At 41.4% G+C, this 211312-nt stretch carries 142 protein-coding genes, 3 tRNA genes and 3 pseudogenes; 86 read left to right on the top strand and 62 right to left on the bottom strand.

The features are described from left to right. Positions 1–143: 143 nt before the first annotated feature. Entirely contained in the window at positions 144–2159 is a 2016-nt protein-coding gene (locus tag DXB58_RS06015) for a family 20 glycosylhydrolase (protein ID WP_122136210.1), read from the bottom strand. A gap of 144 nt (positions 2160–2303) precedes the next feature. On the opposite strand from DXB58_RS06015, the gene radC reads away from it, so the two are divergent. Then, on the top strand, positions 2304–2999 hold the full coding sequence (gene radC / locus DXB58_RS06010) for a DNA repair protein RadC (RefSeq protein WP_004299741.1): 696 nt from the start codon (positions 2304–2306) through the stop codon (positions 2997–2999). Between the two features lie 33 nt (positions 3000–3032). On the opposite strand, the gene DXB58_RS06005 is transcribed toward radC, so the two are convergent. Then, the gene (locus DXB58_RS06005; protein ID WP_122136209.1) at positions 3033–6968 is read right to left on the bottom strand and encodes a response regulator; all 3936 of its coding nucleotides are present in this window, start codon (positions 6966–6968) and stop codon (positions 3033–3035) included. A gap of 260 nt (positions 6969–7228) precedes the next feature. Between DXB58_RS06005 and DXB58_RS05995 the strand changes: the two genes are divergently transcribed. The 8 genes from DXB58_RS05995 (at position 7229) to DXB58_RS05960 (ending at position 22760) form a co-directional block, all read left to right on the top strand. Beyond that, positions 7229–10555: a TonB-dependent receptor gene (locus tag DXB58_RS05995; protein WP_117935500.1), complete on the top strand. Its 3327-nt coding sequence runs from the start codon at positions 7229–7231 to the stop codon at positions 10553–10555. A gap of 10 nt (positions 10556–10565) precedes the next feature. Next, positions 10566–12353 (top strand): RagB/SusD family nutrient uptake outer membrane protein, encoded by a 1788-nt coding sequence (locus DXB58_RS05990; RefSeq protein ID WP_122136208.1) that lies wholly within the window; start codon positions 10566–10568, stop codon positions 12351–12353. A 29-nt stretch (positions 12354–12382) separates the two neighbouring features. Then, positions 12383–14335: a DUF5006 domain-containing protein gene (locus tag DXB58_RS05985; protein ID WP_122136207.1), complete on the top strand. Its 1953-nt coding sequence runs from the start codon at positions 12383–12385 to the stop codon at positions 14333–14335. A gap of 47 nt (positions 14336–14382) precedes the next feature. After that, a complete protein-coding gene (locus DXB58_RS05980) occupies positions 14383–16578 on the top strand; it encodes a peptidase M26 (RefSeq protein WP_233527246.1) in 2196 nt (731 codons plus the stop codon). 27 nt (positions 16579–16605) lie between these two features. Continuing rightward, positions 16606–18645, top strand: a complete 2040-nt coding sequence (locus DXB58_RS05975) for a GLUG motif-containing protein (RefSeq protein WP_122136205.1) — start codon at positions 16606–16608, stop codon at positions 18643–18645. Positions 18646–18810: 165 nt separating this feature from the next. Further along, positions 18811–21450, top strand: coding sequence for a glycoside hydrolase family 2 protein (locus tag DXB58_RS05970; protein WP_122136204.1), 2640 nt, complete (start codon positions 18811–18813; stop codon positions 21448–21450). A gap of 161 nt (positions 21451–21611) precedes the next feature. Next, positions 21612–21923, top strand: a complete 312-nt coding sequence (locus DXB58_RS05965; RefSeq protein ID WP_004299750.1) for an iron-sulfur cluster assembly protein — start codon at positions 21612–21614, stop codon at positions 21921–21923. 72 nt (positions 21924–21995) lie between these two features. After that, positions 21996–22760: a UDP-2,3-diacylglucosamine diphosphatase gene (locus DXB58_RS05960; protein ID WP_004299751.1), complete on the top strand. Its 765-nt coding sequence runs from the start codon at positions 21996–21998 to the stop codon at positions 22758–22760. 165 nt (positions 22761–22925) lie between these two features. On the opposite strand, the gene DXB58_RS05955 is transcribed toward DXB58_RS05960, so the two are convergent. From DXB58_RS05955 to DXB58_RS05925, 7 genes are all read right to left on the bottom strand, one after another. Beyond that, entirely contained in the window at positions 22926–25202 is a 2277-nt protein-coding gene (locus DXB58_RS05955; protein WP_004305044.1) for an alpha-amylase family glycosyl hydrolase, read from the bottom strand. 163 nt (positions 25203–25365) lie between these two features. Then, positions 25366–26847 (bottom strand): DUF5115 domain-containing protein, encoded by a 1482-nt coding sequence (locus DXB58_RS05950; protein ID WP_004305043.1) that lies wholly within the window; start codon positions 26845–26847, stop codon positions 25366–25368. 25 nt (positions 26848–26872) lie between these two features. Continuing rightward, positions 26873–28045, bottom strand: coding sequence for a SusF/SusE family outer membrane protein (locus DXB58_RS05945; protein ID WP_008997936.1), 1173 nt, complete (start codon positions 28043–28045; stop codon positions 26873–26875). A gap of 35 nt (positions 28046–28080) precedes the next feature. Continuing rightward, complete coding sequence (susD, locus tag DXB58_RS05940) at positions 28081–29691, bottom strand: starch-binding outer membrane lipoprotein SusD (RefSeq protein WP_008024454.1); 1611 nt, start codon at positions 29689–29691, stop codon at positions 28081–28083. Between the two features lie 29 nt (positions 29692–29720). Beyond that, the gene (locus DXB58_RS05935; protein ID WP_004299756.1) at positions 29721–32768 is read right to left on the bottom strand and encodes a TonB-dependent receptor; all 3048 of its coding nucleotides are present in this window, start codon (positions 32766–32768) and stop codon (positions 29721–29723) included. 104 nt (positions 32769–32872) lie between these two features. After that, positions 32873–35089 carry a glycoside hydrolase family 97 protein gene (locus tag DXB58_RS05930; RefSeq protein ID WP_004299757.1) on the bottom strand — a complete coding sequence of 739 codons (2217 nt, stop codon included), beginning with the start codon at positions 35087–35089 and terminating at the stop codon, positions 32873–32875. Between the two features lie 197 nt (positions 35090–35286). Continuing rightward, positions 35287–37140 carry a glycoside hydrolase family 13 protein gene (locus tag DXB58_RS05925; RefSeq protein WP_122136203.1) on the bottom strand — a complete coding sequence of 618 codons (1854 nt, stop codon included), beginning with the start codon at positions 37138–37140 and terminating at the stop codon, positions 35287–35289. A 244-nt stretch (positions 37141–37384) separates the two neighbouring features. On the opposite strand from DXB58_RS05925, the gene DXB58_RS05920 reads away from it, so the two are divergent. After that, positions 37385–38980 (top strand): DUF6377 domain-containing protein, encoded by a 1596-nt coding sequence (locus tag DXB58_RS05920; protein WP_004305037.1) that lies wholly within the window; start codon positions 37385–37387, stop codon positions 38978–38980. 161 nt (positions 38981–39141) lie between these two features. Beyond that, positions 39142–40542, top strand: coding sequence for an alkaline phosphatase (locus DXB58_RS05915; protein ID WP_004299760.1), 1401 nt, complete (start codon positions 39142–39144; stop codon positions 40540–40542). A gap of 70 nt (positions 40543–40612) precedes the next feature. Here the strand turns inward: DXB58_RS05915 and efp are convergent, their stop codons facing one another. Then, the gene (gene efp / locus DXB58_RS05910) at positions 40613–41179 is read right to left on the bottom strand and encodes an elongation factor P (RefSeq protein WP_004299761.1); all 567 of its coding nucleotides are present in this window, start codon (positions 41177–41179) and stop codon (positions 40613–40615) included. Positions 41180–41371: 192 nt separating this feature from the next. Between efp and rpmH the strand changes: the two genes are divergently transcribed. The 7 genes from rpmH to DXB58_RS05870 all read left to right on the top strand — a co-directional run bounded on the left by rpmH (position 41372) and on the right by DXB58_RS05870 (position 46979). Further along, positions 41372–41530 (top strand): 50S ribosomal protein L34, encoded by a 159-nt coding sequence (rpmH, locus tag DXB58_RS05905; RefSeq protein ID WP_004299762.1) that lies wholly within the window; start codon positions 41372–41374, stop codon positions 41528–41530. 370 nt (positions 41531–41900) lie between these two features. Beyond that, entirely contained in the window at positions 41901–42554 is a 654-nt protein-coding gene (locus DXB58_RS05895; protein WP_008776429.1) for a PASTA domain-containing protein, read from the top strand. A gap of 26 nt (positions 42555–42580) precedes the next feature. After that, positions 42581–43654 (top strand): RluA family pseudouridine synthase, encoded by a 1074-nt coding sequence (locus DXB58_RS05890; protein WP_122136202.1) that lies wholly within the window; start codon positions 42581–42583, stop codon positions 43652–43654. Continuing rightward, on the top strand, positions 43651–44625 hold the full coding sequence (locus DXB58_RS05885) for a D-alanine--D-alanine ligase (RefSeq protein ID WP_115483784.1): 975 nt from the start codon (positions 43651–43653) through the stop codon (positions 44623–44625). The genes DXB58_RS05890 and DXB58_RS05885 overlap by 4 nt, the downstream gene beginning before the upstream one ends. Before the next feature lie 100 nt (positions 44626–44725). Next, a complete protein-coding gene (locus DXB58_RS05880; RefSeq protein WP_004324584.1) occupies positions 44726–45874 on the top strand; it encodes a 1-acyl-sn-glycerol-3-phosphate acyltransferase in 1149 nt (382 codons plus the stop codon). After that, positions 45871–46572, top strand: a complete 702-nt coding sequence (locus DXB58_RS05875) for a NigD-like C-terminal domain-containing protein (RefSeq protein WP_122136201.1) — start codon at positions 45871–45873, stop codon at positions 46570–46572. Before DXB58_RS05880 ends, DXB58_RS05875 begins: the two co-directional genes overlap by 4 nt. A gap of 14 nt (positions 46573–46586) precedes the next feature. Further along, positions 46587–46979, top strand: coding sequence for a rhodanese-like domain-containing protein (locus tag DXB58_RS05870; protein ID WP_122136200.1), 393 nt, complete (start codon positions 46587–46589; stop codon positions 46977–46979). A gap of 32 nt (positions 46980–47011) precedes the next feature. On the opposite strand, the gene DXB58_RS05865 is transcribed toward DXB58_RS05870, so the two are convergent. The 5 genes from DXB58_RS05865 to proB all read right to left on the bottom strand — a co-directional run bounded on the left by DXB58_RS05865 (position 47012) and on the right by proB (position 53145). Further along, a complete protein-coding gene (locus tag DXB58_RS05865; RefSeq protein ID WP_004324587.1) occupies positions 47012–47968 on the bottom strand; it encodes an acetylornithine carbamoyltransferase in 957 nt (318 codons plus the stop codon). Positions 47969–48001: 33 nt separating this feature from the next. Beyond that, positions 48002–49258 carry a glutamate-5-semialdehyde dehydrogenase gene (locus DXB58_RS05860; protein WP_004324588.1) on the bottom strand — a complete coding sequence of 419 codons (1257 nt, stop codon included), beginning with the start codon at positions 49256–49258 and terminating at the stop codon, positions 48002–48004. A 226-nt stretch (positions 49259–49484) separates the two neighbouring features. Continuing rightward, positions 49485–50531 (bottom strand): hypothetical protein, encoded by a 1047-nt coding sequence (locus DXB58_RS05855; RefSeq protein ID WP_004299773.1) that lies wholly within the window; start codon positions 50529–50531, stop codon positions 49485–49487. A gap of 34 nt (positions 50532–50565) precedes the next feature. After that, complete coding sequence (locus DXB58_RS05850; protein ID WP_074637329.1) at positions 50566–51591, bottom strand: hypothetical protein; 1026 nt, start codon at positions 51589–51591, stop codon at positions 50566–50568. Positions 51592–52062: 471 nt separating this feature from the next. Next, positions 52063–53145 carry a glutamate 5-kinase gene (gene proB / locus DXB58_RS05845; protein WP_004310504.1) on the bottom strand — a complete coding sequence of 361 codons (1083 nt, stop codon included), beginning with the start codon at positions 53143–53145 and terminating at the stop codon, positions 52063–52065. 105 nt (positions 53146–53250) lie between these two features. Here proB and DXB58_RS05840 point away from each other — a divergent pair, with 105 nt between their 5' ends. Further along, positions 53251–54399: a pyridoxal phosphate-dependent aminotransferase gene (locus tag DXB58_RS05840; RefSeq protein WP_122136199.1), complete on the top strand. Its 1149-nt coding sequence runs from the start codon at positions 53251–53253 to the stop codon at positions 54397–54399. Here DXB58_RS05840 and DXB58_RS05835 read toward each other — a convergent pair. The 8 genes from DXB58_RS05835 to ribD all read right to left on the bottom strand — a co-directional run bounded on the left by DXB58_RS05835 (position 54368) and on the right by ribD (position 62885). Beyond that, the gene (locus tag DXB58_RS05835; RefSeq protein ID WP_004299777.1) at positions 54368–54601 is read right to left on the bottom strand and encodes a DUF2007-related protein; all 234 of its coding nucleotides are present in this window, start codon (positions 54599–54601) and stop codon (positions 54368–54370) included. The genes DXB58_RS05840 and DXB58_RS05835 overlap by 32 nt on opposite strands. Positions 54602–54677: 76 nt before the next feature. Beyond that, the gene (murI, locus tag DXB58_RS05830; RefSeq protein ID WP_122136198.1) at positions 54678–55520 is read right to left on the bottom strand and encodes a glutamate racemase; all 843 of its coding nucleotides are present in this window, start codon (positions 55518–55520) and stop codon (positions 54678–54680) included. Positions 55521–55628: 108 nt separating this feature from the next. Continuing rightward, positions 55629–56144 (bottom strand): OmpH family outer membrane protein, encoded by a 516-nt coding sequence (locus DXB58_RS05825; RefSeq protein WP_008997929.1) that lies wholly within the window; start codon positions 56142–56144, stop codon positions 55629–55631. 56 nt (positions 56145–56200) lie between these two features. After that, complete coding sequence (locus DXB58_RS05820; RefSeq protein ID WP_004310500.1) at positions 56201–56716, bottom strand: OmpH family outer membrane protein; 516 nt, start codon at positions 56714–56716, stop codon at positions 56201–56203. A 23-nt stretch (positions 56717–56739) separates the two neighbouring features. After that, positions 56740–59394 (bottom strand): outer membrane protein assembly factor BamA, encoded by a 2655-nt coding sequence (bamA, locus tag DXB58_RS05815; protein WP_008997928.1) that lies wholly within the window; start codon positions 59392–59394, stop codon positions 56740–56742. A gap of 30 nt (positions 59395–59424) precedes the next feature. Further along, positions 59425–60159, bottom strand: a complete 735-nt coding sequence (locus DXB58_RS05810; RefSeq protein ID WP_004299782.1) for an isoprenyl transferase — start codon at positions 60157–60159, stop codon at positions 59425–59427. A gap of 25 nt (positions 60160–60184) precedes the next feature. Then, positions 60185–61687 (bottom strand): DUF6242 domain-containing protein, encoded by a 1503-nt coding sequence (locus DXB58_RS05805; RefSeq protein ID WP_122136197.1) that lies wholly within the window; start codon positions 61685–61687, stop codon positions 60185–60187. Between the two features lie 142 nt (positions 61688–61829). Beyond that, complete coding sequence (gene ribD, locus DXB58_RS05800; RefSeq protein ID WP_122136196.1) at positions 61830–62885, bottom strand: bifunctional diaminohydroxyphosphoribosylaminopyrimidine deaminase/5-amino-6-(5-phosphoribosylamino)uracil reductase RibD; 1056 nt, start codon at positions 62883–62885, stop codon at positions 61830–61832. 36 nt (positions 62886–62921) lie between these two features. Here ribD and prmC point away from each other — a divergent pair, with 36 nt between their 5' ends. From prmC to DXB58_RS28110, 24 genes are all read left to right on the top strand, one after another. Next, on the top strand, positions 62922–63758 hold the full coding sequence (prmC, locus tag DXB58_RS05795; RefSeq protein WP_122136195.1) for a peptide chain release factor N(5)-glutamine methyltransferase: 837 nt from the start codon (positions 62922–62924) through the stop codon (positions 63756–63758). Then, positions 63755–64237, top strand: coding sequence for a regulatory protein RecX (locus DXB58_RS05790; protein WP_004299786.1), 483 nt, complete (start codon positions 63755–63757; stop codon positions 64235–64237). Before prmC ends, DXB58_RS05790 begins: the two co-directional genes overlap by 4 nt. A gap of 78 nt (positions 64238–64315) precedes the next feature. After that, the gene (gene pyrE, locus DXB58_RS05785; RefSeq protein WP_004299787.1) at positions 64316–64954 is read left to right on the top strand and encodes an orotate phosphoribosyltransferase; all 639 of its coding nucleotides are present in this window, start codon (positions 64316–64318) and stop codon (positions 64952–64954) included. A gap of 95 nt (positions 64955–65049) precedes the next feature. After that, positions 65050–65460 carry an SRPBCC family protein gene (locus DXB58_RS05780; RefSeq protein ID WP_008997923.1) on the top strand — a complete coding sequence of 137 codons (411 nt, stop codon included), beginning with the start codon at positions 65050–65052 and terminating at the stop codon, positions 65458–65460. Between the two features lie 88 nt (positions 65461–65548). After that, complete coding sequence (argH, locus tag DXB58_RS05775) at positions 65549–66889, top strand: argininosuccinate lyase (protein ID WP_122136194.1); 1341 nt, start codon at positions 65549–65551, stop codon at positions 66887–66889. A 93-nt stretch (positions 66890–66982) separates the two neighbouring features. Next, positions 66983–67055: transfer RNA gene (locus DXB58_RS05770), tRNA-Gly, on the top strand. A 16-nt stretch (positions 67056–67071) separates the two neighbouring features. Next, positions 67072–67155, top strand: a tRNA-Leu gene (locus DXB58_RS05765). Positions 67156–67436: 281 nt separating this feature from the next. After that, positions 67437–67988 (top strand): RNA polymerase sigma-70 factor, encoded by a 552-nt coding sequence (locus tag DXB58_RS05760; RefSeq protein ID WP_122136193.1) that lies wholly within the window; start codon positions 67437–67439, stop codon positions 67986–67988. A gap of 61 nt (positions 67989–68049) precedes the next feature. After that, the gene (locus DXB58_RS05755; RefSeq protein WP_008997920.1) at positions 68050–69036 is read left to right on the top strand and encodes a FecR family protein; all 987 of its coding nucleotides are present in this window, start codon (positions 68050–68052) and stop codon (positions 69034–69036) included. Between the two features lie 163 nt (positions 69037–69199). Then, positions 69200–72535 carry a TonB-dependent receptor gene (locus DXB58_RS05750; RefSeq protein ID WP_122136192.1) on the top strand — a complete coding sequence of 1112 codons (3336 nt, stop codon included), beginning with the start codon at positions 69200–69202 and terminating at the stop codon, positions 72533–72535. 15 nt (positions 72536–72550) lie between these two features. Continuing rightward, positions 72551–74203 (top strand): SusD/RagB family nutrient-binding outer membrane lipoprotein, encoded by a 1653-nt coding sequence (locus tag DXB58_RS05745; protein ID WP_008997918.1) that lies wholly within the window; start codon positions 72551–72553, stop codon positions 74201–74203. Between the two features lie 67 nt (positions 74204–74270). Then, positions 74271–75386 carry a glycoside hydrolase family 18 gene (locus DXB58_RS05740; RefSeq protein ID WP_008997917.1) on the top strand — a complete coding sequence of 372 codons (1116 nt, stop codon included), beginning with the start codon at positions 74271–74273 and terminating at the stop codon, positions 75384–75386. A 29-nt stretch (positions 75387–75415) separates the two neighbouring features. Then, the gene (locus DXB58_RS05735; RefSeq protein WP_083852298.1) at positions 75416–76549 is read left to right on the top strand and encodes a DUF1735 and LamG domain-containing protein; all 1134 of its coding nucleotides are present in this window, start codon (positions 75416–75418) and stop codon (positions 76547–76549) included. A gap of 287 nt (positions 76550–76836) precedes the next feature. Then, positions 76837–78318 (top strand): DUF3943 domain-containing protein, encoded by a 1482-nt coding sequence (locus DXB58_RS05730; RefSeq protein WP_122136219.1) that lies wholly within the window; start codon positions 76837–76839, stop codon positions 78316–78318. A 131-nt stretch (positions 78319–78449) separates the two neighbouring features. Further along, positions 78450–78992, top strand: coding sequence for an RNA polymerase sigma-70 factor (locus DXB58_RS05725; RefSeq protein ID WP_008997914.1), 543 nt, complete (start codon positions 78450–78452; stop codon positions 78990–78992). A gap of 149 nt (positions 78993–79141) precedes the next feature. Then, the gene (locus DXB58_RS05720; RefSeq protein WP_122136191.1) at positions 79142–80113 is read left to right on the top strand and encodes a FecR family protein; all 972 of its coding nucleotides are present in this window, start codon (positions 79142–79144) and stop codon (positions 80111–80113) included. Between the two features lie 185 nt (positions 80114–80298). Beyond that, on the top strand, positions 80299–83661 hold the full coding sequence (locus tag DXB58_RS05710; RefSeq protein ID WP_122136189.1) for a SusC/RagA family TonB-linked outer membrane protein: 3363 nt from the start codon (positions 80299–80301) through the stop codon (positions 83659–83661). A gap of 12 nt (positions 83662–83673) precedes the next feature. After that, positions 83674–85275 (top strand): SusD/RagB family nutrient-binding outer membrane lipoprotein, encoded by a 1602-nt coding sequence (locus DXB58_RS05705; protein WP_117935565.1) that lies wholly within the window; start codon positions 83674–83676, stop codon positions 85273–85275. Between the two features lie 42 nt (positions 85276–85317). Further along, positions 85318–86331: a glycoside hydrolase family 18 gene (locus DXB58_RS05700; RefSeq protein WP_122136188.1), complete on the top strand. Its 1014-nt coding sequence runs from the start codon at positions 85318–85320 to the stop codon at positions 86329–86331. Between the two features lie 24 nt (positions 86332–86355). Beyond that, a complete protein-coding gene (locus DXB58_RS05695; RefSeq protein WP_117935569.1) occupies positions 86356–87369 on the top strand; it encodes a BT_3987 domain-containing protein in 1014 nt (337 codons plus the stop codon). 11 nt (positions 87370–87380) lie between these two features. After that, positions 87381–88595, top strand: a complete 1215-nt coding sequence (locus DXB58_RS05690; protein ID WP_117935573.1) for a DUF1735 and LamG domain-containing protein — start codon at positions 87381–87383, stop codon at positions 88593–88595. Between the two features lie 166 nt (positions 88596–88761). Further along, on the top strand, positions 88762–91071 hold the full coding sequence (locus tag DXB58_RS05685; RefSeq protein WP_122136218.1) for a glycoside hydrolase family 3 N-terminal domain-containing protein: 2310 nt from the start codon (positions 88762–88764) through the stop codon (positions 91069–91071). A 97-nt stretch (positions 91072–91168) separates the two neighbouring features. Continuing rightward, positions 91169–91690 (top strand): ORF6N domain-containing protein, encoded by a 522-nt coding sequence (locus tag DXB58_RS05680; protein WP_233527245.1) that lies wholly within the window; start codon positions 91169–91171, stop codon positions 91688–91690. A 109-nt stretch (positions 91691–91799) separates the two neighbouring features. After that, a complete protein-coding gene (locus DXB58_RS28110) occupies positions 91800–91985 on the top strand; it encodes a hypothetical protein (RefSeq protein WP_233527244.1) in 186 nt (61 codons plus the stop codon). A gap of 219 nt (positions 91986–92204) precedes the next feature. Here DXB58_RS28110 and DXB58_RS05670 read toward each other — a convergent pair whose 3' ends face one another. From DXB58_RS05670 to DXB58_RS05645, 6 genes are read right to left on the bottom strand one after another with little or no spacing between them, the layout of a single operon-like run. After that, the gene (locus DXB58_RS05670; RefSeq protein ID WP_122136186.1) at positions 92205–93872 is read right to left on the bottom strand and encodes an SUMF1/EgtB/PvdO family nonheme iron enzyme; all 1668 of its coding nucleotides are present in this window, start codon (positions 93870–93872) and stop codon (positions 92205–92207) included. 13 nt (positions 93873–93885) lie between these two features. After that, complete coding sequence (locus DXB58_RS05665; protein WP_122136185.1) at positions 93886–94326, bottom strand: hypothetical protein; 441 nt, start codon at positions 94324–94326, stop codon at positions 93886–93888. A gap of 12 nt (positions 94327–94338) precedes the next feature. Further along, the gene (locus tag DXB58_RS05660) at positions 94339–94632 is read right to left on the bottom strand and encodes a hypothetical protein (RefSeq protein ID WP_233527243.1); all 294 of its coding nucleotides are present in this window, start codon (positions 94630–94632) and stop codon (positions 94339–94341) included. A 43-nt stretch (positions 94633–94675) separates the two neighbouring features. Next, a complete protein-coding gene (locus DXB58_RS05655; RefSeq protein ID WP_122136184.1) occupies positions 94676–95218 on the bottom strand; it encodes an RNA polymerase sigma factor in 543 nt (180 codons plus the stop codon). Continuing rightward, positions 95202–95411, bottom strand: a complete 210-nt coding sequence (locus DXB58_RS05650; RefSeq protein WP_117935583.1) for a hypothetical protein — start codon at positions 95409–95411, stop codon at positions 95202–95204. The genes DXB58_RS05655 and DXB58_RS05650 overlap by 17 nt, the downstream gene beginning before the upstream one ends. Further along, positions 95408–95773, bottom strand: coding sequence for a hypothetical protein (locus DXB58_RS05645; protein ID WP_122136183.1), 366 nt, complete (start codon positions 95771–95773; stop codon positions 95408–95410). Before DXB58_RS05645 ends, DXB58_RS05650 begins: the two co-directional genes overlap by 4 nt. A 144-nt stretch (positions 95774–95917) precedes the next feature. Between DXB58_RS05645 and DXB58_RS05640 the strand changes: the two are divergent. Continuing rightward, positions 95918–96013, top strand: a pseudogene (locus DXB58_RS05640) (hypothetical protein); the annotation flags it as partial. A gap of 190 nt (positions 96014–96203) precedes the next feature. On the opposite strand, the pseudogene DXB58_RS05635 reads toward DXB58_RS05640, so the two are convergent. The 15 genes and pseudogenes from DXB58_RS05635 to DXB58_RS05575 form a co-directional block, all read right to left on the bottom strand. Then, positions 96204–96953 (bottom strand): annotated as a pseudogene (locus DXB58_RS05635) (VapE domain-containing protein); the annotation flags it as partial. A gap of 121 nt (positions 96954–97074) precedes the next feature. Continuing rightward, on the bottom strand, positions 97075–98085 hold the full coding sequence (locus DXB58_RS05630; protein ID WP_122136182.1) for a hypothetical protein: 1011 nt from the start codon (positions 98083–98085) through the stop codon (positions 97075–97077). A gap of 184 nt (positions 98086–98269) precedes the next feature. Next, positions 98270–99097 carry a hypothetical protein gene (locus DXB58_RS05625; RefSeq protein ID WP_122136217.1) on the bottom strand — a complete coding sequence of 276 codons (828 nt, stop codon included), beginning with the start codon at positions 99095–99097 and terminating at the stop codon, positions 98270–98272. Between the two features lie 141 nt (positions 99098–99238). Beyond that, complete coding sequence (locus tag DXB58_RS05620; RefSeq protein ID WP_233527242.1) at positions 99239–100324, bottom strand: hypothetical protein; 1086 nt, start codon at positions 100322–100324, stop codon at positions 99239–99241. A gap of 114 nt (positions 100325–100438) precedes the next feature. Beyond that, positions 100439–100591, bottom strand: coding sequence for a hypothetical protein (locus tag DXB58_RS27890; RefSeq protein ID WP_199487923.1), 153 nt, complete (start codon positions 100589–100591; stop codon positions 100439–100441). Between the two features lie 121 nt (positions 100592–100712). Continuing rightward, the gene (locus DXB58_RS05615) at positions 100713–101063 is read right to left on the bottom strand and encodes a hypothetical protein (RefSeq protein ID WP_233527241.1); all 351 of its coding nucleotides are present in this window, start codon (positions 101061–101063) and stop codon (positions 100713–100715) included. Position 101064: 1 nt separating this feature from the next. Then, complete coding sequence (locus DXB58_RS27885) at positions 101065–101508, bottom strand: hypothetical protein (RefSeq protein ID WP_199487927.1); 444 nt, start codon at positions 101506–101508, stop codon at positions 101065–101067. Between the two features lie 68 nt (positions 101509–101576). Next, entirely contained in the window at positions 101577–101990 is a 414-nt protein-coding gene (locus tag DXB58_RS05610) for a lipocalin family protein (protein ID WP_122136180.1), read from the bottom strand. Positions 101991–102453: 463 nt separating this feature from the next. After that, the gene (locus tag DXB58_RS05605; protein WP_122136179.1) at positions 102454–103041 is read right to left on the bottom strand and encodes a tyrosine-type recombinase/integrase; all 588 of its coding nucleotides are present in this window, start codon (positions 103039–103041) and stop codon (positions 102454–102456) included. Positions 103042–103348: 307 nt separating this feature from the next. Continuing rightward, positions 103349–104374 carry a DUF3871 family protein gene (locus DXB58_RS05600; RefSeq protein ID WP_122136178.1) on the bottom strand — a complete coding sequence of 342 codons (1026 nt, stop codon included), beginning with the start codon at positions 104372–104374 and terminating at the stop codon, positions 103349–103351. A 671-nt stretch (positions 104375–105045) separates the two neighbouring features. Continuing rightward, entirely contained in the window at positions 105046–105951 is a 906-nt protein-coding gene (locus DXB58_RS05595; protein WP_233527240.1) for a hypothetical protein, read from the bottom strand. A 10-nt stretch (positions 105952–105961) separates the two neighbouring features. Further along, complete coding sequence (locus DXB58_RS05590) at positions 105962–106153, bottom strand: hypothetical protein (protein WP_117932451.1); 192 nt, start codon at positions 106151–106153, stop codon at positions 105962–105964. A 507-nt stretch (positions 106154–106660) separates the two neighbouring features. Next, positions 106661–108424 carry a recombinase family protein gene (locus DXB58_RS05585; RefSeq protein WP_122136176.1) on the bottom strand — a complete coding sequence of 588 codons (1764 nt, stop codon included), beginning with the start codon at positions 108422–108424 and terminating at the stop codon, positions 106661–106663. A gap of 29 nt (positions 108425–108453) precedes the next feature. Then, a pseudogene (locus tag DXB58_RS05580) lies at positions 108454–109827 on the bottom strand (BT4734/BF3469 family protein); the annotation flags it as partial. A gap of 139 nt (positions 109828–109966) precedes the next feature. Then, positions 109967–111559 carry a M64 family metallopeptidase gene (locus DXB58_RS05575; RefSeq protein WP_122136174.1) on the bottom strand — a complete coding sequence of 531 codons (1593 nt, stop codon included), beginning with the start codon at positions 111557–111559 and terminating at the stop codon, positions 109967–109969. Positions 111560–112629: 1070 nt separating this feature from the next. Here DXB58_RS05575 and DXB58_RS05565 point away from each other — a divergent pair. Then, a complete protein-coding gene (locus tag DXB58_RS05565; protein WP_122136173.1) occupies positions 112630–113064 on the top strand; it encodes a hypothetical protein in 435 nt (144 codons plus the stop codon). A gap of 179 nt (positions 113065–113243) precedes the next feature. Here DXB58_RS05565 and DXB58_RS05560 read toward each other — a convergent pair whose 3' ends face one another. Both DXB58_RS05560 and DXB58_RS05555 read right to left on the bottom strand, forming a co-directional pair. Further along, a complete protein-coding gene (locus tag DXB58_RS05560; protein ID WP_122136172.1) occupies positions 113244–113444 on the bottom strand; it encodes a DUF2007-related protein in 201 nt (66 codons plus the stop codon). 167 nt (positions 113445–113611) lie between these two features. Next, positions 113612–115252: a polysaccharide lyase family 1 protein gene (locus DXB58_RS05555; protein ID WP_122136171.1), complete on the bottom strand. Its 1641-nt coding sequence runs from the start codon at positions 115250–115252 to the stop codon at positions 113612–113614. A gap of 282 nt (positions 115253–115534) precedes the next feature. Between DXB58_RS05555 and DXB58_RS05550 the strand changes: the two genes are divergently transcribed. The 6 genes from DXB58_RS05550 (at position 115535) to DXB58_RS05525 (ending at position 128146) form a co-directional block, all read left to right on the top strand. Continuing rightward, entirely contained in the window at positions 115535–117154 is a 1620-nt protein-coding gene (locus DXB58_RS05550) for a pectinesterase family protein (RefSeq protein ID WP_122136170.1), read from the top strand. A gap of 21 nt (positions 117155–117175) precedes the next feature. Continuing rightward, the gene (locus tag DXB58_RS05545) at positions 117176–119656 is read left to right on the top strand and encodes a glycoside hydrolase N-terminal domain-containing protein (RefSeq protein ID WP_122136169.1); all 2481 of its coding nucleotides are present in this window, start codon (positions 117176–117178) and stop codon (positions 119654–119656) included. Positions 119657–119767: 111 nt separating this feature from the next. Continuing rightward, positions 119768–123019: a TonB-dependent receptor gene (locus DXB58_RS05540; RefSeq protein ID WP_122136216.1), complete on the top strand. Its 3252-nt coding sequence runs from the start codon at positions 119768–119770 to the stop codon at positions 123017–123019. 10 nt (positions 123020–123029) lie between these two features. Further along, complete coding sequence (locus tag DXB58_RS05535; RefSeq protein WP_122136168.1) at positions 123030–125105, top strand: RagB/SusD family nutrient uptake outer membrane protein; 2076 nt, start codon at positions 123030–123032, stop codon at positions 125103–125105. Positions 125106–125121: 16 nt separating this feature from the next. Further along, entirely contained in the window at positions 125122–126795 is a 1674-nt protein-coding gene (locus DXB58_RS05530) for a DUF5123 domain-containing protein (RefSeq protein WP_122136167.1), read from the top strand. A 46-nt stretch (positions 126796–126841) separates the two neighbouring features. Further along, positions 126842–128146 (top strand): pectinesterase family protein, encoded by a 1305-nt coding sequence (locus DXB58_RS05525; protein WP_122136166.1) that lies wholly within the window; start codon positions 126842–126844, stop codon positions 128144–128146. A gap of 105 nt (positions 128147–128251) precedes the next feature. Here the strand turns inward: DXB58_RS05525 and DXB58_RS05520 are convergent, their stop codons facing one another. After that, positions 128252–132673: a two-component regulator propeller domain-containing protein gene (locus DXB58_RS05520; RefSeq protein WP_122136165.1), complete on the bottom strand. Its 4422-nt coding sequence runs from the start codon at positions 132671–132673 to the stop codon at positions 128252–128254. Between the two features lie 211 nt (positions 132674–132884). On the opposite strand from DXB58_RS05520, the gene DXB58_RS05515 reads away from it, so the two are divergent. Beyond that, positions 132885–134438 (top strand): glycoside hydrolase family 28 protein, encoded by a 1554-nt coding sequence (locus DXB58_RS05515; protein ID WP_122136164.1) that lies wholly within the window; start codon positions 132885–132887, stop codon positions 134436–134438. A 98-nt stretch (positions 134439–134536) separates the two neighbouring features. On the opposite strand, the gene DXB58_RS05510 is transcribed toward DXB58_RS05515, so the two are convergent. The 8 genes from DXB58_RS05510 to DXB58_RS05475 form a co-directional block, all read right to left on the bottom strand. Continuing rightward, positions 134537–136192, bottom strand: coding sequence for an AMP-binding protein (locus DXB58_RS05510; protein ID WP_122136163.1), 1656 nt, complete (start codon positions 136190–136192; stop codon positions 134537–134539). 7 nt (positions 136193–136199) lie between these two features. Then, positions 136200–136754: a helix-turn-helix domain-containing protein gene (locus DXB58_RS05505; RefSeq protein ID WP_074556740.1), complete on the bottom strand. Its 555-nt coding sequence runs from the start codon at positions 136752–136754 to the stop codon at positions 136200–136202. A 39-nt stretch (positions 136755–136793) separates the two neighbouring features. Further along, entirely contained in the window at positions 136794–137567 is a 774-nt protein-coding gene (gene proC / locus DXB58_RS05500) for a pyrroline-5-carboxylate reductase (RefSeq protein WP_122136162.1), read from the bottom strand. Between the two features lie 137 nt (positions 137568–137704). Continuing rightward, the gene (locus tag DXB58_RS05495; protein ID WP_122136161.1) at positions 137705–138826 is read right to left on the bottom strand and encodes an aspartate aminotransferase family protein; all 1122 of its coding nucleotides are present in this window, start codon (positions 138824–138826) and stop codon (positions 137705–137707) included. A gap of 13 nt (positions 138827–138839) precedes the next feature. Beyond that, complete coding sequence (gene argC / locus DXB58_RS05490; RefSeq protein ID WP_122136160.1) at positions 138840–139808, bottom strand: N-acetyl-gamma-glutamyl-phosphate reductase; 969 nt, start codon at positions 139806–139808, stop codon at positions 138840–138842. Next, positions 139805–141013: an argininosuccinate synthase gene (locus DXB58_RS05485; protein WP_074638841.1), complete on the bottom strand. Its 1209-nt coding sequence runs from the start codon at positions 141011–141013 to the stop codon at positions 139805–139807. Before DXB58_RS05485 ends, argC begins: the two co-directional genes overlap by 4 nt. Positions 141014–141026: 13 nt before the next feature. Next, entirely contained in the window at positions 141027–141605 is a 579-nt protein-coding gene (locus DXB58_RS05480) for a GNAT family N-acetyltransferase (RefSeq protein ID WP_004299851.1), read from the bottom strand. A gap of 27 nt (positions 141606–141632) precedes the next feature. Next, a complete protein-coding gene (locus DXB58_RS05475; protein WP_122136159.1) occupies positions 141633–142106 on the bottom strand; it encodes an arginine repressor in 474 nt (157 codons plus the stop codon). 293 nt (positions 142107–142399) lie between these two features. On the opposite strand from DXB58_RS05475, the gene DXB58_RS05470 reads away from it, so the two are divergent. The 23 genes from DXB58_RS05470 (at position 142400) to DXB58_RS05360 (ending at position 181734) form a co-directional block, all read left to right on the top strand. Next, positions 142400–142972 (top strand): RNA polymerase sigma-70 factor, encoded by a 573-nt coding sequence (locus tag DXB58_RS05470; protein WP_122136215.1) that lies wholly within the window; start codon positions 142400–142402, stop codon positions 142970–142972. 119 nt (positions 142973–143091) lie between these two features. Continuing rightward, entirely contained in the window at positions 143092–144114 is a 1023-nt protein-coding gene (locus DXB58_RS05465) for a FecR family protein (RefSeq protein WP_122136158.1), read from the top strand. A 150-nt stretch (positions 144115–144264) separates the two neighbouring features. Then, a complete protein-coding gene (locus DXB58_RS05460; RefSeq protein ID WP_122136157.1) occupies positions 144265–147840 on the top strand; it encodes a TonB-dependent receptor in 3576 nt (1191 codons plus the stop codon). A 23-nt stretch (positions 147841–147863) separates the two neighbouring features. Continuing rightward, entirely contained in the window at positions 147864–149615 is a 1752-nt protein-coding gene (locus tag DXB58_RS05455; RefSeq protein ID WP_122136156.1) for a RagB/SusD family nutrient uptake outer membrane protein, read from the top strand. An 18-nt stretch (positions 149616–149633) separates the two neighbouring features. Then, positions 149634–151487, top strand: coding sequence for a phosphodiester glycosidase family protein (locus tag DXB58_RS05450; RefSeq protein ID WP_233527238.1), 1854 nt, complete (start codon positions 149634–149636; stop codon positions 151485–151487). Positions 151488–151531: 44 nt separating this feature from the next. Further along, the gene (locus DXB58_RS05445; RefSeq protein ID WP_122136154.1) at positions 151532–152551 is read left to right on the top strand and encodes a phosphodiester glycosidase family protein; all 1020 of its coding nucleotides are present in this window, start codon (positions 151532–151534) and stop codon (positions 152549–152551) included. 264 nt (positions 152552–152815) lie between these two features. Next, on the top strand, positions 152816–154276 hold the full coding sequence (gene rhaB, locus DXB58_RS05440) for a rhamnulokinase (RefSeq protein WP_122136153.1): 1461 nt from the start codon (positions 152816–152818) through the stop codon (positions 154274–154276). A 46-nt stretch (positions 154277–154322) separates the two neighbouring features. Then, positions 154323–155579, top strand: a complete 1257-nt coding sequence (locus DXB58_RS05435; protein ID WP_004299875.1) for an L-rhamnose isomerase — start codon at positions 154323–154325, stop codon at positions 155577–155579. Positions 155580–155582: 3 nt separating this feature from the next. After that, entirely contained in the window at positions 155583–156602 is a 1020-nt protein-coding gene (gene rhaT, locus DXB58_RS05430; protein ID WP_008997895.1) for an L-rhamnose/proton symporter RhaT, read from the top strand. A 93-nt stretch (positions 156603–156695) separates the two neighbouring features. After that, entirely contained in the window at positions 156696–157505 is an 810-nt protein-coding gene (gene rhaD / locus DXB58_RS05425) for a rhamnulose-1-phosphate aldolase (RefSeq protein ID WP_008997894.1), read from the top strand. 18 nt (positions 157506–157523) lie between these two features. Beyond that, positions 157524–158678 carry a lactaldehyde reductase gene (fucO, locus tag DXB58_RS05420; protein ID WP_122136152.1) on the top strand — a complete coding sequence of 385 codons (1155 nt, stop codon included), beginning with the start codon at positions 157524–157526 and terminating at the stop codon, positions 158676–158678. Positions 158679–158822: 144 nt separating this feature from the next. Continuing rightward, positions 158823–159722, top strand: coding sequence for an AraC family transcriptional regulator (locus DXB58_RS05415; RefSeq protein ID WP_004304986.1), 900 nt, complete (start codon positions 158823–158825; stop codon positions 159720–159722). Positions 159723–159832: 110 nt separating this feature from the next. Next, on the top strand, positions 159833–163858 hold the full coding sequence (locus DXB58_RS05410) for a hybrid sensor histidine kinase/response regulator transcription factor (RefSeq protein ID WP_122136151.1): 4026 nt from the start codon (positions 159833–159835) through the stop codon (positions 163856–163858). Between the two features lie 335 nt (positions 163859–164193). Next, positions 164194–167331: a TonB-dependent receptor gene (locus DXB58_RS05405; RefSeq protein WP_122136150.1), complete on the top strand. Its 3138-nt coding sequence runs from the start codon at positions 164194–164196 to the stop codon at positions 167329–167331. A gap of 13 nt (positions 167332–167344) precedes the next feature. Further along, the gene (locus DXB58_RS05400; protein ID WP_122136149.1) at positions 167345–168814 is read left to right on the top strand and encodes a RagB/SusD family nutrient uptake outer membrane protein; all 1470 of its coding nucleotides are present in this window, start codon (positions 167345–167347) and stop codon (positions 168812–168814) included. 13 nt (positions 168815–168827) lie between these two features. After that, on the top strand, positions 168828–169439 hold the full coding sequence (locus DXB58_RS05395; protein WP_117936109.1) for a fasciclin domain-containing protein: 612 nt from the start codon (positions 168828–168830) through the stop codon (positions 169437–169439). 28 nt (positions 169440–169467) lie between these two features. Then, on the top strand, positions 169468–171030 hold the full coding sequence (locus tag DXB58_RS05390; protein ID WP_122136148.1) for a hypothetical protein: 1563 nt from the start codon (positions 169468–169470) through the stop codon (positions 171028–171030). A 386-nt stretch (positions 171031–171416) separates the two neighbouring features. Then, positions 171417–172967, top strand: a complete 1551-nt coding sequence (locus DXB58_RS05385; protein WP_122136147.1) for a hypothetical protein — start codon at positions 171417–171419, stop codon at positions 172965–172967. 57 nt (positions 172968–173024) lie between these two features. Next, a complete protein-coding gene (locus tag DXB58_RS05380) occupies positions 173025–174008 on the top strand; it encodes a DUF6528 family protein (RefSeq protein ID WP_122136214.1) in 984 nt (327 codons plus the stop codon). 56 nt (positions 174009–174064) lie between these two features. After that, positions 174065–175858, top strand: coding sequence for a glycoside hydrolase family 71/99-like protein (locus tag DXB58_RS05375; protein ID WP_122136146.1), 1794 nt, complete (start codon positions 174065–174067; stop codon positions 175856–175858). Positions 175859–175866: 8 nt separating this feature from the next. Then, complete coding sequence (locus DXB58_RS05370) at positions 175867–178224, top strand: TIM-barrel domain-containing protein (RefSeq protein ID WP_122136145.1); 2358 nt, start codon at positions 175867–175869, stop codon at positions 178222–178224. Positions 178225–178243: 19 nt separating this feature from the next. After that, entirely contained in the window at positions 178244–180919 is a 2676-nt protein-coding gene (locus DXB58_RS05365; protein ID WP_122136144.1) for a glycoside hydrolase family 2 TIM barrel-domain containing protein, read from the top strand. A 17-nt stretch (positions 180920–180936) separates the two neighbouring features. After that, positions 180937–181734 carry a sialate O-acetylesterase gene (locus tag DXB58_RS05360; protein WP_008645237.1) on the top strand — a complete coding sequence of 266 codons (798 nt, stop codon included), beginning with the start codon at positions 180937–180939 and terminating at the stop codon, positions 181732–181734. A 260-nt stretch (positions 181735–181994) separates the two neighbouring features. On the opposite strand, the gene DXB58_RS05355 is transcribed toward DXB58_RS05360, so the two are convergent. Beyond that, positions 181995–182067: transfer RNA gene (locus tag DXB58_RS05355), tRNA-Met, on the bottom strand. A gap of 237 nt (positions 182068–182304) precedes the next feature. On the opposite strand from DXB58_RS05355, the gene DXB58_RS05350 reads away from it, so the two are divergent. From DXB58_RS05350 to DXB58_RS05335, 4 genes are all read left to right on the top strand, one after another. Continuing rightward, entirely contained in the window at positions 182305–182895 is a 591-nt protein-coding gene (locus tag DXB58_RS05350) for a TetR/AcrR family transcriptional regulator (protein WP_004299903.1), read from the top strand. Positions 182896–182911: 16 nt separating this feature from the next. Then, positions 182912–183658 (top strand): 3-oxoacyl-[acyl-carrier-protein] reductase, encoded by a 747-nt coding sequence (gene fabG / locus DXB58_RS05345; protein WP_004299904.1) that lies wholly within the window; start codon positions 182912–182914, stop codon positions 183656–183658. A gap of 9 nt (positions 183659–183667) precedes the next feature. Then, positions 183668–184339, top strand: a complete 672-nt coding sequence (locus tag DXB58_RS05340) for an RluA family pseudouridine synthase (RefSeq protein WP_122136143.1) — start codon at positions 183668–183670, stop codon at positions 184337–184339. Positions 184340–184558: 219 nt separating this feature from the next. Continuing rightward, on the top strand, positions 184559–186829 hold the full coding sequence (locus tag DXB58_RS05335; RefSeq protein ID WP_122136142.1) for a GH92 family glycosyl hydrolase: 2271 nt from the start codon (positions 184559–184561) through the stop codon (positions 186827–186829). Between the two features lie 301 nt (positions 186830–187130). Here DXB58_RS05335 and DXB58_RS05330 read toward each other — a convergent pair whose 3' ends face one another. The 5 genes from DXB58_RS05330 to DXB58_RS05310 all read right to left on the bottom strand — a co-directional run bounded on the left by DXB58_RS05330 (position 187131) and on the right by DXB58_RS05310 (position 194789). Continuing rightward, positions 187131–188291 carry a glycoside hydrolase family 130 protein gene (locus DXB58_RS05330; RefSeq protein ID WP_199487921.1) on the bottom strand — a complete coding sequence of 387 codons (1161 nt, stop codon included), beginning with the start codon at positions 188289–188291 and terminating at the stop codon, positions 187131–187133. A gap of 496 nt (positions 188292–188787) precedes the next feature. Then, a complete protein-coding gene (locus DXB58_RS05325; protein WP_122136141.1) occupies positions 188788–190233 on the bottom strand; it encodes a glycoside hydrolase family 125 protein in 1446 nt (481 codons plus the stop codon). A 59-nt stretch (positions 190234–190292) separates the two neighbouring features. Continuing rightward, positions 190293–191450 carry a glycoside hydrolase family 76 protein gene (locus DXB58_RS05320; protein WP_122136140.1) on the bottom strand — a complete coding sequence of 386 codons (1158 nt, stop codon included), beginning with the start codon at positions 191448–191450 and terminating at the stop codon, positions 190293–190295. A gap of 52 nt (positions 191451–191502) precedes the next feature. Beyond that, positions 191503–192453: an endonuclease/exonuclease/phosphatase family protein gene (locus DXB58_RS05315; RefSeq protein WP_122136139.1), complete on the bottom strand. Its 951-nt coding sequence runs from the start codon at positions 192451–192453 to the stop codon at positions 191503–191505. A gap of 53 nt (positions 192454–192506) precedes the next feature. Further along, complete coding sequence (locus DXB58_RS05310) at positions 192507–194789, bottom strand: GH92 family glycosyl hydrolase (RefSeq protein ID WP_004299912.1); 2283 nt, start codon at positions 194787–194789, stop codon at positions 192507–192509. Between the two features lie 210 nt (positions 194790–194999). Here DXB58_RS05310 and DXB58_RS05300 point away from each other — a divergent pair, with 210 nt between their 5' ends. The 7 genes from DXB58_RS05300 to DXB58_RS05270 all read left to right on the top strand — a co-directional run bounded on the left by DXB58_RS05300 (position 195000) and on the right by DXB58_RS05270 (position 210706). After that, on the top strand, positions 195000–199040 hold the full coding sequence (locus DXB58_RS05300; RefSeq protein WP_122136138.1) for a response regulator: 4041 nt from the start codon (positions 195000–195002) through the stop codon (positions 199038–199040). Positions 199041–199228: 188 nt separating this feature from the next. Next, on the top strand, positions 199229–201202 hold the full coding sequence (locus tag DXB58_RS05295; RefSeq protein WP_122136137.1) for a LamG-like jellyroll fold domain-containing protein: 1974 nt from the start codon (positions 199229–199231) through the stop codon (positions 201200–201202). A gap of 18 nt (positions 201203–201220) precedes the next feature. Next, entirely contained in the window at positions 201221–202468 is a 1248-nt protein-coding gene (locus DXB58_RS05290; RefSeq protein WP_004299915.1) for a SusE domain-containing protein, read from the top strand. A gap of 14 nt (positions 202469–202482) precedes the next feature. Beyond that, the gene (locus tag DXB58_RS05285) at positions 202483–203874 is read left to right on the top strand and encodes a glycoside hydrolase family 76 protein (protein WP_004299916.1); all 1392 of its coding nucleotides are present in this window, start codon (positions 202483–202485) and stop codon (positions 203872–203874) included. A 36-nt stretch (positions 203875–203910) separates the two neighbouring features. Beyond that, a complete protein-coding gene (locus DXB58_RS05280; RefSeq protein WP_117936079.1) occupies positions 203911–207156 on the top strand; it encodes a TonB-dependent receptor in 3246 nt (1081 codons plus the stop codon). Positions 207157–207169: 13 nt separating this feature from the next. Further along, a complete protein-coding gene (locus DXB58_RS05275; protein ID WP_117936077.1) occupies positions 207170–209098 on the top strand; it encodes a RagB/SusD family nutrient uptake outer membrane protein in 1929 nt (642 codons plus the stop codon). Between the two features lie 36 nt (positions 209099–209134). Then, positions 209135–210706 carry a LamG domain-containing protein gene (locus DXB58_RS05270; RefSeq protein WP_122136136.1) on the top strand — a complete coding sequence of 524 codons (1572 nt, stop codon included), beginning with the start codon at positions 209135–209137 and terminating at the stop codon, positions 210704–210706. A 119-nt stretch (positions 210707–210825) separates the two neighbouring features. Here the strand turns inward: DXB58_RS05270 and DXB58_RS27880 are convergent, their stop codons facing one another. Then, entirely contained in the window at positions 210826–211092 is a 267-nt protein-coding gene (locus DXB58_RS27880; protein ID WP_117936073.1) for a hypothetical protein, read from the bottom strand. Positions 211093–211312 lie beyond the last annotated feature (220 nt).

Here is a 211312-nt window from a genome sequence, read left to right as displayed (position 1 = left end):
ACACCCATTAGAGTATAACTAAAAAATAAAGTTGTGCAACAGGCACGCTACCCAACACCCGGGTGTCAGGTATGCTGAGACCCGGGTGTCAGACAAGTTATACTTTCATGGAAAAAAAGTAATGGATGCAATCGAAGAAATTTTTATAGGCTATATCTTTTTTCAGTTAGTGGAGTGCAAATCACATTTCTTATTCTTCCCTTAAACCCCAGCAATTTGTCGCCTATCTGTTTCAATGGGAAGATAAGTGTTTCCTGATACCAAATGCTGTCTTTTCGCAGGCTTTTCTGATTGTAAACTACACCGATTCGTCCTTCCAAACGTTCTTGTAGCTCTCCGTTTATGTAAAGTGAGGTCCCTTTGGCATCTCCCTCTACACGAACCTTTGTCCATTTTTCCACAGGCAAACGATAGGAATGGAAGATGAATTCATAGCCGTCGCGCGAGAATGCGAATTTACCCGTATTTTGCCAGTTCGCGGTGAAAACAGAATGGGGACCTTTGAATAAGACCGCATCGATATTGGGCTTTGGATCTGCGTAGATTTCAAATTCCACACTATATGGATAACCGATTTCGGGTATAGAGGTAAGAACCGAGTCGTTACCTTGCAGAATAATTTCCTGGCCGGAAAGCGTTAGGTCTTTTCTGCCATCTATGCTGGCCTGTAGATTTACGCCCGGTGCTTCCGGTGTTGTTCTGCACCACGTTTCGAAGGTTTCAAACGGTATGTTTCTTGTGTTTTCTCCTTTCCAAAGTTTCTCGCTCATAACCTGCATGGCAGGAAAGGTGCGTATATGTACATCCTGTTGGCTGATTCCATTTCCGACACGGTCGTTCCATACAGCAAACATGGCTCCTAATAAATTAGTAGACTGCTCTATCATTTCTCCCTCTTGCATCATTCGTGGTGACCAACTCTCATATATCCATTGATGATCCAGAAAGTTATGGTAGTAATTCACGGCTGGTACGATATATAGAAATGCATCGCATGTATTAATCGCTTTGGCTCCTTCCTGCAGTGCGGTTTCTAAGTCTAGCCAGCTATAATTCCATGCATTGACCGTTTTTCCTTTCAGATTTACAGGGGTATTTCCTTTCATGTGTTTCAGGCTTCCCCATAATCGCGGATTTTTTCCATATTTGGTGATATACTTCAGATAGTATTCAGTGAAATAGCGGAATTGTTCCGCTTCTTTGAGGTTGTACTCATCAGTGCCGATATGTACGTCCGGTCCGACAAATACCGGGTGATCTCCCGAGAGATATTCGTCAAACAAAGCATCAAGGAAATCATATACCTCTTTTTTATAGAGGTCGAGATGATCCATACCATATTCTTTTTTGTCGGCTGCCAGTATCGGATTGTAATGAGTGAAAGCGAGTGAGTGTGCCGGAACATCAATTTCTGGGATGATATTGATTCCATATCGTGCGGCCATTTGCTGGAAGTTGCGGAATTCTTCTTTGGTGTAGGAACCATCTTTGGATGTGAGTCCCGGAAAACGCTCGCTTTCCAATCTGAAGGCGGCGTATGTTTTGTTCCAGTCATTATCGAAAAACTCAACGAAACCATTATCATTCAGATGTATTTGCAGTTCATTCATTTTATAGAACGAGAGAATTTTTACGTAATCCTGCAAATAGTCCATTGTGAAAAATTTCCTGGCTACGTCAATCATCAGTCCGCGGTGAGCATACTGCGGATAATCCAATGCTTTTCCTTTCATGAGTCCGAGAGGCTGGTTATGGATCATTTGCAACAGCGTGCGAGTTCCCCAGAATACTCCTTTTACGGTGGAGGCTTCGATGGTTACATGGTTGCGTATATCCAGTTCATAGCTTTCTTCTCCCAATGATGAAGGGGATTTTTTCACTGACAGATAGATAGAATGATTTTTCGGTTTTCCGGAGGTTACCTGATAATTCCAGCCGAACATATCTTTTAAGTCTTTTGCCATTATTTCCGCAGTTTCTTTCAACAGGCTTTCTGCTTCCGGAGCGATTATAATCTTTCCTGTTTCCGGTAGTGTCAGTTTGCCTTTTGCCCCATTCCAATGTTGTAAGGAGGGAATCACCTGCGGGATATCCGCTTGCGCGTATACTGTCATTCCTAATAGTAGTAAGATGGATAAGATGCTTATTCTCTTTTTCATATTTATTAGATGTTTATATATTAATCTTGATAGCGCAAAACTACGATATTTGGAAGTAAGGGGATTCTAAAAATAGACTTATAGCTTCCAAAATTCATTTTTTCAGTTATATAGGAGTATCTTTGTGACTTAATTTGATTAATAATGGAAAGTAAACACAAACTATCCATCAACCAGTGGGCACTGGAAGACCGCCCACGGGAAAAAATGATGGAGAAGGGAGCAGCCGCATTGAGTGATGCCGAACTACTCGCTATATTGATCGGCTCCGGAAATACGGAAGAAAGTGCTGTCGAATTGATGAGACGCCTGCTCCTGTCTTGTGATAACAATCTGAATTCATTGGCAAAATGGGAAGTGTGTGACTATTCCTCTTTCAAAGGTATGGGACCCGCAAAGAGCATTACAGTGATGGCAGCCTTGGAATTAGGCAAACGAAGAAAGCTGCAAGAAACCAAAGAGAGACTTCGAATCACTTGCTCAAAAGATATCTATGATATTTTCCAACCGATCATGTGTGACTTGGAACAGGAAGAATTCTGGGTGCTCCTATTGAACCAGGCAACCAAACTAATTGATAAGGTACGTATAAGTACTGGTGGCATAGATGGAACTTATACCGATGTGCGCACCATTCTCCGGGAAGCATTGCTGCAAAGAGCTACACAAATCGCGGTGGTGCATAACCATCCTTCGGGAAATATTCATCCCAGCCAACCGGACAGGAGCTTGACAGAGCATATCCATAAAGCGGCGGAAACGATGAATATCCGTCTGATAGATCACGTCATCGTTTGTGAAGACGGATTTTTCAGCTTTGCAGATGAGGGCCTACTCTAATTAGTAATACTACCTTATTTAAGTGAGAATATCTTATTTATTCTCACTCCTGCATTCATTTTTATACTGCGTGGGCGTCAAGCCTGTGTACTGTTTGAATGCAGTACTGAAATAACGTAAAGTAGTGAAACCTATCTGATCTGATATTTCAGTAAATGTCAGATCGGTGGTTTTTATCAGAGTAATGGCTTGCTCCAACCTGAATTTGTTGATATAGTCATTTGCCCCCATATCGGTGATAGCCTTCAACTTGTTGTAAAGAGATGTTTTACTCATTCCGATCTCTCTGCAGATAAAAGGAATATCTAAAGACGGATTGCTGATATTCTCGGAAATGAGCTTGTTAAACTTTAACAAGAACGTTTCATCCGCCTGGCTGAAAGTACTCTCCAGCGGTTGAGGGAAGTTGCCTATATGTTGATAGTGCTCTTTCGTTTGCTCCCGGTTGTATAGCCGGTTCTGTATAATCTTAACAAGAGTGTCTATCTCAAAAGGTTTTCCCAGATAAGCGTCCGCCCCGATTTTATACCCATACAGTCGGCTCTGTTCATCATTACGTGCTGTGAGCAGAATCACAGGAATATGACTGATGCCGATATTCTCTTTTACCGCTTTACACAGTTCGTATCCATTCATAACCGGCATCATCACATCGCTCACAATAATATCCGGAACTTGCTTTTGCGCTATTTCGAAAGCTTCCCGGCCATCATGTGCTATATAAATTGCTTTGAATAAGGATTTCAATTCTTTGGAGAGGAAATCTGTCAGGTTATGATTGTCGTCTACCAATAGCACTGTGTAATTCTGCGTAGAGAAGTCGAGTGTCTCGGGAGCGTTGATCTCATGATCTACGTCCGGTGTAATCAATTCATTGATGTAAGGTTTCGGCTGGCAGATGACTTCGCCCGACTCCAATCCCAAAGGCAAGTCGAAGAAGAAAGTGGCTCCTCCCGCTTCGTTGTTCATGGCTCCGATTTTACCTTTATGCAATTCTACCAGCATCTTGGCGTATGAAAGTCCGACTCCGCTACCGCCAATTTCCTGCTTGCCTTGATAGAAACGGATGAATACTTTCTCCATGTCTTCCTCTTGCATGCCTTCTCCCTGATCCAAAACGGAAACACGGACGTATGAGTCATTTTTGCTGGTACGGATAGTGACGGTTGTGTTTTTAGGACTGTGTTTCAGTGCGTTCGTCAATAAGTTTGTGACTACGATTGTACACATCCCCTTGTCAAATACCACCTCTTTTATGCTGTCGTCGAGCTGATAATCTATTTGCACTTCCTGGGCAGCTCCCTCGTCCGTAAAATCGGCACCAATCTCCTTTATCCATGAGTTGAATGGATAGGCTTGGAGTTTCAACTTGGTTTCTCCTACTTCCATCTTACGTACATCCAGCACCATGTTGATAAGATCTTTCATCCGTTGAGCCTGTTTATGTATATTCTTCAACGGTGGATAAATGGCATCTGTAGAAGGAAGTGTCTTTAATATGCGGCTTAGCGGGGCATATATGAGTGTGAGCGGAGTTCGCAGTTCATGGCTGATATTAATCAGAAAACGAACTTTTTCTTCATACACATTCTGCTCGTGTTCTTTCATCATCCATTTCATCTTGTTTTCTTTGCGTCGAAGCAGAACGAAAACAATTTGTACCACAATGCCTATGCAAGCAATGATGCAGAGAGAAACGAACCACCAGCTTCTGTACCAGGGTGGCAGTACGTTTAATGTGAAAAGAAACTGGGGAGTTGTTTCATTTCCTTCCTGTGTGTTACAACTTACCATGATGGGATAACTTCCCGGAGCAAGAGATGGGATCATCAATTCAGGGTTGTAGCCTTCGGTTTTAAGGTCTCCCATTTGGAAATGATAGACTTTGAGCCGGAGAATGTCCGCTCCATAAGTCATGACACGGATCTTGATGTTTTTACTGTTCCAGGGGATGGATATCTTATCTTGATTGAGCTGATACATCCTGTTTTCTCCGTTTATAGTCAGTTCGGCAAGGCGTATTTCCGGAGAGTCACTACTCTTTTCTATTTGAGTGTCCGCATTGATACATAGTAAGCCTTTTGCACCTCCCATATAGATGTTGCCTTTGGGAGAAATGAGACGGGGCTCGGCCAGATATTCGTTGGGTGAAATTCCATCCGCTTCTCCGAACCATACAAAACGTTTGGCATCGGTGAGCCATATAAAAAGTTTCTGTTCAGCTCCTATCCACACTTTTCCTTTATTGTCGCATAACACGGTATTTACTTCATTAAATAAGGTGGTAGGAATTCTTTCGAATTTGCGGGTATCAGGGTGATAGGTATACAGGCCACGGGTACTCGCAATCCAGAACACGCCCTGGTTATCCCTGGATACAGCATTGAAAAATCCCTGTGGAGCACTTGCAAATATCTCCACTGTGTCTTTTTTACGATCCAGTCTATATATATTATAAGGATCGTTCAGGTAAATGGCAGTGGAATCATATCCAATGGAACTCAACAAGCCTTTTATTTTCACTTCTTTGGCACAAGGGACAGGAGTGAGTTGCCGGGTGGAAGTATGGTAGCGGTAAGGAGGCGAACTTAATATTAAGATCGAATTGGGAGTATCCCGGTATAAGTTGATTGGCTGTCCGCTATAGCGGATGTGATGCTCTAATGAAGGGCTCATAATAGCGAAAGGACGCTTCTTTCCTGTCTTTTTATCGAATATGAAGATACCTTTGGAAAAGGCAGATACTAACAATTCGTTGGGTGTGAAGCCGGTGATGGAGACCATCTTGTCTCCCCAAGTGTCGGGATAGTGCACAAATGTTTCTGTAGAAGGAATGAATTTATTGATACCTCCTCCGTCCGTAGCGATCCAAAGTTCTTCGGAAGCCGGTTCCTGATATAGTTGTAATACCGTACTTTGACTTAATCCTTTGTTGTGCCCTAACACAACATTAGTGTAAGTTCTCATGGATACTTCACGAATGTTGATAACCCCTTCACGTTTACTTCCCGCCCATATATTTCCGGCAGAGTCGCTATGCAGGCAGAGTATTGTATTTGTAGGAAGGGAATGATTATCTCCGGAGATATGTTCGAGTACGGTAATATTGCCGGTTGTGGGATCGAGGATATTGATGCCTCCCCCGTCTGTTCCCATCCATATTTTTTGTTTGAATTCGGTCATGCACAATATGATGTCGCTGCTCAAACGGGAGTTTTGAGTGGTATAGCTGGCTATCAATTTTCCCTGGGCGGAGAAACACTTGACGCCATTGTTGTAGGTTGACAGCCATATTCTTTGTTGGGAGTCTATGATGATTCCTACGTTGTCGTTCCCGTATTGGAAAGGAAATGGGGTTATCTCAAAACTTTTGAGGTTCATTTGCAGTATTCCCTGTTGCCAGCTTAGACACAATATGGTATCGGGTTTCCACATTTGTATGGATCGTATAATGAACGGCTCGTCGGTCTTGAATTCCCGTATGAGAGAAATAGTGTTGGTGGTATAAGAATATTTATATATCTTGTTGATCCCTCCGAACAGAAGCCCGTCTGCTATTTTGCAGATCGATTTGGCAATGATGGGCTGATTATTTAGTTTGGGGATAAAGAAGTTGTCGTGAATAAGAGAATAACGGGCGATTCCTGTGGTGGTCAGTATCCAGGTTGTCTGCTGATTGTCTTCAATAATTTGCAGGATGCTGTCGTTAGGCAGGGAGTTTTCATTATCGGGTTGTGCGGTGTACTTTTTGAGTTCCGTTCCATCAAATCTGATTAGTCCTGTCGGAGTACCGATCCAGATGAATCCCTTTTGTTCGGTATAGATACAGCTGATGATAGACGGCATTCCGTTTTGGGAACCAATCAGTTTAAAGTCGTAATGGTTACCTATACTTATTGCTGGAAATGTGCCTACGATAAGAAAAGCCAGTAAGCAGAAAAAGTGTTTTATCCAAATACTTTTTTTCATCAGTTAAGATTATTAAGGGGAGATTAGCGAAGCAAAAGTATGATTAATTCTGCTATAAAACAAAAGAAATATTTCCAAAAACCGCCATAAACACGTTTAAAAACGGAATATGGATGTTTTTGGAAACATTTTGGCGATTTTATGAACTCGCCATTCTGCCAATCAATCTATTTTTGTGGTGTATTTCAATGCCGGATAGTGTGAGCTATTGGCAAATGGAACTCAAAAAAAACTTTTAGTATTAACTTTAATATAATGTTATGAAGAAAATGCAGATTAGGATGCAACTGGTGTGTCTCTTTTCAATGCTTTTACTGTTCTTCCCTGTGGAGCTCTTTGCCCAACAGGGCACTATCACTGGTAAGGTGGTAGACGAACGTGGCGAGTCCGTAATCGGAGCAACCGTTATGGTGAAAGGTTCTACTGATGGTACCATTACCGATTTGGATGGAAACTTTAAAATTAACGGTAAAGTAGGTACAACGATAACTGTCAGCTATGTGGGCTATGCTCCTTTGGAAGTGAAAATCACTAAGCTAACAGGAAATCGGTTCGTGATGAAGGAAGACTCCAAAACTTTGGATGAAGTGGTGGTAGTCGGTATGGGAACACAGAAACGTAATACTATTACAGCGGCTGTAGCTACAGTTAATGCGGATGCAATCGCTACCCGTCCTGTGACGGATGTAACTAGCGCCTTACAAGGTAATGTGGCTGGTTTGAACTTTGCCTCGGATGCTTCAGAAAGTGGTACCGGTGGTGAAGTTGGCGGAGAAATCAAATTTAATATTCGCGGTATCGGTTCTATTAATGGTGGAGAGCCTTATGTATTGGTGGATGGTGTGGAACAGAGCTTGCAGAATGTAAATCCTGCCGATATAGAAAGTATCAGTGTATTGAAAGATGCTTCTGCAGCAGCCGTGTATGGTGCTCGTGCTGCGTATGGCGTGGTGTTAGTAACGACCAAGAGCGGTAAACAGGATAAAGCCCGGGTGACTTATCGCGGTTCTGTGGGTATGAGTGCACCTATCAACATGCCCGAGATGATGAACTCTGTAGAGTTTGCCAATTATAAAAATGCGTACCGTTCGGCAATTGGTGAGTCTCCATACTTCTCACAGGAGACTATTGACCTGATGAATCAGTTTTTGCAGAACCCCTATGGTGAAGGTCTGCCCGGTATTACCGCCAATCAGGAGAATACCGGTTGGCGTGGCGGTGAATCGCAGTATGCCAATACCGACTGGTTTGATTATTTCTATAAAAACAAATCTTTGCGTCATTCACACAATCTAAGTATCTCCGGTGGATCGGACAAAGTGACTTATTATGTCGGTCTGGGTTATACTTACCAGGGTGGTTTGCTGGATCGTGTAGAAGACTCTCTGGATAAATACAACGTGAATACCAAATTTCAGATCAAGCCAAATGACTGGTTGAAGTTTAACTTCAATAACAATATCACGCTGAATCTGATTTCCCGTCCGCTCCCCGATATGTCTATTCTTTATCATCAGATAGCTCGTTCGCAGCCTAATATGGTGACTGAAGTTCCTATTTCCGGGCTTTATAATCTTCCTTCATGGAATGAAGCTTTGTATCTGGACAATGTGGGCTATTCGCAGAACCGCATTTCTGATGCCATGACTTTTGCGGCTACTGTTACGCCTCTGAAAGGCTGGGACATTATCGGAGAGATGAAAGTTCGTTTTGATGTGCAGAATGATGAATTCTTGCAGAAGCAGCCCCGTACCACACGGCCCGACGGAACCATAGAGAATGTAACTGCTCCCCGGCAGGGATATTCTTATCCCGGTATCGAATATTCGAATTCTTTGTGGGGATCAATGACTCGTGGAAATCAATTCAACTATTATTTGTCTCCCAGTGTGTCGTCTTCATATACGAATCAATGGGGTGACCATTTCTTTAAGGCAATGGCCGGTTTCCAGATGGAAGTGCAGCAAAACTCAAGCATGTATGCGTATAAAGACGGAGTGATGAGCGATGATACATTCTCTTTTGACAATGCAAACGGAAAAGCCTATAATAGTGAAGCGCGTGACCATTGGGCAACCATGGGATTCTATACCCGTTTGAATTGGAACTACCAGAATGTCTATTTTCTGGAATTTAGCGGACGTTATGATGGTTCGTCACGTTTCGCTTCCGGCAATCGTTGGGGATTTTTCCCTTCTTTCTCTGCCGGTTATGACATTGCCCGTACCGACTACTTCAAGCAATGGAGCTTGCCTGTTTCACAGTTGAAAGTGCGTTTGTCTTACGGACGTTTAGGCAATCAGAATGGAGCCGGACTATATGATTATCTGAACTTCATGACATTGAGACCGGACTATTCAAATGCATGGTTGCTTTCCGGTGTCACTTCGGCTACTCCGGTACGTGGTACAGTCGCTTTAACGCCTTCTATGGTAAGCCCGTACATTACATGGGAAAAAGTGGATAATGCCAACTTAGGTTTCGACCTGACTCTACTTAACAATCGTTTGACGATTACAGCGGATATTTACCAACGTACAACCAAAGACATGATTGGCCCGGCTGAAGCAATTCCTGATATTGGCGGTATTGCTGTTGACCAACGTGCTAAAGTAAATAATGCAACGTTACGTAACCGTGGATGGGAATTGTCGGTTAACTGGTCTGACCAGCTGAAGAATGGTTTCAGTTATGGAATCGGTTTCAATATCTTCGATTACAAAGCAGTGGTAACCAAATACAATAATCCCGAAGGATTGATTTATAACAACCACACCGGTCTGGTTCGTAACAAAGGTTATTACCAGGGAATGGATTTAGGTGAAATCTGGGGATATGAAGCAAATGATCTGTTTCTCACCAACCAGGAAGTGGATGAATATCTGAAAGGAGTAGACATGTCCTTCTTCAAACCGAATAAGGATTGGCAGCGTGGTGATTTGAAATATATCGATTCGAACGGTGATGGTAAAATTGATCCGGGTTCGGGTACATTGAAAGATCACGGTGATTTGAAAATTATCGGTAATACGACTCCTCGTTACTCCTTCGGTCTGAACTTACATGCCGGTTATAAAGGTTTTGAAGTTTCCGCATTGTTCCAGGGAGTCATGAAACGTGATTTCCCGATGGCTGCAAGTACTTATCTGTTTAGCGGTGATTCCAACTTCTTCAAAGAACATTTGGATTATTATAATGTGTACAACCCGGGAGCTTACCTGCCGCGTCTGACAAAACCCGACAGTCCTGAATATAATGCGAACGTAGGTTACAACACTTCACGTTATTTATTGAACGCAGCTTATATGCGACTCAAAAACTTGATGGTTTCTTATAACTTCCAGCCTAAACTGGTTAAGAAGATGGGATTGGAGAACTTGAAAGTGTATTTCACTTGTGATAATCTCTTCACGATTGACAATTTGCCGGACGTATTCGACCCTGAAACCTTGAATCAGGTAAATACATGGGCTGGGGGTAGTAACGAAACTGCTCCGGGATTGACTTCCCCAATGAAACAAAATGGTAACGGAAAGGTATATCCGTTGAATAAAAACTACGTATTTGGTATTGAATTTACCTTTTAAACCATAAGATATGAAAAGAATATATATAATGGCTTTTGTAGCCGCTTCAATATTACCATTTTCATCCTGTTCAGATTTTCTGGATAGAGAACCGATAACCAAGCCGGAAGCCGGTAATTTTCTGACAGGTGCCATACAGGTTGAGAACTATATTAACGGACTATATATGACGTTGCCGTCTTTTAGTAAGTTCGGTTTGGGAGTTCGCAGTGAAGAAAAGAATAGTGACAATATTATTGCAGAAAAGTATGATGCCCGTTTGCATGGACAGAATAACCAGTTTAGCGGAGCTTCCGATTGGCAGACAGGTTATCAGAACCTGCGTAAAGTGAACTATTTTTTCCATAATTATAAAGTACCCGAAGCACAGGAAAACGAAGATGTACTGTCGTTGAAAGGGGAGGCTTACTTTTTACGTGCCTATTGGCATTTCGATTTATTGAAGAAATTCGGTTCTATTCCGGTAATGGATGCTTTTTGGGATGAGAATGCAACAATCGCAGGATTACAGATTCCCGCAAAGGCACGTAATGAGGTAGCCCGATTTATTTTGAGTGATTTGGTTGAGGCGAAGAATCTGTTGCATTCGCGCGGTAAATATTCCGGAATTCGTATCAATAAAGAAGCTGCCATGGTTTTGGCAATGAATGTGGCGTTGTATGAAGGAACCTGGGAAAAGTATCACAGCAGCGATGATTTTGCATCTTCCACTAACGAATCAAATTATTTCTTGGGTGAAGTTATTAACTGGGGAAATGAACTGTTCGGTTGTGGCATTGATCTGTATAAAACCGGGCAAAATCCGGGAGATGCTTTTGCGGCATTGTTCAATAGCAAAGATTTGTCAGGAATGGGCGAAGTGCTATTGTGGAGGAAATATTCGAGTGATGAAGGCGTCTTTCATGATGTCAACGGTAATCTGAAGGCAGGTGTTGTCGACTCGGAAGGAGCTGCCGGAATTACTCAAAGCCTGGTGGATAATTATCTGAATGCCGATGGAACATTTATTGATCCGACAAATGAGAAATTTAAGGATTTCAAGGAAACATTTGAAGGCCGTGACCCTAGATTGATTCAAACGGTGATGAATGAAGGTGCTAAATTTGCTTCTGCCACTACTGCCACCCCAATGCATCTAGAAGAATATACGGATGAAAAGAAGAATACTATTAGTCCTCCTAAATTGGCGGGAGATGGAAACACACGTTCTTTGACGGGTTATCATATCCGTTTGGGAATAGATACCACCTTTGTAAGTGGCAATGGTGAGACTGCTTTACCTATTATTCGTTATGCTGAAGGTCTTTTGGCTTATGCAGAAGCTGCCGCTGAACTGGATATGTGGAGCGATGATATAGCAAATAAGACTTTAAAAGCGCTTCGTGAACGTGCAGGAGTGAAATATCTGGCACCGGCAAAGGATGCTAATTTCACCGATTTCGGTTATGCATTGACTCCTGTTTTACAGGAAATCCGTCGTGAACGCCGTTCTGAACTTGCTTTGCAAGGTTTCCGGCTGGATGATCTCATGCGTTGGAAAGCTGATAAACTGATTGTTGGAAAGCGTGGTAAAGGTGCTTATGTAGGTGATGAATCAATTTTATTCAAATCTTACAGTCCGGATAATCAGAAAAGAATCAGAGAGCGTCTGACGCTTGATGATAACAAGTGGGCGGACCCGATGGCCGGAACACTGCCAAGCGGATATCAATTCCATGCAGATAGGGATTATCTGTTACCGATCCCTCCTTCAGAATTGGAATTGAACAAAAAGTTGAAACAAAACCCGAAATGGTAATCATTAATAATGATATAATAGGATAGATTATGAAGAAATATTTCTATAGATTATTACCAATTTGCCTGTTTATCCTTGCAATGACAGGCTGTAATGACACCGAGACGGTTATCTCTATCGGAGAAGCCCGGAATCTGGTGGCCGAAATCAGTACTCAGAGTGCTGCTATCGGAGATAATGTGACCTTTACAGTGAAGGTAGATCAGCAAGACAATCAGTTGGCACTCGAAGAAGATATAGACGTTGTTCTGACTTTTGCAGGTAAGAATGTAGAAGGAAGGGATGTCCCTGCATCTGATGTCTTTGAAGGCTTTGCCGGTCATCTTTTTATGAAGAAAGGTGAGAAACAGGGATTTACCGAATTTAAGGTAAAGAACGATCTGGCTAAATATCCTATATCAGGCACTATCACCGCTTATGTCAGAGGATATAAGATCAATGCGGCTGAACGTCCGATTGTGGTATCTGATAAGCACTACACCATCTTGTCATTGAAGAACAATTCGGACAATACGGTGAAAGAGTATGGCTCATTTATTCTGGTTGCTACGGTAGGAGCGTCGGCTAAGGAAGATGTAGTCGTTCATATTGATGCGGGTGAAGATGCGGATAAATATGAGAATCTGCCGAGCGAATTGGTGGTGAAAGCCGGGTATAAAACAGCTGAATCTGAACTTATATGGGTGAAAGGAGAGAAAGGACCGAATACTTTCACTTCTGTGTCTATGTCTTTTGCTACCGATTCTGAAATTCATCCGGTATATGGAGATAAGTTGGAAATTAAGGTTACTGATACGGATGCAGGTTTGACTCCGGGCACCGAGTTAACCAATGAGCAATGGGTGTATACAGATCCGGATCAGATATTTGTATCAGCCAACAATAAAAAGGCGGTAGAAAAATGGGATGAGGTAAGAGCTGCGTCAGCACTATTGATAAAGGAAGGCGATCCGCATCCGAATGAAGCGTTGGCTGCCGAAGGATGGACATTCCTGAATTCTTATGAGTTCCACCCGATTGATGCTTTAACAGAAGGTACCGGACTCCCCAATCAATACGGTAATCGTCCTCCACGTTTTATGGCGGCACAGAATGTGGCTAACACACAGAAAGTACAAGCTGTTGTAAATGAAAAATATGCAACGATGACTCAGGATGGATATTTGAAAATGTGGTGTGCGTATGATCCGGGAATCAGCGTGACGGGAGAAATCACAGGAACAAGAGATTTCGGAGTTTCCTCTCTCTATGCAAGTAAGTTTGATGGTGTGCCTACGGGTGCCGATTCCTGGGAATCCAGTAATGTACGTATTTTGCCGGGCACTCGTGTGGAAGTTAGAATCCGTGTACGTGGAAAGAAACACTCTTTCAACTCGGCAGTCTGGTTCCAGGGAAATATCAGAGGTGTGCAATGGTCTACCTATGGTGAGGTTGACTTGCTGGAAAATCCGGCTACCAATGCGAATCCGAATGGTGCTTGGCAGACTTTCCACTGGAATGATATATCTACTTCACCCGGTGATAAGTATAAACCGTCTTCAGGACAGATGATAATATCGGATATGGATGAATTTGATATTTATTGGATGGAATGGAGAGATAATAACGAAATTGCTTTAGGTATTAATGGTAAGGAGAATGTACGCATGAGGACTGATGGCAGCTATACCGGAGTTGCTAATGGAACGGCTTCATGGAACTCGTCTACGCATTGGCCGTTTACGGACAAGTATAATACGGAAGGTTTACACTTACTGTTGACGTTTGCCGGATGTAATGAATGGTCACTTGGTGAGGCTGCGGCAGAGCAGGCTGGTAAAGATGGCAGTTGGGCAAACGACTTTAAGCATATTTCTTATCAGGAAAGTAAGTCTAGCAATGATACGCCACGTATGGAAATCGACTGGATACGTTTCTATAAGAAGCCAACCTACGACTATTTTGGAAGTGGTACTCCAACGCGTAACAAACCAATGTATTAATGGTTGTTGAAATAAAGATATTTAATCGAACAAACTTTTATATAGTTATGAAAAAGGTTTATCACTTATTGAGCGTTGCGCTGCTGGGCGCAATGGCACTAACCTCTTGCGAAGAGGACAAGATAGTGAATGAGAATAGCGGTGGAGGGAACGAAACCGACAAGAATCTGACTGATTATTCATTTATAGCTTCTATTAAACAGTCCGCCCCTTTGGGTCGCAGCAATTTGCAGAATGGAGTGTATACATGGAATAAAGGAGATGCTGTTACATTATGGAATCGCAACTTCGGAGCCGGCTATGATTTCTCTATCACCCCGGGGTATAATGACAACCAGCCTGACAAATCTGCTGAATTCACAGGAAAAGCTGCTGTAGAAAACGGTCATAAGCTGATTGCGGTATTTCCACGGAAAGAAGCAAAAACATTTAATGACCTGGCTACCTTTTCTATGCCGGAGACATCTACCCAGACGGGAAATGCAGCGGAACTGGCAGCCACTACCTATATGGTTGCCATCGGGGATGTGACTGATAATAAGATTCCTGCATTAACGTTTTCACCATTGACTGCATTGATACAGTTTGGTTTGAAAAATACGTCGGACCGGGAACTGAAGATACGCTATATTACGCTGGAGAGTGATGATGATGTATTTCCCGCAGAGTTGAAGATTGATGAAAACGGAGTAGTACAGAGTCTTTCAGGTATGCGTAACAAACTGACACTTGACATGAGTGGACAAGCATTGGCGCAGAATGAAACATTAAACGGGTATTTGAACATATTACCTACAACCTATGGTGATAACCGGTTGATGAAAAGTACGACCGAACTGAACATTACAGTAAGCGTCTTGAATAATGAAGTGGAACAGGATATTATCCTGCTGAAAAAAGTAAAAGTCAAAGATTTGGAGGATAACATCGGACTTGATATGGATGCTACTGCCAATCAGTTTGCAGCCGGCAAGTATTATAAAATGGATTTTGAGGTAGATTATCGTTTCAGAATTCCTGATGAGGGGTATATGATCGATGATGATGGAAATATTCATATCTATAATAAGACCGGATTATTCGGATGGAATAAAATTGCGGATGAATACCGTAAGGCAACCGTTATTTTAGAAAAAGAATATATCGATGAACCGGCCGGAGATGGAATAAAAGTGATCGATATGGGTAATGAACTTTGGGAACCTGTTGGCGCATTTGGAGGTGTATTTGAAGGTAATGGTGTTACCATCCGCAATTTGCAGATAGCTAATAAAGGGTTTATAGCTACCAATACGGGAACTATCCGGGATTTGACACTGGAAAATGTAAGTTTCTCTGGTAATATCACAGAGGGAGCAGGAGCATTGGCTGCCGAAAGTTCAACGAGTGTTATTCAGAATTGTACTGTCAAGGGAGTGACTGCAACCGTTACAAAACCGGTAGTTTTTGGTGGTTTGATCGGTCGAAACTCCGAAGGAAGAATAGAAGATTGTCAAGTTATCAGTGGAACTATTAACCTTAATTTGGGTGGTGCTGGTAATTCCAATTATGGTGGCTTGGTTGGTGAGCATTTTAATGGAACGGCTCTTATTATAAATTCGTATGTCGGTGCGGATGTAACAATCAAGCATCCTAGTAACTCTAGTGGCGCATCCTGTGTCGGAGGACTTGTCGGCTGGAACAACTCCGGTAAAGTCAAAGGTTGTTACTCATTAGCCAAACTTGAGGTTTCTTGTTCCGGACAAGTAGGAGGACTTATAGGAGCTAATAGTAACGGTACGGTTCTGGCCTGTTATGTAGCGGGTTCAATTAGTGGAACTATCCATAATAATACTGGCGGTTTCATTGCACAGAATACCATTAATAATGCTGATGCTACTGTGACGGCTTGCTACTCGACCACGCAGATAAATGTGACTAATAATGCCGGAAGTAATAAATTGGGAGCTTTCGTCGCTTCGAATTCAACAGGAATCAACCAGTGTTATTTCGTAGGCGAGACGGTGACTAATCCTGTAGGAAGCGGATCTGCAAATGGAATTAGTAAGGTAACAGCCACTCAGCTTAAGGATAAGAAGCGTCAGATGAATCTGGCAATAGAAGCCAAGGATCCAGAATTTGGCTTTAGCTTTAAAGTGAATGAGGATGCAGGAACCAATTTATACTGTCCGTTGATTCTACAGGGGGCTGTGAAAGAACCTGGCTTTGGTGGATCAGATTTTGGAGATGGTGGTGATATTTAAATAACTGATAACGGAAAAAAATAAATCATGAATAAAATCTATTCTTTATTAGGGATCGGGCTGCTAAGTGCAGCCACCCTAAGCTCTTGTAAAGAAGATGTTTTCATTGAAGGTGGGGATGAATTGCAACGGGGTGAATCACAGACTTATGTGGCTGTTGCTTCTATCCGGGGGTATGAAAATACGGACAAAGAATCATCTACACGCGCCAACGTACAAGATGACGGTAGTTCCTTTATGTGGAATGCCGATGATAAGGTTACACTTTGGAATGGAACAAATGGCTATGATTTCACAACCATAAATTATGATGAGAGTGAACCGTCGGGAAATGTGGAATTCACAGGGAATGGTAACTTTGAAGAGGGAGCTACTGTTTGGGGAATCTATCCGAAAAAAGATGCTCCGACTTCAGGGAATGTTTTCACTTTTACGTTGGGAGATGCTACGCAAAGTGCCCAAAAAGCTGAGTTGCAGAATACGATGCACATGCTTGCTAAAGGCACGGTGAATGGGACTACCGTCACCAATCTTAAGTTTGAACATTTGACAGCTCTTTATCAGTTTAAATTCACCAATCGAAGACCGGATGCCTATAAAGTGACAAAGGTGGTTGTTTCGGCTGATGCTGCTATTTTCCCAAAAACGTTGACAGTTTCGGGAGAAGAGAAAACGTATGGTGATAAAAGTAATAGTCTGACTTTGTCTATGACAAGTTTGGAAATGGCAAAGAATGAAGTTGCATACGGTTATTTGAGTTTCTTCCCGATGGCAGACATGACAAAGGATACAGAATTAACCTTTACTGCTACGATAGAAAAAGTGGGAGATTCTTCCTCTACGGAAACAATAGAGAAAAAAGGAAAGATCAGTGAACTTTATAATGCCGAATCGGTGGTAGCAGGAGATGAATATAAATATGTGGCTGGAAAGCGATATGGTATATCATTTATGCTGGTGGCAGACTTGGGATATGAGGAGACTGAAGCGGGTAAGTATTTAGTCAAGAAAGAAGACGGGTTGATAAATTTGGCAAGTGAACCGACTGTTATGACGAATGCTGCTACGGTAATTACATTAGATACTGATCTTGATATGTCGGCTAAAGAGGCATGGGTACCGGTTACGGAGTTTAAAGGTACATTGGACGGCAATGGCAAGACTATCTCCGGTCTTACAATTGAAGCAACAGGAAACGATGCCGGTTTGTTTATAACTAATAATGGTATCATTAAAAAATTAACCCTTAAAGATGTAACGGTGAAACAAGTGCCAGGCGCAGCTGGAGCATTTGCAGCAATAAATACCGGAACGATTCAGAATTGCGTCATTGATGGAGGAGCGTTGACTGTCAATGGAGCAGATGCTAAGTTAGGGGCTATTACCGGACATAATCAGACTGGTGCGTCAATGATAAAGGATTGTAAGGTAAAAGGTAATGTGGTACTGACTGTTGCCGGTGGTAAAGTAAATGCCGGTGGATTGGCAGGTGTGAACGGATGGTGGTCTAAGGCACAAATACAAGGTTCTTCGATTGACAAGGAGGTATCCTTTGTATATAGAGGTAATGGTGAAGGTGCCATCGGAGGACTTGTGGGTTGGAATGTTCAGGGAACCATAACTGGCTGTTATTCTTTGATGACTATCACTGCATTTACAGCTGTGAATGCCGGTGGTCTGGTGGGAGGAAACGAAGGACCTGTAACCGCTTCGTTTGCTGCTGGTGAAATAGTGGCCAAAGCGTCCGGAAACATTGGTGGTTTGGTGAAAAATGGTGGAACTTTGACAGGATGTTATTCAACTTCTGTGCTTTCTGGCACTGCTTCTGTTACCATTTGTGGAATATCAACGGGATCAGTGACAGCAAACGAATGTTATTTTATGTCCGACGGAGTTTCGAATCCGGGTGGAAACTTACCAGCTTCAACTAAGGTAAGCGATGCTGCTGCCCTTATTGATAAAATAGCATCCATGAATCAAGCGGTAGCTGGCTCTGGTTACAAGTATGTTGAAAATACAGGAACCGATAGTGCCAGAGTACCTTTACTCATTCAACCGGATGAATAATAACTGACAGGTATTAGTTTGAATCCCCTTATTTATCCTTGTTTTGTATATGAAGAGGACAAATAGGGGGATTCGTATCTGGAATATACTATCTTTGTATGTCGAAGACATCTTTGGGTTGATTGCGACAGACAACATGACATTCATTATAAAATAAAACTTTATATGAGACGAATCTTTGTTAGCTTACTGCTTTTATCTCTGTTTTTTATGGGCTATGCCCATGAGCCGGAATTTTCAACAGCCGGTTTCTTCCGGTTACCGGATACCGGGCGTGATGTGTACTCGATGAATCCTGCCTGGCGCTTTTATAAAGGAAGTGCGGTGGGTGCCGAAGCAAAAGAATTTAACGACAAAGCCTGGCAGGTGGTGTCTTTACCTAATGGTATCGAGTATCTTCCTACTGAGGCTAGTGGTTGCATCAATTATCAGGGGGAAGTATGGTATCGTAAACACTTTACTCCATCCGAAGCATTGAAAGGAAAGAAACTGTTTCTGCACTTTGAAGCTATTATGGGTAAAAGTAAGATTTATGTAAACGGTAAATTATTGGCAGAGCACTTTGGAGGCTATCTTCCCGTATCGGTAGATATGACTGAAGCATTAAAGTGGGGAGAGGACAATGTGATTGCGGTGTGGGCTGATAATAGCGACGATCCGACCTATGCGCCTGGAAAACCACAAGATGTGTTAGATTATGCCTACTTGGGAGGCATTTATCGGGATTGCTGGCTGATTGCACATAATTATGTGTTTATCACGGATCCGAATTACGAGAACGAAATAGCAGGAGGCGGACTGTTTATTGCCACAGATCGTGTATCGGAGCAATCGGCAGATATTCTCTTGAAAGCGCATATACGTAATGAAGACAAACAGGGCTTTGCAGGAAAAATTTCCTATTCTTTAGTAGACCGTGAAGGAAAAGAAGTGGCATCATCAGATGTGAAACTGAATATCCGTAAAGGGACTGCGACAAGTCATAATGGAAAGATGAAAGTGGAGCAGCCGCATTTATGGACTCCTGAATCACCTTATCTATATAATCTGTGTGTGCGTATTTATGATAAGAATGGAAATGTAGTAGACGGTTATCGTCGTCGCGTCGGTATCCGTAGTATCGAATTTAAGGGAAAAGATGGCTTCTGGCTGAATGGAAAACCTTATGGTAAACCTTTGATGGGAGCTAATCGGCATCAGGATTTTGCAGTTGTAGGAAATGCGGTTGCCAATAGTATTCACTGGCGTGATGCCAAGAAACTGAAAGATTTGGGGCTGGAAGTAATCCGTAATGCACATTGTCCGCAAGATCCGGCTTTTATGGATGCCTGTGATGAACTTGGCCTGTTTGTTATCGTGAATACTCCGGGATGGCAATTCTGGAATGACGAACCCATTTTTGCCAAACGGGTTTATAATGATATACGTAATATGGTTCGCCGTGACCGTAACCATCCTTGTGTATGGCTGTGGGAACCGATCTTGAATGAGACATGGTATCCGGAAGATTTTGCCGGGCGTGTGAAAGGGATTGTTGATGAGGAATATCCTTATCCATCCTGCTATTCCGGTTGTGATGTGCAAGCCAAAGGCTCGCAATATTTTCCGGTGCAGTTTGCCCATCCGATGGATCTTTCAAAACGTGATCCTAAAATAACTTACTTTACACGCGAGTGGGGAGATAATGTCGATGATTGGAGTTCGCACAATTCTCCAAGTCGCACAGCCCGTAACTGGGGAGAACAGCCCATGCTTATACAGGCTGCTCATTACGCTTCTCCTTATTATAGTTACATTTGCTATGATGGTTTGTATAAAGAGTCTCCCTGGCATGTGGGCGGATGCTTGTGGCATTCGTTCGATCATCAGCGGGGATACCACCCGGACCCGTTCTATGGTGGACTGATGGATGTATTCCGTCAGCCTAAGTATTCCTATTATATGTTTAAGGCGCAACGTCCGGCTGTCGTTTCCGAGAGTTTGGCAGAAAGCGGACCGATGGTTTATATTGCTCACGAGATGACACCGTTCTCAAGCAGAGATGTAACGGTGTATTCCAACTGCGATGAAGTTCGTTTGACTGTGAATAAAGATGGGCAAACTTATACCTATAAAAAAGACAAGACACGAAAAGGAATGCCTTCTCCGGTAATAACTTTCCCCGGGATATTTGACTTTATGGTTGATAAGAAGATGACTCGTGAAAAGCATGATGCGGACGTCTATTTCCTGGCAGAGGGACTGATGGATGGCAAGGTGGTGGCTACACATAAAGTAATGCCCGCCCGCCGTGCAGAACAGATTCGTTTGAGAGTAGACAACGAAGGAATCGGACTGCGTGCTGATGGATCTGATTTTGTTACTGTTGTGGCAGAAATCACAGATAAGAATGGAAATGTAAAGCGTTTGAATAATTATTATATCAAGTTCTTTGTAGAAGGAGAGGGACGTATTTTGGGCGGAGCTAATGTATTGGCAAATCCTGCTCCGGTGAAATGGGGCAGTGCTCCCGTATTGATCCAGTCGACCACGACTCCCGGAAAGATTAAGGTAAGAGCCAGTGTTTTGTTTGAGGGATCACAGATGCCCGTAAGCGGTGAACTGGAACTAACATCTTCCGCTCCAATGTATCCATTGATATTTGATAAGAAAGAAGAAGCGTTGCCTAAGCCATCCGAATCGTTCTCCATGGACAAGAAGAGTGATGCTGAACTGGAGTTGGAACGCCGCCGTCGTGAACTGAATGAATTAAAACTGAAAGAAGTGGAGCAACAACAGACAGATTTCGGTGAGAAAGTAGATTAAGACTACTCATTACAACAATTTACCGTTCCGGTGTGTTTTTTAGTAACCGGAGATAGAGAGTAAATGATATATTCTTTAGGCACGGGATACGCATTCCGTGCCTAATTTTTTATGTTTCATTTTTTATCTCTATCTTTGCGATACATAATAAATAAGGACGTATGGAAAAAATTGAAATAGAAGAGAAGATTGTAGCTATGCTAAAGACAGTGTACGATCCGGAGATTCCGGTCAATGTATACGATCTTGGACTGATTTATAAGATTGACGTCTCCGATAGTGGAGAAGCGGCACTCGATATGACGCTGACAGCTCCCAATTGTCCGGCTGCTGATTTTATTATGGAGGATATTCGCCAAAAAGTGGAGTCAGTAGAAGGAGTGAATTCCGCCACCATCAATCTGGTCTTCGAACCTGAATGGGATAAAGACATGATGAGTGAAGAAGCCAAATTGGAATTAGGTTTTCTTTAATCGTTCTATGTCAGGCAGTGCTCTGATTTTATAAGTTGTAATTCGTTATTAGATCTCGTAACTGGTAATTAAATGAAGAACATTTATTTTCTTTCCGATGCACATCTTGGTTCTCGTGCTATTGAGCACGGGCGTACTCAAGAACGGCGTTTGGTGAACTTCCTCGATAGTATAAAGCATAAGGCTTCCGCCATTTATCTACTGGGAGATATGTTCGACTTCTGGTATGAATTCCGGCTGGTAGTTCCTAAGGGGTACACCCGTTTCTTGGGGAAGCTCTCCGAACTAACAGATATGGGTGTAGAGGTGCATTTTTTTATAGGTAATCATGACATCTGGTGTGGAGACTATCTCACCAAAGAGTGTGGTGTCATCATGCATCGCGAACCATTGACTACTGAAATCTACGGAAAGGAGTTTTATCTTGCTCATGGTGACGGCTTGGGTGATCCGGATAAGAAGTTCAAGCTACTTCGTTCGATGTTCCACAGCAAAACTTTGCAAACGATGTTTTCTGCTATTCATCCCCGCTGGAGTGTTGAATTGGGTTTAACATGGGCTAAGCACAGCCGACAAAAACGGGCGGACGGAAAGGAACCGGATTATATGGGAGAAAACAAGGAACACTTGGTACTATATACCAAAGACTACTTGAAAAGCCATCCCAATATCAACTTCTTTATTTACGGACATCGTCACATTGAACTGGATTTGATGTTGAGCGCCACCTCCCGTGTGTTGATTTTGGGAGACTGGATTAACTTCTTCTCTTATGCCGTGTTTGACGGAGAGAATCTCTTTTTGGAAGAGTATATCGAGGGAGAGACACAGGTCTAATTATGTTTCAACAAAATAAAAGGTCAGGCATAATACGGAACAAAATATAAAACAAGGGCACAAAGAAGTAGCAGAAAAATAACCTGCCATCTTTGTGCCTTTGTCGTTAGAGAATCTTCAATGCTTATTAGTTAAATCTTCCTTTCTGCTCAAAACACCCGCTCGTTATTCGGCAAAGTTGGTGTATAAGCGGAACTCGTGTGCAGGAACACTGATCTTTTTTTCTCCCTCCACGGGATTCCCATTTTCCAGATATAGATACCATGTACCTTCAGGAATAGTATAATCGATAGATGCATTGGTGAAATTCGCATACACATGAAGTTGTTTCCCATTCACAGCTTTCAATGTCAGTGTACGTCCATTATCCCAATCATTATAACTGACTTTCCAGGTAAATTGAGAAGAAGCGTTGAATAAATCGGAGTGTGTTGTCCGTAGAGTGATTAGTTTTGTATAAATATCTACCAAGCTTTTACGCTCTGTCTGATATTCCCAAAGGACTGGTTTCTTTCCGGTACGTCCATTTTCGTCTATTGAAATATCATACCCCATTTCGCCGAATTGCCAAAGCATTTTCGGACCTGGAACCGTAAAGAAGAATGCGGCGTTGGATGATAACTGTTTGAGCCGTTCGGACAGGTTGGTTTTTAAGGCTCCATTTCCGTATTCAATCTGTTTATAGGCACACCGCTCTTCGTCATGACTTTCCATATAGCCCACAAATTGATTCGGACGGGTGGTGTCATATAATCCGGAGAAATCACTATTATCTTTCCAGCCCATAGCCGACTGACAATAAGAATGGTTCATATTCCTCCAAAAATGAATTCCTTCTGTGGCTAAAGTTGTTTCTTCATTTGCACAGAAATGTTCCATGGTAACCATTGCATCTTCTTTGACAGCTTTTACGGCTTCGTAGTATTCTTTCAGTACTGATACACGAGCAGGGTCGGTTGCCGCCAAATCATCATCACCTGTTGTCTGTTTCTGTGTGAAACCTTTGGTGAAATCGAAACGGAAACCGTCGATGTGGTAAGTATCTAACAGATATTTCAGGTTGCGTTTGACAAAAGCTTTTGTTTGTTCTGAAGTGTGATTGAAATCATCCGGTGAAAAAACATACTTCTGATGCGGTGTTACAGCGTTCAGCCATGGATTCTTAGTGGAAGGGCGGTTATTAAACGTATCCCAGTACATACGGGCAAACGGATTATCATTGTTCGTATGGTTGTAGACTACATCGAAAATAACGGCGATTCCATTCTGATGGCAGGCGTCAATAAAAGCTTTATATTCATTTTGAGTTCCATACGAGGCATCCAGTGCAAAGTATAGTCCGGTGTTGTATCCCCAACTGTCATTACCTGCAAATTCTTGTACAGGCATCAGTTCGATAGCATCTATTCCCAGTTCTTTTAAGTAAGGCAGCTTTTCCATTGCTCCTGCCAGATTTCCACTGGAAGTAAAATCCCGCAACAAGAGCTCATAGATAACCGGATTTTCTTTATTCTTCATCTCAAATTCTCCGGCACTCCATTGATAGGGTTGTGGGTTTGTGCTTACGACTGATACGTAAGGTGCTTGTGCGCCAGTGGGAAAGTTGGTATCCACTCCCTTTTCCAATGCTTGCTCACAATAAGGATCGCACAAGTAAGTACCGCCATCCGAAGCACTGTACACAAAGTACTGGAACTGTGTTTCACCGGCAGTCAATTCCTCCAGAGTGATCCACCAGCAATGGTTTGTTTCGTCATATTTCATCATGTAGCGACTATCCAGTTTCCAGTTGTTGAAATTACCTGTTACAAATACACAATCTTTATGACCGCCCTGACTGTCCTTATCATATAATACAAGCGTTATCGAAGTGGCCGAATGGATATGAATACCCTCTTTTTCTTCTCCGGATATGGGGAGAGGGGCTTTTTGCGGTTCTTCCCAGATAAATCCGTTTTGACTATCTTCTACTAAAGTTGCGTAATCGTAGGTTTGTTGGCTACCTTCCGCATCACGTACAATCAGGTTAATGGTCTGTAAGGGAGTAGATGGAGCAACAGAATAGAAATGGCGGATAGATGAGGAAAGGGTGATACTCCACACATTGTCCTTTGTCTTTTTCAGTCTGTATTTATTCTGATTATCTCCCCATGTAGGTGCACCTGTCCAGTTTGCTCCTGTTCCGGAGTGTAAGTACAAGTCGTCAGCGTAACCATAGAAGTTACTTCCTTCGGGTGCTTTGAAGGTGATAGTCAGTGGTTCATCCGCTTTAGGAATAGCCGGATCAAAATTAAATCCGTCGTGGAGAACTTGTTCTTCCGGGGCAGGATCAGTTCCGGACGAAGGACGCTCGCCCGGCATCAACGGATCATCATCTGAACAAGCTCCAAAGCTGTTGAGTATCAGCAATAAAAGGAGCCAAATATATTTAAAGTCTTTCATAAGCCTTATTTTAGAATTCTTCTTCCAATGTAGTGGTACTATATTTAGCTTTGAGTGTGTCAGATTTCGATCATATCTCAAATCTCCTCTTTCCCGAAGAGGGAGACTTGAGATATGATCGTAATTGATTCTACTCGTTGTGCTGTTTAAGAGTGTCTGATAGTTATTCGACTTTACCTTTGCCTGTCGTAAAGTTAATATGGACTTTCTGACCGGCTTTTACATTACATTCGTAGCCAAGTTCGCTTAGATTATCCGATACGTTCTTATTCTCACGGTAAACGATAGTACCATCGCCTTCATTAGCCAGATCAAGTGTAAATTCGCTCTTCCACCAGCCTCCGGCATCTACAGCCGTAGTAGAAATACGTGCCATGCCTGTAACGGTTGCTGCCGGTGATATGAAGTCGCTTGTTTTATCGGTCGGAATCCTGAACAAGGTCGTTTCATCGCAATTCCACGAATTGTTAATCACACCTCCCAACAGGTAAACTTCCGGCAAACGGAATGAAATTGTTTTTCCTTCTGTAGTCACTGCGACAATTACCAGATACCATCCGGATTTACCAATGCCAATATTGCCTCCTGAGGATGTTAATTCGGCGAAATCAATTGCTTCCGGAGATAAGATTTCTTCGTCATAACCAAAGTCTCCTTCCCATTTTCTAACCGGAGCAAACTTGATTTGGTCTCCCGCCGTATAATATTGTATACTCCAGAACATTCCGGGAGTCTGTGTGACAGGAACCATTTCAGGAGCTACTGCCCAATCCCACCCAAGACTGTACGGAGATCCATTGATGTACATGTGCTCGGGTAGATCCTCCTTGATTGTGTATGTATAATCTTCTACATTAATCGTAATTTTCATTTTCTTTCCGCCGGCGCAGGTGAGATTATCCGGGTCGGCTCCTTCTTTATCCCTGAAAGCCAATAATCCCGGATCCGGATCTTCTATTACTTTGGAAGCACCCAAGGCTCTTTGCCAGGCATCCGGAGCTTCTATCGCACTTCCCGGGACAATCTTGAAATCAAACTTCTCTTCCGACTCGACGACTACTGAAAAGAGATACTGATTGTCTTTGTCTACTTCGAGCTTTGTGGCTGTCGATTTGTCCATCTGCCAGCTGTTTAGATCACCTACTATATAGTATTCCGTATCCACAGCCGGAGTTGCGACCGGAGTGATGGCAGATTGCATTTCCGGGTATTCAGTCAGTGAAGTTGCTTCACCGTTGGTTGTCATGACTACCGGTGTCAGCTTTAAAGTGACTTCGCGCTCTAAAGATTTTTGTGACTTATACAAACTTGCCACTTTTTGGTCAAGTTCTGTCAACCTGACTTTTATATTCCCATCTTTTACTTTTGACGGTAGATTTAATATCTGCCCTTCGGCAACTAATTCTATATTACAAGCTGTGAGTGAGAAGTTTTCTGCAATCGAAGAAACAGAGGCGATTACCACAGAATCGCCCGGCTGTTCTTCAAGTTTCATACTGGCAACCGGAGTTATATCTACCATTGCAGTTATAGCTTCTTCCTGGGGATTGGACTGGGGATCAGCCCAGTCCTTAAAATCTTCATCGCAAGCGGTGAAAGCTGCCGAAGCAAGCAACAGACACGCCATATATGATAATCTTTTCATGATATTCAGTTATTAAAGTTAACGATTATTGAGTAACGGAACCTGTTTTCTGAACAAAGTTCAGATTTATTTTCTGCCCTGCCTTAACGTTTATCGCATATTCAGGACCTATTTCCGACCAACTGTCAATCACACTTTTGTTTTCACGGAACACGATTTTTCCATTAGGTATAGCGAACTCCGTACGCCACCAGTCTTCTCCCGGAACTTTGACGGACATACGCAATTCTCCGCCTCCGGTGCATACCGGTGAAACAAAGTCTGCATCTGCCGTTGTTGGTGCTTGGAATTTGCCTTTATCGCCGAATGTCCAATCTCCTATAGCATTGCCTATCAGACAAACTTCGCCCGGAGCAATATCCAGCGTAAAGGCATAATCAGTCCCTTTGATGCTTACAGACATGATCACTGTATACCAGCCTGTGACATTAACGCTGATATTTTGTCCGCCAAATCCATCATCCGATCCGGTGAATGCATCCGAGGCTATTGTCAGACGTGGATCGTTGAATCCGATGTATTCTCCTTCTTTAGTACCGAACTTGAACATATCAGTGCCTCCGAAATAGAATAAACCGAAGAACTTGGACATTCCGTTTACTGCTGCCAAAGGCACCCAGTTGCTCCAATTACTACCTGCCATCGAGCCATTGATAAATATACTGGAAGGTAATTCGAGAGGCGGTACAGCTTTATATCCCAATACTTTGGGAAGTTCAATTACATTCGAAAAAGCGATGCCACGACCACTATCGGTCAGTTCCGCTTTCAGGCGTACATAAACGGGTATGGGAGTGGTCGGAAATTCTTCATCGGAGGATGCACTCCACAAGTCTCCCAGTGCCAATGCAAATTCTAAAGCTTTCACTTCCATTTTGGCAGAAGAATGGGTAGTACCCAAAGTTGTATAATTAGCTTCCGTATTTGTCTCTGCATGAGCGTCAACGAAATTTTCTTCCAGTGAAATTTGTACTGAATAAGTGGTTGCCATCGGAATCCCGTAATCCGGTTGTGTACAGGTTAATTCCAATGATTCGGAGTTTTTAAGGTCGTACACGTTGTTGGAAGCAAAAGCTGGCACATTCAGTACGAACGTATCCGGTTCGTTCAACACAGGGTTGCTGTCACGGTCTGCTTCACAGGCGGACAGAGCTAGTAGCCCCATTGTCAATGTAAATAGTTTATATAGGTTTTTCATTGTTTTCAGTCTTTAAAACGTGAATAAAGGTTCTATCAATATCCCGGATTCTGAGTCATATTTGTATTCGTCAGCGTTTCTGTTTTCGGTATCGGATAGAGATTATAGATCGAACTCACACCGTTTCCTTCAAAGGAACCGCCTTTCCAATCCCAGAGGTAGGTGCTTGAGGTGAAATAGCCATAACGGATCAAATCTGTGCGTCTGAATCCTTCCAGATACAATTCGCGGGCACGTTCATCCAGAATATAATCTAATGTCAGGTTATTGGCAGAGGGTATTTCTGTTGCTTTGGCACGGTCTCTGAGGGCTTTGATATCCAACCAAGCATTTTGTTGTGCATTTGCGCCGCCTGCTCTCAAATAGGCTTCCGCGCGAATCAGATAAGCTTCCGCCAAACGGAAGAACGGAATGTCCGTATCAGGAATTTTAGCATCGTGAGCGGGTTGTCCGTCCGAGCGCAGATTACTCCATTTCATAAATGAAAGTCCGTCGGTGAATTTACCTACACTTTCCAGTTCGGCTTTGCGACCGGTTGTATAGAACAAGGCGCGTTCATCTTTTGCAGCAGCCTGCACATCTCTCACATTCTGCCATTTATTATCGGTATATTCGGTGAAAGGAATATCCTCACTGTTTGCGAAGAACTTGTCAACCAGTGCTTTGCGTGTACGGATACATTCCCAAGGGTCATTTGTTCCGCGATTCGGCATGTCGCTCTTTTGCGTTGCAGCAATCAGGAAGTAACTTCCTCCGTAACTCTTTGCTTGTACACCATCCTGACGGATAGAAAGGATGATTTCTTTTTTAGCATCGGGATTTTCATCATTGTCTGCCATAAAAAGTTGTTCGTAATTTCCACACAATCCGTATCCATTGGAGGGATCGAGCACTTTGCCGGCATAGGTGATAGCATCATTCCAACGCGGTTGTCCGGTGTATACTTCGGCATTGAGATACAAACGGGCACGCAGCAACCAGCAAGCAGCTTTGTCGGCACGTCCGAAAGGAGCTTGACGCGGTTCGCTCATATCATTTTCGATGCTTTCCAGTTCGCTTTCAATATAAGCGAACAGTTCGGAGGCCGTCTTTTGAGGAGGATTCTCTTTGGAGAAGTGTTCGGTGAAAGGAGCTTTTCCGAAGGTGTCCATCAGATAATAGTAAAATAAGGAACGGAGAAAACGGGCTTCGGCACGTTGCTGAACGGAGGTAGCATCCTCTTTTCCGGCGATCTGATCCAGGAAGAAATTGCAGAGTGTGATATTATATGCTAAACGATTATATAATATTTCTGTCTGCTGATGAGAGGAGTTCCAACGCATATAAGTTAGTTCGGGGATACCGGCATTTTCTTGCCAGGTCCATATCATCTCATCAGTGCCATATTCATTGTTAGTGAAAAGAGCGCGATAGAAACAGGATTGACCTTCGTCCTTTACTGCGATATCCGGATCTTCGCTCAATTTTTGTCCGGTAAGTCCCAGTGAAGCGTATAGTTTGGTAAAGTACATATCTTGGTCGAAGGTGGCAGTCATCTGAGGATCGATTGGAGATATATCCAGGTCATTGATACAGGAGGTCATTCCGGTGGTCAGGCTAAGGAACAACGCTGCTGAAACTATTGATTTTATATATTTGAACTTCATAATAGTCTACTTTTTAATAAATTACAATCTTAGAACTGAAGACTTAGCCCGAACAGGATAGTGATCGGATGAGGATAAATGTTCCTGTCAATACCTGCTACTCCGGCATCATTTCCTGAACTGATAACCGATTCAGGATCGAGTCCTGTATACTTGGTGATAACGAAGGGATTCTGTACAGTACCGTAAATACGGCCGTTGATACCTTTATAAGCCTGGGACTTCAGTAAATTTTTGAAGCTATAACCTACTGTTATGTTATCACAACGCAAGAATGAAGCATTCTCAACGAAACGATCGGACAGATAATAGTCTCCCTTTCCTTCAAATCCCAGATTCACGGCAGCTGTCGGGCGGTTGGAATAGTATCCATGATTAAAGATTCCTCCCTTGCCGACACTGGATTTACTGGCCAGTACGTCATTGTACACATAGTTATTCAGGCTGGCACGGAGGGCAAAGCTTAAATCCCAATTTTTATAAGTGAATTTGGAAGTCAGTCCCATCAATACGTCAGCGGCAGGTTTTTTATAGATATATTTGTCCGAAGCGTTGATGACACCATCTCCGTTACGGTCTACGAACATGTTTTCAATCGGTTTTCCATCCTTATCATACACTTGTTGGTAAACGAAGAATGAGTTCATCGGATAACCTACTTTCTGTACCTGGCAGGTTGCACCGCTAATACCAGTAGATACACCTCCGGTTTCTACATAGTAATTAGAATCATCTCCTCCGGTCAGTTTAGTGATTTCATTTTTGTTCCAAGTGATGTTATATCCCAAGTCCCAGACAAAATCTTTGGTTACAATAGGTTTGGCATTGATGGTGAATTCAAGCCCCGTATTTTTTAATGAACCGATGTTGCTGATCAGTTGGGTATTAAAGTTAGTCCCCGCCGCAATCTTTACGGTATTGATTAAATCGTCGGTTTTCCGGTAATAGTAATCCATCGAGCCGGAGATACGTCCGTTCAGGAAAGCAAAGTCGAAACCTGCGTTATAAGTCGTTGTCTCTTCCCATTTCAGGTCTTCGTTATAAGCTTTAGGACGCATAGTGCCATAATAGGTATCCCCGAAAGGATAATAACCTCCGGCTGCGTTGACGCGGTACAGTGCCATATAAGGGAAATCATAATCGTCGCCTAAGTTCTGCTGACCCGTGATACCCCATCCGAGGCGGAGTTTCAGATCTGACAATACTTCTACGTTTTTCAGGAAATTTTCTTCTTTCAGTTTCCATCCCAAAGCAACAGAAGGGAAGCTACTCCAACGGTTGTCTTTAGAGAAACGGGAAGAACCGTCCTGGCGGAAAGTGGCTGTCAGCAAATAACGGCTAAGTAATGTATAATTTACGCGGGCAAAATAAGAAACTAATGTACTGTGATGTCCCCAGGCTGTTTGTGAGCGCAGATTCGGATTGTAGGCTTCGCCTGTTAACGGATTTGTTCCTTGTCCGACTTTATATCCGGTATAGTGGAAATGTTGCTCTTCACCACCCAGTATTACGTCGACATAATGATCCCCGATTTCTTTGGAATATTGTGCATAGGCATTCACCGACAGGTTATATTTGTAGCCGTAGTCAGTCCCGTTCCAACCATAGTAATAAGAGCCCGGGGCATAAGGTGAATTTACATTCTTTTCCTTACCTTCCGAGTAGTCACCGCCTACGTTAGCATGGATATGCAGGTCAGGGAGGAAGTGGAATTTATAGTCTACTTCTACATTGCTGATAAAACTGGTGTTTCTGGAAGTATGTTTCTTTAGTTTCAGTAGGGAAACAGGGTTGGCGGTTGAATTACTTTCCAGTGTAAGCGGCCATTCCGGATCGTTATATGAACTACCGTCACTGGTCGGTTGGTAGAATCCACCGAAGTTTTTGTACATGTCCGAAGAGTCATATACAGGTTGGGTCGGGTCCATGGTCAAAGCTGCGCCGATAGCCCCGTCGTCAGCATAACGTTGGTTGGCCCACATCATTTTAGCATTGATATTGAACTTCAGGTGATCTTTAAAGAAAGAGGGTGTCAGATTGACGGAGGCGGTATAACGCTCGAAATTAGATGTCATCAGGATCCCATTCTGATTGGTGTAACCGAAAGAAACACGATAAGGCATATTTTTCAAACCACCGCTTACAGTCACGTTATGGTCTGTACTAACGGCTGTCTGGAAAATTTCTTTCTGCCAGTCAGTGTTTGCTTCACCGAAGGGGCTTGGAGCATTTCCTTCACCATAAAGTTTGGATACGTATCCTTTGAATTCATTGGCATCCATTACGTCTATTGTCTTTTGCAGTATACCGGCGGAAACGTTACCTTCATAGTTCACCTGTGGTTTGCTGCCTGCTTTCCCTTTCTTTGTAGTGATGATAATCACACCATTAGAAGCACGTGAACCATAGATGGCGGTGGCCGAAGCATCTTTCAAAACAGTGAAAGTTTCGATGTCATTCGGGTTTACCATTGCCAAAGGATTAGTCAAACCTTGCACACCGCTATTATCCATTGCCAGTCCGTCGATAACGATCAACGGATCGTTTTTGGCGTTCAATGATGAACCACCGCGAATACGAATCGTAGCTCCTCCACCCGGAGTACCGCTGGAAATTACATTCACACCGGCTATTTTACCTGTTATCATATCCTGTGCGCTGGTGGTTACTCCTTTGCTGATTTTATCCGGCTTGATGGCAGTAACTGATCCCGTCAAGTCGTTTTTCTTTACTGTTCCGTAACCTACAACGACTACGGCGTCCAATACTTGAGAGTCATCTTCCAGTGTGACCATTACCGAAGGAGCTGCTTTAATTTCTGCTGCTTTGTAACCGACGAATGTAATGGACAGAATAGAATTTTGAGGAACATTCAATGTGAAGTTACCGTCAAAGTCAGTGATGGTACCCGTTGTGGTACCCTTGGCAATGACATTGGCGCCAATCACGGGTTCGCCCATAGCATCTTTCACATGTCCTTTGACTGTGATTTGCTGTGCATAAGCGCCCAATGATAAAAACATCCCTATTAACAAGGGGAGAATCGTTTGAACGATTCTAAATTTAACTTGCTTCATGCATTTAAAAAATTAAAGTTAACAATATAGTAATATTATTTCTCTCTCTTAAAAGTTTCTTTAAAAATACCATTGAAAACACTTTTTTTAAGACTATCCTTTATTTATAGTCTTTTCAATCCCTTAACCTCTGATTTGTTTTTCACCTCTTTGATACTGATTGCGTATCCACCGCCATTGGCAGCGTGCAGATTCAGTTTGCTTTTATTATTCAAGATACCTTTTTTGATGGTGTATGCCTGCGGGTTATCTTTCCAGTCGGCATCTTTGGCATCTGCGTATACGGTAGCGACGTATTGTTTTCCCGGTTCCAGGAAATCGAACGTTAATTGGGAGTCGTGGCCGTTTTCACCGGCTGTGCAGCCTATGTACCAGTCGTCCGTTCCTTTTGCTTTGCGGGCAATTGTGATGTATTCTCCCGGTTCTGCTTCCAGATAGATTGTTTTGTCCCAGTCGAGAGCGACGTCTTTGATAAACTGGAAAGCATCCATAAAGCGTTCGTAGTTTTCCGGAATATCGGCAGCCATCTGCAAAGGGCTATACATGGTGACATACAATGCCAGTTGGCGTGCAATGGTTGAACGTACCTGGGAGTTGTTTGCCGGATTCATCTGGTTACAGTGAGTCTCGAAGATGCCGGGAGTGTAATCCATCGGACCACCGACCAGGCGTGTGAAAGGCAGAATCGTCGTGTGGTATACTTTATTTCCTCCAAATGATTCATATTCTGTTCCACGTGCGGATTCATTACCGATCAGATTGGGATATGTACGGCAGATACCGGTTGGACGGGTTGCTTCGTGTGCATTGACCATGATTTTATAATCGGCGGCTTTTTTCACGGCATACAAGTAATGATTATTCATCCATTGACCGTAATGATGTTCTCCGCGTGGAATGATATTACCCACATAACCGCTTTTAACCGAGTTATATCCATTGTCTACCATGAATTGGTAAGCTTTATCCAGGTGACGTTCGTAGTTGCGAACAGATGCAGAAGTCTCATGGTGCATCATCATTTTAATTCCTTTGCTTGCAGCATAACGATGGATTTCCTGTACGTCGAAATCAGGATATGCAGTCAGGAAGTCAAATACATAGTCTTTGCTGTTGCCGAACCAGTCTTCCCATCCTTCATTCCAACCTTCTACCAGCACTGCATCAAATCCGTTGGCTGCGGCAAAGTCGATGTAACGTTTCACGTTAGCTGTATTGGCAGAATGTTTGCCGTTCGGTTTGGTTTTGGAGTAGTCTGTAACGCCAAGTTTCACGCTGGTCAGTTCATCTGTATAAGCCCAGGAACCTTTTCCGGTAATCATGTCCCACCATACGCCTATATATTTCACCGGTTTAATCCAGGAGGCGGCGTCTGCAATCTTACAAGGTTCGTTCAGGTTGAGGGTGATGCGGGAGGCGAGAATGTTACGTGCATCATCACTGACGATGATCGTACGCCACGGAGAGTTGCACGGAGTCTGCATGTAACCTTTATCCCCTTTTGCATCCGGTGTCAGCCAGGATTCGAATATCATGTTTTTGTCGTCCAGATTGAGGTGCATACAAGAATAATCAATCAAAGCGGCTTCGTGCAGATTGATGTATAAACCATCATCTGTTTTCATCATCAGTGCCGTCTGTACACCTGTCGGTGAAAATGGGGTTTGAGAAGAATTTGGAGTGATCGCCTGTTGCATCAAACCTCTGATTTCCGATAGACGGGAGATGGTGTAGTCGTACTCTTGAGTGTCGTAATCGCCCGGTATCCAGTATGCGATATGGTTGCCTGCCATGGCAAATTGGGAATGTTCTTCCTTGATAACGAAGTAGTTCAGTGATTTCTGTTGCGGAAATTCATAACGGAATCCCAAACCATCATTGAACAGGCGGAAGCGAACAACGATGGAACGGTCGTTCATTGGCTGAAACAGAATGACTGCCAGTTCGTTATACTGATTGCGGATTTCCTTTTCTTCTCCCCAGACTGGTTGCCAGGTTTCGTCAAAGGTAGTCGTTTGCGCATCTTTCAGCTTGAAGCCATTATAAAGATTGGATTTAGAATCGAGCTTGGTGAGGTCTCTGCGGTCTACCCAGTCAAAGTCGGTTCTGGTATTATCTTCTTTTTTCAATTCCAGTCCGAGAGTGCTCGGCTTAATTACCACCTTGCCTTTGTAAGTCAAGTCGTAGGTTGGTGCGCCTTCTTTGTTAACCTGAAAGGTCAGAACCAGATTGCCATCCGGTGAGGTCAGTTTCTGTTGTGCATTCGCAATGAATGAGATGCAAAGGAATGCGATGATCGAAAAAAACTTTTTCTTTTTCATTCTATTTATGGTATTAAATTGTAAGCTAACCGATATTTCTATTCCTGTTTGTTTCGGATATTGCAAATGTAGCAACCACCTTCACTTTTTTGCTTGATTAGAATAAAAATACAAGTTTGTATAAATGCTAGTATCTTGTTTTATAATTGTTTATCTATCTGATTTCATTGGATAAATATAAGTCGTAGTGAACTTGCTTAGAAGGCTAAAAGGTATATCCCACGGCTTGGAAGTGTTAATTCATTTCTTAATTCAATCTTTTTGTCTGTGAGCAAATCATGAGCAGACGAGGTGGAGAGTATTTCCTGATAAGGATGTAAGTCAATAGTCTGTTCCCGGTCGTTTCCATTCAGAAAGACAACGACTGATTGGTTACCGTATTTGCGTTCATAAACATAAATGCCTTTATTGGGTGCGAAATGTTTTAGTTTGCCTTTGGCGATGACTTCATTTCCTTTTCTCCATTGGAGCAGTTTTTGCATAAAAGAGAAGGCTTCATTTTGTTGCGGAGTACGGTTGGTTGCTTCAAAACAGTTTTTGGCGTCATTCTGCCAACCTCCCGGAAAGTCACATCGGAGTAATCCGTCTCCATTTGCTTTGTCGGCTGCCATCAGGATTTCAGTTCCATAATATATTTGTGGAATTCCACGGGTAGTCAGTAAGAATGTCAAGGCTTGTTTATATCGGTTCAGGTTCTTGGTATCTTCCTCCGAACGGTAGAAACGGGAAGTATCGTGATTATCGAGGAAGGTCAGCAGACTCATTGGATCGGCGTAGACAATATCCTGTGAGAGGTATTCGTAGAGTCTGAAAAGTCCTCCGTTCCATTCGGTGGTTTCTTCGTCGAAAGCTTTATTTATTTCTTCCATCAGTGGGAAATCCATGACAGTAGGAAGATAACTGTTTTTCGGATAAGCAAGTTTACTGTCTTTCTGCCAGTAGGAGATCAGTACATTGCTGCCCAGCCATGTCTCACCGACAATGTTGAATGAAGGATATTCATCATTGACCGCTTTGCACCAATGCGCCATCATTTCAAAGTCGGCGTAAGGATGTGTATCCTGGCGGATTCCGTTGATACCCGCATATTCTATCCACCAGATACTACTCTGTATCAGGTAAGTGGCTACGTGACGGTTTCGTTGGTTGAAGTCCGGCATAGTCAGTGTGAACCAACCGTCAATGGCCAGCTTTTTATCATAATCGGAAGTATAAGGGTCCATTTGGGTGGCAGTTTTGAAACTGGTCTGCATGTAGTTTCCCTCAAAGTTGAACCAATCTTTGGCAGGCATGTCTTTGAATAGATAATTGTTCGAACCGCAATGGTTGAAGATCATGTCCATGACTACCTTTAGCCCTTTAGCATTGGCTTCTTTTACGAGATTGCGAAACTCTTCATTGCTTCCGAGGCGACGGTCTACTTGATAGTAATCGGTGATGGCATATCCATGATAAGAGCCTTCCTTCATGTCATTTTCCTGAATCGGGTTAAGCCATATACTCGTAACTCCGAGGTCTGCAATATAATCCAAATGTTTCTCTATTCCTTTTAAATCACCGCCATGACGGGCGAAAGGTTCGTTGCGGTCTATGTTTGCTTCCAACATTCCGGGAATTATATCATTGGAGGGGTTGCCGTTGGCAAAGCGGTCCGGCATAATGAGATAAAGTACATCACTGGAGTTGAAGCCTTCTACTGCTGAAGTATTCTCTTTGCGCTGTTTAAGTTCGTATGGTATTTTAGTCTGTTTTTTACCTTGTTTCAGGAGAATGTCGAAGTGCTGAGGGATAGCTTTTGAAAGATCTAAATATAAGATCAGATAATTAGGATTTTCCTGTTTCACCACGTCCTGCAGGGTGATGTCATTAGAAGAAATACTTACCTCTGCGGATGATATGCCATCGCCGTATAGAAGTATTTGTAGTTCGGGATTCTTCATTCCTGCCCACCAAAAGGTAGGAGCCACTTTCTTTATATTGGTTGCGGCGAATGCTTGATGATAACCCGATAGAAGTAATAGTAAAATAGCAAATAACAAATTTCGTTTCATGGTAGCTAGATTTTTAACTGTTTGCTCGGAGAACCGATGATGCAAATGTAGGGGGATGCTGTGCACCTTTGTGAGATTAGAATGGAAATATAAACCTGTTATCTGACTATGTTGCTGATAATTAGTTGGATATTCTAATACCTTATGCCGAAAAATACAAGTGAAAATGAAAATAGTTATACCCATATTTTTCGTTTTCATTACTATATTTCTTATATTTGTAACATCTTTAAAAAGGAACCTTATGAAAAATCTAACCCTTTATATGCTATTTCTTCTTTTGCTCTTTCCTTTTTCGTTGTGTGCAATGCATACGGATAATGCGGCTGCTCTTAAAAAGCTGGATGAAGTTATAAGCAAGAAAGAGACTTTCCAGATTCGGAAAGAGAAAGAGATTAATAACTTGAAATTAGAACTTGCCCATTCTACTGATCCTGTTCGAAAATATGAATTATATGCCTCTCTTTTTGGTGCTTATTTGCATTATCAGGCAGACTCGTCCTTATATTATATTAACCGTGAGATGGAAATCCTTCCATTGTTGAACCGCCCGGAATTGGAGTATGAGATCATCATTAATCGTGCTACGGTAATGGGAGTAATGGGAATGTATATAGAAGCCATTGAACAGTTGGAGAGGATTGATCCTAAAAAATTGAATGAGTGGACTCGGTTATCTTATTATCAGACGTATCGTGCCTGCTACGGGTGGTTAGCAGATTATACGACCAATAAGAATGAAAAAGAAAAGTATTTGAAGAAAACCGATTTATATAGAGATTCCATTATTGCTGCGATGCCTCCAGAGGCAAACAAAACGATTGTTTTAGCCGAAAAATGCATAATGAACGGGAAAGCCGATGTCGCTGTGGATATGCTGAACAATGCTTTGAAAGAAATTCAGGATGAACGTCAGAAAGTATATATTTATTATACTCTTTCCGAAGCTTATAGTATGAAGAAAGATATCGAAAAAGAAGTTTACTATCTGATTCTGACTGCCATTGCGGATCTGGAAACTCCGGTGAGGGAGTATGCTTCATTGCAGAAACTCGCGCATCTGATGTATGAATCAGGAGATATTGACCGTGCCTACAAATACTTGAGTTGCTCGATGGAAGATGCTGTGGCGTGTAATGCCCGTTTGCGGTTTATTGAGGTGACGGAGTTTTTTCCGATTATCGACAAGGCGTATAAATTAAAAGAAGAAAAAGAACGTGCCGTTTCCCGCGCTATGTTGATTAGTGTCAGTTTGTTGTCTTTGTTTCTTCTGATTGCTATTTTCTATCTATATCGTTGGATGAAGAAGTTGTCTGTTATGCGGCGGAATCTTAGTCTGGCTAACAAACAAATGTCTGCGGTCAACGCGGAACTGGAGCAAACCGGAAAAATAAAAGAAGTCTATATCGCCCGCTATCTGGACAGATGTGTCAACTATCTCGACAAACTGGAAACTTATCGTCGTTCATTGGCAAAATTGGCAATGGCATCGCGTATCGAAGATTTGTTTAAAGCTATCAAGTCCGAACAGTTTATCCGGGATGAGCGGGATGAATTCTATAATGAGTTCGACAGGTCTTTTCTGAAACTTTTCCCGAACTTTATTTCAGCTTTCAATAATTTGCTGGTAGAAGAAGGAAGAGTGTATCCTAAATCCGATGAACTTCTGACAACAGAACTTCGTATCTTTGCCCTTATCCGTCTGGGAGTAGTAGACAGTAACAAGATTGCTCATTTTCTCGGTTATTCTTTGGCAACTATCTATAATTATCGTAGCCGGATGCGTAATAAAGCTGCCGGAGATAAAGATATGTTCGAGCAGAATGTAATGAACCTATAATGTTATTCACAGATAGCAATATGTTATTACTTCGTAATATACGAGCCAATAATGCTTGTGTATAAAGCAAATATCTACTTTTAGTGTTCAATAATCCACTGTGCATCTCTCTTTTTTTTCTACCTTTGTAGACAACTAATCTAAAATAAATATACTAGAAAATGAAAAAGTTAGTCTACACACTGTTCTTTGTCCTTATCTCCGTTGTAGCCAACGGGCAGGCAAAGTACGTATTCTATTTCATCGGAGATGGAATGGGAGTCAATCAAGTAAATGGTACGGAGATGTATCAGGCGGAAATTCAAAATGGTCGTATTGGAGTCGAGCCTTTGTTATTTACTCAATTTCCGGTTGCTACCGTAGCAACCACTTTCTCTGCTAAAAATTCAGTAACAGACTCTGCAGCTGCAGGTACTGCATTGGCAACAGGAAAGAAAACTTATAATGGCGCTATTTCTGTAGGAGAAGATAAAAATGCTATTCAGACTGTCGCAGAAAAAGCAAAGAAAGCAGGAAAAAAGGTGGGCGTAACGACTTCTGTCAGTGTGGATCATGCTACTCCTGCCGCATTTTATGCACATCAACCCGATCGTAATATGAATTATGAAATTGCTCTTGATTTGCCGAAAGCCAATTTCGATTTTTATGCAGGCGGTGGTTTCTTGAAACCTACCACCACTTATGACAAGAAAGAAGCTCCGAGCATTTTCCCTATTTTTGAAGAGGCAGGATATACAGTAGCACGTGGTTACAATGACTATAAGGCAAAAGCTGCAAAAGCAGAAAAGATGATCTTGATTCAGGAAGAGGGAGCCAATCCTTCTTGTCTGCCTTATGCTATTGACCGCAAAGAGAATGATTTGACATTAGCACAAATTACGGAAAGTGCTATTGACTTTCTTACTAAAGGCAATAATAAAGGCTTTTTCCTGATGGTAGAAGGAGGTAAAATAGACTGGGCATGCCACGCTAATGACGCCGCTACTGTGTTCAACGAAGTGAAAGACATGGATAATGCCATCAAAGTAGCTTATGAATTCTATAAGAAACATCCGAAAGAAACGCTGATTGTGATTACCGCAGACCATGAAACAGGTGGTATCGTGCTCGGTACGGGAAAATATGCGTTGAACCTGAAAGCATTGCAATATCAGAAACATTCTGCTGACGGACTTTCACAACGTATCAGTGAATTGAGAAAATCAAAAGGCAATAAAGTCACTTGGGAGGACATGAAAACATTCCTCGGCGAAGAAATGGGCTTCTGGAAACAATTCCCTCTTTCTTGGGAACAGGAAAAGACGTTGCGTGATGAATTTGAGAAATCATTCGTGAAGAATAAAGTCGTATTTGCTGAAAGTATGTACTCTAAGAGCGAACCGATGGCTGCACGTGCAAAGGAAGTGATGGATGAAATCGCTATGATAGGTTGGGTAAGTGGCGGGCACTCTGCCGGTTATGTTCCTGTATTTGCTATTGGTGCAGGTTCTCAACTGTTTGGTGAGAAGATTGACAATACAGAAATTCCTAAAAGAATTGCGAAAGCTGCAGGATATAAATAATAGAACTGTATGAATATAAAAATAGCCGGAAGTCCTTGGACTCCCGGCTATTTTTATATGTTTTTGCAAATTATGCTTTCACACGTCCTACGTAAGAACCGTCACGAGTATCGATTTCGATTGTTTCACCCTCGCTGATGAACAAAGGAACACGTACTGTTGCACCTGATTCCACAGTTGCAGGTTTCAGTGTGTTAGTAGCTGTATCACCTTTCATGCCCGGTTCTGTATAAGTCACCTTCATCTGAACCTTGATCGGCATGTCTGCATAAAGTACAGTTTCAGTAGAAGCATCAGAAACAACTTCCAATACTGAACCTTCGAGCAGGAAGTCAACACCATTAATCAGATCGTGAGCGATAGGATGTTGGTCGAATGTTTCCTGGTTCATAAAGATATAATCTTCTCCTTCTTTATATAAAAATTGGTATGGACGACGTTCTACACGTACATCTTCCAACTTTTCACCGATGTTGAAACGGCGTTCGAGAACGTATCCGCTAACTACATCTTTCAGTTTAGTACGCATAAAAGTGTTACCTTTACCTGGTTTTACATGCAGGAATTCTACACAGAAATAGAGCTTTCCGTCCATACGGATACAAGTTCCGTTTTTGATGTCTTGAGCATTAATCATACTGCTATTTTTCTTATTATATTATTGTTATTTAATTGTTTTCGCAGGAATTCGACTGCAAAAGTAATCTAAATCGGTAAAAAACACAAAAACTTTTGAGCAAAAATGAGTTATCTCTTGGTTAATTTAAAAAAAGTGCCTATTTTTGCAGCCCGATTACGTAGAATAATAACATAAAAACAAGATACAGTAATGAAAAGAACATTTCAACCCTCTAACAGAAAGAGAAAGAACAAACACGGTTTCCGTGAGAGAATGGCATCGGCTAATGGTCGTAGAGTATTAGCTGCTCGTCGTGCGAAAGGCAGAAAGAAACTGACTGTTTCTGATGAGTACAACGGACAAAAGTGATAATCACTTGTCATCAGGAAACAAAAAAGGCGGAGAATTTAATCTTCGCCTTTTTTGTTTCTCTGTTTTTCAAGGGGATAGTATGTTAAAAAGCGGTATTGTTTGCTCTTATTTATGACTTTTTGCTTTTCTTTGTGAGATTAAATAAAACTCATAAACGAACATACGCGATGGTAGAGTATATCCGGGACATGAAACCCCGTATCATTATAATAAGGTTGTTGAAATCTATAGGAGTGGGGATTATAGTTGCAGCAATTCTGGCGATGATAAGCGTCTTTGCATAATAGGTAGGGACATTTTTCATCGCCTACTTTTTAAAAGTTCAACTATTTTGTCGTATCTTTGGCGCATATTAACAGCAATGCGTATGACTATTAAAGAATTCTTTTCTTTTAAAACCAATAAATATTTCTGGGTGAATATTATCGCCATGATTGTGGTGATGGTAGTGATGATATTTGGTGTGTTGAAATGGCTTGATATACATACACATCATGGTGAAAGCGTGGTAGTTCCCGATGTGAAGGGAATGACAGTGGAAGAAGCTACGAAGATGTTCCGGAATCACGGTTTGGTATATGTGATTTCTGATACCAAATATGTCAAAGATAAAGCAGCGGGTATCATTCTTGAACTGAAACCGGGAGCCGGTGAAAAAGTGAAGGAAGGACGTACAGTATACCTGACAGTCAATACCCTGGATGTCCCTTTACGTGCCATTCCCGATGTGGCGGACAACAGCTCGCTCCGCCAGGCACAGGCCAAGTTACTGAATGCCGGTTTTAAACTGAATCAGATTCAATTGGTAAATGGTGAGAAAGACTGGGTGTACGGCGTGAAGTATCAGGGACGTCAGTTGGCTGCCGGAGAAAAGATTCCTTTGGGAGCTTCTTTGACATTGATGGTGGGAGACGGCTCCGGTGATATGTCGGAAGAAGAGGACTCGGTCGATGTTTCCGTGGATACGGAGAAACCGGTTACGTCGGAATCATCACCTGCTCAAGATGATAGTTGGTTTTAATAGATAAATAACAGAAACGGACTCGCATGATAGAGGAAGAACTTCCGGATGAACTGGAGAATGATTTGGATGATATAGAACCTGTCGGTGACGAATCCCAGCTTTACGAACACTTCCGCGTGGTTGTAGACAAGGGACAGGCGATGGTCAGAGTCGACAAATATCTGTTCGAACGTATTGTCAATGCTTCGCGCAACCGTATTCAGAAGGCTGCCGAAGACGGATTCGTTATGGCCAATGGCAAACCGGTGAAGAGTAGCTACAAAGTGAAACCGCTGGATGTCATTACGGTGATGATGGACCGTCCCCGTTATGAAAATGAAATTATTCCTGAAAATATTCCCCTTACTATCGTTTATGAAGACCCTTATCTGATGGTTGTGAATAAACCGGCGGGATTGGTCGTGCATCCGGGACACGGAAACTATCACGGCACGCTGGTCAATGCGCTGGCCTGGCACATGAAGGATATACCGGATTATGATGCCAATGACCCGCACGTGGGACTTGTTCATCGCATCGATAAAGATACTTCAGGCTTACTGGTGATTGCCAAGACACCGGATGCCAAAACAAATCTGGGAATTCAATTTTTTAATAAGACTACCAAACGCAAATATCGTGCTTTGGTGTGGGGTGTTGTGGAACAGGATGAAGGAACGATTGTCGGTAATATTGCCCGTAATCCGAGAGACCGGATGCAAATGGCGGTGATGTCCGATCCGACAGTGGGCAAACATGCCGTGACACACTACCGCGTACTGGAAAGACTGGGATACGTAACCCTTGTGGAATGTATACTTGAGACAGGACGTACTCATCAGATTCGTGTCCACATGAAACATATCGGTCATGTGTTGTTCAATGACGAACGCTATGGCGGTCATGAGATACTGAAAGGAACCCATTTTAGTAAATACAAACAGTTTGTAAATAATTGCTTTGACACTTGTCCCCGACAGGCTTTGCATGCTATGACGTTGGGGTTTGTGCATCCCGTCACAGGTGAAGAGATGTATTTTACTTCCGAACTTCCGGATGACATGAGCCGGCTTATCGAGAAGTGGAGAGGCTATATAAGTAATAGAGAATTAGAATGAAACGCAACATCGCTATCGTAGCAGGAGGAGATACCTCTGAAATCGTAGTTTCCCTGCGTAGCGCACAGGGTATTTATTCCTTTATTGATAAGGAAAAGTATAATTTGTATATCGTGGAGATGGAAGGCCGTCGCTGGGAAGTACAATTACCGGACGGAAACAAAGTGCCGGTGGATAGAAACGACTTTAGTTTTACGAACGGAACGGAAAAGGTTGTGTTCGACTTTGCTTATATCACCATCCACGGTACGCCGGGTGAGGATGGCAGGCTGCAAGGCTATTTTGATATGATGCGTATTCCGTATTCCTGTTGTGGAGTGTTGGCGGCTGCCATTACTTATGACAAGTTTACCTGCAATCAATATCTGAAGGCTTTTGGAGTGCGCATTGCCGAATCATTGTTGTTGCGCCGGGGACAATCGGTTTCTGACGAGGAAGTAGTGGAAAAGATTGGCCTGCCTTGTTTTATCAAGCCTAGTCTGGGAGGTTCGAGTTTCGGAGTTACGAAAGTGAAGACAAAAGAACAAATACAACCGGCCATTGTTAAAGCTTTCGGAGAAGCGGAAGAGGTGATTGTTGAAGCGTTTATGGACGGAACGGAACTGACTTGCGGCTGTTATAAGACAAAAGAGAAGTCGGTCATCTTTCCACCTACGGAAGTAGTGACGCACAATGAGTTCTTTGATTATGATGCTAAATATAATGGACAGGTAGATGAAATCACTCCTGCGCGTATCTCGGATGAATTGACCAAACGCGTACAGATGCTGACTTCAGCTATCTATGATATATTAGGTTGTTCCGGCATTATCCGTGTAGATTACATTATAACTGCCGGTGAAAAACTGAATCTTCTCGAAGTAAATACTACTCCGGGAATGACTACTACCAGTTTTATTCCCCAGCAAGTGCGTGCAGCCGGACTGGATATAAAGGATGTGATGACTGATATTATTGAAAACAAGTTTTAGGTATTAAGTATCAAGTATAAAGTATTAACCATGCGGTTTGTACGCAGTCTAATACTTTATACTTATTACTTAATACTTGAGCACATAATACTTGAGACTTATGGATCTGACAGAGTTTAATGAAATTCGTCCTTACAATGATGAGGAACTTCCTCAAATCTTTGAGGAACTGATTGCCGATCCGGCTTTTCAGAAAGCTGCTACCGGTGCTATACCGAACGTTCCATTTGAACTTCTGGCGCAAAAAATGCGTGCCTGTAAGACTAAGCTTGATTTTCAGGAGGCATTTTGCTATGGCATTTTGTGGAAGATAGCGGCAGATCATACTGCCGGACTGACACTGGATCATACCGCCATACCGGATAAAAGCAAAGCTTATACGTATATATCGAATCATAGAGACATTATTCTTGATTCGGGCTTTCTCTCTATTTTGTTGATTGACCAGGGAATGGATACGGTAGAAATTGCGATTGGCGACAATTTGCTTATTTATCCCTGGATTAAGAAACTGGTGCGTGTCAATAAATCATTTATTGTGCAGCGGGCGTTGACCATGCGGCAAATGTTGGAATCTTCAGCGCGTATGTCCCGTTATATGCATTACACCATTTCAGAGAAGAATCAGTCTATTTGGATTGCGCAGCGTGAAGGACGTGCAAAAGATTCGAATGACCGTACACAAGACAGTGTATTGAAAATGTTGGCAATGGGAGGTGAAGGCGATTTGATAGACCGCCTGATGGAAATGAATATTGCTCCGCTTGCTATTTCATACGAATATGATCCGTGTGATTTTCTGAAAGCGCAAGAGTTTCAGCTGAAGAGAGACATCGAAGGATATAAAAAGACGACACAGGACGATTTGATTAATATGCAGACAGGTCTTTTCGGATATAAAGGCAGGGTACATTTTCAGGTTGCTCCTTGTTTGAATGATGACTTGCAAGGCTTGGACCGTTCGTTGCCGAAACCGGATTTGTTTGCCCGTATTTCTGCCTGTCTTGATCGCCGCATCCATCGTAATTACCGGATATATCCGGGAAATTATGTGGCGTATGATTGGCTGAATGGCACAACGGAATTCGCGTCCAATTACACGGAAGAAGAGAAACTGCAGTTTATGAACTATATTGAACAACAATTAGCAAAGATCAAGATTCCGAATAAGGATGAAGACTTTTTGCGTGAGAAGTTGTTATTAATGTATTCCAATCCGTTAGTTAATTATTTAGCAGCTTGCCGATGAAAAGAAGAAAATTACATGTTGTTTGGTTGTGGGGATTGCTTTTCCTGATGACTGCCTGTGGAGATGATGACTATTATTATCCTTCGGTGAAACTGGAATTTGTGACTGTAGAGGCCGGAGAAGACGGTCGCATACAAACGCTTATTCCTGATAAGGGAGAAGTCTTGACTGTTTCGGAAGACCGTACGGGTTCTACTATCTCTCCAAACACTTCCCGACGTGTAATGAGTAACTATGAGGTGCTTTCCGGTGAGAACACCGCTACTATATATTCTTTGCAATCGCTCATAACGCCGGTACCTAAACCGGAAGATGATCCGGTTTACAAGGACGGTATAAAGCTGGATCCGGTAGAGATGGTCAGTATCTGGCTTGGAAGGGATTATCTGAATATGATTTTGAATCTCAAGGTCAGTACGGGCAAGGGACATGTTTTCGGTATAGTGGAAGATGTGTCCGAACTTAAAACAAATGGCATTGTGAATATGTTGTTATACCATGATGCGAACAGTGATGGAGAATACTATAATCGGCGTGCTTACATTTCTGTTCCTTTGGCGCAATATATAGATGAAGAGAATCCGGGTCGGACGATAAAGATTAAATTTAAATATTATACGTACGATAAGGATGGCTCTCCGATAGAATCTGATAAGTATTGTGATCCCGGGTTTGACTATACTCCGGGACAGAATTGAATAATGGAGTGTATATGTTTAAATTGAATCAATTAATCGTGGGAATATTTTTATTTCTCTCTTCCCTTTTCTCTTGTCAGCAGAAAGGGGATTTTCAATCAATGAATGTAGAGGAGTTTGATTCTCTTATTCAGAATGAGGATATACAACGTCTGGATGTTCGTACACTTGCGGAATATTCGGAGGGGCATATCACGAAGACGATCAACATCAATGTGATGGATGACTCTTTTGCTTCAATGGCTGATTCTTTGTTGCAAAAAGACAAACCGGTGGCTGTATATTGTCGCAGTGGAAAACGAAGCAAGAAGGCTGCGGCAATTTTGAGCGAGAGGGGATATAAAGTCTTTGAGCTTGATAAGGGATTTAATTCCTGGGAGGAAGCAGGTAAAGAAATAGAGAAATAAAGTGCTGATTTATCAGCACTTTATTTTTGGGGTTATTTCAGTCCTTCCAATAATCTTTTCAGAACGACAGTTGCCGAGATTTCACGGTTGGCAGCTTCCGGAATCACAATAGATTGCGGACTTTCAATGACATCGTCTGTCACAATCATATTTCTACGAACCGGAAGACAATGCATGAAATAAGCATTGTTGGTAACTGCCATTTGGCGGTCGCTGACAGTCCAATCACGATCTTTGCTTAATATCTGTCCATAGTTGTCGCCAGAATAAGCAGCCCAGTTCTTGGCATATATGAAGTCGGCTCCTTCGAAAGCCTTCATCTGGTCATATTCTACTTTTGCATTACCTACAAATTGCGGATCAAGCTCATAACCTTCGGGATGAGTGATGACAAATTCGTAATCCGTTGCATTCATCCATTCAGCAAAGGAATTAGGAACAGCCTGTGGCAATGGACGTGGATGAGGAGCCCAGGTCATAACTACTTTGGGACGTGCTGTTTTCTTGTATTCCTCGATGGTAATCAGGTCGGCAAAGCTCTGCAATGGGTGGCGTGTTGCCGCTTCCATCGAAAAGACAGGACGTCCGGAGTATTGGATGAATTGATTGATAATAGTTTCCTGATAGTCAAAGTCACGGTCTTCAAAACGGGCAAAAGAGCGTACTCCAATGATATCACAATAGCATCCCATAACCGGAATGGCTTCTAATATATGTTCCGGTTTATCACCATCCATAATTACGCCACGTTCAGTTTCCAATTTCCATGCACCTTGATTGATATCCAGTACCATTACATTCATTCCCAAATTGATGGCAGCTTTCTGTGTGCTGAGGCGGGTACGTAAACTAGAGTTGAAGAAGATCATCATTAAAGTCTTGTTTCGTCCCAGTTCTACATATTTGAAGCGCTCTTTTTTGATTTCGAATGCTTCTGCAAGGGCTGATTTTAAATCGCCAATGTCCTGTACACAAGTAAATTTCTTCATATCATTTATTTTTTAATTCTTAATTCTCAATTTTCAATTTCTTCTCGTTTGTCCATCTCCTTCAATGACCCATTTGTAAGAAGTGATTTCCTCCAGTCCCATCGGACCGCGTGCGTGTAGCTTTTGCGTGCTGATTCCGATTTCGGCTCCTAATCCGAATTGTGCCCCGTCAGTGAAAGCGGTAGACACATTGGTGTATACGCAAGCTGCGTCCACGATTCTGGTGAATAAAGCTGCACGTTCCCCGTTCTCGGTAACAATACACTCGCTATGTTTAGAACTGTTTTCCTGAATATGTCCTAAGGCATCTTCGAAGCTCTTTACAGTCTTGACAGCCATTTTATAATCCAGAAACTCCGTGCCGAAGCTTTCTGCTTTTGCATGTTCCAAGAGCTCGGCAGGATAGTGGCCTTCCAATGCCTGGTAAGCTTGCGGATCAGCATAAATAATGACACGGCTGTCTTTTAGTTTCTCGCAAATCAGAGAGAGGTCGGCCAGTCTCTTCTCATGTATAATGGTGCAATCCAATGCATTGCATACGCTAACTCTACGTGTCTTAGCATTATGAATAATGTCTGCTCCCTTGTTTGTATCCCCAAATTCATCGAAGTAAGTGTGACAGATACCTGCCCCTGTTTCAATGACAGGAATCCTTGCATTCTCGCGTACGAAATGAATAAGACTGCTGCTGCCTCTGGGGATAATCAAGTCTACGTAGCCCACAGCATTCAATAATGCTGCCGTAGCCTCTCTATCAGCCGGAAGTAATTCTACAATGTGCGGATTGATTTTGAACTTTTTCAATACTTTGTGAATCACACTGATGATGGCCCGGTTGGAACAATCGGCGTCACTTCCTCCTTTCAATATGCAGGCATTTCCGCTCTTCAGACAAAGGGAGAAAACATCAAAGCTAACATTAGGGCGCGCTTCATAAATGATTCCTATGACTCCGAAAGGAACGCTGACTTTCGTCAGCTTCATTCCATTGGGACGAACACTCTCTTTCAACACTTTACCCAAAGGAGAGGGGAGTGTTGCTACATTGCGTGTATCTGCGGCAATACCTTTCAAACGTTCTTCCGTCAGTTTCAACCGATCGTACTTCGGATCATTTTTGTCCATCCGTGCGAGGTCTTTTTCGTTCTCTGAAAGAATGAAAGGTGTTTCTGCAATTGCTGCGTCAGCTACTGCATTTAAAATCTGATTGATGACATCATCATTCAGCAGGGCTAATTCCCGACTTGCTACTTGTACAGCGGCAAAGGTCTCGTTTAAATTTGTAGTCATTTGCTCCTTTTTTGCATTAAATGGAAAGATAAACTATGCAAATATAGTGAATGATGTGAATAAAACTTGTTGAAAATAGAAATAAATGTTGCTCTTTACTTATTCACTGGGGTTTTTACAAGATTAATACTAAAAAAATACGAGACTCAATTCTGAATCTCGTATTTTTCATTTATGCACTATATTTATATAGTGCTTGTTATTCGAACTCCTATTTGGCATTATCTCATTGCCATGGAATGTCTTGTTCAATATCTTCTCCCATTTCTCCTGATTCGACTTCAATTCCTATGTCACTAGGTGTTCCTATATGTTCGATATTGGTTAGTGCGATAGAATGGGTATAGTTTCTCTTGAATGTGATACTGCTACTGATGATTGTCTTTTCTTCTGCTCCTGGAGTCTCTTCCCAAAATACTTCCACTTTTACATTCTCTGTTAAATGTTGATTATCACCAGTAGGTATATTGGCAGTGAGATTTCTCATGCTGACCATTTTTAATTCAGATTCAACAGTCTTATGAATATCTGCATTAGCATTCAAATAGATGCTTGGTGCGTCTTCAAGTTTTATTCTAAGACGTCCTTTCTCTAAACCTGTTTGTTTGAATTTTACTCCGAAAAAACGGCGATAGAGCATGATGTGATTTTGCATACCATCTGTTACTTCCACTTTATCGTTTAATCCATGATAACGTTCGATGAACGGACGGTTGCAGGCGTCTTGTGATCCGTTTCTCGTTTGTATTCTCGGGTTTTCAATATTGTATAAGAATTTGATTCCATCTGCTTGTTCGGCAGTCAGGAATTTGTTCAGGCATTCCCCTTTGATCTTTCCGCTACGTTCCAAATCGAAAGGGGCTCCGAAGAAGCCTTTTTCGTCTTTTATGATTGAGTCCTTTGCATTTGCAATCATAGAGCAAGAGATGCGATAAGTGTATCCATCAATAACTTTTATTTTTAGGTTATTGGGATCTTTCGCCTTGTCTAACTGGAAAATACCATAAGCGTATGGTTTTGAAGATGGATTCTGTCCCTCTTTGGGTGTCATGGTAATGGCGATTCCCACTAATGTTTCACTTTCATTAATTTTGGTTGGAGTTGTAGCGCGTGCCATGGGCAGTTCGGTTGAGAGGTAGTCTCCGTCCAGTTGTAAGTTAAGTTCGGAATACGTAGTAGGAGGTGCCTGATACAGATCTTTCTCCTTAATACATGATTGTAGAGTAAAAGCTGTGAATAGACAGCCTGCGATCATAAGATGTTTGATTTTCATATGAATCTTTTTTAGTAGTTGTTGAGTATGATAATTATTTCCCTATTTCTTGTTCTGATTCTTCCATTTCTGCTTCTTCACCAAAAGAGATAGTAGCATCCCCTATATGCTCATCTATCTTAACTATTTTGACTATGTTCTTTTTGTTTCTTTTCATTTTAATACTCTGATTGGTATATAGAGAATACCATTTCTCTTCATTGGCGGGGCGGTAGGAAATAGTGAAAGCGATTGTTTCTTCTTCCTTAAGTTTGGCCGTATAATAGTCGGATATATCGTACATAGAGATAATTCGTTCCTCCGTCCGGGATGTTCCATCTTTGGAATATAGTAGATAAAATGGAGCAACGTCCGCTGCTTTAATTTTGATGGAGTCACCCGGTGCAAGTTCGTCTGTAACGAATTGTATAGAATAATAAGCACGTTTCAATGTCATTGAAACGGAGGTATTCATATTGGGATTTGAAAAGTCCAATTGCTCACTGCCGAAAAAGCGTTTGACGGTAGGGTGAGTACTAATACTATCGCATTTTATATGCATTTCTCCTTTGTAAATATGTTGGTGAAATGCCCCATTGATATTCAGGGGATTGATTGAAATCTTTAGATCGTTGTTGACTAACCCGTTCACCTCTTTCTGCAGAGTAGATGAAAAAGGAAGTCCATAAAGTATGCTGTCACTTTGTATTGTATAATATGGGCGGTCTTTATATCCCAGGAAGCTGCAGTCAAAGCGATACACATATCCTTCGATTAACCCGATTTCTACTCGATATGGATTATCGAAAAGGCCTGAAGCATAGGGCTGAAAAGAAGTCAGTCCTTTTCCTTTCCAAAAAACATTAACTGCATATATTCCGTCAGCCACCGTGGAGGTGGAACGGCTTAAAGGTTGTTCGGCTACTTCAAGAAAAGGAGCTATGTTTAAACTGACATTAAACTCTCTGCCGACAGGAAATGACGGTGTACTGTTTACTTCAGGTTCATTCTTACTGCTCTCACAAGATATAATTGAGAATGTTAAAAATATGAGTATAAGGTTCCAATGTTTTAGTAGCATGGGGATTATATTGTTTGTTTAGAGGGCAAATATACTGCTATTAATAGTTTTTTGCAAATAAAGTCCCTGTATTTATGTTGCAGATGTCTATCTATAATACATTATGTAACTGAAAATAAAAAAGCTTGTCTTCAATAAAGAAGCTAATATTCTACCTGAATAAGAGCTTCATTTGGGTGCAGAAATGAGGTAAACTCATACAATTATAATTCAAACAAACTTCCGTAAACATTTCTCAACTATACTTATCCCTATGAGAAAAAATACTCATAGGGATGAGAAGAAATACTCATTACAATGAGAACTTTTTCTCATTGCTGTGAGAATATCCCCTTGCTAGAATAGGCTGAAACAGTTTATTACTGTGCAGTCATGAACAAGATTCACCTCTGTGTACTCTGTGGTGAAAACCGTACAGAAACAAGCTAATTTTAGTCTAAAATCGGATAAAACAGAAATTCTTATTATTAATTATTCAATGTATAGATAGTCATAATGTACTACTGGTTTCTTTCCATGCTTGCCAATCGCTTCTTGTGCCTGTTTGGAGTCACAGTTCACTTTTCCAACGCCAACCTGGTTTCCTTGAAAGTCCATGATACGTACAATGTCATCTTTCTCAAATTCACCTTCAATATGAGTGATTCCAATCGGGAGGATGCTGACAGCTTTTTCAGAGTTTAGAACTTCTGTAGCGCATTCATTTATGTGAATTTCCCCTTTGGCAAAACCTTCGCTATGGGCAATCCATTTTTTGACGCTGGATACCGGTTCGTCTGATGGTATAAAACGTGTACAAAGAGTTTCTTCAGGATGCTGTAATAAATCTACCAGAATATTATCCCGCTTCCCGTTGGCAATAATCACTGTAATTCCTTCATCAGCAACTTTGCGGGCAATATTGGTTTTCGTCAACATCCCCCCCCGTCCGAAACTGGACTTAGTTGTCTGAATATAGTTGGATAAGTCTTTGCCGTGACCGATCTCCCGGATAACAGAAGAGTTTGGATCGGAAGGAGAACCATTGTAAATCCCATCAATATTACTTAGGATAATGAGTGCCTGCGTATCCATCATCGAAGCGATGAGTCCGGACAATTCATCATTATCGGTGAACATCAGCTCGCTGACGGAAATTGTATCGTTTTCGTTGACAATAGGAATGACATTATTTTCAAGCATTACCGTCATGCAATTTTTCTGATTCAGATAATGGCGGCGAGTACCAAAACTTTCCTTCGTTGTCAGTACCTGGCCGACAGGGATATTGTGCTCACGGAAAAGTTCGTAGTAACGGTTGATTAGTTTGGCCTGACCCACAGCAGAAAATAATTGGCGCTGATCTACACTATCGAGTTTTTTCTGCGGATGCACTTCACTGCGTCCGGAAGCAACAGCTCCCGAAGAAATCAAAATGATTTCTACCCCGGACTTGTGTAATTCCGCTATCTGGTCAACAAGTGCCGACATACGGGTAACGTCCAGCGTTCCGTCGCGGCGTGTTAATACATTGCTTCCTACTTTTACTGCGATTCGTGTAAATTCCTGTTTCATCCTTACTAACGATTTGAAAGCACAAATATAGAGCTTTTTGCCGATATGCTACCAAAACAGGCTAAAAAGAATTATCTTTGCAGCTAGATAGAGAAAAGATAAACAATGAAACATACAAATCCACAAGTAGAACAGATGACCTCCTTCATCGTAATGGATGTGTTGGAGAGGGCAAACGAATTACAGAAACAAGGTGTTGATATTATTCATTTGGAAGTTGGTGAACCCGATTTTGATGTACCGTCTTGTGTGTCGGAAGCAGCAAAAGCGGCTTATGATCGTCATCTTACTCACTATACACATTCTTTGGGAGACCCGGAACTCCGGCGGGAAATTGCTGCTTTTTATCTACGGGAATATGGAGTGACGGTAGATCCGGATTGCATTGTGGTGACTTCCGGCTCTTCTCCATCCATTCTTCTTGCGTTGATGTTGCTCTGTAATACGGATAGTGAAGTGATTCTTTCCAATCCGGGATACGCTTGTTACCGTAATTTTGTGTTGGCTACCCAGGCTAAACCCGTTTTGGTTCCTTTGTCTAAAGAATATCTGCAATACGACATAGAAGCTATTCGTAAATGTGTGAATCCACATACAGCGGCTATCTTTATCAATTCTCCGATGAATCCGACCGGAATGTTGCTGGATGAAAAATTCTTAAGAGAAGTGGCAGCATTGGGAGTTCCTGTTATTTCGGATGAGATTTATCATGGACTTGTCTATGAAGGACGTGCGCACAGCATTCTTGAATATACCGATCAGGCTTTTGTCTTGAACGGATTTTCTAAACGTTTTGCGATGACAGGTCTTCGACTGGGCTATTTGATAGCTCCTAAATCTTGTATGCGTTCTTTGCAGAAGTTGCAGCAAAATCTATTTATTTGTGCGTCCAGCGTTGCCCAACAGGCTGGGATTGCAGCATTGCGGCAGGCTGATTCGGATGTGGAACGGATGAAGCAGATTTATGATGAGCGTCGCCGGTACATGATTACTCGTCTTCGGGAAATGGGGTTTGAGATTAAAGTAGAACCTCAAGGAGCATTTTACATTTTTGCCAACGCACGTAAATTCACAACCGACTCTTATCGCTTTGCATTCGATGTACTCGAACATGCGAATGTCGGCATTACTCCCGGGGTGGACTTTGGTACGGGAGGTGAAGGATATGTACGCTTCTCCTATGCAAACTCATTGGAGAATATCAAAGAAGGACTGGACCGTATCAATCGCTACCTTTCTCGTCCCGACTTCTGATTAGCTCGGTGGCTGCTTCGTATTCTTCCTCTGTCACGAGGACGGATACGGAAGGAGCGATATAGGGTGCTAATGTCCCCATAATTCCATCTTTGATTACACAACGGATATTGTTGCTTTCTAATAACCCTTTAATGATCTCGGCTTCCCAGGGGGATCCGGAGAATACTTCTATTGCCTTGCTATAATCTTCTTCTTTCATGATCTTACTTATTAGGGGTTGTTATCTACAAATATAACAAAAAAGAGAGAGAAATGGTTATTTATTTTCTTAAAAATTATTCGAGTGTGATATGTTTTACGCTAATCTGCTGTTTAAGGAAAGTAGAGGCCGATTCTGAAAACTTTTCCTCCGCTTCGGTCGTGTAAAACTGGCAGTTGCCATTCTTGGTACATTTGGCATCCATTTCGGGATGTCTTTTCAGATAGTCTTTCAGGCTTTCTGCAACATACTCTCCTTGTGCAATTATACTGATATGATCCGGAATGTATTGCCGGATTTTAGGTAGGAGTATGGGGAAGTGGGTACATCCGAGGATGACAGTATCTATTTGAGGATCCTTTGACAGTAATTGGTCGATGTACTTCCGGATAAAATAGTCTGCTCCTTCGTCTTGTGATTCGTTATTCTCAACTAAGGATACCCACATCGGACATGCTGTCCCGCTGACTTGAATTTCAGGAAACAGTTTATGTATTTCTAATGGATACGATTCGGATTTGATGGTGCCTGCTGTTGCCAGTACGCCGATATGCTGATTCTTGCTAATCTCTCCAACACATTCTACAGTGGGGCGGATGACTCCGAGCACACGGCGGGCAGGATCGATTTGGGGTAAATCATTCATCTGAATGCTGCGCAAGGCTTTGGCGGAAGCAGTATTGCAAGCTAATATAACCAGATGGCATCCCATATCAAACAGTTTGTTGACGGCTTGCCGGGTAAATTCGTATACGACTTCGAAAGAACGTGTCCCATAGGGGGCACGTGCATTATCTCCCAAATAGATATAATCATATTCCGGTAATACTTCTCTAATCTTGTCTAAGATGGTCAGACCTCCGTAGCCGGAGTCGAATACTCCGATTGGGCCGGGCGTATGGGATAGATGTTGCTTCATGACAAACTTGATTTATATACGCAAATGTACACCAAAAAAAGGGAAAGAGAAAGAAGATGATCCTTCTTTCTCTTTCCCTTTTGGTATTTCTTTATTCTTGGTCAGATCTTATTTGATACCAAGATTTGCTTTTACCTTGTTAGTCAAGTTGATGCTCTGTGATTCGTTCACGTAAGGAATCGAAGTTCTTGCCAGGTCGAAGATATAGACCACGCCTTCAGCAGCACCTACTGCTTTGATAGCATTGTCCAACTTCTGGTAGATAGGAGCCATTGCATCATTTTGAGCTTTCTGCATTTGTTGTTGAGCATCCTGTTGGAATTGCTCTTGTCTCTGCATCATATCCTGCAACTCTTTCTGTCTTCTTTCAGCGATGTTAGGAGGAAGAGAATCCTTAGCGATAGCTTGTTGGAATTCCTGATATTTCTTGTTGAATTCTTCCTGCGTTCTCTGTAGTTCGGCAGTAAGTTGTTTTTCTAAAGTCTGAATATCATTTTGAGCTTTGGTGAATTCCGGCATCACAGTGATGATTTCCTGTGCATTAATGTGGCCGAATTTCAGGTTCTGTGCAAATACACCCATTGGGAGTGCAAGCAACATTACAAGTGCAATTTTTTTTAGCATAGTTCTATAATTTATTTGAATGATTTTTAGTTATTTCCAGCTGCAAATGTATGAAATTAATTTGAATATCCTAATTTTCTTAGGATTTCATCACTAATATCTATGCGTGGATTTGCAAATATTATACCTGTAGCAGAGGCTCTGTCAATTACCATATCATATCCATGTTGCTGTGATATAGCTTTCACTGCTTCATAAATATCATCCTGAATCGGAGTAATCAACTTGTCTCTCATCTTGGCTAATTCGCCTTCCGGACCGAAGTAGTTGCGCTTCAGCTCGGCTGCTTCTTTTTCCTTCGCTACGATTGCATCTTCTGTCTTTGTTTTTTGTGCGGCAGAAAGAGTGGAAGATTTTGCCTGGTAATCCTGGAACATCTTCTGTGCTTCTTTAGCCAGAGCTTCTACTTCACTCTGGTATTTTTTCGTAGCTTCTTGCATTTGCTCATTAGCGCTTTGAGCTGCCGGAATATTCTTCATAATATATTCCGTATCGATCAGTGCAAATTTCTGTGCATTTGCTGCCATGCTGACAGCAAATAGCATCATGATTAATAGAACAGACTTTCTCATAACGTTTAGTTTTTGATGATACATTAGAATTCTTGTCCTAAGATAAAGTGGAACTGGCTTCCTCCATATTGTTTAGAACCAAATACTTTGTCGAAACCGTAACCCCAGTCAATACCCATCATACCAATCATCGGAAGGAAGATACGAACACCGACACCGGCAGAACGTTTCAACTCGAATGGATTGAATTTCTTGATATCATGCCATGCGTTACCTGCTTCAAGGAAACCTAACACATAAATGTTGGTACTTGTTTCCAGCATCAACGGATATCTCAATTCGATACCGAGACGTGCATAGGCATAACCTTCAGAACCGTATGGTGTTAATGAGCTGTTTTCGTAACCACGCAAAGCGATACTTTCAGTTGCATAAGTTGAATAACCGGTCATACCGTCACCACCTACATCGAATGTGCCGAACGGAGATTTCTTGTATTGGTTATAGTGGCCCAACAGACCGAATTCCGTACGTGTCATTAATACCAGACATTTAGGATGAGCAACCGGATCCATCAGCGGAGTATATGTTTTGCCTTTGAATTTCCATTTGTGGTATTCTATCCATTTATGAAGCTTATTCATGTTGTCCTGGGTAATGCTACCTGTTTCAGGGTTGCTGTAATATCCCTTATAGTCTTTACCGTCCATCAACGAGTAAGGCGGTGTGAACTGAACTGACAGTGAGAAATCTGAACCCGAACGAGGGAAGATTGGGTTGTCAATAGAGTTACGAGCCAAAGTCAATGAAATGCTAAGGTCATTACATTTACCGTTGGTGACCGGGAAGTATTGCCAGTCGCTCAAGTTATAACGTTGGTAAGCTAATTCTGCGGAAAGAGTGAAATAGTCATCCGGCCATTTCAGACGTTTACCCCAACCTACGGAAAGTCCCCACATCTTGATAGATTTATCAGGGTCATAATAGTTTTCGTAGTTGTTATAGTTACCATAGTTGTACATACCATAACCACCGTAGCCACTATACATACTGTTGTAGTAGTTGTTGAAGTAGCTGGAGTTGTAGTAACGGCTACTGATATCTGTCTGTACAGAGAAGAATGCCGATACAGAGAATGAATTCGGACGTTTACCGCCAAACCATGGATCGAAGAAGGAAATACTGTATGATTGGTAGTATTTAGCGTTCGTCTGTCCGCTGATAGTCAATGTCTGACCATCACCTTGCGGAAGGATACCACGGTAGTTTTCACCCGGGTGCAACAAGTTGGCTACAGAGAAGTTGGTAAACTTCAAGCTCAACTTACCGATAATACCCGTCTGTCCCCAACCTGCAGAGAATTCCACCTGGTCGTTAGCTTTGGAAGTCAAAGGCAAACCTATGTCAACAGTTCCGTTCATCGGATCCGGTTGAATATCTGGTTGCAGCTTTTCCGGGTCAAAGTGTCCCATCTGCTGAATTTCACGCAAAGAACGCATCAAGTCTTCTTTGCTGAACAATTGTCCCGGACGAATACGAAGTTCACGGCGAACAACGTTTTCATACAAACGGTCATTACCACTGATCTTGATCTTATTGATAGTAGCCTGACGGCCTTCATAGATTCTCATTTCGAGGTCGATAGAGTCGCCAACGATATTTACTTCTACCGGGTCGAGGTTATAGAACAGGTAACCGTTGTTGTAATATAAGTTACCGATAGCGTCATCATCTGTAGAAACACGCTCGTTCAATAACTTCTGGTTGTATACGTCACCTTTCTTCATGCGGAGCAGGAAGTTCAACTGTTCTGACGGATAGAGAGTGTTACCTACCCATGTAACGTTACGCAGATAATATTTTTGTCCTTCGTCTATATTTAAATAAACGTTTACAGTCTTTTCGTCATACTGTGAAACGCTGTCTTTTACAATCATTGCATCACGGTATCCCAACTCATTATATTTGTCGATAATCAGTTGCTTATCTGCCTCGAAGTTCTCCGGCACGAATTTCTTGGTGCGGAACAAGTTACGAAGTTTACCTTTCTCATTGGTTTTCTTCATTACTTTCTTCAGCTTAGAAGCCTTGATTGCATGATTACCAACGATTTGTATTTCGTGTACTTTGATTTTTTCTTTTTTGTCGATATCAATGTCGACGATCACCTGATTTTCGCTGGATGGATCGTCTTTCTGCGAGATGATTACTTCTGCATTTTTGAATCCCTTATCGTCGAAATAACGTTTGATTAATGTCTTGGCACGGTCTACGGTATTCGGAGTAATCTGCATACCTTTTACCATTCCCAGCTTGCTTTCAAGATCGGTACGTTCCGACTTCTTCACACCATGATAGCGCACATCTGCGATACGCGGGCGTTGTGTCAGACTGATTTTTAACCAGATTTTGTCGCCTTCAATTTTCTCGGCTGTGATTTGTACGTTTGAGAACAAACCATGACGCCAATAACGTTTGATTGCTCCAGTAATTTCGTCACCCGGCACAGTAATTGTTTGTCCTACCGATAGTCCGGATAGTCCAATCAATACATAGTCTTCATAATTCTTTACGCCTTCGACTTTAATATCTGCTATCTCATACTTTTTGGGTGTTCCGGAGTATAAGATGACAGGTTTCGAGTCTTCATCAGTGTTAGCATTTTGCGCAATGCCTGTTGTCGCAAAGCAGCACAGGCAGACAAACGTTATGAATATAAAGGAAATACGATAATGCATTTATGTTATAATTTGATGTTTCGAGTTATATTAGCTGATCTGTTCACTGGTTTTGCCGAATCGGCGTTCCCTTTGTTGATATTCCCAAATGGCCTTGTAGAGTTCTTCTTTATCGAAGTCGGGCCAAAAGGTGTCACAAAAATAAAGTTCCGAATAAGCGCATTGCCATAGGAGGTAATTGCTTAGCCGGATTTCTCCTCCCGTGCGGATCAGTAGATCTGGATCGGGCATAAATTTAGTATCCAGATGAGATGAAATACATTCATCCGTTATCTGTTCGGGAGACATTTCTCCTGCTTTTATCAGTGTTGCTATTTGCCGTACAGCTTCGGTTATCTCCCAACGGGATGAGTAACTAAGAGCTAATACCATATACATACCACTATTCTTGGATGTACGTTCTATACATGATGCCAAACTTTTCTGGACTTCAACAGGCAACTTTTTGAAATCACCGATTACATTGAAGCGAATATTGTTTTTCATCAATGTCTCTTCTTCAATAGATTCTAGCAATAGATTCATCAGAGCCGCAATCTCGTCTTGCGGCCGATTCCAGTTCTCGGTTGAGAAGGTGTACAGTGTCAGGTACTTGATTCCCAAACGGGCGGCATCTTCGGTAATATTCTGTACCGTTTCTGCGCCAGCACGGTGACCGTAAGTACGTTCTTCTCCTCGTTGTTTTGCCCATCGTCCGTTCCCATCCATAATGATGGCCACGTGTTGTGGTATCCGAGTTTTGTCTATTTGTTCTATATAGGACATCTTTTTATTTTAAACGTATACGTTTTTATTTGCCAGCATTTGCCAAATCAAACCATAGCTGATTAAGACGGCCACGCCAGATTTCTGAATCATGGCTATATGGACCTCTATCTTTAATCTCAGTTGCTCGAGTTTCTTCTTTCTTTTTTACCTCTTCTTTAAAGGTTACATTTGTTTCTTTTCCAAACAGAAAATATATGTATTCATTCTTTGTGTCTTGTATCACTGAATACTTTGTTCTTCCCCTGAATTCAGGTTTCTCTTTAGTCGAAACGGTAAGCACTGACTCACTCCAGTCATGCTTAGGGAATGAGAACTTTTTATTAGCTTTATTCCATGCAAATCCCTCGCTGCCAGAAACATAAATTGATTCAAATTCGTCTCCCCAAATATATAACAGCTCGTTATAATAGATGATGGTTGGATTCTTAAATTCAGGACAATATCCCACGGTGGAAGTTGTACCCACTTCTGCCCATGTTGTTCCATCATATCCCCATGCAACTGTTACCGGAATTTCTTTGTTATTAACTGTAATATTGATGGCAGGATCGTGTTTTCCAACAACAATATTTTGATATTGCTTTCCCTTCTTGAATGTGGTATAAGAGATGTTGTTAACAGGGAAATTGCTCTCTGCTTCTCCTAACTTTTCTTCTATTGAACCTGCTGATCCTGCTAATCTCGATTCTAAGATTGAATACAAATATCTTTGCTGATTCTCTTCTTTTATATAGGTTATTTTAGAATCAGTTTCGGCATCGTTCATTGGTAACCTTGAAACGAGAGTTGTTACATTGCCTGAAAACTTATCCGAAATCGCCCAGGTCTTCCCGTCAGTAGAACTATATACCTTATTATCAACTGTTGCCAATATGGTATTTGTTAAAGGAATGATTGAATTAGGAAGTTTACTCAAACCTGTAACGGTGCCTCCAGACGACCAATTCGACAAATTATTGCTAGTATAGACTTTTAATTCAGAACCTTGTACTGAATAGGTAAGATATTCATTAGCGAATTTAATCGTTTTCTGTGCCTCTGTAATAGTGTTTAGGTATTCTCCTACGTAATTCCATTTCAACGAATCCGGATCATAGTCATGCACATTTACCTTAATAGTATATTCCTTAGTTTGATTAGGAGATATTCCCGCTAATGCTTCTGTTGACCATACCTTTATAGTAAGTGGCTTCCGGAGATCGATAGAATCATTGATGTTTATGACAGAATCGTTACCGTTTTTGTCTTTCATTGTTACGACGCCTGATGCCGTAGTTAATGTTTTGATTAAAATCTTGTCAATGATGGTATCGGCATGAACAGGAAGAGAGTCCTCGTTATAAATTTCACGTGATAATTGATCAATAGTGAATTTATAACTCCCAAGGCCTGCTGTGTCAAGTGCAAACGCATGGATAGTTGCATCCGGGCTATATTCGATGTTATTATCGTCATCAAGACATGACGTTATAACAAATGACACCATGAAAAAACTCGCAATGAATGATAAAAACTTTATTCTCATTTGAAAGATTGTGTTTATTTACAAGTTGCAAAAATAGAAACATTTTTTCCGATAATGAACATTACAGGTAAGTTTTATATAAAATTATAGATAATAACACTGTTTTTATCGACGTAAAACCCCCTGAATAGAACTATCTTAGCTATATCCGATGAACATAATGCCAAAATTGTCTTTCGAAGTGTTCTTCTATCGAATAACTAAAATTATTGTTCATTTGGGGTGCTTTAACACCGGAATGTAGCCTGCTGGGGCACTTTTCGATATACGCCTCGTCCCATAGCTCATCATTAATGAATGATTGCAGCAATTGGCTGCCTCCTTCTACCAGTAAGGATTGTATTTTCTGTTGATACAGTACTTCCATAATCTGCTCCAGTGGGTTATGATTGAAGTCGATGGAGATATATGTGATGTTGGTTCTTGCCGGCTGTTTCTTTTCAGTAAAGACTAATGTTGGCACATTTCCATCGAATATTTGTAAATCATTCGGAAGAGATAATGTGCGGTCTAATACGACACGTGTTGGATTATGCCCATACCAGTTGCGTACCGTTAGCGACGGATTATCCAATAAAGCTGTTCTCCTGCCTACCATAATAGCATCGGCCTCCGCCCTTTTTTTATGTACTAGCATTGAAGTGAGAGGAGAGGAGAGTATCACAGGCATTCCACTTGTACGTTCTATATCAATAAAACGATCGGCTGACTCAGCCCATTTTAACGTGATAAAAGGCCGATGAAGTGTGTTGAAAGTAATAAAACGACGAATCAGTGATTGGCATTCTTTCTCTAATATGCCGACTGTAACTTCTCGTCCGGCATCCCGTAGCTTTTGAATCCCCCGTCCGGCTACTTCAGAAAAGGGATCCTGGCATCCGATAACAATGCGCGGAATCTGTTTCTCTATAATCAGATCCGCACAAGGAGGTGTTTTCCCGTAGTGGGAGCAAGGCTCCAAACTGACATAAATCGTAGAATGTTTCAATAAAGACTCAGCTTTGACAGAACGGATTGCATTGACTTCCGCATGTGCCTCTCCGCAACGAATGTGATAACCTTCGCCGATAATACGTCCGTTACATACGATAACAGCTCCTACCATCGGGTTTGGAGGCACATTGCATAACCCGTTCTTTGCAAGCTCAATGCAACGCCTCATGTATTTTTCTTCTTCCATTTTGGTGCTCTTCGCCATATTATTCTTACTTTTGCACTCCGAAATTGTGAAAATATGAATCGTATCACCGCTTACATTCGCCAGTCTTTGCAGGAAAGCTATCCGCAGGAAGAGATAAAAGCTCTTTCAATGCTGATTTGTTGCGACATGTTAGGCTTAGATGCGCTCGATATTTACATGGGCAAAGATATAATTTTATCCGAATGCAAACAGCGTGAATTAGAAAACATTATATTCCGTTTACAGAAAAATGAACCGATACAGTACATTCGCGGTTTTGCAGAGTTTTGTGGAAGGAATTTTAAGGTTGCTTCCGGCGTGTTAATCCCTCGACCGGAGACTGCAGAACTCGTAGAGCTAATAGTAAAGGAGAACCCGAATGCCCGTCATCTGTTAGATATAGGTACGGGAAGTGGATGCATTGCGATCTCTCTGGATAAAAAACTTCCGGATATAGACGTAGAAGCTTGGGATATTTCGGAAGAAGCGTTGGCTATTGCCCGTAAAAACAATGAAGATTTGGAAGCCGGGGTGAGATTTCTGCAAAGAGATGTATTGTCCGATGACTGGGAAAAGGTGCCGTCTTTTGATGTGATCGTCAGTAATCCGCCTTATGTGACTGAAACGGAAAAGAACGAAATGGACGCTAATGTCCTTGATTGGGAACCGGGGTTGGCCTTGTTCGTTCCTGACGAGGATCCTCTACGGTTTTATAATCGTATAGCCTGTCTGGGAAGTGATTTGCTATTGCCGGGCGGAAAACTTTATTTTGAAATCAACCAGGCTTATGGCCGGGAAACAGCACACATACTTGAAATGAACCAATATCGTGATGTTCGTGTTATAAAAGACATATTTGGAAAAGATAGAATAGTTACAGCTAACCGATGAGTGCACAATTAACTGATGAAGAGGCTTTAAATCGCGTAGCCTCTTACTGCTCCACTGCCGAGCATTGCCGGGCAGAAATAAATGAGAAGTTACAACGTTGGGGGATTGCCTATGATACCATTGCGCGTATTCTTGACCGACTGGAATCAGAGAAGTTCATTGATGATGAACGTTTCTGCAGGGCTTTTGTGAATGACAAGTTCCGCTTTGCCAAGTGGGGGAAAATGAAAATAGCCCAGGGGCTTTACATGAAGAAGATCCCTTCTGATGTGGCATGGCGTTATCTGAATGAAATTGATGAAGAAGAATACCTTTCTATTCTGCGTGACCTGCTGGCTTCCAAGCGGAAAAGTATCCATGCGGCAGACGATTATGAATTGAATGGAAAGCTGATGCGATTTGCCATGAGTCGTGGATTTGAACTGAAAGATATTAAGCGTTGTATCGACATTCCCGATGAAGAGGAACAAATTGACTGAAAAAATAAACGGATTCTTCTTTTTATTCTCGTTCAATTTCTGTACTTTTGCGGCAAATAATTAATAGTTAGTTTAGTTATGAAAAACTTAGAGAGACTATTTGCGGAGAAACTGTTGAAGATTAAAGCTATTAAACTTCAACCCGCTAACCCTTTTACATGGGCTTCTGGATGGAAATCCCCCTTTTACTGTGACAACCGTAAAACTCTGTCCTATCCTTCTCTTCGTAATTTTGTGAAGATTGAAATTACACGTCTGATATTAGAACGATTCGGACAGGTGGATGCGATTGCTGGTGTGGCTACAGGCGCTATTCCGCAGGGAGCTTTGGTGGCTGATGCATTGAATTTGCCGTTCGTGTATGTTCGTTCTACCCCAAAAGATCATGGATTAGAAAACCTGATTGAAGGTGAACTTCGTCCGGGTATGAAAGTCGTAGTCGTAGAGGACTTGATTTCTACTGGTGGTAGTAGTTTGAAGGCTGTTGAAGCAATTCGTCGCGATGGTTGCGAAGTGATCGGCATGGTTGCAGCGTATACATACGGATTCCCGGTAGCTGAAGAGGCGTTCAAAAATGCGAAGGTGACTTTGGTAACGTTGACCAATTATGAAGCAGTACTTGATGTTGCTCTTCGTACAGGTTATATTGAAGAAGAAGACATACAGACATTGAACGAATGGCGTAAAGACCCTGCTCATTGGGATGCTGGAAAATAAGATTCATTTTTTGATCAAACATATTTGGTAAAAAGAACTGTTCGGACAATATTTGGCCGGATTGTTCTTTTTTTGTTTTATACTAATAGAAATTTATGAGTAATTTTGAGAGTAGTGTCAAGGTAATACCTTACAGTCAGGAACGCGTATATAATAAACTTTCAGATTTGAGTAATCTGGAAGCTGTCAAAGATCGTTTACCGAAAGATAAGGTACAGGATTTGAGTTTTGATTCGGACACGTTAAGTTTTAGTGTCCCTCCTGTTGGGCAACTAACTTTGCAAATTGTAGAGCGTGATCCATGTAAATGTATAAAGTTGGCAACAACTAACTCTCCACTTCCCTTTAATATGTGGATTCAACTGGTTGAAACTGCAGAAGAAGAGTGCAAGGTGAAGGTGACTATCGGAATGGAGCTTAATCCGTTTATGAAAGCAATGGTACAGAAACCTCTTCAGGAAGGCTTGGAGAAGATGGTTGATATGCTGGCAGTTATTGAATATTAAAAAAACAAGTATTAAGTATTAACCGTAGTCACTTTGGCTCATGCTGTTGTGCTTAATACTTAACACTTAATACTTAAACTTATTTTTTATGGCACAGAAACTTTGGGAGAAGTCCGTACAGGTGAATAAGGATATCGAACGTTTCACGGTAGGTCGTGATCGTGAGATGGATCTTTATTTAGCCAAGCATGATGTGCTCGGCTCTATGGCTCACATTACGATGCTGGAAAGTATCGGTTTGTTGACGAAAGAAGAACTGGAACAGTTGCTGGCAGAGTTGAAGAGTATTTATGCCTCGGCTGAAAGAGGTGAATTTATCATAGAAGACGGGGTAGAAGATGTACATTCACAGGTGGAACTGATGTTGACCCGTCGTTTGGGTGATATCGGAAAGAAAATACATAGTGGTCGTTCCAGAAATGATCAGGTCTTATTGGATTTGAAACTTTTTACCCGTACACAAATAAAAGAAGTTGCCGAAGCTGTAGAGCAACTTTTTCATGTACTGGTTCGTCAGAGCGAACGATATAAAAACGTTTTGATGCCAGGGTATACCCATTTACAGATTGCAATGCCTTCTTCTTTTGGTTTGTGGTTTGGTGCCTATGCCGAGAGTCTCATGGACGATATGCAGTTTTTGCAGGCTGCATTTAAAATGTGCAATCGTAATCCATTAGGTTCTGCAGCGGGGTATGGCTCGTCCTTTCCTTTGAACCGGACAATGACAACCGACTTGCTTGGCTTTGATTCGATGAATTACAATGTTGTGTATGCTCAAATGGGGCGTGGGAAAATGGAACGTAATGTTGCTTTTGCATTGGCTACGATTGCCGGAACCATTTCTAAGTTAGCTTTTGATGCTTGCATGTTTAATAGTCAGAACTTTGGTTTCGTGAAATTGCCTGATGACTGTACCACGGGGTCCAGCATTATGCCTCATAAGAAGAATCCCGATGTCTTTGAACTGACACGTGCTAAGTGTAATAAACTGCAATCGCTTCCTCAACAGATCATGATGATTGCGAATAATCTGCCTTCCGGCTATTTCCGTGATTTGCAGATTATAAAAGAAGTTTTCCTGCCTGCTTTTCAGGAATTGAAAGACTGTTTGCAGATGACAACTTACATCATGAATGAAATAAAGGTCAACGAGCATATCCTTGACGATGATAAATATCTCCTTATTTTTAGCGTGGAAGAAGTGAATCGTCTGGCACGTGAAGGTATGCCTTTTCGTGATGCATATAAGAAAGTTGGTTTGGATATTGAAGCTGGAAATTTCTCTCATACAAAAGAAGTACACCATACTCATGAAGGTAGTATTGGCAACCTTTGCAATGCGGAAATCTCTGCATTGATGCAGCAAGTGATCGATGGATTCAATTTTTGCAGAATGGAGAGGGCAGAGAAAGCACTGCTTGGAAGATAAAATAGACTTTCGAAGGATAGTTTTTTAAACTTTCCTTCGAAAAGATTTGGCAGAAACAAGTAAACTACTTATCTTTGCACCCGTTGAAAAAACGCGGAAATAGCTCAGTTGGTAGAGCATAACCTTGCCAAGGTTAGGGTCGCGAGTTCGAGTCTCGTTTTCCGCTCTTTCTTTGAAAGGATGCTCGAATGGTGGAATGGTAGACACGAAGGACTTAAAATCCTTTGGCCATTGCGGCTGTGCGGGTTCAAGTCCCGCTTCGAGTACGAGTATTCTTTATAGGCTTTATGAATCAATGATTCATAAAGCCTTTTTTATTTTTATGGGTGTGTAATATACATTTGTTTTGTTCTGGAAGGCTCTGTTTAATAGGTGCTTGGAAAAAAATAAACCAAAAAAATAGTGATAATATTTTTTTATTGTGTTATTAATCTTTTATTTTGCTTTCAGATTACGAATCGAGGATTAATATTATATTGATTATTCCTTTAACCTAACATGTGTAATATTTGATTTAACCGTAAACGCTGAAAAATACTAGAGAGAGATGGAAAATAACGACAAGCAGATTGAATTAAAGTTTCAGAGGTTTTTTACTGTGAATTTTCCGAAAGTAAAGAACTTTGCTCAAATGCTGCTTAAATCTGAAAGTGATGCAGAAGATGTGGCTCAAGATGTTTTTTGTAAGCTTTGGCTGCAGCCAGAGTTATGGCTGAATAATGATAAAGAACTAGACAACTATATCTTTATAATGACTAGAAATATAGTTCTGAACATCTTTAAGCATCAACAGGTAGAGCAAGAATATCAGGCGGAGGTTATAGAAAAGACCTTTCTTTATGAATTGACAGAGAAGGAAGAGATCTTGAATAATGTATATTATAAGGAGATGCTGCTGATTATTCAGTTGACCTTGGAAAAAATGCCGAAACGTCGTCGGTTAATATTCGAACTTAGTCGTTTCCGGGGATTAAGCCATAAAGAAATAGCTGATAAACTCGATGTTTCTATTCGTACTATAGAGCATCAGGTTTATCTGGCATTGATCGAATTAAAGAAGGTACTCCTCTTTTTTATTTTTTTCTCCAATATTTTTTAAGTAGTGTGTTCGTAGTAGTTGTATTTAGTGTATAAAGCCAAAAAAAGAAAGAAAAAGATTCATGAAAAATTATATTCAACAACTCATAGAATTGTTCGGCCATAACAACTATTCAGCCGATACACAGAAGAAAGTGCAACAGTGGTTGGCTGATGAGGAGCATGTTGATGAAAAGAATGAGGCTCTTCGTGAGCTTTGGAAACAAGCAGAAGGACAGAGAGTACCTGATGGTATGCAACAATCAATACAACGAATGCGGCAGAATCTGGGAATGCAGTCTGTCACTTCGCGGAGAAATTACCAGTTGCTTATATGGAGAGCTGCAGCTATTTTCTTGTTAGCTGTCTCATCCATTTCTATCTATCTGATGTTGGAAAAGGACCGACCGGAAAAAGATTTGGTTGAATGTTACATACCGACAGCAGAAATTCATGAACTTACATTACCGGATGGTACACATGTTATGCTGAATTCAAAAAGTACACTACTATATCCGGAACAATTTACGGGAGAAACCAGAAGCGTATATTTGATTGGTGAGGCAAATTTCAAAGTAAAGCCGGATAAGAAGCATCCTTTCATTGTGAAAGCAAATGATTATCAAGTTACAGCTTTGGGAACAGAGTTTAATGTAAATGCTTATCCTGAAAGTAATGAATTGATTGCTACATTGCTGGAAGGCTGTGTGAAAGTGGAATTCAATAATTTGATGTCAAATGTTATATTGAAGCCGAACGAGCAATTAATATATAATAAACAAACTAAAGAACATAATTTACGATTGCCGGAGATTAGTGATGTGACAGCATGGCAACGTGGAGAGCTAGTCTTTAGTAATATGCATTTAGAGGATATTTTCACTAATCTTGAGCGTAAGTTCCCTTATGCTTTTGTATATAGTCTTCATAGTATGAAGAAGAACACATATAGTTTCCGTTTCCGAAATCAAGCAACGTTGGAAGAAGTGATGGAAATTATATCACAGGTGGTAGGAGATGTAAATTATGTAATTAAAGGAAATAAATGCTATGTAACGAATAAGAAATAAAACCTGTTGTAGAACCTATTAAAAATAAAATGCTATGCCAAAAAGTATCCGGAAGGAATGCCCGTTCCCTCCGGATGTGAAATCAATTCTCTTCAATATTAGCGCATATTGACGCTATTCTAAATGATCCCAGAATAATAACCAATTAACTAATACTAAAAAGATGCTACAAATTTACGAAAAAATAGCAGAACAAATAGCTCATAAGCGGGTCTTTCTCACTTTTTTAAGTCTATTATTACTTATACAGACCCAAGCTTTTGCTCAAAACGATAGTAAAATTACTATCCAGCAAAAAAATATCACTGTTATTGATGCATTAAAAACTGTGGAAAAACAGTCTAAAATGTCGATAAACTATAGTGATTCCGAATTGAAAGGGAAGCAAATTGTTGATCTTAATTTGCAAAATGCATCGGTACTGGCAGCCCTTGATACAATCTTGAAAGGAACAGGTTTCGCTTATCAAATTCAGGGTAATTACATTATAATTACAGGAAAGAAGCCTACTGTTGTTGCACAGACAGTAAAAGATATCAAAGGAAAAGTAACTGATGAAAAGGGTGAACCATTGATTGGAGTAAATATAACTGTGGATGGCAGTTCTACAGGTACAATAACCGATCTTGATGGAAATTTCTCTATAAAAGCGCCGGATAATTCCCAGTTTAAAGTGTCTTATATAGGATATGCCACCCAAGTCATCCCTGTTTCAAAAAAAGATTTCTATCAGATTGTAATGAAACAAGATACAGAGGTCTTGGAGGAAGTTGTTGTAACGGCATTGGGTATCAAGCGTGCAGAAAAAGCATTGTCTTATAATGTACAACAGATTAAGGGTGATGATTTGACTACTGTGAAAGACGCGAACTTTGTGAATTCATTGAATGGTAAGGTTGCTGGTGTGAGCATTAACCGAAGTGCTACTGGTGTGGGGGGAGCTACACGTGTGGTAATGCGTGGTGCCAAATCTATTGAAGGTAACAACAATGCACTGTATGTTGTAGACGGTATTCCTCTGTTTAATACGGACATGGGAAATACAGATAGTGGTATTATGGGTGAGGGAAAGGCTGGTACGGAAGGTATCGCTGACTTTAATCCAGAAGATATCGAAAGCATCTCTGTGTTGAGCGGCCCTTCGGCTGCTGCACTTTATGGTAGTAGTGCAGCCAGCGGTGTTATCCTGATTACAACCAAGAAAGGTAAGGAAGGAAAACTCTCCGTGCAGTTCTCTTCTTCTTCTGAATTCAGCAAAGCTTATATGACTCCTGACTTTCAGAATACTTATGGAAATAAAAAAGATACTTACGAAAGCTGGGGTGAAAAATTACCCACTCCATCTAGTTATGATCCGAAAAATGACTTCTTCAATACCGGTACAAATTTCATCAACTCGGTGACGTTGACCACAGGTACGCAAAAAAATCAGACTTTTGCTTCGTTCTCTTCTACAAACTCCAAAGGTATTGTTCCGAACAACAGTTATAATCGTCTGAACTTTACTATCCGGAACACTGCAACTTTCTTCGATGATAAGCTGCAACTCGACTTGGGGGCATCGTATGTCAAGCAGGACGATACGAATATGGTTTCACAGGGACTCTACTGGAATCCGATTGTGGCTGCTTATCTCTTTCCGAGAGGTGAGGACTTTGAAGATATTAAAACTTTTGAACGTTTTGATGACAGTCGTAAGCTACCAGTACAGTATTGGCCGGTTTCGGATGCAACTTATGCTTCACAAAACCCGTACTGGACTGCTTATCGCAATGTATCAACCAATGAGAAGAGCCGTTATATGTTCAATGTAGGTTTGACCTATAAGATTACAGATTGGTTGAATATTACAGCCCGTTACCGTATGGACGATACCTATGTATTGTTTGAACGCAAAATTTCTGCTTCTTCCGATCAGGTTTTTGCTGAAGGTAAGAAAGGACATTATGAATATATTAACTACAACGACCGTCAGGAATATGCTGATGCTATGTTGAATATCAATAAGCGTATTCAAGACTTCAGCGTTTCTGCCAACTTCGGATGGAACTACTCTAACTATTGGGCACTACAAAGAGGCTATAAAGGAACATTGTTGGGAGTTCCCAACAAGTTTGCAACTTCAAACATTGACCCGTCAAATGGTCGTATTTCAGAAAAAGGAGGTGATAGTCGTGTACGTAATCATGCTATCTTCGGCAACGTGGAACTGGGATGGAGAAGTATGCTCTACCTCACCTTGACCGGAAGAAATGACTGGAACTCACGACTAGTCAACACAAGTGAAGAGTCATTCTTCTATCCTTCTGTCGGATTATCTGCAATTGTTTCTGAAATGGTAAAACTTCCTGAATTTCTTTCTTATCTGAAGGTGCGTGGTTCATATACCGAAGTTGGTGCTCCGGTGTCACGTTCGGGGTTGACTCCGGGAACAGTCACTACTCCGATTGTGGGTGGTAACTTTAAACCTACCTACATTTATCCGTTCACCGACTTCAAAGCGGAGCGCACCAAGTCATATGAATTTGGTCTGAGTTTGCGTTTGTTTAGCAAGTTCAATGCAGAAGTGACTTATTATAAGTCGAACACTTACAACCAGACTTTCTTAGGAAACCTACCTGAATCTACCGGTTATAACTCCATTTATCTGCAGGCAGGTAATGTCGAGAATCGGGGTTGGGAAGCATCATTTGGCTATAGCGACCGTTTCAAGAATGGACTCTCGATTTCTTCTACGTTGACTTTCTCGAAGAATATTAACGAAATCAAGGAAATGGTGAAAGACTATAATACAGAAGTGATGGGAGTTCCTGTCTCCATTAATATTCCGGAAGTACTGAAAGACAAAGGACGCACTATCCTGAAAGAAGGTGGAAGCATTCATGACATTTATGCAACCCGCTTTTTCAAGAAAGATAGCCAGGGATATGTGTTGGTAAGTAGTGACGGAAAATATGAAATGGAGGATGGTGATCCGGTGTATCTAGGCAAGACTGCTCCCGACTTCAACATGGGATGGAATAATGCTATTTCTTATAAAGGGTTCGGACTCAGCTTCCTGATTAATGGACGTTTTGGAGGTGTGGTAACATCTTCAACAGAAGCAATTCTCGACCGCTACGGAGTGTCTCAGCGCACAGCCGATGCACGAGAGTCGGAAGGTGCATTATTCCCGGGACAAGGACGGGTAGATGCTAAGACATATTACCAAATGATTGGTACAGGTAACTATCAGACCTCAGGCTACTATGTATACAGCGCAACCAACATACGGCTACAGGAACTTACATTCAGTTATACTATGCCTAACAAATGGTTTGGTAATGTACTGAAAGATGTATCGGTTTCTTTCATTGCCAACAATCCATGGATGCTGTACTGCAAAGCTCCGTTCGATCCGGAACTGACTCCTTCTACAGCAACTTATGGACAAGGAAATGACTACTTTATGCAACCAAGCGTACGCAGCTTCGGTTTTGGATTGAAATTTAAACTTTAACAGATTCATTACATTATGAAAAGAATAAAACAATATAAATTTTTTGCCGTTGCTTTCGCCATTTTGGCACTAGCATCGTGTAATTATGAAGAGATTAACACCAATCCCTTCGAGATGACTGACGGAGAAGGTGTTATGGATGGTATCGTTGTGGGAGGATACATCACGGCTATGCAGAAATCTGTGTTTCCTACTGGAACGCAGGCTGATGATACAGGTCCGGTTAATGCATATCAAACCGCATACAATCTGTCTGCTGATGCATGGAGCGGCTATATTGGAATAAACAACACCTTTGAGGGAGGGAATTGTCACCTGAATTACGTGATAGTCAATAGCTGGGTTTCAACAACTTTTTCTAACTCCTATACTAATTTGCTTGACCCTTGGAAGAAGCTGACAGCTTCAGCCAAAGAGAATGATACTCCTGAAATAGCTGCTTTGGCGCAGATCCTGAAGATTTCAGGATGGCATAAAGTGCTGGAAAGCTTCGGCCCGATTCCCTATACGGCTGCCGGAAAGGGGGCTATAGACGTTCCTTTCGACTCGGAAGAAACGGTTTATACGGAAATGCTCAAGGATTTGGCAGGAGCAGTAGAGGTGTTGACTCCGAAAGCGGTAAACAACGTAAAGGTGATGTCAGATTATGACTTGGTATTCAACGGTGATGTAACCAAATGGGTGAAATATGCCAACTCGCTGATGCTTCGTCTGGCAATACGTCTTCGTAGCGTTAAACCGGAATTGGCAAAACAGTATGCCAAACAAGCTGTAGAACATTCCATCGGTGTGATGACCGAAGCAGGTGATGCAGCTGGTGCTGGCCCGGGCCCGGTAATCGCTCTTCGTAACCCGCTGTACTGGATAGCTGATAATTACAATGATGCACGTGTAGGTACATCCATACTCGCTTACTTGATGGGATATAAAGATCCTCGTCTGAGCGCATATTGCGAGCCTGCCAATAGCCAATGTACGGTTGCAGTAACAGCTTTTGATAATAATAAGTATCAAGGTGTTCCTCTTGGTCATACTAATACTCGTTCGAAGGATACAGATCCAACGGATAGCTACTACTTTTATTCCAAACCGAAAATTCAGGGAAATACTCCACTGTACTGGATGCGTGCATCCGAAGTGTACTTCTTGCGTGCTGAAGCTGCCTTGTTTTGGGGTACGGAATACGGAAAAGGTGATCCCGAAACACTTTACAAACAAGGTATAGAAACTTCATTCCAGGAAAACGGTGCGACAGGTTCCGTAGATACCTATATGGCTTCCGGCAACAAGCCTGCTGCAAATAAAGTCACCAGTAGCAAGTTTGGTTTCGACTATCAAGCTCCCAGCCAAGCTACCGCCAAGTTTGAAGGAACCCAGGAACAGAAACTGGAGAAGATTATCATTCAGAAGTACATTGCTCTGTACCCTAACGGTCAGGAGGCATGGACGGAATTCAGACGTACCGGTTATCCCAAATTGAATCCTATTATATCAGGAGGAAATCACAATTCAACTCAGATCACTGCAGCCAGAGGTATGCGTCGTATGACTTATCCGAACAGCTTTAATGGAACGGGTCAATCTCATGAGATTTATCTAGATGCAGTGCAAAAACTTGGTGGAGTAGACAATGCTGCAACCGATTTGTGGTGGGCTAAGAAAAACTAATAATCGTACGGACTTTTTCCATATGAAAAACTTTAAACTAAAACAAAATCTTGATACATAAATAAATATGAAAGCATTAAGAAAACTATTATATTTCCTTTCTCTAGCAGGGTTGATGACAACAACCTCCTGTACTGATGTGGAGAATATGGAAGTGGAGCATATCGGAGGCTATAACACGCTGGGTGATGGTGAATATTATGCCAACTTGCGTGCCTATAAGGCAACCGCTTGGAACTACGGACGTCCCGTAGCTTTTGGATGGTACTCCAACTGGTCTCCTGCCGGAGCTTATCGAAGAGGATATCTGACCTCCATGCCAGATAGTATGGACATTGTTTCTATGTGGAGTGGTGCTCCCGGACGCTACGAGATTACTCCCGAACAGAAAGCAGATAAAGAATTTGTGCAAAAAGTGAAAGGTACGAAGTTGTTGCAAGTGAGTCTACTTTCGTATATCGGTAAAGGAGCAACTCCGGGATCGGTATATGCTGATGCGGAAAAGCAGGCAGAGGCAGAAGGTTGGACTGATAAACAATTAGAAGAAGCTAAAAAGCAAGCTCGCTGGAAATACTGGGGATTTGAAGGTCAATTCGAAAGTGAAAATCACTATCAATGTCTGGCTAAGTTTGCCAAGGCCCTCTGTGACTCTCTATACGCAAACGAATGGGACGGTTACGATGTTGACTGGGAAATTGGAAGCGGTGTATTCGATATGGACGGAACATTGAGTGCTAATAAACATTTGATTTATTTGGTCAAGGAGATGAATAATTACATTGGTCCGAAGAGCGACCCAGAAGGCAAAGGACATAAGATGATTTGTATTGATGGTAGTATCGGTGGTCTTACCAGAGAATTGGATGAGTATGTCGATTATTGGATTATACAGAGTTATGGTTCTTCCAGACCTGGTCTTGAAGGTTATGGAGTTGATCCTAAGAAAATAATTTGCACAGAAAATTTCGAAGCCTACGCTCCTACCGGTGGAGGACTGTTGAGTCAGGCTGCTACTATGCCATCAAAAGGCTATAAAGGCGGAGTGGGGGCTTATCGCTTCGAAAAAGACTATGACAATACACCTGATTACAAGTTTATGCGTCAGGCTATTCAGATAAACCAGCAGGTTTTCAATGAATGGAAAGCTAAACAAAATGAGGCAGAAAATAAGCCGCAAGAATAGGCCAATTTGTAAATTAGTAAAACTGAAGAATTATGAATAAACATATATTCAATTATTTGATATTAGGAGGTATAGCACTGCTGCTGGGTGCTTGCAACGACAGTGAAAGTAAGCTGCTGGAACCTAAGGTTTATTTCGAAAGTAAGGAATATAATCTCTCTGTGGAAGATGATGATGTACTGACTTTTGACTTGACCTCAAGACTTTCTACCATGACCTCTTCGCAGGTTGATGTATCGTATACCATAGCTGATCCAAGCGTAGTGGACGAATACAATGCGAAGTATGGAACAGTTTACGAGATGTTTGATGCATCAAACGTAAAAATGAGTAGTACAACTTCAGCAATCCCAAGTGGAAAGTTGTATGCGGATAACGTAAAAATGGAGCTTTCCAGTCTGAAAACATTGAAAGAGGGAAAATCGTATGTTTTGCCAGTGCGTGTACAGTCGGCTTCTGTTCCGACTCTTTCCGGGACAAGCATTGCATATTTCTTTCTCTCTAAACCGATAAAGATTACCAAGGTTGGAAAATTTAGTAATACGTACATTTCAATCAAATACCCGGTCGGAACTTATTTCTCATCGTTCACTTACGAAGCGCTGATTTATGTCAATAGCTTTGCTAGTAACAATACAATTATGGGAACTGAAGGTGTGATGATTTTCCGTATTGGTGATGCACCTGGTGTTCCTAAAGATGTTTTGGAAGCTGCAGGAACACAGAACTATCATACTACGGAAGCGTTGAAGACAGGCCGTTGGTATCATGTAGCTTTGACTTACGATCAACCTTCGGGAAAAACGGTTATTTATGTCAATGGTTCGAAATGGGCTGGATCAGATTGGGGCCTTCCTGGTTTCGATCCGAATTCGGATGTCGGTTTCAATATCGGTAGGATTCCGAAATTCCCATGGGGAGAACGTCCGTTGAATGGTAAGATGAGTGAAGTCCGTGTTTGGAGTGTAGCTCGTACTGAAAATCAGCTTAAGCAGAATATGCTGGGCGTTGATCCGGCATCGGATGGTCTGGTACTCTATTATAAACTGGACGGATCAGAAACTCAAGAAGGTGGAGTCATTAAAGACGCTACCGGTCGTTTAAACGGTACAACTAGTGGGGTAACAATTGAAACATTGCCAACTCCGATAGCTATTAATTAACGACAAACATCAGTTTATGAAATAATAACCGATTTGAATCAATCAGCATAAAATAATAGCTGAACTTGAATAAACTAGGATTAGTTTTTTAGGTAAAAAAGAGAAGGGAACCTGCGAATCAAGTAATACTTATTCGCAGGTTTTTCATTTTTAATTCAACCGCCTTGCTTATATCATAATGTCAAGGAGATTCCGTTTGACTTTCCGAATTGGTCTAAAAAAGAACAAAATTGTCCGATAAAAGGAGTGAAGGAGACAAACTCAATATTTTTATTTATGTTTGTTTCATGAAGAAGTTACTATTTATCCTGTTTATATCTTTTGTGTCTATCGGATTAGCTCATTCGCAGTTTGCTATCCGGCAGCAGGTTGCTACTCCAAGAGCGGCAGACTCACTGGATATTTCTTTTTATTCTCAAAAGAAAGGATTGCGGGCAGCAACGATGACATTCGGCATTAACATGGGAGTATGGGCATTCGATCGCTATATTCGGAAAGCAGATTTTGCCTATATTGACTTTCATACAATTAAGGACAATATTAAGCACGGCTTCGTTTGGGATAATGATGCAATGGGAACAAACATGTTTATGCATCCTTATCATGGCAGTTTGTATTTTAATTCAGCCCGGTCAAATGGATATAATTATTGGCAATCCGGGTTATATGCTTTTGGAGGAAGTTTTATGTGGGAGATGTTCATGGAAAACGAATATCCATCTACCAATGATATTATAGCAACACCAATTGGAGGGATGGCGCTGGGAGAAGTGTTCTACCGTGCGTCCGACTTAATCCTTGATGACAGGAAAACAGGAGCATCCCGTTTCGGGTTAGAGTTTGCTTCGTTTGTCGTTTCTCCTATGCGTGGACTCACTCGTATTATAAATGGAGATGCATGGAGAAAGCGTTCCGCTTCCGGTAAGCAATTCGGAGTGCCCGATGTCAGTGTTGATATTTCCGCAGGAGTGAGAGCACTTGAGCTGCAAGATGAAATCTTCGATAAAGGAGTTGGGTTTGCATCCGAGATTGATGTAGAGTATGGAGATCGTTTTGATGCGGATAATAGAAGACCTTATGATTATTTCTCCGTAAGAGCAAAGTTGAACATACAAGCTTCACAACCAGTGTTGGGACAATTCAATATCGTTGGCCGTCTTGCGGGTAAGGAGTTGGTTGATAACCGGAAACATTATTTGAGTCTGGGGCTTTATCAGCATTTTGATTATTATGATTCGGATACAATATCCAGTGTGTCGGCTAAGACTTCTTATAAATTTTGTACACCAGCCTCTTTTGGAGGTGGACTGATTTATAAAAGAAAAAGTGGAAAGCGTTGGGACATAGATGGATATGCTCATCTCAATGCCATCCTTCTGGGCGGTGCACTTAGTGACTATTATAGGGTGGAGGAGCGTAATTATAATCTGGCAAGCGGCTATAGTACAAAAGTAGGCTTTAATTTAATCTATAAGAAAGATAAGTTCTCGATATCTACTACTTATGATGTCTACCACATGTTCACTTGGAAAGGCTATCCACAAGATATGGATTGGGAACATTATAACTCAAAAACGCTGAATGCACAGGGAGATCGTTCAATGGCAATTCTTCATGCAACAGGGCTGCGGTTGGATATCAAACTGCGAAAAGGATTGTATCTCACTGGAGATTATATGAATTATACCCGTCATACGCGGTATAAACATTATGAGAATGTTTTTTCCAGTACCTCAGAAGGAAGATTAATGCTGACGTGCAAATTATAATCAGGGCATTTCTTTTCTTCTTTATAAGAAAAAGGTATTTTAGCCAAATTTAAATTTTCTCTAAAAAGTTTTCTTATTATAAGTAAAATGCATTCCTTTGCAACATTTAATACTTATGGATATACTGGCGAATGGCTCAAATCAACTTCAACTCGATATATACTGCTTATTATAGGAAAGCCTTCCTATTTACCTTGTCCTATGTCCATAATGACTTAGTAGCAGAAGATATTGTATCAGAAGCCATTATCCATTTATGGGAACTAAGTAAAGAACGGGAAATCCCAAGTGTTGAAGCGATCTTAATTACTTATATTCGCAGCAAATCACTCAATTACCTGAAACATATACAAGCACAGGAGAATGTTTTTCAAACTTTGCTTGATAAGGGACAGCGTGAATTGGAAATTCGTATATCAACATTGGAAGCCTGTGACCCGAAGGAAATATTATCAGAAGAATTACGGGCAAAAGTGCACGCATTACTGGAGAGTATGCCGGAAAAAACTCGTACAGCTTTCATCCGCGATCGCCTGGATGGAAAATCCCATAAAGAAATAGCCGAAGAACTGGGCATTAGTGTAAAAGGAGTAGAATATCATATCAGCAGAGCAGTTAAAATACTGCGTGATAATCTAAAAGATTATGCTCCATTCCTTTTCTTTTTCATCTGAAAAGAAGGAAAATACCGCCTTGCTTGCTATTTTTTTAAGCAATAACAAAAAAAATCACATTTCTTACTAGGGAATCTCTTTAGTGAGTGGTATTCTTAATGAAAGGGGAATAATACCCCTATTCTCATTACTCATAAATTATTTATTATATGGATAAGGAATTACTATTAAAATATATTGCAGGCAAGGCATCCCAAAAAGAAAAGGAAGACGTTGCTACATGGATTGATGCAGATGCAGCCAATCTTAAAGAATTCATTTCTCTTCGTAAGAGTTATGATGCATTCATCTGGCAAGACACAGGCGCATTCTCAAAGAAGACAAAAAAGACAATTTCATTGCATCCTGTTACACAACGAGTCTTGCGGATTGCGGCAGTGTTTGTTGTAGCTTTCGGATTAAGTTATGCAATGATACAGGTTCTCCAAAAAGAGGATATAGAAATGCAGACTGTTTACGTGCCAGCCGGACAACGTACATTGGTGACACTTGCTGACGGAACTACAGTATGGGTAAATGGAAAAAGTACATTGACTTTCCCGAGCCATTTTTCTTCCCGTACACGTACTGTGGAACTTGATGGAGAAGCCTATTTTGATGTCCGGAAAAATCCGGAAAAACAGTTTATAGTCTCTACCGCTCACCAGTCTGCCATAAAAGTTCTGGGTACAAAATTCAATGTAAAGGCATACAAAGAAGCAGATGAGGTAATTACTACTTTAGTTGAAGGGAAAGTTAATTTTGAATTCAACAACGCCAGTCAACAACCTCAGTATATTGTGATGGCTCCGGGACAGAAGCTGGTTTATTATTCCCAGAATGGAAAGACGGAGCTCTATACGACTTCCGGCGAGAGAGAACTTTCATGGAAAGATGGCAAAATCATTTTCCGTCAAACGTCATTACGGGATGCACTGGATATCTTGGCAGATAGATACAATGCCGAATTTGTCATACAGGAGAGTGTGCCTCATGACGACTCATTCTCCGGAACATTTACCAACCGGAATCTGGAACAGGTACTTAACTTTATCAGTGCCTCCTCGAAAGTTCATTGGCGTTATCTGAATAATAACGCAGATGCCGGTAAAGAGAAAATAAAGATAGAGATATTTATTTAGTACTAAAAGATAAAAACCTTAATTCCCAAAAACTTATTGCCATGAAAAACAAAGATCCCTAGCAACCAAAAAAAATACGGGATGATATTGGCCGTATCCTCCCGTATGAGCTTCAGTAATTGTGAACCTACTTGTTTCCCGACAAGTATAACTACCAATTTTCTAATTAAACTCGTTACAAATTTATGCAAAATTATTGTATCGTCCAATTTCTTGGAGGATTAAAGTCTATTAGACGAACCTTAAAGGAAATATCATTGGCTATGAAATTACTATTTATACTCCTTATCTGTTCAGCCGGATTAGCGTATGCATCAGATGGCTATGCGCAAAAAACTTCTATTACTTTACGAGTTAACGATTGTACTATAGAAGAGGTGCTGCACAAGATTGAACGTGAATCTGGATTCAGCTTTTTTATAAATAGCAAGAATCTTAACCTTAATCGCCGGGTATCGGTTTCAGCTTCCGAGAAGAATATTTTTCAGGTGTTGGAACAGGTCTTTGCAGGTACAAATGTCGAATATAAAATATTGGATAATAAGATTGTACTGACGGCTAAAGAAACGAAACTAACTCAACAAAAAACAAAACCCGTTGCAGGTACGGTAAAAGACAAGAATGGCGAACCGCTGATTGGGGTCTCTATTATGGAGAAAGGAACCACTAACGGAACAGTGACCGATCTTGACGGAAACTATACATTGACCCCACAGACTGCCAGCCCGGTATTATTATTCTCGTATGTGGGTTATCAAAAAAAGGAATTACCCGTCTCCGGTCCGGTATTGAATGTCACCTTGGAAGATGATTCGCAAGTGTTGAACGAAGTGGTGGTTACCGCTCTCGGTATTCGTAAAGAGGCGAAAGCACTGTCTTATAATGTCCAAGAAGTTTCTGCCAGTGAAATTGTCGGTGTCAAGGATGCCAATTTCGTAAATAGCTTGTCCGGTAAGATAGCAGGTGTTGTCATAAATTCCAGCTCATCCGGTATCGGTGGTGGAGCTAAGGTGGTGATGCGTGGTGCGAAATCTCTTTCCGGAAATAATAACGCCCTGTATGTAATCGATGGTATTCCGATGCCTTCGTTGGAAACAACACAACCGGACGACTTTATGACCGGTATGGGCCAATCCGGTGATGGTGCTTCCATGATTAACCCCGAAGATATTGAAACTATGTCTGTGTTGAGTGGTGCTGCCGCTTCCGCACTCTATGGTAGTGATGCCGCCAATGGTGTTATCATGATTACCACAAAGAAAGGATCGAAAGATAAGCTTCGTGTCAACTATGCCAATAATACCTCATTCTTCAATCCGTTTGTAACTCCGGAATTTCAAAACACTTATGGTGCGACTACGGGAGAAATAAGAAGCTGGGGACAGAAATTGGGACAAGCCAGCAGTTACGACCCGTTGGACTTCTATCAGACTGGATGGAACGAAACCAACTCTTTGACCATCAGTAATGGTAATGAGAAGAACCAGATATTCCTTTCTATGGCTGCTACCAATGCGGCAGGTATTGTTCCGAACAATACGTTGGATCGCTACAATTTCACTATCCGTAATACGACTAGCATGCTCAATGATCGTCTGCGTCTCGACCTAAGCGCAAGCTATATGAATGTGCGTGAACAGAACATGGTGTCACAGGGACAGTATTTCAATCCGATTGTTCCTATCTATCTGATGTCGCCGAGCTATAGTTTGGAAATGCTTCAGCAGTTTGAAATGTACAACGAAGCCCGTAACTTCAAAACACAATACTGGCCTTGGGGTAATCAGGGTATTGCCATGCAGAACCCCTATTGGATTGTCAATCGCGACAATTTTATCAATCACAAGAACCGTTTCCTCATGAGTGGAGGTTTGAGTTTCGAAATTATGAAAGGCATTACATTAGGTGCACGTGCCAAAATGGATTATACGTCGGCTCTGTACGAAAAGAAATACGCTGCATCTACCGATAATATTTTCTGCCAGAAATTTGGAGGATATTATAAAGGTGATGCATCCACTCGTCAACTTTATGGCGATGTGATGCTGAATATCGACAAATATTTCGGCGACTTCTCACTGACCGCTACACTAGGTACCAGTATTCAGGATGTCAACTACCAGTATTATGATGTGGGAGGTAGCTTGAATTCTGTGGCAGACGGATTTACAATGCTCAACCTGATGCAGTCTGCCGTGAAATTCCAGCAGGATGGTTATCATGACCAGACGCAATCCATCTTTGCTACAGCACAGCTGGGTTGGAAGAGCAAACTCTACTTGGACGTAACAGGACGTGTTGACTGGTCGTCTGCTTTGGCATGGACCGATACGAAGTCGGTTGCTTATCCGTCAGTGGGTGTTTCTGCTATCTTGACAGAGTTACTACCCATCAAGAACAATGTGCTTACCTTCTTGAAGGTACGCGGCTCATACAGTGAGGTAGGTAATGCCCCTACACGTTACATTGCTTATCAGACTTACCCATACGAATCGGCTTCTCCCGTCACGGCTACCACATATCCCAATACGGATATCAAGCCGGAGCGTACCAAGGCTTGGGAAGTCGGTTTGCAGTCTCATCTTTGGAATGATAGATTGGAACTGAACGTTTCTCTCTATAAGACATCTACTTACAACCAATTATTCAACCCATCAATTTCCGCTTCTTCCGGTTATTCTTCTATTTATATCAATGGCGGACAAGTGGATAACAAGGGTATCGAAGCAAGCCTGACATTAAACCAGCCGCTCGGACCGGTAAAATGGAACTCTACCTTTACTTATACCATCAATCGCAATAAGATTAAAAAACTGTTGAAACCGACTACTTTATCGAGTGGAGAAGTTGTCAAACAGGATATGATGGATTTGGGCGGATTGGAAATTGTGAATTCGCGTCTCTTTGAAGGTGGCTCTATTGGTGACTTGTACGTGACTGCACTTCGCACCGACTCCCATGGGTATATTGACGTAGACTATGTCAACAATACAGTAGCTATAGACAACAAGGCGGGCGAACGCCAGGACGGATGGATTTATGCCGGTAACTCGCAAGCTAAGTATATGATGGGATGGCGCAACTCATTCTCATGGAAGGGTTTGACATTGAGCTGTCTGGTAAATGCACGTATTGGTGGTATTGTTGTCTCACAGACACAGGCGATGATGGATGCTTACGGCGTTTCTACAGCTACTGCTGAGGCACGCGACTTGGGCTATGTGCTGATTGACGGTTATAAAGTACCCGCTGTACAGAAGTATTATAGTACTGTAGGAAGTGGTGTCGGCTCTATGTATGTTTATAGTGCGACAAACGTTCGCCTTGCAGAGTTGTCTCTCGGTTATAATATCCCTGTTCAGAAGTGGGTTCCTTGGATACAGGGCATGAATGTAGCCTTCACGGGACGTAACCTGCTAATGTTCTATTGCAAAGCTCCTTTTGACCCTGAACTGACGGCAAGTACAGGCACGCATTTCAGCGGAATGGACTACTTTATGTTGCCGAGCTTACGCAATTTAGGTTTCTCTGTTAAACTCAATTTCTAAAGAATCGATAAGATGAAACATATATTAAAATGCATGAAAGTGTTCAATGGTGTGTTGCTTGCCGGAGGCTTGTTGTTTACCGCTTGTACCGACCATTATGAAAGTTGGAATATCAATCCGAATGAAGTGACTCCCGAGCAGATGGAACGCGATAATCTCCTGACGGGAGCCTATTTCACGCAGATGGAAAGAGGTATTTTCGTAGTAGGTAAAGACAAAGGTGGCTTGTTTGAGGAGACTCAAATGCTGACCGGTGATATTTTTGCCAGCTACTGTGCTCCTATTAAAACATGGAACTATGCCGGAGAGCAGGACAACGATTGTTACAAACTCTATCCGCAGTGGTACAACTCTCCGTTTAGCACCGCTTATACAGAGGTGATGCAGCCATGGCGGAAAGTCGTGGATTGTACTAGTGGAACGTCCCCCGCACGCGCTATGGCTACTATTGTCAAGGTGTTCGGTATGAGTCGTATTACGGATAAGTATGGCCCCATCCCTTATTCAAAGTTTGGTACCGGCATTCAAGTAGCCTACGATAGCCAAAAGGATGTATATTATCGTTTCTTTGAAGAATTGTCAAATGCCATTGAGGTGCTCACCAGCTACAATAGTCGTACTTCCGAGCCTTACTTGGAAGACTATGACTATATTTACAATGGTAATGTGGCGAATTGGATAAAGTTTGCTAATACTCTCCGTCTCCGTCTGGCAATGCGTATTTCTTATGTGGATCAGACAAAGGCCCTGGATGAAGCTAAAGCAGCAATAGATCATACTATCGGGTTAATGACTTCCGTTAGTGACAATGCCGTTTTGAAACAGTCTGTATCCTTCTCTTTCATTAATGAGTGGTGGGAAGCATTTGAAAGTTTCAATGATTTTCGAATGAGTGCCACTATGGATTGTTATTTGAAAGGCTTACAGGATCCGCGTTTGGCATCTTACTTCAAGGTTGCGAAGAAAGATGGAGCATATCATGGAGTCCGTAATGGACAAACCAGCCGTAGTCAGGGAACTTTGTCTGAAGCAGCGTCTAGCATGAACGTAGGACAGGCTAGCTCTATCCTCTGGATGGATGCCGCTGAAACATATTTCCTTTTGGCTGAAGCTAAACTGCGTTTAAACTTGGGAGATAAGACTGTGAAGGAATATTACGAAGAAGGTGTGAAGACCTCTTTTTCTTCCAAAGGTGCTTCCGGTGCGGAGAGTTATCTTGATAATGATGTAAATGTACCATCAACTTCATTCATTGATCCGACAAACGGACGTAATACCGATGTAAGTCGTATGGTTTCGACTTTGACAGTGAAGTGGGATGAATCGGCTTCTCCTGATAAGAAACTCGAGCGCATTATGGTGCAGAAATGGATTGCTCTTTTCCCGGACGGACAAGAAGCGTGGAGCGAGATGCGGCGTACTGGTTATCCCGGCATTGTGACTATCAACACAAATGCTTCCGGTGGAGAAGTTGCTACTGGAGAGCTCATCAGCCGTTTGAAGTTCCCTACGAAGGAATATTCTGACAATGGCGAGAACACACAAGCTGCTGTTTCCCTGTTGAAAGGCACGGATATTGCCGGCACACGTCTTTGGTGGGATGTGAAAAGGTAATCAGATATATAATGTAGAACAATCTAACTAAGTAATCAGAATATGAAAACAATGAAATACATATTGGCCGCACTGACTGTGGGCGGTATGATGGCCTCATGTAATACAGACATTGAGTCGTTGACCATTCAGCGACCGCTGACTTACGACGACCAATACTACCAGAACTTACGCGACTACAAAGCGAGCGAGCACGAAATTGCTTTCGGATGGTTTGCGCAGTATGGAGCGCAGAACTCTGCCGCTGTTCGTTTTATGGGATTACCTGACAGCCTTGATATTTGCTCTATGTGGGGTGGCATTCCGGCAACAGAAAATACGGAGATTTGGGAAGAAATCCGCTTCGTGCAGAAAGTGAAAGGAACCAAGATGCTTTGTGTGGCAATCACCCGTATCGATGCGGAAACAGATGACCATGCTTTCAAGCAGGCTTACAATGAAGCGAAGGCAATGCCGAGTGGCGAAGAACGGACTGCCGCACTTAATCGTTCTTTTGAGATGTATGCCGAATATTTCCTCGATCAGGTATTTCTGAACGATCTCGACGGTTTTGATGCGGACTATGAGCCGGAAGGTGACTTCTTGAGTGGCTCTAACTTTGAATATTTTTACAAACACATGGCAAAGTACATGGGACCGAATCCGGACATCACTAAGGAAGAACGTTTACAGCTCATCGAAGAACGCTATGGCAAAGAAATCGCTTCACAGGAAGGTATCTGTGATAAAATGCTTAATATCGACCAGACCAGTACCAGCATGACTAGCCTTATCCCGTATAGTAACTATTGCTTCCTTCAAGCTTATGGCGGTGGTACGGGAGCAGGCGGATGGCCTGATGAAAAAGTGGTGTACTGTTGCAATATGGGTGATAACTGGCAGGGAGATATGCAGTCTATGTACAACCAGGCACGCTACAAGCCCGCGAATGGTAAACGTAAAGGTGGCTTTGGCGCATTCTTTATCCATCGTGACTATAATGTACATGAATGCAACCCTGAACCTTACTATCGGTTCCGTCAGTGTATTCAAATACAGAATCCGGCTATCCATTAATTAACCTTTTAATGAAAGATGACAATGAAAAGTAGAAAAAATCTATTTTATATAGGTATGTTCGCCCTCTGTGGCATCGGTCTTGCCGCTTGTGGTGACGATGAGGCTTATGATGTTTATGGCGATCCATTTAACCGGGTATATATACAAGGTGGTTCCAATACATATAAGATCGTGCAGACTCCTATTAGTACAGTCAGCAATTTGGATTTTAAATGGCCGGCAAAATGCTCGAAGAAAGCAGACGGTACCATTAAAGTGGTAGTAGAAGTGGATAACTCTCTGATTTCTGCCTATAATGAAGAACATGGTACCGTGTTTGAAGCTATGCCCGCCGGAGCCATCGTACTGGAAAATGCCGAGATGACTATCCCTGCCGGGGAAAGAGTGGTTGCTGATACTGTGCGTGTAAGACTGACGGATGACTCTAATGTACTTTCCACTCTAAAGAGTGAAAAAGGATATATTATTCCTTTACGTCTGGTATCGGCAGAAGGAGCTAATTCACAGTTGAGCACTAATATGATAGAACCAACCTTTTTGACTATCACTGTTACAGAGGATAATATGAATCATGAGGCTACCGAATATACCGGAACCGGAACATTGGTTGCTGACCAGTCTGGATGGATTGCTACAACTAATGGAACGGTGGAAACATGGTATGATCCTATTGAATCAATCTTTGATGGGGATTATCAGACCGGTTGTTATATTACGCAAAGTTCCGGAGAACTTCAATTGGATGTAGACATGGGTAAAGCATACTCCTTTGAGGGTATCAAAATGACATATAATGGATATGATAGTTCTACTTGGGATTATGCAGAGGTAGGAGCATTTACTTCCGGTATGACTGTTAGTACCAGTGATAACGGCACGGATTGGAAGTTGCAAGGTGAAATAGATCGTAGTACTGCGGCTTGTGTTTTTTATGCTCCCTTGACTGCCCGTTATATTCGGATTTCTGTACCCAATACCGGAGGTTGGTATGGTGCGACTTTAGAATGTGGCGTATTTAATGTTTATGCTAAATAATAATTAAAACCATGAAGAAATATACACTTTTATCTTTATTGGCTTTGTTGCTCTGTGTATCAGGCTGCAAGACCGAACCGGATTACAGTGATGCCGTTTACATGACCGGTACGCTGACTTCATCGAACGTAAAATTCCTGGTTGAGGGACAGTCTACTTTAGGATTGACCGTGACCTCCACCGATAAAGCGGAAACAGACGTGACGGTAGGCGTACAGGTGGCTCCTCAATTACTGGAATCTTTCAACTCTTCTACCGGTCGTAACTGTCAAATGCCTCCTGAAGGCAGCTATAGTTTTGAAGGTGGTGAAGTGATAATTCCAGCCGGACAAAACCAGTCTACACAAATCAAAGTGACTGCTGATTCCGAGAAATTACAGGAAGGTGTATCTTACTGTCTTCCCGTAACTATAACTTCCGTTTCAAACAGTGATCTGAAAGTTATGGAGAGTTCCCGCACTGCTTATGTCATGCTCACCAAAGTGATTGAAATTAAAGCCGCCTATTTGGCACGCCGGGGATATTTCAATATTCCTTCGTTTGGTGATCAGGAAAATAGTCCGGTGAAAGCACTCGGGCAGATGACATTGGAAATGAAAGTGCTTCCTAAGTCTTTCCCGGTTGGGCAGGAAAAGAGTGCCAGTGGCATTAGTTCATTATGCGGATGCGAAGAAAACTTCCTCTTCCGTTTTGGTGACGGCGCCGGTAATCCTGTGAATAAGTTGCAGTTCGTGAAAGGTTCCATCGGTACAGCATCTCATCCCGATAAGAAAGATCACTATGAATCGTGGGTAGAAAAGGAATTTCCTACCGGACATTGGTTGCACTTTGCTGCTGTATACGACGGTCAGTATCTCCGTCTTTATTTGGACGGTGAGCAAATCCATTTCGTAGAGACCAAGAATGGTGGAACTATTAATTTGAGTATGGCTTATGATGGTCATACATGGAATGATGCATTCTCCATTGGCCGTTCAGCAGGTAATGCCCGTTTCTTTGATGGTTACATAAGCGAATGTCGCGTATGGAATGTGGCACGTACATCGGCACAGATTGAAGATGGTGTTTGTTATGTGGACCCCACTAGCGAAGGACTTGTTGCTTACTGGCGTTTTGATGGCGAAACGCAGGATGATGGTACGGTGCTTGATATGACAGGTCATGGTCACAATGCAGTGCCCGGTGGAACTATCACCTATGTAGACAACCAGAAATGTCCGTTCTAAAAGAGGTAAAATAGAGGTTGTTCTTTAGTACGATGAAGTCTGCTGTCGAATCGGTTTTGCTGCAAGGTATTACGAGGGGATGGCAGACTTCTCTTTTAAATAGCTAAGTTTATAAAAAATAGTTATGCTAAATAGAATCAGTAAATCATTATTGCTTACGGCTATGATGACAGGAGTTTCTTATTCCTTTGCACAGCAGCTTCCGGCAGTAGCCTATAAAAATCCGACTTTACCCGTAGAAACAAGAGTTGCGGATTTACTATCCCGTATGACATTAGAAGAGAAAGTCGGTCAACTCCTTTGTCCTTTGGGTTGGGAGATGTATGAAATCAAAGGTAACGATGTGCTCCCTTCTGATAAATTCAAGCAACTTATAAAAGACAGAAATGCCGGAATGCTATGGGCAACCTATCGTGCCGATCCGTGGACAAAGAAAACATTAGCAACCGGGCTGAATCCCGTATTGGCTGCAAAGGCAGGAAATGCCTTACAGAAGTATGTGATGGAGAATACCCGTTTGGGGATCCCCTTATTCCTGGCAGAAGAAGCGCCGCACGGCCACATGGCGATTGGTGCAACCGTTTTTCCTACCGGAATTGGGATGGCTGCAACTTGGTCACCCCAACTGATAAATGAGGTAGGTGAAGCAATCGGCAAAGAGATACGTCTTCAAGGCGGACATATCAGCTATGGACCTGTGCTTGATTTGGCCCGTGATCCCCGTTGGTCTCGCGTGGAAGAAACTTTTGGTGAAGACCCTGTATTGACGGGTGAAATAGGAAAAGCGATGGTGGCAGGATTAGGTGGCGGTGATTTGTCACGTCCATACAGCACGCTGGCTACCCTCAAACACTTCCTCGCTTACGGTATCTCGGAAAGCGGACAGAACGGGAATCCCTCTTTTGCAGGTATACGTGAACTGCATGAAAACTTTCTGCCACCATTTAGACAAGCTATCAATGCCGGAGCATTATCCGTAATGACTTCGTATAATTCGATGGACGGTATTCCTTGTACAGCCAATCATTATCTCCTGACCGAACTTCTACGGGATGAATGGAAGTTTAAAGGGTTTGTTGTTTCCGATCTATACAGTATCGAAGGCATTCATCAAAGCCATTTTGTTGCTTCTACAATGAAAGAGGCGGCTGTAATGGCCTTATCTGCCGGAGTCGATATTGATCTGGGAGGCGATGCCTATATGAATCTTATGGATGCGGTGAACCGGAAGGAAATAAGTAAAGAAATCCTTGATGCAGCCGTGAGTCGTGTACTTCGATTAAAATTCGAAATGGGATTGTTTGAAAATCCTTATGTGGATCCCGGAAAAGCGAAGAAAGAAGTTCGTAGCAAAGAATACGTTACTCTGGCACGCCAAGTGGCACAAGCTTCGATCACCTTATTGAAAAATGAACACTCGCTGCTTCCATTAGACAGGAGTATGAAAGTTGCACTGATCGGACCTAATGCTGATAACCGCTATAATATGTTAGGAGATTACACCGCTCCGCAGGAAGAAGAAAATGTAAAGACCGTATTGGATGGAATCAGAGCAAAACTTTCTTCCTCACAGGTGGAATATGTGAAAGGCTGTTCCATTCGTGATACCGTGACGTCTGATATTGAACAAGCCGTTGCAGCCGCCCAGCGTTCCGAAGTCGTTATTGCTGTGGTAGGAGGCTCCAGTGCCCGTGATTTCAAAACCAGTTATAAAGAAACAGGTGCGGCCATTGCTGATAAAAAGACAATCAGCGATATGGAATGTGGTGAAGGCTTCGACCGTGCAACGCTTTCTTTATTAGGAAAACAACAGGAATTACTCAAAGCCTTGAAAGCTACCGGAAAACCATTAATAGTAGTTTACATTGAAGGGCGTCCTTTGGATAAAAACTGGGCATCAGAAAATGCAGATGCACTGCTGACCGCCTATTACCCGGGACAAGAAGGGGGGAATGCCATTGCTGATGTTTTATTCGGTGAATTTAATCCGGCAGGACGATTACCATTCTCTGTGCCCCGTTCCGTCGGACAGGTTCCGGTATACTATAATAAGAAAGCTCCCCAAAGCCATGACTATGTAGAAATGTCAGCTTCTCCGCTTTATTCTTTCGGATATGGCTTGAGCTATACCACATTTGAATATTCAGATTTACATCTGTCAGCTCTGACACCATACTCTTTCGAAGTTTCATGCAAAATCCGGAACACCGGAAAGTACGATGGTGAAGAAGTTGTTCAACTTTATTTGAGAGATGAATATGCTTCAGTAGTGCAACCGTTGAAGCAATTGAAACATTTTGCACGCTTCTATTTGAAGTGTGGAGAAGAACAGGAAGTGAAGTTTATTTTGTCCGAAGAGGATTTTGCACTTGTCGATCGGAATTTGAAAAGGGTGGTAGAACCGGGAACTTTCCGAGTAATGATCGGTGCTGCTTCTGATGACATCAGATTACAGACGAAAGTGGAGATAAAATAGGAGATACTATCTTTGGCAGTTCGATATGTTCTAAGTACATTTGTTTCTTCTCGAAGTAATACAAAGTAAGATTTACGACATACGCGGGCAAAAAGTGATGTTAGACTTTGATTTGGCGGAAATGTACGGAATAGAAAACAGGGTGCTAAAACAAGCTGTTAGACGTAATTTAAAAAGGTTCGAAGGTGAGGACTTTATGTTTGAACTCACGAAGGACGAACTTTCAAGATCACAAATTGTGATCTTGAACAAAGGAAGAGGCAGCAATTTTAAATACATGCCTTTTGCTTTTACGGAACTAGGCGTAGCAATGCTTAGTAGTGTTCTAAACTCTGATACAGCTATTGAAATAAACAGAGGGATAATGCGTGCTTTCGTTGCGGTTCGTCAGTTGCTGTTAAACCCGCCGACTGATCCAGTACATGAACTTCAAAACGAAGTCAAAGAACTAAAAGAGTACATAGAGGAAGTCTTTGCAGACTATAACGACATCAACGACGACACCCGGACGCAGTTAGAGTTAATTAATCAAACCCTAGCCGAGTTACAGGCGCAAAAGGCTTTAGCAGATAAGCCGCGTAACCCTATCGGCTTCATTACTCCCAAGAAGAAAGAATAAATAGGCTGTCCGGTTATTCCGTTGGTTGCTCTATTGGCCAATAAAATAGGAGATACTATCTTTGGCAGCTAAGTACATTTGTTTTTTCTAAAGGAAATGAATGTTCAAGATGAATATGGAAGAAAACAATAACGGGGGCAAGAAACTGCAAATACGCAACAGTACGGCTGAATTTCTTATTTTTCAGATAGAGAATAAAGAAGAAGGCATTGAAGTGCTTTATCAAGATGAAACTCTGTGGCTGACACAGAAGGCGATGTCGATGTTGATATACGTACAATTAATGAACATTTGAGAAATATATATTCGCAAGGAGAAGTAGATAAGGATACAACTATCCGGAAAAGCCGGATAGTTCAAAAAGAAGGTAATCGGAATATTTCTCGTGAAGTTTTTATTTATAGTCTCGAATTTTCCATCCGCATGATTGGGATTACCTACCTCGCCGCTTTCATTCTTTTTCATCGTCGCGTTTCATCCGTAGGTTCAGGCATTCTGTTTATAATCTCTTCTCCTATCTGTCAGTCCTTACCACCCGGAAACCTACATTGGCGTAGCCCTGTGTGCCAGTCCTCACAACGTCCGATTTCTCGCTGCGGCAATCATCTCGTTCAGAGTCCCAACTGCCCCCTTTAACGATGTACGAACCGCTCGAGTCCGTTGAAGAAGTCCATTCCCAACAATTGCCCCAGAAATCGATGCCTCCGCAAGCACCGGTCGTCTGACTGTAAGCATCCACCGCTGTCAATCCCGATTCTACGCGGCCGGAGTTCATAGAAACATCTTTAGGCATGTGACCGGCACCGAGAATCCACTCCTCATCGGTTGGAAGACGATATACGTGAGCGTTATCTTGGGCTGTAAGCCAGTTGCAATAAGCTGTGGCTTCAGCAATCGTAATGTTTACCACCGGATAGTTTCCCTTTCCTGCATCATAGATGAAGTCCTTTTTGAAGTCTGCGTATTCAGCGTTTGTCACAGGTGCATAACCTATGTAAGCATTCGGAGCTGACGCACCGCGCAACACCATCCAGGCATCATTCGGGTCGTCGTCGTTTCGAGGATCGATGAGTCGCAGGAATTGTTGTTCGAGCCGAATATCCCGATTCTCGACCATCTCATCCACAATGCCCTGCATTTCTTCTACGAGGCCGGGAGTTTTTGCGTCCCTCTCCAGTTCGCGGAGCTTGGCTTTCTTTCTTGCTACGACTTTATCATAGCGAAGTCCCATTTGATCTAACAATGCCTGTTTGTTTTCTTCCATCGGGTTTTGTTGATATTGGCGAAGAAGAGCGGTCGTAGTGGCATCCAGTTCAGGACGTTCTTCTTCCACAAGCGGGGCATCCGGGGCTTCAAACTTCAATTCATTTTCCACCAAGTCATTCGGAGTTATATACGAGGCTCGTTCTATCGTTTGATGTACGCCGAAATAATCAGCGACCCATCCGTCTTCTCTATAGATGGAAAGCCTGTATCCTCCATAGACATCACAAGGCAAGGTGGAAATATAATAGTCCTTACCGGGGATGAAGCCTGACGTTTCGGGAGCATTGAAAGTAAGGATGGAGTGTGCATTGCTTATTTCATCGACTGTAGGCATACTTTGCTCATCCCATTTTATTCCGGCTGTTCCGGATAGAGCATAACCATCGACACTTTCCAACTCGACCTTTGTCACACCCGACATCTGGAAGTTAAGTTTTATGCCACCGCCAATGGTCCGGAAAGCCAGAGATTCGGAGATCGTACGAGCCACTACCACAACAGACTTCTCATCATATCCGCTGCCACCACCTGTTTGAGTGGCGGGAACGGTTATGGTTACGCTTTCACGGTCCGAGGACACCACGTTATCCGCGGGATACACGCCATACAAAGGATTATCCTCGGTGAAAGAACTCCCGACGGTGCCTGAAAGGATCGACGTGCTGCCGGATTCTTGTGTTTCCGCTCTAACCGCCTGCCCATCGTAGACCAGCATTATCATATCGCCTTTGCTCCAGTTCACATAAAGCCCGTCAACGATGGATGCGGTAAGGTTTCCCGAGGTCGAGTCCTGTTCTTGCCCATCGGGCAATACGGCTTCTTCTATTTCTTCATTGTCATCTTGACACGAGTTCATTGCGGACAGAAAGAGTAACGAAAGACAACATAAACAGAGAATCTTCAAAATATTCTTCATAATCAAATCATTATTATTGAGGTTTTTCCTTTTGAGAGCGATGATACAGATGATTCATCATTCTCCTTTCCAGTTTATAGACACGTTCAATCTGCTTTTGCGTCAGAAATTTGCAGTATTCTGCATAATACTTCTTCCGCAGGTCGAGTATCTTTTGGCTGTGAGCGAACCGGTCTGCAATAATCTGCTTCGTTTCTGCGTCCGAGCAGCTCGAAGACTCTTTTCTAGGACGGGGCCCCAGTGCCCAGATTTCTTTCTGGAATTGACAAAAAGTTGCGGTAAACTTTTTTGCGGTTACGTCATCCATCGTCATTTCTTTCACGATATATTTAGCTTGTGTCTCGGCTAATTGTTCCCGCGTCATACGTTGTCTATTGTCCTTTTGGGCATAAGTACTTATGCAAAAGGTGGTCATTGCCATAGCAAGCAGAAGGATTCTAAAAGAACTTTTCATGATTGATACCTTTTATTCGTTTATAAATAAGTCGTCCTGATAGACGGTAAGTAGATAATTCTGGTCGGCGCTGCTTAGGTTTGAAAAAGCTTGTTCAAACATCTCTAAGTCGTCCGTCTTTTGATGGTCGGGCAGCGTGTTGAAGACAAGCAACAATGCGACGCTTGCCGCCACGAGTCCGCCGGATATTGAATACCAAAGGCGATAGTTCCGCTTGGACTTGGATGGTGTCGTCTCATCCTTTATAGTCTCCCATACATTCGTTTCGATGTCGTCTAAAAAGCCTTCGGGTGCGGTATAGGGCATTCGTTTACCTATGCGGTTGAAGTTAAATTCTTCTTTCATATCTCTAATTGTTTAAGTTCATATATTTTATTATCTTTTCTTTGGCGATATGATAGTTCGACTTTACATTCTCCGAGGTTGAACCTGTAATATCGGCAATCTCGTCATATCCCAATTCGTTATAGTACCGCAAGTTGAAAGCCAACTGCTGCTTGGTAGGCAATGTCAGGATAGCCTGTTGCAGCCTGACCGTTTCCAAATCGCTGTAATCCACATACTCGTCGGCCATCATACTGTTTAACTCAACCGGAGAATCATCCAACGGCACCCGGTCGTTCCGACGCTGGCTTAGAAGACGCAAGGCTTCGTTGGTGGCAATCCGGTAAATCCATGACCGGAAGGAACATTCGCCCTTGAAATCGGGTAACGACCGGAATATCCGCACGAAAGTTTCCTGTGTCGCATCTTGAGCATCCTCGTGAGCTACCACCAGTCGTCGGATGTGCCAATACAGTGCTTCCTTGTACTTCGCCATCAGACTTCGGAACCCTTTTTCCGGCTCTTTGGCTATGATTGCCATCAGTTCCCGATCATCCCTTATTTCCATAAACAACAGGTTCTGATGCTTCCGGACATTCGCCAGAAAGAAAGTTTAACAAGGTTGTCCCGGTTAGCAACTGTGCAACGACAAGACAATGCTTGTGGTGGTGACGGTGGCGTGGCCGACGTACAGTCACACACGATTGCATCAAAAATAGAACGGTCGCTCCTAAAACTATTAATTTCCAAATCGGTTTCATGCGTTATCCTTTTTTATATACACTTTCTTTTTCCCTCTGATTACAAGTTGTATGGGCTTTTTCTTATCCATCGCAAAAGCGTCAAGCTCGGCTTCTGCCGCAGCCTTGTTAAGTTGCGTCATTTTTACATACTGCTTGATGGTGAGGTACTTATTTGTTTTTAAGTAAGCCACAGCCATCGCCAATCGTTCCTTTTGGTTGAAACGGTTGCTGATATGAGATGTTACGTCAGGCCGAGTCACAACGGTAACTACCCGATGTGGATAGTAATGCCGATTCCTGTGTTGTGCGTTTGTAGTTCCGCAAATCAACGTCATCGTAATTACCAGTATTCCAGTTTTCCATTTTCCAGTTGTACGCATAGTCTTTTATATTATTTCGTTATACATTCACGTTGGACGTCCCTCTTCGTGAGTTCATTATACATAAAAGACCTGGCAAAAGAACAAAAGTAAAATTGAACGGGTATTTTTTTCATGAGACTAACTAGATGAAAGAAAACTTCTAATGGGAAGGTTGTGAAAATAGATGTGTCGATAGCAAAGAATTATTTGAAAGAGAACGAACTAGAATCAATGGGACGATTGGTCAACGCTTTTCTACTTCTATTTATCTATGAAACAAAATTTCAAACTTAGATCATACCATTAGTTTGTGCCTGCTTTTATTATCATATTGTCAGAATGTTGCTTAAGTTGATGAATATCAATATTCTACCACCTGACAATAACCATTGATAATAGGCTGACAATAAAATATTTCTACTTTTATTGTCAGCCTTACTTTTATCTCTTATGATACCTTTATTACCTGATAAACAGTACCTTTATACGTGTGCTTCGAGGTAATTCCGCACTTTTGTAACAATCTCCCGAAGTGATATACTTTGTTGTCGGACAATGAAATACCGCTTTTTTTCTTCAGATAATTCAGTATCTCGACCGGAGTAAGAAATTCTCCTTCCTCTTTTGTTTGCGCAGCTTTAAAATACTGATAAAACAATTGCAGCATAGCCGGTGTTTGCTCAAACTCACGGTTGTTTTCAGTCATAATCTGCTCATCTTCACTGTCAAACCAGTATCGCTCACCATGATAAATCTCGTGCATGGCTTGTGCGTAAAGCTGTTCATAGTCTATCGGCTGTGTAGTGTCGATGTTTCCTGTCACTTCAATGCAGATGAAACGACGGCTTCCCGAAGGATCAGTCAGCAAATCTTTCTGATTGCTTGTACCGATAAATGAGGCATATCGTTGCAATTCAAGTACCGAGCGACCATGCGGTTTCCGAAGATTGACCACAGGCTTTTGGAGAATATGTTTCAGAAATCCCTGTTGCGTCAAAGTAATCTGGTCGAACTCATCAATGTTGATGAGCGCAAACCGATTCAGATACAGTTCCGCATCCCGTTTCTGGCTGAAATCAATACTGTCCGTATAGTAAGCTCGAAGTGCAGGCGGAATCATTTCACGGCAGAAAGTTGATTTATGAGTTCCCTGTGCCCCTACTAATATGGGGGATGTACTATTCGCGTGCATTTTATCATATTTTCACTTGCACATAATACTATCATAGTAAACGCCAATACTCATTTACAATAAAACTAATAAAAAAGCCAGCTAACATTACGCTAGCTGGCAACTAATATCAATAACTAAAGATTCACTATTTTATTTTCTCATTTAATATTTCCATAAAGTTGTGCTTCTGTGCTTCTTTCATAATACTGTTCGCATCTTCTTTTTTTACGTTCCTTAACACTTCAATCAGTTTTGTATAATCAGTACCTAAATTGTTCTTCTCTACAATCCAATCAATGAAGAATCCTTTAGCCAAAAAACGATAGGTAAATCCTGCATCCAAACCTGCTTTTATTATGGCTTCTGCTCTTTTAACCAGCTTATTTGGTTCATCCCCCATTTTATTTTCCAAAACATCCTCTCCATATTTACACGTATCTGCCAGTACCGATTCATTTATCTTAGAAGAATAAATCAAATACTTGCTAAGCGTTGTCAGTGAAAATCCACCATTCGGTAACATATCATCATTTCCACCCCTCTTTGCTTTTTGATGTTTCATATCCATATATTTAACGATGAACTTTAAAACCTCATTATCGGGATACGCAGCATAAGCCTGTTTAGCAAAATCTCCTTTATTCCACTTTACTGACGTATTATTCATTACTGAAATCATAATTCGTATATCTTCATCTTCAACCAATGGGTATATAGCCTTTATAAGTGTAGGGGCTTTAGGAGTATATTCTTCTGGTTTATCTTCCGATTTGCTACCGTCCTTCTGCCATTTCTTCATTGCAGTTTCATAATTTTTCTTAGCCTTTGCATCTTTCTCTCGAAGCTCCATTATAGCCATATACCTGTGCTGTCCTTCAATAATAACCAAATAATCCTTAGCCTTAGAAGAATCTATTGGCAGTCCAGATATAGGGTCTTTCAAACTTAACCCTGCTTTTATAACATCTTCGCCATCAACCACAACAAGCGGGATATAATGCGTATGTTCTCCAATAGATTTGACTTTGCCATTCAAATTAGCCTTGCTAATATCTCGATTGATACCACCAGCAATAAAAGCTACTTTCTTTCCTTCGTTTACTTCTCTTGATTCCAGAGCAAAAACTTCATTCTTCATACTTTCTTTTGCATTCATAATATCTTTGCAGTTTTTAGACTGGTGCGCTCCAGCTTTATTTGTTATACTGCAAAGATGATGCTTTATTAAGAACACTAACAGGGATAAAAAAACACTGCTTTCTTATTCCCCTACTTCACAAGCTGCAGAATGAAGTATTTAGAGAATGAGAAAGCAGAAATGAATAAAAAATAAATCAGAATCAATAATAGAATGCGTTCATACTCCTTATGTCTTTATCCTTATATTGTTTCAACAAAGATTTCAGATAGTCATTATCAGTTATCACACTCTCATTGCTTACAATACCAGTGAAATATAGGAGATGAGAGATTAGCATCTTTTCCTTGTCAGACATATTAGCTCCCTTCTTCCTTTTCTCCTTTACCTGTTCTTGATAATTCAGCGCTGTGATAATCATTTGTGAGAAATAATAAGCCAATACAGAGAATGATTCAGTATGTGGATTACTCAAATCAATATGACTGGTATCCATTTGGTTTGAATCAATAGTCTTTAATCCATTAGCACAAAACTTCGCCATACAGGCAATAGCAGTTTTGTTATCCATCACAATATTCTTCCTTCCTATTTTCAATGTAATACAAATAGGACTTTTAAAAACTGCCCCAAACGGAGTGTCTCTCTTGTAATCCTCACTAATAGCATCTATGAACTTTTCGATCTGTTCTTTAGGTGATTCTTTGACCTCTATACCTTCCATACACTTACCCCAACTACAATCATAGCAGAATAGTAGCAGATACCAGAACTTTTCAGCATCTAAATCCAATGCCATAAGCAAATCTTGCAATTCACGATTCTTTATGTATGGATCAAACGAGAATTTACCTTTCAATATTCCTCTGTTATACCTTCCTTTAAAAGTATCTGGCGTTTGTGACGGTAACATATATGTCTGTCCAGTTTCTTCATCATAATCAAAATCAGGAAAATATTCTTGTGTTACTGGATATATATACTCTAGTAACTCGCTATACTGTATTGAGAACTTATCTACTGGCTTCATAGTGTTTTTGTTTGCAATGATAATAAAAAAACAGCAAATGAATTTCTTCAAATGCTGTTTTTCTCTTTTACCATTAATTATCGAAAATAACTCTTTATTATTTTTGGGGGCTTCTTTCTCCCTTTTTGTATCCTAACTTTACTATTCTTTTATACTTATAGAATCCCATTTTACAGTGAAATTAGGAGCGTGCAATAATTCATCATAACTACAAGTATCAGATAATAAGCAAGAATAAACATCATTAGACATTGCCCCATATCCTTCAAAGGTATTTTTTAGCTGAATCAAGTGATAACGTTGTAAACGATAAGTTGCATTATCATACACAGTTTTTATTCTACCATACAATTCCCTCGAAGTATTTTTCCTTGCTTTCATAAGACTATTCCAAGCTTTCTGCTCATTCAAGAGGCACACTTTTACTTTTTCTTTTGAGCTTATATCCAAATAATCATAATAATCTTTAGTATCTATGGCGCGCAATATCGCATTATATTCTTGTGTGATTATGCTGTTGGGGATTGGCTTATAAACCTTATCAGGCTTATATTTCTTTACTTGTAATGCGAAATATAAATCTAAAATTCCTGTAAAACGCATTTGAAACATTTCTTCACTTAACTGACTATATGCCATATAAGAAGCAGAGCCATCACCATATCCAATAGAATCCAAGTAACAAATTTGAGCTTTTAATAATTGACTGTATTCTTCCTGTTCTGTATGCAATGATAATGGAACACTTTTTTCCTTTAACAACTCTTCTAACTGTTTCTCATAATGATAGCGTAAATATTCCATCCAAATTTCACTAATATTGAAACTTGCATTTATTTGCATTTGATTACCACAGCCTTTTTCTAGTTCTGCATCTGGAATCAGATTATTAGTGATGATGCTATCTATACACTTATATCTATCCACAGGATTTTGAGGTAGTTGAATTTGTTTTGCTTCAATATAAGCTTGAAGCAATGCAGTAACTGCAATATCATTAGAATCTTTATTAACAATAGATTGTTGCATACAAGAATCCTCAATCGTATAATCTAGCCAAATAGCACAAACCGTATCTATTAAATCATTCTCTAATGGATATAGCTTCTTAAAAACAGGGAATGTTACATCTTCTTCTTGTTCTCCTAAATTAGAGTGGGACAAGAAAGTGCCATATAGGGACTTTGCACATTTTATAAAGTTCACTGCTGCCAATGAATCTTTCATTTCTTGTTCACTTGATTGTCTTTTCCTCTCACATGATAGAATAGAGCATAAGAACATAAGCAATATACAATATAAAATTTTCCTCATAAGTTTATTGGGATCTATTGGGTAAAACTAATTATTGCATATAAGATAAATCGCCAAAACCACAACAGGAACGATGATATACAATGCTACTGCTCCTTCTTCAAAACTCCCATTTTCTTTACGTGGACAAGTTATATATGCTATTACCACATAAATTACAATTCCTATTACTGCGCCCATAAATCTTTATTTTATCAGTTATGTTTTCTTTTGTTTTCAGATTTAACTATGAGTGAAAAGATAAAACCACCTACCGCTCCTGCTAATATTATCATTAAAAACTCTTCCATTAGACTTCTTCTTATTTAGTATTTTTCAACTCACAAGCTCCCCAAATTATAGCCACAATGTTTAATACACTGTACAATATAACGCTTCCCATTGAAAGAGGAAGAAATCTTGCTCCAAAATATGTAGCAATTACCAGCATGACAGGAAGTGTAGCATCTCCATTCTCTTCTCCTTGCACAACATCCATTATAATAATATAAATAGCCGTTAAGGCAGAGTAAACAATTTGCTCATACTTCAAAATATCTCCCATTGTAGTATCACTTTCGATTGTGATGATAGAAAAAACTATATCCTTTAAAATCCAACCTAACAGGAAATAAACAAGTATTCCTATAATAATCCATCCAATCTTTGTCATATCAAATCATATTCTGAATATTTCTAAATCTATCATTCACGTCGCCATATCTATTATCAATGATAGCTTTGATTTGCTCCATTGCATCTCTAACATAAGGCTCATGATCTTTCAGTATAGTAAATTTACGTTTTACAATAACATTAAAAGAAGAACTAAACAATATACGTTCCTTCAATTTTTTCATTATGTCATAAGTTCCATTATACCCACGATTATAAGGCGTTGGAATCAATGTTGAAAAATAGTTTTGTCTCTGCTGTTGATAGCGAGCTATTTGTATATCTTCTGCTATTCTGTAATAAGTATGGTCGCTAATACCTATATCAGCTTTATAAGTTCTTTCTCCACTCCAAAAGCTATCTTCAATACAATGTATGAAAACTTCATATTCTTTGTATTCAAACTTTTGGGCATTTGATAAATCTCTAACAATATATGCCATAGTTTTATGTCTTTTTTAGAAGGAAGTAAATGCTAGTCCTAAAACTAGCATTATACTTTTAAGTCCTATTATTGCTTCACAAAATAATCTTCACGAGTAGATGATGGGCCTTCTGTATAAGATATAACAAGAGATATCGCACTAAACGTCTTAACAGAACAAAATAATGTTTCATCCCCAGTATATGCAAGTGTTAAAGTGCTATTTTTCTCATCATAAGAATAATTGCCACCCTCTACTCTTTCATTTTCCACTAAATTATAGAATGTACCATCTGCAGAAAAAACAATGCCTAATCCACCATCAAATCCATTTTGTCCAGGAATACGTGTATGACCATCTTTAATAGATTTCGTCATCATCCAAGTACCCACCAATGGAGAGTTATTATTATCTTTTTCATCATCGTTATCGCTACAAGAAGTAAAACCTGCACATAAAGTAATAACCAATAAAGTCGCAAAAAATCTAAATGTTTTCATATTCTGTAAATAATCTTTTTGTTAATAAATTAATTGTAGTCTAAGCTGCTCAAAAATTGAGTTGGCTACTTGAAAGATAGTAGCAAAATTTGTTTCTAAATGTCTGATTCGTAGTCCTATATCGTTTTATGTACCCTGTTTCCTTCAGATACTATTAAAAATTAAAAGGCGTGGAAACTATTGAATATTATCATATTGAGGCTCTGGACTGCCCAAGGTTGAATAATAAACAATAGCCCACGCCAAACGATATATAGACTATCTTAACAAGATAGGTATATAACATTGACGTGAGCGTTCTTGCCTATTATCTTCAACCTTCGAAATTGTCCAGATTCCAATATGAGATAATATCTTAAACGCTCTTCGTTAACTAATATGTCCTTTCAGCCCTAACACATTAGGTATCTGAAATTGCCACAAAGTTACGAAAAGCGTTTGTAATAGCAAGAACTATTGTTTATTAAAAAGTAAGGCAATCATAAGTATTTAATAGCTCTTCTTGTCTCAATCCTAAATATCTCTTAGTAATGGATACACTAGAATGATTAAATAGCTCCATCAGTTTAACGAGTGCTAGCTCTGAATTATCACTATTCATATTATACACCTGTCTACCAAAGGTTTTTCTTAAAGAATGACATGAAAAGTTCTTAACTGATAACTTGTATTTAGTTTGCATCTTTTTCAATAATACATCAATACTTTGTACCCTGTAAACCGTTCCTTTCTGACTTATCAAAATAGGTGCATTTATTCCAATCGGTTGTATCTGTTTATAACAATCTGCAATATGTCGTTTTAACTGCTGGTTAATTCTGATAGTACGCTGCTTTCCTGTTTTCTTCTCTATTATCGTAAATTCATCAACATTTAAAATCTGTTTCCAATGTAAGGCAAGCATATCACTTATTCGTAATCCCCAAAAACAACCTATTGCAATAAGTAAGGACATTTTATAATCTCCATCTTTATAAAGAGAACGAACTAAATTCATAGCTTCTCCCCATTGTAAATAATCGGCTGTTGTATTACTATATTTCAAGCTCATAAATATTCAATTTTATAGGTGAATGAATAAAAGTGAATATCCCATCATTACCACCAAGAAGCCTATAAAGCTAACTTGCTGATTTATAATGAAACATTCACTTTGCATATTAGTGACGATTATTTGCGTCTTCGACATTCCACAAACCAACACAAAGGATAAGCAAGATTAATGGAACACAACCTGTAATAAAAGTCAATACCACCCAAAAGAGCCAAACAAGTATTTTATAATAGAACATAATTCATTGTTTTACGCAGTTAATAAAATAGGAGAATACCCATTACTGAATATTCCCCCTGTTTAATCAATCAATAAACCACTTATATTTAGTGTCTCCATGCAAAGCGGCATTTATTCCTGTTGCTATTTCAGTAGCATTTACCGCTCTATCCAAGAAGCTATCTATATAACTGCTCTTGTTTGCTCCTGTCAATAAATTGTACAATTTCCACATACTTATATCATTCCCCAAGCTCCCAAAATTTTCATCATTGATATATGCTTTTGCAACTGCATTTATTTGAGAATCAGTGATAAGCATTTTAGGAATATCTTTTTGATAGCCTTGTGGTAATGATTGATAAAGTCTCATTCTCCCAAGTAATTGGCAAAATTGATGTTCTGTCATACTGGTATTGCCTAATGACTGTAATAGGTGTAAATGTTTGGCAGGTTGGTAACTCTGAAACATCTCTAATACAGCTTGATATAAATCCCTTGTATTAGTGACCTCTAAACAACTAAGAAAACCGTCTGTTGATACACACAAATTAGTACATACTTTACAAGTAAAGCCAACAAATACCTTAAACCTTTCTGCTCCTTTCTTTGAATACAAATTGGTATGATTATAAGCTCTCACACCACCAATAGTAAGAGTTAGCTTATTCCCGTTCACCGTTTCGTAAATCGTAGGAACTTGAATAATAAAAGCACATCTTTCGTAGTAGATTGTTTTATCCGTTTCCAATAATTGATTTGCAGGTTTATGAACTGCTTCAGGTATTCTTCCCTTAATAATGTGGCTTACACGAATATCGGGCTTATCAATACTTTCACCACTAAAAAAAGTATTTGCAGCATCATAAACAGTCTCTATAAATGCAGGGTGAGGAATTGTAAGCTCATTATCTTTGGCGAATACGGGTGTAATACAATCATCTTTTAAATGTTGCATTGTTACCTCTAGTGTATTGGCTTCCAAGAAATGAGGATTCTTTTTCTTTACCTGTGGCTGATCTTCGATTATTACCGCTTCTTCTGCATACAAACCAAAGTTACTTTCTCTTCTTACCTGTGGCACATTGCCAATAATTTGTAGATTTCTCATAACGAATAAGATTTTAAATGATTTATAAATTGATTACGTAGATTGAAATATATCTTGTTTTCTCTCCAACTACCCTAGGGGGACGTTAGACGTACTCTGCACGGTCTTATGTAACTTTCAATTCAGTAAATCATAGGAGAAATAAGCTGATATATATTTAAGCTCATGTTTTTAATGGATGGGGGTATTATATATAAAGTACCTAATACTATATTGCGTGCCCACGTATTACTATGTACCATAATAGAAAGCAGGGTATTATGCTGCTATATAAAGATATGCTAAGTAGTAATATCAGAAATAGAGAATTGTTTATTTTTTTACTTCATTTATAATGAGTAACTTTGGGTATTCTTAAAAATCAAGAACAGTCTGTTTGCCAAGTATTCTACTCCTTGAATTTTGGATAAACCAAACAGGCTATATTTGCATTTTCCCACACTTCCATTGGGAAAATTAACTCCCATTTTTAAAATTGCGAACCGCTATATTCTCCGTACTTATGGAGATTTTAGTAGTTCAACAAAAAAAGCCGCATTTGACTGTTTTTAGGCGTACAGTCGCTTGCGGCTATTTTTGTATTCAGATGACTAGTAATACACTTTACTTATTATGCTTCCCATATCGGTCTTATTTTGTCTTATAGGAGACATTTCCCATGCTATATCTCTTTATAAATACATAGGCATTTCCACAAATTCTTGCTTCTTTGGTTCTATATTTAAAAGAGCTTTTTTAAAATATTCCCAATGTGGTTCTAATGGAAGCGTTGGAAATCTTTCAGGGAAAAGAATATCTTCCATATAGGCTTCAAATTCCGTAGGTGAATATTTCTTATCTTTAATAAGTTCTGAATTATACATACTCCACCAAGTCTGCATATTGGGGGTACACATAGTAAGTCCATCGCATTGCACAGATTTCCCTTTTCTATTAAACTCGTATCTATCTGGTGGTACTACTCCCTTATCTATACAATACCTGTATAGAGTATTATATACTTTATCTTCGAGGGTATTAGTTCGATTGAGTAAGAATGAATCTTCTAAGATCATATATCCACGTGGTATAGGCTTTATTAATTTTAGTTCTTCACATTCATTTAGTTGTCGCTTAACTTTATCCCTGCTCATCTTTAAATCATCTGCTATCGATGATATATTTGCTTTCTCTTTTCTGCAATTAGCTGTATAAATCTTAGTAGTGCCTGGCTCACATAAACAAGCCAAACGGATTAAAAAGCCTTTTATTTCGTTCTCAATATCCGTCCTGTATATAAACTGTGGATTTAAAAAGTAGAATCTTTGTAGTTCATGGAAATAATATAAATTTTTCTTCCTTTTATCTCCCTTATAAGGTACACCAAGAACTTTATCAATTTCTTTTTTATCCTCCTCATTATTGGGATTCAAAGTTTTTATGGATAATATGGATTTATACTCTTTCAATTTACTAATATAACCCTCAACTGTACTTTCTGATAAATTCAAATCTTCCTGCATCTTTTTCTCACCAATAACAGAAGCACATTCTTTATTGCATTTAGTCCGTATATAATAAAGTAGTAATGCTTCCATATTGGCACTTTTACTTTGAGGAGTAAGTATCAAGTCTTTGTTTACCGTTATATATTTCATCAGTAGCTATGAAGTCTTGATTATCAATCAAAATAATCTCCTGCTTTTCTTTTTCTATCTTCCTATATCGTGAAGTACCAAAAAACTTTTTGGCTTCCTTTCTGTTTTTAAAAATATTTCCTGTTGGTTTGTGTAGTATCATATATGAAAATATGAAAAATGGGGTGTACCCCTATGGATATTAGTATGTTTTATATTAATATATTATCCTTGAGAATCTGACACTTTGAAAAACGAGAATCTGACACTTTATAAAAATCTTAGTTAGATTGTATTTGGGGTATCGAATAAACTGTGATAACCTTTCCCTGTATCCTTCTTTTGCTTTTAATATAGCCATTTAAGCTAGCCCATAAGCCAACTCTAAGATTGTTATCTGTAACTCCTTGTTTTAGTGCTTTTTCTCTGATTTCTTCATAGGTGAATGTTTGCATAGTACTGTTTAAAATAAAAAATGGTGATAAAATAGTGTATCTTTTGTGTCTGTTTTATCTTATACGCTATTTGTAATATATTGATACAAAGGTACTAAGTTTTAGGGGAGTGACCTAATACCTGTACCACAAACTGAAAAAATCGACTAGAAGTATTTATAACATGTGATTACTAAATATCAATACCGATAAAAAGTATGTACCTTAAAAGATTGTTACTTTTTGCTTCTCCTATTGATTACTCTCTTTGTGTAGTCTGGTTTCCACTCTCTAAGGACTTCTGTTTTATTGTATTTTTCTAGTAAATCCCACACTTCTTGAAAACTATAGTCACCACATACATCATTATCAAACATATCATTATTTCCAGCAGTTATAGAAAAATCAGGCAATATATCCCTTACAGAAGAATAAACCTTGTTTATCAACAATTTATCTTTCTTATTAAAAGTAATAGTTTCGTCACTGGCAAAAGCGTATTCTATTCTAAACTTGGGCTTGTTCACATTATAAAGAACATTATATTCAAGTCCACTGGCAAATAATATTGTAAATACCTTTTGATTCGTTTTTACGGAATAAATCTTAATAGCTTCAATTACTTTATGAAGTATGTCATATTTTTCCGATTCATCTGTAATATCTATATCCTTAATTTCCTCAATGGCTTTAATCCTTCTTTGAATTGCCTGTTTTTTACTTTCAATAATGTCTATTTCTTTTTGATAATCATTAGCTTCCGTACTCATTTTGTTAAAATCCTCCATTTTGCTAGTAAACACTGTAGGGTTAGTGTTTCTAATTAAAAGAAGGGTATCAAATAGCTTAGCTGCATCTTTATTAATTTTATCTCTTTGCATCTCAAAGTTATTTTTTGACTCTGACAATTTAGATAGTTGTTCTTGATAGGGTTCAATCCGTTCTTGTGCCTTGTTAGATGCAATAGTACTCTTAAATAGTCTCTCAACTAAATTCCAAATTATAGGTTCAATATTGGTTGCGCTAATACCTGCACTATGACAATCTGCAACATAATTAGCTCTAATGTTATCAAACCTCGTTTGGCAGGCATATATACTTCTACCACTGTTGCATATATACCTTCTTCCACAATCTGTACAAAATATCAAGGCTCTTAACAATGGCTTATTAACCATTTCAGATTTGCTTCTATTCCTTCTTTCAATCAATTCATTTTCAGATTGCTCAAATACTTCTTCACTTACTATTTGTGGTGCTGAAACTAACTCAACAACTTTTTTATTTCTAATAGTCATTGTATATTTCGGCACTCCTTTGTATACAGGATTATGCAATATATCTCTTACTGTTGCTAAACTCCAATTAGGATTGCCCTTCTTTGTTTTTATCCCCTCACTAGTTAAAATCTTACTAATCCTATTGGTTGATACTCCGTCTATAGATAGTTGATACATTCTTCTAATAACTTTTGCTTCATCTTCATTTATTGTTAATTGTTTTGTTGTCGAATTATAATTATAGCCATAGGGAGCTATAGGAGTATAACTATGACCTTCCTTTAGAATATATCTTCTTTTACTGGAAATTGTTCGTTCTTTTAAGGTCTCTATTTCTTGCTCTGCTATCATTGATATTACTCCAATGGTAAACATTGCGTTCTTGTTTTCCGTGCCGTCATCATTCAAAGTATAGAGACCTTCTTTTTTAGTAAAGATACAGATTCCCTTATTAGCGAAATTCTTTACTGTTTGCTGAATGAAGATAGACCTTCGAGAAAGCCTAGATAATTCCCACACTAAAATAATATCAATATCATTTTTAGTCAATTTCTCTAGTTTCTGAAATTCTGTTCTATCATCTTTAAAACCAGAAACTTTCTCTTCAAAGATATATTTCACTTCAATATCATTACGGGCAGCATAGTCTTTTAATTCATCCGTTTGTTTACCATAATCTTGTATTTCTGTAGATACTCTACTGTAAATTGCACCTCTCATAAATCTTTGCTGTTTTAATATAGTACAAAGATAATAAATGGTAGTATTATGTGCAAATGTTTTTTGTCTACCCATCTCCAATGCGAAACCATATTCAGGAACCAACGATGAAAAAGCAATTCCCAATGTGGATTGTTGCAAGGAACCCTGTTTGCCAAAGCATGAATGCGGTCTTTACCGTCCCAATGCGGCAAATGAAACAGAAATTCTTCCAGTGGGTTATAGATAGGCACACGGTTGGAATGTAAGTAACGGTCTATGTCCCTGTCCCATACCCCGATTCCTTCAGATTGGGCGTCCAGCATAATACTGTTTTGCGCCCGTTTGTCGATGGGATGGAAATAGAACTGAAACGAGAAACGCTCCCGGTATTCCACTTCTCCAATCTGCGTATTGTAGCGAAACTCATAGCGACGATTCATAAATTCGTCCATTTGCAGGCTAAGGCGCTGTTCTTTAGTCAGACAATTGCCTTTGGCCACTCCTTTGCATTCCTTATATACGTTTCTTATCATTTCGCGTACCAACATCGGATTTTTTCTTTTGTAATAACGCATGATGGTTCGTCGGGTTACCTCCTCTTCCGGAATGCCGGAGTAGTAACAGTTTTCGGCAAGCGGGACTACTAAAGTTTGCAAATCACTATCATTCCGATGCCACGCTTGGTCCATTTCTTCAAATGTTTTCCGCAATGCCGCTTCGTAAAGTAATGCTACAGTATCTTCCGTATCATATCCCGGCAAGGCCCGATTCAATGGAGATGTTTCAGTGCTCGATTTCTCATGATACGTCATTTCGCCGGGCATACCGATAGGCTGTGAAAGGTAGAAGGGGACAGGGGTGGGGCGATAAATCAAGTCCGGATCATAGCTAAGACGTGAGAATTGTTCCAGTTTTGGCTCTTTTAGCAAAATATTGAAAGGGAGTTGAGGCTGATAACATTTGATGGCTAGGCGATAGGCATGCGCTTGAAACACTTCGGCCTCTTCCACTGTTTGCGGCAAAGTGCCGTCCGGCCGTGTGAAGCAAGTCCATATCTTGACACTTTTTCCGCTTGCTCCCATAAAAGCCAGCATTATCTGGGGAAGTTCGGCAGCCTTTTGCTTCACAATATCCACTTCTGCTTTTCCGGCTAACGGACCAATGGTCAGTTCTACAATACCATTGTAGGTCTTCATTCGTTTCACTCCGTTCACTCGCCCGAAAGTTGCGGCAGGAATCACTCGTGGTAGTTTGCTAGCGAGAGAACAAGGTTCATCGGGTAGAACAAAATGCAGGGCCTGACGTAGTCCGGATACCGGGCGGAGCTTGGTTTCTTTCTTCATTTTCTCTATCAGCAGGTCAATGTCCATCACGCTTAGTGCTTCCGTATCTCCGTTTTCCCTGATTTGTGTAATCTTCATTTCTTTTTATCTTGAATTTTATAGACTTGTAAGTGTTTGTTATTGGTTTCAAAGGTACGGATAAGGTACTCGTAAAACAAGCTATTTGGGCTTTATCATGACAAAGGAGCACGGCTTTTTTATTTGAGTTTTGATTCAGCTATTTATGAGATTTATCCATTATACGAATAGGAGGTGCTAATGGCTTGAAATCCTTCGGTGTGATTAAACTCCGTGTTAATGGCGGTGGTGTTTTTTGTACATCTTTATCAAAGAACTTTTGATAGGTCAGTTTCCCCTCTCCAGTTGCTTGAAGTATTCTTTCTACTATTAGATACCGGCTTTGTGTGTTGAAGTACGGTCTGTTATCATCCATACAACTGATGTCTTCCGAACGCGTAATACCTTGGGGGTAGTAATACCCCCCTTCGAAAACATCAACATGTGGATACTCCGGCTTCCCGATGAACCTACTCCAAGGTACTTGCTCTTTCGTGTAATAAGGAGAGATATTTAAATTGTAATTATACTCTTGCCAAAGTAGTAAATTCTCCTTCTCTTCATTCGGAATAGTAGTATCATAAACTATGTATTCATCAGCAAGTCTTCCAAAGCCATGACCGCCGAATTCATGGCGAACTATATTGGGAAATTCGATTGTGTAATAAGACTCTTGCGGATGGGAGACTGGTATCATTGCAATACTTATTCCGTTGCTTACCGTCCAGCAAGTGCCTGCATAAGTGTTTTCGTTGATAATTACACAGATTGATGTGTTTGTTAAATCCTCCTCTGTCATATCAGGAGGAAGAAGGGCATAGGAGAGAACCCTATCATAATCGCATTCTATGCCGGTTCCTCCAACGAGTGTGCTGGAAAATACTGTATTCTTCCGGATATTATCAACCTGGCTGCTTATTCCGGTCTCTTCTGAAAAAGCTGCTATTTTATAAACTGAAAAATACTCTCTGTATGTTTTATAGGGCTCAATTGCGAATAAAGCTTCAATGGCTTCGTCAGCATTTTGATCGAATAGTCCTCCATTATTAAAGTGGTTGGAAAGATAACCGTCTCCGGTGATTATCAATTTAATTGGATGGGCTTTTTTACTAATCTGATATATGGTATAACCTCCATCTCCATAGTTCCCGGTCTTAATAGTAACAGGAATTGATACTTGTTGTCCCGAATACTTAATGGATAGTGTAAAGGATGAATCATTACGTTTGTTATTGTCGTTCACTTTAAATTGAATGCTTCCGTTTCCTTTCCCCGATAGAGGCGAAATGCTCATCCATTCAGGCCAATTCTTATCTGCGATTTCCCAGTTTACATCAGAAGTAATAGTCAGCTCGTGACTAGTATCATCAGGATTGAATAGCAGTGACTGGGGGGCGATTACAAATGTCAGAGGAGATTGTTTTATTTGTACTGTTGCAGTTGCCCCTCCTCCCGTTATAGTTAAACTGGCATTTCTATTTTGTACTGTTGCATTAGGAGATGCTTTGATTGATACTTGTGTAGTGCCGGGCTCTCCATGCGAGGGTAAGCATTGGATTCCCTCTTTGTCACCAATTAAAGAACCCGTCCAACTAACATTGGAGGTGATTATTAGTTGAATTTCACTTCCGTCATTTGTTAGACTGATTTCTTTTTCATTTATTTCTATCGACGCTTTTTCTTCCTTGCTACATGACAAAATTGTTAATCCAATAATGAGAATGAGGGCTAATTTTGAGATTTTGTTTATCATACTTATATCTCTTGTTTTTATTTGGTATGTGATATTACAATACTTCGTTAATAAATAACGAAAGTTTTCCACCCCAGACTTGTTATGAATACAAAAATAGCTAATTTTAGCGAAAGGAAAACATCTTGAGTGTTAAAAGTGGCAGAAGCCGTGTGAAGAACTAGCGAAACCTGAATTTGTAACTTAATCCGCGACTAATGAAGTTTAGGGCTAATGAAACGGGAGCTGATACATTGGGAAACAGATACGGACGTGCTGTCTACCGCGTATTGTTATGATAAGAAGCAGGTATACTTCCATTCACCTGCCGGTATAGTTCCGCTAAAGTGTTGGTATCTGTAGTTCGTCACGGCCGTGACGAGATCTTCCCACGGCCGTGGTAGGAACTTGTCACGGCTGTGGGAAGAAGTCACCACGGCCGTGGGAAGGTAAAGATACCGTTACCCTAGCCGAACAATACCTACTTGTTAAGTGAAAGATATCAGCTACATAACATTCATTTAATGGGGTTACATTCATTTGATAAAGGGTATGTATTTCCTATATCCTGTTTACTGACATTGAACTTCCTCCCTTTCAATACAAAACTTCCTGTATTTATTTCCGTATTTCCACTGTGTTTCAAAAAAAATACATATCTTTGTCATGCGCTTTCTACTCATCAGCGTGATGAAATAGGTGGAAAGCGTTTTTATTTTTAGTAGGAATATTAACGTATTGTCTCTCTCTTCTGAAACCTAGCAAATTTCTGTCCAAAGAGAGATGATTCAACAGATATTCCACGCGAACGGTCGTATGTCAACATATCGATGTAAGATGTGTTATATATAAACGATTAGCGTGGGTGTCTGTTGTTATCATTATCTTTTGGACGGGTTGCTAGGCCTCAGAAGGAGATATTGATTCAACAGCATTCACGCTTTTCTTGTATCCGGTTGGTTTCATAACCCTTAAAAATCCCCAACCAATTCCCCGTCCGTCCGGAATGCAAGAAGCGCGAATGTGTGTTGCATCAACATCGATAGAGCGCTATTTATTCCTCATTGTCTAACAAATAAAGAACAAACACTATGTCAGAATGGATTAGCATAGAAGCAGCAGCCGAAAAATACCGGCTTGAAAAAGAGTATATATGGCTCTGGGTGGAAATGAAAAAAGTTGCGGTGTCTTATGCGGATGATGTCGTTACTGTAGACGATGATAGTCTTCAAGAATTTATAAAACGGACCAAACTGGGAATTACGTCAGAATATATCGACGCATTAGAGCAGCTTTGCATGGAGAAAAACAAGTCTTGCAGACTGTATGTCTCGCTATTGGATATGCGCGATCAAGAATTAATGGCCATGAGAGGACAGGGATCACGATTGGATGGCTTATGGAAAATGGTGGAGGAACAATACGAAAGACTGCGAAATTTTGAGAAAGAGGCTATATCCGACAATGCAATTTGCAGCAATTGCTGGATCAGAAAAATATGTAGAAAGTTGAAACGAATCCTATAATATCCTGCTGCGAACCTGATCTATCAAATAATAGGCTGACAATAAAAGTTGAAAGTTTTTATTGTCAGCCTATTGTCATGGCTTATTGTCAGCATGTAAACGGTTGAAATTCATCGTATTATTCAGGAAAAATGTTGGCTGACAATAAGAATCGTACAATTTATATGTAAACCTAAAACCTATGAAATCTTTCTATTGTTAATCACACGCATGGCCGCAGTATAGTATTCGCAAGGAACAGATATCAGAATACCGTTTAAACCATTATCTTTCGTTGATACCTGAATATAAGCTGCATTCAATAAACTCTTTACGCTGGCCACTTCCCAAGGACTACCAGCAAAAACTTTAACTTGAGAAATCTTTCTACTTGTAATCATAATCTTTATAGTGTGTTTTTGTTTTTACTGCGACAAAGATAAAACAGAAAAATAAAATAGAAGTGCAATTTTGTTTCATATATAGTATACAAATGATTCATTGAATCAGGATTTGCATTAATTGACCAGTTTTTTGCGTTAATAAGAGTTGTTTTCCCTCACATCATTCATCTCTTATTTTGCGTATTCGTTATTGTTTCTACAAGGCTATTGATATAAACCTCTATATTATCATAAGCCGTATTTAGGTTTCTTCCGTTCGCGTCATATTTTTCAGGATTCAATCCATTGGCGGTTTCCCATTCGTCAGGCATGCCGTCATTGTCAGAATCGGTCACTTGAGGCAATGATTTTAATGTAGGCCATGCATTCCAGTCGCTACCAGCTCCAGAAGGCTTTAGATCTTTCTGACTATCGATAAGTCCACCTTTAGGATAATTCTGACTTTTCCAATGGATGATACCCTTGTCGCAATGTTCACAAGGACCGTTCGGACAGGGTTCATCTCCTAATCCGTTGTGTTCGTTCTTTCCGATGAATTGTGCCGTTCCTGTACGTGTCTCTTCAACGATACGAGTATCTATATCATCTCGTTTGAGACTGCAACCCGCATATTTCAACACCAGTTCGTAAGCTTTTTGTGCCGTGTGGGTAGTTACCGCATCTACTTCTACCGGAGTATCCCGTTTCAGTTCATCGAGAGAGTGACCGGTGTTGTTACGGATACCAGTCCAGTTGTCTTTGTTCACTTTTGCAGCGGCGGCTTCTGTCAGTTGGTTTCCTGCCTCGAAGTAATTCCGGCTAATATGATACTGCCCCAATTTTCCTTTGATTGGTGTAAAATCCCCATCAGAAGAGCTGATGTCGATAGCCATCACACGGTTGGCCACTTTGGCGTCTGTGGCAGGTCCGGGTTTATAATAATTGTCTACAATGTTAATCCCCATTGCCGCACCACCATAACATCCGTTACCACTCCAGTTATAAATAACATTATTGCGCATATCGGTACGTTCCTGACCTTGATATTTTACTCCGGAACCGAAACGTGGTGTACGACTGTCATGGTGTGCCATCAGATTATGATGATAAGAAGCGTTGACTCCTCCCCAAATACCGCCATATCCATGAGGGCCTTTGGTATGCCCCGACAAGCGGAGACTTTCCGAAATAATACACCATTGCATAGTAAAGTTAGTATTATCATAGAATGAAGCACATTCGTCTGTGCTCCAACTGATGGAACAATGGTCAATCATGATATTGTTTTTCTGGCGTCCTCCCAGAGCATCTGCACCGTCGGAGGCCGAAGAGCCCAGCAAATCCGTATCTCCCATCCGGAAACGCAGGTATCGTAGAATTACATTATCAGCCGATACATTTACTGGAAAGTGAGCCAGGCAGATACCGTCTCCGGGAGCTGTCTGTCCGGCTATCGTGACATCACCGTTCCGAATGTCCAGTGTCGATTTTAGATAAATGGTACCGGATATACAGAAGACAATTATACGAGGCTCCTTTTGTTCGATGGCATACCGGAGGGTACCCGGTGCTTTGGAATCTTCCAGGGATCTGACAATATATACCTTTCCACCTCTTCCTCCTGTAGCGTTCATTCCTCCTCCTTCAGCTCCGGGAAAGGCATATGCTGTTTCTTCCACTGGTGGAGATACGGAAGGAGAATCCGGTGGGGTCTCCTGTTCTTTATTATCTTCATTGACTGAAGATGTGGAACAGGAGGAGAACGTTTCTACTTGTGTGGCAAACAGTAGTGCCACGAAAATGAATTTTACCTTGTTGTTTTTCATGTCTTACCTGATTTTTTATAAAGTCTGATGATAATGATACTGATACAAATGTAAGCGGATAGAATTTGATAGACAACTGGTTGCATAGATAGTGCACCAGATTGCACAAAAAGTCCGCAACTTTTGAATGATAATAAAAAAGTCCACGCAAACAAACAAATAGTGAGAAAGTATTCATGTTGTTCCGTATACTTTTGTAACGTGAAATAGCAACTGCTCAAGGCAGGACGACCAAATAATAATAGAATAAGAATCTATCATTAAGAATATAACAAATAATTTATGAAAGCACATTTATTCTCAAAGATGTCCCAAGGACTATTGTTGTTATCAGCTTTGCTGGCAACAAGTTGCAAGGAAAGTAGCAATAACTTTTTTGTTCCCGACCATGAAGCCCCTTCTTTGGTGTCTGTTACTCCTGCAAATGGTGAAACGGCAGAAGAAAACAATACGATTCTGCTTACTTTTAACGAGTATGTGAAAGCAGGAGAAGGGAAAGCGAATTTCAATGGCGAGGAAGTAGAGTTGACTTTCAAAGGTAAAACAGCGTCTTACGCTTATGCTGCTTTGGACTATAATCAGGCCTGTCAGTTCAGCCTCCCCAAAGGTGCAGTCATAGACTTTCAGGGAAATGTATTCGAAGGTGTCAGTATTCAGTTTACAATCAGAGAACGTCCTCAACCGGAAGCACGCATATTTGATGCGGTGGTCAGTCCTGATGGAAAAGGAAACTATACCAGTATACAGAAAGCAATAGATAATGTCCCCTCGAAAAGAACAGAACCCTGGCTCATTTTCGTGGCGAACGGAACGTATGAAGAACAAATAATCATTCCTGAAGACAAACCGTACATTCATCTCATCGGACAGGATGTGGATAAGACAATTGTCAAGTTACGAATTAACAGCTCAACCGAAGCCAGTGCGACTGATCCGGATGTGTGGAAGTACTCTTATAAGAACTTAGGAAAAACGGAAGCCGCTATGGTATCGGTGAAAGCTACGGATTTTTACGCAGAGAATATATCTTTTGTAAACGGATATGGCAAAGAATTACAAAAAGGTCCTATGGCATTGGCAATGTATACCCAGAACGACCGTAACTCATTCAATAATTGTAAGTTTTTTTCGTACCAAGACACTTGGCAGACCGGGCCTAAATCGGATAACGGTAGGCTGTATGCACGGAATTGCTGGATTGAAGGAGCCGTTGATTATTTTTATGGAAATGGGAATTGCTTTCTCGAACATTGCACCTTTTATAATATGAGGGATGGCGCAATTATTGTTGCTCCTTCTCATAAAGTAGGAACACGTTGGGGATATGTGTTGAATAATTGCATTGTGGATGGAAATGAATTGGCTGATACAGAAAGTGTCAAGTTGGGACGTCCCTGGCATAATTCTCCGATAGCTGTATATCTCAATACGATTTTTAATATAAAGATAGCTCCGGAAGGATGGACGGATATGGGAGCTATTCCTCAAATGTTTGCTGAATATAACAGTAAGGATAAGGAGGGGAATACTGTAGATTTAAGCCAGCGTAAAACGCAATATACCTATCAGGATGAACAAGAGAATCCAGTGACAGGTATTTGTCAGGCTGTCCTTACGGCAGGTGAGGCAGCTCGGTATACGTACGAAAACGTTGTTCGTGAGGGCGATAATTGGGATCCGAAGAAATATATGGAACAAATATCCGCACCGGAAAATCTGAAAAGAGAAAACGGAGTCTTAAGTTGGGATGCTTCGAAATATGCGATTTGTTATTTGGTAATTGCGAACGATGAAACTGTACAAATAACCAAAGAAACGTCTTGTAATGTTGAGGAAGGAAAGACATATCAGGTGAAGGCCGTTAGTGAGTATGGGGCTTTGAGTGAACCTTCAAAAGAGTGATGACAATTAAAACTTTAAAATATGAAAATGATAAGTAAAGTATTCAGTTGTATGTTGGCTTTTTCTTCTCTGTTGGGGAATGTGGAAGGACAAAACATCTATAGAATATGGTATGACAAACCCGCTTCTTATTGGGAAGAGGCACTCCCGGTTGGTAATGGACGGATTGCGGCAATGGTGTTCGGTGATCCTCAACTGGAACAAATACAGTTGAACGAAGAAACAGTGTCGGCAGGCTCTCCTTACCAGAACTATAATGAAGAAGCAAAAGCGGCTTTGCCGGAAATGCGCCGGTTGATTTTTGAAGGAAAGTACGAAGAAGCGCAGAACATGGCGGCAACGAAGATTCTTTCACAAGTGGGGAATGAAATGCCTTACCAGACGGTGGGGCGTCTGAATATCCGTTATCAAGATCACAAAAAGGTGAGCAATTACTATCGTGATCTGGATATAAGCAATGCAGTAGCTGTGACCCGCTACAAAGTAGACGGAGTGGAATTTACCGAAGAAACATTTGCATCATTTACCGATCAACTGGTTATCAGGCATATCAAAGCGTCCAAACCGGGAGCAATCAATTGTGAACTGTTTTTTAATACCCCGATGAGAGAACCAAAACGTAGTATTTATGGAAAGAAAGGTTTGCGTTTGGAAGGTATTACACATGGCAGTCGTTATTTTCCGGGTAAAGTGCATTATTGTGCCGATTTGGATGTGAAACATAAAGGTGGGAAAGTGATAACAGCCAATGACACGTTGCTTAGCGTTCAAGGAGCCAGTGAACTTACATTGTATATCTCGATGGCGACTAACTTTGTCAACTATAAGGATATATCGGGCGATCCGTATCAACGAAATAAAGCTTATTTGAAAAATGCAGCGATAGATTATAGTAAAGCGAAAGCCGCTCATATTGCTGCTTATCAGAAACAATTCAATCGTGTAACTTTGGATTTGGGTGAAACTTCCCAAACCAATAAGCCGATGGATGTACGTATCAAGGAATTTTCTTCATCCTATGATCCGGCATTGATAGCATTGTATTTCCAGTATGGACGTTACTTATTGATTTCATCTTCACAGCCCGGATGCCAGCCCGCCAACTTGCAGGGCAAATGGAATCATAACCCGGGACCTCCCTGGAGCTGTAATTATACAACGAATATTAATGCTGAAATGAATTACTGGCCGGCGGAAATCACCAACTTGGCCGAACTTCATAAACCATTTATCCAGATGGTACGTGAATTGAGCGAGAACGGGCGTGAAGCTGCCAGCCGAATGTATGGTTGTCGTGGCTGGGTGTTGCATCATAATACGGATTTGTGGCGTATGACGGGTGCAGTGGACCGTCCTTATTGTGGGACATGGCCTGTGGCCAATGCATGGCTTTGCCAGCATTTATGGGACCGTTATTTGTTTTCCGGTGATAAGAAGTATTTGGAGGAAGTATACCCGATGATGAAAAGTGCTTCGGAATTCTTTGTTGACTTTCTGGTACGCGACCCGAACACAGGTTATCTGGTTGTTACTCCTTCCAACTCACCCGAGAATTCTCCGCGCTGGATAAAGAAGAAAAGTAACCTTTTTGCAGGAATCACGATGGATAATCAGTTAGTTTTTGATTTATTTTCAAATACATGCGAAGCTGCCAAAGTGCTGAACGCAGATACCGATTTTTGTGATACATTGAAGAATATGCGCCGGCAGTTGCCCCCGATGCAGGTAGGGCAGTACGGACAATTGCAGGAATGGTTTGAAGACTGGGATCATCCTAATGATCGTCACCGGCACATCTCTCATCTTTGGGGACTATATCCCGGTTATCAGATTTCTCCTTATCGTTCTCCGGTACTCTTTGAAGCGGCAAAAAACACATTGATACAACGAGGAGATCCTTCTACCGGTTGGTCAATGGGATGGAAAGTTTGTTTCTGGGCCCGTATGCTTGACGGGGATCATGCTTATCAGTTGATAAAGAATCAGCTGACTTATGTCAGCCCTGAAATACAAAAAGGACAGGGAGGTGGAACGTATCCTAATTTATTCGACGCGCATCCACCTTTCCAGATAGATGGTAACTTCGGTTGCACGGCTGGTATTGCCGAAATGTTGGTGCAAAGTCATGACGGCGCGATTCAGCTGTTGCCTTCGTTGCCTTCGGAATGGAAGAACGGGACAGTGAAAGGATTGCGTGCCCGGGGCGGTTTTTTGATTGATGAATTGACCTGGAAGGACGGTAAGCTGGTAAAAGCTGTGTTACGTTCGGAAATCGGAGGCAATCTGCGCCTGCGCTCTTACTGGAAATTGGCTGCTGAAGGAGCATCGTTGAAACAGAAGAAGGAAGAGGAAATGAATCCGAACGCATTATTTAAAGTACAGCAAATCTCACGCCCGATGATTAGTGAGAAAGCGCCTTTAAAAGGAGTAGCATTACGTGATACTTATTTGTATGATGTGGATACACGCGAAGGAGAAGTGATTATTGTTACAGTAAAATAAAACATTCTATATAAAAAGTCCACGCTTTTGCATAAATAATGAGTGGAAAACAGATGTAAAAGTGTGACTTTTGTAACATCAAAAATGAAACAAATTAATCAAGATAATACTATGGATGTACAAAGACATTTATTTTTGCGAAGATGCTTCGCGTATATATGTTGCTTGCTCTTGTGCTTTATAACGGCGACAACAGTATATGCACAGAAGGTATCTGTGAAAGGAACAGTGGTGGATACTAACGGCGATGCTATTATTGGTGCTAGTGTGAAGGTGTTGAAAAAGTCCTCCGTCGGTACAATTACCGACTTGGATGGAAACTTCACTTTGTCTGTTCCCGAAGATGCAACAAAGTTGGAAATTAGTTTTGTAGGAATGAAATCAGTTGTTGCGACTGTGAAACCGGGCAAACATCTGAAAGTTGTGTTGGAAGAAGACAATCAGACCTTGGATGAAGTGGTAGTGGTAGGATACGGAACCTCACGTCGCGGAGATTTGACCGGTGCGATTTCTTCAGTGAGTGAGAAGGTTTTGAAGGATATTCCGATAACTTCTGCGGCTGCGGCTATTACAGGAAAACTGGCAGGTGTGAATGTAGTGGCTACCGATGGATCGCCCGATGCAACAATTCAGATTACAGTGCGTGGCGGTGGTTCTATTACCCAGGATAATTCACCGTTATATATTGTTGACGGTTTTCAGGTGAGTAATATCAATGATATTCCTCCCGGTGATATTCAGAGTATTGATGTTTTGAAAGATGCTTCTTCTACCGCCATCTATGGAGCTAAAGGTGCGAACGGCGTTATTCTTGTTACTACAAAAAGCGGTAAGGCGGGAAAAACAGAAGTCTCATTCAATGCTCACTGGGGTATCAGTAATGTGTATAATCTGACGGGGGTACTTTCACCTTACGAATACTACTGTTATCAGAAAGAACTTGATCCGGGCACCTCTCTGACCAGTAGCATTAATTCGATGTACGGACGTTGGGACGACCGCAATATTTATCGTTCGGTAGAAGGCACGAATTGGCAGGATAAAGTATATGGAAACACCGGCTTCAAACAAAGCTATAACGTTGGTATAACAGGAGGAACGGATGCTACATTGCGCTATAATTTGAGTTATACGCGGGATGATGAGAAGTACATTATGCTCAACTCCAATTATGTGAGGGATAACTTGAGTGTGAAGATGGATAAAAAGTTGAGTAACAAATTGAAGTTTGAGTTGTCCAGTCGTCTGACTAGAATGGTGATTGACGGTGCGGGTACCAATGGAGGCAAATTGAGAGATGCCGTTCTTTTCTCGCCAATCAACAGCCTTGCAAGTATAGATGCGGGAGATGCTTTGGGGGGGGAAATTGATTACTCGGATGATGCATTGTTATCATCATTGAATGATCCTGTATATAATACGGTGAATGAGTATAAGAAACAAAACCAGTTTTCTATGACTTATAATGCTGGATTTAACTGGGAAATTGTTAAAGGATTGACTTATCAACTGAAAGGTAGTTACGCATACACTTATAATTATACCGATAATGTCTGGCTAAAGAAAACCGGAGAGTCGAGTTCCAACGCCGGTCAGCCCGTAGCCAAACGTACGGATGAGAAAGGTGCGCGATGGAACTTGCAGAACATATTGAGTTACCGGTTCTCTCTGAAAAAGAATCACCGCCTTGATTTGATGGCCGGACATGAAATGGTGAGTAGTTACAGAAATCAGATGATTGCCTCATCTAAATATTATCCTATGGATTTTACAGCGAGCGAAGTGTTGGCTATGTGGAACTATGGAGAATCCCAACCGACGTATACCACTATTGGTGAACCTTCCCGTACGGCATCTTATTTCGGTCGTTTAAACTATGCTTTCAAAGACCGGTACATGTTCACTTTTACAGCCCGTGCTGACGGAACGAATGTGTTTGCTCCTGAAAACCGTTGGGGCTTTTTCCCGGGTATGGCATTGGCATGGCGCGTTTCCCAGGAAAAATTTATGAAGCAGACGGAAGACTGGCTGGATAATTTGAAACTTCGTGTGAGTTACGGAGCGGTTGGTAATGCGCGTGTCAATTCATACTGGAGACAGGATTATAAGATGGAATCTTCTGCCAATAGGCAATATTATCTGAATGAAACAGTACAGAGTGCCCTGAAGTTACAGAACACCTTGCGGAACGAGAATCTGACTTGGGAAACGAAGTTATCCTCTAATGTGGGAATAGATGCCAGCCTCTTTAATAGCCGTTTGAATGTGACGGTTGACTTCTATAATGATATAACGAAAGATTTAATCTTACGCATGGATCTTCCTGCAAACTCAGGATATGAATATCAGTATCAGAATGTAGGTCGCAGCACGAACAGGGGAGTTGAACTTACGCTTAGCGGAACGATTATCAATAGTAAAGATTTCTATCTAGGCGCTAACTTCAATATATCATTCAATAAAAATATAGTGAATAAGCTGGATGGAACGGCAACCGTATTGAGTGCGCAATCCAACTGGCGACCGGATATCGGCTCTGATGATTTTCGTGCTATTGTAGGCCAGGCGGTAGGACAGATTTATGGATTCGAAGTAGAGGGCTTTTATTCTGTAGACGACTTTACGTTTGATGAGAATACGAAAAAATGGATACTGAATGAAGGGGTAGTAGACGACAGGGCTTTGTTCTCTAACGACTTGCCTAATTTTGGTCCGGGCTTTATCAAACTGAAGGATCAGAATAATGACGGTGTGATCGACGCGGATAATGACCGTAAAGTGATCGGTAGTGTACAGCCAAAGCATATTGGCGGATTCGGGCTGAATGCTGCATGGAGAGGGTTTGACTTGGCGGCAATGTTCAACTGGTCATATGGCAATAAAGTATATAATGCCAATAAGATTATGGCATCCACTCATACGAATCGTAAATATAATAATATCAGAGATTTTATGAGTCTGGCAAACCGTTGGTCGATTATTGATCCGGAAACGGGTACCAATGTAATGTATGGTAATGATGCCAATCCGGAGCGCTTTGTTGAAATCAATTCCAAAGCCTCTATCTGGATGCCTATGATGGGACGTACGCTTGTGACGGACTGGGCGATTGAAGATGGTTCTTTTTTGCGTTGTAGTAACCTGACGTTAGGGTATACGCTTCCGGTTACTGTGACTCGTAAGCTAGGAGTCAAGAATCTACGCGTGTATGCTACGGCCAATAACCTGTTTTGCTGGACAGCTTATTCCGGACAGGATCCTGAAGTGAGCACACAACGTTCTACCCCTTTGACTCCGGGTGTGGATTATTCTGCATATCCGAAAGCACATTCTTATGTATTCGGTCTTAATGTTACTTTTTAATACTTGAAAAATGAAAATACAGAAACTATTTTTAGCGGTTTTATCCTCCTCTGTGTTATGCACTTCGTGTATGGATAATTTTTTGGATACCGAAAGTCCTTCTATTCCAAGTGATGAGAATCTGTTTAAATCGACAGCTCTGACGGAAGCGGCCCTGATGGGGGTGTATGCGACGATGACGGACACCTATATATATGGTCAGAAACTGTGCGTCAACTGGCAGGGAGCTTCTGACGTGGAGGTTGGCTCGGGTGCGTTTTCTACGGAAAACTATAATTCTACGCTTCGTGATGAAGGTGCGGGCAATTTTTATGACGATAATTATAACCGGAATACCAGATGGGACAAACTTTATTATCTGGCAGAATCCGCCACTACTATCGTAGATGGTATACGCCGGTCTCCGTTGATGCAATCTACTTCGGACAAGGCTGCCATGCGTAGATATTTAGGGGAGGCATTAGCACTGAAAGCGTTAGGCTATTTTGAATTGATCCGTTATTGGGGAGATGTGCCATATAAAGAGCATGCGTCTGAAAGCGGATTGGGAAATGTCTATATAGGAAAAGTGGATCGTGATATTGTTTATAATTATATCATAGAGGATTTGAAAGAGGCAATTGAATATCTGCCTTGGATGGGAGAAGAATCATATACGGTAGAACGCATGAATAAAGGTTTTGCCAAAGGTCTGTTGGCAAAGGTAGCGCTATTTGCCGGAGGATGGTCTGTACGGGATGGAAATCTGTTTCCGGACTTGAATGTGGAACATCATCCGACCATTCTGGAAATGAACGGATATTTCGTCGGTCGCCCTAAGAATTGGAAAGATTATTATGAGCTGGCTGCCAAACAGTGTGCGGAGATTTTGGGAGCGACTGATAATCCTCATGAGCTTGATCCCAGTTATGAGAATATTTGGTCTACTGTCAATCATCTGGAATACAACAAGTATAATGAAAACCTGTTTGAAGTTGCTTTTGGTGAAGGACAGAATGGAGATGTGGGTGCCACGATGGGATACAACCTGAACAGAGGGGTTTTTAATACCACCCAAGGTATGGGAGGGGCAGGATATGCGGCTACTACTGCTTACTATTTTTATTCATTTGATCCGGCAGACACCCGTCGGGATGTTACTTGTGTTTTCCAGGAATATATCAATGAGAATGGAAAAAATAAGGAAGTTATTCGCTGTAACCCATTAGGAGTGGCTTGTGGTAAATGGCGTTGGTATTGGATGACTGATAATTATATGAAAGTTCGTTTCCCGAAAGCTAATTCACGTATTGCTACTGGTATCAACTGGATTTTGATGCGGTATTCAGATATTTACCTGATGTTTGCAGAGGCTCAAAATGTATTGACAGGACCGGATGCAGTTAGTCCGATTGCCGGTATGTCTCCCCGACAAGCTTTGGAAAAGGTCCGTGAAAGGGCATTTGGTACTGGTGCTCCCGAAATCACGCAATATGACGCGGATTTCTTCAGGGCTATTGTCAATGAACGGGCATGGGAGTTTGGATGTGAATCTATTCGTCGTCAGGATTTGACACGTTGGGGATTGTTGGCGGAGAAAATAGAAGAGATGAAAATAGGTCTTTGTATGTTGTATGACTACAAGCCGGTGACTATTTTCGGGAAGACTTATCAAGTGGATGAGATACCAAGAAAAATCTATTATAAATATGAAGACTCGGATAATCCGGAATACATTGACATGTCGTCCGTTAACTTCAATGAGGATATGGGAACCGGTACTGCTTCTGCATCAAAAGGACAGTATGAGTGCAACTGGATCAGTATGCAGGTGACATTGAATAAGGATGGTGATATAAATGCAACTCTGAATACTAATTATGTGAAAACAATGGCTAGAATATTGGTTTGCGGTACAGGTCTGAATGCGTCTTACGACTATTCGAATTTGTTTGGCAGGCTGAACTGGGGCGGTGAAGCCGAAGCGGAGTTCCGTAAATATTCTGTTGGTAATGGAGTGTGCAATTATCGCCATGTATTTGCTATTTATTATGAGGATGTCAATAAGACTCAAGGGTATGTTTCTAATTCGTATGGTTATAAATAATTAATGGTAGGAAAAGATGAAAAGACTAGTTAATAGATTATCCGGAGCATGCCTGTATTTGCTGTTAGCTTTGATAGCAGGTATGTCTTCCTGTGAAGATCCAGCCAATGACTGGGCAGTTGATAAGAACTTTGATGCCTTGTTTCGTCCATTGACTTTTGATAAATCCGCTACTGATGCAACTTCAGTTACATTGAGATATTCGCAGATTGTGAATGCGAAAGTGTATATTTTTGAGTTTTATGCGGATAGTCTGGAGTTCAGTGCGGAAAATTATGTAAGGACAGATACGATTCTGAAAGATACATTGACTGTATTTTCGGAGAATAACACGCCTATGAGGGTGGAATATCGTACCTTGTTTCAGGAGTTGAACGGTTCCACGCAGTATTCTGTCCGTATGAAAGGAGAAGATGCACAAGGGAAAGCAAGTGAATATGTAAGTGTGGCATTTAAAACTCCGGATGAGCAATTGTTTACCGGAGTGGAAGTTGCTGCGAATTCCGCAACTTTAACTTGGGAGGAAACGAACAGGGTAACTCATCTGACCTTGGCTCAAATGGTAGATACGAAGTATGGAGAGGAGCAACTGATTGAATTGACTTCAGAAGATATAGCCGCTTGTTCGAAGACGCTCTCTGAATTGGAGAATGGAACGACTTATCGCGTTCGGATTTACAATAATGATGCGTTACGCGGTTCGTATGTATTCAAAACTCTTGGATTGGGAGGCAGCGAAATTCTTTTTGTGGAGGCTACAGAAACCGGAGTTGTAGATTTGAGTACGTTATTAGCCAACTTTGTGAAAGAGAAAGAATGTAGTAATGTCACTGTCCAACTTACTCCCGGAGCAGTATATAATGTGGGTGAACTGAAAATTCCGGGATTGGATAATATATTGTTTACCAGTACGGAAGCGAATGAAAATAATCGTCCCCAGTTGATTGTACCTAAGAAAATATCATTGGCTTCTCCGATACAGTCTTTGTCATTCGAATTTGTTTGTCTGGATGGAAATGGGGAGGCTAGTTATATGACAGACTGGAAAAATAGTTCTTATGCCCAATCTATCTCATTTATAGGATGTGCTGTGCAGAATATAAAACGAACTTTGGTACGTATTGGTGACGGAAGTGGTGTATTTATGACGGATATAACGATTGATAATTGCATTATATCTGAAGTCGGTACGGATGGATATGGAATGATTAATTTTGGAAAGAATATTGATCAGTTGGAGAAGATATCCATCACAAATAGTACATTGATTAATATGGGCGATCAGTTGATGGATTTGAAAGGGGGTATTGGAGATGTGACATTGGAAAACTGTACTTTCTACAATTCTATGGATGCTAAGAAAGAACTGCCCAAAGTATTCCGTTTCGATAATGCAGCAAGTACGCCACCCTCTCCAAAATCTGCTACCATGCGGAATTTGATATTCTCCGGTCCGAACAAGGGAAAGAAAATGAATTGTGGTAATGCTGCCTATGACATTCTGGATTTCTCGGATAATTGTTACATCACTTCTGATTTGCAAGAGGGTAATAACAGATTTGAGGAGATTACCAGATTGAAACAGAGTTCTGATGATTTGTTCGTTGATCCTCTTCATGGAGATTTCCATATCAAACCGGGAGCCGGATTTGCCGGGGCAGGTAATGCGGGCGATCCTCGTTGGTATTAGTAGAATTTAGTTTTAGACTCTTATTATTGTAAGTATCAAGAATATCATGAAGAATTTAGTATTATCATTTTTATTAATGGGGATGTGTGCTATGGGGCATGCACAGGTGGCAGCATCCCCTTATCAGGCTGTTGTAGCTGCCGATGGCAGTGGTAATTATAAAACTATTCAGGAAGCAGTCAATGCTGCACCCGACGGGCAGACGGAACCTTGGCTGATTCTTGTAAAGAATGGTTCGTATGAAGAACAGGTTATCATTCCTAAGAATAAACCGTATATACATCTGATTGGTCAGGACAAAGATAAAACCGTCATTCATCTGAATCTGAATGTCGGCAGCAAACTGACAGGTAAGGAACCTGAAGGCAAAACGGCTTATTGGCAACGTTCGGTACACAATCCTTCATCTCCGGTTTATAAATATGAGGGTTCCGTCGTGGTAGTGAAAGGAGATCATTTTTATACGGAGAATATTTCATATGTGAATGATTGGGGAGTCATATCCGGGAATGGTCCGCAGGCGTTGGCGATGAATAGTCAGGCAGATTGTGCATCGTTTTATAACTGTAAATTCCGTTCATTTCAGGATACTTGGATGACTACTAACAATAGTACGAATCGTCATTATGTGAAAGATTGCTGGATAGAGGGTGCAGTTGATTACTTTTATGGAGGCGGGGATGTGTTGCTGGAAAACTGTACACTCTATAATGTGCGGAGTGGGGCGGTGATTGTGGCTCCTTCTCATAAAGACGCAAAGTATGGTTATGCGTTTCGTAATTGTACGATAGATGGAAATAACCTGGCTGCTGAAGGTCGCCTGAAATTGGGAAGACCTTGGCATAATAGCCCGAAAGCTGTGTATATTAATACGATTATGCTTATTCCGGTAGCCGAAGAGGGATGGACGAATATGGGAACGGCTCCGGGGCTTTTTGCAGAATACAACAGCCATGACTCGCAGGGGAAAGCGATTGACTTAAGCAAGCGGAAGACAGAATATACATATAAAGACCGGGAAACCGGAATCGAAAAATCGGGTACTTGCCGGGCAACTATAACAAAAGAAGAGGCGGACAAGTATACATATGAGAATATGATTCCGGGTAATGACGGCTGGAATCCGCGGGCAATAATGGAAGAATTGGGATATCCGCACAATCTGGTCTATCGACAGGGCACTTTCACTTGGCAGCCGGTGAAGAACGCCATTGGTTATATTGTATATGATGGTGAGCAAATTCTTGGAACGACTACCGATACCTCTTTCCCTGTGTCGGAAGTGAACTATGGTTTGAAAGTCTCTGCGGTGAATAAATATGGATCGCAGGGTAAAAAAGGTGTATTGTAATTGAATATAATATGATCACTCATGCTACAACAATGAAGTGCCGCAGGAAAAGTTAGACATTAAACTTTGGGTGCATTTCATTGTTGTAACAGAGGTGATTTTAATTTATAAGGCTTTTAATCCATCACCCTCTTTTTCCTTATATTCTGTAGGAGTGACTCCCATGATTTTTTTGAATCGTCTGCTAAAGTATTTGGGATCGCTGAACCCTGTCATATAAGCGATTTGGGAGAAACTGTATTCACTTCTTTCAATTAGTTGTGCGGCTCGCTTGATACGCATTTCACAAACGAAATCTACCGGAGTCAGCCCAACAATAGATTTTAATTTGCGATAGAACACAGTGCGGCTCAACATTAGTTTGTTAGCGAAATCATCAATGGTAATATCCGTGTTGTCCATTTGTTCTTCCATGAATGACATTACTTGCTGCATGAATTGTTCATCGTATGGAGTGACTTGGGGCTGCGAGGGTTCCCATTCGTTTATGTTATTATTCTCTTCTTGAGTATGTTCTGCCAATTTTGATAAATATAAATCTTGTAACTGTTTCCGTTGACGGAGTAGCGACAAAATTCTAGTCTTTAAATAAGTGGAACTGAATGGTTTGGTAATATAGTCATCGATACCTTGTTCCAGTCCTGCTATCCGGTCATCTAAAGAGGATTTTGCAGATAGTATTATAATGGGAATATGACAGGTGTCATGATCTGCTTTGATTGTTTTCACCATATCCAAACCGTCCATGACCGGCATCATGACATCGCTGATTATCAGATCCGGAATGTGTTGCTGTGCATATTTTAATCCCTCTTCGCCATTTGTTGCTTCGAAAACGGTGTAAGTCTCTGACAGAATATTCCATAAAAAATGACGTAATTCATTGTTGTCTTCGACAATGAGAATGGATGTTCTGTCGTCATTTTCATCGGTTTTATTTTCATTCTCCATATATGTTGTTTCAGAAGAGATAGTAGTACCCGGATCTTCTTCTTCTTCTTCTTTTGCTGCTGCTACTGCTGCAACCTGCATTGTCGATGAAATATGATCACTGTCGGATAAAATAAATTCAGCTTGTTCGTCGTCTTTAAATACTTTTTCTTCTTTAGGAAATGTGACAATGAATTCACTTCCACTTCCCGGTTCGCTTTTCACTTGAATATTTCCGTGATGTAATTCTATTAGTTCACGTACTAATGAAAGACCAATGCCGGATGAGGGCTGTAAGATATTGTATTGTGCCAGTGTTTCAAATCGATAAAATAAAGATTGTTGCTTTTCGGGAGCAATGCCGATGCCTTCATCAGATACGGAGATGGTAACTTGCGTTGAATCTGTAATGAGGTTTATTGTCACTTTCTTGCCGTTAGGCGTATATTTAAAGGCATTTGAAAGTAGATTGAAGAATATCTTCTCAAATTTGTCGCGATCCACCCATGCATATATTGGGTCAGTATCCGTATGAAGCTGGAAGTCTATTTTCTTTTCTTGTGCAATGAGGTGAAAATTTTCCATAATCTTCTGCAACAGGGAAACAAGTTCAGTTTTTTCTATCAGTACTTTCATTTTCTTATTTTGAATTTTTCGGAAATCCAGTAGCTGATTGACCAGGCGAAGCATTCGCTCTGTGTTTTTATGCACCAGATTTAGATGCTCACGCACTCTGGAAGAGATCACTTCGTGTTCCAGAATTTCTGATACGGGACTGGATATTAACGTTAGTGGTGTACGCAATTCATGTGATATATCAGTGAAGAAGCGCAATTTTATATTAGATAAATGTTGCTCCAGATCGACTTGGTGTCTTAACCGGTAGATATAGAACAGAATGTATACGATGATAGTGGTGAATAGAATAAACATGACGATATAGAATATCCAAGCCCAGTATGTTTCCCAGAAAGTGGGTAGAACATGGATGGGGAGAGTGCGTATGTTATCAGTCCATACTCCATCGCTGTTGCTGGAGCGGATTTGTAATTGATACTCTCCTGCGGGTAGATTGATGTATGTTGCAGATCGGTTTTTGCCGGCTTCATTCCATTCTTCTTCCAGTCCTTGCAAACGGTAAGCGTATTCAATGGCATCCGGATTTACGTAGTCGATGGCTGCAAATTGGAAAGTGACATTACGTTCCGATGGTTCTAATTCCAGTTCTTGGATGTCATCAAGTGCTACGTGGAGTTGACTTCCTTGTATTTTGAGTCCGGTAAATACGATAGGAGGTACATAGGAACTTTTTTTCATTTGTTCCGTATTGATCTCAAGTATTCCTTGATTTGTGCCGAGCACAATTCTATTCTGGCCGGTAAGCGCAGGTACAGCTTCGGTGAGATTCAGTTCTCTCTGAAAGTAATTATTTCCATAATTTTCAAATGTTCCTTGTTCCGGATTGAATTTGGAAATACTGTTTTCGGAGATTACCCATAGTTGCTTTTGTGTATCTTCAAGCATTGAAAGTACCAGATCGGAGGCTAAGCCGTCTTTGATGGTATAGCTTTTAAATTTAATATCTTCTGTGAGTAAGTTTTTAGAAATAACCTGACTGATTCCTCCGGTAAATGTGATCACATAAGTATTTTTCCGGCTATCGGTAAATATCTGCATGACATCATTGCTGCTTAGACTGGAATCTACATTAGGGATACGATTGCTATGATAAAACTTGATTTCTTCAGGCTGGTCGAATTTGTTGGAAAATGTAAGTAAGCCATTAGTGGTTCCGATTAGTAATACTCCGTCAGGTGCTTCTGCTATGTGTCTTATTTTGAGTGCAGTGGAAACCGGATAGTTTTTTAACCGATTGCCACTATGTATAAAATTGATAGAACCATTATGCGTTTTTGACAGCAGATTGAGGCCGCCTCCATAACATGCTATCCAAATATTGCCCCGGTTATCCTGAATAATGCTGTAAACGCTGTTATTGCTCAAACTGTATGTGTTTTCCGGTTGATGGATGAACTGTTGTAATTGGTAAGAATGATTATCTTTTTTCTTTAGAAGGATAAGACCGTCTTTTTTGGTTCCCATCCAGATGTTTTCTTCTTTATCTTCCATGAAACAGTATACACTTTTTCCGAAAGTAACCTCTTGGGAGGTAATTGTACCCTGTGGAGAGAGATATCCTTCTAATGTGCCGTCCGGACGGTAAATTCTTATGTTTCCTTTTTTAGAAGCAACCCAAAGCCTTTTCTGTTTATCGGAAAGAAAGGCGCGTATTTCCAGTCCATTATCTATAGGATGTAATTGATAATTGTTAGGGTAGAAAGATATTTTGTCTACCCCCCGGTCGTTGGTAATCCAGATATTCTGTTGCCGGTCTGCATAATAGTAGCGGATGGAGGGAGCAAATAAAGAAGCCGGATTGTTTTCATCTGCAAAGTATAATTTCAGTTGGTTGCTGCTACGGTCATAATAGCATAAATGTCCTTTTTGTGGACTCACCCATAGTGTGCCTTCATGGTCCTCAAAGATCATGTACCGGTTGTCTCGTTCATATTGGATAAGGTTTTGTATCGGGGCTGTGAAGTGTTGTTTGTCACCTGTTTTAAGATTTAGTTTTATAACACCGGATGTGTTGGCAAATATCCATATATCTCCCATCTTATCCTGATAGAAAAAGTGGGCTTCATTCGATGGCTGGGTGGCTGTCTGGATATTAAAATGCTGAAATTCTTTTTTTTCTGTGTCATATGTTATGAATCCGTTGTCGGTACCTAGACCGATTATGCTATTAGATGGGGAGATGGAGGATATGGAATAGATATCAGTGACAGGACAGGGTAGTTCCTGAAATTTTATATTTCCGTTTTTAGGATCATATAATGCGATCTTTCCGGAGGTTGAGATAAGATATATTTTCTTATTGTATTCTTTTACCACTTTAAACGGGTAATCGCTATTGATCTGTTTCGTTCCGATGATGGTTACTCCCTTATCTGTCATAATCCATTCGTCCCCATCGGAATCTTCGTAAATGTCTAGTATTTTGTTTCCTTTTAAATTTTGGTTGAAGCTACTGTATAATGTGATTCCTTTTCCATCTTTGCAGGATTGTTCATCGATTCTGAAAGCATAGCCTTGTTCGCAGGTAATCCATGTAATGCCTTTATTTAAGGTATATATGTTGCTGACTGTATTGGTTTGTTGCAAGGAAGATTCGATAGGAAGAAGTATGTCTATGAATTTTTCTGTTTTAATATCGAATAGATAGGCACGGTTATCATAAGATTTGCACCATATATCTCCGTCTTTGCTTTCTGTAATATAAGAGAAACGATTGGTGGTTAAGGTACATCCGTCTCCGGGAAATGCTTTGTAGTTTTTAAATGTGTATCCGTCAAATTTGTTTAGTCCATTCCAGGTGGCGAACCAAAGAAATCCTTTTTTATCTTGCATGATATTCACTACTACTCCTTGTGAAAGCCCACTGTTGACAGAAAAGTGCTTAATCTGACAAAGTGGTTGAGCAGCCACGGTCAGACTGGTATATAAACATAAAAGAAATGCATAGAGTGTTTTCATTATATTCTTTTTTATGTGTAGAGCAAAAATAAGTAAAACCGGATTAAAAAGGAAATATAAAACCGTGATTGAACATAAAATGCACGCTTTTGCATATTTAATCCACCCTCCTATCCTCTATCAAGCACAAATATTACCCTATAAAGAGCAGAGATACATCGTACTTTTGTTTTGACAATTGAAACTGGTAATATTAAAATGAAAACTATATATGAAACGTTTATTTATTTGTGTGGTAGGACTTATAGTAACCGCAACCATGTGGTCGCGTACCTTTGATATGAAGCAGCTTGGAGCTGACCCCCGGGGTATGGAATCTTGTACAAGATTAATAAACCAAACGATTGAAAAAGCTTTTTCTGAAGGAGGGGGAACTTTGTATTTTCCCGCCGGGACTTATCTGACTGCTACTATTCAGATGAAGAGTAATATAACTCTTTATTTAGAATCGGGAGCTACTCTTCGTTTCTCGGATCGTTTTGAAGATTATCTTCCTTTCGTTACGGTACGTTGGGAGGGCACAGTGATGAATACTCTTTCTCCTTTGATTTACGCGAAAGGTGCAGACAACCTGACAATCACCGGACGTGGAACATTGGATGGAAATGGTTTTAAATGGTGGGCTTGGGAAAAAGAGACTCGTGAGTTGATTAAAAGGAATGGGGGAAAGCTACCATCTTTGAACAAGTTACAACAAATGTGGGTGGAAGCTAATGAAAATCTGGAAATATCTGATTATTATAAACCTTCTTTAGAACGCCGGATGTTTCGTCCTCCTTTTATCCAGTTTTATGAATGCGCTAATGTGTTGATAGAGAATGTGAAGATTATCAATTCTCCTTTTTGGACGATAAACCCAGCTTTTTGTGATAATGTAACGGTGCATGGAGTGACAATTAATAATCCTTCGAAAGATCCGAAAGGACCCAATACGGATGGAATAAACCCGTCTTCTTGCCGGAATGTTCGTATTTCAGATTGTTTTATCAGTGTGGGAGATGATTGTATCACGATTAAGTCGGGGCGTGATGCAGATGGACGAAAATATGGAAAGGCTTGTGAGAATATAACGATAACTAATTGTGTTATGCTTTCCGGACACGGAGGTGTAGTGATTGGCAGTGAAATGTCTGGTGGTGTAAGACGAGTCACCATATCTAATTGCGTTTTTGATGGTACGGATTCCGGTATTCGTCTGAAGTCTTCGCGTGGAAGAGGTGGAGTAGTGGAGGAGCTTCGAGTGGATAATATCGTCATGAAGAATATTCAGCGGAATGCATTTATTTTTGATTTGTTTTATGATAAAGAATCAAAGACGGAACCTGTCAGTGAGCGTACTCCTGTTTTTAGGAATATTCATTTGAGTAATATAACGGGATCTGACATCAAGCAGATTGGCTACATTAAGGGTATTGAAGAAATGCCTGTACAAGACCTGTCGTTCTCCAATATGAATATGAAAGCGGAAATTGGATTTATAGTTGATATGGCTGAAGATATTCACTTTGATAATGTGGACTTCTCTTCACAGACTGGTTCACCGTGGCAATTCAGTAAATGTAAGCAAATCATTCTGAATAATGTCCGGTCAAAGTATCCTGCCGATCAGCAGGCAATTATTACTTTTGATGATGTTGATAATGCTATTATTAATGGTTGCTTTCAGATGATTCCTGTGAAGGAATTTTATAAAGCTAACAACAGCCGTATTATAGAGGGGAATAATTATTGGAAAAAAGAAAGTTCCAATGAGCCGGAATTATAATATTACCTGTTGTTTTTTGTTGTTCGGTATATATGAAAAGAACGATATTACATTGTCTGTAATATCGTTCTTTTATTGGCTAGTTGGTTGTTTATACCTTACTTGTTATCGTTTTCTCGGATTTCCACCCGACGAATCTTCCCACTGATAGTCTTCGGAAGTTCTTCCACGAACTCAATCACACGCGGATATTTATAAGGAGCAGTCACTTTCTTCACATGGTTCTGTAACTCCTTAATCAGTTCTTCTCCAGCACGATTCTTATAATCTTTAGATAGAACAATCGTAGCTTTTACCACCTGACCACGAATCTCATCGGGTACTCCGGTAATGGCACATTCCACAACAGCCGGATGAGTCATCAATGCACTTTCCACTTCGAATGGGCCGATGCGGTAGCCGGAGCTCTTGATAACGTCATCTGCGCGACCGACAAACCACAGGTATCCGTCTTCGTCTTTCCAGGCAACATCACCGGTATAATAAATTCCGTCGTGCCAAGCCTCGTGAGTACGTTCCGCATCCCGGTAGTATTCTTTGAAAAGTCCGAGAGGTTTACCATTACTGGTGCGGATTACAATTTGTCCTTGCTCACCGGCTTCAACAGAGCGACCTTCATGGTCGATCAAATCTACGTCATATTGAGGATTCGGTAGCCCCATACTTCCCGGTTTCGGTTCCATCCACGGCATGGTGGCGATGGTAAGGGTTGTTTCTGTTTGTCCGAAACCTTCCATCAGTTTGATACCTGTCAGTTTCTTGAAAGTTTCAAATACAGCGGGGTTCAATGCTTCTCCGGCAATGGTACAGTATTTGAGTGAAGATAAATCAAACTTTGTCAGGTCTTCGTGAATCAGGAACCGGAAGATGGTAGGAGGTGCGCAGAGAGAGGTGACATGATATTCCTGGATTTTTTCCAGAATAGCTGCCGGGGTAAACTTCTCGTGGTCGTAGACAAAGATATTGGCTCCGGCAATCCACTGTCCGTAGAGTTTTCCCCATACTGCTTTTCCCCAACCGGTATCGGCAATGGTGAGATGAAGGCTGTTTTCATCCAGGTTGTGCCAAAAACTACCGGTAACGATATGACCTAACGGATAAGTAAAGTCATGTGCCACCATCTTGGGCTCACCGGTAGTGCCGGAAGTAAAATACATCAAAGAGATGTCGTCGTTAGTGTTCGCATGGCGGGGACGTACAAACGGAGCAGCGTTCTCGATGCCCTGATGAAAATCCTCGAAGCCTGCCGGAATTTCCGGACCGACACTGACTAACTTTTCTACAGTGGGACATTCGGAAAGAGCATCTTTGATATGTTGCAGGATGATTCCTTCGCCGGCAGCTACAATCATTTTGATATCAGCAGCGTTGCAGCGATAGATAATATCCTTCTTGGTCAGTAGGTGAGTAGCCGGAATTACGGTTGCCCCCAATTTGTGGAGAGCAATGGTGCTATACCAGAACTCATAACGGCGTTTCAGAATCAGCATCACCATGTCGCCACGGCCGATACCCAGACTTTGGAAGTAAGAAGCGGTCATATCCGTGTAACGCTTCATCTCTGCAAATGAGAATTGGCGGCTTTCGCCTTTGTCATTTGTCCAAAGCAAAGCATTCTTGTCGGGTTGTTCGGCTGCCCAGGCATCTACTACGTCATAACCGAAGTTGAAATTCTCCGGGACGTTTATTTTTAAGTTTTTGATAAAGTCCTCTTGTGAACTGAAAGAGGTCTGTGATAAAAATCTTTCTACCATGATGTTATTACATAATTACTGCCAGAAAACGTACCGTTTTACCATCGAGCGCTTTCATGCCATGTGGAAGTTTGGAATTAAAATAAATGCTGTCGCCTTGGTTGAGGATGATTTCTTTGCCTTCGATGTTGATAAGCATACGTCCTTCGATAACAAGGTTGAATTCTTGTCCGTTATGTTTGTTATAATGGATCGGCTCGTCGATTGCTTTCGGTTCAACGGTAACGATGAACGGATCGGCGGTGCGGTTCATGAATCCTGAAGCCAGTGACTGGTATTTATAAGCTTTGGTACGTTCGATGCTGACACCTTTACCGGCACGGGTCACGAAGTAGCTGCTCATTTTAGGTTCTTCGCCAAACATCAGGGCGTCGAGAGCTACATTATACGTACGAGCAATTTTTTGTAACATGCTGACAGAGATATCATAGTCTCCTGTTTCCGCAAGCCGGTATTCTTCAGCAGAAATGTCACTATCGCGAGCGATATCCTCTGCGGTCAGTTCCAATACATCACGTAATCCGCGGAGGCGTTCTGCTATCTGTTTAATTTGTTCATTCATACAAGTGGTTAGTATTTTATGATTAATAATTCTATGGTGTTATTTGGATGCTTTCATGGCTTTGATAATAGCGGAGGTGAAACCGTTGTGTTCCAATTCATTGATACCTTTGATCGTGATTCCGCCCGGAGTGGTTACCTTGTCGATTTCTACACTGGGGTGGGTGTCGTTGTTCTGAATCAGTGCGGCCGCTCCTTTTAAGGATTGGGCTATCATCTGCATGGCATCTTTAGGACGGAGTCCCATTTCAATTCCGGCTTGCATGGCTGCCTGAATGTATTTCAGTACGTAAGCGATACCGCAGGATGCCAATGCAGTAGCTGCCGCTATTTTATCTTCGGGGATAAGCATCACTGTTCCCATCTCGCTGAACAACCGGAGGATGAAGCTGTCTTGTTCATCATTCGTGTTGCGGGCGGCAACAAGCGTCATGCTTTCCAGTTCGCTGATAGCGGTGTTCGGGATCAGGCGAAACATGGGCATTTCCGGTGCTACGACATAATGAGCCAGTTCTTCAAAACTGATGCCGGCAGCTACCGAGATGAGTATCTGTTTGCTTTTTAATTTCAACTCGCGCATCACCGGTTCCATAAACCACGGTTTGACAGCAAGAATGACGATGTCTGCTCCTGTGGCCGCTTCCGGATTATTGTTGGTGGTGGAGATGCCCGGAAATTCTTTTTTCAGTTTCTCTAGTTTTCCGGCACTGGGATTGGATACAATGATATCCGAATCGTCTATCAGACTTCCTTTTGCCAGGCCACGGGCTATTGAACCGCCCATGTTTCCTGCACCGATGATGGCTATTTTCATATACGCTTATTTTTTAATGAGTTGTTACAGACAAAGGTAACAGTTAATTACGAAAAAACAAAAAGCAGCCAAAATAAGAAATAAATTTCTAATAAAGGCTGCTTTTATCGTTGGCTGTTTATTAATCAAATGAGCGGTTAGAGTACTTTTTTGAACCGGGCGAGGAACTCTTTCGCTTCCTCCATGCTTAGGCAGAGAGGGGGTAACAAGCGAAGTACGTTCGTGCCGCTTGCTCCGGTAAATACGTGCTCGTCGTAGATGAGACGGCTGCGCAGTTCTTTGATCGGTTCTTCAAATTCGAGTCCGATCATCAGTCCGCGTCCGCGCACCTCTTTAATTTGCGGGAATTTCTTCAGTTCTTCCAGTAAGTAATCACCTACTGCCTTCGCGTTTTCTATCAGATTTTCCTGTTCAATGACATCCATCACAGCGAGAGCTGCCGAACATGCCAGGTGATTTCCTCCGAAAGTTGTTCCCAACTGACCGTATACCGGTTTAAACATCGGGCTGATTAAGACACCTGCCATCGGGAAGCCGTTACCGATTCCTTTGGCTACAGTGATGATATCCGGTTTGATGTCATTATATTGATGAGCGAAGAATTTGCCGCTACGTCCGTATCCGCTCTGAATTTCATCCAGAATCAGGATGGTTCCTGTTTCGCTACAAGTCTTGCGGAGTTCCTGCATAAATTCGGTGGTCGGTATCTTGATACCGCCTACCCCTTGTATTCCTTCAATGATAACAGCACAGGTGTCTCCTTTATACAATTCCTGTTTCATCGCTTCTATATCGTTGAGCGGGAGATAGGTGACATGACCGTTATTGTTGATAGGAGCGATAATGGAAGGATTGTGGGTCGCTTCTACTGCAAGAGATGTACGTCCGTGGAATGCTTTGTTGAAAGAGACAATTTTGGTACGTCCGTTGTGGAAAGAAGCAAGTTTCAGTGCATTCTCGTTTGCTTCGGCACCGCTGTTAATCAGAAACAGGCTGTAGTCTTCGTAACCGGAAATCTTCCCCAGTCGTTCGGCTACCTCTTGTTGGAGCTTGTTAATGACGGAGTTTGAGTAGAAACCAAGTTTAGCCACCTGGTTACTAATCATCGCTACATAGTGGGGATGTGCATGTCCGATGGAGATAACGGCATGACCTCCGTAGAGATCCAGATATTCTGTTCCGTTTTCGTCCCATACCTTACAGCCATCACCTTTGACAATGTTGATATTGTATAAAGGATATACGTCGAATAAATTCATAATTCTTCTGTTTTTAGAAAGCTGAAGGCTTCAAACGTAGTCCTACGGTTTCTTCCAGATTGAACATCAGGTTCATGTTATGAACTGCTTGTCCGCTGGCGCCTTTCAGCAAGTTGTCGATACAAGAGATAATCAATAGCTTATCACCATGCTTTTCCAGATGTATCAGGCATTTATTAGTATTAACGACTTGTTTTAAGTCAATATTCTTATCTACGATGTGTACGAAGGAGTCTTTAGCATAATATTCCTCATACATACGAACGATTTCTTCCTGTGCTACTTTGGTCTTGACTACCAATGTCGCGAAGATACCGCGAGGGAAGTCACCACGGTACGGTATGAAGTCAATATCCGAATCGAAGCTGTTTTGCAACTGTTTCAGCGATTGCTTGATTTCCGGAACGTGCTGATGGTCGAATGCTTTGTACACACTCATATTGTTGTTTCTCCAACTGAAATGACTGGTAGCACCCGGTTTCACTCCGGCTCCCGTACTTCCTGTAATGGCATTCACCATCACGTCGTCTGTCAGCATCAAATTTTTGGCAAGCGGAAGCAAACCAAGCTGGATACAGGTAGCAAAACAACCGGGGTTGGCTACGTGCTTCGCCGTACAAGTGGCCCGACGATTCAGTTCCGGCAGACCATAGATAAAGTCGTGGTCATCACTTTTGATACGGTAGTCCATGGAGAGGTCGATAATCTTCAGGTCTTCCGGTATGTTGTGACTTTCCATGAACTTCTTTGTGTCGCCGTGGGCGGTACAGAAGAAAAGCACGTCGATTTCGTCCAGAGGTAACTGGTCGGTGAATCTTAAATCTGTTTCTCCATACAAACCTTCGTGTACGTCGGTAATCTTGTTTCCGGCATTACTGCTGCTGTTGATAAATACGATTTCAGTTTCCGGATGGTTGAGTAGCAGGCGGATTAATTCGCCTGCTGTATATCCTGCGCCACCAATGATTCCTGCTTTAATCATATCTCTTCGTCTTTGTGGTTATTGTAGTAAACACGTAGCGGAGTAGAGGTCACTTTGATAAAGCCTTTTGCATCTTCGGCTGTCCAGCCTTTCTGCATTTCACCGTATTCTCCGAATTTAGTCTTCACCAAGTCATCTTTCGATTCTACACCTACGGTAGAGAAAGAAAGAGGGCGAAGTTCGAGGATCGCTGTACCGTTCACATTGCGCTGGCTTTCCTGCAACATGGCTTCGATGTCACGCATCACCGGTTCCAGGTATTGACTTTCGTGAAGGAACATACCGTACCAGTTGGCTACTTGATCCTTCCAATATTGTTGCCATTTGCTTAATGTATATTTTTCAAGGAAACGGTGAGCGCCGATAATCAACATCGGGGCGGCTGCTTCGAATCCTACACGGCCTTTGATACCGATAATTGTATCGCCTACGTGCATATCACGGCCGATACCGTATGCTGCGCCAATCTCTTCCACTTTCTGGATGGCTTTGATCGGGTCGTCAAACTTCTCGTCGTTGACCGCTTTCAGTTCCCCTTTTTCAAAAGTCAGGCGGAGCTGTTCGCTGCCTTCTTTCTCAACATGTTTGAGGTAAGCTGTTTCCGGCAGTCCTTGTGCAGAGTCGAGGATTTCGCCGCCACAGATGGAAGTACCCCATAAGCCGACGTTATAAGAGTATTTCAGTTTAGTGAAGTCTGCGCTGAAACCATGCTTGTTCAAGTAATCGATTTCTTCCTGACGGCTCAATGCCATGTCACGGGTCAATGTGATAATTTCCACGTTCGGAGCCAGTACGAGGAAAGTCATATCGAAACGGATCTGGTCGTTACCGGCTCCGGTAGAACCGTGCGCTACGGCGTCCGCACCGATTTCGTTGGCATAACGGGCGATGGCAAGCCCCTGGAAGATACGTTCGGAACTGACTGAAATAGGATAAGTACCGTTACGCAGTACATTTCCGAAAACCATGTATTTCAGGCTCTTTTCGTAGTATTCTTGAGTAACGTCCAGCGTTACATATTTTACTGCTCCCAGTTTGTAAGCATTTTCTTCGTTTGTTTTCAGTTGTTCTTCACTGAAACCACCCGTATTGGCACAAGCTGCATATACTTCGTAACCTTTTTCTTTGGCGAGGTACATGACGGTGAACGATGTGTCCAGTCCGCCGCTGAATGCCACCACTACTTTTTTCTTCTTCTCTTCCATAGTGCTGTATCTTTTAAATATTATTTCTTTCTTGTTCTTTTTTAATGTTCCGCGGCTCTGTCGGATCGTACAGCATGGCTGTACAGATACAGAATTTACGGTTCTTCGCTACCAGAATATCATGGTTGATGCATCCTTCGCATCCTTTCCAGAAAGCTTCGTCGTCTGTCAATTCGTTGAAGGTGACAGGTACGTAACCCAGTTCGGTATTCATCTTCATGACAGCTGCTCCGGAGGTCAGACTGAATATTTTTGCTTTCGGCCATCGGAGACGTGCCAGTTGGAAAGAAGCCTGTTTGATACGCTTTGCCAGCCCTAATCCACGAAAATCGGGATGAACGATCAAACCGGAAGTAGCCACGTACTGCTTGTTTCCCCATGATTCGATATAGGTAAATCCGGCGAAAGTGTCACCGCAAAGAGCAATAATCGCCTTACCTTCTTTCATCTTTGTCGCTACGTATTCGTGTGTGCGTTCCGCAATTCCTGTTCCTCGTACGGCGGCAGCATTTCTGATAGTTTCCAAAATAGTGTCAACGTAAACCTCATGTGAGGCGTCGGCTACCATAACATCTATTTGTTGAGTGTCCATTTCTTTATTATATAATAATAGGTATAATTATTCGATATTGGGAATGATGAGTGACAAAAGCTGGCGTATTTTGCTGATGGAAACTCCTTCACGCAACACCAACATGATCGTATCGTCACCGGCAATGGTTCCCAGAATTTCACTGAATTCATTGTTGTCGATGTCATAAGCCATGCTGCTGGCATAACCGGGACGGGTGCGGATAACGGCGATGTTACCGGAAAACTGCAAAGAGATAAATCCGTTGTTGCGTAACATTTCACCGGCACTCTGGTCGGTAGAACGTTTATACATAATGTTGTTCGGCAGTACATATACGTACTTTCCATTCATACTGGCAGCCTTGGCTACTTTCAATTGTTTCAAGTCGCGGGAGAGGGTGGCCTGTGTCAGTTCGAAGCCTTCGCGGTTCAGCTCTTGCAGCAGTTCTTCCTGCGAACCGACCTCCTTGCTTGAGATAATCATTTTGATGGCGTCTAACCGATTTGCTTTCTTCTTCATTGTATAATTATTCTAAGAATGGCGCAAAAGTATGCATTATTTCGGAGAAAAGATGCATAAAACCAAAGTTTTTTTGCATAAAAGTGAAAAATACTTTAGAAAGGGATAGTGATATAATCAGGATATATGTGGGTATATGTAACAAAGTTGTTTCTTTATTGCTTCATTTTGTGCTGACTTTTTTTATTGTCTATTAAAAAAGATGCAATTGTTTGTTCAAGGGTTATTAAATATATAAATTTGTAAAGTGAATAAGAAGACAAGTTTGTAAAGTGAACAAGGAGACAAATCGTGTGATAGATGAAGATATTGAGCTTTATTCTCTTTTTAGAAAAGGAGATAGAAAGGCTTTTGATACTTTATTTTTGAAGTATTATTCCATACTATGTGCCTTTGGGAAGTACTATATTCCTATAGAAGATGCTGAAGAAGTTGTTTTGGATATCATGACATGGCTATGGGAAAACAGAGAATTCCAGATCATAGAAACTTCTTTGCGAAGTTATTTGTTTATGGCGGTCAGAAACAGATGCTTGGATTTAATAAGTAAGAATCAGACAAAAAGACGTTGTTATGAGCATATGTTTGCTGAAGAAATGCAGACAAGTTTTGAAGATCCTGATTTTTATGTAGTGGAGGAATTGATGGCGAAAATAGAAAAGGCCGTGATGCGATTGCCGGACTCCTATCGTATAACTTTTGAGATGAGCCGTTATCAAGATAAAACATATAAAGAGATTGCGAAAGAATTAAATGTTTCCATAAAATTAGTGGAGTATCGTATCCAGCAAGCATTGAGACTTTTACGTGTAGAACTAAAAGACTATTTACCGTTGATTACAATCATATTCCCTTATTTTCTCTAAGGATAGCTGATTCGTTTTTGAGTCTTAAAATAAAAATGCAGCTTTTAATTAAAAAAGTTGCATTTTTGTTTAGGGGCTAATTGAAGTATTCCGTCTTCTTAATAAAATGAACATAAAAGATGATGGAATTACATGAAAATATAGATGAGGCTCTTTTACTCCTTTATTTTTCCGGTACACTAGGAGAGAAAGAAAAAGAAGAGGTAGAAAATTGGATTTCCCTCTCTGAAGAAAACAGAAAAATAGCTAAACAGATTTGTTACATACACCACGTAACAGATATAATAGATACCGTGAAGCAGATAGATCCTAAACAGGCATTGGTGAAGCTGGATAAGAGATTGTCAAAAAAGAAGAAAATAAACTGGTGGGAATGGGGGATAAGAGCAGCAGCTGTATTATTTATTCCTTTATTCTTATCTTTCTTCTATTTTGTATTTAATCAAGATAAAAATTATGATCGTTATGTCGAAATTCGGTCTAATCCGGGGATGATGACAAAAGTGGAGTTACCGGATGGTACTTGGGTATGGCTGAATTCTGCTTCTTATCTAAAATATCCAGTGTCTTTTGAAGGAGAATATCGAAAGGTTGAATTGCTAGGAGAAGCTTATTTTTCAGTGCAAAAGGATAATGGACGGAAATTCTTAGTCGATGTAGGAAAGGGGATTGAATTAGAGGTTTTAGGTACTGAATTTAACGTGGATGCTTATCCGGATGATAAGTTTGTAGCTGCTACTTTGGTGACAGGTAGAGTAAAATTCCATTGTCAGCAGAAAGGCAGGGAGGCTACTTATAGTATGCAACCCGGACAGAAGGTGATTTATAATTTATTGGATGAGAAACTTTTGTGTACAACTACTTTTGTTGAATCTGATATTGCTTGGAAAAGTGGAAGGATCATTTATCGAGATACTCCGCTTGAAGATGCTTTAAGAACTTTGAGCAAGCGTTTTGACGTAGAGTTCCGTATTGTTAATCCATTATTAAAGAAATATTGCTTTACAGGTACTTTTATTAATCAACGTCTGGATAAGATCTTGGAACACTTCAAAATAGCTTCAGGAGTGAGATACAGATACCTTGAATCGGCATTGGACAACGGTGTTGTGAAAGAGAAAACAATAATAGAAATTTATTAAACAAAAAAGAACTATGAAAACACTCCCTCCTTAAACAAAAAATATGGGAAAAATATAGCACTATTCTTCCCATATAAAAAATCATTTAGCCTTACTTGTTTGCCAACAAGTACAGTTAACTTTATTTTTAATTAAAATCACAACAAATTTATGCAAAAACATTGTAGTATCCAAATTCTTGGGATTAAAAGGCTACTGACAGCAACTTTAAAAGGAATTCCATTGCCTATGAGATTATTAATTATTATGCTATGTGTTTCGATAGGATGCATTCGTGCGACAAATACTTATGCGCAAAATGCGGTCCTTGACTTGAAAGTCAATAATCAAACGATTGAAACCGTCTTGAAAATAATAGAATCGCGGACTGACTTTGTATTCTTCTTTAACAGTCAGCAGGTTAATGTACATAAACGTGTCTCTATTAATGTCAATAAACAGAATATTTTTAAAATTCTAGATGAGGTTTTTAAAGGAAGTGACGTCGTTTATTCAGTGCTTGATAAAAGCATAATTTTGTCTAGTAAAAGATTTGCGCCTGATGGAAATTTGAAGAAGATTACAGGTAAGGTCGTTGATACGAACGGTGAACCGTTGATTGGGGTTACAATTGCTCTACAGGGAAGTAATAGAGGAACGGTGAGTGATGTAAACGGAAATTTTTCTTTAAACGGAGAAGAAGGAAAGGTTAATGTATTGAATATCTCATATATTGGTTATAAAGACCAACAGGTAAAAGTCGAGGATGGTAAAACTTTGATTATTACATTGGAAGAAGATACCAAGGTCTTGGAAGAAGTAGTTGTTGTGGGATATGGTACACAGAAAAAAATCAATCTGACGGGTGCTGTTGCTGTGGTTGACGATAAACAAGTAATCGGACGTTCGGCCGATAATTTGTCTAAACTACTTCAAGGAGCTGTTCCTAATATGAATGTTACTGTTTCTAACGGTCGTCCGGGACAGGGGGGTAGCATAAATATTCGTGGTATCAATTCTATCAGTAGTAGTGCCACGCCTTTGATATTAGTTGATGGTGTAGAAGGTACTATCGATGCAGTGAATCCCAATGATGTGGAGTCTATTAGTGTATTGAAAGATGCTTCTTCGGCAGCTGTATACGGGGCGCGTGCAGCTTATGGAGTAATTTTGGTTACAACAAAATCTGGTAATGATGGTAAAACACGTGTTTCTTATAACGGACGTTATAGCTTTGGCTCGCCTACAGTTTCCAGAGATTTTGAGACTCGCGGTTATTATTCGGCGGCTATCAATGATATGTTTTATTCTACCTATCAAGGTTCTAACTATACGAATTATAATGATGAAGATTATTATGAGATGTGGATCCGGCGTAATGATAAAACGGAAAATCCGGAACGACCGTGGGTAGTTATCAAAGATGGTGAATATAAATATTATGGTAACTTTGATTGGTATAATTATTTCATGGATGAGTCTCGGCCTACATGGGAACACAATATTAGTGTCAGTGGTGGCAATAAGAAAGTGCACTATTTCCTTTCCGGTGCTTACTATGATCAGAAAGGAGTTATTCGGAAAAATGCGGATAGTTTCACTAAATACAATTTCCGTTCCAAGGTGAGTATTGAGATTGCTCCATGGTTGAAAATAAGTAATAATACGTCATATAAAAAGGATTCTTATCCATTTCCGGGGCCAGGTGCTATTAACAATCTTTTTGATGCGATAAGTAAGCATGCCTTAGCTTCTATTGTTCCAATCAATCCGGATGGAACATATATGGGGAATGCAACAGTTATTACAGGAGGGTATCGCCCAGCTAATGATCTTAGTGCAATTCTTGAATATGGTAAACACAAGAATGAAGATGCTAATTACTTTTTTAATACCACCTTTGAGGCGGTAATGACACCTGTCAAGAATGTAACGGTGACAGCTAATTATTCGTTTGCTCAACATGAATATACGGCAATGAATCGTAGTGCTAATTATCCATATTCACGTGTACCCGGAGAAGTTCTTTGGAAAACAGATGGTTATGGCCTTAATACTCTTTATGAACGTTCTAATCATGATTGGTTTCATTCATACAATATTTATGGAAATTATACAAATACATTTGCCGATGTGCACCATGTAAGTGCAACTGCCGGTGTCAACTATGAAACTAAATTTTTTAAAGACATCAAAATACAACGTAATGATTTATTGTCCGAAGATTTAACTGATTTTAATTTAGCTAATGGTGATGAAATGAGTATTGCGGGTGGTAAAAATAGATATGCTCTTTTCGGTCTTTTTTATCGTTTGAATTATGACTATAAAAATAGATATTTATTTGAATTTAGCGGACGTTATGATGGTAGTTCACGGTTTGCCCGGGGACATCGCTATGGCTTTTTTCCTTCAGTTTCTGCCGGGTGGAGAATTAATGAAGAAAAGTTCTTTGAACCATTACGTAAACAAATTAGTAATTTGAAATTACGCTTTTCTTTAGGAGCATTAGGAAACCAACAAGTCGGATATTATGACTATTTGCAGACTATATCTTCTGGTGGTACTATTTCTTATGCTTTTGGTGATAAAAATAAAGCGTCAGGTGCTAGTATCTCTGCTCCGAATGCTTCTGATTTCACTTGGGAAACGGTCGTTACAAAAAATATCGGTTTGGATTTCGGAATATTGGATAATCGTTTGAATATGACGGCTGATATATATGTACGTGATACGAAAGATATGTTGATGGCTTCCAAGGATCTTCCGAATGTATATGGTGCTTCTTCTCCCAAAACAAATGCTGCTAACTTGCGTACGAAAGGTTGGGAAGCATCGATTAGTTGGAATGATTCTTTTAATCTAAAGGGAGAAGCGTTCCATTATTCTGTCGTATTAGGTTTGGCTGATAATACGACTAAAGTGACAAAGTATAACAATGATAACAAAACATTAGGTACTCCATATGAAGGACAACAATTGGGAGAGATTTGGGGATATGTTGTTGATGGTCTTTTCAAAACTGATGAAGAAGCTGAAAACTATCCGGTAAATCAGAGTTATGTAAATAATATATTGAATATTTCTGTGAAATCTCAAGGTCTCCATGCGGGGGATGTGAAATATGTGGACTTGGATGGCGATAATATTATTTCTCCTACTTTATCGGCAAACGATGTGAAGGATCAGAAAGTGATTGGAAATTCTTTACCAAGATATACATATTCTGTCAGGTTAGCAGCAGATTGGAATGGAATTGATTTTTCTGCCTTGTTGCAAGGCGTCGGTCGCCAACATTGGTATCCCAATGGTGAAACTAGTCTGTTCTGGGGCCCCTATGCCCGTCCTTATTGTACTTTTATTCCGAAGGATTTCTTGGCAGATGTTTGGTCAGAAGATAATCCGAATGCTTATTTACCACGTCCGAGAGGCTATGTGGCATTGGATGTTAATCCGCGTGAGTTGTCTAAACCTAATACTCGCTATTTGCAAAATGTGGCTTATTGCCGTCTTAAAAATGTAACAGTCGGTTACTCTTTGCCACGTACTTGGCTAAAGGCTTTGCACATGGAACGTGTCAGGGTTTATTTTAGTGGAGAGAATCTTTTTACATTCAGCCCTTTACATAGTAATTATATTGATCCGGAACATGCTGGGGCTTCTACAAGTTGGAAAAGTGGTCATACGAACGTGACTTCCTATCCAATGAGTAAGACCTATTCATTTGGAATTGATGTGACTTTTTAATGGAAAATAAAAACTAAGATAATATGAATGGTATAAAATATAAAATATGGATGCTCTTGCCTCTGATGGCAATGATTTCTTGTGAAAGTATTTTGGATAAATTTCCGGAAGATAAAATTACGCCGGAAACATTCTTTACAACAGAAAACGAGTTAGAATTGTATTCAAACAATTTCTATGTCGCTTGTATTTCGGGTACAGGAGTGTTTAAAGATTACGGTGATGTAATTATTCAGCCTATCTTGGAAAAAGCGATTAGCGGGCAACGCACTATACCTGAAACTGATTCTAATTTCGATGGTTGGGGTTGGGGAGCCCTTCGTGATATTAATTTCTGCCTGGAGAACATTTATCGTTGCCAGAATGAGGAAGTACGGAATCATTATGAAGGTTTGGCACGTTTTTTTAGGGCTTATTTTTATTTTGTAAAGGTGAGGCGTTTTGGAGATGTACCATGGTATGATTATGTGATTGGAAGTGCTGATACGGAAGCTTTGAGTAAACCTAGAGATTCTCGTGAGTTTGTAATGGAGAAAGTGTTGGAGGACATTAATTTCGCGATTGATAATTTGAGAATGCAAAAAGATGTATACCGGGTGACTCGTTGGACTGCTTTGGCTTTAAAATCCAGAATTTGTTTGTTTGAAGGCACATTTCGGAAATATCATGGTTTGAATGATTGGGAAAAGTATCTTCGTGAATGTGCATCCGCATCGGATATCTTTATCAATGAGAGTGGCTATACAGTTTATACGGCAGGTTCTACCCCTTATTTCAATTTATTTGGCTCTTTGAATGCTGAACCCACGGAAATAATCCTTGCGAAGGATTACAATGCAGCTTTGGGACTGACTAATATTGTACAGGCATTTTGCAATTCTCCTGGTGAGGCAAATTCAGGTGTGACAAAGCGTTTTGTTAATTCTTATTTGATGAAAGATGGTTCCCGTTTTACAGATAAGAGTAACTATGAGACTATTGGGTTTGCGGAAGAAATGAAAAACCGTGATCCACGTCTAACACAAACGATTCGTGCAGCAGGATATGTACGTGATGACGGAAAAAAATATCTGCCAAGCTTTAAGTTGGCAAAATTAGGGTATCATTTGAAGAAGTACGATTGTGGAGTTAAATATGATATGTCTTCTGAATCTGATTTGCCATTGTTTCGTACAGCTGAAGTTTATTTGAATTGTGCGGAAGCAAAAGCAGAATTGGGGACATTGACTCAGGATGATTTGAATAAAACAATTAATAAGCTAAGGGCTCGTGTAAATATGCCGAATTTATTGATGGCAACAGCAAATGCTAATCCTGACCCCTATTTGAAGGAGTGGTATCCGCACGTAGAAAGTGACGATAACCAGGGGATTATCCTTGAAATTAGGCGTGAACGTACTATAGAATTGGTAATGGAAGGCTTTAGATACTATGATATCATGCGTTGGAAGGAAGGTAAAATATTCGAAAAACCATTTCTTGGTATTTATTTCCCCGGTCCGGGTGAATATGATTTGGACGGTGATGGAACGAATGATGTTTATCTGTATTTGAGTACTGATAAAGGAAACTCTTCTTGTGCAGATCAGTTTGAGATAGGTGGTGAACTTAGCTTGGATCATGAGGCAAGTGGTAATTTGATTATTCATCAAGGTATCAAAAGAGTATGGAACGAGGACAAGGATTACTTGTACCCGATACCAACAAAGGATCGTGTTTTAACCAATGGGGCATTAACGCAGAACCCGGGTTGGAATGATGGACTTATTTTTTAATTTTAAATGGAGAAAATAATGAAAATGAAATATTTATATATGTCTTTTCTGTTGGCGTTAGTCTATAGTTGTAGTGATTCTGGAGATAATTCAGATTATAGCGAAATGTTGAAAAAAGATTTCAACCAAGAAATTAAATGGGATGTGGATTCATTGGCTCTTATGAGAGCATCTTGGGAAAAAACGGATTTAGGCAACGGGGCAACTGTTTGTACGGCACAAGCGAGCATGTGGGGGACTGCCCAAAGCGTTTCTTATGTGGTATATCCGACGACTATGTTTTCTACCAGAGTTGCAGTATGTGATACTCCTGCCAAGACTAGTACGATTGCTAAAGATAAAAAAGCATTGTTTGCTATCAATGGCAGTTATTCTATTTCCGAAAATCCGTCTACATTTACTATGGTGGATAAGGTGGTGAAGGTTACGTCTACGATCGAATCTGCCAGTAAAGTGAACGGAGTGATTGCCATTGATGCGGAAGGTTCTGTAGATGTGAAGTCTTGTACGTTTTCTGATTATACGGATGTGGAAGATGAATATGAATCAGCTTTAGCATCAGGGCCAATGTTACTTATCGAAGGGAAAACGTGTTCGTTTCCTCAAGATGCTGTTTATACACAACGTATGGCTCGGTCTGTGATTGGGATAACTGCTCAGGGAAAAATGATGATGCTTACTATTGATGGTGCTATAACGGGAAATGCTGATGGTGCAACACTTGAGGAGGCCGCTTTTATTGCCAAAACATTGGGAATGAAGAATGCGGTTTGTTTGGCTGACGGAAATTCTTCCACGCTATGGACATCAGGTAAAGGCGTAGTGAATCATCCGATTGGAAATGGACAGTATGATCATGAAGGCGAAGGTACAGTGTCTACTGTGATCTATGTTGCAGCTTCTTCTTTATTTGACGGTGGTGATGGAACGGTTGATGATCCTTATTTGATTAGTAATAGGAATCATATGAGGAACATGATGTCTGTTGTAGAACTTGATAAAACTTATTATTTCGAAATGACGAATGATGTTGATATGACTGGCATTGACTGGAAACCACTGAATACGGGTGAGCCTGTTGACCGTTTTGATATAAAGATTCATTTTGATGGTAAGGGACATACGATTAGAAATTTACATTGTGAGATCAGTTCTCGGTACGCCAGTTTCTTTGGGGTAATGAATGGCTCATGTCGTAATGTGCGCTTTGAAAATGCGGAAGTTATTGGATATGGTTCTTCTTGTACGGGTATTGTTGCCGGTTATTTGGGAACAAATTCTTTGGAGTGTTTGATTGAAAATGTATATGTGTCTGGTACTGTAAGTGGCATACAGCAAGTGGGTGGTATTGGTGGCATTTTTGCTAAAGGTACTGTACGGAATTGTTATGCAGATGTAAAAGTAATCGGGTCTTCTCGTGCCGGTGGTATTGTTGCTGAACCAAGGAATGCTGTAGTTGTTGAAAACTGTTTTGCGACAGGAACTCTTTATAGTACAGGAAATGCAGGTGGTATTGCCGGAGGACTTAATGGCAATAATCCTACAATAAAAGGTTGTATCGCTTGGAATGAACAGATTGATGGTGAACCTGTATCAGGACGTGTTATTGGATGGCAGTCAAATACCTATACGAAGGCTACGGATTGTTATGCGAAAAAAGATATGATTATCGCATGGGGACCCAACAAAGGTATGACGGGGGCTGATGCTAATACTGCCGGAACTTACGATTGGGGCAACAATAAAACTGCAATTTGCCATGGTATTACTACGGAAAATAGTGTAGATGCTGCATCGAAAATAGGTTGGTCTACAGATATATGGGATCTTTCAGGCGTAACTCCACTATTGAAATCTTTTAATGATAAGTAATGATACGAATAGGGAATCTATATGTTTATTTAAAAAATTATATTATGAAGCTTACGAAGTTAACAATTGCTTTTTTATCCGTATTTTTCTGTCTAGTTGTCGCTTGTGGAAGTGATGGGGGCAATGATGACCCCAAAACACCGGATGTTACAGAGCCGGTAACACCAAATGAACCGGACGAACCGGACAACCCTTCCGTTGTAAAAGTCCCGACTCTACAGAAGAATGTCCAAAGTGAATGGAAAATTGATTCTATCGATGATGGTTTTATTTATTATAACTATGAACGGTATGACGATGTGAGTAAGGCTCAACAGATTGTAAATGTGCTGGAAATTGATTTACTTTCCAATAAGTACAAAGTTGAATTTACATATAATAATGGAGATTCTCTTTCAACTACAGCACAGGTACGTGGGGCTATTGGTGGTATTAATGGTGGGTATGAACAGGAAGCTATTTATATTCGTATCAATGGAACTAATATCTCTGAAGTGACACTACCGGAGGGACATCTACGATACTGGAAACATGATGGTGCGCTTTATTCGGATGGAAAATCTGATGTTGGAATTATATATGGCGGCAGAAATGGAAAGGCTGCAATTGATACATATAAACAACATTCTGCAAAGTTTTTGTTAGCTAGTGCCCCCACACTGATTGACGATTACAATCCGCTAGGTGAAACTTTTGTTGGTAATTATACTATGGAACAATTGGAGTCTTTTGACTATGAAGATTATCGCAGACATCAAGGAGTACGTCATCCTCGTACGGTGGTTGCTGTGACAGAGGATAAAGATTTGTTGTTAGTCACTATTGATGGGCGCTGGGCTGGTAAGGCGGAAGGTATGAGCGCAAAAGAAGTAACCTTATTCCTCAAAAAGCATTTCAGTCCTCAATATGCACTTAATATGGATGGTGGTGGATCTACTACTATGTATGTGAAGGGGAAAGGAGCGGCAAAAACAGATGTTGTCAATTATCCTACTGATAATGGAGTCTTTAACCACTATGGACAACGTCGTGTAACAACTCATATTATAGTAAAAAGAAAGTAGACCTTAATCATTTCATCATAAAATAGGTATTTTATATATTGTAAACGGTATAAATCCATTTAGCAAAGATGGCTTTATACCGTTTACTAGTACCTATACAGAGGTGTAGGGAAAATGTGAATCTGTTTATATTTGCAATTGTATTGTGTCTTTTGTGTCAAAATGTATACCCTTTCAATCAAAATACATAAGGAAAAGGAGGAGGGAATCGCCTATCTTTGCCATGTAGGTAAATGGATACCTTAAATATATAGACAGAATACCATGAAACAAAACTTTTTTGCAGTCGACCTGGGCGCAACGAGCGGCCGTACAATCTTAGGAACTTTCATTGAAGGCGGATTGAATCTGGAAGAGATTAATCGTTTTCCTAACCACCTGATTGAAGTAGGTGGACATTTCTATTGGGATATTTATGCATTATATCGTCATATTATTGACGGATTGAAGTTGGTTGCTCATCGTGGCGAATCCATTGCTTCTATCGGTATCGATACCTGGGGAGTGGATTTTGTGTGTGTCGGAAAAGACGGTAACCTGCTTCGCCAGCCTTATGCATATCGTGACCCGCATACAGTAGGAGCACCGGAGGCTTTTTTTTCCCGTATTTCGCGTAGTGAAGTCTATGGCAAAACGGGTATTCAGATTATGAATTTTAATTCACTTTTCCAATTAGATACTTTACGTCGCAATCACGACAGCGCGTTGGAGGCGGCAGATAAAATTCTGTTTATGCCGGATGCGTTGAGTTATATGCTTACCGGAGAGATGGTGACGGAATATACGATTGCTTCGACAGCCCAGCTGGTGAATGCACAGACACGACGTTTGGAGCCGGAGTTGCTGAAAGCGGTAGGATTGGACGAGAAGAATTTCGGCCGTTTTGTATTCCCGGGTGAAAAGGTGGGAGTATTGACGGAAGAAGTGCAAAAGATAACCGGACTGGGTGCGATTCCTGTGATTGCGGTAGCCGGCCATGATACCGGTTCTGCTGTTGCTGCCGTTCCGGCATTGGATCGCAATTTTGCTTATTTGAGTAGCGGAACCTGGTCGCTGATGGGAGTTGAAACGGATGCTCCGGTGATTAATGCCGAAACGGAAGCGTTGAACTTTACCAATGAAGGTGGTGTGGAAGGAACTATCCGTCTATTGAAGAATATCTGTGGAATGTGGTTGCTGGAACGTTGCCGTCTGAATTGGGGAGATACAAGTTATCCTGAATTAATCAGTGAGGCGGATGCTTGTGAACCGTTCCGTAGTCTGATTAATCCGGATGATGACTGTTTCGCGAATCCTGCGGACATGGAAAAAGCTATTACAGAATATTGCCGGGCTACTGGACAGTCGGTTCCCGAGAAACGTGGACAAGTAGTGCGTTGCATCTTTGAAAGTTTGGCTTTGCGTTATCGCCAGGTGTTGGAGAATTTGCGTTCACTTTCTCCCCGTCCGATTGATACATTGCATGTGATTGGCGGAGGTAGTCGGAATGATTTGCTGAACCAGTTTACTGCCAATGCGATAGGAATTCCTGTGGTAGCCGGTCCATCTGAAGCAACAGCCATCGGTAATGTGATGATTCAGGCCATGGCGGCAGGCGAAGCAACGGATGTTGCCGGTATGCGCCAGTTAATTAACCGTTCTATCCCGTTGAAGACTTATCAACCGCAAGACACGGAAGCTTGGGATGCGGCTTATATCCATTTTAAAAATTGCGTTCGGAAATAAATAGAACGATCGACAGAATAATCATTTTTAAAACTAATAGAATATCATGAAAAAAGAAGAACTGATTCAGAAAGCGTATGAAATTGCTGTGGAACGTTATGCAGCAGTAGGTGTAGACACCGAAAAAGTATTGAAAACTATGCAGGATTTTCATCTGTCACTTCACTGCTGGCAGGCTGATGACGTTGCAGGATTTGAAGTACAGGCCGGTTCATTGACCGGAGGTATCCAGGCAACCGGTAATTATCCGGGCAAAGCTCGTAACATTGATGAACTGCGTGCTGACATCTTGAAAGCTGCTTCCTATATCCCGGGTACTCATCGTTTGAACTTGCATGAAATCTATGGAGATTTCCAAGGTAAGGTGGTAGACCGTGACCAGGTAGAGCCGGAACATTTCAAGAGTTGGATAGAATGGGGTAAAGAACATAACATGAAACTTGACTTCAACTCTACTTCTTTCTCTCATCCGAAATCAGGCGATTTGTCACTTTCTAATCCTGATGAAGGTATTCGTCAGTTCTGGATTGAACATACCAAACGTTGTCGTGCAGTTGCAGAAGAAATGGGTAAGGCACAGGGTGATCCATGTATCATGAACCTTTGGGTGCATGACGGAAGCAAGGATATCACTGTAAACCGTATGAAATATCGTGCGTTGTTGAAAGATTCTTTGGATCAGATTTTTGCTACCGAATATAAGAATATGAAGGATTGTATCGAATCTAAGGTGTTCGGTATTGGTCTGGAAAGCTACACGGTAGGTTCTAACGACTTCTATATCGGTTACGGTGCTTCTCGCAATAAGATGATTACGTTGGATACCGGTCACTTCCACCCGACAGAAAGTGTAGCTGATAAAGTATCTTCATTGTTGCTTTATGTTCCTGAATTGATGTTGCACGTAAGCCGTCCGGTTCGTTGGGATTCAGACCACGTAACTATCATGGATGACCCGACTATGGAACTGTTCAGCGAAATCGTTCGTTGCGGTGCTTTGGACCGTGTACATTATGGTCTTGACTATTTCGACGCATCTATCAACCGTATTGGCGCTTATGTGATTGGTAGCCGTGCAGCACAGAAATGTATGACTCGTGCTTTGCTCGAACCGATTGCGAAGTTGCGTGAATACGAAGCAAACGGACAGGGATTCCAGCGTCTGGCTCTGCTCGAAGAAGAAAAAGCGCTGCCTTGGAATGCAGTTTGGGATATGTTCTGTTTGAAGAATAATGTTCCTGTAGGTGAAGATTTCATCGCAGAAATCGAAAAGTACGAAGCCGAAGTAACTTCTAAACGATAAGTTATGGATATTTTAATCGGCTTATTGATTATAGCCATCGGTAGCTTTTGCCAGTCCAGTTCTTATGTGCCTATTAAAAAGGTAAAGGAATGGAGCTGGGAAAGCTTCTGGTTAATACAAGGTGTATTTGCCTGGTTAGTGTTCCCGTTCCTGGGTTCACTACTGGGGGTACCCCAGGAAAGTAGTTTGTTCGACTTGTGGGGAGCGGGAGGTGCTGGAATGAGCATCTTTTATGGTATCCTGTGGGGAGTAGGCGGTTTGACTTTCGGACTTTCCATGCGTTATCTGGGGGTTGCGCTGGGACAGAGTATCTCATTGGGTACTTGTGCCGGTTTCGGAACTCTTCTTCCGGCTCTTTTTGCAGGCACAAACTTGTTTGAAGGCAACGGGTTGATTCTTTTGTTGGGTGTTTGCATCACATTGGCGGGTATTGCCGTTATCGGGTATGCCGGTAGCTTGCGTGCACAAAACATGAGTGAAGAAGAAAAGCGTGCTGCCGTAAAAGATTTCGCATTAACAAAAGGTTTGCTGGTTGCACTTCTTGCCGGTGTCATGAGTGCTTGTTTTGCTTTGGGACTGGATGCGGGAACACCTATCAAGGAAGCAGCTTTAGCCGGTGGAGTGGAAGGGCTTTACGCCGGTCTTCCGGTGATCTTCCTGGTTACCTTTGGCGGATTCCTGACAAATGCAGTTTACTGCCTGCAACAGAATGTGGCTAATAAATCGATGGGTGACTATGCTAAAGGAAAAGTATGGGGCAATAATTTGGTTTTCTGTGCGTTGGCTGGTGTACTATGGTATATGCAGTTCTTTGGACTGGAAATGGGTAAGAGTTTCCTTACGGAGAGTCCGGTATTGTTGGCTTTCTCCTGGTGTATTTTGATGGCATTGAATGTCACATTTAGTAATGTTTGGGGAATTATTCTGAAAGAATGGAAAGGCGTGTCAAACAAGACCATAACTGTGCTGATAGCTGGTCTGATCGTACTTATCTTCTCATTAGTGTTCCCAAATTTGTTTTAAAAAATTTAGGTATGGATTATATGGATTACGCAGTTTTTTTATAACTTGCGACGAAATCAGTGTAATCCATGCCTAATTAAAATTATATATAGAATGAAATCAATCTTAGAGAATCGTCCGGGACTTGCCAAAGAAGTAAATAAGGTAGCAGAAGTTGCCGGGTACTTGTGGCAGAAAGGATGGGCTGAACGTAACGGTGGTAATATCACTGTTAATATCACAGAGTTTGTAGACGATGAAATCCGTCAGATGAAACCGATCAGTGAAGTTAAACCTATCGGTGTGACTCTTCCTTATCTGAAAGGATGCTATTTCTACTGCAAGGGAACTAATAAGCGCATGCGCGATTTGGCTCGTTGGCCAATGGAGAATGGCTCGGTGATCCGTATTCTGGACGACTGTGCCAGCTACGTAATTATTGCGGACGAGGCTGTGGCTCCGACATCGGAATTACCTTCTCACTTGAGCGTGCATAATGACCTGTTGAGTAAAAACTCTCCTTATAAAGCATCTGTACATACACATCCGATTGAACTGATTGCCATGACGCATTGCCCGAAGTTCCTGGAAAAAGATGTGGCTACTAATCTATTATGGAGTATGATTCCCGAAACAAAGGCATTCTGCCCGCGTGGTTTGGGGATTATTCCTTATAAATTGCCTAGTTCTGTAGAACTGGCGGAAGCTACCATCAAGGAATTGCAGGATTACGATGTTGTGATGTGGGAGAAACATGGTGTATTTGCAGTAGATTGCGATGCGATGCAGGCGTTCGACCAGATCGATGTACTTAATAAATCGGCTCTCATCTATATCGCAGCGAAAAATATGGGCTTCGAGCCGGATGGTATGAGTCAGGAACAGATGAAAGAAATGACAGTTGCTTTCAATCTGCCTAAATAAAAAACAAATAGCACAATCATGAATCGCATTATTTTAAATGAAACTTCTTACTTCGGTGCCGGATGCCGGAGTGTGATTGCTGTGGAAGCAGCCAGACGTGGCTTTAAGAAAGCCTTTTTTGTAACGGATAAAGACTTGATTAAGTTTGGAGTAGCTGCCGAAATCATTAAAGTATTTGATGACAACCAGATACCTTACGAACTTTATAGCGATGTAAAAGCCAATCCAACAATTGCAAATGTGCAAAACGGTGTGGCTGCTTACAAAGCTTCCGGAGCTGATTTTATCGTAGCTTTGGGTGGTGGCTCTTCTATCGATACTGCCAAAGGAATCGGTATTGTTGTGAATAACCCGGATTTTGCGGATGTGAAGTCTCTGGAGGGTGTAGCTGATACCAAACACAAGGCTGTACCTACCTTTGCACTGCCTACTACTGCCGGAACGGCTGCCGAGGTAACTATCAATTATGTGATTATTGATGAAGATGCCCGTAAGAAGATGGTTTGCGTAGACCCGAACGACATCCCTGCCGTGGCTATCGTAGACCCTGAACTGATGTATTCGATGCCGAAGGGGCTGACTGCCGCTACCGGTATGGATGCTTTGACACATGCCATCGAAAGTTATATTACTCCGGGTGCTTGGGTAATGAGCGATATGTTCGAATTGAAGGCTATTGAGATGATTGCACAAAATCTGAAAGCAGCCGTAGACAATGGTAAAGATGTGGCAGCCCGCGAAGCAATGTCGCAGGCACAATATATTGCCGGTATGGGATTCTCGAATGTCGGTTTGGGAATCGTTCACTCGATGGCTCATCCGTTGGGTGCGTTCTATGATACTCCTCATGGAGTAGCCAATGCTTTGCTGTTGCCGTATGTGATGGAGTATAATGCTGAATCTCCGGCAGCTCCGAAATATATCCATATTGCGAAAGCAATGGGAGTGGACACTACCGGAATGAGTGAAGCAGAGGGCGTTAAAGCTGCTATTGAAGCTGTGAAAGCACTTTCTATCAGTATTAATATCCCACAGAAATTGCATGAAATCAATGTGAAGGAAGAAGACATTCCTGCATTGGCTGTAGCTGCTTTCAATGATGTTTGTACAGGTGGTAATCCTCGTCCTACTTCGGTAGCGGATATTGAAGCCTTGTATCATAAAGCATTCTAAATCTCGTCATAGTAAAGTTTGTTTTTATATCAACATCCGGAGATACTTGAAAGTACGCTCCGGATGTTTTTTTATACCCTTGCGTGTGTTTTCTGAAAATAATTCCTATTTTTGTCCAACTCAATTGCATGAAAACACACTGATATGATCGAGGATAATAGTTTAGGATTGGAGTTTAAATATCTGATTGTAAATGACATGGACCGTAAATTCGGGCTGTGGGTAAATACCGTCGGCTATCAGTCTATCCCTCCAGATTCACCTTATCCATTGAAAGAGCATCCTTCCGGCTACTTTTTTAATGCGGAAAAAGGAAGGGTGCTTCGCGAATATCAGTTGGTTTATATCACCAAAGGGCGTGGTTTGTTTTCATCCGATTCCACTTCTGAAAAGCAGGTTTGTAAAGGCCGGCTGATGGTCTTGTTTCCCGGGCAATGGCATACTTACCGCCCGTTACGGCAGACTGGTTGGACGGAGTATTATATCGGCTTTGAGGGGCCAATGATAGATGCCATCGTTAATGATGCTTTTTTGTCGCAGGAGCAGCAAATATTGGAAATTGGCATTAATGAAGAGTTGGTTTCCTTGTTCTCCCGTGCTCTTGCTGTGGCTGAAGCGGATAAAATTTCCGCGCAACAATATCTTTCCGGGATTGTGCTCCACATGATAGGTATGATTCTTTCCGTCTCCAAGAATAAAGTTTTCGAGATGAGTGATGTGGATCAGAAGATAGAACAGGCGAAAATCATCATGAATGAAAATGTTTCCGGTAATGTAGATCCGGAAGAGTTGGCAATGCGGCTTAACATCAGTTATTCATGGTTTCGACGTGTTTTCAAGGAGTATACAGGTTATGCCCCCGCCAAATATTTCCAGGAATTGAAACTCCGTAAAGCCAAACAGATGTTAGTAGGAACTTCTCAATCCGTGAAAGAGATTTCTTTTTTTCTGGGTTTCCAGTCTACCGAATATTTTTTCTCTTTTTTCAAGAAGCGTACAGGGCTTACCCCGTTGGAATATCGTTCGTTCGGACGAGAAGAATAAATAGGGGGGTGTCTATATCTATCAGTTATTTTGCTCTGATTTTGGGAATATCATAAAAACTGTTACTTTTGTGGTGAGATTAATGTGTGCTATAAATCATCCTTCTTGATATGCGCGAACAAAGACTATCTAAGATCCATTTTTTTATTCTGCTATCTCTTTTTGGATTTGTATTTCCACTCCGGTCACAGGAATACAAGTTCAGAACATTGGGTGTGGAAGATGGATTGTCGCAAATAACGGTGAGCGATATTTGCCAGGATGAGAAGTCGCGTATATGGATTGCCACTCTGGACGGGCTGAATTGTTTCGATGGCAATCACATCAAAGTCTTCAACCACTTTCATAACGACTCTATCAGTTATGGTAATTTATATGTGACTCAAATGGTGGAAGACGGTCAGGGAAGTCTTTTCCTGTTGGCCTCTACCGGACTTTTCCAGTTCGACCTTGAAACAGAAAAATATTATATTCTTCCGGTGACTTCTCCCTCCACTCTTGCCAAAGGAAAGACGGGAGTGTGGATTGCAGAAGGAGGGAAACTGTTCTTATACGATAAGAATACCCGCCTCTTGAAACCGATGTATGTCGATTTGCAGCTGCCGGATAGTGGCCCGACGATGGTGGAAGGTTCCGAAGGAAGTCTCTGGATTGCTTTGAAAGAGGGTGGGGTGATGCGTGTAGATACTTGCGGATCGATGTCACTTCACTTGCCCGGAATTAAAGTGATGAAACTGATAAAAAGTAACGACCAGAATATTTGGATCGGTTCGCAGGATCAGGGCGTTTTCTGTTTTTCACCTCAAGGTACGATCATACATCACTATGAATATAATGATAAGAGTGTTTACACGGTTCGGGACGATATGGCGAGAGCGTTATGTCAGGACCTGGAAGGGAATATATGGGTAGGCTACAGAAGTGGATTGAGTAAGATTGAAGTGGCTACCGGGAAAATATTCCATTATCAGGCTGATCCTAACCGGGTAGGTGCTATGTCCAATCGTTCGGTGACGTCTCTTTATACCGACAAACAAGGAACTGTTTGGGTGGGGACTTATTGGGGAGGGGTAAACTTCTTCTCTCCGGAATATCAGCATTTTGTGCATTATCATGCTTCGGACACCGGATTGTCTTTTCCGGTGGTCGGTGCTATGGCAGAAGATAAAGCCGGAAATATCTGGATTTGTACGGAAGGAGGGGGATTAGATTTATATCAACCGGAACAGGGAAAGTTCAAGCATTTTAATGCGCATACGGGATATCATTTCAGTACGGACTACCTGAAAGATGTTGTTTTTGATGAGGCTAATAATTGCTTATGGATTGCAGCCGACTTTACCAATAAGGTGAATTGTTTTCATCTTAATAACTATCGGAATGATATCTATAATCTCGAACCGCTTGGAGAAGAAAGTGTAGGAGAAGCCCTGTTTGCCTTGGCGGATACTCCTCGTAAATTGTATGTCGGGACAACATCCGCTATTGTGAGTTTGGATAAACAGACCTTGAAATCCGAGGTGTTGTTTCATCAGAAGGAACTGTTTACACATAATTATAACACCCTGTTGCTTGATTCGAAAAACAGATTATGGTTTGCTGCCGACGATGGTTGTGTAGCCTATGTGATTGATGAAAAGCGGTTTGAAACCTATAGGATAAGTCTGAAGAAACGGGTCAGATCTCAAAAAGAGTTGGTCAATGTTATCTATGAAGATCGAAAGGGAAATATTTGGGTCGGGACACATGGCAACGGACTTTTCTTGCTGGATAAGAAAGAACGTTTGTTTCGTTTACATACTCCTGAAAGTGTGTTGTCGGGAGAAAATATCAGGGTACTGGGGGAAACCCCTTCCGGGAATTTATTGATTGGTACCGGGCATGGATTGTCAATGCTGGAACAGAAAGAGGGAAAAGTGATAAACTTCAATTCTAAAACCGGATTTCCGCTGACTCTTGTGAACCGGAAATCCATGCATGTATCCCGCAACCATGATATTTATATGGGAGGAGCTACCGGATTGGTGACCATTCGTGAAAGTAGTCTGTATTATCCTCCGAAAATATACGATCTGGAGTTGGCTCATTTGTATGTCAACAACAAAGAGATAACAACAGGCGATCAAACCGGTATTTTAAATAAATCCTTTGCCTATACCGGACGGATCAAATTGAATTACTTGCAAAATGTGTTTTCTATCGGTTTTTCAACAGATAATTTTCTGCATATAGGCGGTGGTGAGGTAGAATATCGGTTAATGGGGTATAATGATGAATGGAGCGAGAACCGTCTGGGAAATGACATTACTTATACAAATATCTCTCCGGGTGATTATGTCTTTGAGATCAGGCTGAAGAACTTCCCGGAAGTAATCAGATCGCTGGATATAACGATTACGCCACCTTTCTATGCTACTTGGTGGGCCTATACTATTTATGTATGCGTGATTCTGACTATTCTATTCTTCATTGTGAGAGAATATAGAATCCGTCTGTTCCTGAAAACTTCATTGGATTTTGAACTTCGCGAGAAGCAATACATTGAAGAGATGAATCAATCCAAACTTCGTTTCTTCACGAATATCTCGCATGAAATCAGAACTCCGATCACTCTTATCCTGGGGCAGGTTGATCTTTTGCTGAATTCCGGCAAATTGTCTACCTATGCTTATTCAAAACTGCTGAATATACATAAAAATGCAGGTAACCTGAAATCATTGATTACGGAGTTACTTGATTTCCGGAAACAGGAGCAGGGACTTTTGAAACTGAAAGTTTCTCAATTTGACTTATACTCTTTGCTCAAAGAGCATTATGTATTGTTCAAAGAGTTGGCTGCTAACAGGAATATTTCGTTTGTTTTGCATGCCGACTGCGAGCGATGCCTCGTGTGGGGAGACCGGATGCAAATACAGAAGGTGGTTAATAACTTGCTGTCTAATGCTTTTAAATATACTTCAGACGGTGGAACTATCCGTATGGAATTAGCTAATGGAACGGAGGAATGTATGTTTTCCGTTTCCGATAATGGTGCGGGAATATCCGAGGAAGACTATGTTAAGATATTCGAGCGGTTCTATCAGGTTGAGAATATAGGACAGTATGGAGGAACTGGTATCGGGCTGGCTTTGAGTCAGGGTATTGTGAAAGCTCACCAAGGGGATATAACAGTAGAAAGTCAGTTGGGAAAAGGTTCTTGTTTTAAGGTCACTCTGAAAAAAGGGGATGCTCACTTTGATTCTTCTGTCGCCCGGGTTGAACCGGAGCAGGATAAGGAATATATTTATTATTCGGAAGACAAAGAACTGCTGGTTAAAGAGGTGCAGTCAGCCCAAAGTGAAAGCGGGACTACTGACTGTAAATTACTGGTGATCGATGATAATGAAGAAATCAGAAATATCCTTGTAGATATCTTCTCTCCGTTGTATACGGTTGAAACTGCAAGTGATGGCAAGGAAGGGTATGAGAAAGTAAAGGTAATGCAACCCGATCTGGTAATTTCGGATATCATGATGCCCGGAATGCCCGGAACAGAGTTATGTGCCAAGATCAAGAACAATATAGAAACCTGCCATATACCTGTCGTTCTTCTGACTGCCCTTAGTGCTCCCGAACGTGAGTTGGAAGGATTGAGAATTGGAGCGGATATTTATGTGGTGAAGCCATTTAATATGCGACGGTTGGTGATGCAATGCAATAATCTGATTAATACCCGCAGACTTTTACAGAATAAATATGCCCATCAACTGGATAGCAAGGCGGAGAAGATTGCAACGAATGAACTCGACCAGAAGTTTATCGAACAAGCTACTCAAGTGGTGGAAGATAATATGGAAAATCCCGAATTCAGTGTAGATGCTTTCTCACGGGAGATGGGAGTAGGACGTACCGTCTTATTCCAGAAGATAAAAGGTATTACGGGAAGTACGCCAAATAATTTTATCATGAATCTTCGTCTGAAAAAAGCAGCATATTTTCTACTGAATGCTCCGGAGATGAACATTTCGGATATTGCTTACCGGTTAGGATTTGGAAATCCTCAATACTTCAACAAATGCTTTAAAGAACTTTTTGATATTGCTCCTACACAGTATAGGAAATCTCATGATGCCCCTTCCGATCCCTCTGTAAAGTGATTAAAATAAGTCATCTGAATTTTTAGACTAGATAAAACGAACAATTCGATAGGGTGCAATATGCTCAAATGCGATACTTTTGTGGCGTTGGATCATGCCAGCTTGTACTTGAGTTTTCTTTAATTGGGTGTGTCCGCACACACTTTTATTTAGCAGACCGGGTATTGTATAATCTTTATTCTAATATAATAATTATTGTATAGTATTATGAAAGACGATTATCTATGTAATAAATAAAAGATAACATCTTACGGGAGAGAGCCAATGTATTTCTCCTAATTAATTAAGTAGTGAGTAAAACCTTGATAATTAACCAATTTAATTTTATTCTAGTTATGAAAAATTTGCAGAGTAGGACAAAAGTGCGATTGTTGCAGTCGTTTCTTTTGATTTCCTTGAGTCTCTTTTTCCTTGCCCATCCGGCTTATGCTCAAGGCGGGTTTGCAGTGAAAGGAGTTGTTGTGGATAAAACAGGATTTCCTTTACCTGGCGCTAATGTGATGGAGAAAGGAACATCTAATGGAACAATTACGGATTTAGATGGTAATTTCTCATTGAATGTTTCAAAGAAAGGAGTTACTTTGACTGTATCATTCATGGGATATACCCCTAAAGATGTGGTAGTGAAAGATAAAACAACGAATATTACGCTTGAAGAGAACTCTAAGTTACTGGACGAAGTAGTGGTAGTGGGTTATGGTACGATGAAAAAGCGTGATGTGACGGGAGCTATTACTTCCATCTCAAGTGAGGCTATTGAGCAGAAGATGGCTACTAATGTTTTTGAAGCACTGCAAGGTACTACTGCCGGTGTACAGGTAGTGTCCGGCTCGGGACAACCCGGTGAATCTTCTTCTATTAAAATTCGTGGTACTTCCACTTTCTCCGCCGAAGGAGTTACTCCCCTTTATATTGTAGACGGTGTGCCTTTGGAAAGTATTGATGGTATCAATACCAATGATATTACTTCCATGGAGATTTTGAAAGATGCTGCTTCTGCAGCTATCTACGGTTCCCGTTCGGCTAACGGTGTGATTATTATCACAACCAAGAGCGGTCAGGAAGGTAAGGCTCGTATTGATATCAAGTATAATCACTCATGGGGTACATTGTCTCATAAGGTGCCACAGGCAAATCGTAAAGAGCGTCTGTTGTACGACCAGTACCGCAAAGAGTATTTTGAAACATACGGCGGAGGTAATCCGGATGAAAGTATTGATATTCTGAATGATCCGTTGAACTCATTCTTCAATGTAGACAATGATTATCTGGACATGATTACAAGTACTGCGCAGAAAGATCAGGTGGATATCAGCGTAGGTGGCGGTACAAAGAAACTGAAATATTTCATCAATACCGGTTATTATAACGAGAAGGGTATTATTTCCAATACCGGTTTCCAAAGATTGAATACTCGTATCAACTCTGATTATTCACCGACTGACTGGATGAATATGGGTAGCCGTATTTCTTTGACTTACTCTAAAAAGAAAGGTCTGAATGAAGGTACATTATTGAGTGCGGTGTTAACTCGTCGTCCTTATTTCAATACTTATTATCCGGATGGTTCTTTGGTTGGAGTGTTTAATGGTCAGAAGAACCCTATTGCACAGGTCAATTATACGACTGACTTTACGGACTCTTATAAGGCTAACTTCTTCCAATTCTTTGAAATCAAGTTCAACAAGTATCTGAAGTTCAGAGCTAATATTAACGCTAACTTCTATCTGGACAAGCGTAAAAAACTCGAACCGAGCCTTATCACTGATGAATGGCAGAAGCAGAATAAGGGATATTCTTATAATTACCTGAACTGGAACTGGATGAATGAAGATTTCATCACTTATGCACGCAAGATCAAGGGACATAATTTCAGTGCGATGGTGGGTGTCAGTGCCCAACAATGGCGTTATGAAAATGAAACCTTTGTAGGTTTGAATTCATCTACCGACTTTATTTATACGATGAATGCATTTGCTGCCAATCTGGATTTGTCGTCTACGGGATCTACCTTGAGCAATCACTCCATGGCTTCTGTCTTTGCACGTGTGACGTATGATTATCTGGGAAAATACTTGTTTACAGCGAATATGCGTCGTGACGGTTCTTCTCGTTTTGCGAAAGAAAACAAATGGGGTAATTTCCCGTCTGTGTCAGTGGGATGGCGTTTCTCTGATGAGAAATTCATGAAGTTCTCGAAGAAATTCCTGGAAGATGGTAAGATTCGTGTAAGTTACGGTATCACCGGTAATGAAGCGATCGGTAACTATGACTATATTTATTCTTATTCTCCGAATTCTATCTATGACGGAGTGGGTGGCGTTATTCCGACTCGTATCGGTAAAGACAACCTGAAATGGGAGGAAACCAAACAATTCAACCTTGGTTTGGACTTGAATTTCTGGAATAGCCGTTTGACAATTACTGCCGATTACTACGATAAATATACAGACGGTTTGCTGGCAAACTACCAACTGCCTAAAGAATCCGGTTTTGCATATATGAAGACAAACGTCGGTGAGATGAGCAACCGCGGTTTTGAAATTGCCGTTACCGGTGATATTATCCGCACAAAGGACTGGAAGTGGAATGCTTCTTTCAATATCTCCAGAAATATCAACCGCATTGAGAAACTGTCTGAAGGTAAGGCATATATGGAAGGTGATATCTGGTGGATGCAGGAAGGCGGCCGTGTAGGTGACTTCTATGGATTTAAAAGTGCCGGTGTCTTTGCTTATGACGAATCGAATGCTTTTACAGATAAATGGGAACAACTGACTCCGGTGTTTGAAAATGGTGTATTCCAATACAAGTATTTATTGAATGGAAAGGAATATGCAGGTGATATTCGCCAGAAAACGTTACCGAACGGCAAACCGTTCCGTGGCGGAGATTACAACTGGGAAGAACCGGAAGGAACCCGTGATGGTGTGATTGATGATAACGACCGTATGGTGATCGGTAATGCAATGCCTGATGTGACCGGTGGTTTGAATACAACCGTGACTTGGAAAAACGTAAGCTTGTATCTGGGATTCTATTATTCCTTGGGAGGACAGATTTATAATGCTGCCGAACATAATCGTAACATGTTCAAATATACCGGAACCACTCCTTCACCGGAAGTAATTCATAATATGTGGTTGCATCCGGGCGACCAGGCTATCTATCCGCGTCCGTATAACGATGATTACAACAATGCACGTATGGGTAACTCGTTCTATCTGGAAGATGCTTCCTTTATTCGTCTGCAAAACGTACGTATAGCCTATGATCTTCCTGAAAACTGGATAAAGAAGCTGATGTTGAAGAATATAAATATCTACGCTTTTGTAAACAATGCATTGACATGGACCAACTATTCGGGATTTGATCCTGAATTCTCTACAAGTAATCCTCTGCAGGTAGGTAAAGACTCTTACCGCTATCCCAGAAAGAGAGAATATGGTATTGGTTTTTCTGCAAACTTTTAATTGAAGATATCGTATGAAGAATATAAAATATTTTGTTGGAGCTGTATGCCTGGCTCTATCATTGAATAGCTGTTCAGACTTTCTGAATGAGGAACCGGTGAGTGAAATCCCGGCAGGTGACATGTGGCAGACCGCCCGTGACGCTAAGGCAGGTATAAATGAAATCTATGGATTGTTGCGTTCCACTTTACGCGAGAATTATTTTTATTGGGGTGAATTCCGTTCGGATAACGTAGCTCCCGGAGCACCGGTGATGGCCGATCAGGCACGTGTGATTAACAACCTGATGTCTACGGACGAGAAATGTGCGAAATGGACGACCTTGTATCAGATGATTAACCAGACCAATCTGGCCATCAAATATGTTCCTAATATCAGTATGCCGGATGTGGCAGACCGTAACGATTACCTTGGACAAGCGTATGCGTTGCGTGCTTTGGCTTACTTCTATGCTATCCGTGTCTGGGGAGACGTACCTTTGTTTATAGAACCTACTGAAAAGTATTCGGAGGCTATCTACAAGGAACGTACAGATAAGAATTATATTCTGGAACATGTTATTCTTCCTGACCTGAAAAAGGCGGAAAGCCTGATCAACCGTAATAAGAATTACGAACGCAAACGTATTTCTATCTGTGGCGTATGGGCCATTATGGCGGACGCCTATATGTGGACTGAAGAATATAATTTGGCTGATCAGACCATCGATAAGATGGCAACTATTGCTTCCAAAAAGGGGGGGCGTTTTGTTGACTTCGAACCTCTTATTGCTACATGGCATACCATGTTCACGGAAGAACTGAACAATAAGCCTTCTGATGATACGCCCGAAAATGATGAATATAACTCCAGAGAGTTTATTTTCCTGGTTCATTTCAATATGGATGAAGTCGGCACGAATGGTTACAGTTATATGTATCAATGGTTCTCCGGTTCAGGAAACCGTGCGGCAGTTATGTCTGACAAGTTTATGAGCATTTTTGACGAAGAGGATATGAAAGGTGATTTACGCAAAGATTATACGGTGAAGAATTACCAGAATGGAAATGAATTGCGTAAATATATGGCGGGGGATATTAGTAATTCTTTGAATAAGACTTGTGAGGTTGCTTATCCGATTTATCGTTATACAGATATGATGTTGCTTCAAGCAGAAGCTCGTGCTCATCAGGGCAAATGGGGTGAGGCTTTGGAACTGGTGAAATCTGTACGTGACCGTGCCGGATTGAACACACTGACTGAAAATGATTTTGCTTCTGAAGAAGAGGTAGTCAATTATATCTTGCGTGAACGCCAGGTGGAATTAGCCGGCGAAGGACGTCGTTGGTTTGACTTGCTGCGTACCGGAAAGTGGAAAGAAGTGATGAAACCTATCAACGGAATGGAGCAGGACGGCAATGAACTTTTCCCGATCCACTATTCACATATTCTGGAAAATCCGAAGATTGTGCAGAATACGTATTATGGCAATACTAACAATTAAAAAGATAGAAACAATGAAAAAGACAATATTATATAAGGCTCTTTTCTTTTGTTGGGCCATTCTGGCGTTGACCGGTTGTGATCTGGACCTACAAAAGAACTATGATTATGAACCTTCGGTGGATGATCCGTATGTAAAAGTGACAGCGTGGGAATATTTTCAGGATCATAAAGATATGTTCTCGGAGTTGATAGCAGCTATTGAGTATACAGGTCTGAAAGACTATTATACCCAGACTGATAATAAATATACCTTTCTCGCTTTGAATAATGCAGGTATGCAACTTTATCGTGAAAATGAATTTGCAGGTGCCGCATCCATTACAGATTGTGATAAGGATAAAGTAACAAACATGTTGCTTTATCATATTGTAGACGGTGAATATAGTTCTTATGGACAGTTGCAGGTGGAACCGATGTTCGTATTGACGATGCTGAAAGGAGAGAATGGACTGATGACAATGTCTGTATGGAAAAACCCATGGCAGGCTGCGGTAGGTAAGATTCTGGTGAATCAGACCGGAAGCAACGGGAAATCTCCACAGCGTCAGGCTAAGACCAGCAACATTCTGCCAACGAATGGTGTGATTCATATATTTGAGAACTATTGCAAATATTCCAAATAACCACAGTTAATTAAAAAGAGAACTAATTATGATTCGTAAAATATATACCTTATTAATACTAGGACTTTGCTTGGGCTTTGCTGCCTGTAGCGATGATAATGATGGTCTGGATCCTAATTCGGCTGCTCCTGTGATTAAATTCCCGATGGAACAACTGGATGTAGATTTAAATAAAGTGGATAATCTGCCGGTAGTGGCTGTCATTAAGTCTCAGGCCGGACTCCAGAGTGTGACAATGAAATTGCAGACAGTGGAGGGAGTGACCGAATATAAAACGGTGACTGAATTCTTTAATCCCAATTCTTACAGCTTGTCTGAAAACCTGGAGTACAATGCAAATTACGAAGCCTTTATCATTGAGGCTACGGATAAATTGAACCATGTGACGAGTGGAACTTTGCCAATTGCTGTTACCGATGTGATGGCGCGCCCTGTCATTACATTTGATCCGGAAAAGATTGTATATGATGAAATGGATGAAAATCCGGTAATTCCCCGTACCACTTTCAAGGTGGTTTCAGAAGCCGGTTTGAAAGTAGTGGAAGTATACCTGGTATCTGCAACCGGACAAGAATCGAAAGGAAGCGTAGAACTGAATGGGAAGAAGGATTTCTCATATGATGAAATGATTAATTATAAAGAAGGCGATAAAGGCTTCAAGGTAAAAGCGGTGGATATATACGATAATGTAACAATCTCAACTCTACCAGTAGAATACAAAACAGTTCCAATACCTGTATTGACTTTGTCGGAGAAACCTATTATAGCTAGTACGGATGCAAAACAAGAAGTGCCTGTAAAAGTAGAGTCAGTACGTGGTATTCATGAAGTGATAATTTATCGCATTGAAAACGGACAGGAGATTGAAGCTTTACGTGAACAGAAGAATGGCGAAACGCATCTGGATTATGCTCCGAAAATAACTTTTACCGAAACGACGTCTAAAATTAAAGTGGTGGTTTCTGATGGAAGAATCGGAAAAGAAGCAACCGGAACAGTGAAAGCATATGTGAATATGGATGTTGCTACAGTGAATATATCCAGCAAGACTTTTGCAAATAGTGCGCACGAAAAATATCCGGATGCCTATGGTCTGTTGTCCTTCAAAGATTTGAAAACCTATTCTATTGATTATGCATTAACCAATGCTGACAATGCAAAGAATGTCGATTTGAAATTCTATTGTATGGGAAAAGGTGCAAATGCAGATTCAGAACCTCGTCTGTATTCTATAAATGCAGCAAAATCGGACGAATATAAAGGATCTGGTGGAGCAGCTTTGAATACAGCAGCTGTGAAGAATAAGACTACAATGGCCAAATTGTCTAATTTTGATTTTGACAATGCAACTGTTACTTCCATAGCTTCTGAAATATCAGCCAGTTTGATTGTGAAAGAAGATCTGATGCCGATAGCAGAAGGGGATATTATCGCCTTTAAGACTGCATCGACTTCTGCGTCAGGAGGAAATAGAATCGGGGTAATGCGAGTTGTTAGCATGACGCCATCTACCGGTGAAGGTGTATTGAAGCCCGGAGATACAACAGCTCGTGTATTGACCGTTGAAATCAAATTTCCCCAAAAGAAATAATGCTGGGTAATGCTACTTACCGCCTGAAGTATGAATAGAAAACTTCTTTTCGATTAAGACTAAACTTTCATTTCATCAGAAGTAAAGTTGTTGTCTATCGGATATGAACTATAAACGGAGCTTCCGTTTTTATAAATGCAAGTTGCGTTTTTAAAAACAAAGCTTGCAATTTTAAAAACAAAGCTTGCGTTTATAGTTTATAAATAAGATGAGAGAAGTTTGCAATAAAGGGAAAAGAAGTTTTCCATTAATAGAGAATAACTTTTCTATTAATAGGCAAAGTGGAAGTTAATAGGAGCTTTTCCGGTGAACCGTAAAGTCTACGAAAGATGCGACTGATAACAAGCACGATGGTTAAGTAACAATGTGCAATAGCTGAAAGTAATATGAGAAAACATATATATAGGCATTTCCTCTTTTTATCTTTGGTCGGACTGATGCAGTTGACGCTTAGTTGTTCTTCTTCTGACGAAATAGACCTTTCAAAACCGGAAGAGGGAGATACTCCTTTGGAAAAAGAGGAATATACTTTTGTGAATGTGGAATACCGGAAATGGCAGAACGGAACTTTCCAAGCATGGACAACGGCAGACTCGAGAGAAACCCGAACCATTGATTATATGAATTGGTATACTCCCTCTTCGGATTATAGTCGGACTGCTTGGGGAGGACGGATAGGTCTGCAACCCTCTTCTGTGGTTGGAAAAGAAGGCTTTTTCCGAGTGGCTAGTTGCGCAGGACGTTCTTATTTGCTCGATCCGGATAATGGGGCCGTTATTATTCATGGAATTCAGCACGTCCGTCCGGGAGAATCTACTGCACATAAGAAGGCTTTCAGCACTCGATATGGCAGCGAAGCACGATGGAGTGAAGAGGCAGGTAAACTGATTGCGGATAATCATATAAACTATATTTCGTATGGATCGAACCGCATTGAAGCATTTCCTGCAGCGGTACGCAATAACCTGCTAACACCTAAAACGCAAAAGATTGCTTATGCAGAGAATCTGTATCTGCTTCGTACGTTTATGTGGGATATGAGCAAGAATTTAGGCTATACGTTTGAGGATGATAAGTACAATCGCCTGATTCTTCTTTTCGAACCGACGTTTGCCGCTTACATAGATCATCTTGTACAGGAAAAGTCTGCTTTATTTGCCGGTGATAAACATTTTATCGGCTTCTATCTCGACAATGAACTACCGTTTGCCAGTTATCAGAATACCGACCCTTTGCGCGGAATCGATCTGAAGCATTTCCTGTCCTTGCCCGAACGTTATAAAACAGCCCGGGAGTATGCAGAAAAGTTTATGCGGGATAACGGCATAGTCTCTGCCGGAGCGATAACCAAGAAAGATCAGGAAGACTTCCGAGGGATGGTTGCCGATTATTATTATCAGTTGACTACCACTACCGTCAGGAAATATGATAAAGAGCATTTGATATTGGGAACACGTCTGCACGATTGGAGCAAATATAATCAGAAAGTAGTGGAAGCCTGTGCTCGTTATTGCGATCTTGTTTCCATTAACTATTATGCACGTTGGCAACCGGAAACCGATTTTCTGGCAAACCTCAAAGCCTGGTGTGGAGCGAAACCTTTTTTAGTTTCGGAATTCTATACGAAAGCGGAAGATGCCAGTTATCAGGGAACTCGATATGCCAATACCGAAGGAGGTGGATGGCTGGTACATACACAAAAGAATAGAGGTGAGTTTTATCAGAACTTCTGTCTTCGTTTGCTGGAAACCCGAAACTGTGTGGGTTGGGTACACTTTGAGTATAATGACGGCTACGATTCTGATGGAAAAGCTTCCAATAAGGGAGTGGTGTCCATCGAATATGAACCTTATGGACCTTTCCTGTCGCAGATGCGGCAGTTGAATCTTGCAGTTTATTCACTGATCGATTATTATGATGCAAAATCAGTTCAATAGATCAACGGAAACTTAAAAAAGACAAATTGAATATTTAGAATTAAAATAGTTATGACCATGAAGAAGTTTAGTTTATTCGCAATCCTTTTAGGATTTAATATAGCTTTGGGGGCATGTTCCGATGATGATGCTCCTGTAGTGCAAGATGAAATCTTTCAACTTCCGGAAAAGGCTTATGTGCTGGCGGAGCAATCCAGACGGGCTATTGTCATCAGAGATGCGGAAACGCATCGCAATATTTGGAGTTGGGATCCTTATACTGCCTGTGTACCTGCTGCCCAACAGGGTTGGTTTGTCAATCCGAGTGAAGTAAAACCGGTTTTCAATAGACGCTATATCTTAATGACTGCCTCCGGCGGAGCTGTGGCTCTAATCCGTTTGTCGGATCATAAATTAATGTTCTATGCAAATTGCGGACAGAATCCTCACTCCGCAGAGGTGTTGCCGGATGGAAATATTGTAACAGCTGAATCTAAATCCGGTGAAATCAATACCTTTGTGGTTGATACAGTTAAAGTATTGGGAGCGAAAGTTAATACGGTGAAATTGGGTAATGCGCATAATGTAGTCTGGGATAAGAAGAGATCGTATCTTTATGCTACAGCTACCATAACGGGCGGAGTGACAGCATTATTCCGTTTTAAGTATGATGGCAACCGGAGTAATCCGAAGCTGACTAATCAGACACGTATATATACCTTCGACAAGGAATCTGGAGGACATGATTTGTTCCCGGTGTATGGTGAAGAAGATAAATTATGGTTGACAGCGGCTTCGGCAGTTTATAAGTTTGATATTTCTACGGATGTTCCGACCTGTGAGAAAGTGTATAGCATAGCCGATATAAAAAGTATCTGCAACGGACCGGACGGAATCCTGATGTTAAAACCGACTGAAGAGTGGTGGGCAGAAGGACTTGTAAATGAGAAGGGAGAAGAACTTTTCAAAATGGACGGAGCCAAGATTTATAAAGGCCGTTGGATGATAGACAATCTTTTCAGTTATCCGGAAAAGCATGATTTCGTGTTGGGTGAGGACTGATTAAGTATGGTGGAAGATTGATTAAGTACATAAGTTGAATAATTAAGTTTGGAACAATGAGGAAACTTCTTCTTTTTTTATTGGTATCTATCGCATTACCGGCCTTGGCGCAGAATGGAAAGAAAGTGTATGCCGACTTTCACGGAGTGCGCTATAGCCGGCAGCATGACGGAAAGCTGGGGCGTTGGGAGATGTATGCCAATACGGAAAAATCAAGTACCGGAAGAAAGTCGCTGTGTTATAATGCCGACCTGATAGACAGCGAAGGACGGCATGAAATAGCAGCAGTGGCCTATCCACAAGTCGGAATGCAGTCCAATCTCGATCCCGATTATATTGAATATCAGATTTTGTCTGCGAAAGCAGCCAAGATAGATGGATTCTTTATCGAATGGGGATTCAAGCCTCACGAAAATGACATCTTGCTGCGTGAAATGCAGAAAGTGGCAGCGAAGTACGACTTTGAAATTGGTGTAAACTGGTGCGACGGTTGGTTGTATTATGACTGGATTACTAAACTTTATCCGGAAATTAATACCCGTGAGGCAAAGACCGAATACATGGCTAAATGTTATCAATATTTGGTAGATAGCGTCTTTACCGGTCCTACAGCTCCTATGGTGAAGGGAATGCCTGTGTTTTATCATTTTGGTCCCGGAGCGAAAGTGGATGAATATAAGAAAGTATTATCACTGGCGAAGTTACCGCAAGGAATGAAGCAACCGGTTGCTTTACGCCGTTGGGCGGATTGGGGAAAACTGGAAAATGATAAATATATCCCCGTCACTCGTAGCGATGAAATGGATACCTGGAAAGAAGTGGGAGAAATACCGACTGCATGGCTTCCTGCCCGTGTCCGTACAAGAGATCAGGCACATGCCGAATGGGATAATTACGCCACTCAGGATGATGTTATCGAGTTTATGAAACCTTTCCGCGATTCCATCTGGCATAGTAACAATCCTGCGTATACAATTAAGTCGGGATTTGCCATGCCGGGAATGGATAACCGCGGTTGTGCAGGCTGGGGACGCGGACATTTCTATTATATTCCGCGTAACAATGGAGAAACCTACCAAAGTATGTGGAAGTTCTGTATGGCGGAGAAAGACAGCTTGGATATGATGTTTATTGCTTCGTGGAGCGACTATACCGAAGGACACGAAATAGAGCCAACCATTGAAAACGGTGACCGCGAATTGCGTACTACTTTAAAATATGCGGCAGAGTTCAAAGGTGAACAGGCGGATGAACGTGGATTAACCTTGCCTTTGATGCTTTTCCGTTTGCGAAAAGAAGCCCGTTTCCTGGAAAAGACAAAGATGGATGTATCCGGTTGTCATCGTTCCCTCGATAAGGCGGCATTGTTAATCAGCCAGGGACGTTATCCGGTGGCGATAGGCTTGTTGTCACAAATTGAAAATGATGTCAAGACAGCAAAGTCAGCTTTGGCAGTTGAGATGATGCGTTTGCGCGATTCGGACATTAAGATTCAGGGAAAGCGAAAATCCGGTGGTTACAGTGCCGAAGAAACCCTCTCTATTTCTTTGCCAAAAGAGCTGGTTTCCAAACTACAAATGAATAACTATGTCGGGTATCTCTATTTTGAGTATTTGGACAAAGGAAATGAATCCCTTTTTATACGTTCGTCTACGCTGCGTGAACCGAAAGAACCGTTTAAAATTGTGTCCCGGATACGTACCGACAATACGGGTGAATGGAAAAGCGCAAAAGTAGAATTGTATAAGGATAATATCGTGAATGGATTCAATATGCCTACTTTCTATTTAAAAGGAAATGTCGTAGTCCGTAATTTGTCATTGGGCTATACGATCTACACAGTCAAATAAATGCATGGATGAAGAGTTTAAATAATTGGTTATTAGTTTTATCTGTACTAGCCTGCTTCGGATGTTCCTCTCCGGTCCATGAAGATGACAGGGGATGTGCTTTCGTATCTGACAGTATTCAATATCGGGTCGAGTTTATGTCGGCGGGGTGCGTGCGGATTCTCTCTTTTCCCGAAGGTGATACGCTGGTAACAAAAAGATTGGTGGTTGATTCGGAAAAGCCGGCTTTCAAAGATTATAAATGGGAAGATACGGGACAGAAGCTGCTCTTTCGCACCCGTGAACTTTCCGTAGTTTTTGATAAGGCAGATGCGGCTTTCACTTTTCAGGAAACATCCACAGGTAAGTTATTACTAAAAGAGAAAGGGGATAGAAAGGCACGGAACTTCAAACGTTCGGTTGCCGGAGGTGAACAATGTCTCGAAGTCACTCAACGCTTTGTTCCTACCGAGGATGAGGCCATTTACGGACTGGGACAGTATCAGAATGGAATCATGAACTATCGGGGGAAATCCGTACTTCTGTTACAGGCCAATATGGATATTGTCAATCCGTTCCTTATTTCAACCAACGGATACGGTGTCTTATGGGATAATTATTCTTCTACGAAGTTTGAAGATACGAAGGAGGGCTACTCATTTACTTCCGAAGTAGGTGATGCTTCCGACTATTATTTTGTCTATGGCAAGAATATGGACGAAGTCGTTGCCGGTTATCGGGAATTGACGGGGGACGTGCCGATGTTTGGAAAATGGGTGTATGGCTTCTGGCAGTCCAAAGAACGTTATAAGTCGTTCGATGAATTGAAGGCAGTCGTTAAAGAATACCGTAAACGGGGAATTCCGTTGGATAACATTGTGCAGGATTGGGAATATTGGGGAGACAAACCTCATTGGAACAGCCTGACTTTCCATCCGGCAAACTTTAATCATCCCCGTCAGGTTATTGATGAACTGCATCAACAGGACCATGTTCATTTTATGCTTTCCGTATGGCCCGGATTTGGACCGGAAACGGCTGTCTATCAGTCTTTGGATTCTATCGGTGCATTGTTTAGCGAACCTACATGGGCGGGTTATAAGGTTTTTGATGCCTATAATCCTGTTGCACGGGATATCTTCTGGCAATACCTCAAGAAAGGACTCTATGATATGGGCGTGGATGCCTGGTGGATGGATGCAACGGAACCATCTTTCCGGGACGGATTCACACAGCTGAAGCAGGAAGAAAAGACCAAATCGGCAGGTAATACTTATCTGGGTAGCTTCCACCGTTATCTGAACACTTATTCTTTAGAAATGCTAAAGGACTTCTATCAACGCCTGCGCGCCGAGAGCGATCAGAAACGTATATTTATCCTAACTCGTTCCGCCTTTGCCTCGCAACAGCATTATGGTACAGCCGTCTGGTCGGGTGATGTGTCGGCTTCATGGGAAAATATGCACAAACAACAGGTTGCCGGCTTAAACTTGTCTATGTCCGGTATTCCGTATTGGACTTCCGATACGGGAGGATTCTTCGTCACAGAACGGGATGCGAAATATCCCGACGGACTGAAAAGTAATGATTATAAAGAGTTGTATTCCCGTTGGTTCCAGTTTAGCGCATTTACTCCTATCTTCCGCGCTCACGGTACGAACGTGCCGCGTGAAATTTGGCAATTCGGTGAAAAGGGGACATTATCTTATGATAACCAAGTGAAGTATATCCATCTGCGCTACCGTTTGTTGCCTTACATTTACTCGATGTCTCATCAGGTAACTGCCAATAACTATACCATGTTGAGAGGCTTGGCTATGGATTTCACAACAGATACCCGGACTTTTGATATTGATAATGCCTATATGTTCGGTACTTCCTTATTGGTGCGTCCGGTATTTCATCCGCAATCGGAAGAAAAGAACATCAGTATTTATCTGCCGGAACACAGCGGTAAATATTGGTATGACTTCTGGACCGGAGAAGCTTTTGAAGGAGGAAGAGAACAAATGCAGACAAATATCCTCGATATACTTCCGCTCTATGTGAAGGCAGGTTCTATCTTGCCTTTGGCAGAAGTGAAACAATATGCGATGGAATATCCCGATCGTGAATTGGAACTGCGTATCTATGGAGGAGCGGACGCTTCTTTTTTATGGTATGAGGATGAAGGTGATTCCTACCGCTATGAAGAGGGCGTATGTTCGAAAGTGCCGATGCAATGGAAAGATTCGGAACGGACATTGACTATTGGTCTGCGTGAGGGAACTTATCCCGGCATGCCGGAACAAATAAAAATGCATGTGAAATTATATCTGCCTGAAGGTGCAGCTCTTGATAGCAAAGAGTGCGTCTATACAGGTGGAGAAGTAAAAATAAAGTTTTAATTATAAGCATACATCGATTATGAAGAAGTTTCTCTATATTTTTATTCTCTTGTTTATTGTGGGATGGGCACAAGCGCAACAGCGCGTGGTGTACACAATCAATGACGGATGGAAATTTACAAAAGGATCTCCGTTTGAAGCGCAGCTGGCCGGCTGTGACGACTCTTCTTGGGAGACGGTCAATATACCTCATACATGGAATAATAAAGATGCAGACGACGAAACTCCGGGATTTTATCGGGGGCCGGCTTGGTACCGGAAACAATTGTTTGTAGATAAAAGCCAGGAGGGACGTCAGGCTGTGATCTATTTTGAAGGAGCCAATCAGGAAGTGCGATTCTATCTGAACGGTCAGTTTGTGGGAGAGCACAAAGGGGGGTATACCCGTTTCTGTTTTGACATCACTTCCCATTTGCGTTATGGACAGGAAAACCTGTTTGCCATTTATGTGAACAATGTCTATAACCCGAATATTCCTCCCTTATCTGCCGATTTTACTTTCTTTGGCGGTATCTACCGGGATGTCTATTTGCAATTTATGAATCCGGTGCACATTGCAACGAATGATTATGCTTCATCAGGAGTTTATATCCGTACACCCGAAGTGAATGACTCCGCAGCTTCGGTAGAAATCACTACATTACTGACGAATAATACACTCCAACCTGCTGAAATCAGGGTGGAAAATGTAATCTGCGATGCGGATGGTAAGGAAGTGAAAAAGACTCAAGCGGAAATAAAGCTGGCATCCGGCGAAACAAAGACGGACATCTCTAAAAAGATAAAAATAGATTCTCCCCGTTTGTGGGATATAGACGATCCTTATCGGTATATGGTATATACGCGTATTCTTGATAAGAAAAAGGGGACTTTGCTGGATGAAGTGGTGAATCCGTTAGGCTTGCGCTGGTTCAAGTTTGATTCGGAAAAAGGCTTTTTCTTGAATGGCAAATGGCGCAAACTGATCGGAACTGCCCGGCATCAGGATTATTTTCAGAAAGGAAATGCCTTGCGCGACGAGTTGCATGTACAGGATGTATTGCTGTTGAAAGAGATGGGAGGGAACTTCCTGCGTGTGTCACATTATCCCCAAGATCCTGTAATCATGGAAATGTGTGATAAACTGGGTATTGTGACTTCAGTTGAAATCCCCGTTGTCAATGCTGTTACGGAAACCGAAGAGTTTTTGCAGAACTCCGTTGAGATGGCTAAAGAAATGGTGCGTCAGGACTTCAACCGCCCTTCTGTTATGATTTGGGGCTATATGAATGAGATTTTCCTGCGTCGCCCTTATACCGAAGGCAAACAATTGGAAGACTACTACCGCTTTACTGAAAAAGTAGCCCGTGCCTTGGAGGCGACCATTCGAGAGGAAGATCCTTCCAGATATACCATGATGGCTTATCATAATATGCCTCAATATTACGAAGACGCCCATCTGACCGAAATCCCGATGATTCAGGGATGGAACTTGTATCAAGGCTGGTATGAACCGGATATTAATGAGTTTCAACGTTTGCTTGATCGTGCTCATAAGGTATACAAAGGAAAAGTACTGATGGTTACGGAATATGGGCCGGGAGTAGATCCGGGACTTCATTCCTACCAGCCGGAACGTTTCGACTTCTCACAGGAATATGGTTTGGCGTATCATAAACATTATCTCCGTGAAATGATGAAACGTCCGTTTATAGCCGGTTCCAGTCTGTGGAATCTGAATGATTTTTATTCCGAATCCCGTGTAGATGCTGTTCCTCATGTAAACAATAAAGGAGTTGTCGGATTAAACAGGGAGAAGAAAGATGTCTATTGGTTTTATAAGACAGCTTTGTCACGTCGTCCGATACTTGTTATAGGTAATCGGGAGTGGAAAAGCCGTGGGGGAGTGGTGAATACTGCACAGAAAGAATGTATTCAGTCTGTCCCTGTATTCTCTAATGCGGAAGAAGTAGAGCTGTTTGTGAACAATAAAAGTCTGGGAAAGAAAAAGGTAGAAGATAATTATGCCTTGTTCGACGTACCGTTCGTTGGTGGAGAGAATCTCCTGGAAGCAGTTGCCGTGGCTGGTGATAGCAAATTGCGGGATATGCTCCGGATTCAGTTCCAGTTGGTAGGCTCACAGTTGAAAGACGAAGCAATTCCATTTACGGAAATAAATGTAATGTTGGGTTCTCCGAGATATTTTGAAGACCGTACAGCAAATGTAGCATGGATTCCCGAGCAGGAGTATAAGCCCGGTAGCTGGGGATTTGTAGGCGGAACTTCTTATCGTCGTAAAACAGGATTCGGCAGTATGCTTGGTTCGGATATTGACATTCTGGGAACGGATATGAATCCAATCTTCCAGACTCAACGTGTTGGAATAAAATCTTTTAAAGCTGATGTACCGAATGGAGAATATTCCGTATATTTGTACTGGGCAGAATTGGAGTCGGACAAAGAGAGGGAAGCGTTGGTTTATAATCTGGGAGCTGACTCGGAACAGACGTTTGCCGGAAACCGTAGCTTCGGAATTTCAATGAATGGAACGACTGTTTTGGATGATTTCAACATAGCTCGTGATTACGGATATGCCCGTGCTGTTATCAAGAAATTTGTAGTAACGGTGAAGGATGGAAAAGGATTGAGTGTTGACTTTCATAAAAAAGAAGGAGAACCTATTCTGAACGCTATCCGTATTTATAGAAACTATTAATCATAAACACTGTCAATATGCTTAGGTCTATTTATTTACTGTCTTTTCTCCTCCTGCAATCTTTATTTGCTTTTGCCGGGAATGTAAAGGAGAATGTTCCGTCTTCTTTTGACTTGTATGTATGCATCGGACAATCCAACATGGCGGGGCGTGCAACATTAACTCCGGAAGTCATGGATACCCTCCAAAATGTGTATCTATTGAATGATAAGGGGAATTTTGAACCGGCAGTAAATCCTCTCAATCGTTATTCTACAGTTCGGAAAGATTTGTCAATGCAGCGTTTGGGACCGGCTTACGGCTTTGCTAAAGAGATGGCCCGACAAACGAAACGTCCTGTCGGGCTGGTAGTAAATGCGCGTGGAGGCTCATCCATCAACTCCTGGCTAAAAGGGAGTAAAGACGGATATTATGAAGAAGCTCTTTCCCGGGTTCGGATTGCAATGAAGCAGGGAGGTGTTTTGAAAGCAATCCTTTGGCATCAGGGAGAAGCCGATTGTTCGAATCCGGAAGCGTATAAACAGAAACTGATTTCTTTGGTGAAAGACTTGCGGGAAGATCTGGACATGCCGGATCTACCGGTTGTTGTAGGACAGATTTCACAATGGAACTGGACGAAAAGAGAAGCAGGTACAGTCCCCTTTAATCAGATGATTAAAAAAGTTTCTTCATTTATTCCCTATTCCGATTGGGTATCATCGAAAGGATTGGGATGGTATAAAGATGAGAAAGACCCTCATTTTAATACGGAAGCACAACTGTTATTAGGAAAACGTTATGCGAAAAAGATACTGAAGTTTTATAAACATCAATAGGATACCCTTTTTCGAAGGAACATAAAAGCCGGCTGATCCCTCATGAATCAGCCGGCTTTTGTATGGTGAATAACTAAATACTGCCTTGTTGATAGAAAAGGAGTCTATATGCTTAATTGTCTTGTTATAAGCAAATTAACCTGTTAATAACTTTGTTGATATCCTTGTTGATAACTGAAATTAGGTTGTGAATAAAACCAGTAAAGAAGAGTCGTCATAAAAAAGAAGAACCGCATTTCTGCGATTCTTCTTATCTTTAGTTGCGGAGATCCGACTCGAACGAATGACCTTTGGGTTATGAGCCCAACGAGCTACCAACTGCTCCACTCCGCGATGTTTAACGGGTGCAAAGGTACGGCTTTTTTTGAAACAAACAAATAATTTGCTGAATATTTTTCGAGTAAATCATCATTTTTTTCTTATTTAGCTGAGAATGAATGAAATAATGATGAAACTTTTTCTTAGCACCTATTAATATACAAATGTTAATATTCTCTCTATTTTCTTGTATGGTCTAAAGAAAAGAATTACTTTTGCTCAAAATATTCAGCAATGTGCAATTTGTAACCTATGACCGTATCCAAGACAAAAGCCAAATTAGTAGATGTAGCCCGTCAGCTTTTTGCGAAGATGGGAGTAGAAAACACAACTATGAATGATATCGCTCTTGCTTCTAAAAAAGGTAGACGAACGCTCTATACTTATTTTAAAAGTAAGGATGAAATTTATTTGGCTGTTGTGGAATCGGAATTGGATATTCTGTCGGATATGATGAAGCGGGTGGCCGAGAAAAATATCTCACCGGACGAGAAATTGTTGGAGATGATATATACCCGGTTGGACGCAGTAAAAGAGGTCGTCTATCGAAACGGAACACTGCGTGCTTATTTCTTCCGTGATATATGGCGGGTGGAAAAAGTTCGCAAGAAGTTTGATGCAAAGGAAGTCCAGCTCTTTAAAGCTGTTCTTCTGGAAGGACAGGCAAAAGGAGTTTTCCATATTGACGATGTGGAGATGACTGCCGACTTGATACATTATTGTGTGAAAGGAATTGAAGTTCCTTATATTCGAGGCCATATAGGTGCACATCTGGATGAAGATACAAGAAATAGATATGTGTCCAACATTGTGTTTGGCGCACTGCATAGAACAGAAATTTAATTAAATAACTTTTAGTATGGGATTATTAGACGGAAAAACAGCCATTGTAACCGGTGCTGCTCGCGGTATTGGTAAGGCTATCGCTCTTAAGTTTGCTGCCGAAGGCGCAAACATCGCATTTACTGACCTTGTCATTGACGAAAATGCAGAAAATACAGCTAAAGAATTGGAAGCAATGGGCGTGAAAGCCAAAGGTTACGCTTCTAACGCGGCTAACTTTGAAGATACTGCAAAGGTCGTTGAAGAAATCCACAAGGACTTCGGACGGATCGATATATTGGTAAACAATGCCGGTATCACTCGTGACGGTTTGATGATGCGCATGAGCGAACAGCAATGGGATATGGTAATCAACGTGAACCTGAAGTCTGCATTTAACTTCATCCATGCTTGTACACCTATCATGATGCGTCAAAAAGCTGGTAGCATTATCAATATGGCCTCTGTTGTAGGTGTTCACGGAAATGCAGGACAGGCTAACTATGCTGCTTCCAAAGCAGGTATGATTGCATTGGCTAAGTCTATCGCACAAGAGTTGGGCTCTCGCGGCATCCGTGCCAACGCTATCGCTCCGGGATTCATCCTGACAGACATGACAGCTGCTCTTTCTGACGAAGTAAGAGCTGAATGGGCAAAGAAAATTCCTTTGCGTCGTGGTGGTACTCCTGAAGATGTGGCAAACATCGCTACCTTCCTGGCTTCTGATATGTCTTCTTATGTATCAGGTCAGGTGATTCAGGTAGATGGTGGTATGAATATGTAATCGAACAGAATGACTGTTGTATACGAAGACAACCATATCATTGTAGTCAACAAGACCGCTTCCGAGATTGTCCAGGCAGACAAGACGGGGGATACGCCGCTTTCGGAGACTGTAAAACAGTATCTGAAAGAGAAGTATCAGAAACCCGGAAATGTTTTCCTCGGTGTGACACACCGGTTGGACCGCCCCGTAAGCGGTCTTGTTATTTTTGCCAAAACGAGTAAGGCATTAACAAGGCTCAACGAAATGTTTCGCACCAGTGAGGTGAAAAAGACTTATTGGGCAGTCGTGAAAAATGCGCCGAAAGAACCGGAGGGTGAACTGGTGCATTTCCTTGTGCGCAATGAAAAGCAGAATAAGAGTTATGCATACGACAAGGAGGTGCCGAACAGCAAGAAAGCGATCTTGCATTACCGGTTGATCGGTCATTCGGAGAATTACTATTTGCTCGAAGTCGATTTAAAAACCGGACGGCATCATCAGATCCGTTGTCAATTGGCAAAAATGGGATGTCCTATCAAGGGAGATTTGAAGTATGGTTCTCCACGCTCCAATCCGGACGGGAGTATTTGCCTGCATGCCCGGAGAGTGAGATTCATACATCCTGTCTCCAAAGAACTGATAGAGCTTGAAGCTCCTCTTCCCGAAGGGAATTTATGGAAAGGATTCGCCATAGATTAACACGGATTTCCACAGATTCATTTATTATGTTATTTAGTAGACGGTACGCAGTTTTTCTGTGGAAAACCGTGTAAATCTGTGGTTGGAACTTGCCAAAAGAGTAAACCTGCCTGCCATTTTTCTTGTAAACTCTAGCGACAGTTAGTTAATTCCTAAATAGGTAGTATATTTGCATCATTCGCTAACTATAATTTTCAATCATACCAAAGAAAAATACGAATGAAGGCATTTAAACTACTTGCACTTACTTCTTGTGTCTTGCTTGCAGCGGGAAATGGAGTAGCGCAACAGAACTATTCAAAAAGTGAAGGATTATTGCAGTACGTCGATCCGTATATCGGATCCGGTTATCATGGACACGTCTTTGTTGGGACGAGTGTTCCGTATGGAATGGTACAGCTGGGTCCTACCAATATCCATAAAGGTTGGGACTGGTGCTCGGGTTATCATTATTCCGATAGTATTTTAATTGGCTTTTCACATACCCATTTGAGCGGTACGGGCTGTACTGACTTATGTGATATTCTCATCATGCCATTGAATGAGATCCGTACTCCCAGAGGCAATCAGGATGATATACGTGATGGGTATGCTTCCAGATATTCTCATGCGAATGAAATCGCCCGTCCCGAATATTACTCTTTGCTTCTCGACCGTTACAACATCAAAGCCGAGCTGACAGCTACAGATCGTGTAGGCTTCCATCGTTATACTTATCCCGAAGGAAAACCTGCTTCCATATTGATCGATTTACGTGAAGGAAACGGATCGAATGCTTACGACAGCTATATCCGTAAGGTAGATGATTATACGGTAGAGGGGTATCGCTATGTGAGAGGCTGGAGTCCTTCCCGCAAAGTTTATTTTGTGTTGAAAAGTGATAAGAAGATAGAACAGTTTACTGCCTATGACGATAATGCCTCGCAACTTTGGGACCAACTGAAAGTGGCATCGGTGAAGAGTGTCCTTACTTTTGGTAACGTGAAAGAAGTGAAGATAAAAGTCGCTCTTTCTTCTGTTAGCTGTGACAACGCAGCGATGAACCTGCAATCCGAACTTACTCACTGGGATTTTGATAAGGTGGTGGATATGAGTGCCGCCCGATGGAACAAGCAACTGGAGAAGATGACAATAGAAACTGATGATGAGGCTTCCAAACGAGTGTTCTATACCGCCCATTATCATACAATGATTGCCCCTACGCTTTTTTGCGATGTGAATGGAGAGTATAGAGGAATGAATGACATGATTTACACAGACCCGAAGAAAGCCAACTATACGACTCTTTCTTTATGGGATACCTACCGTGCATTAAATCCTTTGATGACTATTACTCAACCTGAAATGGTTGACCATGTAGTCAATTCGATGATTTCCATCTATCGTCAGCAGGACAAACTCCCTATCTGGCCTTTGATGAGTGGAGAGACCGATCAGATGCCGGGGTATAGCTCCGTGCCGGTGATTGCCGATGCATATCTGAAAGGATTTACCGGGTTCGATGCGGAAGAAGCATTGCAAGCAATGATAGCTACAGCTACTTATGAAAAGCAGAAAGGAGTACCTTATGTAGTCAAAAAAGGCTATATCCCTGCCGACAAAGTTCATGAAGCTACTTCCATAGCCATGGAGTATGCAGTGGACGATTGGGGAATTGCCGCTATGGCACGTAAGATGGGAAAGGCAGAAGATGCTGAAACATTCTCAAAGCGTGCTCATTATTACAAGAACTATTTTGATTCTTCTATCCATTTTATTCGTCCGAAACTGGAAGACGGTTCTTGGCGTACTCCTTACGATCCGGCACGTTCCATCCATACTGTTGGAGATTTCTGTGAAGGAAACGGATGGCAATATACTTTCTTTGCTCCACAAGACCCGTATGGGCTGATTGCCTTGTTTGGTGGTGACAAACCTTTTGCAACGAAAGTTGATGTTTTCTTTACCAACACCGACAGTATGGGCGAAGGAGCTTCGAGCGACATAACCGGATTGATCGGACAATATGCGCATGGAAACGAACCGAGCCATCACGTTGCTTATCTTTATGCGTATGCCGGTGAACAATGGAAAACGGCGGAAAAGGTTCGTTTTATCATGAGTGATTTTTACACAGACCAACCGGGCGGCATCATCGGTAATGAGGATTGTGGCCAAATGTCTGCCTGGTATCTTCTTTCATCTATGGGACTCTATCAGGTGAACCCGTCGGATGGTGTATTTGTTTTCGGTAGCCCTTGTTTTAAAAAAGTAGAAATGAAGGTACGTGGTGGTAACACTTTTACTGTAGAAGCACCAAATAACAGCAAAGAAAATATCTATATCCAGAAAGTGTATTTGAATGGCAAGCCTTATGATAAGAGTTATATCACTTATCAGGATATAATAAATGGCAGCACATTGAAGTTTGTAATGGGAAAAAAGCCTAATAAGAATTTTGGTAAGGCTCCGGCAAACAGACCAGTTGTTTTGAATAAGATAAATAGATAAAGATGACTTACTTATAAAAGACAGCTAATTATTGAAAGGAGGAAGAAGCCTCCGACAATGAAAGAATAAAGCTGGTTCTCAATATTCAATTCAGTTTTCAATAGGTATTATAAGGCTTTCCGATTGTAGCATTTAATTCTGCTTCGGAAAGCTTTATTTTATACTAGAAACGGCTGAAAAGCAAATCTTTAACAAGAACTTACTGTTTTCAGCCGTTTTTGGGGATATAGTTTTAAGAAATAAGTTAGTCCTGATTACATCTTTCCTTTAAAAAAGAATGTAATCAGGATTATTTTTATAACTATGGCAGCGGATCAGCCTTTGCCGGCCGTTTCGGATCATAAACGGCCACTCCTACTTTGGAGTCTGCACAGCCATAATACAAATACCATTTGTTTTTGAAGTAGACCATTCCTTCGATAAATACGGTTCCATCTACATATTGCCCACTCTTTTCAAAGCTGTCCATCGGACGGAAGAACGGTTCGTCGAGACGGGTGATAAAGCGGGTAGGATCATTGGCGTCGAAGAGTGCTTGTCCGGCAGCATAGACATTGGCGGTATAGCGTTTGTCACCTCTTCCTGAATGGTTTTTACCATTATAAAGAAGGACAATTCCTTTCGGAGTGTAGATAGCTGGAGGCCCACATTCGGTGAGATGGCTGTCGAAGTAGCCGTCACGGGGAGAAAACAGCTTTTTTAGGGAGCCGTCAATGTTGACAATCGGTGTCCAATGGATTAAGTCATCGGAAGTAGCTGCGAATACATGCTCTTCTCCCCAGTACATAAAGTATTTCCCGTTGATTTTCTTGATAACCTGCTTCCCTTTAACAACTTCGGTCAGGATAGAGCCGGACTTACAACCCAGGTTGAAGAACTTTCCATCAAATGCTTTGGCAAAAGCAGGACCGTGTTTTGTCCAGTCTTTTAGGTTGCGAGAAGTCGCTACTGCCAGGCGAGGCACATGGCGATTCCATTGGGTGTACATCATTACATATAATCCGTCATCGGTTACGGCAATTCGTGGGTCTTCGCAGCCGCCGGGCCATTCCAACTCTTTTTGTGAATCATTATCCGGATAGAATACAGGAGTCTTTTCCCGTTGGAAATGTGTGCCATCGGTAGAAGTGGCATAACCGAGGCGGGAAGTCCGGTGTCCGATACCGACACCTGATTTATCCTCTGCACGGTATAACACGACAATCTCACCATTGTAGAGTGTAGCAGCCGGATTGAATGTATCGTTCGATTCCCACGCAATAGAATCTTTGGTCAATGGACAGTAAAACTTGGTGTTTTCTATAGGAGATATTACCGGATTGACATTCTTTGGACGTTCAAAACCACCGAAAGCCCAATCGGGTAATTGGTTTTCTTTATGATTGGAAGACTGTCCGTAGGCAGTACAAGTCATTATGGTTGTAGTAAGTAGGAATAAAAAAGTTGATTTCATATTGTTCATATTATATGGGGCATTTATTTTTTAGGAGTCATATACTCTCTACATATAAATTGGAAAATAAATAAAATGCTGTCATCTGTCACCTGATTGGACATAAATGATTGATTATAAATATACTGCAGTGTGACAGCATGATGTGATGGCAAGGTGACGACAACTTTGCTGTCACCTTGTCGAAAGTAAGGATTTTATTGCTTTTCTGCTATGTGGGTATTTATTTCTCTATCCGGAGCGGTATTCAAGGATTATCAGACTATTACGGAAGAGAGAGTTTCAGTACTTGAAACTAAAAGTTCTATTGCTTGAAACTTTTGTTTCGTCAGCGGGAAACTTTAGTTTCATCGGTGAGAAACTCTAGTTTCTCTTACTTGAAACTATGGTTTCAAAGGCGTGAAACTAAAGTTCTTCAACCTTGAAACTACTTTGGAAGCGTAAGCTTCAAGGTTAGAAACAGTTATCTCATAAGCGGGAATACAATAAAAAACATAATAGAAGACTATTGGATACTATTCAGTAAGTCTACCTTTCCTTCATTCACGAGTTTTAGGATTAGTTCTCCAAACAGCGTATTTTGCCATGCAAACCAGGAACGAGTAAAGTTCTTCGGGTCGTTCTTGTGGAAAGATTCATGCATGAACCCTGTTCCGGCATCCGTATCCATCAGCATTTTGATGCAGGTCTTGATTTCTGCGTCGTTTTGACTGGTGAATGCTTTCATCATAATACTCATGGGCCAAATCATATCATATCCGATGTGCGGACCGCCAATTCCTTCGCCGGCAGTACCTTTGAAGAAGTAAGGATTATCTTCGCTCCATACAAACTTACGGGTATTCTGATAAATAGGATCGTTCACTTTCACATCCCCAAGATAAGGCAGGGCAATGAGACTCGGCACATTGGCATCATCCATTAACAGTTGATTGCCGAAACCGTCCACTTCGAAAGCATAGATTTTGCCATATTTCGGATGATTGTAAACCGCATACTGTTTCAGGGCTGCTTCCACTTCGTTCGACAGTGTAGTACATTCTTTAGCTAAATCAGGTTTCTTGTTGACCGTATTCAGAATTTCGGCAGCTTTGCGCAATGAAGTTACAGCAAAGAAGTTGGACGGAACGAGGAACTGGAAAGTTGTAGCATCATCCGAAGGACGGAAAGCAGAAGCAATCAGTCCGACCGGCTTTACAGGATTACCCCAGCCGTCGTTGGTCATCGTATCAAGTGCACGTTCCGTTTTGCGTTGGAAACGATAAGGACCTTTCGGATCTTCTTTTCGTTGCTGTTCCTTAAACGTTTTCAGAACCTTGGCGATGGCTGTAAGCCATTCGTCGGAGAATATACTGGCATCTCCCGTCGTTTTCCAGTAATGATAAGCAAGACGGATAGGATAACAGAGCGAGTCGATTTCCCATTTGCGTTCGTGCAGTTCGGGCTTCATGTCCGTAAGGTCGCTCATCCATTCGCCGCCTTCGGAATTCATGTTGAAAGCATTGGCATACGGGTCGATATTGATACACTTGAACTGACGTTTGATAACGCCGGCCAGCATCTTTTTCAGTTCCGCGTCTTTGTTGGCGAGTTGTACGTAAGGCCATACTTGTGCACCCGAATCGCGCAACCACATGGCGTGGATGTCGCCTGTATAAACAAACGTATCATCTTTACCGTCAAAATGAACAGTAGTATCCAGTGTGTTCGGGAAACAGTTTTCGAACATCCATGCCAAGCGGGCATTCGTCAGCAGTTGCTTGATATGCGCAATTTGTTGTTCCACAGCTTGAGAGACAAACAGACGTTTCGATGCTTCCGGACGGTTCGTCTGATAGTTGTTGATTTTGGTATTATCTTGTTGGATGACAAAATCACTGTTCGTTATAGCCTGCATATTGCCAGCACCAAAGAGTGCTATGGACAAACAAAAGGCTTTAGTTATATTCATGGTAATAGTCTTTTTTTGTTGATTAGTATTGATTATGAAAGTGTTGCGGAGAAGAAGTGTTAAATCTCTGCAAAGAATTCAATAAGACAGGCATTGTCGAGCAGCCATTTATACTGCTCCTTGTTATGTCCCGACCAATCCCTGCCTAATAATCCGTTTTCATCCCGGTAGTTTTCCCAGGCGTGAAGCGCATTCTCCACCATCGCATCGACATACGTCGGATTCTTGTCAATCTTATACAGAGCTTTCAGTCCTCTGAATAAGATCACGTTAAACCAGGCCATGTCTTTATGCACTTTGACAGTCGGGTCTTTCTTATCGGCTTTTGTGCGGAAAAAGGCATCTGTTCCTGCGGCTGTTTGCTGTGCATCGCGCAAATACTGCTCATCTCCCGTTTCCTCATAGAGCAATACACCTGCCTGAATCATCTGTCCACTGTTGTAGGCGTACTTCTCTTTGGAAACTTTCCCTTTCAGGTTGATGTTATCCCAGTAAAGATGGTCGGTAGGGTCGCATAGATGCTTTTTCGTCCAGGCATACGTCTCTTTTGCTTTTTCGAGGTATTTGGCATCCTTCGTCAGCCGGTACAACTTGACACCGAGCACAGTAGACGGTGCATTGGAACAAGTATGCTTCGCTTCCTTCTGCTGTTCACACCAAAAAATACCACCCCCCATCTCGTCGCTCCATCCACTGTAGATATATTGATACAATGCAACGGCTTTTTCCAAAGATGCGGGCTTGTGAGTCAGTTGGTAATAATCGCAGTAATCCAGTGCAATCCAGATGTTATCGTCATAATAACGTCCGTGCTGCCCGTACTTGGTGGGATATGACTGATAACAGGCCGGCAAGCGGCTGTTATCCCAATACTGCTCCATTCCCGGTAGAATTCTTTTCTCGAGAATCTTTTTGTACTTCTTGTTTCCGGTCACTTTGTACAAAGCCACACAACCCGACATCATCCCCGAATACGGCCATAGAAAAGAAGCCTTCAGCATTCCGTTCTGCTGCGTTCCGCCCGCCAGATAAGTAATTTTTTGGTCGGGATTGACAGGATACGTTTCTGTTAGTAGTCCGTCATTCGTCTGATAGAGATTCAATACATTAGATAGAATCGAGTCGGCAATAGAAAGATAACGGGTATTTCCCGGTGTCTTTCCCACTGCGGAAGTAAGGCAAAATAACATACAGGCTACAAAACATATATTTCTCATAGGAATATCGGGTTGTGTGGTGAAACTTTCAGGTTATAACTAGATACAAAGATTATTTCTGCTGACGCTGGTCAAATTCCAGTTCCACCTTTACGGGGAAATGGTCTGAAGGAGTACGCGCCTGATAAGTCTTGATGTCGATTTCTTCCGGGCAATCGTTCGCCTGCTTCTTTTCTCCCTTGCCTACGATGCTGCGGTAAGTATCCGTCAGCACACCATATCTTTTCACTAGGAAAGACGGAGAAACGAATACATGGTCGATACGGCTTTCCGTAAAGCTGTTCGGGTCGAAGTCGTTGAACGTGCCGTTGATAGCATAGCGGAAGCCGGCCTTCTCGTAAGAGTCGCACAACACCCCTTTACTCACAAAAGCATCATAAGACTGGTGGGTCTGGTCGACATTGAAGTCTCCCGTCAGGATGGCCGGAAGCTCTTTGCCTTTGCCAAGTTCTTTCATCTTGTCCTGTACGAGGAATGCACTTTCCACGCGTGCCTTCTTGCCGATATGGTCCATGTGCAGGTTGAAGAAAAGGAATTCGAAGCCGGTATCCTTGCATTTGAAGTGTCCCCAACTGCAAATACGAGGCAACACGGCATCCCATCCTTTGCTCGGCACGTCGGGAGTTTCCGATAACCAGAAATCACCTTTTTCTATCACATCAAACTTGTCTGTGCGATAGAAAATAGCAGAATGTTCACCTTTCTCTTTGCCGTCGTCGCGGCCTACACCGATATAATCATAACCGGGTAATGCTTCTTTCATATCTTTCAGTTGATGAATAAAGCACTCCTGCGTGCCGAAAATATCGAAATCGTGGTATTGCACTATTTGGGCAATGACCGGGTAACGTTGTCCCCAACCGTTTCCGTTGATTGAATCGCCACCGTTGGCGTTTCTCAAATTGTAGGAGGCAACGGTGATAGAAGTAGGCTGATAGTTACTTTGGCAACCGCAAAAGACGATCGCAACAAGGGCAATTAGTAAAAGGCTTTTCAGTTTCATGTTTTTATAGTTTGTTTGGTAGATAATTCATTGATCTCCAAAAGTACAATATTTTATTCAAACGAAAGAGAGTAAGGTACATCTTTTTCTGTGGTTCCCCGTTGTTTATTGGGCACGGGGCTCATTTGAAATTGAATATTAGCACCTTTAATCAGCTGGTCATGTGTAAGGAAATTACGGGTTTGTGATTTCCCGTTTACTTTCATTTCCTTGATGTAGCGGTTGTCAAGCTGGTTGTTATCTGCCTTGATCGTGATGGTCTTTCCGTTCTCCAAATGTAACTTCGCTGATTTAAAGAGCGGGGTTCCTATGATATATTCATCCGTTCCCGGGCAAACCGGATAGAAACCGAGTGCGGAGAATACATACCAGGCGGAAGTCTGTCCGTTGTCTTCGTCACCGCAATAACCGTCGGGACCGGCGGTATATAGTTTGTTCATAATCTCACGTATCCAGTATTGAGCTTTCCAGGGTTCGCTTGAATAATTGTAGAGATATACCATGTGCTGAATAGGCTGGTTGCCATGCGCATATTGCCCCATGTTCATTACTTGCATTTCACGCATTTCGTGAATCATGCCGCGGCTTTCCATTCCCAGTTTACCCGGGATGACAAAAACAGAATCCATCATCGCGTTGAATTCTTTCTTGCCTCCCATCAGGTTGATAAGTCCTTGCGGGTCGTGGAATACGCAGAAGCTCCAGTGCCAGCTATTCCCTTCGCAAAATTCACCACTCCAGTCCACTGCGTCGAAATTCGGATTGAATACGCCTTTGTTATCTTTGCCAACCATCAGTTTGCGTTCCGGGTGATAGACATTTTTGTAGTTCAGCGCGTGTTTTTTATAAATGTCGATTTCGCTCTCCGGTTTACCGAGTTTCTTACCTAATGTATAAATTGCCCAGTCGTTGTAAGCATACTCCAATGTACGTGCAACGTTTTGTCCTATGCCGATATTGTTGGCAACATATCCCAGTTGGTTGTAAGATTCGTAACCGAGACGACCTGAAGCAGTCCCGCGAAGATGTGCATTTGCTCCATGTTTCAATGCTTCCCAAAGAGTTTCGATATCATATCCGCGCAATCCTTTGATGTAAGCGTCGGCCACTACGGAAGCCGAGTTGTTGCCTACCATACAATCCCGATGTCCCGGGCTGGCCCATTCCGGCAGGAAACCGCTTTCCTTGTAAGTATTCACTAGTCCCTCCTGCATCTTTTGATTCATTGACGGATACATCAGGTTGAGGAAAGGGAACAGGCAACGGAACGTGTCCCAGAATCCGGTGTCGGTAAACATATAACCGGGACGCACTTCGCCGTTGTAGGGGCTGTAATGCATGACTTGTCCCTTAGCATCTATCTCGTAGAAACTGCGTGGAAAAAGCATGGAACGATATAAACAGGAATAGAAGGTGCGTAAATTATCGATATTATCGTCTTCTATCTCTATTTTACTCATTTCACGGTTCCAGATCTCTCTTCCGTTCGCTACCAGTTGGTCGAAACTGTTTTTGCCAAGCTCTTTGAGATTCAACTCCGCCTGTTCGGGGCTGATAAAGGAGGAAGCAACACGTGCGTGTACGATTTCTCCCTTTTTCGTGGCGAATCCGATCACGGCCCCTGTGTGGTTTCCTTTTGCTTCTGTTTCATTCGGAAGAATGTTGTTTTCGAAAACTGTGGAAACGAATGTGAACGGTTTGTCGAATTGAATCACGAAATAGTTTTTGAAGTTTTCCGGCACACCGCCGCTATTCTTGGTTGAATAGCCGATAATCTTGTTTTCTTCCGGAATCACTTTCACATAAGAACCTTTGTCGAAAGCGTCTACAATCACGTAGGCATTCTTTGTCTCCGGATACGTGAAACGGAACATGACGGCACGCTCCGTAGGAGCAAGCTCGGTTGTTACATCATGGTCGGCAAGGTACACCTTATAATAATAAGGTTTGGCAACTTCCGCTTTGTGAGAGAACCAACTGGCACGTCGGTCTTGATCGAATACCAGTCCGCCAGTGATAGGCATGATGGCAAACTGCCCGTAGTCGTTCATCCAGGGACTGGGCTGATGTGTTTGTTTGAATCCCCGGATTTTGTCGGCATCATACGTGTACGCCCAACCGTCTCCCATTTTACCGGTCTGCGGTGTCCAGAAATTCATTCCCCACGGCAATGCCGTAGCCGGATACGTGTTTCCGGTAGACAGTTCAAACTTGGATTGAGTGCCTACCAGTGTGCTGACATAGTCTACCGGATTCTTAACGGCAGAAGATTGCAGGCTGTACAACACGGCACCTCCAAGAAATAGCAAGTGTTTAAATGAAAAATGTGTTTTCATGAACAAATGAATTTATAGATTTGAAAATAATTTCTACGACGAAAATAGGGAGAAAAGGAATGTGCTTCTAGTAATAGAGGGGCTAAATCGCCTCTTGTCGCTGAAATTAACTACTCTGGCACGGAGCTTTACTTATATTCCGGCCAAAAAAAAGCTCGGAATGTTTTTTTGTTTACCTTTGTCATATAGCAAATCTAAGAATAATACACTATGGGAAAACAGTCGGTTTTTATTCTATTCTTTTTTCTTAATCTGTTGATACATAACGCTTATGCTTATAATTTGAAGCAAGTTGCAGATAAAGAGTATATGTCTAATAGTTCGATTACATCTCTGTGCCAGGATGAGCGTGGATTGATGTGGATCGGGACCTGCGACGGACTGAATATTTATGATGGACAGGAGATTGAGGAATTTAAGACTCGTGACAAGGAGGATTACTTATCTGGTAATCTGATTGACAATATTGTGTATACGGGCGAAGATATTTACTGGATTCAAACCTACTATGGATTGAACCGTTTGAACCGGAAAACCAATACAATCACTCACTATAATGAATTTCAGAAACTCTTCTTTATGAATAAGGATAGTCATGGCAATCTGTTCATTATCCAGGATAGTAACTGCATCTATTATTATCATAAAAAAGAAGGAGTCTTCAAGAAAATCAATATCACGGGAATTCCGATTTCCGATATCGTAAACTTCTTTATCGACGGTAACAACCGGATGTGGGTAGTCATGAAAGGATACAACCGCTGTTATGACATACAGCAGGAAGCCGCATCGGGAGATATCACCCTGTTACCCCAGAAAACAAACCTGATTTATCAGACTTCCTTGATTTATTGTTTCAATGACGAGCAATCTCTTTATTACATAGATAAGGAATTTAATTTCTATGCTTTCCATATTCCGACCCAGAAGAATGAATTTATTGCCAATCTGGGTAAGGAAATACAGGAACGTGGCAAAATTTCGTCCATCGTTCATTATCATAACAGCTATTTTGTGGGCTTTTTGATGGATGGCATTCTCCTGTTGGAGAAACAGAAGGAGACGGATCATTATCAAATTCAGTCGTTACCTATCAACAGCGGTGTATTCTGTCTCAAGAAAGACCGTTTTCAGGATGTTGTTTGGATTGGTACTGACGGGCAGGGCGTTTATCTTTATTCGAATCCGCTTTATTCTATCAAATCAATGGTACTTAGCAATTACACCGAGAAAATAGAACGCCCTGTGCGTGCCATCTATCTTGATGATGAACGTACTTTCTGGGTGGGAACCAAAGGAAACGGAATTCTTAAAATCTATGATTACGAATTCGATAAAAACATCTCCGACTGCCGGGCAGAGGTGTTGACTACCTCTAATAGTGCTTTGAGTAGTAATGCCGTTTATTGTTTTGCCAAGAGCCACCGGAATTTGCTTTGGATAGGAGACGAAGAAGGACTAACTTATTATTCATATCGGGAAAAACGTATCAAGAGTATACCGATACGGATGGGTAACGAAGATTTTAAATACATCCATGACATTTACGAAACAGCAGATTCCGAACTGTGGCTGGCGAGTGTCGGCATGGGAGTGGTGAAGGCTCGTATTGCCGGAACACCGGACAATCCGGTGATTGTGGATGCGCAACGTTACGTCATCAATGACGGCGAACTGGGATCGAACTATTTCTTTACTATTTATGCAGAGAATGAAGCCAACTTGTTGTTTGGTAATAAAGGATATGGGGTGTTCCGTTATAACGAAACGACGAACGGCCTGGAACCGGTGTCTACTCATAAATACGAAAACATGACCCTGAATAATATTCTCGCCATCGGTAAAGACAGCAGCAATAACTATCTTTTTGGAACGAGCTACGGATTGATAAAGTACACTTCGGAAACTTCTTATCAGCTCTTCAATGCCAAGAATGGTTTCCTGAATAATACCATTCATGCAATTCTTAGAAACTCGTCCGACAACTTCTGGTTGAGCACCAATCTCGGATTAATTAATTTCGATACGAAGCGGAATGTCTTTCGTTCGTATGGCTTTGGAGATGGTTTAAAGGTCGTAGAGTTTAGTGACGGTGCCGCTTTTCGGGATTCCCGGACTGGTACTCTGTTCTTTGGCGGAATCAATGGAGTCGTAGCTATCCGGGCGGATGGCCGTTCGGAGCAGCTTTATATGCCTCCTGTTTATTTTGATAAGCTGTCTATCTTCGGTGAACAATACAATCTGGGCGAATTTCTCACCCGGAAAAAAGAAACTGAAGTCTTGAATTTGCAGTATGACCAGAATTTCTTTTCTGTTTCATTTGCCTCTGTGGATTATCTGAATGGTAATAACTGTACCTATTTTTATAAACTGAAAGGATTGAGTGACCAATGGGTAAACAATGGTTCGGAAAGCGGAGTCTCTTTTACGAATATGGCTCCCGGCGAATATACCTTATTGGTGAAATATTACAATAGTGTTTTTGATAAAGAGAGTGATGTCTATTCCCTGGTTATTCGTATAGGCGATCCGTGGTATGCTTCCTGGTGGGCTTATTTGATTTATGCCTTCTGTCTGCTTTTACTGGCAGCCTTACTGATACGTTCCTTTATCCTGCGCTCCAAACGTAAAAAGCAGGAATTGCTGAACGAGATAGAGAAACGCCATCAAAAGAATGTCTTTGAGTCCAAACTTCGTTTCTTTACTAATATCGCACATGAATTTTGTACTCCGCTGACTTTGATTTATGGTCCTTGCGGACGAATCCTTTCATCGAAGGGACTTAGTAAATTTGTCGTAGACTACGTACAGATGATTCAGACGAATGCGGAGCGTCTCAACAACCTGATTCATGAGTTGATCGAATTCCGTCGGATTGAAACGGGAAACAGGGAAGTACGGATTGAGTCATTGAATGTGTCTTCCATTGTGAAAGGAATAGCCAAAACGTTTGTAGAAATGGCTAAATCCAGAAACATCACTTTCTTGAGCAAGATACCCGAGCAGGTGATGTGGAACTCGGACAAAGGATTCCTGAATACGATTATTATTAATCTGATTTCTAATGCCTTTAAATATACTCCCGACGGACAAAGTATCAAGATTGAAGTGGATACAAGCGGGGAAAACATGCTGACTCTTCGTGTAGCGAATGAAGGAAGTACCATCAAGGAAAAGGATTTTCAGTATATTTTTAACCGGTATGCCATTTTGGATAATTTCGAGAATCAGGATGAAAAGAACTTTTCACGGAATGGCCTGGGACTAGCCATCTCTTATAATATGGCAAAGTTGCTGAATGGTACGTTGAAAGTGGAAAATACTCCTGACGGATGGGTGATGTTTACACTAACCTTGCCGATCGTGGAACTGACTACCGGAGTGGCGGAAACCAAGCGGCTCACAGCGGAATACATCCCTAAGATAGATACTCAATCGATACTGAAACTTCCCCAGTATGAGTTTGATAAGATGCGTCCTACGCTTTTGGTTGTCGATGATGAAATCGAAATGCTATGGTTTATTGGAGAAATCTTCTCGGCTGACTTCAATGTGGTAACCTTGCAAGATCCCGAACGGCTGGATCAGGTGATGAATGAGGTTTATCCGAATGTGATTATCTGTGATGTCATGATGCCGGGAATGGGTGGCATTGAACTGACCAGGCGGATCAAATCGGTGAAAGAGACGGCGCATATTCCTATTATTGTGGTTTCCGGACGGCACGAGATGGAACAACAGATGGAGGTTCTTTCTGCTGGTGCGGAAATGTATATCACGAAACCGTTTAGTGCGGAGTACCTTCGTATTTCTGTCTGTCAGGTGATGGAACGGAAAGAGGTGTTGAAGAATTATTTCAGTTCGCCGATCAGTTCTTTTGAAAAGTCGGACGGGAAGTTGACGCATAAAGAGTCGAAGAAGTTCCTTCAGTCGGTTTTGAAGATTATCAATGATAATATAACGAACAAAGATTTGACTCCGCGTTATATCGCCGATCGACTGGCAATCAGTCCCCGGAGTCTTTATCGGAAGATGGAAGAGATAGGAGAGGATAGCCCGACCGATCTGATTAAGGAATGTCGTTTGCACATAGCGAAAGATTTATTGCTGACCACTAAAAAGACGATTGATGAAATTGTATTCGATTCGGGATTCTCGAACAAAGTTACTTTCTTTAAGGTGTTCCGTGAAAAGTATGAGTGCACGCCAAAAGAGTTTCGGATGAAACATTTGGAAGAGGTTCAGCAGTAGCCTGTGGCGGGAATTTTTAAAGAAAAAGAAGAAGTAAATATCCGTGTTAATATAGTAAATATCCGTGCCAAAAGGTAAAAAAGGATAGTTAATTTTCTTTTGGTAGAGTTTAGTGATTTTATCTTTGTCTCATCGAAGTTTTTAAATAGATAAACTTGAAAAGTATTAATTTATTAATCTTTAATCTAATGAAAAGGAAACTTAGTTTTTTATTTCTTTCAGCATTGACCATTCCATTTTTTATGGTATCGTGCAGTGATGATAAAGAAGAACAGGAAGTGAAACCGGCAACAGATCTGGTTGTCGATAATAATTCGGTGACACTACTACAAGGAGACGAAATTACGGTGAGTATCACCTCCGGTAATGGCGATTATTATGTGAAGCCATTTGATGAAAACGTGGCGACGGCTACAATCAATGGTAATAAGGTGACTATTAAAGCTACCGAAAATAGCCAGTTGGAAGAAAATAACCGTACGGAAACTACTATATTAATAGTAGATGGACGTAAGAAAGTGGCTAGAGTGCTGGTTCGGGTAGCAAAACTCTGGGATTTGACGGTAGATGCACCGGAAGAAGGTTTTGACCTTTTTATCGGTGAAAAGAGACTGGTGAAGATTTTGACCGGTAACGGAGATTATCAGATTTCCATACCGGAAGGTGCTGATAAGTTTTTGGAAGTGGGTGAACTATCCGGACAAGTTATTCCGTTGACTGCCAAGTTCGAGACTGGAGCCGATCCGGTAAATATTACGATAACAGATAAGAAAGGTAAGACAATCACTATTCCTGTGGTAGTGAACATCGTGGATCTGACACTGAAAAGTAATGAAGCCACTTTTGCCGAACCGGATGCCGAATCTCAATATATCTCTATTGAGAGAGGTAATGGCGGATATAGTTTCACTTATCAGGTGGGAGACGGCGAGCCTACTACGGATGCAACGATTGTGGAAGCTACTGAAAAAGAGAACCTGATTACCTTGAAACCCAAAGCTAGAGGTGATGTGAAAGTGATTGTGACAGATCAGAAAGGTTCTGTGGAGGAGATTTCGGTGAAAGTGAATCCATATAACCTTAAACTGGAAAATGAAGCAACTTCTTTAATCATCGGTGGTTATGAGGCATCTACAGAAATAGCTATTACCAGAGGAAATGGTGATTATAAGTTGGCACAACTCACAGATGATAATAAAACCTATTTGAAAACCGCAGAATTGATTACGGAAGACGGGGCTACCAAGTTAAAACTAACAGGAAAGAAGCTCGGGACTACCACACTGGAACTGTCTGATGCGGCAGGTCAGAAATTGACGTTACCAGTTTATGTGAATCCGGTATGTTATCGTATGGAATATGACGTATGCTTTAAAATTGATATTAAAAAGTATGCCGAATCACATTCAGAGGTGAAAAGTATGAATCAGCTTACTTTTGAGGTTGTGTTCTACCCGACTTATACTCGTTCTATGCAATCGTTTATAGGTTTGGAAAGTGTATTCCTGCTTCGTGCAGAAGCTAAGGATGTGAATCCGCGTTTTGAAATAGCCACAAAAATTAATGGTAAGAGTGATCCCCGTTTCCGTAGTCAGCAGACTATTTATTGCGATGATTCGGAAGGTGGACGTAAGACTCCGGGTAAATGGTATCATATAGCCATTGTATATGATGGAACGAAATCAAGTACTAAAGAGGCTTATAAAATGTATATAAACGGGGTGAGAGAAACGTTGACTCCTGCAGATAACTCTTATGAGGATTGTGCTCCTAATTCATCTCTCAATCTGACAGATGTAGGTGGAAATGATAAAGCACTGTTGATTGGACGTTCCGGAGATTCATATCGGGTAGGATATTGCAAAGTTTATCAGGCACGGATGTGGAAGAGAGCGTTGGACGAAAGTGAAATTAAAGCGAATATGTGCAAAATCCTTAATGCAGAAGAACACTCTGACTTGATGGGATATTGGGTATTCTCGAAAGGTGTCGGAGGTACTACAGTTTTTGAAAATTGGGGAAATGGCGGCAGCGGATTGGATGCGCAAGTTTGTTTGCAGAATATAAGCGAAAATAAACCTGCCTGGGGAGCGGAACTTCCTGCAACTTATAATGGAGATAAGAGCCGCTTTGAACCAATTGAATGTCCTCATTCATACTAAAACTAGGAATATAATAATATGAGAAACAATATGATAACAAAAAAACTAATCAAATTTGCCCTGCTGTTTTTTCTTATCGGACTGACGGCTTGTGACAATAAACTGAATCCGGGATTTGATCCGGATGATTATGAACCGATTGTTCCGCCTGAACCTGTTAGAACAATGGATGCAATGGCTAGTGGCGAGCGAGTAGTACTTTCGGGTGCTTCGCTGACGGATATTGTTCTGAAATGGACGCCTACCGAGAAACACGGAAATACAGTATATCGTTATGAAGTATTGATTGATACGATCGGGGGAGACTTTACCAAACCGGTAGAAACGATCTTTTCTGACAATAACGGTTTGGAATCGCAGTTGACTTTAACCCATTATCAGGCAAACACAATAGGTAAACTGGCTAAATTCCGTTGCAATACTAACGGCACACTGCGTTGGAAGGTGCGTGCTTATTGCGGATTGGATCAGGCTCTTAGTAGTCTGGAAGGTTATTTCGTAATTTTTATGATGGACGGCATTGATGATATGCCTTCTGAAAACGAGCCGGTTTATATCACTGGCGTGGGTACGGAAGATGATGGTGATGAAGCGGAAGCACAACAAATGCTCCGTCAGAATGAAGGAATCTATCAGACTTTCACTCAATTGAAAGCTGACCAGCCATTTATATTTATGTCTACTGTAGAAGGTCGCAAATGCTATTATTATGTAGACGACAACGGAGTGTTACGTGAGCGTAATGATGGTGAAGACTATACAGTTACGGTTCCTCAATCAGGCATCTACCGGATTACCATCAATATGGGTGAACAAACGATCAGTTACGATGAAATAGGAGCTGTATATCTTTATAACCATTCGGGTGGGTATAGACAGGATTTCAACTATCTGGGATATGGCAAATGGGGTGTGAAGAATTATACTGCCCGGAAACAAACGGAAAGTTGGGCAGGAAGCGGTGAAACCCGTCATAGCTTTAAGATGGAAATCAACGGAACAACCTACCGTTGGGGACATAAGGAGAAAGATAAAGGGCAACCGAATCTGACTACCGACAACAGCTATTATAATTTATATCAACTGGCATTGGGCACAGATCCATGGGATTACAGTTTCCGTTTCTGCGACGAATTACTGCAATGGGGCGAAAAGCAGGGAAATGTCTATTATGCTACGGTGAAAACCGATGTAACCCTCTATTTCAATGCAGAGTTTGGAACGTACACCCACCGTTGGGTAGCTTCGGAAACGAATGAAGATTAAAACTGAATAATAATATGAAGAACTATATAGTATCATTATCAAAAAGAGCTTTGTTGTTAAGCGGTGCACTGGCAATATTTACAGCTTGTGACGACGGCGATCTGGGAGACATCTACAAAGGTAATTCATCCGGTGAATATGTGTCGGATGTGAACTGGACAGATGCAGCCGACAAAAGTACGGGAACTTATATCAAATATTTCTATGAGAATGCCAGCGGACGGGATACCTTTTGCGGAAGCATTTACTGGGAAAAACCGAATACACCGGAAACCGGAGAACCGGCAAGCACGGGCGGTAGCGGCGGATGGTCGCAGGGACATGCATTGGATATCGTGATCGATGCTTATATCCGTCATGCGAACAATCCCGAATATCAGGCTCATTTGTACGAAAACATCATGAAACCTTTCCTGCCGGCTTTTGATGACTGGAATGAACATTGCGGTTATGGTGGCAAAGACTTCTGGAATAACTTCTATGATGATATGGAATGGATGGCACTGTCTTGTCTGCGAGTTTATGAATTGACTGGCGATCAGGATTACTACAGTGCGTTGATGAAGATGTGGAACCATATCAAGGGAGCGAAGAATGACTATAAAGGGGTAGGAGGAATGGCATGGAAAACGGATGCACCGGCTTCACGTATGTCTTGTTCCAATGGTCCCGGTTGCCTTCTGGCTATGAAATTGTATCAGCTTACCGTTAAGGAGGCTAAAGACGGCTGGGAAGAGCAGGCTGCTTATTACCTGAACTTCGCCAAAGAGGTATACAACTGGATGACGGCTTATCTGTGTGATATTTCCACCGGACAGGTATATGATAATCTTAGTATTAAAGATGACGGTACACCGGGAGATCCTGATAAAGTAGCCTTGTCTTATAATCAGGGAACATTTATGGCGGCTGCCCTGGAGCTGTACAACGCTACCGGTGAGGATGAATATCTTCGTAATGCGGTTGCTTTCGGCTCTTACCAGGTGAATAAGAAAATGGATTCCAACTATCCGGTATTCAGTGGTGAAGGAAATTCGGGAGATAATCTTTTATTCCGTGGAATATTTGTCCGTTACTTCCTGGATATGGTGAAACAGCCGACTAACAGCCTTTATCCGGAAAAGACCAAGAATAAGTTTATCGCTGCATTGCGCAGCTGTTCTGATGTGCTTTGGACGTTGGCTCATCCCGAAGGCTATTATGTGTGGGAGTACGACTGGGCAAAAGCACCGACCTTTGGTAATCGCGATAACAGGGAAGATCGCCTGACAATCTCCTTGAATGCGGAAGTCCCGGGAGCAACAATGATTGAAATCCGTGCCCGTTATGAAGACTGGGTGCAAGGTAAAGCAACGGAAAAGGCGAACTGGGTCGGACCGGATTTCGGTAAGAAAGCAGAGGAATAAGATTGATTTATTACACATAGAAAATCGAAAAGAAAGATGATACATATAAAAAGAAATATTTGTCTGGTGGCTGTTTCTTGCACTCTTCTTGCAGGTATACCTTTGCAGGGTGTGGCGCAAACGGGAAGAACGGCAAAGGTGCAGGCCACACAAAGCAATAAAATAACAGTGTCGGGTACGGTATTGGACAAGACGACAAATGACCCGTTGATCGGTGTGTCTGTTGTCGTGAAAGGAGTGGCCAATGCAGGTACGATTACGGATATGGATGGTAAGTTTACATTGAAACTGCCTTATGCGGAAGCTCCGTTGGTGTTTTCTTATCTGGGTTACCAGCCGCAGGAAATTGTTCCCGGTGCAAAGAAGGAACTGACTGTCTTACTACAGGAAGATACGAAAGCCTTGCAGGAAGTGGTTGTGGTAGGTTATACCAAACAACGTAAAGAAACGATGATCGGTTCTGTTGCTACCATCACGACAAAAGATCTGACGCAAAGTCCTACTGCCAATATCAACAATGCACTTGCCGGACGTCTGCCGGGTTTGATTGTAAACCAGTATGCGGGTGGTGAACCGGGTGTGGATCAAAGTGAATTGTTTATCCGTGGTAAGGCAACTTACGGTAACCAGAGTGCTATTGTCATTGTCGATGGAATCGAACGTGACATGAGTTACCTCGCACCGGATGAAATTGAAACATTCACTATTCTTAAAGATGCTTCCGCCACTGCCGCTTATGGTATCCGTGGTGCAAATGGTGTAATCGTTATTACTACCAAACGTGGTAAGGCAGCGGAAAAGGCAACCGTGAACCTGAAAGCCTCTATCGGTATTAACCAGCCGATCGGTTTCCCCGAATATTTAGGCTCTGCCGATTATGCAACTTTATATAATGAAGCCAGATTGAACGATGCCAAGATGACGGGCGCAGACATCAGCAGTTTGAACCTTTTCTCTCAACAGGCAATTGACAATTTCCGCCGCGCCAAAGGGGATAACTCCGATGGCTTGGGATATGACTGGGATTATTATGATTTTGCCTTTAAACCGGGCTTGCAGGAAGATGTCAGCCTCTCCATCCGTGGAGGTACGGACAAGGTACGTTATTATGTACTGGCCAATTACTTTTCACAAGGAGGTAACTACAAATATGCGAATGCCGGTGAATATGACTCACAGACTAAATTCACCCGTTACAATTTCCGTTCGAACATCGATATTAACATTAATCGTTATTTGAGTACCCGTCTGGATTTGGGTGCCCGTATTACCGACCGTAATGCACCGGGTACAACAGCCGGTCGCCTGATGACCATCTGTGCTACCCAGCCTCCATATCTGCCCATCCTAGTGGAAGAAAACGCGCATCCGCAGAATGAGGAATACATTCAGCAAAACCCTCGTGGAATGCTTTATGGTGACAATATCTACCGTTACAATCTTCTGGGTGAATTGAGCCGTACCGGTTATCTGAATGAAAAGAACACGTATCTGAATGGTAGTTTTGCCATGAATCTGGATATGGAATTTCTGACGAAAGGATTAAAGGCGGAAGTGATGTTCTCTTATGACGCCTCCGAAGGACGCTGGATAAACCGCAAACTGGATACTTACAAAGACGGATATCGTGAATATCCGAAGTATGCAACATTTATGCCGATTGAAGGCTCGGATGCTTATATGGCCGGCGGACACTATACCGGTGCCTACAAAACGGGTAACAAGTATGATATTGACCAGACTATCGGCAACGGATTCAGTCATAACGCTTCTGACGGACGTACTTATATACAGGCACGTTTGGATTACAACCGTTTGTTTAGCAACCATCACGAAGTGACAGCCATGTTATTGGCAAACCGTGGTAACCGTACTGTTAACAATGAACTGGCTTATCATAGCCAGGGTATCACCGGACGCTTTGCTTATTATTATAATCAGAAGTATCTGATGGAATTTAACTTCGGTTACAATGGCTCCGAGAACTTCGCGCCGGGCAAACGTTACGGATTCTTCCCGGCTGGTTCAATCGGTTGGGTAGTCTCTGAAGAGGAATTTATGAAAAAGGCTTCCTGGATTGACTTCCTGAAAGTAAGAGCCTCCTATGGTTTGGTAGGTAGTGACAATGTCAGTAGCCGTTTCCCATATCTGGCTTTCTACGGTGGTGGCAGTGGTTATGATTTCGGTAATAACTTTGGTACGAATGTAGGCGGTACTTCCGAAGGCAATCTGGCTAATGCGAATCTGACTTGGGAGAAAGCACGTAAACTGAATGTCGGTATCGACTTTACTACCCTGAATCAACGCTTGGCATTGACGATAGATGCATTTTACGAATATCGTTTTGACATTATTACAGATATGAACAGTGATGGTATCATGGGATATCCGGACATTGTAGGTAAAGATGCAGCTTTACAGAATCTGGGTGAGGTAAGCAACCGCGGTGTGGATATCGAATTGAGTTGGAATGATAAGATTGGAAAGGATTTCCGTTATTATATCCGTCCGAACCTGACTTTCTCCCGCAACCGTCTGGAATATAAGGCGGAAGTTGCCCGCAAGAACTCCTGGCGTAAAGAAACAGGTAAACGTTTATACGAGAACTTTGTCTATGTGTTCGATCATTTTGTGGCCGATCAGGAAGAAGCTGACCGCCTGAATAAGATCGGTTATCAACCGTGGGGACAATTAATTCCGGGAGATGTTGTTTATAAGGATTTGGATCGTAACGGAGTGATTGATGATGAAGACCGTACGGTAATGGGAAATCCGCGTAGTCCGGAACTGATGTTCGGTATTCCTTTCGGTTTCCAATATAAGAACTTTGATTTTAGTGTATTATTGCAAGGTGCGACAAAATCATCTATTCTGTTGAATGGGGCGGCTGTATTTGACTTCCCGCAATTTGAACAGGATAAGATCGGACGTGTGAAGAAAATGCATCTGGACCGTTGGACACCGGAAACGGCTGCTACTGCCAAATATCCGGCATTGCATTATGGAACACATGATAACAACAAGAATGGAAACAGCAGTTTGTTTTTGTATGATGCTTCCTACCTGCGTCTTAAGAATGTGGAAATTGGTTACAATGTATCGCCCAAATTATTACGTAAATTCCATGTGCAACAGGCACGTATTTATGTGCAAGGTCTGAATCTGTTGACTTTTGATAAACTGGGTGATGTGGATATTGATCCGGAAACAAAATCCGGAGACGGAGCTTCCTGGTATCCTATTCAAAAGGTATTCAATTTTGGTATTGATATTACATTCTAAATAAGATAGAAATATGAAAAAGTTATATAGATTTTCAGCAATTGCTTTATTGGTCCTGCCGTTGGTCTTTACTTCGTGTAGCGATTACCTGGACCGGGACGATGATGATAATATTACGGAAGCGGACGTTTTTGCCCGTTACGAAAAAGTGAACGGACTAGTCTCCGACGTATACGCGGCTGCAAAGAAAGCAGACCGTCCGCTGGTGTTTTTCGAGCACTTCAGCAACAGTGCCATTACGGACGAATGTGAAGGAACCAACGTAGAGGGGAACATTACGAATAACTTCAATAACGGCGCCTGGAACCCGAACTCTTTGCCCGGTAGTGTAGGGCAATATTGGGAAGCTCTTTATGAAGGAATCCGTAAAGCGAACCTGATTATAGAAAATGTACAGAAGTATAACACGCCCGACAACCCTCAACAGGATGGTGATCTTCGTAACCGTATCGGTGAGATGTATTTCATGCGTGGTTATTTCCACATGCTGTTACTGCGTATGTATGGCGAAGCTCCTTATATTGACCGTGTGATTAATGCCGGAGATAATATGGACTTCAAGAAAGAGTCTGTTCATTCGATGGTTGAAAAGATTGTGACCGATGCACAAACTGCTTATGGCATGGTTCCTAATAAGTATGTGAAAACTTCCGAGAACTTTGGCCGTGTGGATAAGGGAGCCTGTCTGGGATTGATTTCTTTTGTTCGCTGGGTAGCGGCTACTCCGTTGTGGAATGGTGCTTCTCAATATGGATACAACTTGCGTCGTGTGTTTGAAAATGAGTATGCTTATGATGCTACTCGTTGGAGAAAAGCCAAAGAAGCGGCTAAAGCAGTTCTGGATTTCGAAGTCGGCGGCACCAAGCGTTATTCTCTCTATACGAAACATGATGCAAATGATTTCAAGGATCCGGCTGACGGTAATCTGAATGACAGCCGTGTATATGCTCGTTTGTGGGATATGTTTTATGATATGGATGCCTTTGCCAATGAGTATGTGTTCTTTATGACAAAGAGCAAGGATCAGGCATGGCAGGGTGATATTTATCCGCCCAGCCGTGAGGGAAGTTCGCGCCAGCAACCGGTGCAGGAACAAGTGGATGAATATGAATATATCGTAGGTGATTATGGCTATCCGGTATATTCGGCAGAAGCTCGTAAAGGTGGCTATGATGATACTAATCCGTATATGAAAGGTACTCGTGACCCGCGTTTCTATCGCGATGTAATTTATCACGGAGCTCCTTATCGTAATAATAAGAACGAGTCGAAAACAATCAATACGGCGAGTGGTTCCGATAAGATTGGTGCTACCAATGCAACTACTACCGGTTATTATTTACGTAAATTCCAACAAGAGTCATGGAACAAATCCGGTAACTTCAGTATCAATGCGCCCGCCATCTGGCGTCTTCCGGAGTTTATCTATATTTATGCAGAGGCTTGTAATGAATTGGGCGAGGATATCGATGAAGCTTATAAATTGGTGAATACGGTTCGTGAACGTTCTTTTATGAAACCGATGCCGCCGGAAGTAAAGACTAATCAACAGTTGATGCGTGAATACATTCAGCGTGAACGTCGCGTGGAACTCTTTTATGAGGGAAAACGTCCGTGGACTTGCCGCTTGTATCTGGAGCCCACCAGTAAGGAAGAGCTGGCAAAGGAAAGCCTTTGGAAATCCAGCGGAAGCGATAACTCAAAACGTACGCAAAAATACTGGGCTGCCAATAACGGTGCATTGCCCCGTTGCCAGCGAATGATTAACGGAATGCGTCCGGTGCAGGATGAGAATGGAGCGATTACGGTTGACGGTGTGAAATATAGAATGGAGCGTTTCTGCGTGGAAGAACGTACTTTCTCTATTCAGCATTATCTGTTCCCGATTCGCCAGAGTGAGTTGCAGAAGACACCGACCATTGAACAAAATCCCGGATGGTAAACCGGTAGGAATGTATAACTTTAAAAAGAAAATCAGATGAAACGAATCTATACATATATGTGTCTGTTGCTATTGTCGGTATTATCGTTTGCCGTTACAGGTTGTGACGACGATGATGATGACGATGTGGCTAAAGACTTGATAGAGTTGGTTGTGAACAAACCGGTGATACGTATCGGGCAGAATGAGGAAGCCAAAGTGAATGTAGTGGTTGGAAACGGAAACTATACCGTGAGAAGTTTCAACACTGCTATTGCAACGGCTACCGTTTCCGGCGAATTGATAACTGTAAAAAGTGGCTCACAGAATGGAGCCACTACCATCGAAGTAATGGATGGAGAAGGAGTAGTTGCCAATATCTCTGTGAATGTTGGTGTATTTGAATTGGAAGTGAATGAGTCGGAGGTGATCTTGGAAGTTGCTGGTGAAAAGCAACTGATTGTCAGCATGGGAAACTTTTCCAGCAATGATGAATTGTCTTATGAGGTGGAGGATGAAACGGTTGTCAGCATGGTTAATACAGATCAGTTTCGTCCTTTCTATACTTTGACAGGTTTGAAGAACGGACATACAACAGTGACTTTTACAGACCATAAAGGAAAACAGGCGGTGGTTCAGGTGACGGTAAATCCGATTTCTATCGATGTCTCCAATCTGACACCGAGAGTGGGAGTCAACAATAAGATCATGATTACGGTAGAAAAAGGAAACGGAGGTTATAGTCTGACAGCAGAGAATGAAGAGATTGTAGCTATTCAGCAGGTGGATGACACTCGTTTCAATTTAATAGGTAAAAAAGCGGGTATCACTACCGTGTTTGTCAGAGACGAAGCGGAACAGGAATTAAGTCTGACCGTAACGGTGGTACAGGCAGATAAAGTGGCAAACCTGGGTAGCGGTAATTACTTTAAAGTACCGTTTGAATATAATGGTACGGCAGATGAATCGCTAAAGAATTTGAGTACGCTCACATTTGAGGCTCGTTTCAACATTGAGTCGTTGAATGGCAATGACAATGGAAATGCCCGGATTAATACGGTGATGGGTATAGAGAAGAAATTCTTGCTGCGTGTCGATGTGCATAAGGGAGGAAGCAATGATGAAGAACGTTTCCTTCAGCTTGCTGCAGATGATAAAGGTAGTATTCGCTATGAGGGCTCTACTAAGATAGAAACCAATAAGTGGTATGATGTGGCTGTGGTATTGGATAATAGTAAGAGCGGAAGCGAGCGGATTGCGTTGTATGTAAATGGTGTCAGAGAAACGCTTCAATTATCAAACGGTACGCCGGATGATTTGAAAGAGATCAATCTTACTTCTGATTTCTACATCGGCCAGTCTGATGGTAAACGCCGGTTGAACGGAGCTATCAGTTATGCCCGTATTTGGACAAAAGCCTTGTCGGATCAACAGATCTCCGAGCAGAGCGGTAAGTTGTTGAGTGAGGATAAGGATGGAATGGTAGCTAATTGGTTATTCAATAATGGAAATGGTAATACCAAGACATTTGTGTCTTTGGCAGGAAAGAGCTTCGAAGCAGAGGCGGCAAATATTGTTTCAAGTTGGAAAACAGATCCGATATTGGAAACAAGTGCTCCTACAGAATGATTGTAAGAAGATAGGATAATAAAAAAGCCATCCCCGGAATAGACGAAAGTAGGGATGGCTTTTTTTGTAGTGTGCTTACTATTCTTCGGCAGACTATGTCCTGCATGTTGTTGGCAAGGTTATTCCTTGACAGGCTCAGCCGGTTTGTCTTTTGATGTAGTGTCTGTGACAACTGTATCATTGACAATGGCGGCTAGTGCAACCAGTTCTGCCTTTGCAGGCGCGTCTTCTTTAGTTACAGTATCTTTAACTACTGTATCGTTGACAACTGTCGCATTGATTTCTGTCGGGGCTGTCACAGCTTCTGCAGAACTCTGAGCCTTTACAAGGAATGAACCACCACAAACAAACATAAACATTGCTACTACTAATACTAATTTTTTCATAATCGTTTGCTTTAATGATTATTAGACATATGTTTTCAATTCTCTACCTTTGTGTTAAGGAATCGGTTATTGCTTTTCGCTAACGTCTAATTAAAGATCAAAGCGCGTGCCAAAATTAGAGAATGTATGATAAGTGATTGATAAATAAAGGAATGAGGAAGATGATGCCAATTAGGATAGTGGGGAAGTATGTGTGGAGTGTGTGGAAACTGTGGCGGGG

This window comes from Bacteroides sp. OM05-10AA (genome assembly GCF_003439055.1).
GTDB classification, from domain to species: domain Bacteria; phylum Bacteroidota; class Bacteroidia; order Bacteroidales; family Bacteroidaceae; genus Bacteroides; species Bacteroides intestinigallinarum.
Note: the sequence above shows the minus strand (reverse complement) of the source record. Positions and strands in the feature narration are given on the sequence as shown.

Bases quoted from the DNA above. Each gene is read 5' to 3' on its own strand.
- DXB58_RS06015 (WP_122136210.1), bottom strand. From the start codon at position 2,159: ATGAAAAAGAGAATAAGCATCTTATCCATCTTACTACTATTAGGAATG.
- radC (WP_004299741.1), top strand. From the start codon at position 2,304: ATGGAAAGTAAACACAAACTATCCATCAACCAGTGGGCACTGGAAGAC.
- DXB58_RS06005 (WP_122136209.1), bottom strand. From the start codon at position 6,968: ATGAAAAAAAGTATTTGGATAAAACACTTTTTCTGCTTACTGGCTTTT.
- DXB58_RS05995 (WP_117935500.1), top strand. From the start codon at position 7,229: ATGAAGAAAATGCAGATTAGGATGCAACTGGTGTGTCTCTTTTCAATG.
- DXB58_RS05990 (WP_122136208.1), top strand. From the start codon at position 10,566: ATGAAAAGAATATATATAATGGCTTTTGTAGCCGCTTCAATATTACCA.
- DXB58_RS05985 (WP_122136207.1), top strand. From the start codon at position 12,383: ATGAAGAAATATTTCTATAGATTATTACCAATTTGCCTGTTTATCCTT.
- DXB58_RS05980 (WP_233527246.1), top strand. From the start codon at position 14,383: ATGAAAAAGGTTTATCACTTATTGAGCGTTGCGCTGCTGGGCGCAATG.
- DXB58_RS05975 (WP_122136205.1), top strand. From the start codon at position 16,606: ATGAATAAAATCTATTCTTTATTAGGGATCGGGCTGCTAAGTGCAGCC.
- DXB58_RS05970 (WP_122136204.1), top strand. From the start codon at position 18,811: ATGAGACGAATCTTTGTTAGCTTACTGCTTTTATCTCTGTTTTTTATG.
- DXB58_RS05965 (WP_004299750.1), top strand. From the start codon at position 21,612: ATGGAAAAAATTGAAATAGAAGAGAAGATTGTAGCTATGCTAAAGACA.
- DXB58_RS05960 (WP_004299751.1), top strand. From the start codon at position 21,996: ATGAAGAACATTTATTTTCTTTCCGATGCACATCTTGGTTCTCGTGCT.
- DXB58_RS05955 (WP_004305044.1), bottom strand. From the start codon at position 25,202: ATGAAAGACTTTAAATATATTTGGCTCCTTTTATTGCTGATACTCAAC.
- DXB58_RS05950 (WP_004305043.1), bottom strand. From the start codon at position 26,847: ATGAAAAGATTATCATATATGGCGTGTCTGTTGCTTGCTTCGGCAGCT.
- DXB58_RS05945 (WP_008997936.1), bottom strand. From the start codon at position 28,045: ATGAAAAACCTATATAAACTATTTACATTGACAATGGGGCTACTAGCT.
- susD (WP_008024454.1), bottom strand. From the start codon at position 29,691: ATGAAGTTCAAATATATAAAATCAATAGTTTCAGCAGCGTTGTTCCTT.
- DXB58_RS05935 (WP_004299756.1), bottom strand. From the start codon at position 32,768: ATGAAGCAAGTTAAATTTAGAATCGTTCAAACGATTCTCCCCTTGTTA.
- DXB58_RS05930 (WP_004299757.1), bottom strand. From the start codon at position 35,089: ATGAAAAAGAAAAAGTTTTTTTCGATCATCGCATTCCTTTGCATCTCA.
- DXB58_RS05925 (WP_122136203.1), bottom strand. From the start codon at position 37,140: ATGAAACGAAATTTGTTATTTGCTATTTTACTATTACTTCTATCGGGT.
- DXB58_RS05920 (WP_004305037.1), top strand. From the start codon at position 37,385: ATGAAAAATCTAACCCTTTATATGCTATTTCTTCTTTTGCTCTTTCCT.
- DXB58_RS05915 (WP_004299760.1), top strand. From the start codon at position 39,142: ATGAAAAAGTTAGTCTACACACTGTTCTTTGTCCTTATCTCCGTTGTA.
- efp (WP_004299761.1), bottom strand. From the start codon at position 41,179: ATGATTAATGCTCAAGACATCAAAAACGGAACTTGTATCCGTATGGAC.
- rpmH (WP_004299762.1), top strand. From the start codon at position 41,372: ATGAAAAGAACATTTCAACCCTCTAACAGAAAGAGAAAGAACAAACAC.
- DXB58_RS05895 (WP_008776429.1), top strand. From the start codon at position 41,901: ATGACTATTAAAGAATTCTTTTCTTTTAAAACCAATAAATATTTCTGG.
- DXB58_RS05890 (WP_122136202.1), top strand. From the start codon at position 42,581: ATGATAGAGGAAGAACTTCCGGATGAACTGGAGAATGATTTGGATGAT.
- DXB58_RS05885 (WP_115483784.1), top strand. From the start codon at position 43,651: ATGAAACGCAACATCGCTATCGTAGCAGGAGGAGATACCTCTGAAATC.
- DXB58_RS05880 (WP_004324584.1), top strand. From the start codon at position 44,726: ATGGATCTGACAGAGTTTAATGAAATTCGTCCTTACAATGATGAGGAA.
- DXB58_RS05875 (WP_122136201.1), top strand. From the start codon at position 45,871: ATGAAAAGAAGAAAATTACATGTTGTTTGGTTGTGGGGATTGCTTTTC.
- DXB58_RS05870 (WP_122136200.1), top strand. From the start codon at position 46,587: ATGTTTAAATTGAATCAATTAATCGTGGGAATATTTTTATTTCTCTCT.
- DXB58_RS05865 (WP_004324587.1), bottom strand. From the start codon at position 47,968: ATGAAGAAATTTACTTGTGTACAGGACATTGGCGATTTAAAATCAGCC.
- DXB58_RS05860 (WP_004324588.1), bottom strand. From the start codon at position 49,258: ATGACTACAAATTTAAACGAGACCTTTGCCGCTGTACAAGTAGCAAGT.
- DXB58_RS05855 (WP_004299773.1), bottom strand. From the start codon at position 50,531: ATGAAAATCAAACATCTTATGATCGCAGGCTGTCTATTCACAGCTTTT.
- DXB58_RS05850 (WP_074637329.1), bottom strand. From the start codon at position 51,591: ATGCTACTAAAACATTGGAACCTTATACTCATATTTTTAACATTCTCA.
- proB (WP_004310504.1), bottom strand. From the start codon at position 53,145: ATGAAACAGGAATTTACACGAATCGCAGTAAAAGTAGGAAGCAATGTA.
- DXB58_RS05840 (WP_122136199.1), top strand. From the start codon at position 53,251: ATGAAACATACAAATCCACAAGTAGAACAGATGACCTCCTTCATCGTA.
- DXB58_RS05835 (WP_004299777.1), bottom strand. From the start codon at position 54,601: ATGAAAGAAGAAGATTATAGCAAGGCAATAGAAGTATTCTCCGGATCC.
- murI (WP_122136198.1), bottom strand. From the start codon at position 55,520: ATGAAGCAACATCTATCCCATACGCCCGGCCCAATCGGAGTATTCGAC.
- DXB58_RS05825 (WP_008997929.1), bottom strand. From the start codon at position 56,144: ATGCTAAAAAAAATTGCACTTGTAATGTTGCTTGCACTCCCAATGGGT.
- DXB58_RS05820 (WP_004310500.1), bottom strand. From the start codon at position 56,716: ATGAGAAAGTCTGTTCTATTAATCATGATGCTATTTGCTGTCAGCATG.
- bamA (WP_008997928.1), bottom strand. From the start codon at position 59,394: ATGCATTATCGTATTTCCTTTATATTCATAACGTTTGTCTGCCTGTGC.
- DXB58_RS05810 (WP_004299782.1), bottom strand. From the start codon at position 60,159: ATGTCCTATATAGAACAAATAGACAAAACTCGGATACCACAACACGTG.
- DXB58_RS05805 (WP_122136197.1), bottom strand. From the start codon at position 61,687: ATGAGAATAAAGTTTTTATCATTCATTGCGAGTTTTTTCATGGTGTCA.
- ribD (WP_122136196.1), bottom strand. From the start codon at position 62,885: ATGGCGAAGAGCACCAAAATGGAAGAAGAAAAATACATGAGGCGTTGC.
- prmC (WP_122136195.1), top strand. From the start codon at position 62,922: ATGAATCGTATCACCGCTTACATTCGCCAGTCTTTGCAGGAAAGCTAT.
- DXB58_RS05790 (WP_004299786.1), top strand. From the start codon at position 63,755: ATGAGTGCACAATTAACTGATGAAGAGGCTTTAAATCGCGTAGCCTCT.
- pyrE (WP_004299787.1), top strand. From the start codon at position 64,316: ATGAAAAACTTAGAGAGACTATTTGCGGAGAAACTGTTGAAGATTAAA.
- DXB58_RS05780 (WP_008997923.1), top strand. From the start codon at position 65,050: ATGAGTAATTTTGAGAGTAGTGTCAAGGTAATACCTTACAGTCAGGAA.
- argH (WP_122136194.1), top strand. From the start codon at position 65,549: ATGGCACAGAAACTTTGGGAGAAGTCCGTACAGGTGAATAAGGATATC.
- DXB58_RS05760 (WP_122136193.1), top strand. From the start codon at position 67,437: ATGGAAAATAACGACAAGCAGATTGAATTAAAGTTTCAGAGGTTTTTT.
- DXB58_RS05755 (WP_008997920.1), top strand. From the start codon at position 68,050: ATGAAAAATTATATTCAACAACTCATAGAATTGTTCGGCCATAACAAC.
- DXB58_RS05750 (WP_122136192.1), top strand. From the start codon at position 69,200: ATGCTACAAATTTACGAAAAAATAGCAGAACAAATAGCTCATAAGCGG.
- DXB58_RS05745 (WP_008997918.1), top strand. From the start codon at position 72,551: ATGAAAAGAATAAAACAATATAAATTTTTTGCCGTTGCTTTCGCCATT.
- DXB58_RS05740 (WP_008997917.1), top strand. From the start codon at position 74,271: ATGAAAGCATTAAGAAAACTATTATATTTCCTTTCTCTAGCAGGGTTG.
- DXB58_RS05730 (WP_122136219.1), top strand. From the start codon at position 76,837: ATGAAGAAGTTACTATTTATCCTGTTTATATCTTTTGTGTCTATCGGA.
- DXB58_RS05725 (WP_008997914.1), top strand. From the start codon at position 78,450: ATGGCTCAAATCAACTTCAACTCGATATATACTGCTTATTATAGGAAA.
- DXB58_RS05720 (WP_122136191.1), top strand. From the start codon at position 79,142: ATGGATAAGGAATTACTATTAAAATATATTGCAGGCAAGGCATCCCAA.
- DXB58_RS05710 (WP_122136189.1), top strand. From the start codon at position 80,299: ATGCAAAATTATTGTATCGTCCAATTTCTTGGAGGATTAAAGTCTATT.
- DXB58_RS05705 (WP_117935565.1), top strand. From the start codon at position 83,674: ATGAAACATATATTAAAATGCATGAAAGTGTTCAATGGTGTGTTGCTT.
- DXB58_RS05700 (WP_122136188.1), top strand. From the start codon at position 85,318: ATGAAAACAATGAAATACATATTGGCCGCACTGACTGTGGGCGGTATG.
- DXB58_RS05695 (WP_117935569.1), top strand. From the start codon at position 86,356: ATGAAAAGTAGAAAAAATCTATTTTATATAGGTATGTTCGCCCTCTGT.
- DXB58_RS05690 (WP_117935573.1), top strand. From the start codon at position 87,381: ATGAAGAAATATACACTTTTATCTTTATTGGCTTTGTTGCTCTGTGTA.
- DXB58_RS05685 (WP_122136218.1), top strand. From the start codon at position 88,762: ATGACAGGAGTTTCTTATTCCTTTGCACAGCAGCTTCCGGCAGTAGCC.
- DXB58_RS05680 (WP_233527245.1), top strand. From the start codon at position 91,169: ATGTTAGACTTTGATTTGGCGGAAATGTACGGAATAGAAAACAGGGTG.
- DXB58_RS28110 (WP_233527244.1), top strand. From the start codon at position 91,800: ATGAATATGGAAGAAAACAATAACGGGGGCAAGAAACTGCAAATACGC.
- DXB58_RS05670 (WP_122136186.1), bottom strand. From the start codon at position 93,872: ATGAAGAATATTTTGAAGATTCTCTGTTTATGTTGTCTTTCGTTACTC.
- DXB58_RS05665 (WP_122136185.1), bottom strand. From the start codon at position 94,326: ATGAAAAGTTCTTTTAGAATCCTTCTGCTTGCTATGGCAATGACCACC.
- DXB58_RS05660 (WP_233527243.1), bottom strand. From the start codon at position 94,632: ATGCCCTATACCGCACCCGAAGGCTTTTTAGACGACATCGAAACGAAT.
- DXB58_RS05655 (WP_122136184.1), bottom strand. From the start codon at position 95,218: ATGGAAATAAGGGATGATCGGGAACTGATGGCAATCATAGCCAAAGAG.
- DXB58_RS05650 (WP_117935583.1), bottom strand. From the start codon at position 95,411: ATGAAACCGATTTGGAAATTAATAGTTTTAGGAGCGACCGTTCTATTT.
- DXB58_RS05645 (WP_122136183.1), bottom strand. From the start codon at position 95,773: ATGCGTACAACTGGAAAATGGAAAACTGGAATACTGGTAATTACGATG.
- DXB58_RS05630 (WP_122136182.1), bottom strand. From the start codon at position 98,085: ATGAATGCAAAAGAAAGTATGAAGAATGAAGTTTTTGCTCTGGAATCA.
- DXB58_RS05625 (WP_122136217.1), bottom strand. From the start codon at position 99,097: ATGAAGCCAGTAGATAAGTTCTCAATACAGTATAGCGAGTTACTAGAG.
- DXB58_RS05620 (WP_233527242.1), bottom strand. From the start codon at position 100,324: ATGAAAGATTCATTGGCAGCAGTGAACTTTATAAAATGTGCAAAGTCC.
- DXB58_RS27890 (WP_199487923.1), bottom strand. From the start codon at position 100,591: ATGGGCGCAGTAATAGGAATTGTAATTTATGTGGTAATAGCATATATA.
- DXB58_RS05615 (WP_233527241.1), bottom strand. From the start codon at position 101,063: ATGACAAAGATTGGATGGATTATTATAGGAATACTTGTTTATTTCCTG.
- DXB58_RS27885 (WP_199487927.1), bottom strand. From the start codon at position 101,508: ATGGCATATATTGTTAGAGATTTATCAAATGCCCAAAAGTTTGAATAC.
- DXB58_RS05610 (WP_122136180.1), bottom strand. From the start codon at position 101,990: ATGAAAACATTTAGATTTTTTGCGACTTTATTGGTTATTACTTTATGT.
- DXB58_RS05605 (WP_122136179.1), bottom strand. From the start codon at position 103,041: ATGAGCTTGAAATATAGTAATACAACAGCCGATTATTTACAATGGGGA.
- DXB58_RS05600 (WP_122136178.1), bottom strand. From the start codon at position 104,374: ATGAGAAATCTACAAATTATTGGCAATGTGCCACAGGTAAGAAGAGAA.
- DXB58_RS05595 (WP_233527240.1), bottom strand. From the start codon at position 105,951: ATGGAAGCATTACTACTTTATTATATACGGACTAAATGCAATAAAGAA.
- DXB58_RS05590 (WP_117932451.1), bottom strand. From the start codon at position 106,153: ATGATACTACACAAACCAACAGGAAATATTTTTAAAAACAGAAAGGAA.
- DXB58_RS05585 (WP_122136176.1), bottom strand. From the start codon at position 108,424: ATGAGAGGTGCAATTTACAGTAGAGTATCTACAGAAATACAAGATTAT.
- DXB58_RS05575 (WP_122136174.1), bottom strand. From the start codon at position 111,559: ATGATAAACAAAATCTCAAAATTAGCCCTCATTCTCATTATTGGATTA.
- DXB58_RS05565 (WP_122136173.1), top strand. From the start codon at position 112,630: ATGTCAGAATGGATTAGCATAGAAGCAGCAGCCGAAAAATACCGGCTT.
- DXB58_RS05560 (WP_122136172.1), bottom strand. From the start codon at position 113,444: ATGATTACAAGTAGAAAGATTTCTCAAGTTAAAGTTTTTGCTGGTAGT.
- DXB58_RS05555 (WP_122136171.1), bottom strand. From the start codon at position 115,252: ATGAAAAACAACAAGGTAAAATTCATTTTCGTGGCACTACTGTTTGCC.
- DXB58_RS05550 (WP_122136170.1), top strand. From the start codon at position 115,535: ATGAAAGCACATTTATTCTCAAAGATGTCCCAAGGACTATTGTTGTTA.
- DXB58_RS05545 (WP_122136169.1), top strand. From the start codon at position 117,176: ATGAAAATGATAAGTAAAGTATTCAGTTGTATGTTGGCTTTTTCTTCT.
- DXB58_RS05540 (WP_122136216.1), top strand. From the start codon at position 119,768: ATGGATGTACAAAGACATTTATTTTTGCGAAGATGCTTCGCGTATATA.
- DXB58_RS05535 (WP_122136168.1), top strand. From the start codon at position 123,030: ATGAAAATACAGAAACTATTTTTAGCGGTTTTATCCTCCTCTGTGTTA.
- DXB58_RS05530 (WP_122136167.1), top strand. From the start codon at position 125,122: ATGAAAAGACTAGTTAATAGATTATCCGGAGCATGCCTGTATTTGCTG.
- DXB58_RS05525 (WP_122136166.1), top strand. From the start codon at position 126,842: ATGAAGAATTTAGTATTATCATTTTTATTAATGGGGATGTGTGCTATG.
- DXB58_RS05520 (WP_122136165.1), bottom strand. From the start codon at position 132,673: ATGAAAACACTCTATGCATTTCTTTTATGTTTATATACCAGTCTGACC.
- DXB58_RS05515 (WP_122136164.1), top strand. From the start codon at position 132,885: ATGAAACGTTTATTTATTTGTGTGGTAGGACTTATAGTAACCGCAACC.
- DXB58_RS05510 (WP_122136163.1), bottom strand. From the start codon at position 136,192: ATGGTAGAAAGATTTTTATCACAGACCTCTTTCAGTTCACAAGAGGAC.
- DXB58_RS05505 (WP_074556740.1), bottom strand. From the start codon at position 136,754: ATGAATGAACAAATTAAACAGATAGCAGAACGCCTCCGCGGATTACGT.
- proC (WP_122136162.1), bottom strand. From the start codon at position 137,567: ATGAAAATAGCCATCATCGGTGCAGGAAACATGGGCGGTTCAATAGCC.
- DXB58_RS05495 (WP_122136161.1), bottom strand. From the start codon at position 138,826: ATGAATTTATTCGACGTATATCCTTTATACAATATCAACATTGTCAAA.
- argC (WP_122136160.1), bottom strand. From the start codon at position 139,808: ATGATTAAAGCAGGAATCATTGGTGGCGCAGGATATACAGCAGGCGAA.
- DXB58_RS05485 (WP_074638841.1), bottom strand. From the start codon at position 141,013: ATGGAAGAGAAGAAGAAAAAAGTAGTGGTGGCATTCAGCGGCGGACTG.
- DXB58_RS05480 (WP_004299851.1), bottom strand. From the start codon at position 141,605: ATGGACACTCAACAAATAGATGTTATGGTAGCCGACGCCTCACATGAG.
- DXB58_RS05475 (WP_122136159.1), bottom strand. From the start codon at position 142,106: ATGAAGAAGAAAGCAAATCGGTTAGACGCCATCAAAATGATTATCTCA.
- DXB58_RS05465 (WP_122136158.1), top strand. From the start codon at position 143,092: ATGATGGAATTACATGAAAATATAGATGAGGCTCTTTTACTCCTTTAT.
- DXB58_RS05460 (WP_122136157.1), top strand. From the start codon at position 144,265: ATGCAAAAACATTGTAGTATCCAAATTCTTGGGATTAAAAGGCTACTG.
- DXB58_RS05455 (WP_122136156.1), top strand. From the start codon at position 147,864: ATGAATGGTATAAAATATAAAATATGGATGCTCTTGCCTCTGATGGCA.
- DXB58_RS05450 (WP_233527238.1), top strand. From the start codon at position 149,634: ATGAAAATGAAATATTTATATATGTCTTTTCTGTTGGCGTTAGTCTAT.
- DXB58_RS05445 (WP_122136154.1), top strand. From the start codon at position 151,532: ATGAAGCTTACGAAGTTAACAATTGCTTTTTTATCCGTATTTTTCTGT.
- rhaB (WP_122136153.1), top strand. From the start codon at position 152,816: ATGAAACAAAACTTTTTTGCAGTCGACCTGGGCGCAACGAGCGGCCGT.
- DXB58_RS05435 (WP_004299875.1), top strand. From the start codon at position 154,323: ATGAAAAAAGAAGAACTGATTCAGAAAGCGTATGAAATTGCTGTGGAA.
- rhaT (WP_008997895.1), top strand. From the start codon at position 155,583: ATGGATATTTTAATCGGCTTATTGATTATAGCCATCGGTAGCTTTTGC.
- rhaD (WP_008997894.1), top strand. From the start codon at position 156,696: ATGAAATCAATCTTAGAGAATCGTCCGGGACTTGCCAAAGAAGTAAAT.
- fucO (WP_122136152.1), top strand. From the start codon at position 157,524: ATGAATCGCATTATTTTAAATGAAACTTCTTACTTCGGTGCCGGATGC.
- DXB58_RS05415 (WP_004304986.1), top strand. From the start codon at position 158,823: ATGATCGAGGATAATAGTTTAGGATTGGAGTTTAAATATCTGATTGTA.
- DXB58_RS05410 (WP_122136151.1), top strand. From the start codon at position 159,833: ATGCGCGAACAAAGACTATCTAAGATCCATTTTTTTATTCTGCTATCT.
- DXB58_RS05405 (WP_122136150.1), top strand. From the start codon at position 164,194: ATGAAAAATTTGCAGAGTAGGACAAAAGTGCGATTGTTGCAGTCGTTT.
- DXB58_RS05400 (WP_122136149.1), top strand. From the start codon at position 167,345: ATGAAGAATATAAAATATTTTGTTGGAGCTGTATGCCTGGCTCTATCA.
- DXB58_RS05395 (WP_117936109.1), top strand. From the start codon at position 168,828: ATGAAAAAGACAATATTATATAAGGCTCTTTTCTTTTGTTGGGCCATT.
- DXB58_RS05390 (WP_122136148.1), top strand. From the start codon at position 169,468: ATGATTCGTAAAATATATACCTTATTAATACTAGGACTTTGCTTGGGC.
- DXB58_RS05385 (WP_122136147.1), top strand. From the start codon at position 171,417: ATGAGAAAACATATATATAGGCATTTCCTCTTTTTATCTTTGGTCGGA.
- DXB58_RS05380 (WP_122136214.1), top strand. From the start codon at position 173,025: ATGAAGAAGTTTAGTTTATTCGCAATCCTTTTAGGATTTAATATAGCT.
- DXB58_RS05375 (WP_122136146.1), top strand. From the start codon at position 174,065: ATGAGGAAACTTCTTCTTTTTTTATTGGTATCTATCGCATTACCGGCC.
- DXB58_RS05370 (WP_122136145.1), top strand. From the start codon at position 175,867: ATGAAGAGTTTAAATAATTGGTTATTAGTTTTATCTGTACTAGCCTGC.
- DXB58_RS05365 (WP_122136144.1), top strand. From the start codon at position 178,244: ATGAAGAAGTTTCTCTATATTTTTATTCTCTTGTTTATTGTGGGATGG.
- DXB58_RS05360 (WP_008645237.1), top strand. From the start codon at position 180,937: ATGCTTAGGTCTATTTATTTACTGTCTTTTCTCCTCCTGCAATCTTTA.
- DXB58_RS05350 (WP_004299903.1), top strand. From the start codon at position 182,305: ATGACCGTATCCAAGACAAAAGCCAAATTAGTAGATGTAGCCCGTCAG.
- fabG (WP_004299904.1), top strand. From the start codon at position 182,912: ATGGGATTATTAGACGGAAAAACAGCCATTGTAACCGGTGCTGCTCGC.
- DXB58_RS05340 (WP_122136143.1), top strand. From the start codon at position 183,668: ATGACTGTTGTATACGAAGACAACCATATCATTGTAGTCAACAAGACC.
- DXB58_RS05335 (WP_122136142.1), top strand. From the start codon at position 184,559: ATGAAGGCATTTAAACTACTTGCACTTACTTCTTGTGTCTTGCTTGCA.
- DXB58_RS05330 (WP_199487921.1), bottom strand. From the start codon at position 188,291: ATGAACAATATGAAATCAACTTTTTTATTCCTACTTACTACAACCATA.
- DXB58_RS05325 (WP_122136141.1), bottom strand. From the start codon at position 190,233: ATGAATATAACTAAAGCCTTTTGTTTGTCCATAGCACTCTTTGGTGCT.
- DXB58_RS05320 (WP_122136140.1), bottom strand. From the start codon at position 191,450: ATGAGAAATATATGTTTTGTAGCCTGTATGTTATTTTGCCTTACTTCC.
- DXB58_RS05315 (WP_122136139.1), bottom strand. From the start codon at position 192,453: ATGAAACTGAAAAGCCTTTTACTAATTGCCCTTGTTGCGATCGTCTTT.
- DXB58_RS05310 (WP_004299912.1), bottom strand. From the start codon at position 194,789: ATGAAAACACATTTTTCATTTAAACACTTGCTATTTCTTGGAGGTGCC.
- DXB58_RS05300 (WP_122136138.1), top strand. From the start codon at position 195,000: ATGGGAAAACAGTCGGTTTTTATTCTATTCTTTTTTCTTAATCTGTTG.
- DXB58_RS05295 (WP_122136137.1), top strand. From the start codon at position 199,229: ATGAAAAGGAAACTTAGTTTTTTATTTCTTTCAGCATTGACCATTCCA.
- DXB58_RS05290 (WP_004299915.1), top strand. From the start codon at position 201,221: ATGAGAAACAATATGATAACAAAAAAACTAATCAAATTTGCCCTGCTG.
- DXB58_RS05285 (WP_004299916.1), top strand. From the start codon at position 202,483: ATGAAGAACTATATAGTATCATTATCAAAAAGAGCTTTGTTGTTAAGC.
- DXB58_RS05280 (WP_117936079.1), top strand. From the start codon at position 203,911: ATGATACATATAAAAAGAAATATTTGTCTGGTGGCTGTTTCTTGCACT.
- DXB58_RS05275 (WP_117936077.1), top strand. From the start codon at position 207,170: ATGAAAAAGTTATATAGATTTTCAGCAATTGCTTTATTGGTCCTGCCG.
- DXB58_RS05270 (WP_122136136.1), top strand. From the start codon at position 209,135: ATGAAACGAATCTATACATATATGTGTCTGTTGCTATTGTCGGTATTA.
- DXB58_RS27880 (WP_117936073.1), bottom strand. From the start codon at position 211,092: ATGAAAAAATTAGTATTAGTAGTAGCAATGTTTATGTTTGTTTGTGGT.